The sequence below is a fragment of the Chromohalobacter sp. 296-RDG genome, assembly GCF_029889885.1.
Classification (GTDB): domain Bacteria; phylum Pseudomonadota; class Gammaproteobacteria; order Pseudomonadales; family Halomonadaceae; genus Chromohalobacter.
Genome location: NZ_JARANY010000001.1, coordinates 56,364 through 256,035, shown reverse-complemented (window position 1 = coordinate 256,035; position 199,672 = coordinate 56,364). Strand labels below are relative to the sequence as shown.

Genomic DNA, 199,672 nt, shown 5'->3' with positions numbered 1-199,672 from the left:
ACTCGGGGTCGATGCTCCTGCCCTCGGTCATCGCCCTCGCCGTCATGTATAGCGCAGCGCTTTTGGCCAGCGAGGTACCCATTCTACAGATCGATCTGGTCAGTTGGTTCGGCGGCGCCGACGCGGCGGTAGCGGGCGGCTTCGATGCCACCTCGATGGCCTTTTTGGTATGGATCGTGGTGTTGATGGTCTACGTCTATATCGCGTCGACACTGCCGGTCTGGAAGCTGCTTCAGCCGCGTGACTACATCAACTCGCATCAGCTGGTGGTGGGGCTTGCCCTGCTGTATCTGGGGCTTATATTCGGGGCGCCGGAGATGACTGCCCCCAGCGTCAACGGCGAAGCCGATATCAGCTGGTATCCGCTGCTGTTCATCACCATCGCCTGCGGGGCCATTTCCGGGTTTCATGGCCTGGTCGCCTCGGGCACGACGTCCAAGCAGCTCGACAAGGAAACCGACGCCCGCTTCATCGGCTATGGCGGCGCCTTGGGTGAAGGCATGCTGGCAATGATCGCGATCATCGCCGTAGGCACGCTGTTCGCCTCCAGCGCAGATTTCACCGCTACCTATTCCAGCTTCTCGGCGGCCGGTTCCAGCGGTCTCAGTTCCTTCGTGAAAGGTGCTGGCCAGCTCGCCGGTAACCTCGGTATTCCCGAGCACATGGGCTCGACCCTGGTCGCTGTGATCGTGGTCAGCTTCGCCGCCACCACGCTGGATACCGCCGTACGCCTGATGCGCTACATCATCGCCGAACTGGGAACCGAGTACGGCATGCCGGTCATCGCGCGCAAGCATGTCGCCACCAGCATCGCCGTCATCGCCAGTGCCGCGCTGGTGATTCTGCCGGAAGGACCCAACGGCTTCGGCTCCGGCGGTTACTTGCTGTGGCCACTGTTCGGCACCAGCAACCAGTTGCTGGCCGGCATCACCCTGATGCTGGTCTCGGTGTGGCTCAAGCGTCAGGGCCGCCCGGTCGTCTTCACGCTAGTACCGATGCTGTTCCTGCTGGTGATGACGCTGTGGGCCATGGGCCAACAAGTGATCTTCACCTGGTCGGGCTTCGGCGATGCGGACCGCAACTTGCTGCTGTTCACCTTTGGCAGCTTGATCATGGTATTCACACTGTGGATTCTGCTCGAGGCTTCACGTAGCTTCCGTCAGGGCGGCGTTCCTGCGCAGCAGCAACAGCCGAGTTCCGATGAGTCGCGCTGATGACGAACGGACCGCGTCCGCCGGCTGGCGGACGCGGATCAAACGGCTCATCGAGGGCTACGACGCGGTGCTGAGCCTTCAGCACCGGCGTGAAATCGTCCGCGAACTTCAGGATGAAGAAGATCTCTTCATGCTGCTGTGCTTCTGCGACATGATGGGGATCCCCAATCCCGTCGGCGACATGACCCTGGAGCTCTATCCCTATATGCTGGACCGCTTTCACGAGTGGCATCAGCGTCAGGGCATGCCCCGCTCGCCCCTGGATGGTTTTCGCTGCTGTTGAGCGGCGCCGATGACGCGTGGCACAACCGAGGAGAGACAGCCGATATGGCCAAAAGCCTTTTTTTCGGCGGCAAGGGCGGCGTCGGCAAGACCAGCTGTGCGACCGCTTATGCGCTGAGTTGCGTAGATGCCGGATGGAACACCCTGCTGGTGTCCACCGATCCGGCCCACAATCTGGCCGATCTCTTCGGTCGCCAACCCGGCCCAACGCCAACGTGCATGCGCCCTGGCCTGGATGTCGTCGAACTCGATCCCGATCACGAGACGAAGCGCTATCTGGATGAGGTCAAGGCCAACATCAAGCCCATGGTGAGCGGTGAACGTAGTGCGGCGGTATTCCGCCAGCTCGATCTGGCCCGCCATGCCCCCGGCACCGAGGAAGCCGCCTTGTTCGATGCGCTGGTCAGCCTGTTGCTCGACACCGGGCAGCACTACGACCGTTTGATCTTCGATACCGCGCCGGGTGGCCATACCGTGCGTTTGCTCGCGCTGCCGGAGATCATGGGTGCGTGGGTGGACGGCTTGATGCAGCGTCGCCACAAGGTGCGCAGCGACTACAAGGCCTGGCTGGGAGACGGCGAGGTGGTCGATGACCCCATTCAGGAAGCGCTGATGCGCCGACGCGGACGCCTCGCCGCCGCTCGCGAACACTTGACCTGCCCTGCGCACTCGGCAGTGATTCTAGTCGCCAACCCGGAACGCCTGCCGACGCTGGAAACAGCGCGTACGCGTGATCTGTTGGAAGCCAACGGCCTGCATGTCAGCGCCGTGGTCATCAATAAATGCCTGCCCACTACGGTCGATAGCCAATGGGTCGCCAACTGGCGCGAGGAACAACAGCCCTGGATCGATCAACTCGAAACATCATTCGCAGATCGCCTATGCATACGCATCGAACATCAGCCCCATGCACCCGCTTCAATCGACGATCTACGGCCTCTCAACGATGCCCTTGACGTGCTCTCGCCGTGGCACACGCACGCCTGATTCGCTCGCTCATTAGCGACCACCGATAACTGATACGACGAGCCATGTCGTATAGGCGATAAACGTCGCCAACAGCCAGACTGCCTCCAGGCGATTGATGCGCCCCTGGCCCTTCCAGCCGATACCGAAGACGGTCAGCGCCAGGGTCAAGCCCGCCATGACCGGCCGATCCCGCATGAGTACCTCGCTATTCTAGCGCAATCGGCCGGGCATGCTACTGACAAACATACGCACGTGAATGTACGCTATTCACGCTACTGATCTTCTCAGGCAAGAGTCTGTCGGAATATCCCCGCGCCGAATTGCTATAGTGCATCCATCATTCGGTACCATGAACCTATGAGCGAGAATGAGTTTGGCAGATAACGTTTCGTCACAAGCGCCTCATCACTCGCCATGCGACATGGCAACGTCGGTGGCGACGACGCGCCACTCACGGCGACGTCTGCGCGCCTGTCACGAATGCGATTTGCTAGTGGCGCTGCCGCCCTTGAAGCCGAGAGAAAAGGCCGAATGCCCGCGTTGCGAACATATACTGGCCACACGTCACGACAAACCTGCCGAGCGTAGCCTCGCACTGGCCGTCGCCGCCTTGATCATGCTGACGCTGTCGGTGTCTTTTCCCTTCATTAGTTTCGAGGCCCGTGGCGTCACCAACCGCATCGAGCTGACCGAGACCGCCTCGACACTGGTCGGCTTCCACGAACCACTGGTGGCAATTTGCGTGCTGCTGACCGTGATCATCCTGCCTACGGTCTACCTATGTAGCGTCATCTGGCTCTCGCTGGGACTTCTCAGGCGCCGCATTCTGCCCTATTCACGTGGCATTGCCCGCGCCCTGAAACACTTGACGCCGTGGATGATGGCCGACGTCTTCGTCATCGCCGCGCTGGTCAGTCTCATCAAGATTGCGGGAATGGCAGATGTCAGCCTGGGGCTCTCGTTCTGGACGTTTTGCGCCTATGCCTTGTTATTGCTGCTCACCACCCAGTCCATCGACACCGACTGGATGTGGTTTGCACTAGCCAGCGAGCCCTTGGCACCGGAAGGCGCCCGCTCGGGTGAACCCGCGACGCCGCAAGGCTTGAGCGGATGCACAACCTGTGGGCTGGTCAATCGTCTCGATGCCCAGGGACACGGGCGCTGTCGACGCTGCGGGGAAACGCTGCACGCACGAACCCCCGGGAGCCGCCAGCGAACGCTGGCCCTGCTGCTGGCTGCGGTGGTGATGTACATTCCGGCGAACCTTTACCCGATCATGAGCACGACATCGCTCGGCAACACCTCGCCCTCGACCATCATTGGCGGCGTCATGCTGTTTCTGCAGCACGGTGACATCCCCATCGCAGTGATTATCTTCACCGCCAGCGTGGTGGTGCCCATCGGCAAGATTCTCGCGCTCGGATGGTTATGCTACGCCGTACGCCATCGTGGCGAGCCGCTAAACAATGTCACCCGCGTGCGCCTCTACCGCATCACCGAGTTCATCGGACGCTGGTCGATGGTGGATGTGTTCGTGGTCGCCATCCTCGTCGCACTGATCCGCGCGGGCGAACTGATGTCGATCTCGCCGGGACCCGCCGCCCTCTCCTTCGCCAGCGTGGTGATCATCACCATGCTGGCGGCCCACAGTTTCGACCCGCGCATGATCTGGGACGATCTTCCCCAACGTCCTCGACGCACATGGCGGAACCGCCTGCCACGAGATATCGCTACCGTTTCACCACGCAAGGAATCCGACGATGCCTGAAGCTCCACAGCGCGCGACACGCCAATATCGCCGCCGCCTATCGCCGATCTGGATCGTGCCGTTGGTAGCGGTCCTCATCGGCTTATGGATGCTTTACGACAATCTTTCCGGCCTCGGCCCCACGATCACGCTGCAGATGAAAAACGCCGAAGGCATCGAAGCCGGCAAGACGTTGATCAAGACACGCAATGTCGAGGTCGGCCGCGTCGAGGATGTGACGCTCTCCGACGACATGTCGCATACCGTGGTCACCGCGCGCATGCAACCCGACACCGAGCGCATGCTCAATGACGATGCACGTTTCTGGGTGGTCAAGCCACGCATCGATCGCGAAGGCATCAGCGGCCTGGGAACCGTGCTGTCGGGGGCCTACATTCAGTTGCTGCCCGGTCACGGCGATGAGCCCCAACGCGACTTCGATGTGCTCGATCAGCCCCCGGTCGCGCCCCCCGACGCCCCAGGAATTCGCATCAACCTGGTCAGCCAGGTGGGCAGCTCACTGAGCGCCGGCGACCCGATCACCTATCAAGGCTTTACGGTAGGCCGCGTGGAGAACACCGAATTCGACCCCGACGAGAAGGAAATGCGCCACCGCCTATACATTCAGTCGCCTTATGATGTGCTGGTCACCGACACCACACGCTTCTGGGTCTCGTCGGGGGTCGATCTGCGCCTGAACTCGCAGGGCTTCCGCGTCAATGTCGAGTCGATGGAGTCGCTCATCGGCGGCGGCGTAACCTTCGGCGTCCCCGAGGATGTGGAGATGGGACAGCCCGCTGAACCGGAAGCGACCTATCAATTGTTTGGCAACGAAGAAAGCGCCCGTGAAGGGACTTTCGATCGTTATCTCGACTATGTGCTGCTGGTCGACGATACCGTGCGCGGGCTTAGTCACGGCGATCCCGTGGAATATCGCGGCGTACGCGTCGGTACCGTGGAAACCGTGCCGTGGCATTTCGCGGCGCCGCAGCCCAACGCTCTGGACCGCTTTGCGATTCCCGTGCTGATTCGCATCGAGCCGCAGCGCTTCGACGACACCATGCAAGATTTCGATGCCGATGAATGGCGAGATCGTCTCCAGGGCATGTTCGAGCACGGCCTGCGGGCGACACTCAAACGAGGCAACCTGCTGACCGGGGCACTTTTCGTGGACCTGAACTTTCATGACGATCCTGAGCCTTACGAGCCGCTCACCTTCGAGGGCAAGAAGGTCTTCCCGACGACCACCGGCAGTCTCGCGCAGATCGAGGAGAAAGTCTCGAACCTGCTCGACAAGCTCAACGACGTGCAGATCGAGCCCGTCCTCGACTCACTGGACGAGACGCTGACGACCACGCAGAACACGATGCAGCAAGTCAACGAGATCGCCGACTCGGTGGACGCACTGCTCGACGATCCAGCCACGCGCGAGCTGCCCGGCAATCTCAACAAGACGCTGCGCCAGACCCGCGACACGCTGGATGGCTTCTCCCCAGACTCACAGGGTTACCGGGAACTCAACGATACGCTCTCGCGGCTCGAGTCATTGATGCGCGACCTGCAACCCGTAGCACGCACGCTAAGCGAGAAGCCCAACGCTCTGATCTTCGACAGCGAAGACGCTCCTGATCCGCAACCGAGGGCTCCACGCCAATGACCGAGATGACGATGGCATTCACTCATGCCGAACGCCTGACACGCCCGGTGCGGCTTCTCGCTGCCGCCGGGATGGGACTTTGCATGTCGATTCTGGTCGGCTGTGCCGGACAAGGCATCGACCAGTCCCGCTATACGCTCCCCAGTGAAACGCAAAATATCAATGTCGCCGGCAGCGACTTCAGGGGCAGTGTCTCGCTCGCACCACCGCGCATGGCTAACTACCTGAAGGATGACGGCATCGTCATGCAACTCGATGACATCCGCATCCATCAGGCACGCCACCACCTATGGGCCGAACCCCTTGATCGCCAACTGCAGGAACGCATGCGCCAGCATCTCGGTCAGGCACTGCCCAACGCCGACGTGCTGCGTCGTGGCCAGTCCGCCGAAGCGCCCTCGCCGGCGCTCCATGTCCAGCTCGACGTCGACCGCTTCCAGGGTCGCAACGACGGTATGGCCGTGGTCGGCGGCCAGTGGCGTGTCCGTGACGATAACGACCGCACGCTGTCGCGCGAGTCCTTCGAGATCGAGCGTCCGCTGAAAGACGATGGCTATCCTGCGCTGGTGCGAGCACTGGGCTCGGCTTGGGGTACCCTTGGCGATCGTTTGGCCAATACCCTCGTGGAGGTAGCCATCACGGCAGAGAAAGAATGAACCTCGCGGGCCTCAGGCTGCGAGCCGCCCCCTGAGACGTGCCACGGCCTGGCTATGCAATTGGCATACCCGCGATTCGCTGACGCCTAACACGGCACCGATTTCCTTGAGGTTGAGCTCTTCCTGGTAATAAAGCCCCAGCAACAGCTTTTCACGTTCGGGAAGTTGCTCGATGGCCTCGACCAGATGGGTGCGCGCATCACCTTTCAACAAGGCCTCGTGCGGAGTCGCCGGGGCGGTTTCGCCTGCCGGCGGCTCGCCGAGCTCAGACACGACCTCGTCGAAGCCCAGCAGATAACCGTTATTGGCATCCAGCAACAACTGATGATATTCATCGACGCGCATATCCAGAGCGCTGGCGATTTCACGCTCGTCCGGGGCACGTCCGAACGATTGCTCGAGCTTGTGTACCGCCTGATCCAACGCCCGTACGCTGCGCCGTACACTGCGCGGCATCCAGTCGCGACTGCGCAGTTCATCGATCATCGCGCCGCGCACACGCTGATTGGCGAAGGTGGAAAAACTCGCCCCTTGGGCGGTATCGAAGCGTTCCAGCGCGTCGAGTAACCCCACCATGCCGGCTTGAATCAAATCATCGAGTTCGACACTGGCCGGTAAGCGTACTTGCAATGCCAGCGCATGACGCCGCACGAGCGGCGTGTATTGCTCCAGCAGTGCACGTTGATCGATTTTGCCCTGTGCCGTATACATCTCTATCGCCTCGGATGTTCGGGTCGACGCTCGACGCGACGCCCGCTGACATTATCGAGCTTCCGACCTGCCAGCCAAGGCCGGAATAACCCCCGCTTGATGGGTCTTTTCCCGAATTCGTCTTCACCGCATCCTCTCAGCGGTAATTCACGATCAGTTGCAAGTCCTCGATGCGCACGCCCGTGTGCGATGCTTTCCCGGAGGTGGCGCGCCGAAAGCACAGTACAAAAGGCCCTCTAGCGGAAAGCCCCTCCAGCGCCTGCGTCCCCCCACGACGCGTGGCCATTTCGACACAACGACGCGGATGACACAGCCACGCCCGCACATCGCTCGGCTCCTGCGTGGTGTAACGCCAGGACACCCGCGTGATACGGCCATCGCCGACCGTGTGGGACTCGGGCGGGCGCAGAGGTGACGTTCGCTCGTCACGCCCCGGCGTCGTCAGCAGCGGTCCACGTGGCAGTGTCACCGCCCAGCTGCCGGCTTCGACAGCTTGCGCGAATGGCGTCATGCTCAGCGCGGCACCGATCGCGACCAGCAATGCCATGACGCAGCCCAGGGATTTCACGAGCGGCGCTCACTTGAGGGCAGTGTATGCGCCAGCCAATCGGCGGGGTCGACGTAGAGCTCGACCGCCAGAAAGCGGCGCGCCGTATTCACCAGGTTGCCAAGCGGCATATCGCCAGCGCTGGCTGGATCGCGTATCACCAGCAGATGTGGCAGGCGCTCATACTGCGACCATTGCTTGAGTTCGCGATAGGCACGTTGCAGACCTTCCACGCCAGAGGCCACCCAGATGCCCCAATGCGGCGAGGAGCGCTGGGCGGCGGTCACCTCGCCGACAGCGAGTGGCAGTGTCTCCCAGGCAAAGCCACTGAGAGACGCCAGTCGTTCACAGATCGCTGTCACCGCCTGGGGCGACGGATGGCCGATCGTCACCAGCGCCGACTTGTCGCGCCGCTGACTCGCATAGGCGCGCAACCCCGCCGCTTGATCGCTCATCGTCGTCACCTCACGACGTCTGTGACAGCGCCGCATGCGCCGTCAGCAAGTGCATCAAACCCTGTAGCAGGGTATCGGGGCTGCGTCGTTTGCGTTCACCGGCGAGACGCTTCACCACGGGGCGCGCATCCACCGCCCAGCCGTCCTCGCTCAAGTCCATGCGTAGCGCCAGGGCCGCCAATTGCGCTGCCAGATAGACACGCAGTTCGCAATCCAGAGGAGCCGACCCTCCAAGCTGCTGCCATGCCGTGCGCATCAAACGCGACAGATCATCCTGTTCGAGCTGGCGGTAGACTAAAGCCCGCATATCGATATCCAGCGCGTCGCCCCCATGCCCCAGCCAGTGATAAACGCCCCGCCGACGCCCGCTCTCGGGATCGTGACTCGTCGCAATCCAGAGCTGTAGAGTGCACGCATCGGTCTCGGCCAAGGCCACCGGCAAGCGCGACAGTGTCACGCGTCGTGCGCGACCGCGCAGACGGCAGGTATGCTGACCACAGGGCTCGGCTAGATCGACTAACTCGCCTATCGCCAGACGTTCCCCGGCATGCCAGACGCGCTGCTGCACCCGCGTGCGTGCCAGCCAGGGGCTGTCCGCCTCGCGCAGCTGTTGCCTGACATCGGCATCAGGTACCCGCGCGAACACATGCCAATGACTCCCCAGATGGCGACGCGCCAGGGTCAGGCGTTGCGTATCGGACGGCGGCCAGCGGTGAAGAGGCCAGGCCAGCGGCAGCACATCGCCGTTGGCATCCAGCGGCAGCATCGGCGCCGCCCAGTCCATTCCTCGCGGCTTCCCTCCCGGCCAGAACAGCCCCGTCGCTTCGGCATCATGCCACGCCTTGATCATCGACGGCGGTGCCAGATGCTCTTCAAGCCAGCTTTGTTGTATGGCCCGCGGCGACTCGCGACGACGCCACGCGGCATCGAGCCAGGCCACGCCTGCTACGCCGCGTTGCAGCGTTTCCATCACCCGGGTCAATTGATCGCGCTGTGCCAAGAGATCCCGCGATAGCGCTTGCAGACCTTGTCCGGAGGCAGTGGGCCGCAGCATCTCGGTGAGTACGCCTTCATCGAAGGTAAAGGGCGAGCCCTGACCCACGGCCAACGCGTCATCCAAAAGCGCTGGCGCTTCGGCCAGGCGAATGTCTTCGGGTACGCGCTGGCCATGGGAAACGTAATAGAGGCGTAGTCGATGACGCATCACGACATCCAGCGCGGCGCCTAGACGCGGCGCTTCGTCGACCTTGGTCAACAGGCAACCGTAAAGCGGTGCACCGGCGTCCCGCGAAGCACGCTGATAGGTCTCGACAACTTCTTCAAGCGTATCGCCGTGGCTGGCCGCGTTCAGCAGCAAGAGACGCCGTACCGGACGCCCCGCACCGCCGAGGCGCGCGATCTGCCCGGTCACGCGCTGATCGCGCTGGCTCATCCCCACTGTATCGACAATCACCATGCGCTTGCCTTCAAGACGTGCCAGCAAGCCTTCGAGATCGTCTTCATGGTGCACGGCATGCACATCGACACCCAGCAATCTGGCATAGATTCGCAACTGTTCATGCGCGCCGATACGATAATCATCGGTGGTCACCAAGGCCACGTCGTCCCCGCCGAAGCGCATCACGTAACGTGCCGCAAACTTGGCGGTGGTCGTGGTCTTGCCTACGCCTGTCGGCCCCACCAGGGCGAACACACCGCCCTCCTCGAGCATCGTCGCCTCGTCATCGAGCACCTCGAGACGGGTCTCCAGTTGACGTCGGCTCCAGGCCAGTAAGCGTGGGTCATCGGCATCGACATCGGCGAGTTCGTCGGGCAACGTCTCGAGCATTTCGCGTACCAGACGGGCACTGAAGCCGGCGGTAATCAAGCGCTGGCGCAAGACGCCGCGCACGCCGGGGCGTGCACTGCGCGGGCGTGGTGTCTCTGCGATATGCGACATCAAAAGTTCGCGCATGGCCTGCATTTCGGCGTACAGGCGATCCTGCCCCGGCGCAGGCGATGCCTCGGCGGAAGGTGAACTGGCCTGCGCAGGCACGGTCACGTCCTCTGCCTGCCCAACCAGTGATGACTGTGCCTCTTCGGCCACGGCCACGACCTCGATGCCCTCATCCACGCGTCGGTTGGAGAGGATCAGGGCATCCTCTCCCAGCGCGTCTCGTACCTGTCGCATCGCCTCGCGACTGGTGGCACCGTGAAAACGCATCACGCTCATGAACGGGCTCCGACGGTAGCGGTGACACGCAAGGTGCGGTCATCGGGGATTTCGGCATTGGACATCACCACCAGATGGGTAATGCGGCGGCGCAGGAAGCGGGCCAGCAACGCGCGCAAACCATGCTGGACGACCAGCACTGTCGGCTCGCCACGCGCTTCCTGACGTTCCACGGCGGCCGTCGCCTGCTCCATGAGGGTATCGGCCAGTCCCGGTTCCAGGCCACCGCCATTGCTCAGCGCCTGGGTCAGAACCTGTTCGAGATTGGCTTCCAGGCCGATGACATGCATCTCCTGATCACCGGGGAACCATTGCTGGGTGATCGAGCGTCCCAACGCCACACGCACCATAGCGGTCAGCTCGTGGGGATCGGCCTGCTGTGGCGCATGCTCGGCCAGCGTCTCGAGGATGGTGCGCATGTCGCGAATCGAGACTTCCTCGGCGAGCAGATTCTGCAGGATGCGCTGCATCGCGGTCAGGGTCAGCAGCTTGGGCACCACATCCTCGACCAGCGACTTGTTCTCGGCAGCGATCTTGTCAAGCAATTGCTGTACTTCTTGACGCCCCAGCATGTCATTGGCGTGGCGATGCAGCAGGTGATTGAGATGCGTGGCCACCACCGTACTCGCATCGACCACGGTATAGCCGTAGACCTGGGCGCGCTCCCGCTGCGCGGCGTCGATCCATACGGCGGGTAGGCCGAAGGCCGGATCCTGAGTCGGCGTGCCTTCCACATTACCCGACACCTGCCCCGGATCGATGGCCAACCATTGTCCCGGATGCGCATCGGCGCGCCCCACTTCGACGCCCTTGAGGGTGATGATATAGGTCGAGGGCCCCAGCTCGAGATTGTCGCGGATGTGCACGACCGGTGGCAGGAAGCCGACATCCTGGGCGAATTTCTTGCGAACGCTCTTGATACGCCCCAGCAACTCGCCCTTCTGGCGATGGTCGACGAGTGGTATCAAACGGTGACCAACTTCGAGGCCCAGGGTATCGACTAGCTGTACATCGTCCCAGCTCGCCTCCGGCACTTCGGGCTGAGGAGGCGGTGTTTGGGGAGATGCCTCTTGGGTGACTTGTTGCTGATCACGACGCCACATCCACCACGCCAATCCCCCGAGCAACGCGGTGAACAGCAAGAAGACCAGGTTAGGCATCCCCGGCACGAGCCCCAGAAGTCCCATGACGCCTGCAGCCAGCATCAAGACCTGCGGATTGTTGAAGAGCTGACTGATCAGTTGCTGGCCGACATCCTGGTCGGTGTTGACGCGCGAGACGGTGACACCTGCCGCCGTCGAGATCACCAGCGCCGGAATCTGTGCCACCAGGCCGTCGCCGATGGTGAGCAAGGTATAGGTATGGCCGGCTTCGGAAAAGCTCAGGCTGTGTTGCGCCATGCCGATCGCCAGACCGCCGATCAAATTGATCATCATGATGATGATGCCGGCGATGGCATCACCGCGCACGAACTTGCTGGCCCCGTCCATGGAACCGTAGAAATCGGCTTCCTGCGAGGTCTCCTGACGCCGTTCCCGCGCGTCTTCCTCACCGATCAAGCCGGCGTTGAGGTCAGCGTCGATGGCCATCTGCTTGCCGGGCATGGCATCCAGCGTAAAGCGCGCGCCGACCTCGGCGATACGGCCCGCGCCCTTGGTAATGACCATGAAGTTGATCACCACCAGGATCAGGAACACGACCAGACCAACGGCGAAGTTCCCTCCGATCAGAAAGGCGCCGAAGGCCTCGATCACCTTGCCGGCCGCATCGCCGCCTTCGTGGCCCTCCATCAAGACCACACGCGTGGAGGCGACGTTCAACGACAACCGCAATAGGGTCGAAAACAACAAGACCGACGGGAAGGCCGCGAAATCGAGCGGCTTCTCCGTGAACATGCTCACCAGCAGCACCATCACGGCCAGAGTAATATTGAAGGTAAACAGAAGGTCCAGCACAAACGCCGGCAACGGCAGGATCATCATGCTCAAGATCATGATGATCAGCACGGGGCCGGCCAGCACCTTCAAGCGGGTGTCGTTCAGCCACTCACGACGGCCCCATAACTGACTCAACGCATTCATGGTGTGTCCTTGGCGTCGGCGACGTTTTGCCGAGACGGATCTAACTCGTCGGGCACGGGCAGGTCATATGGCGTTTGTGGCCAGCCACCCCCTTCCTCGCGCACACGTTTCAAGCGGTAGGCCCAAGCCAGCACTTCCGCCACGGCGGTATACAGATTCGCGGGGACTTCGTAATCGATGTCCACATGCTGATGCAGCGCACGCGCCAACGGCGGCGCTTCCAGCAAGGGCACGCCATGCGCCTCGCCCAGTTCGCGGATACGCGTGGCGACCATATCCGAGCCCTTGGCCACGACGCGCGGCGCCTCCATCTGACTCCCTTCATACATCAACGCCACGGCATAATGCGTAGGGTTAGTGACGATGACATCCGCATCCGGCACCTGGGCCATCATCCGCCGCCGTGCCATGGACTGCTGCTGAGCGCGCATACGGGCCTTCACCTGGGGATCGCCTTCGGTTTCCTTGTGCTCTTTCTTGACCTCGTCCTTGGTCATGCGCAGCTTCTTGGTAAAACTCCACAACTGGAAAGGCACATCGATCAACACCACGACAATGAGTGTCGCGACGCAAAAGGCCAGGCACAGCACCGCGAGGTTCATACCCCTTGCCAATGCTTCGCTCAACGGCAAGTTCATCAAGCCCAGGAGATCGCCACGATGCCACCACAGGAAGATCACGGCGACACCGCCCACCAGCGTCGATTTGGCGACGGCCTTGCCCAATTCCGCTATCGCTTGCGATGAAAACATGCGCTTCAATCCCTTCAGAGGATTGAGCTTGGACACTTGAGGCTGCAACGACTTTGCCGTCATCAGCCAGCCACCCAGCATGACCGGCGCTGCCAGCGCGACGACCGATACAATGAGGAACAACGGCATCAGGGACATCAGCGTGTTTTTGCCCAACGCCCAAATATGCGACATGAGTACGGAAGTATCGAACACTTCAGCGCGTGAAAATATGAATGACTGCTCCATGACGGCCCCTAAGCTTTCGTAGAGATGACCGCCTAGCGACCATAGCGTCATTACCCCTGCCGCCAACAGCATGAAAGTGGTCAGCTCGCGCGAGCGCGCAACCTCACCGTCTTCCCTCGCCTTGTCGAGTCGTCGAGGTGTCGGGTCTTCGGTCTTTTCCTCGTCGCTGTCACTACCGTCGGCCATGGGTCCTCTGACGTCGTGGCGCTAGAAGCCCTTCGCCAAGGCAAATGCCTAGGCGCCGAACAACCGCATTCATCGAATGCGGGCTATTTTCTCGGGAACGCGGGACAGCCGATCACTGGAATAGCGACTACTTAGCCATGCTATTCAGGAGACGCGAGACTGAAAAGCTGCCGGTAGGCACCGGCAGCGTTGGGAGGGATCAGAAACCCAGGCTATCGAGGAGGTCGTCGACCTGGTCCTGGTCATTGACGACATCGGTGCCTTCGGGCTTGACCTGCGGCCCGTTGAGCAGCTCTTCATCGACCTTCTGAGGCTTACGCGAACGCTCGTCGGCAAGTTGCTGCAGCTCTTCCTTGTCATGGCTCTCAGGAGCGGTGTCGATCAGCACCTGCACCAACTGCTGCTCGATCTCTCGGATGACATCCATCATTTTCTTGATGACCTGACCGGTCAGATCCTGGAAATCCTGGGCCATCATGATTTCGAGCAACTGCGCATTGGTCGCCTTGGTCTGGGACGGCACATCGCGCAGGAAGTCACGCGTATCCTTCACCAGTTCCTTGGCGTCGTCTAATTCGACAGGCGCGGCGAACCATTCTTCCCAGCGTTGGTCGAGCTTTTCGGCCCCCGATTCCATACGCTCTTGCAACGGCTGTGCCTGATCGATGGCGTTCAGCGACCGTTCCGCCGCTTGCTCGGTCATGGTCGCGACATAACTAAGACGATCTCGCGCATCGGGAATCGCTTCGGCTGCCTTTTCGATCTCCTTGTCCAGTCCCAACTCGCGCATGCTTTCATGCAGCATGCGCGTCATATTGCCGATCTTGTGGATTAGATCGTCAGTGGGGGTGCCATCCGCACTGTTCTCCGGCTGCGTTTCACCGCTCATGGCCTGCCCTCCTCGTGCGAACTTACTTGCCCAGTTTCTCGAAAATCTTGTCCAGCTTCTCTTCCAGCGTCGCAGCGGTGAACGGCTTCACGACATAACCATTCGCCCCGGCCTGTGCGGCGGCGATGATATTTTCCTTCTTGGCTTCCGCCGTCACCATCAACACTGGCAGCTCCGACAGCGCATCGTCCTGGCGGATCTCCTGGAGCATCGCGAGACCATCGAGATTGGGCATGTTCCAGTCGGAGACCACGAAGTCGAAACCACCGACACGCAGTTTGTTGAGCGCTTCCTGGCCATCTTCCGCTTCATCGACATTATTGAAGCCCAGTTCCTTGAGCAAACTACGCACGATGCGCCGCATGGTCGGGAAATCATCCACGACCAGAATGCTCATATTCTTGTCTGCCATACATCCTCCGATTCATTCAATCTGGCTGATCATTCGCTTAGCGCTAGCTGGTGCTCTAAAGGGGCATAGTGAATACGCCCCCGGCGGCATGGCTGAGGCTCTTTTCAGAAAGGGCCTAGAATTCTTCCCACTCGTTTTCGTCCTGCTTCGTCGCGGCTCGCTGCGTCGGCGCTTGACGCGTCTGCGATGAAGGCTTGGACGTCGAGGCAGGTGCAGACATCGCCGGCTTGGTCGTTGGCGCACGCGTCCCGGGCAGTGCCTGGTGTGACGTGCCGCCCGGCAGACGGAAGACCGCGACGACGTCTTCCAAGCGCTGTGCCTGCTCTTCGAGCGACGCGGATGCGCTGGAAGCTTCCTGGACGAGCGAAGCATTCTGTTGGGTCACCTGGTCCATCTGCGTGACGGCCTGACTGACCTGCTCGATACCATCGCTCTGTTCCTGCGAAGCCGCGGAGATCTCGTCCATGATGTCACTGACGCGTTTCACCGCCTGGACGACATCGCGCATGGTGGTCTCGGCATTCTCCACCAGCTCGGAACCCTGCTCGATCTGAGTGGTCGAGGTATGAATCAAGCCCTTGATTTCCTTGGCAGCTTCGGCACTTCGGCTGGCCAGGTTACGTACCTCACTGGCGACTACCGCGAAGCCGCGCCCTTGCTCACCGGCACGCGCCGCCTCGACCGAAGCGTTCAACGCCAGAATGTTGGTCTGGAAGGCGATGGAGTCGATCATGCCGATGATGTCGGAGATCTTCTTGGAACTGTCGGTGATACCCTGCATGGTCGTGGAAACCTCCTGCATGACATCGCCGCCACGTTCCGCAGTGGTTGAGGCATCGCCCGCCAGGGAACTCGCCTGGCGCGCATTGTCGGCATTCTGTTTCACGGTGGAGGTCAGCTCTTCCATGCTGGAAGCCGTTTCTTCGAGCGAGGCGGCCTGCTGCTCGGTACGCGACGACAAGTCGGCATTGCCCGAGGCAATCTCGCGCGCCCCGCCATGAATCGAACCGCTGGCGTCACGCACGGACGTGACCGTGCCGACCAAACCGGTTTGCATGTCGCGCATGGCGGAAAACAAACGCCCAATCTCGTTCTTGCCGCGTTTGGCGATGCGATGAGAGAGATCGCCTTTGGCGATGTGCTCGCAATGCTCGACGGCTTCATCCAACGGCTTGACCACGGCCTTGACCAGCACCATGCGCACCAGCACGGCCACGATCACGGCAAGCACCAACAATACGATGGACAAAACTTCCATCAGCTGGCTGTTATCGGCGTCGGTTACGATGGCAGTATCGACACGTGCTTCGGCATACTGAATAAACTCACTCACGCTATCGTTGAGATCGTTCATCAACGGGTTGATGCGCTGATCGTCCTCGGCGCGCACGGCGTCCTCACCAGCTTGCATCTGGCGCTGGACTTCATCGCGGAACGCTGCATAGGTCTCGCCGATACGTGCGGCATACGGCTCACCGGACTCGGTTTTAGGCACATTTTCGAACTGCTGCATGCGATCGTCCGCATTGCTCAATGCCGCTTCAACCGCTGATTCCAACTCTTGCGTACGCTGAGTATCCCCGGCTTCCACGGCGTTGCGGTAACTGGCCAGCAGACCGCGCGCGCGCACCAGGTTCAAGGTGGCCCGATTGACAGTATTGGTCTGCTTGAACCCGATGGTGCCGATGGTGTCCAGCGCCTCGGCGCTTTGTTGATTGGAGTAAAACCCCAATGCGCTGATGACCGCGATCATCACGACCATGACGGTCAGCGCGATCGTCAAACTGGCCCTGACCGAAAGGTCCTGTAGTTTTGTTCCCATGTCGTCTCCTGATGAGTTCCCTGGCAGTGGTTGAGTCGGTGATGAATAGGGGTAGCCCGGTTTGTTGTCTCGTTGGCGGTCACACCCGCTGCGCGCGTCCCGAGGCTTCGGCGCGTTTCATCAAGGCGGCGGGAATCTCAGTAAGCGCGATGGTATCGGAGGCACCACCGAGGATGGCCGCTTCGCGTGGCATGCCAAAGACCACGCAACTCTCTTCATCTTGGGCAATCGTATAGGCGCCTGCCTGATGCATTTCGAGCAGACCCGCCGCACCGTCCTTGCCCATGCCGGTAAGAATCACGCCGATGGCGTTGCGCCCCGCGCTTTGCGCGGCGGAATGAAACAACACGTCCACCGACGGACGGTGTCGGTTGACCGGCGGCGCATTATCCAGGCGGATGACGTAGTTGGCACCCGAGCGCGCTAGCTTCATGTGCCAGTCTCCCGGCGCGATATAGACATAGCCGGGTAGAATACGCTCACCATCCACCGCCTCCTTGACCGAGATGCGACATGATTTGTCGAGACGCTCAGCGAAGGACTTCGTAAATCCACCCGGCATGTGCTGGGTGACAAGAATTGCCGGGCTATTGACGGGCAGAGGCTCCAGTACATGACGGATGGCTTCTGTGCCTCCCGTCGAGGCACCAATGATAATGACTTTCTCACTCGAGAGGATCGGCGCCTTGAGCGGTTCCTGATCTTTCGCCGGCGGCTGCTTGGCCACGGCTTTGGGGCGCGAGCGTGCCGCCGCACGGATCATGTCGGCGATCATCTGAGTGTATTCGAGCATGCCTTCGCGGATGCCCATTTCCGGCTTGGCGACGAAATCGACGGCGCCCAGCTCCAGAGCCCGCAGGGTTATTTCGGAACCTTGCTGCGTCAGCGAAGACACCATCAGGACCGGCATGGGACGCAAACGCATCAAACGCTCGAGAAAATCAAGACCATCCATGCGCGGCATTTCGACATCCAGGGTCAACACGTCAGGGTTGGTGCGCTTGATTAGATCCCTGGCCACCAGCGGATCGGGTGCCGTGGCAACGACCTCCATATCAGGCTGACTGTCGATGATCTTGCTCATCAGGTCACGAATCAGCGCCGAATCATCGACACATAGCACCTTGATCTTGTTCGAGGACAACGCCACCACTCCTTACGTATGAAAACCGCCGATCTACTGCCGAGCACGGCCAACCGATATGCATGATTTATCGGCTAGTCGCATGAACACTGAAGGGTCAGCGCGATAATTCGTACACGGTCTGCCCGCGAAGCTTGAAACGCTGCGTCAGGTAGGAAAAATTTTCCGAGTGGCCGGTAAACAATAGACCATTGGATTTCATCAGCGGAGCGAAACGCTCCAAGATGCGTGCCTGTGTTTCCTTGTCGAAATAAATCATCACGTTACGACAGAAGATGGCATCGAATGGACCCTTCGCTACCCAACTGCCCGAGGTCAGGTTGAGTGATTGAAAGTCGATCATCGAGGCCAGTTCGGGACGAATCTTCGCCATCCCGGCGCGTGCACCACTGCCCCGCAGGAAAAACTGCCGACGGCATGCTTCGGAGACCTTATCCAGCTGATCCAGCGCATAGATCCCCTTGCGCGCCTTATCCAGCGCGTCGGTATCGATGTCGGTAGCTAGAATCTGCGCCTGAGAGGCTCGGCTACCCAGCGCCTCGCTCAGGGTGATCGCCAACGAGTAGGGTTCTTCCCCTGTCGACGCCGCAGCACACCAGATACGCACGGGAGAAGTCGCTTGCTTGACGTGCTCCGCGAGCAACGAGAAGTGGTGCGTCTCACGGAAAAACGACGTCAAGTTCGTCGTCAGCGCGTTGGTGAATGCCTCCCACTCCGGCGAGTCAGGATGTTGATCCAGACGCGCCAGATACTCGCTGAAGCGACGCATACCGTGCAGTCTCAACCGCTTTGCCAAGCGGCTGTAGGCCATTTCACGCTTGTGCGACGCCAGCACAAGGCCGGCGCGCTGATAAATGAGCGTACGTATCTTGTCGAAATCCGACTCCGTGAATTCCAGATCCCGGTCGGCTGTCCCGAACAAGCCAGGATGTTCTTCCTGCGGCGCAAGAGACTGACGAAATTCGCTCAAAAGGACTCCCACTCCTCTTCATGTGATGCCTGGTGAGAACCTTCTGTCGGCGACCCCTGGCGCTGAGACACCAAAGGGGTCTCTTGACGCTGCGCTGAATATGACGTCGCCTGCTTATCGTCACCGTGACTTGTAGATGCCTGCGACTTGGCAAGACTCGCCGAATGCTGGTTGCGACGCACCGTCTCGACACCACTGCCGGCCAGTCGAAAGACAGCCACGGAGCGCGACAGCTCGGTGACACTGGATTCAAGGTCCGCAGCGACCGACGCCGTTTCCTGCACACGCCGGGAATTCTGCTGGGTGACATCGTCCATCTGAGTAATGGCTTGATTGATCTGCTCGATACCGCTGCTCTGCTCGTCGGACGCCGCAGTGATCTCGTTCATGATGTCGTTGACACGCGTGACCGAATTGACGACCTCCTCGATGCTGCCCTCGGCCTTGCGTACCAGATCGGTGCCGCCTTCGACCTCTTTGGTCGCATTATCGATCAGCCCGCGAATCTCCTTGGAAGCCTCGGCACTGCGACTGGCCAAATTGCGTACCTCGCCGGCGACGACAGCGAAACCACGCCCCTGCTCACCTGCGCGGGCGGCTTCGACGGAAGCGTTCAAGGCCAGAATATTGGTCTGAAAGGCAATCGAGTCGATCATGCCCACGATATCCGCCACCTGATGGGAACTATCGCGGATGCGTCCCATGGTGCTGACTACCTGCCCCATGACCTCGCCACTCTGACGCACCGTCTCGCTCGCCGTGCTCGAGAGTTGGCTAGCCTGACGCGCGTTGTCGGCATTCTGCTTCACGGTGGCGGTCATTTCTTCCATGCTGGAAGCCGTCTGGGCAAGCGATGCGGCTTGCTGCTCGGTGCGCGAAGAAAGGTCTTCGTTGCCTTCGGCAATGTCACGGGTCGCCGGGGTTACAACACCCACGTTTTCATTGACCTCCTTGACGATGTTGCCAAGGCTGCGGCGCATGGTATCCAGCGCCCGGGTGAGGCGTCCGATTTCATCTTGCTTGCCGCCCTTGAGCGTGGCGCCTAGGTTGCCGGCCGCGATCTGTAATGAAAAGTCCAGGGCTTCGCGCACCGGACGCAGCGTCGAGCGCACCGTGATGGTCCCCAGTATCACCAGCACGACCAGCCCGAAGATAAAGACGCCAGCCTGCCACAGCAGCATTTCATGCTGCGTCTCGGCGGCCTCGGTGGCCATGTCCATAGCATCGTTACGCTTTTCATCGACCAGGGTGTTGAGCTGATCGCTTACCGTCTCACTCTCGCCTTCCAGCACGTCGTTGTAGGCGACATAGGCCTCGTAGAAATCGCCGGAATTCAGGGTATCCAGCACCACCTGCATGCCATCGTCCAGATAACGCTGTACGGAGGTATCGAAGCTTTCCGCAGCCTCCGTGTGATTGGCGGGACGGTTATCGTAGTACGCCCCCCAGCTCTCGGAGAGCTTGGTCATCAGCGTATTGGCCTCTGCGGTCACGGCTTCCATGTCACCCGACATCGGATTGCTGACGGGCTTGTCGACCAAGTCTCGACCTTTGGACATCAACTGATCGATTTGCTGCAGACGGGCAACGTCTTCCAGACCCTGCTCGGATAATGCCTGCAGCTTGTCGCCGGCACGCTGCAGGCTGACCATGGACAGAACGCTGCTGACCGCCAGCATCAGCACCGCCGCGACGATCATGGTCACTAGACGGCCCTTGAAGGTATTGAACTTGAGACCCTTGAGACGGGCCAAGACACCGGTATGCTGAATCTGGCCACGGTCGAGCTTGACCCCACGACGCTTGCCAGCCGACATGGCGGCATAAGTCCGCTCTGCCTCGGCACGTGCCTTGGCGGAGGGCTTCACGCGTACCGAGGTATAGCCAACGATCTCGCCGCCTTCGAAAATCGGCGTTATGGTGGCATGCACCCAGTAGAAGTCACCGTTCTTGCAACGGTTCTTGACCAGCCCGCCCCAGATTTCGCCCTTCTTCAGGGTCGCCCACAGATTTTCGTAGGCCAATGGCGGCATATCGGGGTGACGCACGATATTGTGCGGAGATCCCACCAACTCATCGTAGGTAAATCCGCTAACCTCGACGAAAGCCGGATTTGCGTAGGTGACGACGCCTTTCAAATCCGTGCGGGACAACAGGTAATCTTCATCCGCGAGCTCATGCTCACGCTGAGTAACGGGCTGATTATTGCGCATGATACGGTTCCCTGGTGTTCATTTTTATTGCTTTGTGTCGGCGAGCTCTGGTGACGCCTCGCGACAGCGTTATTGTGCTTGTTGCTCGACCAATGCCATTTCCTCGCTGGTCAGCAGTTTCTCGATATCGACGATGACCAGCATGCGATCCTCGAGACTGCCCAGACCACTGAGGTAATCGGCAGACAGCGTCTCACCGAACTCGGGGGCAGGCTTGATCTGGTCAGAGGAGAGCGTCATGACGTCAGACACTCCATCGACTACGATGCCCACGACCCGGTCGGCGACGTTGACCACGATCACCACGGTCTGTCCTTCGTATTCGATCTTGTCGAGATTGAACTTGATGCGCAGGTCGACGATCGGCACGATCACACCGCGCAGATTGGTCACGCCCTTGATGAACTCAGGAGCATTGGCGATGCGGGTCACGTTTTCATAGCCACGGATTTCCTGCACTTTCAGGATATCGACGGCGTATTCCTCGCTACCCAGCGAGAACACCAGGTATTCCTGGCTTTGCGTATCGATAGCCGCCTCGGCGGCCTGGGTCATGTCACTCATGAAACTACGTCCTCCTGGCGTGATGCGGTTAGTTCGGCGTGCTTGTGGGGCGTGGCACGCTGACGGTGCAAGCGGTTGACATCGGCGACGTCGAGAATCAGCGCCACGCTGCCGTCTCCTAGAATCGTCGCGGCGGATATGGCCGGCACCTTGCGGTAGTTGGTTTCGAGGTTCTTGACCACCACTTGTTGCTGCCCGACGAGATCGTCGACCAACAAGGCATAGCGCCGGCCCTCGGCCTGCAGGATGACCGCGATACATTGGGTCGGGTCCTGCTCGGCGCCGTCGATGTGCAGAATGTCGTGCAAGGCGATCAGCGGTAGGTACTCGTCGCGCACCTTGAGCAACTTGTCGTTGCCCGCCATCGAGTAGATATCATTGTTGCTGGGCTGTAGCGACTCGAACACTGCCGAGAGCGGCAGGATGAAAATTTCTGACCCACTCTTGACCGACATGCCATCGAGGATGGCCAGGGTCAACGGCAATACCACGCGGGTCGTGGTGCCCTTCCCAGGCCAGGACTGAATCTCGACGTGGCCGCCCATGGCCTGAATATTGCGCTTGACGACGTCCATACCCACGCCGCGTCCAGAGACGTCACTGACCTGATCGGCGGTCGAGAAACCCGCCGCGAAGATAAGCTGCCAGACCTCGCTGTCGCTCATGCTGTCGGAAACGGTCAACCCGTTATGAGCCGCCTTGGCGAGGATCTTGTCGCGGCTGAGACCGCCCCCATCGTCCTTCACTTCAATGAGGATGTTACCGCCCTGGTGCTGGGCAGAAAGCGTCAGTTGGCCTGTACGTGGCTTTCCTGCAGCCTCGCGAACATCAGGCATCTCGATACCATGATCGAGACTATTGCGCACGAGGTGCGTCAAAGGATCGATGATGCGCTCGGTCAGACTCTTGTCGAGCTCGGTGGACTGGCCCTCGGTGACCAGCTCGATGTCCTTGCCCAGCTTGCCGGTAAGATCGCGCACCAAGCGTGGAAAGCGACTGAACACATAGTCCATCGGCACCATGCGGATCGACATCACCGACTCCTGCAAGTCACGCGCGTTGCGCTGCAGCAGGTTCATGCCATTGACCAGTGGCCCATGCGCATCCACGTCGAGTTCGCTGGCGGTTTGATCGAGCATGGACTGGGTAATGATCAGTTCACCGACAAGATTGATGATCTGATCGACCTTTTCCACCGGCACACGAATCGTCGCCGACTCCCCACCGGCCTTTTTCTTGGCACCACCACCCTTTTTGCCTGGCGCCGCATTCGCAGGTTTTTCATCGGTCGCTGCCTGGGCCGGTGCTTTTTCTGCGGGAGCCTTCGCCTGCTCGGCAGGGGCCGGTGCCTCGGGTGTCGGTGCATCGTCCTGCGCCACGGTGGATGCCGCAGCAGCCTCGGCCTGTGTCGTCTCGGTCGGTGCGGCGATCGCAGAGATGTCTAGCTGTTCAGGCTCGACGATGAAACACATCACAGCTTCGATATCGCTGCGGCTGGAGGCACTTTCCAGCACCACCTCATAACGCGCAGCATCTCCATGCTGCTCTTGCACGGCACCCAAATTTCCGAGTTCCTCGACGAGGAGTTCACGGTCCTTGTCGGAGACGTTCAAGAGCACGACGTGAAGCCAGCCGGTATCGGCGTCGGCGTCGGCGTTGGCGTCGGCGGCTTGAGTGTCATGCGCCTGCCCCTCCAACGCGTCCTCACCAACCGTATTCCCGCTAGCCGGACTTTCGGCTTCATCCGACGTCTGCTCGGGTGGCGCGATATCGGCCTCGGGCTCGCTGCCCACGCCATGTCCCAACTCATCCAGCGCTAGCTGCTTCAGCGTCTGACAAATTCGGGTATAGACTTCCGGATCCGGTTCGGCGCCATTGCGGTAGGCATTAAGTTGGTCGTGAAGCATATCCTTGGTTTCCAGAAAGAGGTCGACGATATCCGTACGCAAGATGAGCTCGCCCTGCCTGGCATAATCCAACAGGTTTTCGAGCATGTGCGTGGTTTCTTGCAGCACGCTGAACCCGAAGGTGCCCGCGCCCCCCTTGATCGAATGTGCGGCACGAAAAATGGCGTTGAGTTGCTCCGGATCCGGCTCGTCGAGATCTAGCTCGAGCAGGTGGCGCTCCATGTCGCCCAGTAGCTCTTCGGCCTCTTCGAAAAAGGTCTCGTAGAATTCTGTTATATCCATGCTCGTTCCACGTGATCGTAATCGTGATCGTTAGGGCGATGGCTGATCTTGCCCTTCACCGCCACCAGTGGTGCGTTCATACACTTGCGGGAGTGCGTTACGCATTAGTGAGTCAGCGCCTTGCGTCGGCGACAACCCTTCTCGCTGCCTATCATCCGTACGGTTGAGTATCGTCTCGGGACTCGCCGCACCGGCTTCGCCCTGATCGCGGATCTGCTCGGCGGCGTGCTCCGACAGTACGACGATGCTGATACGCCGATTGATCGCATCACTGGGCTTTGTACCCTCCAGGTTGACGCGTGATCCCATGCCCGCGACGCGTAGCAACTTGCCGGCATCGAGCCCGGCCGCGACCAGGGTACGACGCGACGCATTGGCTCGGTCGGCGGAAAGCTCCCAGTTGCTATACCCCGCTTCTCCGCCGGCGTAACGCAGATCATCCGTATGCCCAGTGAGGCTAATCGCATTGGGCACCGCGTTGAGCTCTGGCGCCAGAGCTTGCAAGAGATCCCGCATGTACGGTGCGAGTCGGGCACTGCCCAACTCGAACATGGGCCGCTTGTCGGTATCGACAAGCTGAATGCGCAGGCCCTCCGGAATGAAGTCGGTACGTAACTGCGAGCTCATCTGCCGCAGGTTGGGATCTTCGCGAACCTGGCGTTCCAGGCGGTCCCGCAGCACCCTCAAACGTCGCATCTCGTCGCTGGGGCGCGATTGCTGGCGTTTGTCAATGCGCCGCTCTTCACCTTCGGAGAAGGTGGGGTCCGCCCCGCCGCCAGGGATCGCACTGGTACTCGCCGTCGACTTGTCACCGCCGGTCATCGCCACCGCCAAGGGCGTACGGAAATATTCGGCGATATTATCGAGCTCTTTTTCAGGTACCATCGACAGAATCCAGAGCACCAGGAAGAGCGCCATCAACGCCGTCATGAAATCGGCATAGGCGATCTTCCAGTTGCCCCCATGATGCCCTTTACTGACGACTTTCTTGCGTTTGACGATGATGGGACGACGTTCGCTGCTCATGCTTACCCCGTCCCAGTGTCACGTGTACCGCTTCCCTCTGCACGGACATGTTCTTCGAGCTCAGTGAACGAGGGCCGCTCGGCGGTGAACAGGGCCTTGCGCCCGAATTCCACCGACAACTGAGGCGCCAGACCGTTAAGGCTCGCCATCAAAGTCACGCGAATGCATTGCAGCATCTTGGTGGCTTCGGTGATCTGGAGTTGAAGGCGCTGGGCGACAGGTAGCACGAACCCGTAGGCGAGCAGAATCCCCAGGAAAGTTCCCACCAGTGCTTGAGCGATCATCTGTCCCATGGCTGCCGCGCCCTGATCGGCTGCCCCCAAGGCATGAACGACGCCCATGACGGCCGCCACGATGCCGAATGCAGGCAGGCCATCACCGACACTATGTAGAGAATGGGAGGGGATTTCCGCCTCGTGCTGGAAGGTGTCGATCTCGTGCTCCATGAGCGTATCGATCTCGAAAGGATCCATGTTGCCACTGACCATCAAACGCAAGTAGTCGGTGATGAACGCCATGATCAAGGGGTCACTAGAGATCTTGGGATAGTCGGAGAAGATCGCACTATCCTCGGGAGAGTCGATATCACGTTCGAGGGCCAGCATGCCGTCCCGCCGCGCTTTGGTCAGCAGGCGGTACTGCAATGCCATCAACTCCATGTACATCGCCTTGTTGTACTTATTGGTGCGCTTGAGCTTCGAAAATGAACGCAGGGTAGCCTTGATCGCCTTGCCATTGTTGGCTGCGATGAAGGCACCCACGGCAGCACCGACGATCATGAGAATTTCGGATGGCTGGAATAGCGCACCGAAGTGGCCCCCGATGAAGGTATAACCACCCCCGATCGATGCGATAACAACCAAATAGCCGATTAGAATCAACACAGCAGAACGCTCCTAGCGGCATGCATAACTGGCCCGTTGATATCTCTATCGGCAGGAAGCGACACGCCTTGAATGAAAAAACGCAGAAATGCGTCGTGTCGCTTTCCGGTATCGGTCGTCCCCCCTGCGATCGCGACGACACTAGATACGCGAACGCCTATCTAGCGACGAGGCGTCGCGCCGTCATCCCATCCGACTCAGAAGCCGGCGCAGACTGATGACGCGGTGTTGTCACCCGCTCTTCGGCCTGACGCTTCTTGCGTGTCTTGCCGGCACGCGAAGGTGGCTGACAAATACCACACACGAAGTCGTGATCGGGACTGTACGCGTGGGCGACGAAATGACCACCGCAACGGGTGCAAGGCGAGAGTTGCATCATGCCGCTTTCAAAGAAGCGAATGAGCGTCCAGGCGCGCGTCAATCCCAGCACTGGCTCCCCTGCTTCGAGGCTGACCTGCTCTAGATACAGCCTGAAGGCCTTGACGAAAGCCGACATTCGCTCGCAACCGCCGTCCTCGAGCAGACTCCTGTAAATATTATAAAACAACGAAGAATGGATGTTCGGCATCCAGGTAATGAACCAGTCGGTCGAAAACGGCAGCATGCCCTTGGGGGGCGACATGCCGCGCACTTCCTTGTAAAGCTTGATCAAGCGCCCACGACTCAAATCTGTCTCGGTCTCGAGTACCTGCAGACGCGCCCCCAGATCGATCAACTCGATGGCGAGCTGCACCTGCAGCATCTCGCCCACTAGACTTTTCTCACTCACGACGCTACTCCTCAGTTCGAAGAGACGGACGAGCACTCGTTACGTGCGCTCGCCATCAACAGGGCAGCATGCGTCTGCCCCAACCCCTGCTCCCGCTGATTGTGGGTCAGCTTTCGCAGTTGCTCCGGCTCGTCATAGCAGAGTCGGCAGAGCAGTTGATTCGTTCGCGCGAGTTGTGTCAGTTGCTTGATCGACAAGGAAGCGATGAGATCCGCCATTTCGTCATCCATCTTGAGACGAAAGAGCGCAGTGGTGCGATCTTCGCTGATCATGCGCTGCGTAAGCAGCAGGTAGGACAGGTTGATATCTTGAATATCATCCAGAAGGCTATCGGTTTCCATATAATTCCCTGCGTACGACGTTATTGTGGCGAAGGAGGTTTCTACGACCTCTCTCCGATGAGCCAGTTTTTTTGCTTTTTCGGCTGACTCGATTCTTACCGTCGCATCATTTTGAGACGTTTTTATGAAAAGATTCAACATCTCCTACATTGAAACCAACAATTCCTTACAAAAGAGGAGCGATGTGGCTCACTCGTAAGTACGAAATCGGCCATGGTGCACAAGGCGGTAACACGCTAGCAGCAAGCGTTGCCGACGGCTCGAGGGCCGCCACATCAGGTCAATTATAAGCAAGCTATAAGAACGGGGTGCGTCAATAAACCGCACCCCTTCGTCGCAATTCAGCGACGTGCGGACGTTCCCGAGTCGATATTCGAGGTCGCCTCTTCATGCTCCAGGTCATAGACCCAGGCCAAAAGCTCGGCAATGACTTGATACAGGGTGGGAGGGATTTGAGAATCCAGATCGACCTGCATCAAAAGTGCCACCAGCTCGGGGGCATCATGCACGAAGATGCCTTCGTTCTGGGCTGTCGAGACGATGCGTTCCGCCAGGTCACCGTATCCCTTGGCGACCACTACAGGCGCCGCTGAGGGATCTTGATAAGCCAACGCAACGGCACGTCGCCTTTCGTCAGGCGTGTCACTCATGGCGTTCCTCACTTGCGTCGTTGTCAGGCATACGGTGCACGTCGATCACGGCTTGCACTCCCAAGGCATCAAGGCGCTCATGCAAAGCCGACACCTGTTCCGAAAGGCGCTCCAGGCCCTCCCCCTCAGGCGCCGAGATCGACAACGAAGCCCGCTCGGCACGTAACGTCATGGCGATATGTACGTCACCGAGATTCGGTAAGGAGATATTCATCTCACTATGCCAGGGTGATTTATCATGCCCCTGCGATTGCGCCTGACCGTCAGCATCCTGGCCATCGCCCTCCGACCATTGCTGCAGTGTCATGGCTAGCATGACGCCCGGCCACAGCATGCCTTCCCAACGCAACGACGGCGTCACCAACATCTCCAATTGGTGGCGGACGACAGACTGCAAGGTATCGTTTTGATCCGTGCCGATTTGCTGCAAGGCTGAACTCGCCAGCGTATGATGCTGTCCGCTCGTTGACATATCTCCCCGCACCGCGAGCAACTCCGGAGAATCACCTTGCTGAGCGAGCAAAGGCGCCTCGGCGAAATGATTGGCCGTGGTCGCGGGGCGTAAGGAAGTCAACGTGGCCGGTGATGCCATCTCGGCCATGGTCGCGCGTGAAGTGGGCGGCCCCGTGTCTGTCATACGCGCCGCATGAGGCGTTTCGGTCGTAGCAAGTCCGGTTGCCACCGGCATTCGCGGTGCCAACGCCATCTGCGGTTCGCGCGCCAACGCGGCCGTCGACCATTCTCCCTTCAGCCAACGCGCCAGGTGCGACTCGTAGAACACGCCACTGTGTTGAATATTTTGCTGCAATTGAGATGCTAGAAGCCTCGGCGACGCCTCTCCCTCCTGGAGCAACGGCTGCGGAGAGGTAATCGACGAAGGCGGCGCGGGAAAACGCGCCAGCACATCAGCAATGGTGCGCGCGGCGGTACTGAAATGCGTCGTGGATGAACTGGGCGTCGCCGCCGAGTGCTCCTCCGACTTGCCTGAAGGCACGCCCGCTTCGAGAAGCGCCGAGGCACGTGCCGGGGTGAACTCGGCTTGTGAGGAGCCGCGCTGCTGAAGCCCGCCGCCTTCACGGGTCAATGATTCGATGGCATTCCCGGAGAGCACTGGCTTGACCGGCGCAGGCAGGTCAGTCGTTCGAGGCGCATCGATACGTTGCCCCAGCACCTGATGGAGCAATGTGTCGATAATGGGCGTTATGCCACTCACGTGCGCCCTTCAGTGCCCCGAGAGGAGCGTGTGCGTTGCGACAGCGTGCCCTGCCCTTGATTATAGGCACGCACCAGCGCTTGCTGGCGCCGAGAGTTGCCGATCAATTGCGTGAGCTCCTCACAGCGGGCATCGAGCTGATCTCGAATGACGCGATCATGCTCGAGAATTTCCTCGATCATGCGCGCGCAGTACTGGCGCTCTTGCGCATTGAGTCGTTCACCTTGAGGTGCGCGCCGCAATGTCTCGACATCGGCCACATGGCGGGCACGCTGTTGAATCAACGCGTCCCACTCCTGGTGACGTGCACTTTCGAGCATCGCCCGGGAACGCTCGAGCATATTCTCATAGATGTCCAGACGCTCCGACGCATTGCTCATGTCATGATCCATCCACTTGCGGGGCGATTTCGCGCCAGGCCGAACCGATATCTTCCAGCAGATGCGCGGCCTCGTCGAGCGCGACTTGATCGTTGCGCAAGTTGGCTCTCAGCAACAACCGCGCGATATAGTCATACAAACTTCCCAAGCGCTCCGACAGTTCACCGCCGCGCTCATGATCGAGCGCCGCCGCCAACCCATTATTGACAATATTCAAGGCCTTGGAAATTGCCTGCCCCTTGGCGGAGATATTGCCATCCTCCATGTGCATTTTGGCAGCCCGGATGGAGGCTTGCGCGCCGTCGAAAAGCATCACGATCAACTGATGGGGGCTGGCCGACATCACCCCGGATTCAACGCCGACACGGGCATAGGCCTGGGCACCTCGCATCATATTCATGATAGTTCCCCTACTGATTCATTTGTGCGTTCAAGCTGTCGAATTGCTGGGTCAGATAAGAACTCGTCGAGTTCATTTGCGACACCAGCGAATCCAGTTCGGCGAATTGCGTGCGGTAGCGCGCCACCGTCGCATCGATGGAGTCCTGCATGCTGGTATAACGTTCACCCAGGCGCTCGATAGAGGTATCGATACCGCTGGTGGCCGTACCCAGTGTTCCGCCATCATCGAGCAGGTTGCCCAACACCGTGTCCAGGCTGGCGGCGAACCCGTCACGTTCTTCATCGTCGACATCACCGACGAAAAACGCGCTGACACTGTCGAGATTGCCGTCGATCGCTTCGTCCAGGGCCTCATCGTCAACCTCGAGCGTGCCATCGAGTGCCAGGGAAATCCCCATGTTGGACAACAACGCAAATTCACCGTCCCCAACATGCCCCATGGCATTGCGCAGTTGCGACTCAACGCCTCGCAGCGTGGAATTGCCAAGCAGCTCTCCCGCCGCTCCGGACTCGGCATCGAACGACGTCAGGCTCGACATGCGCTCTTGCAGCGAATTGTAGGCTTTGACGAAATCATCGAGAGAATCCTTGACCGCGCCATCGTCGCGGCTGAGCGTCAGCGCATCCGACTCTCCCTCATTGGTCGCCTGCAAGTCGAACGTCCCCCCTTGTAACGCCCCTTCGACATGATTGGAGGCACTGGTGATGGCGATACCATTCACGCTCAACCGTGCATCCTGCGCGGCCACCGTTTGACGCATGTCGCTGGCATCGGGATCCGCCGCATCAAAGCCGAAAGCCGCCTGTAACGCCGCATCCTCGGAAGAAATCGCGATTTGGTTCACTTCACCCGTCTCGGTGGCGGTCAGTACCAGGCGCTGGGGTTTATCGCTGCCATCATTGATGATCGAGGCACTGATGCCGGCATCCTTCGCATTGATCGCGTCCCGCAAGCCTTCCAAGGTGTTGTTGCCATCGTCGAGGGTAATGGCAAACGCCTCGTCGCCAACGTTGAAAGAAAGCTCGCCGGTGTCGAGCTCGGCTTCTTTTTCGAAACCCTCGGAAGCAAGCGTCTGCGACCGGGCCAAGGCGCTAACCTCGATCTGATAACGCCCCGGGACGGCCGTGTTGTCGGTCGATACGCTGACGGCATCGCCCTGCATCTTGCTGCTCAGCGCCTGGAAGGTCTCGGGATCACTGAGCGCCGTTGCCGACTCGCGCAGCGAGTCCAGCGCACTTTCCAGGCGCCCAAAGGCTGACAGCTTGGCTTCGTAGTTTTTCTTCTGTTCGGTAATCGGTTCTAGCTTCGCGCTCTCGGCTTTTTTCAAATCGTCCAGCAAGCCACTCAAATCCAGACCCGAACCGACACCCAGGGAAGTAATCGTAGGCATGACATGCCCTCAGCGAGTAGGTTGATCTTTTTACCATGAGGCTCGCCGACGCTAGCGCCGAAAAGACTAACTTTACGAGCTCTATTCATACATCGGCCCCAGGTGCGTAAACTTTAGCCCTTGCGCGTGATCATTTCTGACGGCTCGAGGCAGAGCAACGCGTCCCGCCCCGAGCGTCGACGCTGGCAATATCACGCCTCGATGCGCGATGATAGGTAACTCGAATCGACCTCAGGAGCCACAGCCACGATGGACTCGACATCGCTTTTCGCCGACTACGCACGCTGGCAACGCTTTCAACGTCAAGACCAGCTCCATCGCGAACATGACGCTGCCGTGCGTAAACTGGCCGAGTCAGGCGCCATGGCGTCGCGTGTCGCCGAAGGCTACCGCAGCATGGCGGAAAAAGGTGCCGCCGAGGGCGCTTGTTACCGTACGCTATTTTTGCGTCAGCGCGCTCATGAAGACTCGCTGGCATGCGAAGGCTGGCTCTTTGTACGCCGCGTTCTTGCCGAAGGCGGTATTACGCGTGTACGCGGCACGCTGCTTGAAAGCTTCACACTCGAAGACGGCAGCCTCACGCCTGGCGACAAGCCAGCGCTCAAGGTCACACTGGATATTTACGACGAAATTCTCGTCAAACGCACCATGCAAATGGGGTGCCGCATCGACCGTCAGGATGACGATCGCGACATCCATTTCATTACTTTTCTCGACAGTGTCCGTGGCGATCTTCGCCAGCACATGTAAATCCTGCCCGCCAAGCCTCGTCCAACGGTTTAGACGCGGCTTGGCGGCTCAGCTAATGGGGCAAATCCATCATGACGACATCTCCTTCACCGAGCCTCTATTCCACGCTGACCCTATCGGAGCTGGACGGCGTCACCGGCATCGCTCAACCACGCGCCACACGTCACAAGCTGACGCTGGAAAGCCCAGCGGCGCGACTCTTGACCGATTTCAGCACGCAGCGTGCCCAGACCATCCTCACCTCCAACACCATCTCGCAGGCCCTCAACACCATGAAACAGGCAGGCGTTCGCTTGCTCATGGTCATGGGGCCAGACGGGCGATTCACCGGTGTCATCAACGCTCGCGAGCTAGTCGGAGGACGCAAGATCACCATCGCCATGCAGAAACATGATGTGCCGCGCGAGGAAGTCACCGTGGATATGATCCAGACGCCACGCGCGCAGTTGCACTCACTGCCGCTAGCTCAGTTGGAAGCCGCTCGAGTCGGCGAGCTCGTGGAAACGCTCAAGGCATCCGGCGACCAACACTTGTTGATTACTGCACCCGGGGAGCAGGCCCCGATCATTCGCGGTTTGGTTTCGGCCTCCGATATAAGCCGGTCGTTGGGAATCGACCTCGATCACCCACCGGAAGCGCGCAGCTTCGCCGCCATCTGCCAAGTCATTCTCGGGCACGACCTGTAATACACGCCTCACCGGGGTCGGGGCCACCCCCGAGCCCGGCGGCGCTTATCGACGGCCGAAGGAGTTTTGCATGCTCGAGTGGTTGCAAGACCGCCTATCCCGCCAACACGGTATTGCCATCTGGGTCATCAAACAATTCGACGACACGACCTTGCACCTTTGCGGCAAGGGGATGGCAGGGGGCACGGAGCGGATGTCGCGTCGCCGATGCACATTGGCCCGCGGCACATTCGTGGGGCCGGTGCGCATCGGTGAGCACCATGAGGTCTTGCACTCCGATCTCTTCGCACGATTACCGCTACGCGACGAATTACGTCTGATCAATGAGCGCGAAGCCGAGTACGACGGTCGACGTTATTACGTCTCCTGGGTCCCCGAGCGTTGCTGGCGCTTTCAGGGGCCTTTGATTTCTCAGCCCCAGCGCAACGACGGCAAGTTGCGCTTCGTCAGCCACGAGGACGTCGCTGCGATACGCGAAAAGACCGCCGCCCTGAACGCCTCGACAACGCCATCACGCACCTCCGATGGGTGGTCGCTGGCCGAACGAGACAACGACTAGCTATCATCGCGCCATCCCGATATCTTCCCGGACATCCGTGACACCATGACTTCCAACACCGTTCTCGTTCTTTATGCAGGCGGCACCCTGGGCATGCTCGACGGGCCTAGAGGGCTCCGCCCCGGTAGCGACTTCGAGGCGCGTCTGCGCCAGGCCTTCACGCATCTCGCCGCGTACCGGCGCGATGCCATACCGCCTTTCGAAATGCTCGAATACACGACGCCCATCGACTCGAGCAGCGCCACGCCCGCCGACTGGCAACGCCTGGCGCGTGACATTGCCGAACGCTATGCGGACTATGCCGGCTTCGTGGTCCTGCATGGTACCGATACGTTGGCGTGGTCCACCTCGAGCCTAGCCTTCCAGTTGCAAGGCCTGGGCAAACCCGTCGTCGTAACAGGGGCACAGAAACCGCTGGAAATACCCAACAGCGATGCGCTCGATAACGTCGAAACGGCGCTGCGCTTCGCTGCTCAGACGAATCTCACCGAAGTGGCCATCGCCTTCGACGGCAAACTCATGCGCGGCTGCCGCACCCGCAAATGGGATACTCAAGCGTTCAATGCTTTTCACGCCCCCAACTGGCCGCTGCTGGGCGAGATCATCGATGACGAGCCGGTCCTCTATGCCGCGCGATGTCTTTCGCCTAGCGGTGCGCCACGCTTCGAGCTACCCGATTTGGTGCCCACGTCGGCGGTCATACGCCTACCACTGTGGCCCGGCATTCAAGCACGCCAGATCGCGCGACTGCTCGACGACGACACGGTACACGGTGCCGTTCTCGAAAGCTGGGGGAGCGGCAATATTCCCGAAGACACTGCCCTGGCGAGCGAGCTGGCCGCCGCCAGCAGCCGTGGCACCATGCTCGCCGTCATCAGCCAGTGTCCGCACGGCCCCGTGACACTCGGCACATATGCCAGCGGCAATGTACTCAAGGATATCGGCGCCCTCGCCGGCAACGACATGACGCCCGAAGCGGCATTTACCAAGCTCGTCCATCTGGTATCACAGCCGTTGCCCGAGGCCCAGCGCCGGCGCCAGTTTCTAGCCTCGCTATGCGGCGAACGCAGCGCGCTGAGGTGACGCCACGCTAGCCGGCGAATGGTTCGCCGGTTACACTGTGCGCGCTTCGTCCGGACCGGATCCCGGGCGTGTTTCCCGCGAGTGTCGTGACATTTGCGGGAGGCTAAAAATTCTCCGCTCAGGACAAATCTCATGACCGACACACCGCACCATGCACCTCAGCCCGCCAGCGCTGGGGCAAGCTCTCTGACCGCGCTCACTACACCCGACGATACCGCCAAGGCCGTGGTCATATACTCCGGCGGGATGGACTCCTATACCGTTCTGCATCGCGCCTTGAGCGCCGGGTTCGACGTCCACGCCTTGTCGTTCCACTACGGCCAGCGCCACTCGCGTGAACTCGAGACGGCAAGCCAGGCCTGCCAGCAGTTGGGCGTCGCCCACCAAGTGGTCGACATTCGCGCGATCCACGGCCTGATCGGCAATTCCGCCCTTACCGATGCCGATCGCGACATGCCCGGGGGCGACTACGATGCCGACAACATGGCCGCTACGGTAGTACCCAATCGCAACATGATCCTGCTCTCGCTGGCCATCGGTCACGCCATCAACATCGGTGCCAATGTCTGCTTTTATGGTGCCCACGGCGGCGATCACGTGCTGTATCCCGACTGTCGTCCCGAATTCGTCGAGCGGGTTAATGACGTCGCCGCCATCGCCGACTTCAATCCCGTGCGCATCGCGGCGCCCTATTTGCACGCCAGCAAGCACACCATCTTGGCCGACGGCCTGGCGATGGGGCTCGATTACGCCCAGACCTGGACCTGCTACCTGGGAGGCGAGTACGCCTGCGGACAATGCGGTAGCTGCCGGGAGCGTCTGGCGGCCTTCGCCGCGCAGGGCGTCGATGATCCCCTGACCTATGCTGCGCCGGAGAAGATGTCGTAATGTACAGCGTCAAGGAAGCTTTCTATACGCTCCAGGGTGAAGGCGCCCGCGCTGGGCGTGCCAGCGTGTTCTGCCGCTTCACGGGCTGCAATCTCTGGTCGGGGCGTGAACGCGACCGCGCCACCAGCCACTGTCGCTTTTGCGACACTGACTTCATCGGTACCGACGGTCAGCACGGCGGTCGCTTCGAGGACGCCCAAGCCTTGGCGACCCATCTCATGAGCCTCTGGCCTCATGCGCAGGAGACCGCCGTGCCCTACGTGGTCTTCACCGGCGGCGAGCCGTTGCTCCAGCTCGACACACCACTCATCGAGGCCATGCATGCCCAAGGGTTCGAAATCGCCGTCGAGACCAACGGCACGCTCGCACCGCCCGACGGCATCGATTGGCTATGTGTCAGCCCCAAAGGCGATGCGACGTTGCGCATCACGCAAGGCGATGAGCTGAAACTGGTGTTTCCGCAGTCCGATGCCATGCCCGAACACTTCACGCATCTCGCCTTCAGGCATTTTTTCCTGCAGCCGATGGATCTCGCGCCACGCGGCGGACAAGGCACGACCATGCGGGACACCGTGTCTTACTGCCTCGCTCATCCACAGTGGCGCCTGGCGCTGCAAACCCACAAGATCGCGGGAATCGACTGATGACGCTTTTCGTCAACCACCTTACCCATATCGACGCCTCGCTGTGGTCTCCCGAACTTGGCTTGACCGGCGTTAGCTGGCATGTCGATGCCGAGCTCGACGGCGCACTCGGCCCCGACGGCATGCTGTTCGACTTCGGAGAGGTCAAACCCTGGATCAAATCGCGGCTCGACGAGGGCCTCGACCACACCCTGCTGGTACCGACCCAAGCGCCCGGGATCCAAGTGCTCGATTGCGCCGAGGGGCTCTGCCTGCGCACGCAATTCCCTTACCCCATGGAGCTCCGGGGCCCGCGTCAAAGCTTCACTCTGCTGCCCTGGTCGGAGATCACCACGCAGCAATTGGCCACGCATCTCTCCAGCGAACTCAGCCGTCGTCCTCCTGCCAAGGTGGAGACAATTCGCCTGCGTTTGCGCGATGAAGACATCGAGACGGCCGCCTATACTTACAGCCATGGACTCAAGCACCATGCGGGCAATTGCCAGCGTATCGCCCACGGCCACCGCTCGCGCCTGCATATCTGGCGGGACGGTCAACGCGCTCCCGAACTGGAGCACCAGTGGGCGCAGGCACTGGATACTTGCTACTTGATCCACGACGAGGATCTCGCGCCACAGGCCGATGAGTCTCTGGATACATTAAGCATCGCCTATCACGCCGATCAGGGGCGGTTTCATCTGACGCTTCCCCGTGAGCGCTGCCATCTACTCTCCACGCCCACGACCATCGAGCATATCGCTGCCTGGCTGGCAGAAAAGATAGCCCAAGAGACATACGGTCGGATTCGTGTGCAGGCTTTCGAGGGAATCGACAAGGGCGCCATCGCCGAATCAGCGTGACCGAGACGTCCAGTACATCACCCATTATTCGCTATACGGAACACCTCCATGTCTTGCCGCGTCGGTTGCGGCGCGTGTTGCATCGCGCCGACCATCAGTTCCCCCATTCCCGGCATGCCCACAGGCAAGCCGGCGGGCGTGCGCTGCGCGCAACTCGATGACGACAATCGCTGCCGCCTGTTCGGCGATCCCCGGCGTCCCACCGTTTGCCATGACTTCGATTACGATCGCACGATTTGCGGCGACAGTCGCGAAGAAGCACTGACCATACTCGAGGACCTGGAGCGGCATACCGACACGTATTCCTGAGCCTCGCTCCTTGGCCCTCCATTGATAAGCACGTTCCTGCACCAATAAAAAAAGCGCGGCTCCAGAAGCCGCGCTTTTTTACCTTTACCCGTGGGCCTCGATCAATGACGCTCGATCTCGGCTTCTTCGCGCAATGTCTCGGTCAAGCCTTGGATAGCGGCCTGCGCACGCAACCGTTGGGTCATTTGCGTGCTTTCACTCGCGTCACCGGTACCCCCGTCGCGTACGTCGGTCAATTCGATGACGACGACCCCTTCATCGGTAGAAGCTTGCCCGAAGCTGCTGCCCTGCTCGGGATGTGGCAGGCGGAACGCCTTCTGCAACACGCTGTCGGGCGCGTTGTCGCCATCGCGCGTAGCCTCCTCGATATCCTGCCAGTCGAGTGCTACAGATTCCCCATTCTTGAGCGCCTCGACCAATGTTTGGGCGCGGGCTTGCAGCGCTTCGCGTGTCTTGACCTTCTGGGTCGCTTCACGCACCTGGTCCTTCACGTCATCGAGCGGTAGGGTCGTGGCATCACGATGGTCGGTGACACGCACCACGGCACGGCGTTGATCGTCGAGTTCAAGCACATCGCTGTTATAGCCATTTTCCAGCACATCTTCGCTGAAGGCGGCATCCATCACGCCAGGCTCAGCGAGCACGCCATCGGCACTGTCCCTTGAGACCCAGTCGCTCGTCCGCATCTCAAGGCCGAGCTCGTCAGCAACGCTCTGTAAGTCCTCTGCCGCATAGCTTTGGTCTTCCAGCGCCTGAACCTGCTCGTTGAATGCATCACTTGAGTTGTCGAGACGCACTTGCTCGGCGAGCTGGTCGCGCCTTTCATCGAAACTGGGAAAATCGATGTCGGTGACCTTGATCAGATGCAGGCCATCGCCGCTATCGACGACCGACGAAACGTCGCCTTCGCTCAACGAGAACGCAGCATCATCGAACGCTTCGCCCAAGAAGCCGCGATTGATCACACCGAGGTCACCGCCTTGGTCGGCGGATGCCGTATCGTCGGAGTATTCGGCCGCCACCGCTGCAAAGTCTTCACCGTTGTCGAGCTTGTCCTGCGCTTTCTCGATACGCGTCATGGCCTCGTCGCGAGAACGCTCATCGCCATAATCGACCATGATGTGTGCGACTTCGCGAGGAGCGTCCTGACGCTCTTGCGCGTAAGCGTCTCGCACTTGCTGCTCATCGACGTCGACATCCCGAGCCACCTCTTGCTGATCCAGCACGACGTACGCGATCTTGACCTGCTCGGGGCGCTTATACTGATCTTGATGCGCGTCGTAATAGGCCTGCATGTCATCTTGGCTCACCTCGACCGAGGTATCGAGATCGTCTGCCGTCAACTCAGCATAGCGGAAATCACGCGTCTGATTTTCCAGGGCCTGCAAGCGTTTGGCTTCCCCTGGCAACACCAAAGTCGACAGTCCGATACCCTGCTGAAGCTGCTGACGCTTCATGTCACTGCGCAGTTCTTTACGAAACGACAACGGCGTGTAGCCCGCTTGAGAAAGACGGTTGGAGAAGACGTCCTGAGAAAAACTGCCCTCTGAATCCTGGAACTCAGGACGGCTCACGATGAGCTGATCGATCTGAGCGTCGGAAAGGTGCATCCCCCCTTCTTCAGCGTATTGATCCAGCAACTCCGTAGAGATCAATTGATCGGTGACTTGTTTACGCAGCTCGCGTTCTTGATCGGGCGGTACTTGCCCGGAGCGAATCGCACGCTGGACCTGCATCTCGACCGCTCGCTTGCCGATCGGCTCGCCATTCACGGTCGCGGCGTCATCACTGCCGGAGGTGAAGACCCCGACCAGGGACTCGGCCCCGAAAAGCGCGAACGTCACTATGATCGCACCCACGATCACTCTGGCGGTCCACCCTTGGGAGCCTTCTCGAATTCGTTGCAGCATGCTTGCCTCGACGTGATGGAGATTCTTGAAACCAGAAGGAATTATACCGGCATCGAGTGTACCCCGGTCAAAATGGGGTCACACTTCCAGCACAGCCACCGGCATGAAAAAGGCGCACCGCTTACGCGATACGCCTCTTTGGCTGGACCGAACCGACACGACATTTCGCTTCAAACACGGCTTTCGTCATGCGTCGCGCTCATGACGACCACTTCGGCCCCGCTCGACCGGTCTTAGTTGACCGAGTCCTTGAGCGCCTTGCCTGCCTTGAACGTCGGCACCTTGGCAGCGCTGATTTCAATCGTCTCACCGGTCTGAGGGTTACGACCGGTGCGCGCGGCACGCTCCTTGACGGAGAATGTGCCGAATCCAACCAGTGCGACGGAATCGCCCTTTTTCAGACTATCGGAGACGGTCTCGACCATGGCGTCGAGCGCACGGCCTGCAGCCGCCTTGGGAATGTCGGCAGATGCAGCAATGGCTTCGATCAGCTCGGACTTGTTCACACTTCACCCCTTGACTGTTTCGGTAATGACTGGAAATCGGCGCGAAACTTCCACTTCCTGAAGCGTCACAACAAAGGCTGGAATTTATAGCAATGCTACGAAACTCTTGTCAAGAAAGCTTCACGCCGAGCCGCGCCATGCGCGGTTTTATACCACGACATGGCCGCTAAATTCTGTCAATGCGTGCTGATGTTGGAACGCGGAGGTTGACTAGTTTCCGCTAGGGAATCACCGGTTTCAACCTCTGCCTTTCCGACCAGCGCCGCGTCGAGAACTTCATCAATCCATTTAACGGACCGGATATCCAACGCATCCTTGATATTGTCCGGCACCTCCTTGAGATCCCGGCGGTTTTCCTCCGGTATTAGCACCGTCTTTATACCACCGCGTCGCGCCGCCAGCAATTTCTCCTTGAGACCGCCGATCGGCATCACTTCTCCACGCAGATTGACTTCACCGGTCATCGCCACGTCACAACGGACCGGACGCGCGGTATACGCCGACACCATCGCGGTGACCATAGCGACGCCGGCACTGGGACCGTCCTTGGGCGTTGCCCCTTCCGGCACGTGAATGTGCAGGTCTTCCTTCTCGAAACGGTCGGGGTCGATGTCCAGCGCCTTGGCACGCGCCCGCACCACGGTATGCGCGGCATCCACGGACTCCTTCATGACATCGCCAAGCGACCCCGTCTTGTTGAGACGCCCCTTGCCCGGCGATACCACCGACTCGATATTGAGCAACTCACCACCCACCGATGTCCAGGCAAGCCCGGTGACACGCCCTACCTGATCCTGCTGATCGGCCAGGCCATAGCTATGACGACGCACACCGGCGTAGGCTTCGATATCCGATGCGGCAAGCAATTGAGGACCTTGCGCACCTTGCTGCTTCTCGGCCTCGACACGCTCGCGCAGTACCTTGCGGCTGACCTTGGCGATTTGGCGCTCCAGTTCGCGTACGCCCGCTTCACGCGTGTAATAGCGCACAAGCTCAAGTAGCGACTCGTCGGAGAAGTTGAGTTCTTCATCCTTGAGACCATTGGACTTGAGCTGCTTGGGCACCAGATACCGTTTGGCGATTGCCAGCTTCTCGTCCTCGGTGTAACCGGGCAACCGAATGATTTCCATGCGGTCGAGCAACGGCTCGGGAATGTTCATCGAGTTCGCAGTACAGATGAACATGACATCGGACAGGTCGTAGTCCAGCTCCAGGTAATGATCGCTGAAGCTATTGTTCTGCTCGGGATCGAGTACTTCGAGAAGTGCCGATGACGGGTCACCCCGGTGATCCATGCCGACCTTGTCGACCTCGTCGAGCAGGAAGAGCGGATTGCGCACTTCGGCCTTGCTCATGCGCTGAATCATCTTGCCCGGCAACGAACCGATATAGGTACGCCGGTGACCACGGATCTCCGACTCGTCGCGAATCCCGCCCAGTGCCAGGCGCACATAGCGCCGGTTGGTGGCCCGCGCGATAGATTGCCCCAACGAGGTCTTGCCAACCCCCGGGGGGCCCACTAGGCAGAGCACAGGCCCCTTGGGCTTCTTGACACGTTTCTGGACGGCAAGATACTCAAGAATCCGCTCCTTGACCTCTTCCAGGCCATGGTGGTCTTCATCGAGCACTTTCTGCGCGTTCACCAAGTCGTGCTTGACGCGCGAGCGCTTCTTCCAGGGGACCGCCACCAACCAATCGAGGTACGAACGCACAACAGTCGCCTCGGCCGAGGTCGGCGCCATCATCTTGAGCTTGCCCAACTCCTGACGCGCCTTCTCGGCCGCTTCCTTGGGCATGCCCGTGGATTCGATCAGTTGCTCATACTTGTCGGCCTCATTGGGCGCATTCTCGAGCTCACCCATTTCCTTCTGGATGGCTTTCATCTGCTCGTTGAGATAATACTCGCGCTGCGACTTCTCCATCTGGTCCTTGACGCGCGAGCGGATGCGCTTTTCCACCTGCAGCAAATCGATCTCGGATTCGATCAGCGCCATCAGGTGCTCGATACGATCACGCACCCGGTCCATCTCGAGCAATTCCTGCTTGTCGCCGATCTTGAGCGACAGATGAGCACAGATGGTATCCACCAAGCGGCTGGGGTCCTCGATGCCGGACAACGAATCGAGGACTTCGTTGGGCACCTTCTTGGACAGCTTGACGTACTGCTCGAACTGATTGAGCAGCACCCGGACCAGCGACTCCTGCTCGCGTTCGGTCAATGTCTCGCTTTCACGGCGCAAAGCCTCGGCAGAGACGTAACCCGCATCGTCCTCATGGATATCGCGGACGTCGGCACGGTAATCGCCTTCGATCAATACCTTGACGGTGCCATCGGGCAGCTTAAGCAGCTGCATGATTTCAGCTACCGTACCGACATCGAAGAGATCGCCGAATTCCGGTTCGTCCTGACCGGCTTCGCGCTGGGCAACGAGCAATATCCGCTTGTCGTTTTCCATGGCCGTCTCGAGCGCGCGAATCGACTTCTCGCGCCCCACGAACAGCGGAATCACCATCTGCGGGTAGACAACCACGTCCCGCAGCGGCAAAAGGGGAAGACTCAAGGTCTGTTCAGCGTTCTGCTCCATCGCAGACGTTCCTCAACTAATTCGGTGCATGGGCCGCGAGACGGCACTAATGCCAGAGAAATGGGGGCGCATCCAGCATGATGCAACCGTGCAGCCCGTAGGTTTCATGGCTCCAGACGGGGACACATACGAAAAGGGGGCCCTTAGGCCCCCAGGGTGACTCAGGCTAGGGCTCAACCGTCCTTGCCAGCCACCTTGCTTTCTTCCTGCTGGGAATATATCAGCAGCGGGTCGCTGTCACCGGTGATGACCGAAGCGTCAATGACCACTTTGGTGACATCCTCCAGCGATGGAACCTCGTACATGGTATCAAGCAGCACGGACTCGAGGATCGAGCGCAAACCACGCGCGCCAGTATTGCGCTCTATGGCCTTGTGGGCCACGGCGCGTAAGGCATCCTCGCGAAATTCCAGTTCGACACCCTCCATGTAGAACAGGTGCGTGTACTGCTTGATCAGCGAGTTCTTGGGCTCGGTAAGGATCTGGACCAAGGCCTCTTCGCTGAGCTCGGTCAGCGTCGCGATGACCGGAACACGGCCCACGAATTCCGGAATCAAACCGAACTTGACCAGGTCTTCAGGCTCGACGCCAGCGAGGACATCCCCCATCGATTTTTCGGAGTCCTTACTCTTCACCTCCGCGTTAAAACCGATGCCACCTTTCTCGATGCGATCACGGATCACCTTCTCGAGCCCGGCAAACGCCCCGCCGACAATGAACAGCATATTGCTGGTATCGACCTGCAGAAATTCCTGCTGGGGATGTTTGCGACCGCCTTGAGGTGGTATCGAGGCCGTAGTGCCCTCGATCAACTTGAGCAGGGCCTGCTGGACGCCTTCACCGGAGACATCGCGCGTAATCGAGGGGTTGTCCGACTTGCGCGAAATCTTGTCGATTTCGTCGATGTAGACGATCCCGCGCTGCGCCTTGTCGACATCGTACTCGCACTTCTGCAGCAGCTTCTGGATGATGTTCTCGACATCTTCACCCACATAACCAGCTTCGGTCAGGGTCGTCGCGTCGGCGATCGTAAAAGGAACGTTAAGCAATCGGGCCATGGTCTCGGCCAGCAAGGTCTTACCACTACCGGTCGGGCCGATCAGAAGAATATTCGACTTGCCAAGTTCGACATCGTCGGTCTTCACATCGGCACGAAGACGCTTGTAATGGTTGTAGACCGCTACCGACAGCACCCGCTTGGCACGGTCCTGCCCGATGACAAAATCGTCCAGTGTATAACGGATCTCGCGCGGTGCCGGCAGGCGCTCGTCGTCACCCTCGGCATCGGCTTCCAGCACTTCTTCGCGAATGATGTCGTTGCATAGATCGACACATTCGTCACAGATGTAGACGGAAGGACCCGCGATCAGCTTGCGCACTTCGTTCTGATTCTTGCCACAGAACGAGCAGTACAGCAATTTGCCGCTCTCGTCTTTGCCTTTGCCGTCAGCCATTCGTGTACCTCGTGATAGCAGCGGCCCTGAGGAACCGCCGGTAATAAATGCATGTCTCGCTAATCGCTACCATGTTTGGTTAAACGCTATCAGGATACAGGGCGCTTATCCAGCATGGCATCGATGAGGCCGTACTCGGCCGCCTGGGCGCCGCCCATGAAATTATCGCGATCCGTGTCTCGTGCCACCGTTTCCACATCTTGGCCGGTATGCTTGGCGAGAATCTCGTTGAGCTGCTGACGGATGTTGAGAATTTCCTTGGTGTGGATCTCGATATCCGCGGCCTGACCCTGGTAGCCGCCCAGCGGCTGATGAATCATCATCCGCGAGTGCGGCAGGCAGTAGCGCTTGCCCTCGGCACCGCCGGCAAGCAGCAACGCCCCCATGCTGGCAGCCTGGCCGACGCACACGGTGGATACGTCAGGCTTGACGAACTGCATGGTATCGTAGATCGACATCCCCGACGTCACAGAACCGCCCGGCGAATTGATGTAAAGGTGGATATCCTTGTCGGGATTCTCGGATTCGAGAAACAACAACTGAGCTACCACCAGATTGGCCATGTAGTCTTCGACTGGGCCAATCAAAAAGATGACGCGCTCCTTGAGCAGGCGAGAATAAATGTCGTAGGACCGCTCGCCACGCGCGCTCTGCTCCACGACCATGGGGACTAAACCGCCGGCATTGCTGATATCGAACTCGTTGCCCATTGCGTGGCTTCCTTAAATCCGGTGACTAATTGCTCCAGTGACTAGAGACCCGGCCGTAGCCGGGTGCAGACACTTTCGACGGCACGCGAGAGAACGCTCAAGCGTTTGTCTCTTCCTGCGCTTCGCCCTCATTATCTGCTTCTTGCTGCTGTTGCGCCGCTTGCAAAGCCTGCTCGTAGGGCATCTCGACATCCTTAACCTGAGCTTGCGCTAGCAGCTTGTCAACCGCCTTGTCTTCAAGAACCGAGGACTTGACCTGGTTTTTCATGTCCTCATTATTGAGATAATGCTCAACCACTTGTTCGGGTTGCTGATACTGCTGTGCCAACTCTTCGACGTGCGCCTTGATTTCGTCGTCGCTGGCGTCGAGCTCATTGACCTTGACGACTTCAGCCAACAGCAAGCCAACCTGAACGCGCTTCTTCGCCTGGTCGGCGAACAGCTCGTCGGGCAGTTGGGAAACATCGAAGTCTTCCCCTAGACCGAACTGCTGCGCGGCTTGGCGTTTGAGTCCTTCGGTCTCCTGCTGAATCAATGACTGCGGGACCGGAATATCATTGGCCTGCTGCAACGCTTCAAGAGCCTGCTGCTTGACGCGACTGGTCACGGCCTGAGATAGCTCGTGCTCCATGTTCTTCTGCACATCGGCGCGAAAGGCAGTGACGCCACCCTCTTCGATCCCGAAGCGCTTGATGAACTCTTCGTCGACTTCAGGCAGCTGCTTGCCGGCCACTTTGTGCACTGTCACTTTGAAGGTGGCTTCCTGGCCCGCCAGATGCTCCGCCTGATAATCTTCGGGGAAGGTCACCTTGATCTCGAGATCGTCACCGGCCTGGGCACCCACCAACTGCTCTTCGAAGCCGGGAATGAAGCTATTGGACCCCAGCTCCAGCTCATGACCTTCGGCGGCGCCACCTTCGAACGGCTCATCGCCCAGAAACCCTTGGAAATCGACGGTCACCTGATCGCCATCGGCCGCAGCACGCTCGACTTCTTCCCACTCGGAGTTTTGTGAACGCAGCGTGTCGATCATCTGATCGACATCGGCCTCGGCCACATCCGCATAGGGGCGCTCGATCTCGGCATTTTCGATCGTATTGAGCTCGAACTCGGGATACACCTCAAGGATCGCGACGAACTCCAGATCCTTCCCGTCTTCATCCACGGTCGGCTCTACCTGCGGAGAACCCGCCGGATTGAGGCTTTCCTGAGTGATCGCCTGCACATAATGCTGACGCATCATTTCGCCCACTACTTCGTTGCGGACTTCTGGGCCAAAACGCTGGCGTACGACCGTCATCGGAATCTTGCCACGCCGAAAGCCGTTCAGCCGTACGTTTTTGGCGGTTTCCTGCAGGCGGGTAGCCACGGCTTGATCGACTTCGGTAGCCGGCACTTGGACGGTGACACGACGTTCGATCTGGGAAGTCGACTCAACGGAAACTTGCATGAATGATCCTCTACCGACTGGGGGCGTTCTGAAAATACGTATAAGACGAGGATTCTATGAATCCCCATTCGCGCTGGCAAGCGCACTACGAAGTTTATGGGGGTATATGCCTCATCTTACAAGGGAAAAGACACGAAAAAAGGGCTAGTAGTCATCTTGATGACACAAAAAACCGAACGAGGTACCTCGATTCAGGCGTGCGGAGTACGACTCATGGAAATGAGGACTACGCTAAAGGAAGCAAACAAAGGGGGGAACAAGAAGAGGAAAATCATCGCTGGGGTGGACGATGGGGATCGAACCCACGACCACCGGAGCCACAATCCGGGGCTCTACCACTGAGCTACATCCACCACGACGATTTGTTGCTGCACGTTCAAGTATGGGGTGGACGATGGGGATCGAACCCACGACCACCGGAGCCACAATCCGGGGCTCTACCACTGAGCTACATCCACCATGACTTGATACGCACGGGAATTCTCCCGACATCGACACTCTTTTTGGCTTCAAACCTGGCTTTTGGCTTTGAGCCTGGTGCGCCCAGCAGGACTTGAACCTGCAACCTACGGCTTAGAAGGCCGTTGCTCTATCCGGTTGAGCTATGAGCGCTTGATAACGCCGGCACAGACCCAACCTGGAACCGACCCTCGAGAGGATCCGGATGCTGGTCGGGGTAGAGGGATTTGAACCCCCGACATCCTGCTCCCAAAGCAGGCGCGCTACCAGACTGCGCTATACCCCGTTGCCCCGAGACCGCTTGGGCATGGCCAATCGAGCCCGTCGATGCGCAGCGTATTCTACGCATCTTCCTTGCCAGGTCAAGCCCTTACGTTCTACCTTCCGCCTTCTTCACGCGAGGGATACATTGACTGCGCCTCCCAGCGTGCGAAAATTGCGCCTCTCTTTAACGTCGGCCCAGTATCGGGCCACGCATGTCTAAAGGAACGAGTCGATGACCGCTCAGTTGATCGACGGCAAGGCGATTGCCGCTAACGTCCGCGAACAGGTATCTCGCCAGGTCCAGGCACGCCGCCATGACGGTAAGCGTGCCCCGGGACTCGCGGTCGTCCTCGTTGGCGAAGATCCCGCTTCCGACGTCTACGTCCGCAACAAGCACCGCGCCTGCGATCAGGCCGGCCTGCATTCGGTGCAGCACCAACTGCCCGCCTCGACCACGCAGGCAGAACTCGAGGCATTGATCGACTCGCTGAATGCCGACACCGGCATCGACGGTATTCTGGTTCAGCTCCCCCTACCCGAGCATCTCGACGAACGCCCGATTCTCGAGCGTATCCGGCCTGATAAAGATGTCGATGGTTTTCATCCTTACAATCTCGGCCGCCTCGCTCAACGACTTCCCGTGCTGCGCCCTTGCACCCCCAAAGGCATCATGACGCTTTTACAGGAAAGCGGCATTCAGGCACGCGGTCTGGATGCAGTCGTCGTCGGCGCCTCTAATATCGTTGGGCGCCCCATGGCCATGGAGCTGATGCTGGCGGGTAGTACGACCACTGTTTGCCACCGCTTCACCCGAGATCTCGAATCGCACGTACGCCGTGCCGACTTGCTCATCGTCGCTGTTGGCACGCCGGGGCTCGTCAAGGGCGAATGGGTCAAGGAAGATGCCATCGTCATCGACGTGGGCATCAATCGCCAGGCCGATGGCAAGCTCGCAGGCGATGTCGAGTTCGCGCCTGCCGCCGAACGCGCCAGTTTCATTACCCCCGTACCGGGCGGCGTCGGCCCCATGACGGTCGCCTCACTACTAGAGAACACCCTGCTTGCCGCCGAACTCCACGACGGCATGCATGCCTAACATACAGGCGTTACAATGAATGGCGATACCGAGATCGAGAAAAGGAGTGGATAGATGAGCGATAAAGAAATGAATGTCGAAAGCTTTAACCTCGACCACACCAAGGTCAAGGCACCTTATGTGCGTCTGGCCGGCATCAAGACCGGTGAACAGGGCGACGCGATTCACAAGTACGATCTGCGCATCTGCCAGCCCAACAAGGCGCACATGGAAATGCCCGACTTGCATTCCTTGGAACACCTGATGGCCGAGCTGTCGCGTAACCATACCGATAAGGTGCTCGACATCAGCCCCATGGGCTGCCAGACCGGCTTTTATATCTCGATGATCAATCACGACAACTATGACGACGCCCTCGATCTGATCGACAAGACCCTCAACGACGTTCTCGTCGCCGAGGAAGTGCCGGCCTGCAGTGAAATGCAGTGCGGCTGGGCCGCTAGCCACAGCCTCGAAGGCGCCCAAGCACTGGCTCGTGATCTGCTGGCCAAACGCAACGAATGGAATCAGGTATTCGCCTGATCGAGAGAGGGATCACGCCCTACATGCACAAGATCGCCATCATCGGTGCCATGGCCGAGGAGGTCGAACTCCTCGCCTCGCACCTGGAAAACGGCCAGACCCGCCAACACGCCGGCTCGACTTTTCACACCGGCCACTTGCACGGTGTCGAGGTCGTCATCCTGCAATCAGGTATCGGCAAGGTGAATGCCGCCGTTGGCACCACCCAGATACTCGAACTCTATAAACCCGACGTTGTCATCAACACGGGCTCGGCGGGCGGCTTCGGGGCCGACCTCGAAGTTGGGAACGTGGTCATCTCCAGCGAGGTGCGTCACCACGACGTCGACGCCGTGGTATTCGGCTATGAGTACGGCCAGGTGCCTCAGATGCCTCCCGCCTACCTCCCCGACCCTCGCCTGGTCGAGGTCGCCCGGGAGTGCATAGAGGGACTCGGCGAGCTACGTGTCACGGAAGGCCTGATCTGCACGGGCGATGTCTTCATGGCCGATGAGGCCATGGTGGCGCAGGCACGCGAACGCTTTCCGAGCATGCTGGCCGCCGAAATGGAAGCGGCGGCCATCGCTCAGACCTGCCACCTCTACGACTGTCCGTTCGTCGTCATTCGTGCGCTTTCCGATATCGCCGGCAAGGAGTCCGATCTTTCCTTCAAGGCCTTCATCGAGCAAGCCGCCACGCATTCGGCGCTGATGGTCGAAGCCATGGTCAAGCGCCTGGGAACACCGGCCTGAGTCGACCGCGACACGCATCAGGCCGAATGCATGACAAAGCCCGCGATCGGGTCGCGGGTTTTGTCGTTTATGGACCTTCTGCGCTCGCCGACGTTTCAGGCAGAGCTTAGCGGCCTTCGATCACCCAGGTCGTGCCTTCGCGGCTATCCTTCAGCACAATCCCCAGCGCCGCCAATTCATCGCGTATGCCATCGGCGGTAGCGAAGTCCTTGGCCTTCTTGGCCTGCGCCCTCGCCTCGATGTGTGCCTCGATTTCTTCCTCGGTCATCGGCAGTCGTCCCGCCCCTGCCTGCAGGAAATCGGCGGGCGCTTGCCCGAAGAACCCCAGCACACCGCCCAGCGATATGAGCTCGTAAGCCAACGCTGGTGCACATTCCGAGACATCCTGCTTGGTGCGGTTCAACTCGCGCGCTAGGTCGAACAGCACTGCCAAGGCCTCAGCGGTATTGAAATCGTCATCCATCGCGGCCACGAAACGTTCGCGATACCCCGCCTCCAACTCGCCGGCCACCGGGGTGACGCCCTGCAACGCGTTGTAAAAGCGCTCCAGGGAACGGCGCGCCTCGCCCAGCGCGTCAGGAGCATAATTGAGGGGGCTGCGGTAATGGCTGGCCAGAAGCAGATAGCGCACCACCTCGGGGGCATGCACCTCCAGGACTTCGCGGATCGTGAAGAAGTTGCCCAGCGACTTGGACATCTTTTCATGATCGACCCGGACCGCGCCCGCATGCATCCAGGTATTGACGTAGGCTTGCCCGGTCGCCGCCTCGCTTTGCGCGATCTCGTTTTCATGGTGGGGAAAAACCAGGTCCGGTCCACCGCCATGAATATCGAAGGTATCGCCCAGGCAGCACGTCGACATCGCCGAGCACTCTATATGCCAACCCGGTCGTCCTGCGCCCCACGGCGACGGCCAGCTCTCCTCGCCCGGCTTGGCGGCTTTCCACAGCACGAAGTCCAGCGGGTCTTCCTTGGCGGCCTCGACTTCGATACGCGCGCCCGAACGCATGTCATCGAGATCGCGATTGCTGAGCTTGCCGTACCCCTCGAAACGCCGCACGCGATAATAGACATCACCGTTGGCGGCCAGATACGCATACCCCTTGTCGATCAAGCGCTGAACCATCGCGACGATATCATCGACATGTGCCGTGGCACGTGGTTCGCGATCCGGACGCAATACGCCAATTCGCCCTTCGTCTTCGTGCATGGCATCGATCATGCGCTCGGTCAGCGCTGCGATCGGCTCGCCATTCTCCTCGGCCCGCTTGAGGATCTTGTCATCGATATCGGTGATATTACGCACGTAGTCGACATCGAACCCGCGCCAGCGAAGATAGCGGGTAATCATGTCGAAGGCGACCATGACGCGAGCATGACCGATATGACAGTAGTCGTAGACGGTAATCCCGCAGACGTACATGCGCACTCGTCCCGCCTCGAGTGGCGTTAACGTTTCCTTGCGACGCGTCAGTGTATTGTAGATCTGCACGATGAACCCCTCTCAGCCTTTCTTCTGCGCCTTGGCCCAACCATCCTTGAGCCCCACCGTACGGTTGAAAACCCGCTTGCCATCGCGACATTCATGGCGGTCGGTGCAGAAATAGCCCACGCGCTCGAACTGATAGCGGCTTTCGGGCTCGGCATCGGCCAGGCTCGGCTCGGCGTAACCTTCAACGATACGCAGCGACTCGGGATTCAAGTGCTCGAGAAAATCAACGTCACGGTCACGATCCGGCGCCTCGACCTGGAACAGGTTATCGTACAGGCGCACCTCCACCGGCACGGCATGCGAGGTACTCACCCAGTGAATGACGCCCTTCACCTTGCGCCCTTCGGGGTTCTTGCCCAGCGTGTCGAGATCGACACTGCAGCGTAGTTCCTGGACCTCGCCGTCGGCGTCCTTGATGACCTCGTCGCAACGGATCACATAGGCATTGCGCAGACGTACTTCCTTGCCCGGCGCAAGGCGGAAGAACTTCTTGGGCGGCTCTTCCATAAAATCGTCACGGTCGATCCACACCTCGCGCGTCAACGGCAAGTGACGCACGCCCATATCATCACGCGCCGGATGGCCAGACACTTCGAAGGTTTCCTGATGATCCTCGGGGAGATTGGTCAACACCACCTTGAGGGGCTTGAGCACGCACATCGCACGCGGCGCGTTGTCTTCCAGGTCGGAGCGAATCGCATGGTACAGCATGGCGATATCTACCATGCCGCCGTCGGCCCGCGTCACGCCGATCATCTCGCAGAACTTACGCACCGACCCCGGTGTATAACCGCGTCGACGCATGCCCGAGATCGTCGGCATGCGCGGATCGTCCCAGCCATCCACGATCCCCTGGTCGACCAGCAGTTTGAGCTTACGCTTGGAGGTCACCGTGTACGCAAGGTTGAGACGTGCGAATTCCATCTGACGCGGCTTGACCGGCACCGGGAGGTTCTCCAGAAACCACTCGTAAAGCGGACGATGATCCTCGAACTCCAGTGTACAGAGGGAGTGGGTGACGCCCTCGAGCGCATCCGACTGGCCATGCGTAAAATCGTAGGACGGGTAGATCCTCCACTTGTCACCCGTCTGATGATGGTGGGCATGTCGCACACGATAAAGGATCGGGTCACGCAGGTTGATGTTGGATGCCGCCATGTCGATCTTGGCTCGCAACACCTTCTCGCCTTCTGCGAACTCGCCCTTGCGCATACGCTCGAGCAGATCGAGGTTTTCCTCAGGCGTGCGATCGCGATACGGGCTCGGCTTGCCCGCTTCGGTCAAGGTGCCGCGGTATTCACGAATCTCGTCGGGGGACAGGTCATCGACATACGCCTTGCCCTCGCGCACCAAATGCTGCGCCCAGGCATACAACTGATCGAAGTAATCCGAGGCGTAGCGCACTGCCCCATTCCACTCGAACCCTAACCAGGTGATATCAGCCTTGATCGCGTCGATATAGGCTTGCTCTTCCTTGGCGGGATTGGTGTCGTCGAAACGCAGGTGGCATTGACCGCCAAACTGCTCGGCAAGCCCGAAATTCAGACAGATCGACTTGGCATGGCCGATGTGCAGGAAACCGTTGGGTTCCGGCGGAAACCGAGTGACGATGGTATCCTGGCGACCAGCCTCGATTTCCTCGCGAACCTGATTGCGGATGAAATTCGGGGCGGAGTGGCTATCTACGCTCATGGGCTGTCTAAAGAACCTCTGTTCGTTCGCGAAGTGACCGGAGGGCACGTCAAAGCACTGGCTGGCGCCTCGACACGGTTTCGCCCGCGGGTGCAAAGCCGCTATTATAGCGCGACGCCAGCGCGTGACGCCAAGTCGCGCTCAGTTCTCTTCGCCAGGATACGCCCATGATCGTTCTGCAAACCAATTACGGCAGCATTCGTATGCGCCTCGACCATGAAAACGCGCCCAAGACCGCGGCCAACTTCGAGCAATACGTACGCGACGGCCATTACGACGATACCCTGTTCCACCGGGTCATCGATGGTTTCATGATTCAGGGCGGCGGTTTCGACACTCAGTTCGAACAAAAGCCCACCCGCGCACCGATCGACAACGAAGCGGACAACGGTCTGAAGAATGTCAAAGGCAGCGTGGCCATGGCGCGCACTCAGGATCCGCATTCCGCTAGCGCGCAATTCTTCATCAGCGTCGCCGACAATGACTTCCTCAACCATCGCGATAAGTCCACACAAGGCTGGGGCTATTGCGTCTTCGCCGAGGTCGCCGACGGTATGGACGTCGTCGAGAAGATCAAGAACGTTCCCACCACGCGCCGCGGCATGCACGCCGATGTGCCCGCCGAAGACGTTATCCTCGAACACGCCTACGTCGAAGACTGACAAGGCGCGATGCCGTGCCGATATCCGGCGCGGCGTTCAGGCAGTTGACTACCGTTACACGCACGCCCATGAGGACGCCAGCACGATGACCACCCTGCTGATTTCCGATGTACACCTCCACGCAGGCCAGCCGGACATCGTCCACGGCTTTCTGAACTATCTGGAGACTGAGGCACGCCACGCCGACACGCTCTACCTGCTTGGCGATATTTTCGAAGCCTGGATCGGCGATGACTACCTCGGTGACCTGGAGCGTCAGGTCATCGATGCGCTAAAGCGCCTCAGCGACGCCGGCACCCAGATTTATTTCATGCATGGCAATCGAGACTTTCTGGTCGGTCACGCCTTCGCCGATGCCGCCGGCGCCACCCTGCTCGATGACCCGAGCCTTGTGACCCTGGGCAACCAGCGCGTACTGCTGATGCACGGCGATAGCCTGTGCACCGGCGATGAGGAGTACATGAAGTTTCGTGCCATGTCGCGAGATCCCGAGTGGCAAGCTCAGATTCTCGCCTTGCCCATCGAGCAGCGCCTGGAGCTGGCCAAGAGCCTGCGCCTGCAATCCGCGGACGCCAACACGCAAAAAGCCGATGCGATCATGGACGTGACGCCGGCGGAAGTTGAAGAAGCCATGCGCGCGCATGGCGTCACCACGCTGCTCCATGGCCATACGCACCGCCCAGCGGTACACGACTTCCATCTCGACGGTCAGCCTGCCCAGCGTATCGTACTCGGCGACTGGCGGCCCGGCAGTGGCTGGGAAGTGCGTGTCGTGGACGATGCCACACCCCAACTACGCGAATTCGCGATCTAACGACGCTGAGCTGGCAATCATGTCCGCTCGCGCTGCGGCTCGAAGGCTCGATCCAGTTGCAAGCGCCAGCGCACCAGCATCGGGGCATCAGTCAACGAGACCTGGCCCAGCCATTGGCGGAACCGTTGCCGCATATCGTCGTCATCGGGATCGACCAGCGTTAGCCAGACTTCGCAAGCATTGATCTGGTGATGCCGATTCTCCTGCTCGCTCGCCACGCGATAGGCCTGTTCGGCCAAGCGACGCACGTCCTGAGGCGCGCCCCCCAGCGCGTGGCGAACGCGCACCATTTGCAAGGTCAGCTCGGGCAAATATAACGAATCGCGTTCACGCGCGACCATCAAGCATTGGTCCAGATAGTCCTCGGCCCGAGCATATTCTCCCAGCGCCAGGCATGCATCGCCGTACCACAGCAAAGGGCGCTGATAACGATCTTGCCCCGTGGCCTCGGTCGCCCGCTCCATGCTCTCTTCGAGCAGCTCCAGGCCCTGGGGGTCGCCACTCATCGCATTGTACCAGCCGAGAATGCCTTGCGCCGCGTAATGCCAGAGATGCAGATCCGGCGTCGACGTCACTTCGTGCGCGCGTTCGGCGCGTGTCGCCGCCATGTGCACATGCCCTAACTGGCGATACAATGCTGCGGCGAAAATCAACGACAGTGCCAACGAGCCAGGATGCTTGATCGACTCGGCCAGGCGTATTGCCGCCTCGATCTGTTGTTCGGCACGCAGATAGTCGCCGCGCAGGCACAAGGCCCAAGCATGGTAGCAAGCCGCGGCGATCTGCGGATGATCGGAAAATGGCAGCCAATCGAGCACCATCGGCTGATGCAACGGATCGATTTCCTCAAGATGCTCGACAGCATGGCGGACGCGTCCCACCCAATATTCGCAATGCGCACGCGCGTAATCCGCCAGGCGCTGGTAGCGTGGATCGACGAGGCCTTCGGCGCATGTCGACAAGCGCGACGCCAATGCAAACGCATCTGCATGTGCATGGCGCTGGCTGCAGCCGACCCATAACCCCCAAGTCACCAGGAACGGTTGCTCGTCATCCGGATCGTCGTCTTCGACGCGTCGCGCCTCCAGCGTCCCCAACATATCCTTGGCGCGCACGAAGCTCTCATGTGCCGTGGGCGAACCGTGCCCTTCGAGCGCAAAGGCAGCCTGGCCGCGCACCGTCAACAGGCTGATATGGCGCTCTTCCTGCGAGGCAAGATCTTGCAGGCACTCCAGGCCCGAGTCGGCCATCTGTAGTGCCGTGCGGTTGGCACTCAACTTGAGGGCGGCCCGCGCGGCAAGCTCGAAGTAGCGCGCCGCTCGCGCATGGTCGCCGCTATGCCGCAGGTGAGACGCGAAATATCCTGGATGCTGACCAATCGAGGCCGGGAAGCGTTCCTCGATGAGCGTGACGACCTGGTGGTGTAGCCGCTCTCTGACATCGCGCGGACAGGAAAGGTACGCGGCTTCCTGCAACAGCTGATGAACGAACTGGTAGTCGAACGGGTTATCGCCATGGCAGGGCTCGATGATCTCCAGGCGCTGCATGTGATCGAGTACTTGCTTGAGGCGTGTCTCGCCGAGCCCAGTACATTCGCGCAAGAAGGTGCCCCGGAATTGGCGCCCGAGCACTGCCGCGACATGCGCCACATCACGGTCGGCATCGAGCTGCTCGATGCGGCTGGAAAGAAGTCCCAGCAAGCCGCGTGGCAGCTCATCCACCTGGACGCGACGCCCCTCGCGCCGATCCATATCGAGACGCCGACAAATTTCCTGCAAGTAAAGCGGCACTCCGTCGCAACGCTCGATGAGCTGCTCACGCAGACGCGGGCTGATGTGCAGCCGATAATGCTTGGCCAGTTGCACTAGCAAGCGTGATGACTGCGTGCTGTCCAGGCGTCCCAGCACGATTTGCTGGTCCCAGTCGAGCCGCACCGGCAACGCCTCGCGCCCATGATGGCTGGCAATCAGCATGAAGGGGACATTGATCGGCAGGCGTGCCTGCAATGCCAGCAACATCTTGAGCGAGAGCTCATCCAGCCATTGCAGGTCGTCGATGACCAAGGCCAGCGGACGGCTCGCTGTGATGCGCTCTATCAGCGAATGGAAGAGTTGCGTGACCGGCTCGAGACTCTCACCGATGTCACCGCTCCCGCCATCGCTCAGCGCGTGGTAGAGCACCTCGCGCCGCGATTCGTCCAGCGTCGATTCATTGGCCAACCAGGCGGCCAGCGTAGAGCTATCGACATCTCGGTCGAGATACCAACGCAACAGCGAACGCACCACCCCGTAAGGCGTCTGGGTCGACAACCGGGTCGTTGGCTGCCAACACAGGGCAATCTCCTGGCTTTGCTCCAGTTGCCGGAAGCTTACCAGCAACGCCGACTTGCCCTTGCCCAGTGCACCTTGCACCAGCACGCTCTGGCGCAATCCGATGACCACCCGGGCCAGCGCATCTCGCAACTGTCGCAGTGCCGCTTCGCGTCCGATCAAGCTCGGCGGTGTGGCATCGCGTCCACCTTCGTCGACCCCCAGTACCAACGCCCGCAGGCGCACTCGCCCATCGGCAGCCAGCAAGCGCGTCGTCAGGCGCGGCTGCAGATCCAGCGCGGGGGGCATGTGCTGGCTCGCCTCTTGCGAAATCACCAGCTCGCTGCCTTGAGCGGCACTCATGAGTTCGAGTGCCGGTTGCGTCACCTGTCCCAAAGGATCGGCCAAGCGACGTTCGGGCAAATATAACCCTCGCCCGCTGTTGAGCCCTGCAGCCAGTTCGAAACGCGGCGCCGGATCGCCGCCCGACCAGTGTCGCTGAACCTCTTCGGGTAGCTGGCGACGGCAATGTTCGTACAATGCCACCAGCTCGGCCAATTGGTGTGTCGGTCCGTGGGTGCCGAAACAGGCTAGCCCCAGTCCTCCGGTAGCGCCAGGCAGCCAGAATCCACCCAGTAGATGGCATTGGCGCTCCAGCCAACGCATCAACTCTACCTGCAAGAGCAGACAAGCATGCCCCTGAGCACGCTCCTGCCAGTCGCCCTGCAAGTGCAGGCGAATCGCCATTACCGATAGCTGTCGATAGTCGATCTCGTCTTCGCGCACAGGAGCACTGTCCAGCGCCACCGTCCGCGAGAAAGCGCCCTGGGGCGAGGTGGGCGCCGTCGGCTGCGCACCATCCGACCAGTAGCGCGCCAGCTGTAGAAACTCGGCATCAGGCTGCTGGCCGGAAAGCGCCAGCAACTCTAGATAGGCATTGAACTGCTCATGCGCGGCGGCAATTTGTCCCTTCTCGGCCAGCTGGCGCACCAGGCGTTCATGGAAGGGACCATACCCCGAGAAACGGCTCACCAGCTGGCGCAATATCGCCTCGGATACATCATCGACGCCGTCCAGCGCATGCTCGATATAGGCGATCATGCGTTGGCGCCATTCGCCGCGCACTTTGACCAGCCAACGCTGAAAATCACTGCACTGCGGCAAGTGCAGTTCTTCGACCAGGTCGCCGCGATACAGCGTCAGCAACTCATCGATGGCACCGATCTCGGGCGGCGCTTGCAGCAGCGTCTCGAGGCGACGCACATCCATCACCCAATGCGATTCCAGGCGCAATTCGATGCTTTGACGCGAAACCGTCAAGACTGACTCAGCCTCATCGCCGAGACATTGCCGCAGGCAATGCAGCGCATGACGCAAATTGGTTCGACCCGACGACAGGCCTTGAGCGGGCCACAGCATTTCCGCTAGTCCGGCACGATTGGCCGCTTGCTCGTTGAGCAACAGGTAGACCAACAACGCCTTGACCTTGTCATAGCTGAACTGGGTGAGCGTGGTGCGCCCCAGCGTCATCGAAAAATGCCCGAAAAGCATCAATCGAGGCGGCACCGGAGTGTCCTGAATCATCGTCGTCATACCCTGATGGGGCCAGTACCGACGGCGAGCGCGATCACGCTGCCGACGGCACACCACTGTGGAAACGAAAGCAGGTATCCGGGGATTCGATCAGTTCGCGCTCACGCTCGGCGAAAAACGCGATACGCGGCGCGATATCCTGCGTGGCATACTGCTGTGCCAGTGCCAGGTAATCTTCGTAATGGCGTCCTTCCGACTTGACCAGAGCGCGATAGAACTTGGCAAGCTCATCATCCAGAAAAGGGATCAGAGACGCGAAACGTTCACAGGAGCGCGCCTCAATGAAGGCGCCAACGATAAGGGTATCGACCAGCCGTTGCGGATCGTCCTTGCCGACATGTTGTCGCAACCCCGCTGCATAACGCGAGGCGCTGAGTTGGCGGTAGCGCACGCCACGCGCGCGCATCAAGGTCACCACCTGTTCGAAATGCAAGAGCTCCTCGCGGGCTAACTGCGACATCTTGGTCAGCAACTCGGTATGCTCGACATAGCGATACATCAGGTTCATCGCCGTGGATGCCGCCTTTTTTTCGCATTGAGCGTGATCGATGAGCAATAGCGACGGATGCGCCAGCGCTGCTTGCACCCAAGCATCCGGCGTCGGACACGGCAAGAAGTTCAACAATTCTTGGGGTAGCAGGGTGTTTACGTCCGTGGACATGGCTTTCTTCTATCCATTGAGAGGGTAATGAAAGTTAAACGCAAGGCTCGGTCGGCGCTGTCGTCAGGCGGTGGAGCGCCTCCTGCATCAACGCTTTCTGCAACGCGGCGTACAAGGCATCGGGTGCGAGTCGAGCACGATCCCACGCATGGCACTGGAGACGCTTTGCCTTGCTCTCGTTGGCGACCATCTCACCTCCCCCTTTACCCGAGCAAGTATGATATCGCGAGCGCGCCACGACAGCGACCGTCGTGCACCAGAATGCCTTTTACCATTCTCTCAGCGCCCGGCACAGACCGTCTTATTAACATTGTCGACAGTTTCGAGTAGAATCTCGCTGCCTATTTAGACCGGTGACAACCTGTCCCAGGTCGTGTCCGTCGTGCGCGAGCGTGGAAGCGATTATCGCCACGCGCACCGCCCTGGTTTCGATGACTGACGAGGGTCCCAACGTGCTTGAAGCCTACCGCCAACATGCCGAGGAACGCGCGCGCGAAGGCGTGCCATCCCAGCCGCTCAACGCCGAGCAGACCGCCGAACTGGTCGAGTTGCTCAAGGCACCGCCCGCCGGCGAGGAAGAAACGCTTCTCGAGCTGCTCACCAACCGCGTCCCCCCCGGCGTGGACGAAGCCGCTTACGTCAAGGCCGGCTTCCTCACCGCCATCGCCAAGGGCGAGGCTACGTCGCCACTGATCGACAAGACCCATGCGGTCAAGCTTCTCGGCACCATGCAAGGCGGCTACAACATCGCAACCCTGGTCGAACTCCTTGACGATGACGCCCTCGCCCAGGAAGCCGGTGAGCAGCTCAAGCACACCCTCTTGATGTTCGATGCTTTCCACGATGTTGCCGAACGCGCCAAGAACGGCAACGCCATCGCGCAAGCCGTGCTCGAATCCTGGGCCGAAGCCGAGTGGTTCCTCGCCAAGCCGGCCCTAGCCGAGAAGATCAGCATCGCGGTATTCAAGGTACCGGGCGAAACCAACACCGATGACCTTTCCCCCGCGCCAGACGCCTGGTCGCGCCCGGATATTCCGCTGCATGCCAACGCCATGCTCAAGAACCCGCGCGAGGGCATTACGCCGGAAGCGCCAGGCAGCAAGGGCCCCATCGCGCAGATCGACGAGGTCAAGGCGAAAGGCTTCCCGGTCGCCTATGTCGGCGATGTCGTGGGCACCGGCTCGTCGCGCAAGTCGGCCACCAACTCCGTATTGTGGTTCTTCGGCGACGACATCCCTAACGTGCCCAACAAGCGCGCCGGCGGCTTCGTCTTCGGCGGCAAGATCGCACCGATCTTCTTCAACACCATGGAAGATGCCGGCGCCCTGCCGATCGAGATGGATGTCTCCAAGCTCGAGATGGGCGATGTCATCGATGTCTATCCTTATGAAGGCAGGGTGACACGCCACGACAGCGACGAGGTCGTCTCCACCTTCGAACTCAAGACCCAGGTCATCCTCGACGAGGTGCGTGCTGGCGGCCGCATTCCGTTGATCGTGGGCCGTGGCCTGACCGAGAAAGCGCGCAACGAACTCGGTTTAGCCGGCTCCGAGGTCTTCCGCAAGCCCGAACAACCGATCGGTACAGGCAAGGGCTTCACCCTGGCGCAGAAGATGGTCGGCAAGGCCTGCGGCATGGGCGGCGTACGCCCCGGCATGTACTGCGAACCCAAGATGACCACTGTCGGCTCGCAGGACACCACTGGCCCGATGACCCGCGACGAACTCAAGGACCTGGCCTGCCTCGGCTTTCAGGCCGATCTGGTGATGCAGTCATTTTGCCACACTGCGGCTTACCCGAAGCCGGTCGATGTGGAGACCCATCACACCCTGCCCGACTTCATCATGAACCGTGGCGGCGTCTCGCTGCGTCCGGGGGATGGCATCATCCACTCGTGGCTCAACCGCATGCTGTTGCCAGATACCGTCGGCACCGGCGGCGATTCCCACACTCGCTTTCCGATGGGGATTTCCTTCCCGGCGGGCTCGGGTCTGGTCGCCTTCGCCGCTGCCACCGGCGTCATGCCGCTGGATATGCCAGAGTCCGTACTGGTGCGTTTCAAGGGCGAACGCCAACCCGGCATAACGCTGCGCGACCTGGTGCATGCGATCCCCTATTACGCTATCAAGGACGGCCTCCTGACTGTCGAGAAGTCGAACAAGCAGAACTTTTTCTCGGGCCGTATTCTGGAAATCGAAGGCCTCGAGGATCTCACCGCCGAGCAGGCATTCGAGCTTTCCGACGCCTCTGCCGAACGTAGTGCCGCTGGCTGCACGATCACCCTGGGCGAGGAGCGGGTCGCCGAGTATCTAAACTCCAACGTCACCCTCCTCAAATGGATGATCGACAATGGCTATGGCGATGCCCGCACGCTGGAGCGCCGCATCCAAGCCATGCAGGAATGGCTGGCCGACCCCAGCCTGATGCGTGCCGATGGCGACGCCGAGTATGCCGCAGTGATCGAGATCGACATGAGCGAACTCGACCAGCCCGTGCTGTGCGCGCCCAATGATCCCGATGACGCGCGCCTGCTCTCCGACGTCGCCAGCGAGCAGATCGACGAGGTATTCATCGGCTCGTGCATGACCAACATCGGCCACTTCCGCGCCGCCGGCAAACTGCTCGAGAAACAACCCGCCGGTAGCCTGAAGACCCGTTTGTGGCTTGCACCGCCCACCAAGATGGACCAACATCAGTTGACGGAAGAGGGATATTACGGCATCTATGGGCGCGCTGGTGCACGCATGGAAATGCCGGGCTGCTCGCTGTGCATGGGCAACCAGGCACGCGTAGCGCCCAAGTCAACCGTGGTCTCGACCTCCACGCGCAACTTCCCCAACCGTCTGGGCGACGGCGCGAATGTCTATCTTGCCTCCGCCGAGCTGGCCGCCATCGCGGCCGTCGAGGGACGCTTGCCGACCGTCGAGGAATACAAGGGCTACATGAGCGAGTTCAATGCCATGGCGGATGAAATCTACCGCTACATGAACTTCCATGAGATAGAAGAGTTCCAGCACGCGGCCGCGAATGTGATTCCGGTCGCCGAGGAAGCCTGACCACTCGTCTCCAATGCTCGCCTATTGAGAAAGAGTGCAGGTCACCGAAACGCCCCGCCAATGCGGGGCGTTTTTTGATTGGCGTCGCCATATACCAACGCCTGCGTACGTTTTTTAACACTGTTCACCTTGTCAGCGGGCTGGACAGACGCTTAGATATGAAACGCTCGTTCGCGCCCCATTCCATACGAGTATGGGACGAGACGGCAGGATGCCATGACATTCCGACCGCCCAGTGCCGTGCCTCGAAGCCGGCACACGAGGATACGTCGTGATGAGAAAATCAAGGAGAACACCATGAAACTCAAGACTTTGATCACCGCTTCCGTGGCCACATCGAGTCTTCTCGTCCTCACCCCCAACGCCATGGCCGCTCCCAGCCCCGAAGGCTTGTACTTCGGTGTCGGGACCGGCTTCAGCTCGTTGAAAAACGATGACGGTGACGTTGACGAGTTTATCGAGTCAGGCAGCGAGGACTTCGATACTGATGACGACGACAACGTCTTCAAAGGCTTCGTCGGCTACAACTTCAACCGCTACTTCGCCACCGAGGCATTCTATGCGGACCTCGGAAGTGTCGAGCTCAAGGGCAACGACACGGCCAATACCAACCTCGACTCAGAAGCCTACGGCGTCAGCCTGGTCGGCAAGCTGCCCATCACCAATTGGTTCGAACTTTTCGCCAAGGCGGGCATGGCGAAGTGGGAAACCGACGTCGACGGTAATCTCGGCGGCACCAGCACCGACCTCAAGGATAACGATGGCGTGGACCCGGTCTACGGTGCCGGCGCGCAATTCAACTTCAATCCCTTCCTGGTGCGCGCCGAATATGAGCGCTACGACTTCGACAGCGACTATCAAGTGGATTCCTTCACCGCGTCCGTGGGCTGGCAGTTCTAAAGAACGCCTCGACGTGCATCGCTGTACAAGACGCCGGGCCTCGCCCGGCGTCTTTTTATATCAACGGATACGGCACCTTCGTGATTGCGCATGAGCCGTTAACGCTAGATGACTGATAGCGCAGCCATTTGCCTGCAGCGAGCGACGATGCGAGGCTTGCAAGAGCCTGATAGAAAACGAAGGAGTTGTCATGCTCGCCACCCGCACGTTGCTGGGTGACATTGCAACCCAATTACGCGCTCAGGGACGAGCGTTACTGGTTTTTCATCTATTCTTCACCGTCCTCGCCACGGCCGTTTTGGTGCCGTTGACGACCTGGACTCTGACCAGTCTGCTGCATGCCTTCCATCGTCAGGCACTCAGCAATGCCCAAATTGCCGACATGGCGCTTTCCCCCTTGGGCCTTGCCTGGGGTCTCGTGGCGCTGGGCCTGAGTTTTCTGCTGATCTTCCTGCAGCAAAGCGGCATGATGCGGTTGGTCGCCGTACCCGGGCCGGGGCGCTACCGGGCGACGATGAATACACTGTGGCAAATCGGTCGCCACTTTCCGAGCATCGCCGGACTCACATTCCTTCAGGTCGGCGCCCACTTGCTGCTCGCCACCCCATTCGTGCTGCTGATCGCCTATTGCTACGACGCCTTTCTCGGCGATGCCGAACTCTACGTCGTGATGCGCATGAAGCCCCCAGCCTTATGGTATTTCGCCATGCTCGGCGGCGGCCTCGCACTCATCGCACTCTGGCTGCAAGCACTGCTTTATGCGCGCTGGTTCCTGGCACTCCCCGCCCTGGTGCTCGACCGCCTTTCGCCACTCCAGGCGCTGACATGCAGCCGTGCGCTAACACGGGGACGACACGCGCGCATCACGGCTCTGGCACTGACATTCGCCTTGGGTATCGCCGCGCTGCCGGTCCTGTTCAGCCTCCTGTTCAATAGCCTGGCATCGCCGCTGATCAGCTACCTACCGGATCGCATCTCGCTGCTGATGCCCGTCATGCTGGTCTACGTGGCGGCCTACACGCTTTCGATCATCGCCGTGACGTTTCTGGGGGTCGCAGCCAATAGCCTGCTGGTGGCCAATCTCTATCGACGTTTGGGGGGCGGCATGCTTGGTGTCGCGGACTCGCCGGCCCCCCAGCAGTCGGGCTGGTGGGCCTGGACCGCCGAGGCCGTCTTGCTGATCTTCGCGCTGCTCCAAGCGGGATGGGTGCTGAGTGACTTCCAGCTACGCGATGAGGTCACAGTTACCGCCCACCGCGGGAGCTCGATGGCGGCACCGGAAAATACCCTGGCATCGATGCGCCAAGCCATCCAAGAAGGCGCCGACTATCTGGAGCTGGACGTCAGACTGTTGCGCGATGGCAATGTCGTCCTCTCTCACGACCGCACGCTGGAACGCCTTACCGGCCAGGCACTTAATATCAACGACCTGACGCTGGAGGAAACGCGCGATATCGATATCGGTAGCTGGTTCGATGCTGACTTCTCCGATGAACGCTTGGCAACGCTCGATCAGGTGATTGGCCTGGCACATGGCAAGTCACGCTTGTACGTCGAGCTCAAGCCCGCCCCCGGCAACGAGCAGGCGCTCATCGAAGCGGTCGTCGAACGTTTGCGGCGTTACGGCATCGCCGACAGCGCGGTCATCGCATCTTTATCGCCGACGGTGATTCGCGACGTCGAAGAATACGCCCCCGATATCGCTACCACGCTGTTCGTTCAATTCCTGCTGCCTGGCGCTCTGACCTCGACCCCGGCCGACATCATCGGCCTGCGCCACACCCGCGCTGATGCCGGTACCGTCAGCATGGTGCATGACAGCGGCCGTGAATTGCATGTCTGGACAGTCAACAGTGCGCGTGACATGTCGCGCTACATCGACATGGGCGTCGACAATATCATCACCGACCGCCCCGCAACGCTGATCGACCTGCTCATCGAACGCGCCACCCTCCGCGATGGCGAGCTGCTGCTGCTCAAACTGCGCAATTGGCTGCATCAGTGAATAGGGCTAATAGAGCTACTCGCGACATATAAACCGCTCTACGAAAAAGGGCGCGCTATAGCGGCGCGCCCTTGCCTACCCCTATATGAACCGGTTTCAGCCGCCGACCTTTTCACCCGCCAGCATGAACCAGGTTTCGAGTACCGCGTCGGGGTTCAATGACACGGAATCGATGCCCTGCTCCATCAGCCATTTTGCAAGCTCGGGGTGATCCGACGGCCCCTGACCGCAGATACCGACATACTTGCCCTGTGCCCGGCACGCCTGGATGGCCATGGACAGCAGCTTCTTGACCGCCGGGTTACGCTCGTCGAAGAGATGCGCCACGATGCCCGAATCGCGATCCAGCCCCAGTGTCAACTGCGTCAGGTCATTGGAGCCGATGGAGAAGCCATCGAAATGCTCCAGGAACTCATCCGCCAAGAGGGCATTGGCCGGCAGTTCGCACATCATGATGATCTTGAGTCCCTGACCCTGAGGAGATGAAGAGGCACCCCGCTCGAGCCCATTGGCTTCCATCAGGGAGACGACTTCACGCCCTTCTTCCGGCGTTCTCACGAAAGGCACCATGATCTCGACATTATCGAGGCCCATGACATCGCGCACCCGCTTCAGGGCGCGGCACTCCAGCTCGAAGCACAGACGGAACGTCTCGGAGATGTAGCGCGAGGCGCCACGGAACCCGAGCATCGGATTCTCTTCACCAAGCTCATAGAGTTTGCCGCCGATGAGATTCTCGTATTCGTTGGACTTGAAATCCGAGAGCCGCACGATGACGCGCTTGGGATAGAACGCCGCCGCCAGAGTGGAAATGCCCTCTGTCAAGCGGTCGATGTAAAAGCTGACCGGATCGTCATACCCGGCGGTACGCAAATCGATGGTCTGCTGCAAGTCGGCCGGAAGTGTGTCGTAATCGATCAGAGCCTTGGGATGCACGCCGATCATGCGATTGATGATGAACTCCAGACGCGCCAGTCCGACCCCCGCATTGGGTAAGCTGGAAAAGCCAAAGGCACGGTCGGGATTGCCGACGTTCATCATGATATGGAAAGGCAGCGTCGGCATATTATCGACCGTCGTCGTCTGACAGTCGTAATCGAGCAAGCCATCGTAGACATGGCCGGTGTCACCCTCGGCACAGGACACGGTCACTTCGCGGCCATCGGCAAGCGCCTGGGTCGCATCGCCACAGCCCACGACAGCGGGAATACCCAATTCGCGCGCGATGATCGCCGCATGGCAGGTGCGTCCGCCCCGATTGGTGACGATCGCGGAGGCGCGTTTCATGATCGGCTCCCAGTCGGGGTCGGTCATGTCGGTCACCAGCACATCGCCGTCGTGTACCTTGTCCATCTGCTCAGGACTGCCCACGATCTTGACCGCGCCCTGGCCGATGCGCTGGCCGATGGCGCGGCCATCCACCAGTACACGGCTTTTTTCCTTGAGCTGAAAACGCTCGAGCTTGCCGCCTTCCACGTTGGAGACCACAGTTTCAGGTCGTGCCTGAACGATGTACAGCTTGCCATCGTCGCCATCGCGCGCCCATTCGATATCCATCGGGCATCCATAGTGCGCCTCGATGGTCACCGCTTGCCGGGCCAACGCCATGACCTCGTCATCGCCGAGACAAAAACGTTGACGATCGGCGTGCGACACATCCACGGTCTTCACTGAACGGCCAGTGGCGCTTTCTTCGCTGTAGACCATCTTGATCAGCTTGGAGCCCAGTGTCCGCCGCAGCACCGCCGGGCGTCCTGCCGCCAGAGTCGGCTTGTGCACATAGAATTCATCAGGATTGACCGCCCCCTGAACGACCGTCTCGCCCAGCCCCCAGGACCCCGTCACGAACACGGCATCGCGATAGCCAGATTCGGTGTCGAGCGTGAACATCACGCCGCTGGCCGCCGTTTCGGAGCGCACCATCTTCTGCACGCCGGCGGAAAGCGCCACGTTCTCGTGCGGATAACCTCGATGCACGCGGTAGGCAATGGCACGGTCATTGAATAGTGACGCGAAGACTTCGTGAACGGCGCGTTTGACGTTGTCGAAGCCCTCGATATTGAGGAAGGTTTCCTGCTGCCCCGCAAACGACGCATCGGGTAAGTCCTCAGCCGTCGCAGAGGAACGTACCGCCGCCTTGAGGTGCGGATGCTTGTCTTGAAGCTGGCCATACGCCTCGGCCAAGACCCGCTCGAAAGCCGGTGGCAGTGGCGTATCGATGACCCACTGACGAATGCGTGCTCCCGTCTCGGCAAGTGCCGTGACATCGTCGACATCCAGACGCGCCAACGCGTCGTTGATGCGCTCGTTGAGTCCCTCGTGCGCGAGGAATTCGCGATACGCGACGGCGGTGGTGGCAAACCCGCCGGGCACGGTGACACCGGCACCCGCCAGGTTGGAGATCATTTCCCCGAGCGACGCGTTCTTGCCCCCCACCCGCTCGACATCATCCATGCCAAGCTGATCGAACCAAACGATATACTCTTCCAAGAGAACCCCCTCGAGTCAGGACGGTCGCAATGACGACGTCGTCACAGCCAGTACCGCGCGGCGCGGCGGATGCTCGTACCCTATCAAGGGGCCTTGCTATTCGCCATTGGTCTAATAGCGAAGGGGTTGGAGTATTTTTACAACAACGTGGCATTTTCGAGATTTCTTGTAGTCGCCGTACCAAGGGCGATGAACACCTATTTGCGCTTGTCAGAAAGGAGCTAGAGAATAGACGTATCATTTTCGCCACGCTCGGACATCGCCATGCCTCGCACCGCTTACTTCATCTCCGATGGTACCGGCATCACCGCAGAAACACTGGGTCGCAGCCTGCTCGCCCAATTCGAGGGCATCGAGCTCAACCTGATGGTCAAGCCCTATATCGATACGCTGGAAAAAGCCCACACCCTGGCGGCCACCATCGCCCAGACCGCCGAACGTGACGGTGCCCGCCCCATCGTGATCGACACCATCGTCGATCAGGCGATCCGCACCATCATTGCCGAGTCACCAGGCTTCAAGGTAGACATCTTTTCGACCTTCCTGGCCCCGCTCGAAGAAGAGCTGGCGACCCATTCCACGTATACGGTAGGACGCACCCATGCCATCAGCCGCGATGACATTTACATGCATCGCATCGATGCAGTGCACTTCGCGCTCGACAACGACGATGGGGCCCGCACGCACCAATACGATCAGGCCGATGTCATCTTGGTCGGCGTCTCGCGTTGCGGCAAGACGCCGACTTCGCTCTATCTGGCCCTGCAATTCGGCATTCAAGCCGCCAACTACCCCCTGACCGAGGATGATCTGGATGAAGACGGCACGCTGAGCATGCCCAAGGCGTTGGCGCCTTATCGTCATAAGCTATTCGCCTTGACCATCGACCCACGGCGACTCGCGGCGATTCGCAGCGAGCGTCGCCCCAATAGTCGCTACTGCTCGATGGATCAATGCATGCAGGAACTGCAGCAGGCCGAGGCACTGTTTCGCCGCTACCATATCCCCTATATCGACACCACACGCTTCTCCATCGAGGAGATTTCCACGCGCATGATCGCCGAGACCAGCCTGACACGTCGTTTCAGCCCGCGTTGAACGGGCTCATAGATCTGCCAATGGATGCGTCTCGGCATCCCAAAGCGGCATGAAAAAGCCATCGATGTAGTGCGCCGGCACGTTGGCGACATCCGTATACGCCCATTGCGGCGTCCGATCCTTGTCGATCAACAACGCACGAATACCCTCGGCCAATTCCGTATGCCGGCAACATTGCACCGAGAGCATCAACTCATCGCGGAACGTCTCCGCCAAGCTGCCATGTCGGTGCCGACACAGCATGCGCCACACCAAGTGCGCCGTGGCAGGGCAACCCGCCGCCAGACGTGCACGATTGGCGGCCAGCCAGGCGTCTTCACGAGGATCATCGAGGATGCGACGTACTACCTGGGTGATATCCGCCGCATCGCTCAAGGTCTGCAGATGATCCAGACGCGGCATGACCTCGGCCCTCGGCGCCAGCGCGCGGTTTTCGAAGTCACGCAAGACTTCCCTGACCGCCTGCTGTGGATGGCGATAATCGGCATTCTCCAGGGCCTTGAGCACATCTTGGCGCGCCTCACTGGCGATGACGCGATCTGCCAATCCCAGCTCAAGGGCATCGCGCGCATTGAGCTGCGCGCCGGTCACTCCCAGATAAACCCCAACACCGCGAGGCATACGCTGGAAAAACCAGCTGGCGCCGACATCGGGGTATAGGCCGATGCTGATTTCCGGCATAGCCAGGCGGCTGGTCTCGGTGACGATACGGTGATCGGCGGCGACCAATAGCCCCAGACCGCCCCCCATGACAACGCCGTCGCCCCAGACGACAAGAGGCTTAGGGTAATGATGCAGGAGATGATCGAGGCGATATTCGGCCCCGAAGTAAGCCTGAGCGGCCTCTCCCTCGTCTCCTGGCGACTTCGTCATGGCACGATACAAGGCAACCACGTCGCCGCCCGCACAAAACGCCTTGCCGCCTGCGCCTTGCAGCCATACCGCATGCACCGACATATCATCCGCCCAGGCATCGAGCTTGGTATGCAGCGAGGTAATCATCGCCAGTGACAAGGCATTGAGACTGTCGGGCGCATTCAGCGTGGCGATGCCGATGCGTCCACCGTCACGCGTGGGCCGTTCTTCGAAGATCACCTCGGATTCCGTCATCACCCCCCTCACCTTCTGCTGCGAAAAGACGATGCAAGCCAGCTGTTCATGCGTACGACCTCATTGTGGCAGAGCGCACGCTCACATGCCGCGCGGCGCGAAGATCCCCGGCGCATTGCGCCAGTAGCCCTTGTAGTCCATACCGAAACCGAACACATAGCGGTCGACGACCTCAAGGCTGCAATAATCCGCCTGGAGCCCTGGCACAGCCTTGCGGTCGTGACGCTTGTCGACCAGGACCGCTGTCGAAATACTCGCCGCGCCCGCCTGACGACAATAGTCCAGAATCGCCGCCAGCGTCGTGCCTTCATCGAGAATGTCATCAACGATCACCACATGGCGATCGGCCATCGGAATCTCGGGCGAGACGCGCCAGAACAGCTCGCCCCCGCGCACACCGCCGCGATAACGTGTCGCATGTAGATAATCCACTTCCAACGGGAAGCCGAGTCGTGTCAGTAGATGCCCCGTGGTGATCAGTCCGCCGTTCATCACGCAGTAGAATACCGGCAGTGTGTCGCCCAGATCATGAGTGATCTCGTCGGCCATACGGTCGAGCGCACGCTCGACTTCCTGCTGCGAAATGAGGCACTCGGCATGCGTCATGACATCGCGCATGGTCGCCAGTGATTCCTGGCACACGGAAGTAGATTGGTTAGGCATCGGATTCCTGATCGTGATCCTGGGAAGCATCATTCACTTCGCCTCGCCCGGCATTGCGCGAACGCTGGCGAGACGACGTGTAGGGAGCCTCGCGGTCGGGCGCCGCCCGCGAGTGGGTAGCGTCGGGTGTCTCGTTCTGATCGTCATCGGCGCTTTTGTAGTTCTTGTCGTTGTCGGCGTCATCCTGAGCGTTATCACCGCCCGTCTCGTCGGTGATCGCCACCGGGCCGGCAATATGCAGTTCGGAAGCCGGCAACGCCAGGCACGCGTCATGTTCACGTACGATATCGTAGACACGCAGCAGGATGTCCTGCTTCATCGTCTGGAATTCGGCCCAATCAGTGGTCCTGGCAAAAGCGTATACGATCAGCTCCAGCGCATGTTCACCATAGCTCTGGAAGTACACTAGAGTTTGCTCATCGGTATCTACGTCGTCATGCGCATCGAGCATCGAGCGGATCGACTTGGCAATGTTCGATACACGCTCGATATCGGTATAACGCAACCGGATGGTCTCGAAAAGGCGGCGATTCCACATGCGCGAAGGGTTCTCGAGCACCAAGCTGCTGAAGGCGGAATTAGGCATGTAGATCGGACGCGACGCGAAGGTGCGGATGCGCGTCAAACGCCAGCCGATATCTTCCACGACCCCTTCGATATCGCGATCAGGGGATTTGATCCAGTCGCCGACGCGAAACGGTTTGTCCAGGTGAATCATTAATCCACCCAAGAAATTGGCCAGCATGTCTTTGGCAGCGAAGCCGATTATCAGCCCGCCGGCCCCACCGAAGGCGGCCACTCCCGAGGGCGAGACACCCAAGCTCGAAAGAATCAACAATCCGATGACCACGATCACCACCGCACCCAGTAATTTGGACACGGCCGATGCCGTATCGGCATCCATAGGCTTGGCGCGATGCCCCCCTGGCGGAAATACCAGGCGTTTTTCGAGAAGTTTTACGGCCCTGAGCCCCGCCCAGGCCAGCAAGAGCAACGAAATGACGGCACGCGCCTGGAATAGAGGTTCCTCCATCCCATCGATTTCCCAGTGATAACGAATGACGGTCAAACAAAGGAATATCCCCATCACCCAGATCCAGATACGCAACGGGCGTCGCAGCGCCTGAATCAGAATGTCATCCCAGCGGTTGTTGGTTTTCTCCAATAACGGCCCGAGACGCCAGAAGACGACCCAGCTCACCAGATCGACGATCAGCGTCAGGGCGATGACCAAGCCAATCGCCGCCACCCACAGCGGTATGCCCAGAGTGGTTTGAACCCAATCCATCACGGGAGAGAAAAAGTCGAACACGAGGATCCTTCCTTCTAGTACAGGTAACTACACCGATACCCAGTGGCGAGGTCAGTGCGTGGGCGTTTCCGAGAGTGCCTCGAGGCGCGCATGCGCACGACGCCAACGCGCCAGTGCCGGTAGCGTTTCAAGCTCGGGGCGGGCCCGACCATAACGCAACTTTCCCAGACGCTTGGAAGAATGCCCCGCCGCTGTGTCAAGAATTTCGAGCGCCGCCGGGCGGTCGTTACACACCAGTATCATGTCACATCCTGCCGCCCAGGCAGCCTCGGCACGCGCCGAGGGCGATCCGGCCACGTGCGCGCCAGCCATGCTCAGATCATCGGAAAACACCACACCCTTGAAGATGAGCTCCTCGCGCAACATGCCAAGCCAGGAAGGCGAAAAACCCGCCGGACGCGAATCGAACGCGGTATACACCACATGCGCCGGCATCACCGCATCCAGCTTGCCGGCGAGCGTCTTGAAAGGGACCAGGTCGCGCTCGCGCAACGCCGATAGTGAGCGCGTGTCTTCGGGTAAAGCATGATGCGAATCAAGACTGACGCCGCCATGCCCTGGAAAGTGCTTGCCCACGGCGATCATCCCGGCCTCGTGAAGCCCATCGACGAAGGCCCCGCCGAGTATGGTGACGATATCGGGGTCGGCGGAAAAGCTGCGGTCACCGATGGCCGGCGCACACTGATCGTCGACGTCGAGCACCGGAGCGAAGGTAATATCGAAACCGCAGGCCGCCATCTCCATACCCAGCAGCCAACCAGCTTCGTGTACCAGGGTGCGAGTCGCCTCAGGGGTTGCGGCATAATCGGCCGCCAACGTCGCCATGGCCGGCAGCCGCGTCACACCGTTGCGCAAGCGCTGGACACGACCGCCTTCCTGATCGATCGCCAGCAGCACATCAGGACGCATATCGCGAATCGCGCGGGTCAAGGCTCGCACTTGCTCGGCATCCTGCGTATTGCGCTTGAAGAGGATCACCCCGCCGACCTCGGGGCGTGCCAGAAGACGACGCTCATCGTCGCTGAGTTGGGTACCTTCAATGTCCAGCATGACCGGACCGAGCGGTTGGGTCATCATCGCGCTCCTGGCAAATGGAGGAAGGATTCTAGGCGGTGAGCGGCACGACGTCGAGCGCAGCCCTGTTGTAAACACCTCTCAGTCATGCAGCCAGACCGGCGTGCCGGCCGGTGCTGCGTCGAAAATGGCCAGCAACGCCTCGTCGCGCAGTCGGATACAGCCATGCGAGGCCGGTGTGCCCATCGGCTGATCGGGTGGCGTGCCATGCAGGTATATATAGCGGCGCTGACTATCCACATCACCCCCGCGATTGACGCCCCGCTCCAGACCACACAACCACAAGATACGCGTCAATATCCAATCCCGCCCGGGGTGGGCGCGAGCCAACTCGGGCGAAAACACTTCGCCGGTAGGACGACGCCCACGAAAGACACTGCCAGGTGGCAATCCATTACCGATAACCGCGCGCACGTAATGCCATCCTGCAGGCGTCTGCCCGCTGCCCTCGTGCTGCCCGGTACCATGAGCGCCCGAGGAAATCGCGAATGTCTCGCGACACGCGTCCCCTTCGCGGATCGTCAGCGACTGCGCGCCGAGATCGATTTCCAGCCAGACGCCCCGTTCGGGGGGTAGATCGGCGAGTCGAGGCGTTCGCATCACCCCACCACCTTGAGCGCATCATCGGGCAATGGCGCCTGCATGCCGGACACGACCACCGGACGCAGACGCCGAATCAGATCGCGTACGCTGACATGCTCGTGATAATCCTTGTCGGCGATATCGCGCAAGGCATCGAGACCCGACAGCGTAAAGATCACTGTGCCCAGCATGAAGTGTAACCGCCAGAAGCGTTCCGCCTCGGGTAATTCCGGCGTGGCACGACGTACCAAGTCGCTGAAGCGAGAGAACACATTGCCATAGTGCTCCTGAATGTAACGGCGCAAATGACCCTGTGCCTGAGTATAGGCCAACCCCAGCAAGCGCATGAAGACCTTGAGACTATTGCGCTCGGCCGGCACTTCGAGAACCGTGCGCGCCAGCGTCTCCAACAATACCTCAAGAGGAATGGGCTCATCCCGGTATTGCGCCTCGAGTTCATCCAGCGCTTGATGGAAGCGTTCTGAAAAGGGATCCAGATAACGCGCGAAAACCGCCTGAATGAGCGCCTTCTTGGAACCGAAATGGTAGTTGACCGCCGCCAGATTGACCTTGGCCTTGCTGGTGATGGTACGCAGCGAGGTCTCGGCGAACCCCCGCTCGGCAAACAGGACCTCGGCGGTATCGAGAATGCGCGTCACTGTATCTGTCTGAGCCATGGGGCGCCCCGCGTAGAGTAAACGGATGTTTAAAACAATTCGATTCTAAGCCTTGACGTCGATCACGACAAATCTCCACGTTTGAAACGCCATGCTGCTGGGCGCATGACGGCGCGCATGGTTGCACCGCGCCAAAGACTGGATACAATCACATACTGTATGCTTGAACACGTCAGTGCCTGCCGGAGGCCCCATGTCTCGCTCGTTAACTTCACGCCAGCAACACGTCTTCGATTTTATCGTCAAGACCATGAATGAGCTTGGCTACCCGCCGACGCGCGCCGAAATCGCCCAAGCCTTGGGCTTTCGCTCGCCGAACGCCGCCGAGGAGCATCTTCGTGCGCTCGACCGCAAGGGGGTCATTCGCATGATCCCCGGCACGTCGCGCGGCATCCGCCTCACCGCGGAAGACGACACGGCCTTGACCAACGGCGATGGCCTGCCGGTCGTCGGTGAAGTCGCTGCCGGTAGCCCGATCCTTGCTGCAGCGCACATCGACCGGCACTGCCCTCTAGCACCGGACTACTTCACACCGCGCGCCGATTATCTGCTACGTGTTCGCGGGCTCTCGATGAAAAATGCCGGCATTCTCGATGGCGACCTGCTCGCCGTGCATCGCACCCAGCAGATCCGCGACGGCCAGATCGTCGTCGCTCGTCTGGAAGACGATGTGACCGTCAAGCGATTCAAGCGTCAAGGTCATCATGTCTGGCTACTCGCCGAAAACGAGGAGTTTTCACCCATCGAGGTCGACCTACGCCACCAGGATCTCGAAATTGAAGGCCTCGGCGTCGGCGTGATTCGTGGCGGTGGCGGTAACGGCCTGCACTGAGCCGATACGCCGTTCATCATGCGCAAGATCCTTCACGCCGATTGCGACTGCTTTTATGCCGCCGTGGAAATGCGCGACGATCCGGCGTTACGCGACATTCCCCTGGCGATCGGAGGTAGCCCCGAGACGCGCGGCGTTGTCGCCACCTGCAATTATCCCGCGCGCGCCTTCGGCATCCATTCGGCAATGCCCATGGCACGTGCCATGCGTCTGTGTCCGCACCTGACGCGACTCTCCCCGAACTTCGAAAAATACCGTGCCGTCTCGGCGCGCATCCAGGCACTGTTCCATGAATTGACGTCACGGGTGGAGCCCTTGTCCCTCGACGAGGCGTATCTGGATGTCAGCGAGGTCACACGCTTTCAGGGCAGCGCGACCTGGATGGCCAAATGGCTCAAACAGGAGGCACTGGCGCGGACGGATATCGTCATCTCGGTGGGCGCGGCACCCAGCAAGTTCCTCGCCAAGCTGGCCAGCGACTGGGATAAGCCGGATGGGCTACGCGTGATCGCACCGCATGAAGTCGAGCCTTTTCTCCTCGCTCTGCCCGTCAAACAACTGCATGGTGTCGGCCCGGCGACAGCGTCCAAGCTCGAGGCACTGGAGATCGTCACCTGCCGCGACCTGCGCGAATGGCCGCTCGAAGCTCTGGTCGAGCGCTTCGGCAAGTTCGGACGTCGGCTATTCGAACTGGCGCGTGGCATCGATGAACGCCCGGTACAGATCGAGCGTGAACGCAAGTCCGTCAGCGTGGAGACGACGTATCACCGCGATCTGCCCGACCTGGCCAGCTGTCACGACGCACTCACGCCACTGATCGACCGCTTGATGAAACGCCTTACGCGGCACGGCACGCCAGCCATTCAAAAACTGTTCGTCAAGGTTCGCTTCAACGACTTCAGCAGCACGACGCTTGAAACCGCAGGACGCGAAGCCTTGGGTACACGCTTTCAAGCCCTTCTGGATGGCGCCTGGGCCCGCGGCGAGCGCCCCGTGCGCCTGCTGGGGGTCGGCGTACGCCTAACCCCCGAAGCGCAGCAACGGCAGATGACACTCTTCGACTGATCTCTCCTCAGGCAAAGACGACCGTCTTGTTGTCATGGATCAAGACCCGGTCCTGCAAATGCCAACGTAGCCCCCGCGCCAGCACCGCTTTTTCGACATCACGCCCCAGACGCACCAGGTCCTCGGCGGTATGGCAGTGCGTCACGCGCTGGATATCCTGCTCGATGATGGGCCCCGCGTCGAGCTCTTCGGTCACATAGTGACACGTCGCACCGATCAGCTTGACGCCCCGCGCGTAGGCCTGATGGTAAGGCTTGGCGCCAGCGAAGGAGGGCAGGAAACTATGGTGAATATTGATGATCCGCCCGGCATATCGCTGGCACAGGTTGGGCGGCAGGATCTGCATGTAACGCGCCAGCACTACCGTATCCGCCTGCGCCTCTTCGACCAGCGCCTCGACCCGAGCAAATGCCGCCGCCTTGTCGTGGGCATCGACCGGCACATGATGAAACGCAATGCCATGCCATTCGACCAGCGCACGCAGCGCTTCATGATTGGAGATCACGCAGGGGATCTCGCAATCGAGCTCACCCGCGTTCCAGCGGTACAGCAGATCGACCAGACAATGCGAAGCACGCGAGGCCATCAGGACGACGCGTTTGGGCTTTGCGGTATCGCTCAGTGCCCAGTCCATCGAGAACTCACCGGCAATGGCGGCAAAATCGTCGCGCATCGCATCGATACTCAGCGGCAAAGACTCAGCCTTGATTTCGTAGCGCATGAAAAAGCGCCCGGTGGCCAAGTCCGAGTGTTGATTGGCCTCGGTGATCCAGCCTCCGTGACCAGCGATGTAACTGGATACGCGAGAAACGATGCCCACACGGTCAGGGCACGAGACGATAAGACGATACGAATGGGACATGCGCGCTATCACCAATCCTGAAATGTGGCGGTGATCGGCGCTCTCTTGAGGGAGTCGCTTTTCACCAAAAGGCGCCTATTGTAGCGAATTCGAGGATCACAAGAAGCCTCGATTGTGGCCGCGCCGCGGCATCCCGTATAGTAATGGACATCTTCACGTTAAGGGGTAACGATGTCCCAACCACACATCCAGGTACGCGCACGCCGCAAACCACCCCTTCAGATACTCCCCCTCGGCGGCTGCGGTGAAATCGGCATGAATTTCACCCTTTACGGGCATCTTGATCACTGGATCGTGGTCGACTGCGGCATGATGATTCGCCAGGACCTTCCTCAAGCGCCCCTGCAAGTCCCCAATATCGACCTCTTGCCTTCTCAGGGTATCGTTCCTCAGGCGATTCTCGTCACGCACGGACATGAAGATCACATCGGCGCGATTGCCTGGCTGTGGCCCCGTTGGCAATGCCCCATCCATGCGACGCCACTGGCCGCCGGCTTGCTGCGTCTGCGCTTCGCCGAGCAGCAACTGCCCACCGATACGATTAACGTCATCACGCCCGACGAAGCCGTGCAAAGCGGTCCTTTCGATGTACGCTTTTTACCGCTGCCGCACTCGATCCCCGAAAGCTGTGCCCTGCTATTGGCGACATCCGACCATCGTGTCCTGCACACCGGCGACTGGAAGCTCGACCCCGAGCCCTTGATCGGTAACCCTGTATGCCCGAAGCGTTTCCAGACACTGGCGCCTATCGACCTCGTTGTCGGCGATTCCACCAATGCTCCCGTCTGCGGACATTCACGCAGCGAAGGCGACGTCGCGCGCGCGCTCGAGACAACGATCGGCGCTTGCCCCGGCCGTGTGATCGTCAGCTGCTTTGCCAGCAACCTGGCGCGCATCCTGGCACTGGGTCGTGCCGCCAAGGCATGCGGACGACGCGTCAGCCTCATGGGGCGTTCGATGGAGCGCATGGTGAACATCGCCCGAGGGCTTGGCTATCTCGAGGACTTTCCTTCCCTGGTCCCCGTTCACGACCTTGGCTATTTGCCACCCGAAGAGGTGCTGGTCATTGCCACCGGCAGCCAAGGGGAACCACGCTCCGCACTATCTCGTCTGGCCCAGGGACAGCACGCCGATTTCGAACTCCAGCCCGGCGACAGCGTGATTTTCTCGGCCAAGGCGATCCCGGGTAACGAATTGCTGATCGAGCGGTTAAAGGCAGGGCTCAAGCGCGCCCACGTAACCCTCTACGATGAATTCAACCATCCCGAGCTGCATGCCTCGGGGCATCCCGCACAGGACGAATTGCAGCGTCTTTATGGCTGGCTTGCCCCCCACCGCTTGCTGCCCATACATGGTGAGTTCGCACATCAACAAGCGCATAGTGACTTAGCGGAATCGCTGGGTATCGAGGTGCCCTGGATACCTCGCAATGGCGATATGCTGCGCTTCGATAACGAGGGCCTGAGTTGCCTTGCGCGCCACTCGCTGACGCCGCATATCGTCACTCAGAATCGCATTCATCCCCTGGAAGGCTTGCGCGCTCCCGCCATGTCGAGCATGCATCGCCGCAGCGGCATCTTGAGTTTGACGCTCCCGGTCGTGCGACAGACCGTGGGATGGGCACGCGTGGGACGTTTGTTGTGGGAGACGAGCCACGACCTTGCACTGGACGATACCGCCCTCGCCGATTGGCTCGACGATCAGTTGACCATGCATGAGGCGGACACCATCGCCAAGTTACGTCAACAATTGCACGCTCCCTTGATGCATTGGCTCGACGAGCACCTGCGTCATCTTCCCGATGTCCATCTGCATATCATGGCCGCAGAAGAGACCTCGCCTCTCGACTCATGACGCAACTCCTTATGAGGCAGCATGAAAAAACGGACCCTACGGTCCGTTTTTAGCGTCCCACGCGCGACACTTACTGCTTGCGTTCCTTATCTTTCTTCGGCGGCCGTCCCCGACGCTTGCGCGGCTTTTCGGACATCAAGTCGTCCAGAGAAAGGCCGGCATCGCTCATCGCTTCACGAATTTCCGCCAACTTCTGCTCTTTTGCGGCTTCTTCAGCTTGGCGCTTGTGATCTTCCTGCTGCTTCTGCTCGATCACTTCACCGATGACTTCCGACAGCTTGTGGAGCTGCTCCATACTGAGCTGTCGTGCGGCAGCGCGAGCCACGTTTTTATTTCGCGCAATGCGCTCCAGAGTATCAGTGGACATTCGCCTCCTCCATTTGAGATAACCAACCTGCAGCATAACGCCTTGGCGTTTCTGAAAAGTATATGACTCGAACTTGGTTTAGCAAGAAAATAATGCCCTCATGCCAAGTTGAACCTTATATCTTTATGGTCAGGAGACACATCACGCTACCGCGAATAAAGAACACACAAAATATTATCCGCCCGTCATATTCATGAAACGCACGATATCCACATCACCATCCGTGCGGAAATGATGGCGCTCGGGTTTCAATGGCATGGCCTCGACGATGCGCTGCTTGAGGCGCTCCATATCACCAGGATAACGCCGTAAAACCTCACGCAGATCGACCGAATGTTCGTTGCCGAGACACAGTAACAAGCGCCCTTCTACCGTGACCCTCACCCGGTTGCAGGTGTCGCAGAAATTATGGCTGTGCGGTGAAATGAAACCGATGCGCGAATCGCTATCCGGCATCCGAAAATAACGTGATGGCCCCAGGGTATCTTCGGTGGTCGGCAACAGCGCATAGTGCGATGCGATAGCCGCGTGGACATCATCGCTGGAATAAAAGGTTTCTGCGCGCGAATGATCGGATACGTCGCCCAGCGGCATTTCTTCGATAAAGCTGATATCCACGCCTTCTCGACGCGCGAAGTCAACCAGATCGATAACTTCATCGTCGTTACGCCCTTTAAGCACGACGGCATTGAGCTTGATACGCTCGAACCCGGCATCGCGCGCGGCACGAATACCGGCAATGACATTTTCGAGATTACCAGTACGCGTCACGTTGCGGAAGCGCTCGGGATCGAGTGAATCAATACTGATATTGAGGCGCTGCATACCGCCTTCTCGTAGTGCCTTGGCATGCTTGACCAACCCCGCACCATTGGTGGTCATGGCAAAGTCCTTGAGGCCCGGAAGCGCACCGACACGCGACACCAGATCGTCGATGCCACGCCGCACCAGCGGCTCACCGCCGGTCAAGCGAATCTTTTCCACGCCCAGTTCGACGAACGCACGCGCCACCTGTTCGATCTCTTCAAGCGTCAATATCTGTGCACGCGGCAGAAACGTCATGTCCTCGCTCATGCAATAGACACAGCGAAAGTCACAGCGATCCGTCACCGAGATACGCACATAGCGGATCTGGCGCTGAAAATTGTCGATCAGCTCGGTCATGCTTCCTCCCAACGGTTTGCGTCCCGCGCGTCACTGTCACGCGCCGAGACCCAATACGTCCCGCTTGCAGTATGTTCTTTTTTCCAGAATGGCGCACGTGTCTTGAGGTAGTCCATAAGAAAATCGCACGCATCGAATGCCGCACGGCGATGAGCACTCGCCACCATGACCAGAACGATGGGGTCACTTGGCGACAAGCGGCCGACACGATGTACGATACGTATACCGTCGAGCGTCCAGCGCGTCATCGCCTGCCCGGCAATGTCACGCAGCGCCGCCTCGGTCATGCCTGGATAATGCTCCAGCGACAGGGCCTCCACGTCCGGGCGCTCATTGAAATCGCGCACCAGGCCGGTGAAAGTCACCACAGCACCTATATCATGACGCCCCGTCAGCAATTGACGTTGCTCCTCGCTCACATCGAATACCGGAGACTGCACACGCACATCGATCATGATTGCCCCCTCATCCACCGGTGACCGGTGGAAAAAACGCCACTTCATCCCCACCGGAGAGCGATGTTTCCTCATGCGCCATGGCATGGTTGACGGCACATAAAATGCGCGCAGCAGACAAGGCCGCGAAGCGGGGATCCTGTGCCTCAAGCGCGGTCTTGAGACTCGCGACATCGGGGCTTGTCAGCGATGCGATCGGCACTGTCACCTCTTCAATATCCAGGCCCTCGCGCAATTCGGCGAGAAACTTGACGCGTATTGCGGCGCTGTCGACGGAAGGGTTTTCAGACGCGTCGCGCGTCGCGGATACGTCCTCGGAGGCGCGATGCCACTCACCGGACTTGCCGCCTGTCTTGTGTTCCAGGCGCACGCCTTCGACCACCATGTCCTTGTCGACCGCCTTGCACATATCGTAGAGCGTCAGGCACGCAACCGAGACCGCGGTCAGCGCCTCCATTTCCACACCGGTGCGACCCGCCAGACGGCAGCGGGACTCCACATGCACGCAGGAAGCAGCTTCGTCGAGGCGAAAATCGACACTCACCTTGGACAGCAACAACGCATGACACAAGGGGATCAATTCATGCGTGCGCTTAGCGGCTTGAACGCCAGCGATGCGTGCCGTGGCCAGCACATCGCCCTTGGGCAAACCACCTTCGGCCAGCAATGCCAGTGTTTCCGGGCGCATGACGACGCGTCCGCTTGCCACGGCCTCGCGCTGCGTTTCGGCTTTGTCGCCGACATCCACCATGTGGGCTTCGCCACGCGCATTGAGATGGGTCAAACTCATGTCAGGTCACCAAACGGTTGTATCGTCACCAGCGCTCCCGCCTCGACGGCGGCACATCCGTCACCGATTTCGATAAGGCAATTGGCCGCCACCATCGAGCTGAGAATCCCCGATCCTTGACGGCCCGTAGTACGCACCCAAAGCTGGCCGGCCTCATCACTGGTATAGACACCGCGATGATAATCGACGCGTCCCTCGCGGCTTTTCAAGGGCTCGGCGGCCAACGCCGTGAAACGGGACGGTTGCCAGTCATGTTCGCCCTGCATGCGCCGCAACATCGGCTGCACGAATTGCAGGAAGGTCACCATGACTGCCACGGGATTGCCGGGCAGTCCGAAGAAAGGCACCGTCACGCCCCCCGTTTGATGGATACGCCCGAACGCCAAGGGTCTTCCCGGGCGCATGGCGATCTGCCATAACCCCAGCTCGCCAATGGCTGTAAGCGCGGGCTTGACCCAGTCGGCTTGGCCAACCGAGACGCCCCCGCTGGTCATTACCATATCCGCCTCATGGGCCGCCGCCACGAGGGAAGTACGCATGCTGTCGAGATCGTCCTGCAGAATGCCCAGGTCGATGACCTCGCAGCCCAAGCGGCTCAGCAGGCCCTGCAACGAAAACCGGTTGGTATCGTAGATGCCGGCGGGCGGCAGCGACTCGCCCGGCGCCGAGACTTCGTCACCAGTGGAAAACACGGCCACACGTAGCGGGCGAAACACCTCGACCTCCGCGTACCCCAGCGAGGCCAGCAGCCCCAAGTGCTGCGGCCGCAAGCGTGTCCCTGCACCCAGCGCGCGTTGGCCGCGCGCGATATCTTCGCCGGCCTGGCGCACGTTCTGTCCACGCCGCACCCGATCGGGTCGTTCGACGCGCACGCGACCGTGAATCCCCACATCGGCGAGCTGCTCGCTCATGACGACGGTATCCGCGCCGGCCGGCAGTAGCGCGCCGGTAGTAATCCTCACCGCCTGGCCCGGCGCCAGCGATGTCGTCAACCGCGTACCTGCCAGGACATCACCCACCACGTCCACGTACATGTCGCCTGCCGGCGCGTCGTCGGGCCACGCCAGCGTAATGCCGTCCATGGCAGCATTGGTGTTCTGCGGCACGTTGATCGGCGATACCGCATCCACCGCCAATATCCGATTGCCAGCCGCCGCCAGGCTAACCAGGTGCGTAACGACTGGCGGCGGCATCATCGTCGCCAGGGCCTCGAGCGTCTCTTCGACGCTGAGCATCCCCTCGCCCAACTCAAAACAGGATAAGATCATGACGTCTCCCGAGGGCCGCGACGCATGTCAGGCCAACGTTGCGGCCAGGCCTGTAGCCAGTCGATCAAGGCGTCATGATCGTCCAACAACAAGCGCTCGACACCATCCGGCAGCGCGATATCGTCGGGAGTCGCCACCGCTCGTATCCAGGGATCATCGGCCGCCATCAGCGGCTTTTCCAGGGCCTCGCGATGCAGCTCCAGCTTGGGCAGAGGCCAGGTTTTGAAACCTTCGACCAGAATCAAATCCGGCGCCAAGGGCAGCACATGGGGGATCAACTCCGCGAGATCGGCCTCCTCGCGTTCGGGTGTTTCCATCATCAAGGCAAAACGCTTGCCCGACGCCACCAGCATCGGCGTCGCGCCTGCCCGACGCAGCCGATAACTATCCTTGCCGGGGCGGTCGATGTCGAAGGCGTGATGGGCATGCTTGATCACTGCCACCTGCATTCCCGCATCGGCTAGTCTGGGCAAAAGTGCCTCGAGCAGCGTCGTCTTGCCGGCCCCACTCCAAGCGGCGATCCCCAGCAGTGGCGTGTCTAGCGCATCGAACGATAAGGTCATCGCGTCTCGTCGTCCTCATTCCAAGTCGTCGGGGGGAGAACCCTCAATGGGTAACAGGGGGCAACAAACATGCCGCGCGACCACCATTGATGTGATAGCAAATCGCCTTGGCTCTCCAAAAATCGCACAGGCAGGCAGTCACCGGGTCAAAATGACTCGCTAGAGCGCCAGCGCCGCTCCATAACGTCACGATCATCGGAGGAGTTGAGGTTGGCGAACGCCTCGGGCTGATCGGAAAAATCGACATGACACCACGGGTGGCGCGCATACCAGCGATCTATCTTGCGCTCGCCATCGCGCAGGGCCGCGCCGAGATCGTCGCGCAACGCGGTATCGATCAAGGCCACTACCGGGTACGCCCGTTGGCCGTCATGTGCGACCGCGATACGGCGGTCGCCAAGCCCTTGCTGCAAACGCAGCGCCAGATCCGCCGGCAGCGCCGGGGAATCGCAAGGCACGAACAGCGCCCACGGGGTGTCCACGGCACATAACGCGCTCCACATGCCCATGAGCGGCCCATGATAGCCGCTCTCACGGTCGTTGATGAGCGGATATCCCAGCGCACGATAACGCTCGAGGCTGCGATTGGCATTGATCGCGATGCAACCAGCCTGGAACGCCAAACGGTTTACCACGTGCGTGATCAAGGGCTCACCCGCAAACGACTCCCAGCCTTTATCGCGGCCGCCCATGCGACGCCCTTCTCCTCCCGCCAATACCACGGCGGTCACTTCATTCTCGTGCATGCCTATCGCTCCCGGACTGGCTGTCACTCCCACCATCATACTCGGCTTCACTGCACACGCCGAGCCACTTACCAGGTGCGCACGGCAATGACCGCGTCACACCGCCCCTGCTTGAAGACACTTACCTGTAGGCATCGTTGTTCGAGGCACCAGTACTCATCGCAGCGCTCGGTCAACACGCTAGGTTGATGGGCACTGAGCACGACGGCATAGCCCGCTTCATGCAGCGACGAAATCCATGTACTGACATCTGCAATCGCCTGACGATCGAGGCTGGCGGTGGGCTCGTCAAGCAGCAGCACGCGCCATGTTTCCACGCCAGCCATGCCAGCGGGTGTGCTAGAAGCCCACGGTCACAATAAATCCAGTGCCGCCCGCGCGCTGGGCACACGCGTCTCCGAGCCCATCAGAACGCCTTGCAACGTGCAGCCCAAACCCTCGAGCGACGCGTCGAAACACGTCCCTGCACGCCTTCCGGCGTGCCGAGTGCCACCGCGGTCAATTGCAACAGGTGCTGATCAACGTGCTGCTCAATGCCAGCCAGGCCAGTACCTCGCCGATGAGCATTCCCCAGCGGTGCCGAGGAAGCCACTACACGCAAGCTGATCGCATCACTCAGCGACATGGCCTCACCTTCCTCACGCGGCGGTTAAGATCGCCGCGCCGAGGCGCTATCATGGCTCGATAACGTCTCATCACAAAGGATCATCCATGAGCGGATTCGACGTCGGCGCACGTCTCAAGCAATTGCGCACGTTGCGTGATTTATCGCAACGCGAGCTAGCAAAACGTGCCAGCGTGACCAACAGCACGATTTCACTCATCGAGCAGAATAGCGTGAGTCCCTCGGTGAGCTCTCTGAAGAAGATCCTCGATGCCATACCGGTCTCGATCAGCGAGTTCTTCGCCGGCGAGAAAACCAGCCCCCAGGAAAAGGTCTTCTACCGGGCCGAAGAGTTGACGGAAATCGGCGACGGCCACCTCTCTTGGCGCCTGGTCGCCGCACGCCACCCCAGCCGTGGCATGTCGATCATCCACGAGCATTATCCGTCGGGCGCCGATACCGGCGAAGACATGCTCGAACACGAAGGTGAGGAAGGCGGTGTCGTGATTACCGGCATGATCGAGCTTACCGTCAACGGTGACACGCAATGCCTGCATACGGGCGATGCCTACTATTTCGATTCGCGACTGCCGCACCGCTTTCGCAACACCGGCGACGCGGACTGCGTCATCGTCAGTGCCAACACCCCGCCAGGTTTCTCAGAGGGCGGGGCGAGCACACATCATCGGCGTTAGGCGTCATTCATGCTCGGCGGCCGGCGGCAAGACCCAGTTGAGAACGATGCCAACCAAGGCGGCCAAACTCACGCCCTGCAAGGCGTATTCACCACTGCCAAGCTGCATGCCGCCGATCCCGAAGACCAGAATCAACGACACCACCACGAGATTGCGCGATGCGGTCAAGGACTGACCGCCACGCACCAGAGAGTTCATCCCTACCACCGCGATGGAACCGAACAGCAGCGTCATGATGCCGCCCATCACCGGTGTGGGAATGGTCTGCAACAATATACCGAGCTTGGAGACGAACGCCAGCACGATAGCGGTACAGGCCGCGACGATCATGATCGCCGGGTTGAAATTGCGCGTAAGCGTCACCGCCCCGGTGACTTCCGAGTAGGTCGTATTGGGTGGTCCACCGAAAAGGGCTGCCACGGAAGTTGCCAGCCCGTCGCCAAGCAGGGTACGTTTGAGACCCGGTTTTTCCAGATAGTTGCGACGCGTTACCGAACCGATTGCCACCATGTCGCCGATGTGCTCGATCACCGGTGCAATGGCCACCGGAATCATGAACAGGATCGCCGCAAGATTGAAGGTCGGGGTCACGAAATCGGGCCACGCCAGCCAGGCGGCATCATGCACCGGCGTCAGGTCGACCACGCCCATTGCCAGGCCCAGCGCATACCCCACGACGATCCCGCCCATGATCGGGATCAGGCGAATCAGGCCACGCCCGAAGACGGCCAGCACCAGTGTTACCAGCAAGCTGACCATCGACAGCGTGATGGCCTGGGCATATCCCATGTCGCTGTTATCGCCCGTCGCCATGTCCACCGCGACGGGCGCCAATGCCAGACCGATCACCATGATCACCGGCCCCACCACCACCGACGGCAGCAAGCGATGTAGCCAGGCGGTACCCTTCAAGCGCACGATCTGCGAGATCGCCACATAGATCAGCCCCGCGACGAACAGTCCACCCAATGTGGCGGGGATGCCATAGCTGGCCACCGAGCCTTGAATGGGCGCGATAAAGGCAAACGAGGACGCCAGGAACACCGGGATGCTGCGTTGCGTGACGCACTGAAAGATCAAGGTACCAATGCCCGCCGTGAATAGCGCCACACTCGGATCCAGTCCCGTCAAAAGCGGCACCAGCACCAAGGCTCCGAATGCCACGAACAGCATTTGAGTTCCGGTGATCAGCGTGCGCGGCCAGGACGACGTTGGCGTGGAGTTGGCAAGCGGGGGCTCGGTATCCGACATGACGAGAAGTCTCCAAAGCAATTAAAGCAGTACGCTCAAGCACCGCCCACGACGTGCCACATGCCAGGGCGAGGTCCCAAAAAAGCCCCTGAGTGCAAAACGTCAGGGGCCGCGTGGCAGATATCGTCTCAGCGCGTGCCGAATATCTTGTCGCCGGCATCACCAAGACCCGGAATGATGTAGCCATTCTCGTCGAGGCGCTCATCGACGGAAGCGGTATAGATTTCCACTTCGGGATAAGCCTCCTGAACTCGGGCGATACCCTCAGGCGCCGCGACCAGAACGATGACTTTCACGAGCGGACAGCCACGCGCCTTGAGCATATCCAGCGTCGCCACCATGGAGCCCCCCGTAGCCAGCATGGGATCGATGACGATCGCCAGACGCTCGTCGAGATCACCGACGAACTTCTCGAAATACGGCACCGGCTCCAGCGTCTCTTCGTTGCGATAAAGCCCCACCACACTGACACGCGCACTGGGAATGAGATCGGTAACGGCATCGAGCATGCCCAGACCGGCACGCAGAATGGGAACCACGGTCACCTTCTTGCCCTTGAGCAGTTCGACTTCGAGCAAGCCGCCACTCCATCCCGGAATCTCGGTCTTCTGAGTCTCGAGATCCTGCGTCGCTTCATAGGTCAATAACTTGGCGACTTCGCTGGCCAGCTCACGGAAGCTCTTGGTGCTGATACCGGCTTCACGCATCAGGCCCAGCTTATGCTTGACCAGGGGATGTTGGATGGCATGAACGCTCATGTCGGGGGATATCCTTTCGGCGATGACGAGCCGAACCGCACTTCACATCGGCCACGCGGGTACGTCACGGATGCGACCGGAGAGCGGCCCGGATTTGCACGTATTCTAGCGTGCCAGGGAGCGCGGGTTAAGGGGACTAGATGAACTCAGGCTGTGCCGGCAGTTGCCAGTCGATGCCCTCTCGGCCCCGTGCGGCCAGAAAGGCATTGGCTTGAGAGAAGTGACGCTGACCGAAGAAGCCACGGTGCGCCGACAAGGGCGAAGGATGCGGGGCATGCAACACCAGGTGTTTCTGACGGTCGACGAACGATGCCTTCTTCTGGGCATAACTGCCCCAAAGCAAGAAAACCACCCCATCGCATTGCTCATTGACCACCTGAATTGCACGGTCGGTGAAGGCCTCCCAGCCCTGCCCCCGATGCGCGCCGGCGTTACCCTGCTCGACGGTCAATACACTATTGAGGAGCAACACGCCCTGACGCGCCCAGGACTCGAGAAAGCCGTGCGAAACCGGGGTCGTGCCCACGTCCTGCGCCAGTTCCTTGTAAATGTTCTGCAATGAAGGCGGTGCGGGAATGCCGGGGCGCACCGAGAAGCACAACCCATGCGCCTGATGTGGCCCGTGATACGGGTCCTGCCCCAAGACCACGACGCGGACCTGATCCAACGGCGTCAACTCGAAGGCACGAAACCAGTGATCCGAATGCGGATAGATCACCTTGCGCGCGGCTTTTTCACGCGCCAAAAACGCGCGCAGCGTCTGCATGTAGGGCGCCTCGAATTCCGGGCCCAGATGACGCTGCCAGCTATCCGGCAAGACTTGAGACATCACACACCTTCCTTACGCTTGCGTTGGGCAACGAGACTCATGAATCGCGCGAACGCACCTGGTCGACCAACGGCTCGACATAGGCAATGCCCATGTCCCACGGGAACTGAATCCAGCAGTTCTGCGCGACTTCGGTCAAGCACTGATCGACCAGCGGACGACCTTCCGGCTTGGCATAGATGGTCACGAAATGCGCCTTGGGCAGCATCTCGCGCACCGCCTGCGCCGTCTTTCCTGTATCGACCAGGTCATCGACCAGCAACCAACCATCGCCATCGTGGTCGACGCCCTTCATGACGTTCAGGCCGCCCTGCTCCTTGTGTTCGTAACTCTTGATGCACACGGTATCGATCAGACGCACATTGAGTTCACGCGCGATCAATGCAGCGGGAATCAATCCGCCGCGGGTGATCGCGACGATACCTTTAAAGTCTCGCTCGACGAGTTGGTGACACAGGACACGCACATCGCGATGCAACTGGTCCCAGGAAACGGTGAACTGCTGGTGGTAGCGATCGGTACTCATTAGTAGACCCTACTAACGGAAGATAAGGGGCGGCAGAGTGCGCGGCGGCCACGCACCCACGTGCATCATTCGTCTTCGGTAAAGGTGCAAGCAGCGAAGACGCTATGGCCAGCATCGCGGAGCTTCTGCGCGCCGCCAAGTTCGGGAAGATCGATGATTGTGGCGGTCTCGACCACGTGTCCGCCGCTACGCTGGATCAGCGAGGCCGCCGCCAGCATGGTGCCACCAGTGGCGATCAGATCATCCATCACCAGGATACGGTCGCCTTCGCGGAAGGCGTCAGAATGCAACTCGACGGTCGATTCACCGTATTCCAGCGTATAGGTTTCGCTGATGGTCTTGAACGGCAGCTTGCCTTTCTTGCGCACCGGCACGAAGCTACAGTTCAGCTCATAGGCAACCGGCGCGCCGATAATGAAACCGCGCGCATCGATGGCGGCGATTGCATCCAGATTGAGCTCCTGATAACGGTGGACGAAGCTATCGATGAGCTTGCGGAAAGCGGCACTGTTCTGCAGCACCGGCGTGATATCACGGAAATTGACCCCCGGGTGGGGCCAATCGGGGACGGTGCGAATGACCGACTTTATATAATCGCCATAAATGCTCATCTGAGGCTCCATCAGCTAGGCACGCGGTTTAGCCGCGACGGGCAGCGGACAAAGCCGTAAATGGTACCCAATGCAACGCCAGGAATCGAGGGTGTACAACAGCGCGTTCGTTCATTCGGCGCTACGCGATGCCAACACCCGCTCCACCGTCTCGACAATCGCCTGAGTCTGCGGATCGATCTCGATGTTCACCCACTCGCCCAGCACGCGCTCGCCCAATGTCGTGCGCGACAAGGTCTCGGGAATCAAGTCGACGCAGAAGCGCGCGCCATCGACGGCACCGATCGTCAAACTGATGCCATCGACGCCAATGTAGCCTTTCTCGAACAGAAAACGCGCATGCACCTCTGGCATCGCGAACCACAAGCGACGGTTGCTGGGGGCCTCGTCAAGTTCTTCCAAGGCCGCCTGACAGATGACATGACCGGACATCGAATGGCCACCGATTTCGTCACCGATGCGCGCAGCACGCTCGAGATTGACCTGGTCACCAACGCTCAGCGCTCCCAAGTTAGTGAGGCGCAATGTTTCACGCATCAGATCGAAGGACACTCGGTCGCCCTCGATGCGAGTCACTGACAGGCAGCATCCATTATGCGACACCGAGGCACCGGTTTCGAGCCCGTCCACCATGCCCTCGGGAAACGACACGATATGGCGCCGGAACTGCGTTTCCTCTTCCACGGCCACCACCGTTCCCATGCCCTGCACGATACCGGTAAACATCTCGACTCCTTGACCAATGCTTTCACACTTCAAAAGCCATCATTCTACCATGACCCATCGGCCCCCATCGTCAGACACCTATACCTTTAAATGCTCCCCCAAATAGGTGATAACACTGAATAAAGTCCTTGAATGCAAGAACGTGGCCTATAGATATTGACAGATCTCGAGTCGATCCCTAAAATCCAACGCTTCTTGAGCGCCGATTTGTCCCCAGATTGCGGGCGCGCCCGGGCATGTTCCGGGGAAATACCGCTAAAAGGGTGTGTCCAGCGTTGATGGCCACCCGCCTGGGTGGCCTTTTTTTATGGCCACAGCCTACAAATCCCGCCACAAAGGCAGTCCAGTCTCGTTATAATGCTGGATTTTGCCACATGCGACGCCACTCCAGGCATGACAATGCTTCGGTCGCCGACGATCGCCGGCGTGCCACTGGCCATGACGTCCCAACGCATCGACCCAAACGAAGACGATGATCAAACTCGACGGTGTCTCCAAAACCTATGGGGCCGGTCCCACGGCGATCCATGCCCTAAAAAATATCGACCTGGAAGTCCCGAAGGGCGCCATCCATGGCGTGATCGGTCTCTCCGGCGCGGGCAAGTCAACGCTGATTCGCTGCGTCAACCTCCTCGAACGCCCGACCGAGGGCCATGTCATCGTCGACGGCCAGGACTTGACCCAGCAGGACAGCGAAGCCCTGCGGCAATCGCGCCATCAGCTCGGCATGATTTTCCAGCATTTCAACCTGCTCGCCTCGCGCACGGTTTTCGACAACGTAGCGCTGCCGCTGGAGTTGATGGGCGTATCGAAAGGCGAGATTCGCGAGCGCGTCGGGCCGCTGCTCGACCTCACGGGCCTGACCGACAAGGCCACGCAATATCCGGCGCAACTCTCGGGGGGACAGAAACAGCGTGTGGCCATCGCGCGCGCCCTCGCCAGTCGCCCCAAGGTACTGCTCTGCGACGAGGCGACGTCCGCCCTCGACCCACAGACGACGGCGTCGATCCTCGAACTGCTACAGGACATCAACCGTAAGCTGGGACTGACCATTCTGCTCATTACCCATGAGATGGAAGTGGTCAAGAGCATCTGCCACCGTGTTGGCCTGATCTCGGATGGCGAGCTGGTGGAGGAAGCCGACGTCGGCGATTTCTTCACCGCACCGGCGACACAACTGGGACGCGATTTTCTCAACGCCTTTCTCGAGCTCGAGCCACCGCAAGTGCTGGTCGAGCGTCTCGAGGAAGCACCCGGCGAGCATACACATCCCGTGGTCCGTCTGGCGTTTTCCGGCGCCAATGTTGCAACGCCGCTCATTTCGCGCCTGGCACGCGATAGCGGCGTCGATGTCAGCATCCTGCAAGCCAAGGTGGAGTCGATCCAGGGCCGCACGCTAGGCCTGATGATCGCCGAGCTCATCGGCACGCCCGAGAAAACGTCACAAGCGCTCTCGCAACTCGAATCCCACGACATCAATGTAGAGGTACTCGGCCATGTCCAGCGCGATGCTTGAACTGATCCTCGAGGCAACGCTCGATACACTCTATATGGTCGCCCTGTCGGGCGCGGTCTCGGCCGTGATCGGCATTCCTCTCGGGGTTCTGCTGTATGTCACGCGTCCGGGGCAGATCCTCGCGCAGCCAGTCGCCCAACGCGTTCTGGGAATCGTCACCAATATAGGCCGTTCGATTCCCTTCATCATTCTCATGGTGGCGATCATTCCCTTCACGCGCCTCGTGGTCGGCAGTTCCATCGGCACCAACGCCGCCGTCGTGCCGCTCATCATCGCCGCGATTCCCTTCGTCGCGCGCCTTGTCGAAGGCGCGCTCAACGAGATTCCCCCAGGCCTGATCGAAGCCGCCCAGGCCATGGGCGCCACTCCGCTGCAGATCATCACCAAGGTGCTCTTGCCGGAAGCCAAGGGCGGTATCATCAACGGTCTGACCATTACCGTGGTCACGCTGGTCAGCTATTCGGCCATGGCCGGCGCCGTCGGGGGTGGCGGTCTGGGCGATCTCGGCATCCGTTATGGCTATAATCGCTTCGACCCGATGATCATGCTCATTACGGTGGCGATACTGGTGGTCATGGTGCAGGGCTTTCAAAGCCTTGGCGACCGCTTGGTACGCAAGGCCGACCATAAATGAGTGCGTGGCCAGTGGAACAAACATAAAGCTATACTAGGAAAAACTTTTATATCCAAAAAGCATAAATACTTTTCGGGAACCATCGTGCATCCGGCGGCAACGCCTCATTCAAGGAGCTCACAACATGAACGACACTCTCGCCCAGGTCCTACACCCCGTGCGTCTCTTCGGTGCTGCGGCACTGCTCGGCGCCGGCTTGATCGCCGGCTGCGGCAGCGATGACGCCGAAACGCAATCGATCAAGGTCGGCACCGTGGCAGGTCCGGAAACGGACGTCATGGAAGTCGCCAAGCAAGTCGCCAAAGACGACTATGACCTCGATATCGAAATCGTCGAGTTCACCGACTACGTCTCGCCCAATGCCGCCCTCGCCGACGGCAGCCTGGATGCCAATGCCTTCCAGCATGAGCCGTACCTGAATAGCATGATCGAGGACCGCGATTACGATTTCGCCATCGCCGGAAAGACCTTCGTCTACCCGATCGGCGCATATTCCGAACGCTACGACGACATCTCCAGCGTACCCGACGGAGCAACCATCGCATTGCCCAACGACCCTTCCAATGAAGGGCGCTCGCTCATTCTGATGCATAATGAAGGGCTGCTAGAGCTCGACGATCCGGAAAACCTCGAAGCGACACCGGTGGATATCAGTGATAATCCGCATGACTACGAGTTCCGCGAAATCGAAGCCGCCCAACTGCCGCGCGTGCTGCCCGATGTGGACCTGGCCTTCATCAACAATACTTTCGCCCAGCCGGCAGGTCTCAGTCTGGATGACGCATTGATCAAGGAAGGACCGGAGTCGCCCTACGTCAACTTGATCGTGACGCGTAAGGACATGCAGGACGACGAAGCGATCCAGAATCTGGTCAAGGCGTATCAATCGCAGGCTGTCATCGATAAGGCTAACGAACTTTTCAAGGGCGCAGCAGTTCCCGGCTGGAAGTAACCACCGTCAGCTGCTTCGTTCGACAGGCCGGCCCCACAGGGTCGGCCTGTTTCGTTATCACCCGCATCCGCCTGGAGACATCATGAGTGACTACGCCCTGCTTGCCCGTCAACTGGAAACCCTGCTGGACACCCGTGATTGGCTGACTAACGCGGCACAGACCTGTGCCTTTCTGAAGCACGAGATCACCGACCTGAACTGGGCTGGCTTTTACCTTCAGCGGCAGCCTAGCACGCTCATCCTCGGACCATTCCAGGGCTTGCCGGCCTGCAATCCCATCCCTTTCGACACAGGTGTGTGCGGCGCCACCGCCACGACACGTCGCACACAACGTGTCGCGGATGTCCATGCCTTCCCCGGACACATCGCCTGCGATGCCGCGTCACGCTCGGAGTTGGTGGTACCCATCGTGCACGACGGCGAACTCTGGGGGGTGCTGGATCTCGACAGCCCACGCCTCGAGCGCTTCAGCGAAGACGACCAACGCGGGATCGAGCGCTTGGTTGACATCTTCATCGCCGCCAGCGATCTCTCAACATCCAGCGTGACCGGATAAACTCGACGGCACGAAGATCAAACGCAAACGCCCCTGCTGCAATAAACAGCGGGGGCGTTCAATATTCTGGTAGGACCGAGCGGACTTGAACCGCTGACCTCCACGATGTCAACGTGGCGCTCTAACCAACTGAGCTACGGTCCTGCAAATCGATTGTTGGCAGCATTTAGACGCTAAGCACCAAAAACATTACGCACTTCCACATTAAGCACTTGGTAGGACCGAGCGGATTTGAACCGCTGACCTCCACGATGTCAACGTGGCGCTCTAACCAACTGAGCTACGGTCCTATTTTTACTCGTTTTGACAATGCCATTACTGCTTTTGACGACTCTCGCCTTGGCAACGGATGCGCATTTTACGCAGGCCGTAGAAAATTGCAAGCCCCGACCTAAAAATTCGCCAAGGTTCAGACGCTTGACGCAAGCACTCGGCACGCCCCACTCCTGCTTGTAAAAGTTCGCTTTAGCGGGCAAAACCTACGTCTACTTTCGTTTTACAACAATTTATAATGCCTTTTTCCGCACTAGTGCATGATTTAGCATAGCCTTGCAGCCTGCACTGCGCCGCCTGTTCAATGTTCGCGTATACCCACACGACATGGCTCATTCATCGGCCGTTTTACTCGCCAGGTAACGGAACCTCCCATGACACAACAAGACCGCCACGACGCCATCGTCACCCTGGTGAAGCATCAGGGCTACGCCTCTATAGAGCAGCTCACACAGCATTTTTCCGTCACGCCACAGACGATTCGCCGCGACCTCAACCAATTGGCCGACGAAGGCGCAATCAAGCGCGTGCACGGTGGGGCCGGCCTTGAATCGAGCACCGTCAACACCGCCTATCATACGCGCAAGACACTCAATGCCGATGCCAAACAGCACATCGCTGAATGCGTTGCCGCACAGATTCCCGACTCCGCCTCCTTGTTCATCAACATTGGCACCAGCAATGAAATGGTCGCCGAGGCACTACGCGACCATCAGGGCCTAGAGGTCATTACCAACAACCTCAACGTGGCGGCAATCCTTCAGCACAAAGAGGATTTCAACGTCATCATCGCTGGCGGTCAGGTGCGCTCGCGCGACGGCGGCATCATCGGCGAAGCCACGATCGACTTCATCAATCAGTTCAAGGTCGACTACGGTATCATCGGCATCAGTGGCATCGACGATGACGGCTCGTTGCTCGAATTCGACTATCAGGAAGTCCGTGTCGCCCAGGCCATCATCCATAATTCGCGCCAGGTCTTCCTGACCGCCGATCACTCCAAATTCCATCGCAATGCCGTGGTGCGCCAAGGCAACATCTCGCAGATCGACGCATTGTTCACGGACCGCCAACCGCCCGACGGCATCCTGCGCCTGCTACGCAAACATGATGTAACACTGCATATCGCCGGCGCCTGATCGGCTTGTCCCGCTTATGGCGTCACTCGGTGACGCCATGTTCGTTGCGTCAACTTGATGTTCGTTTACGATTACGCTACTTTCATATTCGAACATACGATCTGCGAACCCAACCTTGCGGAGCTTGCCATGAACGCCTCCCCCCGACAGGACATACTCGACCTTTTCGTCATCGGTGGTGGCATCAACGGCACCGGTATCGCCAATGATGCTGCTGGCCGTGGCTTGCGCGTCGCCCTGAGCGAGCAGCACGATCTCGCCAGCGCGACCTCCTCGGCGAGCAGCAAACTGATCCATGGCGGTCTGCGCTACCTTGAGCATCGAGAATTTCGCCTGGTACGCGAAGCGCTGCACGAGCGTGAAGTGCTGTTACGCAAGGCACCGCATATCGTCTGGCCGCTGCGCTTCATCCTTCCACACCAGCCGCATTTACGTCCGGCCTGGATGATCCGAACGGGTCTATTCCTTTACGATCATCTCAGCCAGCGTGCCAGCCTACCCGCATCGAAGGGATTGCGCTTTGACGCACAAAGCCCCCTCAAACCAGTTATCAAGCGCGGTTTTGAATATTCCGACTGCTGGGTAGATGATGCCCGGCTAGTCGTTCTCAATGCCATGCAAGCGCGCGAACATGGCGCCGATATCCAGGTGGGAAGCCGCTGCGTCGGAGCGCAGGAAGAAGACGGCCTCTGGCACATCACGCTGGAAGATGTCACCACTGGCAAACGTCATATACGACACGCGCGCGCCCTGGTCAACGCTGCCGGGCCTTGGGTGGAGCAGGTAGTGCGCGAAAACGCCCAGCGCGATTCGCGCTACGGCGTTCGCATGATCCAGGGCAGCCATATCGTCGTGCCGCGCCTCAACACTGACGAGCGCGCCTATATCCTGCAGAACAAAGATCGTCGCATCGTCTTCGTGCTGCCCTATCAGCAGGACTACAGCCTGATCGGAACGACCGACGTCCGATACCAAGGTGATCCAGGCCAGGTCAACGCCAGCCGTCAGGAAATCGACTACCTGCTCGACGTGGTCAATCAACATTTCATCCAGACGCTCTCCCACGAGGACATCGTCACTACCTTCTCGGGTGTGCGGCCGTTATGCGATGACGAATCCGCCGACCCCTCGGCGATGACACGCGACTACACGCTCGACCTTGACGCACGCGGTGCACCGCTGCTGTCAGTCTTCGGGGGCAAGATCACTACTTACCGCAAGCTGGCCGAAGCCGCCCTGGAGCAACTGAAGCCCTACTTCACCGAGGCCGGATCACCGTGGACCGCCGAGGCATCGCTCCCTGGCGGTGACATCGACTCGCGCGAGGCATTTGCCATGCAGCTCGTCCGCGATTATCCCTTCTTGGGGGAAGCCCGGGCGCGGCGTCTAGCCTCGAGTTATGGCACGCTATGCCTGCGCTTCCTGCACGGCGTCAGCCGCAAAGACCAGCTTGGCGAAACGTTCGGCGCAGGCCTCACGCAGGCCGAAGTCGACTACCTGCTACGTGAAGAATGGGCGCGTTCACCGGACGACATACTCTGGCGACGCACCAAGCTGGGGCTGCGTTTCACGCCCGAACAACATCACCGCCTGACTGCCTACCTCAATCGTCATTGCCAAGGCCGTGCGGCCTGACGAGCCTATGTGGTGACGCCATTGCTTGGCCCCATCACCACGTAGCCTGCTATCCTCGATCTCCACGCTGACCATGGACGGTAACGCCCCGGCATGGAGCCAGGGCCAGCGCCGCCGGACGAGGCCATGATGATTGAGTATATCGCTGAGATAGCGCTTGCCCTGCTCGCGCTTGCGGCATTTATCGCCACTGCCATCCCGTGGCTGGATTTACGCTACTGGTGGGTGCGCGGTTTCGACTTTCCCCGCATGCAACTGGCGGTACTCGCCATCGTGATTTTCATGGCTTTACTGTGTGTGCTGCCTTGGTCGCCACTGGGCTGGATTGGCGCCATCGCGAGTTTGATAGTGCTCGGCGTGCAAGGCGCGCGCATTTTCCCTTGGACACCGCTGGCAGCACGCCAGGTGGTAGATGCCGAAGGCGAGGATGCTTCACGTCAATTTTCGTTGCTGGTCGCCAACGTTCTCACGCCCAATCGCCAGGCTATCTCACTGATGCACCAGATCCACGCGGTCGATCCCGATATCGTGCTGACATTAGAATCCGACGCCTGGTGGGAAGAGCGCCTCGACGAAGCGCTGAGCGAAAGCCATCCCCATACCGTCAAGATTCCCCTCGACAACCTCTACGGCATGCACCTGTATTCACGTCTCGCGCTGCATGAGCCGCATGTCGAATGGTTGATCCAAGACGACATTCCGTCGATACACGGTTGGTTCGAGCTGCCTAGTGGCGAACGCGTACGCTTTCATGCCGTACATCCACGGCCACCTGCGCCCGGCGAAAGCGATGAATCGCTATGGCGCGATGCCGAGCTGTTGCTGGTCGGCCAGACAGTCCGGGACTCGGATCAACCCACGCTGGTCGCCGGTGACCTCAACGACGTGGCATGGTCGAAGACGACGCGCCTTTTCTGCCGCATCAGCGGCATGCTGGACCCTCGCCGCGGACGCGGGCTTTACAGCACCTTCCACGCCGAGCATCGTTGGCTATGCTGGCCGCTGGATCACGTCTTCGTCAGCGAGCATTTCACCTTGATCGCACTACGCCGCCTCTCGGCGTTCGGCTCCGATCACTTCCCGATTCTCGCGACCTTCCGTTATCGGCCGGCACGTGCCGATGAAAACGACAGCCCGGACGCGGATCGCGAAGAGCGCCAAGACGCCCAGGAAACCATCGAGGAAGCCCATGACCGGCGTGGCGAGGAGCCTGTCAAGAACGACGACTGAGCCCGTCTTTGTCACCCAACGAGACAGCCAAGTGCGATGAGCTCAATACATTGGGCGCCCCTGAGAGCGCCCAAACCTCCTGCCGTTTTATCACGTCATTCGGGAATGCCGCCTTGTGTCAACTGCGTGGGATCGAGCAGACGTTCGAGTTCCTCGCGGGATAATTCGGTTTCTTCCTCGGCTACGTCGATGATCGGCCGTCCTGCCTGATAGGCTTTTTTGGCGACCTGCGCCGCCGCGTTGTAGCCGATGACCGAGTTGAGCGCAGTCACCAAGATGGGATTGCGCGACAGCGGCGCCTCGATATTGTCACGCCGCACGTTGAAGGTCGCGATGGCACGATCGGCGAGCAGCGTACTGGCGCTGGACATCAAGCGAAGCGATGTCAGTAGGTTCGAGGCAATCAACGGCAGCATGACATTGAGCTGGAAGTTGCCGCTCTGCCCCGCCACCGTGACCGCGCTATCCAGCCCGATCACCTGTGCCGCGGTCTGCGCCGCTGCCTCGGGAATCACCGGATTGACCTTGCCCGGCATGATCGAGCTGCCTGGCTGCAAGGCCTCGAGCTCTATCTCTCCCAGTCCCGCCAAGGGGCCTGAGTTCATCCAGCGTAGATCATTGCTGATCTTCATCACCGCACCGGCATAGGTACGTAGCTGGCCGGACAACTCGACGGCAGCATCCTGCGATCCCAGGCTGGCGAAGAAGCTATCGTTGGGGCGCAGGTTGAGCCCCGTCTGCTCGCCGAGCGCCTTGGCGACCCGCTCGGCGAATTCAGGATGGGCGTTGATCCCCGTGCCCACCGCCGTGCCGCCGAGCGCCAAGCGTGTCAGCCGCTGCTGGGTGCCTTCCAGGCGCTCGATGGCCTGAGCGACCTGGTTGGACCAGCCACCAAGCTCCTGACTCATGCGAACTGGCATGGCATCCATCAAGTGGGTACGCCCCGTCTTGACGACATCGTCTACCTCGTGCGCCTTGGCATCGATAGCCGACTGCAGGTGGCGCAAGGCGGGAAGTAACGTTTTTTCGACCTCCAGCGCCGCCGACAGATGCAACGCGGTGGGGATGACGTCATTGCTCGACTGCCCCATGTTGACATGGTCGTTGGGGCCAACCTCGGTGCCACTCTCGCTGGCGAGATGCGCGATCACCTCGTTGACGTTCATGTTGGTCGATGTGCCCGACCCCGTCTGGAAGACATCGATCGGAAACTGATCGCCATGCTCACCATCGACAAGACGCTGAGCCGCATTGATGATCGCCTCCGCGCGCGGGGCGTCGAGCAGGCCAAGGTCACGATTGACGTTCGCCGCCGCCAGCTTGACACGTGCCACCGCCTGAATGAACGCAGAGGGCATGGGCTGCCCACTGATGGGAAAATTGTTGATGGCACGCTGTGTCTGGGCGCCATACAGTGCATCGGCGGGAACCTCTAGCTCTCCCATACTATCGCGTTCAATGCGTGTCTCGCTCATCACACCCTCCTGATCGGTTGAGACCACCGTGCACGCGCCCCATCATGGCGATATCCGTCATTATCGACATTCATGACGGTCGCCCCTCCGGGGCGCACGCGCCCGGCGACTATCAATGTGAAATTGTGCTGCCGATGACGCCTTTCAAGGCATCGTCATTACCTCTCGGAGAATCCATCATGTGGCATCGCACCACACTCACCCTGAGCCCACACCACAAGGGCTTTCATCTCATCACTGACGAGATCATCGACCAGCTTCCAGCACTCGCCTCCGTACGTCTCGGGCTCTTGCATCTACAATTATTGCATACGTCCGCGTCGCTCACTCTCAATGAGAACGCCGATCCTGACGTGCGCCACGACATGGCCCTGTATGCCGAACGACTTGCGCCTCAAGGCATCGACGGCATGCACCACACGTTGGAAGGGCCCGACGACATGCCGGCACACGTCCTGGCTAGCCTCTTCGGCACGCAGCTGACGCTGGCCGTCGACTCGGGGCGACTCGCCACCGGCACCTGGCAAGGCATATGGCTAGGCGAGCATCGCCAGCACGGCGGACCGCGGCGGATTCTCGCCACCCTCAACGGCGACGACGCATGACTTGGCTTATTACCACCCCAGCGCTTGCTTGACGAAAGGAATGGTCAGCTTGCGCTGAGCGGAAAGCGAGGCATGATCGAGACGAGCGAGGGCATCGAATAGCGCGTAAAGCTGCCTCGGGCCTCGGTGCAGAATGTAGCGCGCGACTTCATCGGGGAGCTGCATGCCGCGCACCCGTGCGCGCAACTGCAAGGCCTCGAAGCGGCCGCTGTCATCCAGCGACTGAACATGGAAGGTCACGCCCCAGCTCAAGCGCGAGGCGAGATCAGGCAGCACGGTGGGCAACTGGCGCGGTGCTGCCTCGGCGGCGATTACCAAACGCTTGTTGGCATCGCGCATGCGATTGAAGAAATGAAATAGCTCTTCTTCCCAGCGCTTGCGCCCAAGTACCGCAGAAAGATCGTCGATCGCCACCAGGTCCAGGCGTTCGAGATCCTCGAGCATATGCGGCGGAAAATGGCCCAGGTCGCGCAAGGGGAGATACAAGGTACGTCCTCCCCGGTCGCCGGCTTCGTGACAGGCAGCTTGCAACAGGTGGCTACGACCGCTGCCCGGAGCGCCCCACAGAAACAGAAACGGCTCGCCGTCCGTGTCGAGCTGGCCGCGCAAGCGCTCGAGCAACGGGGCATTGCTCGACGCATGGAAGTTGGCAAACGTTGCATCGTCACTCAGCCCCACTCCCAGTGGCAACTGCGCGGACCCGATCATGACCTTTCCTCATCGCCTTCGTGCGAGGCGCCAGCGTGACAGGATGTACCGTATAAGCGACTGTTTTTATAGCGCTCATGAAGGTAACGTAATACTACCATGATGACCGCTGCGACCGGCAATGCGAGCAAAATGCCGATGAAACCGAACAATTGCCCGCCCGCCAAGACCGCAAAAATGACCGCAATGGGATGCAAGCCAATCTTGTCGCCAAGCAATACCGGTTGCAGCACGGTGCTTTCGACAAGCTGCCCGATACCAAAGATCACAGCCACACCGAGTAACGGCAGCCATTCGCCGAACTGGAAGAATGCCACTAACGCCGCCACGCTAATGCCGACGATCACGCCTAAGTAGGGCACGATACTGGCCAGCCCCGCCACCAAGCCGATCAAAAGGCCAAAACGCAAGCCCAGCAGACTCAGCCCCGTCGCATAGATCACCGCCAGGCTGAGCATCACCAGCAGTTGCCCGCGCAGAAAGGCCGACAACACCTCGTCGCATTCATGGCTCAGGCGCGTGATCGTTGGCTCGACGTGTCGCGGCAGCAAATCGCGCAGGCGTGCCTTGAGCCGATCCCAGTCGAGTAGAAAATAAAAGGTCGTCACGGGAAGCAGCGCCAGATTGCCCATCCACACGGCGAACGCCATGCCTGACTTCGACGCCTGGGCCAGAACTGCGGCCGCCACCGTGCCGGTCTCGCGCCAGTTCTCCATCAAGGTGCTGCGCAGCTGATCGAAATCAGCGCTGAGATCCACGCCCGTCACGGCCTGGACCTCCGGTAGCACCACCGACTGCACCCAGTTGAAGATGGCCGGGAAGGATTCGACCAACTGCGCCAGCTGTCGACCCAGCAAGGGAATCAGAATCAAGCACGCCAAGACCATCGACAGCGCCAGCACGAGGAATACTACGCTCACCGAGAGCCGGCGTGATAAACCGCGTGCCTCCAACCAGTCGGTCACCGGATCACCTAGATAAGCCAATATCATGCCGACGAAAAACGGCATCAAGATGGGCTCCAGCAAGACGAGCAACCAGATCAATCCCGCCGCGCCCAGAAGGCACCACACTTGTATGCGTGTCATTGCGATACGTGTCTCCCAGCTCTTTGGGTTTCGATTCTACACGCCTGCGCGGGCGATGCGCCTCCCGTGGGGCAATGCTACAATGTGAGCTTCCCTAATACCGCCCTGGCCTCGGGCGCCAGGCGGCGCCATCGGCTTCGCTCGATCGCCCCGCGATCGGCACACTGTTGACAGGAATGCCCATGACTCGCAGTTCGGACACGCCCACCTCCTCCCGCGCATCCCTCAGCTACAAGGATGCCGGCGTGGACATCGACGCCGGCAACGCGCTCGTCGAACGCATCAAGGGAGTCGCCAAAAACACCTCCCGACCCGAAGTAATGGACGGCTTGGGCGGCTTCGGCGCGTTATGCCAATTACCCAGCGGTTACCGCGAGCCGGTACTAGTGTCTGGCACCGACGGAGTGGGCACCAAGCTACGCTTGGCCATGGACCTGGACCGGCATGACACCATCGGCATCGACCTGGTCGCCATGTGCGTCAACGACCTGGTCGTCGCCGGCGCCGAACCGTTGTTCTTCCTTGACTACTATGCCACTGGCAAGCTGGATGTCGAGATTGCCGCTGACGTCGTTACCGGCATCGGCGAAGGTTGTGCCCAGGCGGGCTGCTCACTGATCGGCGGCGAGACCGCCGAAATGCCCGGCATGTACGCGGGCAACGACTACGACCTGGCCGGCTTCTGCGTCGGTGTCGTCGAGAAATCCGAGATCCTCGATGGTAGCCGTGTCGCCGAGGGAGATGTGCTGCTCGGGCTCGCCGCCTCCGGCCCGCACTCCAATGGCTACTCGTTGATCCGTAAGATCCTCGATGTTAATCAGGCCGATCTCGACACCGAGGTCGACGGTGTGACCTTGCGTGACGCCTTGCTGGCGCCGACACGCATTTACGTCAAACCGCTACTATCGTTGATCAAGGACAGCGACGTGGCCGTACACGCGCTCTCCCATATCACCGGCGGCGGCCTGCTCGAAAACGTGCCTCGCGTGCTGCCCGATACGCTCACTGCACGCATCGATGCCACGAGCTGGACACGCCCCGCAGTCTTCGACTGGCTGCAACGTGAAGGCAACGTCGATGAGCACGAGATGCATCGCGTGCTCAATTGCGGTATTGGCATGGTCGCAGTCGTACCTGCAGCGCAGGCCGAGCACGCCCAGGCCACACTCGAAGCCGCTGGCGAAACGGTACATCGCCTCGGCGACATCGTCGCGCGCCAGGGTGAGGAAGAACAAGTTCGTCTGGAGAACGTCCGCTAATGAATGCTACGACTCAATCCGACACCCCCGACGGCAACGACTTCGAAGCGGAGCCGGCCGAGAAGCGTCGCGTCGTGGTGTTGATCTCCGGCAACGGCAGCAACTTGCAGGCGCTACTCGACGCGCAGCAACATGACGAGCTGGGTGGCGAGATCGTTGCCGTGATTTCCAATCAGGGCGATGCCTACGGCCTAGTACGCGCCAAGGAAGCCGGTGTCGACTCCGTCGTGCTACCGCATCGCGAGTACGACGATCGCGAAGCTTACGACCGCGCATTGATCAAGGTCATCGACCGCCACAAGCCAGATTTGATCGTGCTCGCGGGATTCATGCGTATTCTGACCCCGGTATTCGTGCATCGCTATGCCGGCCGCATGCTCAATATCCATCCTTCGCTGTTGCCGGACTATCCAGGCCTGGACACGCATACCCGCGCGCTGGCCGATGGCGTGTCAGAGCATGGCGCCAGCGTGCACTTCGTCACCGAGGAACTCGATGGCGGACCGGTGGCCTTGCAGGCCGCGCTCAGCGTCGATCCCGACTCCACCGCCGAGCAGGTGATCGAAAAAGTCCACGCCCGCGAGCATCTGATCTACCCCATCGCCGTGCGCTGGTTTCTCGAGGGCCGCTTGAGTCTAGGCGCGGAAGGGGCTCAGTTCGACGACATGCCGCTACCGCCCACCGGACTGCGGATGTCGCATGAAGACGCCGCAGAAGAGCTCGACGAGGAAGGATAGACCCCAGCTTCGAACGCCAGGTCCGGGGCACTATGAAGAGTGGCTTCGAGCGCCAGGTTCGGGGCGCTATAAAGGGTGGCTTCGGGCTTCGAGCGCCAGGTTCGGGGCGCTATAAAGAGTGGCTTCGGGCTTCGAGCGCCAGGTTCGGGGCGCTATAAAGAGTGGCTTCGGGCTTCGGGCTTCGGGCTTCGGGCTTCGGCAGCATTTTGGCTCGCTGCTCGTGGCCCGTTGCCCGTAGCTCGCTGCTTATGTCCTCGGTAGCGTCACGCCCCGCTGCCCCATGTATTTGCCGCCCCGGTCGTTGTAGGAAACGTCACAGACCTCGTCGGATTCCAAGAACAGCATCTGCGCCACTCCTTCATTGGCGTAGATCCGCGCGGGCAGGTTGGTCGTGTTGGAAAATTCGAGCGTGACGTGGCCCTCCCATTCGGGCTCCAGCGGCGTGACATTGACGATGATGCCGCAACGCGCGTACGTCGACTTGCCCAGGCAGATGGTCAACACGCTACGCGGAATCCGGAAATATTCCACGGTGCGCGCCAGGGCGAAAGAGTTGGGCGGAATCACGCAGACATCGCTCTTGACGTCGACGAAGCTCTTCTCATCGAACCCCTTGGGGTCAACCACGGCCGAGTGAATATTGGTGAACACCTTGAACTCATCGGCGCAGCGCACATCGTACCCGTAGCTGGAGGTTCCATAAGAAATCACCCGCTGCTCGTTCACGTAACGAACCTGGTCCGCCTCGAACGGCTCGATCATGCCCTGGTTCTCGGCCATGCGCCGAATCCATTTGTCGGATTTGATGCTCATTGAAGTTTCCTGCTCAGTGCGCTGTCGCGATGAAATCGGTTTGTCTCCGCGAACACTCGGTTCGTGAACACTTGGCCCGTGAAAATTTGGTCCGTAAAAACAAAGGGGCCGTTATGATAACGGCCCCATCGCGTCGCGCAAACGTCACGTAGCGAAGTTACTCGCCGAAGCTGATGGTCGGCGACTCGTCGGATTGCGCGTCGATCCCCTCGGTCACGGCACGCGCCACCTGGCGGAACGTCTGCGCGACGTTTCCTTCAGGATCGGCGATCACACTGGGCTTGCCACCGTCGACCTGCTCGCGAATCGTGCCATCGAGGGGCAGTTGACCCAATAGCCGAGTCTGATACTGCTCCGCAACGCGCTCACCGCCACCGCTACCGAAGATCGGCTCCTGATGGCCACACTGCGAGCAGACATGCTGGCTCATGTTCTCGACAACGCCCAGCACCGGCACGTTGACCTTGCGGAACATCTCGATGCCCTTCTTGGCATCGAGCAACGCAATGTCCTGAGGCGTGGTCACGATCACCGCGCCACTAACCGGCACTTTCTGCGCCAGAGTCAGCTGCACGTCGCCGGTGCCCGGTGGCATGTCGACGAAGAGGTAATCGAGATCCTCCCAGGCGGTCTGGTTGAGCAATTGCTGGAAAGCCCCGGCCACCATAGGGCCGCGCCAGACCATGGGCTCATTGGCATCTACCATGAGCGCCATCGACATTGCCTGCAGACCATGAGCCTCCAGCGGCTTGAAGGCATTTTCACCCGCCGGCTGCGGCCGCACACCCGGAGCGATTCCCAGCATCTGCGCCTGACTGGGGCCGTAGATATCGGCATCGAGCAGTCCCACTCGGTACCCTTCGGCGGCCATCGCCAGAGCCAGATTGACGGTCACGGTGGACTTGCCCACGCCCCCCTTGCCTGACGCCACAGCGACGATATGCTTCACGCCTTCGATCACAGCAACTCTCCTTTCCACGATATGCTCATCTGCAGTGCGCCAGCCAGGCTGACAGCTCGATACACTCAGTATAACGTCCCGCGATGGCACTTACCCAAGCGTTTCAGTCAACTTTTCGCCAGGCGCTTCCAGAAAATCGACACATGCAGGCTGGCCGCACCGTCTCACCCCTCCGGCATGACCTCGAGCTTGGTACGAATGAAATCGCTGTGACTGACATAAAGGAGATCGGCGATACGCCGGACGCGGTGCTCTTCCAAGGCATCGAGTTCGCCGTCGGCAAAGGCCAGTTGCCACAGCTGTGCTACCAGCGCCACGCGGTCTTCGTAGCCGTACTGCTCGCGGATCAGGCTGACGAATTCATAGTGATCGACGGCCTGTTCGACTTCGGTTTCGGCCAGCGCCATCAGCTCATCGACGTCGTCCGGGGCAATCGTAAGGCGCGTGGTTAAAAGCTCTCGCAGCATGGCCCGTTCACGTGGGTCATATTCGTAATCGGCACGCATGATCTCGCATAACAGGGCTGCCACCGCCAATTCCAGCGTCACCTGCCGACGCTCCGATTGCGGGGACTCCAACATGCGCTGAAAGAATTGCTGAATGCCTTCGATACTCAAGGGATGCTCCTATGACAAAAGATGACTTGGCCTGTGACACCTTCTGAGTGCAAGGGTTGCATCTGGATACTCACTCGGCCGTGGCGTAATGCGCCTTGAGGTTCATGAACTTCTCGACAAAAGCGTCCATCACCGGAGGATCGTACTCACGCAAGCCGCTGACCACCAACTTCTTGGAGCCATGGCCAATGGCCGTTTCGCCGTCGGTCATCTTGAATTGCAGCAAGGCATCGCCCCGCTTGCCGCTGACATCCAGCGTCGCGCCAGCGAAAGCAACACCGGCCTCGGCGACATCCAGCCGCGATAACGAGAAACCCATGCTGTCATAGATCACCAACGGTCGCTGGGGATTGAACATGACACCCTGCTCTTCCATCAGCGGTTTGAGATAATGCGGGAAATTGCGACCTGAAAAAGCGACGTAACGGCGCGTGAAGGCCTCGATGACGTCGGCATCGTGGGTGATATCCCCGCCACGCTCGACCTCAAGATACACCTTACCATTGGCGTCGGTCACTTGGACGGTGTCGCCGTGCTGAGCGAAGCACAACGGGACGCTATCACCGACCATGCCCTTGAAATGGAAAGTCATGCGTTGTGCCAAGCCAAAACGTGCCATCACCAGGGCAAACAGCAGATCGCCCGGCACGCAGAAACGCCGTGCATCCGCATCGTGAATGGGATTGTAATCGCCAGCGATACACTTGGCGAAACGGCTTGCCTGCTCGGCCGTAATACATAGCCGATCATCGGTCACGGTGTGAAAGTCGTCGAGAAACATGCGCTTATCCCTGCCCATCAAGAAACGCCCACCACGGCGCGGATCACGAACGCCAAGATGGTATCAAATTCATTGGCGCTCGGGCGCGGCCCCCGTACACATTTCTCAACATAACGCCACCGGACGATAACATCGAGCGCTCAATCGGCATCCAGCTCAAGATAATGGCGAAAAATGCCATCTTCGTTAAACGCTTGGCGCCGAGCGGACCCCAGATAGGTGGCAATACGCGGCAATGCCGACACACGCTCGCTCAAGGCCATAACGTCGGGAATCGATGGCGCTTGAACCGCCATTGCACGAGGCATGGCATAGCGCAGGCCGCTAACGGTTTGAAAAAGCGAGAGATCAACATAACTCAAGGCATCGCCGACGAGATACGTCTTTCCAGCCGGATTGCGCGCCAGAACATCCTCGAAATAGCCGAGGAACTTGCCCAGTCGCGCCTGCCGGAATACCTGGGCACGACGGCGCGCCTCGTCTTGCTGCTCTTCGTAATATAGCGAACTTCCGATGGGATGATGTACGTCATGAATCTCGGCGATGAAATCGGTCATCGTCAATTGCAATCCGTGCGCCCAGTCACGGCTGGGCTCGTCGTCCGGCACCAGGCCAAGCCGTGGCCCCAGGAAACGCAGAATATTGGCGACATGCGACACGACCCGCTCCTGCGCTTTGAGAATCGGCGGCGCGAAGGGCGGATACGCCTCGAATGGCGCAACCTCGCCTTCGAGCAGATCGCCGATTGCGCTCATGCCATCCTGGCGTTCACGCGCCACATCGACGTAGTCGGCGCCCGCCGCCTCGAGCGCCAAGCGCACATATTCACCGCGCCCGGGAATGCCCGGCCAATAATACAGTTCGTATTGCATGAGAAATCTCCTCACGATACACGCATTCAGCGTAGCAGCCTCAGTGGAGTGACTGGCGAGGCAGGTGACGGGTTGCTACCATGCGCGCCTTCACTAGGCACTCGACACATGACATATGCGGTATCGCGTCAAGCTTTTCCCCGAGATCACCATCAAGTCCCGCCCCGTGCGCAAGCAGATGGTGCGTTGTCTGCGCACCAACCTGCGCAACATCCTGACGCCACTGGTCCCTGATGTGCGAGTCGCCGACTGCTGGGATGCGCTGGAGGTACGGGTTCGCCACGCCATCGACGACGCTACTCGTGAGCGCCTGGAAGCAACGCTATCGCGCGTGCCCGGCATCCACGAGGTGCTGGTGATCGACGTGCATACCTTCGTCTCCTTCGCCGATACCGCCGAACGCCTGGTGGCGCTTTGGCGTGCCCCGCTGGCTGGCCGCCGGTTTCGCGTCAGCGTCAAGCGCCGCGGACAACACGACTTCACTTCGGCGGACCTCGAACGTCATCTGGGCGGCGCGCTGCTCGACGCCAGCCCGGACGCCAAGGTGGACCTTTCCCACCCCGAAGTGAATGTCACGCTCGAGTTGCAGGACCAGCACCTGCGCCTGGTGACACGCCGTTTGCCCGGCCTGGGCGGTTATCCGCTGGGCACCCAGGGCCAGGCACTGGCACTCATCTCGGGCGGCTACGATTCGCCGGTGGCGGCCTGGCGCTTGATCCGGCGCGGGCTCAAGACGCATTACCTGTTCTTCAATCTCGGCGGGCCGGAACACGAGCAGGCCGTGGGCGAGGTCGTGCATCGAGTGTGGCAGGGTTACAGCGCCTCGCACCATGCCCACTTCATCAGTGTGCCCTTCGACGGCGTGCTCGATGAGATCCAGCGCCGTGTGCCCGCGGGCCTGGCAGGCGTCGTGCTCAAGCGGATGATGCTGCGAGCCGCCAACCGCATCGCGGCACGCGCGCGCATTTCAGCACTCGTCACCGGCGATGCCTTGGCGCAGGTATCCAGCCAGAGCCTGGTCAACCTAGGGCTGATCGACACGGTCAGCGAGCGGCCCGTTCTGCGTCCGCTCATCGCCGACGATAAGCAAGCCATCATCGAGGATGCGCGTCACATCGGCACCGCCGCCCATGCCGAGCGCTTGCCGGAATACTGCGGTACGATCTCGCAACGCCCCAATACACGCCCCAGGCCCGACCAGATCGAAGACGCCGAGGCCGACTTCGACATGGGCGTGCTTGAAGCAGCACTCGAGGCCACCCGCCAGACGCGAGTGGACCGCCTGCTCGACACGCCCGCGCCACGCACGCTCGATGTGCCCGTGATCGAGAGTGCCGAGGCGCTACGCGCAGCCGATGACGTCACGGTCATCGACATTCGCCACCCCGATGAGCGCGACGCCGCCCCATTGAGGCTGCCGCAAGACGAGCCGCTGGCGATTCCGTTCTTCGAGCTCGGCGAACGCGCCGCGCAATTGCCGTCGCATCGGCGCTACGCGCTCTATTGCGATCAGGGCATCATGAGCAAGATGCAGGCGCTTCGGCTCGCCGATCAGGGGCTCAAGAACTTCGTCATCTATCGCGGCAACCGCCACGCTGAGCATTGAATCGTCACTCATCGTCAACGCAGAGTCGCCATGTATTCCCCCGTTATCGCCATCCGTCGTACGCCACTGGTCGCCGTGTACGGCACGCTCAAGCGGGGCCTGCGCAACCACCATTGGCTCGCAGGCACCGAATTCATCGGCGCGGATACGCTCGTTGATGTCACCCTCTACGATTTGGGGCATTGCCCCGGCGCCAAGGCGGAACCCTCCTACGGCATCGACGTGGAACTCTACCGGGTCGATGCGCGGGGCCTACGCGATCTCGACCGGCTCGAAGATTATCGCGTACGCGCACCGCTGACTGGCACCTATGACCGTGTCATTTATGACACTGCATTCGGCCCCGCCTGGCTGTACCTCTACAATCTCGATATCGCGGGGTGTCCGGCCATTCGTGCCGGCGGCTGGCCAAGCCCGCCCTGAGCGTTACCCTTACTGATGCGTCATGAGCGCGTCGACGGCGTCTTCCGCATCACGGATGCAGCCAAGCGCCAAGCGGGCTACAATCGCCTTTTCGTCGATGTCGTTCGCGACGCCTTCTTTCGTTCCGACTTTCGTCACTAGAGCCGCCATGCCGACTACCGCCAACGCCAAGCGCAAGATCCTGGTTACCAGTGCCCTGCCCTATGCCAACGGCTCGATTCATCTGGGCCATTTGCTCGAGTACATCCAGACCGATATCTGGGTGCGCTTCCAGAAAAGCCGTGGTCACGAGTGCCATTATGTATGTGCCGACGACGCCCATGGCACCGCTATCATGTTGCGCGCGGAGCAGGAAGGCATTACCTCGGAGCAGTTGATCAGCAACGTCAGCGCCGAGCACCAGGCCGATTTCGCCCGCTTCGGGGTAGCGTTCGACAATTACTACTCCACGCACTCGGAAGAAAACCGCCAGCACAGCGAGCGCATCTATACAGCGCTACGCGATGCCGGGCATATCTCGACGCGCGACATCGAACAGATGTTTGATCCGGTCAAGGGGCTGTTCCTCGCCGACCGCTTCATCAAGGGCACCTGCCCCAAGTGCCACAGCGACGACCAATACGGCGACAACTGCGAAGCGTGCGGTGCGACCTACACGCCAGCAGAGCTGATCGATCCAGTCTCGGCGATCAGCGGCGCCACACCGGAAGTCCGCACGTCGACTCACTATTTTTTCAAGCTGCCCGACTTCGCCGACTTCATGCAGGGCTGGATCGATGGCGGTCATGTGCAGCCTCAGATTCGCAACAAGCTGCTGGAATGGTTCGAGTCAGGCTTCAACGAGTGGGATATCTCTCGCGACGCACCTTATTTCGGCTTCGAGATTCCCGATGCGCCGGGCAAGTATTTCTATGTCTGGCTCGACGCGCCGATCGGTTACCTGGCCAGCTTCCAGAACCTCTGCGAGCGCGAAGGCATCGACTTCGACAGCTACTGGAAGAAGGACTCAGAGGCCGAGGTCTATCATTTCATCGGCAAGGACATCGTCTACTTCCACGCCCTGTTCTGGCCGGCGATGCTGGAAGGTGCAGGGCTGCGCACGCCGACCGGCGTCAATTGCCACGGCTTCGTCACCGTCAACGGCGCCAAGATGTCCAAGTCGCGCGGCACCTTCATCAAGGCGCAGACCTATGCCGAATACCTCAATCCCGAATACCTGCGCTACTACTTCGCCGCCAAGCTGACGGCCGGCGTCGACGATCTCGATCTCAACCTCGAGGACTTCGCCTCGCGCGTGAACTCGGACCTGGTCGGCAAGGTGGTCAACATCGCAAGCCGCTGTGCAGGCTTCGTGAAGAAACTCAATGGTAACCAGCTCGCCGCGCACTGCGCCGAGCCCGCGCTAGTGGCACGCTTCGCAGACGCCGGCGAGGCGATCGCCGCCGACTACGAGGCACGTGAATTCGGCCACGCCATGCGCAAGATCATGGAGCTCGCCGACGAGGCCAATGCTTACATTGCCGACAAGGCGCCCTGGGTGCTGGCCAAGGAAGAAGGCCGCGAGCAGGAAGTGCTCGATATTTGCTCAGTGGGGATCAACCTGTTCCACGTGTTGATGGTCTACCTGCAGCCCGTGGTGCCGGCTATGGCCGAGCAGGCACGCAACTTCCTGCAGGTCGACTCCCTCGACTGGGAACGCCGTCACCACGTGCTCGAAGACCACGCCATCGCCAAGTTCAAGCCGCTGATGACCCGCGTCGACACCGACAGAATCGCGCAGATGACCGAGGCCTCCAAGGAAGTCCTCGCCGAGGAACAAAAGCTCAAGGAACGCGCCACGGGCCCGCTGGCCGATGATCCCATTGCCGACGAAATAAGCTTCGACGATTTCGCCAAGCTCGATATGCGCATCGTGCGTATTGCCAAGGCCGAGTACGTCGAGGGCGCCAAGAAACTGCTCAAATTGACGCTCGACCTGGGTGGCGAGACACGTACCGTTTTCTCGGGCATCCGTGCCGTCTACGCCCCCGAAGCGCTGGAGGGTCGCCTGACCGTCATGGTCGCCAACCTGGCGCCGCGCAAGATGCGTTTCGGCGTCTCGGAAGGCATGGTGCTGGCCGCCGGCGACAAGGAAGGCGGCATCTATCTGCTGTCGCCGGACAGCGGCGCGGAACCCGGCCAGCGCGTAACCTGAGGAGGCAAGGTGTCTACTAATCTCGCGCTCATCGAGACCATTGACGCCGAATTGCCGCAAACGCAATGCGGCAAGTGCGGGCACCCCGGTTGTCGCCCCTATGCCGAAGGCATCGCGGCGGGTGAAGCGATCAACAAATGCTCGCCCGGCGGCGAGGCCACCATGGCGCGGCTGGCCGAGTTGACAGGCCAAGCGCACCAGCCCCTCGCGGAACCGGCGCAGCCGCCGAAAGTGGCGTACATTCGTGAGGATGAGTGCATCGGCTGCACCAAGTGTATCCAGGCCTGCCCGGTAGACGCCATCCTCGGTGCCGCCAAGCAGATGCATACGGTGATCGAATCCGAATGCACCGGCTGTGAGCTGTGTGTTGCGCCCTGCCCGGTCGACTGCATCGATATCCTACCGCATCCCGAATGGCTCGCGGCACGCACCCAGGCTCAGCAAGACGCATACCTGGACAAACGTGCCGCGCTAGGGCGACAACGCTACGAGGCGCGTCAACAGCGTCTCGCCCAACAGGCCGAGGAAAAACGCCGCAAGCGCGAACGTCGTCAAGCCGCCGTGGCGGCAAAAGCCAAGCGTGAGACGGCCCCTGCGCAATCGACGCAACAGGACGACACCGCCAGCGTGGATACCACTGCTCTCAAGGCGACGCGGGCAACCTTGGTCGCCGGCCTCAAGCGTGTGGAACGTCAACGCCAGCGTGACAACCTGGATGCCGAGACACGTCAGGGGCTCGATGAACGCGCCGAGACGTTGACCGCGCGCCTGGCGGATATCGACCGGCAACTCGGCAACGCACAAGCACCACGTGCCGACACCTCTACCACGCACCATCGGCGAATGGCCGTCAAAGCCGCCGAGCAGTCACTGCGCAAGGCCCGTCAGCAAGTCACGCATGCCCAGCGCCATGGCGATGCTGCCAGCCTCGAGGCTGCGCATGGGCAGGTCGACGAGGCCCAGCAAATGCTCGATGCCGCACGTGCCGCGTACGATTCTCCCTCATCGACTTGATTCGCCCATGAACGCTCAAAAACGCTACGAGATTTTTTCGCGCCTGCGCGATAACAATCCCACGCCGACAACAGAGCTGCACTGGCAGACGTCTTTCGAGCTGCTGACGGCGGTACTGCTCTCGGCCCAAGCCACGGATGTCGGCGTCAACAAAGCCACCGCGCGCCTGTTTCCCGTCGCCAACACCCCGCAGGGCATCCTTAGCCTGGGCATCGACGGGCTCAAGGACAAGATCAAGACCATCGGCTTGTACAACAGCAAGGCCGACAACCTGATGAAAACCTGCCACCTGCTGCTCGAACGGCACGCTGGCGAGGTGCCGGATACGCGAGAAGCGCTGGAAGCGCTGCCCGGCGTCGGCCGCAAGACCGCCAACGTGATCCTCAATACCGCGTTTGGCCAGCCGACCATGGCAGTGGACACGCATATCTTCCGCGTCGCCAATCGCACGCGAATCGCGCCGGGCAAGAACGTTCTGGAGGTGGAAAAAAAACTGATGCGCCACGTGCCCCAGGACTTTCTGCACGACGCGCATCATTGGCTGATTCTACACGGACGCTACACCTGCTTGGCCCGCAAGCCGCGCTGCGGAAGCTGCGTGATCGAGGACCTGTGCGAGTACAAAGAAAAGACCGAGATCGAATGAACCCAGCGTGACACGTGCATCATCACGCCCCCATGAGTACCTCGCGATAAGCCTCGCGCCACGCCGGCCATTGCCAGGCACGCGCGTCAGGTAGCGCCGGACGCGACGCTGGGTCGGTCAGCCATTGTGCCAGTGTCGCCTCGAGCGTCGCCTGATCGCCCGCGTAGCGATACGCTGGCGCGTAATACTCGGGAAAACACAGGCGATCCGGCACCAGTGGCACACACCCCTGCATCACCGCCTCCATGACGGCCAACCCCTGGAACTCGTGATGCGTCGTCGACACCACGATATCCGCCGTATCGAGCATCTCCCGATAGACATCGCCGGGCTGCTCGCCCCAGCACACGACACGTTCGCCCAACCACGCACGCGATGCCTCGAAGACCGGTGGCTGATCGCGGAACTGCTGGCCTAACACGGCCACCTCGAAATCGATGCCACGCGTGGTCAACGTTTCCAGTGCCGTGAAAAACGCATCGGGATTCTTGTCGTATTCCCAACGATGATTCCACAGAATTCGCCGCCCCGAGCGCGCGGGCTTTGGCGTCACCTCGGGCAAGGGTACGGGGAGCACCACGGCCTTATCGGCTACGCGTGACAGCAAAGTGTCGAGCGGCAGACGCTCAGGCATGCGCTTGAGGAAGTCGCGCGCTCCACGCAATAGACTGTCGCGGTTGTAGGCACTGTTGAAGACCACGACATCCGCTGCCAAGGCCGTGTAGAGATTGACCATCAATGGTTCGGCGCGGATGCGCTGTCCCTTGGGAAGCGGATAGGCAAACTGGTTTTCATGGAAATACACGACCTTGCGTGCACGCGCCAGCGACGGGAAAAGACCTACCAACGTCGCCAGGTCGACCATCGAGGTGGCGACGACCAGGTCATAGTCTTCATGGAGACAGTCACTCTCTTGTCCCATCCAGGTCAGCGGATTGCCACGAATACGCCAGGGAAAATGCCGCGGTGGCAGTTCCAACCGCCGCCAGTCGATCTCGGGGAACTGCTGCTGCAGCCCATCCGCCCAGTGCCGATGACTCACGGCCGCGTAGGCGGATAGCAATAAGGCCTTCAAGCACGACTCCTGAGAAAAGGGCGCCATGGTAACCAAGCTCTGAGGTCGACGGAAGCGGGCCACCGAAAGGCGGAAGTAGCGTCCCGCCTAGGCACTGTCTAAAAAGTCGACGAGCGAAGGTCAGACAAGGCAAAAATCAGCGAAAAAGCGGAGTCTACGGGGTGTAAATGAGAATTTTGAGCTGATTTTTAACGCAGTATGGCCGAGCGCAGGCAGTTTTCAGACAATGCCTAGTGACCGCCCTCCTCGTTTTCGGCGCCTTCGCCCAGCGCCTCATCGGTCGTGTCGCTACCTGGCTTAGCACGCTCATTAGACGATGACAGCGAGGCATCCGAGGACGACATGGCCCCGCTTCCCTGGGCGCCACGCCGGTAGATCACCTTGCGCGTACCGCCATCGCAACTACCCACGACTTCGCCCCCGGCGAGAGCATCGTTCTCGCGGACTCCGTCTTCTCCAACGCGTTCGCTGGCGACGACATCGAGCTGGAAGTCCTCGACGCCATTGGCACGAATCTTGGCTTCGATCTCATCCTGCAAGACATCGCAGGCCATCACGCCGGCGTCATTACCGCCTCCGCCAGCGCGCGGTTCCTCCTGAGCGCTGGCGATGATCGGCAACGCCATCACTCCCAGCGCCAGTCCTTTTATCCACCTGTGACTTATCATGACCGCTCCTCTAACGTGTCGCACTCAGATTCAAATCGCCGGTCTGCGCCACAGCACGCTGGTAGTCCGGCCGCGCGCGCATCCGCGCCAACCAGTCGCCAATGGCGGGGAAATCCTTGACGCCACGTCGTGATTCGACCGCCAACACGGGGAAACTCATCTGAATATCTGCCGCCGTGAAGTCCGAACCGGCGAACCATGCATGCTCGGCGAGCGTGGACTCCCAGAACGCCAGATGCCGCTCGATCTCGGGGTCGAGGAACTTGGCCTGCACACCTTGACCTATCTTGCCCGACAGCGGGCGTATCAACGCCGGCATCGGCGGCTTGCCCAAACGCGAAAAGACCAGATGCATCACAAGCGGCGGCATCGCGGAACCTTCGGCGTAATGCAGCCAATAACGGTAGTCGCGATGCTCAAGCGTTCCTACAGGCGGCGCCAGACGGCCCTCGTCGTAACGTTCGATCAGGTAATCGATGATCGCCCCGGACTCGGCCACGGTTAGCCCCTCATCTACGATCAGCGGTGCCTTGCCGAGCGGATGGAGACGTTTGAGACTCTCCGGCGCCAGCAATGTCTGCGGATCGCGATGGTGGGTCACGAGCTCATACTCTTGCTGCAAAGCTTCAATCAGCCAGACGATGCGTAGCGAGCGGGAGTTGTCGAGGTGATGCACGGTAATCATGCGCGGCTCCATCGGAATGATAAAAGGTTGGGCCTGCTCTAAGCGGCGAGAGTTCCGCTCCTCATTGCCCTAGGCGAGGCGTCGTGACAATAAAAAAAACGCCACTACTCCAGAGGCCATGGCTCCAAAGATAGTGGCGTTGGCATGCGCGATAGCGATGGAAGGGAGCGCCTAGCCGGGGGCGCCCAGTTGGGGACGTTCAGCGATCCTCGAACATCTCGTCACCGACATCGTCGATATAACGCTGTACCTTGCGCAGCGTCAACTCGATACAGTCATCGCGGCTGGAGACGATATCCGAACGCTCGAAACGGTGCTCACGCGTCTCACCTCCTTCGACGGGCTTGCGAATCCAACCGCTGACTCGGTACTGACCGCCGACATCCTGCGGATCCGGCGTGATCAGATAGCCTTCGTAGTCTGTCGCGGGAATTTCCTCGTCATTGACACCGCCGCTACGAAACAAGCCCTCGATGAGTCGTTTCAGCATAAAGCCTCCTGCGCGTGCTATGCGTTGAACGCCACCACCCGGGAGACGTTCGACGCGAATGAATGCGGATCAATTCGCATTGCGGCCTTTTGCTGCCGCGATGCGCAAACGCAAGGCATTGAGCTTGATGAAGCCTTCGGCGTCTTTTTGATCGTAGGCGCCAGCATCGTCCTCGAAGGTCGCGATGGACGCATCGAACAGCGACTCTTCAGACTTGCGCCCGACCACGGTGGCACTGCCCTTGTAAAGCTTCATGCGTACCACGCCGTTGACGTTGCCCTGCGTCTCATCGATGGCCGCCTGCAGCATCTTGCGCTCCGGGCTCCACCAGTAGCCGTTGTAGATGACCTCGGCGTACTTGGGCATCATCTCGTCCTTCAGATGCGCGGCTTCGCGGTCGAGCGTCAGTGACTCGATAGCACGATGGGCGCGCAGCATGATGTTGCCACCCGGGGTTTCGTAGCAGCCACGCGACTTCATGCCCACATAACGGTTTTCGACGATATCCAGACGCCCGATGCCGTTGTCGCCGCCGAGCTGGTTGAGCTTGGAAAGCACTTCATGGGGCTTGAGGGGCTCGCCGTCGATGGCGACGATATCGCCTTTTTCGAAGGTCAGCTCGATATAGGTCGGCGTCTCCGGCGCGGCCTCCGGCGACACGCTCCAGCGCCACATATCCTCTTCGGCTTCCGCCCAAGGATCCTCGAGAATGCCGCCTTCATAGGAAATATGCAGCAGGTTGGCGTCCATGGAGTACGGCGATTTCTTCTTGCTCTGGGAGAAGTCGACCGGAATGTCGTGCTTCTCGCAATAATCCATCAACTTTTCGCGGGAGTTGAGGTCCCACTCACGCCACGGGGCAATCACCTGGACGCCGGGCTTCAACGCGTAGGCGCCGAGTTCGAAGCGTACCTGATCGTTGCCCTTGCCGGTGGCGCCGTGGGAAATGGCATCGGCGCCGGTCTCGTTGGCGATCTCGATCAAACGCTTGGCGATCAACGGCCGTGCGATGGAGGTCCCCAGCAGATATTCGCCTTCGTAGATCGTGTTGGCACGGAACATCGGATAGACATAGTCGCGCACGAACTCTTCGCGCAAATCCTCGATGTAGATTTCCTTGACGCCCAGCGCCTGTGCCTTGGCGCGCGCCGGTTCGACCTCTTCGCCCTGACCGATGTCGGCGGTGAAAGTCACCACCTCGCAATCGTAGGTTTCCTGCAACCACTTGACGATGACGGACGTATCCAGGCCGCCGGAATAGGCGAGGACGACCTTGTTCACATCGGACATGCGGGACTCCTGAAAAGATGAATATTGATCGAATGGTTCGGCTGCGCGAACACAGCGAGAAAATGTCACCCGATTATAGCGCCGAGCGAAGCTGACGAACACCGAGTAGCGGGACGTCGAGGGGCGAAAATGCTACACTCGCTGCCACTTTGTCGCTCCGCCTCGGGTGTGGCGACGCTATCGAGACCGCATCGGGATGGGAGCAAAAGCATGAGCGACGGCCAGGCACGCGATTTGATGGCTCAACGTTTTCGAGGCTTTCTCCCTGTCGTCGTCGATCTGGAAACCGGTGGTTTCAATGCCCAGAGTGACGCCCTGCTCGAGATCGCCGCCGTGACCCTGACCATGGACGAGCAAGGTAACCTGATACCTGATGACACGCACGCCTTCCACGTCAAACCCTTCGACGGCGCCAACATCGAGCAGGCCGCATTGGACTTCACCGGCATCGACCTGGATAGCCCACTGCGCCAGCAAGTGGCATTGAACGAGCACGACGCACTGGGCGAAATCTTCAAGCCGGTGCGCAAGGCGATCAAGGCCAATCAATGCACTCGCGCCATTCTGGTCGGCCATAATGCCGCTTTCGATCAGGGCTTCTTGAATGCCGCCATCGAGCGCAACGGCATCAAGCGCAGCCCTTTCCACCCATTCTCGTGTTTCGATACCGCCACGCTCGGCGGCTTGATATACGGCCAGACCGTACTGGCACGCGCCTGCCGCGCGGCGGGCATCCAGTTCGATAACGACTCGGCGCACTCAGCCCGTTACGACACCGAACGTACCGCAGAGCTGTTCTGTTCCATGGTCAACCGCTACAAGGATCTCGGCGGCTGGGAGTTGGCCCAGAAGGAACAAAGCATGGACGAGGACTAACGCGGCACGTCATTACGCGTTTATCACCCATACGAAAGCCCTGCCAATGTTCATCGGCAGGGCTTTTCGATGCGCCGGCGCCTTCCCTTGGAAGGACGCCCAGCTCAATGCCTCACTCCTGTTCAGTTTCGGCGTTGGCCGCCGCTTCCTTGATCAGCTTCTCCAACTCACCGCTTTCGTGCATCTCCACGATAATGTCGCAGCCGCCGACCAGTTCGCCGTTGACCCACAACTGCGGGAAGGTCGGCCAGTTGGCGTATTTGGGCAATTCGGTACGGATGTCCGGATTGTCGAGAATGTTGACGAAAGCGAAACGCTCACCGCATGCCATGACCGCCTGTACCGCCTGGGCGGAGAAGCCGCACTGCGGCAGCTGGGGCGTGCCTTTCATGTAGAGCAGAATCGTGTTTTCGCCGATTTGCTGCTGGATGTTCTCGAGAGTCGTGCTCATCTCAGTTTCCTCACGCGGGGCGGCTTGCCATTAGCCGGCACCGCCGCAATACGTCGGGTGAATGTAGGTCCATTCTACTGATGGCGAGCGCCGAAAACAGCCCTCGTAACGCCGACACTTTTGATATCGACAATTGCGCCTTCTCGACAGCCTGGCTAGGATGGTCGACTTTCCGCACGGCCCGCATGTCGCCCTGGTAAAGCCGAGTGTCGCAGAAAGTCGGGCCTCGGGGCGCGTCTTGGATGTTACGCTCACGCGCTTTCGTCAGTGGGCGTCGTCACCCCGATATGCCGTGGATCACATATGCAAGTGGATCACATATGAAAGTGGACCACATATGAAAGGAGCGTCGCCATGGCCACACGCCACTTCTTGACCTTGCTCGACCTGTCACCCGCGGAACTTAGCCATCTCATTCAGCGCGCGATCACGATCAAGAACCGTCTCAAGGCGCAAGGACCGACCTATACGCCCTTCACCAACCGCACCCTGGCGATGTTCTTCGAGAAGTCTTCGACGCGTACAAGGGTTTCCTTCGAAACCGCCATGGCGCATTTCGGCGGTCATGCGCTCTTCCTCTCGCCGCGCGATACGCAACTTGGGCGCGGCGAGCCGATCGGCGATACCGCCCGCGTAATCGCCGAAATGGTGGACATCGCCATGATCCGCACCTTCTCGCATGCCGGGCTCAAAGAATATGCCACCGCCAGCCAGGTGCCAGTCATCAATGCGCTGACCGACGACTATCATCCTTGCCAGTTGCTGGCCGACATCATGACCTGGACTGAATGTCGCGGGTCAGTGAAAGGCAAGACCGCGGTCTGGATCGGTGACGGCAACAACATGTGTCATTCTTGGGTCAATGCCGCACGACAGTTCGATTTCCAACTGCGCGTCTGCTGCCCGCCAGGCTACGAACCGGACGCCGATCTCGTAACGGCCGCTGGTGATCGCGTGGAGATATTGCATGACCCTCAGCAGGCAGTCCAAGGCGCGGAGCTGATCACCACGGACGTCTGGGCCTCGATGGGCCAGGAAGAGGAGCAGGCCAACCGTGAGCAAGATTTCACCGGTTTTCAGGTCACCGAGGCATTGCTCGACCGCGCCGCCGATAGTGCACTGTTTCTACATTGCCTGCCCGCGCATCGCGGCGAAGAAATCAGCACCACCCTGCTCGACGACCCGCGTGCCGTAGTATGGCAGGAAGCCGGCAATCGCTTGCACGCGCAGAAGGCCTTGATCGAATTCCTCCTGCTCGGCAAGGTCGAGGAATAACATCTCGAGATGCCACGTCCATCGCAAGAAACGATGCCGCCTGGACGGCATCGTCTCCTTGATTTCCGCGACATCTCGACTTGTCTCGCACACCACACCCGCTGGTCTGCCCTTCCTGTAACTTAACTACCACGGCACCATCTTACCCGACACCCCGCCAGCCCCTGAGGGAAAACATTGCCGGTGATCGTTCAACGCTGCGCAAGATACGAAAAAAGCCGCCGACGCGATGCGTCGGCGGCTTGATATCAAACGAATCTGGTGGAGCCTAGCGGGTTCGAACCGCTGACCTCAACACTGCCAGTGTTGCGCTCTCCCAACTGAGCTAAGGCCCCATATCGATAACACATTAGGCGATGCGTTTATTTACCAAGGGATGTTTCCGCGATAGCGGCCTTGGAATTCTGATATACTACGACTGCCATTAACCCATGTCAATGCGTACGTACCAGGCGCAGGGCCGTTCAACGCGGGTGCCGCACAGCGCGCGAAAGTGCAAAACCCACGGCAGCATAAAGTCAGCATTACTGTTAAGTTGATTGAGAATACCACATAGCGCACTGAGTTGAAGCGTTACATAATGGCCGAAACATAAGATCTCTATGGCCACTATTTCGTTAACCGGCGATTGATTGCAGGAGTTCCCTTGATCAAGGTTCTTGTCGCTGATGATCACCATCTAGTTCGTACCAGCATTGCCCGAATGCTGGATTCCGAAGACGGTTTGCACGTTATTGCCGAAGCCGTCGATGGCGAAGAAGCCGTCAACATGGCACGTGAAATGCGCCCCGACATCGTATTGATGGATATACGCATGCCCGGTATCGGCGGGCTCGAAGCCACGCGCAAGATCATGCGTGGCATGTCGGACATCAAGGTTGTGGTCGTGACAGCATTCCTCGAAGAAGCGTTTGCCCAGCGCCTTATGGACGCCGGTGCCGCCGGATTCATCAGCAAAGGCACGGAGCTCGAGGAAATGGTTCGCGCGATCCGCGCTATCTTCGGGGGGCAGCGCTACATCAGCCCGGATATTGCTCAGAAGGTCGTGTTGTCCAAGATCGGCTCGCAGGACAACCCCTTCGACCAGCTTTCGCATCGCGAGCTGCAGGTGGCGATGATGATCGTCAACTGCCAGAAGGTCAGCGATATTTCCGACCGACTTTTCCTGAGTCCCAAGACCGTCAACACGTATCGTTACCGCATTTTCGAAAAGCTTAATGTGCAATCCGATGTCGAACTCACCCACCTGGGACTGCGTTATGGCTTGATAGACGGCTACGAAGCTTCTTGAGGCCGGGTGTCGCCGGTGTCTCGACGCGGGTCTCCGGCGACCCTTTCCCTTTGATATACTAGCGGACATGATCGACTCCACGAATGTCCCGCGCCCATGAGCTTCGACGCCAAGCATTTCCTCAAGACGGTTTCAGAGTCACCCGGCGTGTACCGCATGCTGGATACCGACGGAGAGATCTTGTATGTAGGCAAGGCCAAGCGGCTCAAGGCACGTCTCGCCAGCTATTTTCGCGGTGCGCTCAATACCAAGACACAAGCCCTGGTCGGCCGCATCGCGGATATTCAGGTCACCATCACGCGTACCGAGACCGAGGCGCTGTTGCTCGAGCAGACGCTCATCAAGGAGCAACGACCGCCGTACAATATCCTCTTGCGCGACGATAAATCCTACCCGTTCATCTTCGTCTCGGATCGCCATCCTTATCCTGCACTCGAGCTCAAACGCGCGCGCGGGAAACGCGGCGACGGTCGCTACCTGGGCCCCTTCCCCAGTTCGACCGCCGTTCGCGAGAGTCTAGCGTTGGTGCAGAAGATATTTCGCATCCGCAATTGTGAGGACAGCGTTTTCGCCCACCGCACCCGGCCTTGTCTTCAATACCAAATACAGCGCTGCAGCGCGCCCTGTGTCGACTATATCGGCCGCGAGGAATACCAGCGCGACATCGACCACGCCATCATGGCCCTGGACGGACGCAGCGAACAGGTGACCGCGCAACTCACCCAAGACATGGAAGCGGCCAGTCAGGCGCTGGACTTCGAGGAAGCGGGACGTCTTCGCGATCAGATTCAGCAACTGCGCCGCCTGCAGGAGCGTCAGATCGTCGATACCGGCGACGGCGATGCCGATATCTTTGCTCTCGCCGAACGCCCGGGCGGCGTATGCATCAGCACGCTGAGCGTACGAGGCGGACGCATGCTCGGGGCGCATCACCATATGCCGCAAAATGGTCTGGACCTGACGGCGGAAGAACTCCTGGGCGCGTTCATCAGCCATTATTACCTGGGCCATGATCGCGACATCCCCAGCGAGATCATCACGGCCCTGCCGCTCGTGGATGCCGATGTCATCCAGGCCGCACTGTCCGAACGTGCCGGCAAACGCATCCGTGTGGCACATCAGGTACGCGGCCATCGCGCCCAATGGCTGCGTCTGGCCGGCACCAACGCCGAACAGCACCTTACCAGCCAGTTGGCCAATCGCTCGCAGCTAGCCAAACGCTTCGACGCCTTGCGCGAGGCGCTCGACCTGCAGGAGCCCCCGACGCGCCTGGAGTGTTTCGACATCAGCCATAGCCACGGCGAAGCGACGGTTGCCTCCTGTGTAGTTTTCGATCAGGACGGGCCGGTCAAGTCCGATTATCGGCGTTTCAATATTGAAGGCGTAGCGGCGGGCGACGATTACGCGGCCATGCGCCAAGCGCTGACACGCCGTTACAAACGCCTGATGCAGGACGAAAGCAAGCTCCCCGACGTGCTTATCGTCGATGGTGGCAAGGGGCAGCTCAACATGGCGCGCGAGGTGCTCGAAGATGTCGGCATCATGAACACGCATCTGCTCGGCGTCGCCAAGGGGACGACACGTAAGCCTGGGCTCGAGACGTTGTTCCTGGAAACCGTCGACAATGCCTTATCGCTCGACAGCGCCTCCCCCGGATTGCATCTGATCCAGCATATCCGCGACGAGGCGCACCGCTTTGCGGTGACCGGGCATCGCCAGCAGCGCGACAAGCAGCGTCGCACCTCGACTCTGCAAGACATTCCCGGCGTCGGCCCCAAACGCCGCCGGGAGTTGTTACGCTTCTTCGGCGGGCTTCAGGGTGTCCGTCAGGCCAGCCGCGATGAACTGGCACGCGTGCCCGGCGTCAGCGCCCAAATGGCCACGACCATTCATCAGGCATTGCATGGATGAGCCATGAGCTGAAAGATACAATAGCACGACGATCTCATTCACCAGTCAGGACTTACATCGCTCGATGAACATCCCCAATTTATTGACGCTTGCTCGAATCGTGTTCATTCCTTTGCTGGTGATCGCCTTCTACCTCCCTTATGCCTGGAGCATGCTCCTGTGCGCGGGGTTGTTCGGGCTCGCTGCTGTGACCGACTGGCTCGACGGTTACCTGGCTCGTCGCTGGAATCAGAGCACTCCCTTCGGCGCCTTTCTCGACCCAGTAGCGGACAAGCTCATGGTTGCTGTCGCCCTCGCGCTCCTGATCGAACGTTTCGACGCCGTGTGGCTGACACTACCGGGCCTGGTCATCATCGGTCGGGAGATCGTCATCTCGGCGTTACGGGAATGGATGGCGGAGCTCGGTAAGCGCGGTAGCGTCTCTGTTTCGTGGGTAGGAAAACTAAAAACCACCCTACAGATGGTTTCGCTGTTGCTGTTGCTCGGCTTCGCACCTGGCTCGATGATCGCCGACCTGGGCGTCGTTCTGCTTTATGTCGCCGCCGCGTTGACGCTGTGGTCGATGTTCCAGTACCTGCGCGCAGCATGGCCGGAATTGACGCGCTCCATGTGAGCATTATTCTTACTTCGAAGAGGCACATAAACGTTTGACATTCACAGACTTATCTCTATAATACGTCCTCGAGTTCGGCGGGAATAGCTCAGCGGTAGAGCATCGCCTTGCCAAGGCGAGGGTCGCGAGTTCGAATCTCGTTTCCCGCTCCAGAACTCAGAAATATTGGAACGGCTAATGAGGGTCGCAAGCTGGAACGCCAGCCCGGTCAAATCTCGTTTCCCGCTCCAGAACTCAGAAGTATTGGAACGGCTAATGAGGGTCGCAAGCTGGAACGCCAGCCCGGTCGAATCTCGTTTCCCGCTCCAAACTCAAGCGTTGACCGTTCTTGAACGAGTGCAACAAGGCTGGATGGCAGAGTGGTGATGCAGCGGACTGCAACTCCGTCAACGCCGGTTCGATTCCGACTCCAGCCTCCATTTCTTCTGCGGTGTTCCCCTTCCGTATCCGTTAGCCCGGATGGCGAAATTGGTAGACGCAAGAGACTTAAAATCTCTCGGTGGTAACACCGTGCCGGTTCAAGTCCGGCTCCGGGCACCAATAATATCAAGCACTTGGCGCCCTCTCCTGCTAGCATTTTTACCGACGACCTCTAAAGTGTCGATAAAGTGTCCACCAGGCACTCGGCCTCAGTGCGTCTGCATGCCGGCGAGGTGGCCGGGACTCGGCGATGAGACCGTGGCATGCCAGATGGACTGACGCCCATGCCCATCCGCCAATGCCATTAAGCCCTCCAAGTCGTCGATCCTGATTTCTCGCCCCTTTGCCGTGAGCAATTCCAAGTTCTGGAAACGTCCTAATAGACGGCTCACTGTCTCAACCGCCAGCCCCAGATAATTGCCGATATCACTACGTGACATGGACAGACGGAAGCTGAACGGCGAGTAACCTTGTTGCCGAAAGCGCGTCGACAAGGCAAGCAGAAAGCTGGCCAAACGAATATCGGACGTTCTATTCAGAAATAGACGTACCATCATGCGCTCCTGATGCAGTGCGCGACTCATCACTCGTAGAAAACAACCGTTCATGCCCAGCTCATTCGGTCTTTTTTGGGCAAGCTCTTCGAGCGCTTCAGGCAATATTTCGCAGACGGATGTCGTTTCCAACGCCTGCGTCACCCCCGGATGAAAACCACTACTGATGGCATCAAGCCCCACCACTTCGCCCGGCAAATAAAACTGGGTAATGTGCTCTTCATTGGTGATATCTCGATAGACTTGCTTCAAGCTTCCGCAGCGAACGATATACAGGCTCTTGAACTCTTCGCCTTGTGCGAATAGCGTTTGGCGCTTTCTCAAAGGCGACACCTGACGGCTAATCGTACTGAACGTTTCCAACTCGCCCACTGACAAGGGCGCTGGCAAGCACATGCTGCTCAAACGGTAGGTTTGCCTCGGGTGCTCGGACGGTGCCGCAAATCGAGAAGCTTTATATTGTGATGTCATCGTAGGCTCCCTGCATCTGAATCGGGTTTTCAGTATGCGTTAGAGTCTTTTTGATAACAGTTTGATATTCGCGTTTACATGTCTGGTTTTTCTCATGCCAATCACGAATTGCCTCGTATCATGACCCTCATCAAAGTCATGTGAGGCAGCTCACACTAGAATGCTTCATACTCCAATAAAGTCCTTACATCGAGGCAAGGCGTTCTTTATCGTAAGTGCCGGACATGCGCACCAGTGCCAGCGCCTCATCTCGAGAAGAAACCCGTTCGACGCGCACGAGCTCATCGTCTAGACGCACTGCCCCGTCCGTACGTTCTGCCAGCACCGACTCGAGCGTTTGCGTATCCAACTCGTCCTCGAAATGCAGCGTATCCACCTGCGCAGTATCGCGACTCGGCAGATAGACCGTGCCATTGGAAAAGTCGATGGCGTAGGCAATGACGCCAGGGATGATATAAAACAGTAGGCCCACACCATCGGCGATCGCCACTGCGGGATCGACGCGCCCACTAGGCTGCCCTTTACGCTCGGGATAGAACACAGTCCCGCACCCTGCCAGCGTCGTGGTAATGGCCACGATGGTCAGTGCTGCCATCCAGCGGCGGACCTGGAGGACTTTCCGGTCGTTCATGGCACTCATCACTTTATCCTCTTACCCTGTTCACATACATTATTCAAGGCCAAGACTACGGCACCCATAAGCTGAGTATTACACGCATAAGGGTATCGCAAAGCTCGATGACGTGTGAGCGGTAATTGCGCCCATGCCCTCCACGCATGTCGATGCAACCGCACGCACAGCAGAGATGCCTTTCAACCAGGAGACGTCATGACAGCGGTCACGCTGAAGGTCTGTCAAGGTCGAGACATCACACCACACCTCGGGGCACTCGCCACACTGCGCATTGATGTGTTTCGTGACTACCCGTACCTTTACGATGGCGATGCAGAATACGAGGCACGCTATCTGGCCCGTTACGCCGACAATCCCGCCAGCCTTTTTGTACTGGCCTTCGCAGACGACACCGTGATCGGCGCGGCCACTGGCCAACCACTGGCCGACGAATGCGAGGAATTTCGCGCGCCCTTCGAACGCCAGCGGCCTGATCCCGAGCGCATATTTTATTATGGTGAGTCGGTACTGATCCCAGAATATCGCGGCCAGGGCATCGGCAAGGCCTTCATGCACGAACGCGAGTCACATGCTCGCGCCCGCGGCTTCGAGGTGGCGGCGTTTTGCGCCGTGGAACGCGATCCATCTCACCCACGTCGCCCGGTGGATTACCAGCCCTTGGCCCCTTTCTGGGAACGTCACGGCTATCAGCGCCAACCCGACCTTTATACGCACTTTGCCTGGAAGGACGTGGACAGCGAACAGGCTACCGACAAACGCATGGTCTTCTGGCTCAAGGATTTGGCTTGATGCCCGACGCCCGCCAACCGGTCACGGTCGCCAGCGCTCAATATCTCATTTTTCGAGACCGAGACCTGGCGGACATCGCCACCCTGCGACATCACGGACAAGCCAAGAATCGCGCCAACTGGCCAGGCCAAGAGGCGGCGGCCTCCCAGGCGATCACCGTCCATGACCTGCGTTGAGTCGTATCGCTTTTGCCGCGTTTACGCCTTGACCGTACAATAGTCCCATTTACCGCGCCGCTTCAGGGCGACGCGATGTTAGGCCTCGAATCCAAGGAACCGCTTGTCCATGCGCGCCAGTCAATTGTTGCTCTCCACCCTCAAGGAAACTCCCGCCGACGCCGACATCGTCAGCCATCAATTGATGCTGCGTGCAGGCATGATTCGCCGCCTGAGCTCAGGTCTCTATACTTGGCTACCCTTGGGGCTGCGCACGCTTCGCAAGATCGAGAACATCGTGCGCGAGGAAATGAATCGCGCTGGCGCTCAGGAAGTCCTGATGCCAGCAATACAGCCGGCGGAATTGTGGCAGGAATCCGGCCGCTGGGACCAGTACGGCAACCTGCTGCTGCGCATTCGTGACCGCCATGATCGCGATTTCTGCTATGGCCCGACGCACGAGGAAGTGATCACCGACCTGGTGCGCAACGAAATACGCTCCTACAAGCAGCTGCCCTCCAACTTCTATCAGATCCAGACCAAGTTCCGTGACGAAACGCGTCCACGTTTCGGCGTCATGCGCGCGCGCGAGTTCATCATGAAGGATGCCTACTCGTTCGATATCGACCAGGCCGGTCTACAGCGTTCCTACGACGCGATGTATGACGCCTACATACGCATCTTCACACGCCTAGGGCTAGATTTCCGCGCCGTGGAGGCCGACAACGGCGACATCGGCGGCACCGGCTCCCACGAGTTTCAGGTGCTGGCCGAGTCCGGCGAGGACGCAGTAGTCTTTTCCACATCGTCCGACTACGCAGCCAACATGGAGAAAGCCGAGGCGCTCCCCGCCCCGCTGGGGGATACCCCCGAGCGCGCCGCGCCCCAGGAAGAACTGCGTCTGGTCGATACGCCCAATGCGCGCACTATCGCCACCTTGGTGGAGCAGCATGGCCTGCCCATCGAGAAGACTATCAAGACACTGATGGTACACGCCGCCGAAGGAGGGCTGGTCGCCCTGCTGGTACGTGGCGATCACGAACTCAACGAGGTCAAGGCTGAGAACCTGCCCGAGGTTGCCGCGCCTCTGACCATGGCCAATGAAGCGGAAATTCGCCAGTCGGTGGGCGCCGGCCCCGGGTCACTGGGACCAGTCAATCTGGACATGCCGCTGATCATCGACCGTAGCGTAGCGCTAATGAGCGACTTCGGTGCCGGCGCCAACACCGACAGCCAGCACTATTTCGGCATCAACTGGGAACGCGACGTCGCCCTGCCCAAGGTGGCCGACCTGCGCAACGTGGTCGAGGGTGATCCCTCGCCGGATGGCAAGGGCACACTGGCCATCGCACGCGGCATCGAAGTCGGCCACGTCTTTCAGCTAGGTACAAAATATTCCACGGCGATGAATGCCACCGTGCTCGACGACAGTGGCCAGGCAGTTCCACTGCTGATGGGCTGCTATGGCATTGGCATCACCCGCGTCGTCGCCGCCGCTATCGAGCAGAGCCACGATGCCGGAGGCATCATCTGGCCGAATGCCATCGCCCCGTTCGAAGTCACGCTCGTGCCCATGAACGCGCATAAATCCGAGCGCGTTCGCGAGTATGCCGAAACCCTTTATCAGCAACTAAGCGATGCTGGCGTCGACGTACTGATCGATGATCGCGACCTGCGTCCTGGCGTCAAATTCGCCGACCAGGAGCTCACTGGGATTCCGCACCGCATCGTGATCGGTGAGCGCGGCCTCGATAACGACGAACTGGAATACAAGGGGCGCCGGGATAGTGAGGTCACCATGGTGCCCGCCGACACGATGCTCGATTTCCTGCGTCAACGCCTGACCTCCTGAGCGATACCGGGGCCTGCCCTGCGCGGCATGCCCCTCGTTGATGCACTCAAACGCACCTCGATGCGCCGCTATTGCTTGCGATCCTCGACCTCGGATGCCGTCACGTCGTTCTCCAATGGGTGGCCCTTGGCAAGTTCGGCGCGCCTCGCCGGGCGGACATCGAGAATTTCGACACGAAACACGAGGTCCTGCCCCGCCAGCGGATGATTGGCATCTACTGTCACCTGCGTATCATCCGCCTCGATCAAGGTCACCGTACGTGGTCCATCGGGACCCTGCGCCTGAAACCGCATACCCGGTGACAACTCTTCGACGCCGGGAAAGGCCGTGCGCGCCACCGTCTGCACGAGATCGGGCTCATGCGCTCCATAGGCCTCTTCGGGCGTCAGGTTGATCTCGCGGGTATCGCCGCCGGAAAGCTCCTCCAACGCCGCCTCCAGACCTGGCAGGATATTGGCGTGGCCATGCAAGTATTCGAGCGACTCCTCACGTCGACGCGAGTCGTCGAGCACACGGCCGGCCGAGTCGTACAGCACATAATGCAGACGAACGACATGTTGCGGCGAGATAGTCATGAAAACTCCTGGTCTTTAAAGCATTGAGCGGCGTGTCATGTCGTGCGGCGTAGACCGCCTACCGGTAACTCGAGGCGCTGTTGATGATGCAGCATGCTGAGCAGGACAATGGCGCGCTCTTCGCCCTTCTGGACCTCGAACACGGCCTTGAGCGCCTGAAAGGGGCCTTCGGTGATCTCGACGATTTCACCGGGACGAAAGTAGACGTTGCCCGCCTCACGCTCCGTCTCATCGCGCTGGGAACGGGCGATCAGCATCTCGACCAGCGTGTCCGGCACGGGCAGTGGTTCGTCGCCGAACGCCACCAGCCTCAACACGCCGCGCGTGGATCGTATGGGGCGCCAATTGCTGGCCACCCGATCGAGACGAATGAACAAATAGTGAGGAAACAAGGGTTCGGCGATCCAGACCAGCTTGTTGCGGCGCTTCTTCTGTACCTCGAGCACCGGATGAAAGACACGATAGCCTTGATTGGTCAAATGTTCACTGGCACGAAAGGACTCCCCGCCCTTGCACTGCACCACATACCAGCGCGGGCAGGCGGCCGCGTCGTCGAACGCGCTTGGATCGAGCTGATCGGTCATGTCCTCTGGCCTTCGTCGTCGGGGTATGCCACGGTACGCAACCTGCATTCTAGCCACGCGCCTGGGGCGCGGGGGCCGTTGCCGTGCAAACGTTGCATTCTAGCATTGTGCCGGATTCATGTCCGAGCCGCATCGGGCGGCTCGCTCACGGGAGGAACCGATGACTCACGATGTCGCACACCGCCGCTGGCGCGACGCCTTGGCGGTTTATCTGCAGGCACCGGTCATCACCATGCTATTTCTCGGCTTCGCCGCCGGCCTACCGTTCCTGCTGGTGTTCTCGACGCTCACGGCGTGGTTACGCGACGCCGGAGTGGATGTCGCCGCCATCGGATTCTTTTCATGGATCGGCATTCTCTATTCGATCAAGATCGTCTGGGCACCGGTCGTCGACCGTGTCGCCCTGCCCGGCGTGGGCCGCTGGTTCGGCCAACGCCGCAGTTGGATGCTCTGCGCTCAGTTGACGATCAGCGCAGGACTGCTGGGCCTGGCCGCTCTCTCGCCGCCCGCGCATCTCATCCCCATCGCTGGCCTATCTCTGCTGGTCGCGTTCGGCGCAGCGACACAGGATATCGTCATCGATGCCTATCGCATCGAGTCCGCCGAGGAAAGCGTGCAGGCCGCCATGGCCTCGACCTATATCATCGGCTATCGCGGCGGGCTGCTCGCCGCTGGCGCCGGGGCGCTTTACATCGCCGACGCGGTCTCCTGGCATGCCGCCTACGCGTGCATGGCAGCACTCGTCGGGGTCGGCATAATCACCACCCTGGTGAGACCGGAGCCGCAACGCTCGACGCTTGGCATCCAGCTCGCCAGCGAACCACGCGTTCGCGCATTCTTGTACCAGCATCGGCACGCGCCTCGACGGCGGCGACGCTTTGGCGCCTGGGTCATCGGGGCCATCGTCTGCCCTTTCACCGATTTCTTCGCCCGCCACGGACGCACGGCTTTATGGTTCTTGCTGTTCATCGGTCTCTACCGCATCAGCGATTTGGCGATGGCCGCGATGGCCAACCCGCTCTACATCGACCTGGGCTTTAGCCTCTCCGAGATTGCCAATGTAACCAAGGTATTCGGCATCGCCATGAGCATTCTCGGCGGTGTGGCCGGCGGGCTATTGGTAGTGCGCTTTGGACTGGGACGAATGCTGGTGGCAGGCGCCCTGGCGACCGCCCTCACCAACCTGATGTTCGTGGCCTTGGCCAACGCGGGGCACAGCTTTCCCATGCTGGTCATGACCATCATGGGCGACAACCTCGCCAATGGTCTGGCGAGCACGGTCTTTATCGCCTTTCTCTCGAGTCTGACGTCACGTGCCTACACGGCAACGCAGTATGCCTTGTTCTCCTCGCTGATGACGCTACCCGGCAAGTTTCTCGGCGGCTTCTCGGGGCTGGTAGTGGATGGCGTCGGGTATACGGGCTTCTTTACCGTCAGCGCAGCCCTAGGCGTGCCCGCCGTGCTACTCGCGCTCTGGCTCGCTCGTACGCAGCGCTGAACATGCCCCCGACGCTGGCACGTTGACGCATGACGAATCTCAACGATGGGGATCCAACCATGCCATGGCCCCCGGTGTGGCCATCCACTGATCGCGCATCAACTGGCGATACTGCCACGCCTCGGCACGCGTTCCCGGCGCCGGCGCATCGACGGCCAGCGCCACCGGCTTCGGCTTCTCGTCGCACAGCATCGGCACCAGATAGGGATTGGCCCGCTGGGCGAAGGCTAGCGCCTCGTCAGCCTCGTCAGGGCGCGCCAAACGATACAAGGCGAGCACACGCGCCATGGTCACGCCGATCATCTCTTCCTCATCGTGCGCGCCGCTGAGTTCGGCGGCCTCGTCGTCACGCCCCTCACGCAGCAACTGATCGAGCACCAACTCGCGCAACCCCAGGTCATCTTCTTCGTCGAGCTTGAGCACCCGTTCGGCGAGATGCCGCGAACGCGTCCGCGCGCCGCGTTCCATTCCCACGATCAGCGCCAAGGCGCAGCGCAGCAAAGTAGCATTGTCGGCGTCATCCCAGGCGAAAGGGCCTTGCTGCGTCTCGAGTTGTGATAGCCACTCCTCGAACCTCGCCGCCAGTGGCGCAAAGAAGCGCTCCGCCATCCAAGGCAGGCTTCCAAAACGATTGGTCAACGCCAGGCTCAGCGATTGCATTACCGCTGGCGAGCCCAGCCATTCGGGATGAGCACACAAGGCGGGCAGCCATTCTCCCGCGTTTTCCCAGGGGTCGGACTCGAAACTCAGCGCGGCCTCTTCGTCGATGGTTACCTTGAAATACTCGAACCACGCCGCGAAGGCGGTATCCTCTCGGGCCGTGGCATGATATTCCACGTAGCCCTCCGGCGTGCGCGACAATTGCAACTGAGGCGGCGCCTCCAGGGTATCGAGCAAGGCGGCAAGCGCCGCCAACGGCTCAGCCAGATCCTCCTCGGAGTTGATCATCTGTTCGGCCAGGGTCGCCTCGGGATTGGCGGCCAGGTCGGCCAAGAACTGTAGCTGATCGGATTCGAGGTCGGAACGCTTGGAGAGACGACGCCACCAGAAATGCGCCCGGGCTCGGGCTTCTTCGGGATGACCTTCATGCAGCAACAGCATAGACTCGATATAGGCCAGCGTCGGCGAATCGGGCAGCGTCTGCTGGGCCCGCACGAAGGCTTCCCGGGCACTGGCCAGATCGTCGCTGTCGAGATGCATCAAGCACAGGCGCTCGAGCGCCACACCGCGCAGGAAGGTCGGGCCACGTTCCAGGACCTCGTCGAGTAACGCCGCTCGCTTGCGATGAAAACCCCGCGACTGATAGAGATCGACGAGAATTTCAAACGCCGGCTCGGCCTGCTCAGGCAAGCGCGACCAGTCACGCTCACTGGAGAAGAGGCTTTCGAGGATCTGCTGGGCACGACCGCGCTGACCGCTTTCGGCGGCAATCAAACCGGCTTCCAGCAGTGCCTGATCCGGCGCTTTGCCGCTCCCCAGAGCCGCCTTGAGTGTCTCGCCCGTCCATTCCTTGAGCGATAGCATCCACATCAGGTGCGAGGGAACCGCCCCCGGCAGTGTCACCGCACCACAGCATTGCTTGGTCTTGCGCCCTGAATCGCACCAGCAGAGCTCGTTACGCCCCGGCCACGCCAAAGGTTCGGGATCGAAACCCAGCCGCACCAGCGGCGTCTCGTTCCACAACAAGGGCGCCAAGGCCTGTGCCATGCTCAGGTCACCGCCGACACGTACCACTCCTTCGTCACGCGCCCAGATCATCAGCGCCGGATAGTGCTCGTTGTCGCGTATCGCCTTCAACGCGCCGCTGGCGTATCCCAGCAATTGTTCCACCCATGCGGCCAGCATCGCGACCCTCCAGAAAAAATCGCTTTATTCTAGCATGTCCGACGAGCAAGCCTCATCCGTCTACCGCTTGGTGCACCCATGCGGCTTTTCGGGTATTGTCGCCGCTTGTCCGAACCCTGCCATGTAAGGGATGTCATCGTGCTCCTGCCGTTGCCGTTTCAGCGTAAAGCATCGCCCGCTCAAGAAACCTCACAGGTTCGCCTCGAACGCGAAGGACGCCACGAAATCCGGCGCATCACCGCCGCCGTCGAGAAGGTGCCCTGGTCAGTCAATCTGATGCAGATCCTATGGACAGCCGGTCCGGTGACACTACTCGGCGCCTGGGGCGGCTATCTGCTGGGATACGGCAAGGCACCGACCACGGAAAACTATGTCTTCTTCATTTCGTACACGGTCATTACCGGCGCTGCGGGGATTCTGGCCAATCTCGGCTACCAGCTCACTCAGGGACGCAAGGTCGAGAAGACATCCGCGCAGATCGAGCAGGTCATCAAGACCTTGCCCGAGCTACTACTGGTCACGCGCGATTTGATCGTCGAAAGCCACGAGGGCGATGCCCGGCGCCGCGAAGCCGCCGCCATGTTGCTACGCAAGCATGACCTCTCGCCAGAGGGCGTCGAGTTGGCGGCCATCGAACTCCTCGACGACCGCGAAAGCGCACGTCTCATCGGCCAGATCGACGTCTACCGCCGGGTCGGCTTGCACGCCCGCATCCGAGATCTCGTCACTCAATACCGCGACACGGTAGAACCTCAACTCAACGCCCTCTACGACACCGCACCTATCGCCACACACCTGCTGCGTGAGCGCTTCGAAGGCCGTGCCCCCGATCTCCATCAGGGCGTACCGCGCGACGAGAACTTCATCGAGCGCGTCATGGCAGCCATCGAGCAGGACAACGACCTGCTGATGACGCTTCAGGACGTCGAGGAAATGTTGATCCTTGCTTTCGAGTTGATCAGCGGGCGCAAGATTCCGGTGCTCTCGTTCGAGTATCGCGGACGCTGGCGCCTCGCCCAGGCGTTCGACAACCTGGAAGAGGCACGTGCACGCCAGCGCATCGCGCAAGCGACCGGCCTCTCGCGCCTCAAGGCGCTCAACGTCTATCTAGCCGAACAATCCGGTACCCTGGTCGAGGACAGTGCCTCGGGGCTGCGTGCCGAACTGTTACTCGAGCGTTCGGTAAAGGCGATGGACGCGCTGGCCGAACAGATCGTGCATCTCGCCCAGGCCGTGGAAGCCGGCCAAGAAGAGCGCAAGCGCGCACTCCGCACCAAGGCGGACATCCTTGCCAATGCCATCCAACTCTACAAGAGCGTTTCCAGCGCCTATGAACAAGTGGGCCGCAGTCATGCCCAATTGATCAAGTCGGTGGAACGTTGGGAACGCATCACCGCCAGCCTGTCCGACGACACGACGCGCCTACGCCTGGGCCCAGGGCGACAGGGGCTACGTATCCGTGAACGCTCCATCGCCCTGGATGACGAAGCCAAGGCAAGAGTCTGCAAGCATCTCGCACGCTACTTGAGCCAGACAGGCATCACATCACGTCATCACGAGGTATGGCGTGGCGCGCACCGTGAGACCCAACTCAGTGTCGGCGTGGATGCCGCCAAGCGCTTGGCCATTGAGATATTCATCGCCCTCGAACCTCACGTGGGACTCTCGCAACCCGCCACGCAGCGTGCCATCAACAGCTCCAATGCCGCCGATTTTGGCCAGATCGAGCCCAACCTGTCGGCGGCTGCCAAGGCTGCGCTCGGCGCGTCGATGGTTCGCGAAGTGGATACCGAGCTGTCACGCGCGGCAGAGTCGTTAGCATTGGCATTGGTGCGTCACTATCGCGTGGAACTCGAACCGGCGGCCATCGAGTTTCTCAAACGCCAGTATGGCGCCCGTGACAGCACGTTGCAGATGCTTTCCAACATTAACCTGACGGGACGCGACGCCCGCAATATCAGCTTTCTCAGTCATCGCCCGCCCGCCGTGGGAACGCCACATCGCGACTGGTATCGCGCCCTGGTGCGTGCGCGGCGTCTCTTCGGACGCCGCTAGACTCTGCCCGAAAACTGGCTGCGCGCTGCGTCGATTCGGCCCACGCATCGGATCGAACGTGGCAGAATAAGCGTCATGTTCATGCTGGATAGCCTAACGTCATGCGCCTGATCGTCGCCGAAAAGCCCAGTCTGGCACGCGCCATCGCCGAGGCCTTGCCTACCAAGGCGCAACGCCGGGACGGATACCTCGAATGCGGGGAGACCTGCATCAGTTGGTGCGTCGGGCATCTCCTCGAACAGGCACCCCCCGACGCCTATGACGCACGCTACCAGCAATGGCGCCTCGACGATTTGCCCATCGTGCCAACGCAATGGCAACTCATGCCGCGCGCCAAGGCTCGTGCGCAGTTGGCCGTGATTCGCAAACTTCTCAAGCGCGCCGATAGCGTGGTGCATGCCGGCGATCCGGACCGCGAGGGCCAATTGCTGGTACAGCAGGTCATCGAACGCCTCGGCTGGCGTGACCCGATGTCGCGATTGTTGATCAGCGACCTCAACCGCCCCGCCGTAAAGCAGGCACTGCAACACCTCGAGGACAACGCACGCTATCAGTCACTTTTCGCGGCTGCCGAAGCACGCTCACGCGCCGACTGGCTGTATGGCATCAACCTGTCGCGCGCCTGGACCTTGACCGGTCGCCAAGCCGGTTACTCGGGCGTACTCTCGGTGGGGCGCGTGCAGACGCCGGTCTTGGGACTCATCGTGCGCCGCGATCTGGAGATCGAGCGCTTCGTCTCGCGCCCCTTTTATACGCTGTGGGCGGATCTGGTCGTCGAGCACGGCACGCTACGTGCCTGGTGGCAACCGCAGCCGCCGCATCCGCTCGACGATCAAGGGCGACTGTTGGCGCGCTCGCCCGCCGAGGCGTTGGCGGCACGCCTGCCCAGCGCCGAAGGGCACCTCAGCGCCCTGCAAAGCAAGAAGAAATCCCAGACAGCACCGCTGCCGTATTCGCTGTCGTCGTTACAGGTCGATGCCGCACGCCGTTACAAGCTACCGGCCAAGCGTGTACTGGATATCTGCCAGACGCTTTACGAGCGTCATCAGCTCATCACCTATCCACGTTCGGACTGTCGCTACCTGCCCGAAGGCCATTTCGCCACGGCGAAACAGACACTCTCCAAGGCCTGCGCCTCTGACGAAAGCCTCACCGGCTGGCTGCGCGGCGCGGACTTCAAACGCTGCTCACGCGCCTGGAACGACAAGCAGGTCGGCGCCCACCACGCGCTGGCGCCCACCGGCCGCCCTTTCGACGCGGCCCGCTTATCCAATGATGAGGCCAACGTTTTCCGGCTGATCGCCCGCAACGTACTGGCGCAATTCTACCCGCCGCTGGAAACGCGCGACGTCAAGGCCGAGTTCTCGATCCTCGGGGAGTGCTTTCGCGCCCAAGGCCGCGAGATACTCGTGCCCGGGTGGAAACCGCTATTCACCACGCGCGATGAAGCACCGGCGCTGCCCACGTTGCGCGAAGGCGAAACCGCTCGGGTCCAGGCGTGCGCGGTGGAGGATCGTCAGACACGCCCGCCGGAGCCGTTCTCCGACGCCAGCCTGATCAAGGCGATGATGAACATCGCCCGCTACGTCGATGATGACGCGGTGCGTCGTACCCTGCGCGACACCGACGGTCTAGGCACCGAGGCGACACGCGCCAGCATTCTGGAGACGCTCATCACGCGCGGCTACGTGATCCGTCAGCAAGGCACACTGCGTGCCACACGCACCGGACGCGCATTGATTCAGGCCTTGCCGGATACCGCCACGCGCCCCGAGCGCACCGCTCTCTGGGAACAGCGCCTGGCCGAGATCGCCGAGGGCAATGCCGACGCCACCGCGTTCCTCGACACTCTGGTGGGCGATGTTCGCCAACTACTGAGCCAGGCGGATACCGAGCGCATGCGCCAGGCCCTGGCCACGCCGGGTGGTGCCGAGCCCACCGCACCATCACGGGGTAAGCGCCGCAACGCCAGGCGCAGCGCAAGCGACAAACCGTCGACCACGCAGCGGCGCACCCGAAAACGCACCACGCCTCGAAAAGCCACCACGAAAAAAGGCGATACCTGATGCGCACATCGCCTACGTGGTGGATTCTCGGCGCCGGCGCGCTGGGGCGACTCTTCGGCGCCCGCTTGACGACCACACTATCGCTACACTTGATCGGCCGTCGCCCTGACGACGGCCCGCTCCGCTATCACGCCCCTTGCGGCGAGATCCATGACGTAGATGTGGCGCGCACCACTCTCGCCACCCTGGCATTGCACACACATGCTCGCCCTGCGCTGGTCGTGCTCGCCACCAAAAGCCATGCCACCCTGACGGCCGTCGAAGAACTCGCAGGCCATGTCGATCCCCAAACGCCTCTGCTGTCATTGCAGAACGGCTTCAGCATACAGCCTCGGTTAGCGAAGATCTGGGCCGGCCCGGTGCTCTGCGCGAGCACCACCGAAGGCGCCTATGTCGAGGGCGAAACGGGTGTCGTACATGCCGGTACGGGCACCACCTGGATCGGCGATATCGACAACACCTGGCCTATCCTGGCGCGTGACAGCGTGTATTGGCTCAATCAGGCAGGATTCAGTGCCTATCACGATGTCGCGATCGTCCAGCGCCTGTGGCACAAGCTCACCATCAATGCCGCGATCAACCCACTCGTAGCCCGCTATCGGATTCGTAACGGCCAGTTGCGCGATCAGCCTTTTCGCCGCATGGTCGACAGCATCATCAACGAGATCGGCCCCTTGCTCGAGGGTGAAGGCGTCGTTCCGCCACCAGCAGGCTGGCATACGCTCGTCTGGGAGGTCATCGGGGCCACGGCCAATAACCGCGCCTCGATGCTGCAAGATGTCCTCGCCGGCAGACCGACCGAGCGCGAGGCCATACTGGGGCCGTTGCTGGCCATCGCCAAGCGCCAACGATGCACCGCGCCGACACTCGAGACGCTGTATCATGACACGCCATCATGAAGGCCCGGACCACGACGAGCGGAGACTCCATGCGCCACCGCCTCTTCATCACGCTGTTATTGGCTTTCTTGCTCCCCGGGTTCGGCCACGTGTTCCTGCGACGCTGGGGCTGGGCCGCGCTATGGCTGGGCGGATTCATCGCTCTGATGGCGCTGATGATGATCCCCCTTCGCTGGCTAGGTCTCATCTGGTTGCTTCTGCTACTCGTGCTGTGGGCAGCAAGCATGGTGCATGCAGCCACATTGGCGCGCGCTAAAGCTAAAGCATCCACCGGACACCAACACGGAGCGTCATGACAATGATGTCGCCCACGCGTCTGCGCGATCCATACTTCATCTACCACTACCGCCATCGATTGCATGTCCTGCGTACCTCGCTGGCGTTGGCGATCACCTTCATCGTCATCCTGACCTTGCAGATCCCTCATGGCAGCTGGGCGCTGGTCAGCACGATGATGGTGATGGGCAATCTTCCGCATATTGGCGGCGTCATCGACAAGGGTGGGCAACGCCTTCTGGGCACAGTGCTCGGAGCGATCTGGGGCATCCTGCTGGTACTGATTCCCGCGCCGGCTCAGTGGGTAGTGCCGGCCTGGACTCTGATCGGCATCGCGGTCGCTACGCACACCACCTTCGCCACGCGCTATGGCTATAGCGCGCTGATGTTTGGCGTGACATTGCTGATGGTGGTGGGTGACGGCCATCAGGATTTGGGAATCGCCCTGTGGCGCGCCTTCGACGTGCTGATCGGGACGAGCATCGGCATCCTCGCGACCTTGTTCATTCTGCCCCAGAAAGCCACCGACCTCTTGCGTTTCCTGCTCGCCGACAACCTCGACAAGCTGGCACGCCTTTATCATGCGCATACCAATGCGACGCAGCATGACGACGTCGATACGCACCAATTGCTGAAGAGCACGACGGATCAACTGGTCAAGCAACGCGGCCTGGTAGATGCCATTCACAGCGAACGCCGTCTGCATCGCGATGACCTGGAACGCATCCTATCGCTGGAACGACGCATGCTGTCGACGATCGAGCTGCTTCTGGAGACTCACTGGGCCACGCGGGCCGGTCACGACATCATCGCCGAACTCGATGGCTTGCGGGACGAACAGCACCGACTGGCGCGCGCGCTAGGCAGCCTGGCTTTCCAGGTACGCACGGGTCAGGCCATCGACATCACGGTGGTCGCCTTCGACTTGCAGCGCCATGCACAAGCCACCCTGGAGGCGCGTGGCGAAAATGAACGCGCCTTGTTCAGCCCAAGCGGCTACCTGTGGCTCAACCGTGAGTTGGCACGCCTCACGCAGGCACTCATCGACACCTTGCAGACACTCGAGCGACTGCCCAGCGCCCGTTTGCGTCGCCGCGCCTCGCGTCACACCCTGATTCGCGATCACCTGGCGATGCCATTGGATACCTCGCGTAGTGACCTGGAACGCAGCGAGGATGACGCACGCTGATGCTCAGCATCGGTGGGCGCCAGTCTTCATAAGCGTCACCGTCCCAACGGCATCGCCTCCAGCAGCCGTATACGCAACAGGCGACGCGAGGTGGGCGCCGCGCTATCCGGCCACAGCCAAATAACGCGACGCCCGATGCGCAAACCGATCAACCACGCGCCGATACGCAGTGGTCTTGGTGCAGCGTTCTGCCACTGCCCCGAGACCTCACGCCATTGCCATGTGGCGTGCTCCCCATCGAGGCACTCCCGCAATTCCCAACGCCGCTGACCACGCCACCAGTAGCCCACCAGTGCGGCACCGCTAAGCGATACCACAGACGTCAGCCACCATGTACTCAGCATGAACATCAGGACACTCACCACTCCCCAGACGAGGGCCTGAAGTGCCAAGTCGAGCCTAGAGGGTACGATACTGATTGTTGGAAGTGGTTTCGGCATAATCGACGATCATTTGGACAATGCGCCGCAGTCCGGCGTCGGCAGGCCACTCTCGACGCATCAGCCAGATGAAGAGGTCCTGGTCTTCCTGATCGATCAGCGTTTGATAACGGGCCTTGTCCGCATCATCGAGCTGCGGATAGCAATGTTCGAGAAACGGGATCAGCAGTAGATCCAGCTCCCACATGCCACGCCGCGAGTGCCAGTAAAGCCGTTTGATGGTTACATCGTCCTGCATGGAGACTCCCAAGCGATGTCATGACATGAATAAGCGACGAGTATACCCGAGGACTTGGCGAAACACATCGTACCCATTCCTTGCTCAAAACCGGTTAAGATGGACTTGCAATGTGCTAGTGCGTTGTTTTATCAAGATTTGAGCAGTATGCTGAATTCACAACAATACCGTGGTTGTTTTACTACCACGTTCAGTGGAGCGGCAAAGTCGCTTGGAGACATTCGATGACCAAGTCCGAGTTGATTGAACAGATTGCCATTCGGCAGCCCGAGCTATCGGCCAAAGAGGTCGAGGCAGCGGTCAAGATCATCATCGAAGACATTACCCATTCGCTTTCCAGCGGTGGGCGTGTCGAAATTCGCGGGTTCGGTAGCTTCTCCCTACATTTTCGGGAGCCCCGGATCGGACGCAACCCCAAAACCGGCGACCCCGTCGATCTGCAGGGCAAATTCGTGCCGCATTTCAAGCCCGGTAAGGAATTGCGCGAACAGGTCAACGCTAGCCGTGCACTCGGCTACTGAAGCCCCAAGGGCGCCATATCTCCATGCAAAAGGAACCTGCCCATGCGTTGGTTTAAAGGTGTCGTGCTGGCCATCATCTTGCTGGTCGTCCTGTTGCTCGGCATCCTGTTTGCCGTCAATAACCAACAAGCCATGCCGCTCGACTTGATATGGGTCGAACTGCCGCCCGCCTCGCTGTCTCTTTGGTTGCTGATATCGCTGGCCTGCGGCGTGATTCTCGGCATGCTGGCCATGACCGGCATCTATCTGCGGCTGCGCACGCTTCTGACCCGTGCCCAGCGCCACAATCAACAGCAGCGCAAGGAACTGGATCGGCTACGCACCCAGGAGTTCAAGGAAGCGCCCTGAATGCTTGATCCGCTGCTGCTTGGCCTATTGGTCGCGGCGATTGCCATCGGTTGGTGGCTCGGACGTCGCGAGCGCTGGCGCGCTCGCGAACGCCTATCTCCCGAAGTGTCGTTGCCCAGGGACTACTTCATTGGTCTCAACCATCTGCTCAACGAGCAGCCGGATCAGGCCATAGAGACTTTTGTGCAAGCGCTCGAGGTCAACAGCGACACCATCGAGACACACATTGCGCTGGGTAACCTGTTCCGATCGCGCGGCGAAGCCGACCGCGCGGTCAAGATCCATCAGAATCTGTTGGCACGCCCGACGCTGACCCCTTATCAAAGCGGGCTCGTGCAACTGGAACTGTCACGAGACTTCCTGAACCTGGGATTGCTCGATCGCGCCGAACGCCTTCTGCAAACACTAGTGAAGGACACTCTCGACGAGGGACTGCGTGACGCTGCCAAACGCCTACTGGTCGATCTGCTACAGCGAGAGAAGGAATGGCAACAAGCGCTGGATGTCGCTACGCCGCAGCTCATCCGCCAGGATGCCGATATCAAGCGCGCTGCCGCTCACTGGCTTTGCGAACTCGCCCAACAGGATCGGCATAATGCGAGCCCCAGCGTAGCCCGCAAGCGTCTGCGCCAGGCACTATCGACCGATGAACGCTGTGTCCGAGCCACTTGGCTGCTTGCTGAGCTGGAGCGGGATACCGGCCACTACAAGGCCGTAATCCGCCATCTCAAGCGCATCCCCGAGCAAGACCCGGGCTTCCTTCCGGTCATCCTCGAGCCTTTGCACGAGGCGTATCGCCGCCTGGAGGACGAACCGGGCTGGCGCGCATTTCTCGAGACCAAGCTGCAGGAAACGCACTTCACCAGCGTCGTGGTCATGCTCGCGGCCTCCCGACTCAATGCCGAAGGCCAGGACGCCGCCATCGAGTTGATCAGTGAACAGTTGCAAGCGCATCCCAGCCTGCGTGGCGTCGATTATCTCATGGACCTCTATCTGATCGGCGAGGACCATGGCGACCGCGAGCGCCTGCTGCTGCTCAAACAGCACACCCATAAACTACTCGCGGCACGTCCCCGCCACCGTTGCCATCGCTGCGGTTTCGGCAGCGCCCAACTGCATTGGCAATGCCCGCGCTGCCACAGCTGGGGCACCACCAAGCCCATCACAGGGCTGGAAGGCGAATAGCCGCTAGCGGCTGATCTCCTGCTCGATTGCGGCCAACGCCACCATCGGATCCGAGGCTTGCGTCACCGGCCGGCCGATCACTAGATGCGTGCTCCCGGCCGCCAACGCCCGTGCCGGCGTCAACGTACGGCGTTGATCATCGCCTGTCGAAGCGTTGGGGCGTATACCCGGCGTGACCTTCAAGAAAGTATCGCCACATAGTGCGCGCAACGCCGTCGCTTCTTGCGCTGAACACACCACCCCCTCCATGCCGCTACGTTGCGAGAGCGTCGCCAAACGTTTGACCTGAGACAATGTTTCGCTATCGACGCCAATTTCGACGAGGTCTTCACGCGCCATACTGGTGAGCACTGTCACTGCTATCAGATGCGTGGCGAGCCGCCGCTTCTCGAGTCGTTCTCTGGCCGCTTCCATCATCCGCTGCCCGCCACCCGCATGGACGTTAACCATCCATACGCCATGGTCCGCCGCCGCTTCGACGGCCCCCGCCACCGTATTGGGAATATCGTGAAACTTGAGATCCAGAAACACCTCGAAGCCACGTGAATGCAGTGCTTCGAGTATCCGCGGGCCACTGCGCGTGAATAGCTCCTTGCCAACCTTGACCCGGCAGCGCGCGGGGTCCAGCCGATCGGCCATGGCAAGCGCCTGGTCAAGGTCAGAGTGGTCGAGAGCGATGATCAACGGCGTATCGGGGCGCGGCATGATGTCTCCTGCGAACAATATTATGGCAGCGGCAGTATACCGCTGCCCCACTCCGCCACCTAGCACCTGGCAGGTCTTCCGCCTCGTCTTTTTATAAGAAAGGCTTTATATTGTAGTCAATATCCTACAAATATTGTCAGCAAACGATGACATCCCGACCATGAAAATCTGAGTATGGTTAAGTTTCTAAATAAGATATACCTAAAGGACTGATCGCATGAACAAACTGCTTAGCGGTGCTCTACTGACACTGGCGCTGAGTGTCACTACCCTCGCAATCGCCCAGGAAGACGCCCCGGGTCCTATCGACATCAATCAAGCTTCTGTTGAAACCCTGACCCAACTACCGGGCATCGGCGCCGTCAAGGCACAGGCGATCATCGAGGATCGCAACACCAATGGATCTTTCGCCTCGGTCGATGATTTGACCCGCGTCAAAGGCATCGGCGAAGGAACGGTGGAAGACCTGGATGATCGCATCACGTTCTGATGCCGCCCTATCGACGCTCGCACGGATAGCATCCAGCGAGCGTCTTTTCGGCCAATATCAGGTTTCATCTGAAGAGTATACGAGACATCAGATCCTCAGCCCGCCCGCGTACTTCAGCCCGCTACCGCGCTACAACACTCGCCCCGTTAAGTCACCGTTTGGCACGATATAACGCGTACTCGACGTGATACCATCCGGTCTCTCAGCACGCTTGCATCCAGCGCGTCGTTTCCCTTGCAATTCACACTCATGCCACCATCTACTGGGAAGTCGAAATCAAACGGAGCTGCCATGCCACTGTTACTTTTCATTACGCTTTTCGGGCTACTCGATTTCGTAGTGCTGTTCGCGATCGGGGGACAGATAGGTCTGCTTCCGACGTTGGCATTGGTCCTGCTATCCGGCGCCCTAGGCCTCCATTTGATTCGACGCGAAGGAGTGCAGACCCTGCAACGCGCCCAGGCCCGCTTCACTCAGGGAGAAATTCCCTCGGACGAGTTGATTACAGGGGCCGCCCTGATCTTCGGTGGAGCATTACTGGTCACCCCCGGTTTTCTATCGGACGGTTTGGGGCTGCTTTGCCTTATCCCGAGTAGCCGCCGCTTGCTGGGCCGCAGCCTGCAACGTGGTGGATGGCGCGGCCGAATGTTTACCATGGGCGCCGATGGCGCAACTCAGGAAAAAACCCGGGACGATGACTGGCACGAGCACACGCAGCGCACGAACAAGGCCTCACAAAATAGCCAGACGAATGACGAGCAACCGATCGAAGGTGACTACATAGGGAAAGATGATTCCCGGCATTGAAAAAATTCATGAAGAGCCCTTGAAAGTGAATACGTCGACCCAATCAAGGCCTTAACAGATGATTCGGCCGTAATGCTTTGATGCATCGGCCTTATAAACAGAAGGCACAGCCTTCACCCTTGAGCTTGGCTCAACGGGATTATCCTATGATCCATAGAACCATCAGGAGAACGTGAGCAATGAAAATCCGTCCTTTGCACGACCGCGTCGTCGTCCGTCGCATGGAAGAAGAGCAAAAAACCTCTGGCGGCATCGTGCTTCCGGGTAACGCTCAAGAGAAACCGACCCGCGGTGAAGTCCTTGCTATCGGCAACGGTCGTATTCTCGAGAATGGCGAAGTGCGCCCGCTGGACGTCAAGGTGGGTGATACCGTGATTTTCAAGGATGGCTTTGGCGTCGAGAAAGAGAAAATCGACGGCGAAGAAGTCCTGATCATGAGCGAAAGCGATATTCTGGCCGTTGCCGAGTAATTCACAACGCTCACCAATCACATTTTCGTTTCACGTTTGCGCGACTTGATCGCGCCATTAATGGGAAGAGCTAGAAATGGCAGCTAAACAGATCAAATTCTCCGATGATGCCCGCAAGCGCATGGCGCGCGGTGTTAACACCCTGTCCGACGCCGTCAAGGTCACCCTCGGGCCTAAAGGGCGTAACGTCGTACTGGAAAAATCCTTCGGTTCTCCGACCGTAACCAAGGATGGGGTCTCCGTCGCCAAGGAACTTGAGCTCAAGGACAAGTTCGAAAACATGGGCGCGCAGATGGTCAAGGAAGTTGCTTCCAAGACCTCTGACGTGGCCGGTGATGGTACCACTACCGCCACCGTTCTTGCCCAGTCCATTGTCACTGAAGGCATGAAAGGCGTGACGGCGGGCATGAATCCGATGGATCTCAAGCGTGGCATCGACCATGCCGTCGACGCCGCCGTAAAGGAAATCCATAAGCTTTCCGTGCCGTGCACCGATGCCAAGGCCATCGCCCAGGTGGGAACCATTTCCGCGAATGGCGACAAGCGTATCGGTGAAATTATCGCCGATGCCATGCAGAAAGTCGGCAAGGAAGGCGTCATCACCGTTGACGAAGGCCGTGGCTTCGAAGACGAGCTGGAAGTCGTCGAAGGTATGCAGTTCGATCGTGGCTACCTGTCGCCTTACTTCGTGACCAACCAGGACACCATGATGGTGGAACTGGAAGATCCGCATCTGCTGATGGTCGACAAGAAGATCTCCAACATCCGCGAATTGCTGCCGGTGCTGGAAGCAGTTGCCAAGTCCGGTAAGCCATTGGGCATTATCGCCGAAGACATCGAAGGCGAAGCGCTGGCAACACTGGTGGTCAACACCATGCGCGGCATCGTCAAGGTTGCAGCGACCAAGGCACCCGGTTTCGGCGATCGCCGCAAAGCCATGCTTCAGGACATCGCCATCCTTACCGGTGGCACCGTGATTTCCGAAGAAGTCGGCCTGACGCTCGAGCAAGCTAACCTGGATCACCTGGGTAGCGCCAAGCGTGTCACCATGTCCAAGGAAAGCACCACCATCATCGATGGTTCCGGCGTCGAGTCCGACATCGAAACACGTGTTGGCCAGATCCGCGCTCAGATCGAAGACACCAGCTCCGACTACGACCGCGAAAAACTTCAGGAACGTGTCGCCAAGCTGGCCGGCGGTGTCGCCGTCATCCGCGTGGGTGCCGCGACCGAGTTCGAGATGAAAGAGAAAAAGGCTCGCGTCGAAGATGCGCTGCACTCCACACGTGCCGCCGTCGAAGAAGGCGTCGTGCCTGGCGGTGGTACCGCACTGGTACGCATCCTTGGCAATCTCGCCAACCTCAAAGGTGAGAACGAAGACCAGACCCACGGCATTGCCATCGCCTTGCGTGCCATGGAATCGCCGCTGCGTCAGATCGTGACTAACGCAGGTCAGGAAGCGTCTATCATCGTCAATCAGATCAAGGCCGGTGAAGGTAACTACGGTTACAACGCACAAACCGGTGAGTATGGCGACCTGTTCGACATGGGCGTTCTCGATCCCGCCAAGGTTACACGTAGCGCGATGCAATCCGCAGGCTCCGTGGCTGGCTTGATGATCACCACCGAAGCCATGATCGCCGACGACCCGGATGAGCAAGAATCCGGCGGTGGCGGTGGCGCACCGGACATGGGCGGCATGGGAGGTATGGGCGGCATGATGTAATCGCCGCCTACTGACTCCCGGGCGCTGTCCCGTGACTCGAACCCCTGCCGGGCAACCGGTGGGGGTTTTTCATGTCAGAGGAATGGATCAGTCGTAGCTCGTAGCTCGTAGCTCGTAGCCCAAGTACACTATCGCCCTGCCTTCGACTGTATCGCGATTTTTATGCTTTCCAATATACGTATCGTACTCGTCCAGACATTCCACCCCGGCAACATTGGCCAGGCCGCACGTGCCATGAAAACCATGGGCCTAGGGGACCTGGTACTGGTCAATCCACGCCGCTTTCCCGACGCAGAGGCCACTCGGCTAGCCGCTGGTGCGACCGATGTGCTCGACAACGCACGCGTCGTCGAACACATTTCACAAGCCGTCGGAGATTGCGTCCAGGTCATCGGCGCCAGCGCCCGCCTGCGTAGCCTCCCTCTACCCCATTTCGATGATCCCGAGCCCATGGCCGTGCAAATGGTCGAGTATGCACATGAAGCCCCGGTGGCACTGGTGTTCGGCCGTGAGCGCTTCGGCCTGACCAACGATGAAATTCGGCATTGCACGCACCAGGTCAGCATCCCCGCCAACCCCGATTACAGTGTCCTCAATCTGGCACAAGCCGTGCAGATACTCGCCTACGAAGTACGCCGTGCATGGCGTCACCAAACCCCCAGCGCCACTCAGCCCAAGTCCAAGCAGCCCGCCTTGCCGACGCGCGAACAGATGGCTCACTTCGAGACTCACCTGCACCAAGCGCTGTCGTCCTCGGGATTTCTGACTCAGCCTCATGCACGCACTGAAGATCATCTACACGCACTTTTCTCCCGTGCTCAACCGACTCGCAAGGAGCTCTCCATCCTGCGCGGTGTCTTGACGACATTGGAAAATGCCGGCACAAAACGTGATGACTGAGGTAAAAGCCAGCCACCCCGAAGAATCAGCCATCTGCCCGACATAAAAAAACCGCGCCTCTTGGAGGCGCGGTTTTTCGTGCGGCTCGATAAAGCACTCGCCGCCGCGCCAAGACGCGGCGGCAATGTGGCTTATTCGCCGCCCATCTGCTGCTTGATCAAATCACCGATAGTAGTCGGGCCTGACTCCGGCTCGGCTTCCTGATCGCGCAATTTGCCCATCGCACGGCGTGTATCGACCTGCTCTTTCGCCTTGACAGACAGGTTGATCGCACGATTCTTGCGATCGACACCGACGATCTTGGCTTCGACGCTATCACCTTCGTTGAGCACATTGCGTGCATCTTCGACGCGATCGGGGCTGATCTCGGAGGCCTTGAGTACCGCCACGACATCAGTCGCCAATTCGACGTGAGCTTCCTTGGCATCGACTTCGACAACGCGACCGGTGACGATGGCACCCTTGTCGTTGACGGCCAAGTACTCGGAGACCGGATCGGTTTCGAGCTGCTTGATGCCGAGCGAGATACGCTCACGTTCTGGATCGATCGAGAGGATGACCGCTTCGGCTTCGTCGCCCTTCTTGAACTGGCGCACGGCTTCTTCGCCGGTTTCGCTCCAAGAAATATCGGACAAGTGAACCAGACCGTCGATGCCACCTTCCAAGCCGATGAAGATACCGAAGTCGGTGATCGACTTGATGGTGCCCGAGACGCGATCGCCCTTGTTATAGCGCGCGCTGAAGTCTTCCCACGGGTTGGTGGTGCACTGCTTGATACCCAAGGAGATACGACGACGTTCTTCGTCGATATCCAGCACCATGACTTCCACATCATCGCCGACCTGGACGACTTTCGAGGGATGAATGTTCTTGTTGGTCCAGTCCATTTCCGAAACGTGAACCAAGCCTTCGACACCTTCCTCGAGTTCGGCAAAGCAGCCGTAGTCGGTCAGATTGGTGACGCGGGCATTGACGCGGGTGTTTTCCGGATAACGATCCTTGATGTTGACCCATGGATCTTCGCCCAGCTGCTTCAAGCCGAGAGACACACGGTTGCGCTCGCGATCGAACTTGAGCACCTTGACGTTGACCTCATCGCCAACCGCAACGATCTCGCTGGGATGCTTGATGCGCTTCCACGCCATGTCGGTGATGTGCAGCAGGCCATCGACGCCGCCCAGATCGACGAACGCACCGTAATCGGTAAGGTTCTTGACGATACCGTCGATCTGTTGACCTTCCTGAAGCGTCGACAGAAGCGCTTCACGCTCGGCGCTGTTCTCGGCTTCGAGCACGGCACGGCGCGAGACCACAACGTTATTACGCTTGGGATCGAGTTTGATGACCTTGAAGTCCAGCTCTTTATGCTCAAGGTGAGCAGTATCGCGTACAGGACGGACGTCAACCAGAGAACCGGGCAGGAAAGCGCGGATGGAAGAGACATCGACCGTGAAGCCGCCCTTGACCTTGCCGTTGATCACGCCCTTGACGATTTCGTCCTTCTCGAAGGCCGCTTCCAGCTCTTTCCAGGCCTCGGCACGCTTGGCCTTTTCGCGAGACAGACGCGTCTCGCCGAAGCCGTCTTCAACGGCTTCAAGGGCAACCTTGACTTCATCGCCCACGGAGATAGTCAATTCGCCGTTGTCATCACGGAACTGTGCCACGGGGATTTGCCCCTCGGACTTCAGACCCGCGTTGACGGTAATCCAGTCACCTTCGATGTCGACCACGGTTGCCATGACGATGGCACCGGGTTCCATATTGATGTCCTGGAGAGACTGTTCGAACAGTTCAGCAAAGCTTTCGCTCATGTTGTTCCTACGTGATCAACGTTAATAGCGGCCAGGCCGCTCATTCTCCGCACCACCAGCAAGCGCGGGCCTTTCCTACATATCCCTGGGGACGTTGGCGCTGGTTCGACCTGCGAAGGCTCTCGGTTATCGCCCGCGCACGTCATGACGTCTGACCAGGGTCTCCGGATGGGTGCCCGTTTCACCCCAGCTACTCAGTTCGGGAGGCCAAGCCCACGTGCACTGAGCAGCCTTTCGATACACTCCACCACGTCCGGTATCGCAAGACTCGTACTATCCAACAACACGGCATCGTCTGCCGGCTTGAGTGGCGCTACTGCACGTTGCATGTCGCGCGCGTCACGAGCCTCAATTTCCTCTAGAAGACTCGTTAGATTAGCATCCCGACCGGCATTCAGCAACTGCTCATGGCGTCGCCGCGCCCGCTCTTCGGCCGAGGCCGTCAGGTAAACTTTCAGGGGCGCCTGGGGGAATACCACCGTTCCCATATCCCGTCCATCCGCTACCAGCCCCGGCATGTCGCGAAAGTCACGCTGGCGTTTCAAAAGCGCATCACGCACTCGAGGCAACGATGCCACCTGCGAGGCAACGTCGCCGACCTCTTCGGTACGGATTTCGCCGCTCACGTCGCGGCCTTCCAATTCGATACGCGTTTCGCCGTCGCATGCCACGAAGCGGACATCCAGGGTTTCGGCGCAGGTCTCAAGGGCAGCCTCATCGCCCAATGTCAGGCCATGCTTGAGCGCCGCCAGTGCCGTGAGGCGGTATAGCGCTCCGGAGTCCAGCAGGTGCCAGCCCAGACGTTCGGCGATCAAGCGACTGACCGTCCCCTTGCCTGCGCCACCCGGCCCATCAACGGTCAGTACGGGCACTTCGTCGTGCGACACGCTCATGACGCCTCCTGTTCTTCGAGCGACAGCCCCACACGACGCGCAAGATCGATGAATCCCGGGAATGACGTGGCTACGTTGGCGCAGTCATCGATCATGATCTCGCTCTCGGCACGCAGCGCGGCAATGGCGAAGGCCATGGCGATGCGATGGTCGCCCAGGCTATCGACATGTCCACCGCGATAATGCGCAACATGCGTATCACTGGCGTCGGCACGACCGACGATGTCGATGCCATCGGAATGAACGGTATTCTCAACGCCAAGGACCGCCAGACCATCGGCCATCGCCTGGATGCGATCGGATTCCTTGACGCGCAATTCTTCCGCGCCCCGCAAGCGGGTCACGCCTTCAGCATTGACCGCAGCGATTAACAGCACGGGAAACTCGTCGATGGCCAGCGGTACCTGTTCCACGGGGATATCGATGCCCTTGAGCGGCGCATGGCGAACGCGAATATCGGCAACCGGCTCACCGCCGACTTCCCTAGGGTTGAGCAATTCAAGATCGGCGCCCATGGCCTGGAGGATATTGATGGCTCCGATGCGTGTCGGATTAGTCCCAACATGCTCCAGAAGCAGGTCCGAACCCGGCGTAATGGCCGCTGCCACCAGATAGAAGACCGCCGACGAGATATCCGATGGCACATCGATAGGCGACGCCGTCAAGCGACCGCCGCCCTGTAGCCAGGCTTCGTCAGCCGCACGCTGCACCGCGTAACCGAAACCGTTGAGCATACGCTCGGTATGATCGCGCGTCGGTGCCGGCTCGCGCACCCGCGTCTCACCCTCGGCATAGAGCCCTGCCAGCAAGAGACAGGACTTCACCTGGGCACTGGCCATGGGCATGTCATAACGAATGCCGCGCAGCGCCTGGCCACCGCGAATCGTCAGCGGTGGCCGACCGCCTTCAGCGGTTTCGATCACTGCGCCCATCTCGCGCAGCGGATCGGCTACCCGTCCCATCGGCCGCTTGTTGAGCGACACATCACCGGTCAACTCGGTATCGAAGGCCTGCCCGGCCAGCAAGCCTGCGAACAGGCGCATGGCGGTGCCCGAATTGCCTACATAAAGAGGGCCGGCAGGCGCCGTCAGGCCATGCAGGCCGACACCATGGATGGTCACGCGCCCCTGGTGTGGACCTTCGATGGCGACGCCCATTTCACGAAATGCCTGCAACGTCGCCAGACTATCCTCACCCTCGAGGAAGCCATGCACGTCGGTCACGCCTTCAGCAAGTGCACCGAGCATGATCGAGCGGTGCGAGATCGATTTGTCTCCCGGCACGCGGATCCGACCGCGCACATCGCCACCGGGAGTCACGCGGTAACGGATATTGCGTTGTTCCATCGCTTGATAACTCGTCTGGTTCAAAAGCGTATCGAAATACTGCCGCGCATGATTGGCACGATCGAAGATCGCCAGCATGGCATCGCCATCGTTATCGGTCACGGCACGGCGCAAACGGGCAACGCCCGTCTCGAATTCATCCAGTGCACCAAGCACTGCTTCGCGGTTGGCACTGAAAATATCGCGCCACATGACCGGGTCGCTACCGGCGATGCGTGTAAAGTCGCGAAAGCCCCCCGCCGCATAGCGAAAGATTTCCAGGCGCTCGTCCTGACGCGCCAAGGTGTCGACCAACGAAAACGCCAACAAATGCGGGAGATGGCTAGTGCGCGCCAGGACCTGATCGTGGCGTGCCACGTCCATTTCGAGAAGCTCCGCCCCACAAGCCGCCCATAGCGCTCGTACACGGGCCAAGGCGTCGGGATCGGTATCGGCACGCGGCGTCAGTATCACCTTGTGGCGGCGATAAAGTGCAGAGTTGGACGCCGCTAAACCGCTTCTTTCGGATCCCGCGATCGGATGCCCCGGCACGAAGCGCGGCGGCATGCCATCGAAGGCCCGCTGGACCGCTGCCTCGATGGCACCTTTGGTACTGCCGACGTCGGTGATTACCTGTTCGCCTAGATGCGGCGCCAATTCGCGTAGCACAGCTTCCATCGCCAATACCGGCACCGCCAGCACGATCAAGCTGCTTTCGGCTACCCAAGGCGCCAGCTCCGTGCTGCCGGCATCGATCAGCCCCATGTCGATGCCGCGCGCTACTTCGTCAGCGTCACGATCACAGGCCAGAATACGCCCCGCAAAACCCGCTTCCTTCAAGGCTGCCGCCAACGAACCGCCGATCAGGCCCAACCCAATGATGAGGATACCGCGCTCGGTCGGCGCACAGGACTGCTCCGACATTTACAACACACCCACGGGATAAGATCCCAACACCTTGAGCTCGGCAGCACGCAACGTAATCTCCTCCAGCACCGCCGCGACCTGTGGATCGTCGCGATGGCCCTTGAAGTCGATGAAGAACACGTAATTCCAGACCCCAGTACGTGACGGCCGCGTCTCGACGCGCGTCAGATCGATCTTGTGACGGTGGAACGGCTCGAGCAGATCGTGCAGCGCCCCGGGCTGGTTGCGCATGGCCACGACGATGGACGTCTTGTCATCCTCGGAGAGCGGCGTGTCCTGGTGCCCGATGATCAGAAAGCGTGTCGAGTTGTCGGGACGGTCCTCGATCTTCTCGGCGACCTTCTCGAGCTCGTAACGCTTGGCGGCCATGTCGCCGGCAATCGCGGCGCTGTGCCATTCGCTCTTGATCAGGCGCGCCGCCTCGGCATTGGACGACACCGGCACCCGCTCGGCATTGGGATAATGCGCGTCCAGCCACTTGCGGCACTGCGCCAGGGACTGGGGATGCGAATAAATGCGCGAGACCTTGTCGCGGCGCGTATTGCTGGACACCAAGAGATGGTGGTGAATACGCAGCACCACCTCGCCACAGATGCGCAGGCTGGCATCCATGAAGGTATCCAAGGTGCTGTTGACGATTCCCTCGGTGGAGTTTTCCACCGGGACCACGCCAAAATGCGCAGCCCCCGCTTCCACCTCGCGAAAGACTTCATCGATGGCTGCCATCGGCAAGCTTACCGCACTGTCGCCGAAATGCTTGAGCGCCGCCTGCTGAGTGAACGTGCCCTCGGGGCCGAGATAGGCGACCTTGACCGGCCGCTCCAGCGCCAGACACGCTGACATGATCTCGCGGAACAAGCGCGCCATTTCCTCGTCGTCGAGGGGACCTTTGTTCAGCGCCATGATGCGACGCAATACCTGAGCCTCGCGCTCGGGGCGATAGAACGTCGCTTGCGGATCGCTGTCGTTTTTCACCTGCGCTACTTGCTGTGCGCAGTGCGCGCGTTCGCTGACCAGCTTGAGAATCTCGCTATCCAGCGTATCGATTCGCTCGCGCAATGCCGGCAGGTCAGCCGACGTGATAGGGGCATCGTTATCGGACATGTCATGATCAGCCATGGCGTCGTTCGAACTCCCGCATGAAATCGACCAGCGCATCCACTGCCGCTTCCGGCACGGCGTTGTACAGGCTGGCACGCATGCCGCCTACGCTGCGGTGGCCCTTGAGATTCAAAAGCCCCGCCGCCTCGGCATCATTCAAGAACGCATCGTTGAGCGACTCATCGGCCAGCACAAACGGCACGTTCATGCGCGAACGATTGGACATGGCAATGGGGCTGGAATAGAAGTCGCTGGCATCGATGGTCGCATATAGCTTTTCGGATTTGCGCGCGTTGAGCCGGTCCATCGCCTCGACTCCCCCCATGTCGTGGCGCAACCAGTCGAAGACCAGCCCCGCCAGATACCAGGCATACGTCGGCGGCGTATTGAACATCGAACCGTTCTCGGCCATGACACGATAGTTGAACATGGTCGGTGTGTTCGGCAAGGCGCGCTCGAGCAGATCGTCACGCACGATGACCAACGTCAGCCCCGCCGGGCCGATATTCTTCTGCGCTCCGGCATAGATGACGCCGAAGCGGGACACATCCAGCGGCTCGGAGAGAATCGACGACGACATATCGCATACCAGCGGCACGTCACCGACCTCGGGAATGTAATCGAATGCCAGGCCACCGATGGTTTCGTTGGCCGTATAATGCAGATAGGCAGCATCCGACGACAAGGCGATGTCCTCAGGCCGCGGCACCGCGGTCAGTCCATTGGCCTCGCTGGAGGCCGCCACGTGCGCACCCGCCAGATGGCGTGCCTCGGCAATCGCTTTCTTGCCCCAGATACCAGTGTATAGATAGTTCGGTGTACCGCCCGTGCCCAGCAGATTATAAGGCACCATCGCGAACTGGCTGGATGCGCCGCCCTGCATGAACAGAACGCGATAATTGTCGGGCACGGCCAGCAGCGCACGCAGGTCGCGCTCGGCACGCGCAGCGATTTCCGCGAAAGCATCGCTGCGGTGGCTCATTTCCATGACCGACAGGCCGCGCCCTTGATAGTCGAGCAATTCGTCGCGGGCGCGCTCAAGCACGGGGCCGGGCAGCGCCGCTGGACCGGCACAGAAGTTGAACTTGCGTGTCATCAGCGTGATTCCAAACGTAAAACGACCACTCCCGAAGGAGCGGCCGCATTGAGACTCAATCGCCTTGTGGCGCCTCGTCATCATCCAGCGCGGGCGTCGCCTCTTCGATCACCGCCCCTTCTTCATCGGAGGCTAGCGCCTCGCCTGGCTCATCGACCCGCACCGTAGCGACCAGACGCTCGCCTTCGCCAGTGCGAATCAGGGTAACCCCTTGCGTATTACGTGAACTGACCGAAATTTCTTCGACCCGCGTGCGCACCAATGTGCCCTTGTCGGTGATTAGCATCATCTCATCGCTGTCGCGGACCTGAATCGCCGCCACCATGGCACCATTGCGCCGCGAGGTTTGCATGGCGATGACTCCTTGCCCGCCGCGTCCACGCAGCGGAAACTCATCGAGACGCGTGCGTTTGCCATAGCCATTCTCGGAGGCGGTCAGGATATAGGCCTGATCTTCACTGACCGCCTGGACCGGAGTTTCCTCGGCAACGTCACCGGTGTCGTCAGCCTCGGTATCGATGGTCAACGATTGCGGAATGATCAAGCTGATCACCTCGGCGTCGCCCTGCAGGCGCATGCCACGTACACCACGAGCGGTGCGGCCCATGGCGCGTGCGTTGCCTTCCTCGAAGCGAATGGCCTTGCCGTTGGACGAGAACAGCATCGCATGATCGTTGCCGGAGGTGATCGCGGCGCCGACCAGGCGGTCGTTTTCTTCGAGGTCGATGGCGATCAAGCCCACGCTGCGCGGCCGCGAGAATTGCTCCAGCGAGGTCCGCTTGACGGTCCCCTTGGCGGTAGCGAAGAAGATGTAGCAGTCGTCGCGGTATTCGCGTACCGGCAGGATGGCGTTGATCGACTCGCCATCATCCAATGGCAGCATGTTGACCAGCGGCTTGCCGCGCGAACCACGGCTGGCGTTGGGCATCTCGTAGACTTTGAGCCAGTAGACCTTGCCACGGTTGGAGAACAGCAGCATGGTGTCATGCGTCGAGGCCACCAACAGGTGCTCGATGATGTCCTCGTCTTTCATGGTGGTCGCCGACTTGCCACGTCCGCCACGCCGCTGAGCCTGGTAGTCGGAAAGCGGCTGCGTCTTGGCATAGCCGCTGCGCGAGATGGTGACCACCATGTCTTCTTCGTTGATCAGATCCTCGATGGTCAGGTCCAGATGGCTGGCCTGGATCTCGGTCTTGCGGTCATCGCCGTACTGATCGCGAATCGCGCCAAGTTCCTCGCGAATGACCTCAAGCAGCCGCTCCGGAGAAGCGAGAATCTCGTTGAGCTCGGCGATACGCTGGAGGATCGACAGGTATTCGTCGAGCAATTTTTCGGTTTCGAGCCCCGTCAGACGGTGCAGGCGCAATTCCAGAATGGCCTGCGCCTGGGCCGGTGACAGGCGGTATTCACGCTCGTTGTCGGCGAGTCCGTAGCCTTCGTCGAGATCTTCCGGCTTGCAGGACGTCGCTCCGGCGCGCTCGAGCATGCCGGTGACTTGCCCCGGTTGCCAGGCACGTGCGACCAGCTTTTCCTTGGCTTCGGTGGCCGAGGGCGACGCCTTGATGAGTTCGATCACATCATCGATGTTGGAGATCGCCACGGCCAGACCCTCGAGAATATGGCCACGGTCGCGCGCCTTCTTGAGCTCGAACAACGTGCGCCGCGTCACCACCTCACGACGGTGGCGAATGAACGACTCGAGAATCTCCTTGAGATTCAGGATCTTCGGCTGGCCGTTATCCAGCGCCACCATGTTGATGCCGAATACGGTCTGCAGCTGAGTATGTGCGAACAGGTTGTTGACGACCACTTCGCCGGACTCGCCGCGCTTGACCTCGATCACCACGCGCAGACCTTCCTTGTCGGACTCGTCGCGCAACTCGGCGATGCCGTCGATACGCTTATCCTTGACCAGCTCGGCGATCTTCTCGATCAAGCGCGCCTTGTTCACCTGATAAGGCAGTTCGGTGACGATGATGTGATCGCGTCCGGTCTTGTCGTCATGCTCGATGGTATGATGAGCCCGCACATAAATGCGCCCGCGCCCGGTACGGTACGCATCGAGAATTCCCGCACGGCCATTGATGATCCCGCCGGTGGGAAAATCGGGGGCCGGGATATACGCCATGAGATCGTCGATGCTGAGCGTGTAATCGTCGATCAGTGCCAGGCAGCCATCGATTACCTCGCGCATGTTGTGCGGCGGGATGTTGGTCGCCATGCCCACAGCGATGCCCGAGGCCCCGTTGACCAGCAGGTTGGGGACCTTGGTCGGCAACACCTCGGGGATGCGTTCGGTGCCATCGTAGTTGTCGACCCAGTCGACAGTATCTTTTTCCAGATCGGTGAGGAGGTCATGGGCGAGGCGTGCCATGCGCACCTCGGTGTAACGCATCGCCGCCGCACTGTCACCGTCGATGGAACCGAAGTTACCCTGACCATCGACCAGCACATAGCGCATCGAGAATGTCTGCGCCATACGCACGATGGTGTCGTAGACCGCGCTATCCCCGTGCGGGTGATATTTACCGATCACATCACCCACGACACGGGCCGATTTCTTGTAGGCTTTGTTCCAGTCATTGCTGAGTTCATGCATGGCGAACAATACGCGCCGGTGTACGGGCTTGAGGCCATCCCGTACATCCGGCAACGCACGGCCGATGATCACGCTCATGGCGTAATCGAGATACGACTGTTTAAGCTCGTCCTCGATATTGACTGGCAGAATTTCTCTGGCGATCTCACCCATGGGTCGTTCAATCCTTTGCACCGCGCCATACCATCGGTCATGGCACTGAATGAAACGAACAGCGACCTCACGGAGCACGAAGCCCCGCAGGTCACTCTTCAGCGCTCGACGCCAATGGCTGTCACAGCAATCATTGAGCTTCGATGGCGGGCCCACACCTCAAAGGGCCCGAATCACGCCATCATACCATTTCACATGGCAATGCGGCAGGCTTGGTCAATGCAATCGCTCGCTCCGCACGAGCGCGAGCAAAACACGCCTTTTCATATACCGCTGATACGTGCATCCGACTGGGGAGTGGCACCCGCCTTGGCGTTTCGCCATAATGAGCCCCTTTGTGACGGAATAGGCTCATGTGGTTCAAGCACTTGCATCTCTACCGCCTGCACGACACGACACCCATCGCGCTCGAGACACTCGAATCGGCTCTGGAGGCCTTCGCCTTTCGTCCAGTGTCGCCGAGTGAAGGCAAGCGCCTCGGCTGGCAACGCCCTGCGGGGCGGCACGGTCAACAGCTCGCCCATGAGATCCAGGGCCATCGCCTGCTTTCACTGCTGCGCCAAGAACGCCTGCTACCAGCCTCGGTAGTCCGCGAGGAAGTAGAAGAACGCGCCGCCGAGCGCGAGGCTGCCGAAGGTCGCCCATTGCCACGCCGCGAGCGCCAGGCACTCAAGGAACAGGTCGTGGAGGAATTTCTGCCACGCGCCTTCACGCGTAGCCAGCGCATTGATATATGGTGGGATACTCGTCGTGGCCTCATCGCCGTCAATTGCGCCAGCCGCGCCCGCGCCGAGGATGCTCTCGACCTGCTGCGTCAGTCGCTGGGCTCGTTGAAGGTCACGCCGCTGGCCGTGCGCCAACTGCCCTCGCGCAGCATGACCGCCTGGCTCGCGGATATCGCTTCGCGTCCCGAAGGGCTGCAGCTGGGCGATCAGGTCGAACTCAAGGACGCCAATGGCGACGATGGCGTGTGGCGTGCACGAGGCATCGACCTCGACGGCGAAGAAGTGCAAAGTGTGCTCGCCAGTGGGCGTCAGGCTAGCCGCTTGGCGCTGGATGTCGAAGATCAGCTATCGCTGGTCTTGCACGACGACCTGACACTCAAATCGCTGCGCTTCGCCGACGCCGTGCTCGACGAAGCCGCTCAACAAGAAGGCGATGACGACCCCACGCTACGCCTGGAAACGGACTTCGCTCTCATGGCCCAAGTGCTCTCTGGATTCATCGAACAACTCATCGAATGGCTGGGCGGCGAAGCCGACCCGGCAGCGCCTACATCATGACGCACGCACCGACTCCCCAATCCGCTCCCCAAGATTTCGACGCCATTCGTCCTTATCAAGACGATGAGGTGGCGACGGTACTCGACCGTCTGGCCCATTGCGACGAACTGCTCGATGCGATCACGCACTTTCGCCTCCCCCGGCTGGCGCGTTACGCGCCCCCCGTGGCGCGTTTCATCGCGCGTCTAGGGCTACAACACGAAATGCGCAACATCGAGAGCGTCGCCGCCTTTCAGCAACGCATCGCCCGCTATATGGCGCGAATGATCGCCACCACCACGGATGCCTTCGAGATCGAAGGGCTCGAGCACCTCGACGCCGACAAGGCCTATCTATTCATCGGCAATCATCGCGATATCGCCATGGACCCGGCGTTCGTCAATTACGCGCTCTACCAGAAAGGACGCAATACCGTACGCATCGCGATTGGCGACAATCTACTACAAAAGCCATTCGTCAATGACCTGATGCGTCTCAACAAGAGTTTCATCGTGCCGCGTTCGGCCAAGGGCAAGCGAGCGATGCTGCAGGCGTATCAGACGTTATCGCGCTATATCCGCCATTCGATCACCACGGATAATCACTCGATCTGGATCGCCGAGCGCGAAGGGCGCGCCAAGGACGGTATCGACTGCGCCGATACCGCTATCGTCAAGATGCTGGGCATGGCCCAGCGCATGGACGGCGGCGAGGCCGATATTGGTGCCGCAGTATCCGAGCTACGCCTCGTGCCGGTGTCCATCAGCTACGAATACGACCCCTGCGATCTGCAGAAGGCACGCGAGTTGTACGCCCGTCATACGGAGGGCCGTTACGACAAAGTCGAATTCGAGGATATTCAATCCATCGTCGCCGGCATCACAGGCCACAAGGGCCGTATCCGCCTGACCTTCGGCACGCCCCTGAGAAGTGATTTCGCGAGCCCGGAAGCTATCACCGAGGAAATCGATCACCAGGTACTGGCTCACTACCATATGTTCCCCAGCCACCAACTCGCGCTAGAGGCCACGGGGCTGGCACCGGAACTGGTCGACTTGAGCGAGGTCACCGATGCCGACCGTGCACGCTTCGAAGCACGCCTGGCCACGGTACCCGATCACCTGCGTCATTGGTGGCTACGCCAATACGCCAACCCCATTCTCAACCGCGCCGGATATATCGAGGAAGACGCCTGACGCGTCACTTCCGCCAGAACGTGGGCGTCAACAGCACCAGCACGGTGAGGATTTCAAGGCGCCCCATCAACATGCCCAGACTCAAGAGCCACTTGGCGGCGTCGGGCAGCGACGCGAAATTACCCGCCGGTCCGATGACCGGCCCCAGGCCAGGGCCGACGTTGGAGACGGCGGTGGCCGCCCCCGAAAGCGCCGTCACCAGGTCAAGCCCCAGCAGCGCTAGTCCCAGCGCCAGACCTGCAATCGTCAGAAAGAAAAAGAAGGAAAACGCGATGACCCCGCGCACGACTTCGTCGCTCAGCGGGTTGCCATTATAGCGTTGCGCGAAGATCCCCTGAGCATGCACGAGATGGCGCAGCTGGGTGAACAGCATGATGGCGCCGATCTGAAAGCGGAATATTTTCATGCCGCCACTCGTGGACCCGCTACAGCCGCCAACGAAGGTCAGATAAAAGAACGCAGCGACGACCAGCGGCCCCCATTGAGTGTAGTCGTCGGAGGCATAGCCGGTGGTGGTGACCACCGAGATGACGTTGAAGGCGACTTGGGTCAGCGCTTCGAAGAACGGCACACCCCCGGCGACGCGATACGCGGTCAATCCCAGTATCACCACCGCCAACAGCCCCATCAGCCCTCGCACCTGCTGGTCCCGCCACAGGACATTCGGCGTATCGCGCAACGCGCGAATGAACAGCACGAACGGCAGCGCGCCGCACAGCATGAAGAACGAGGCCAACCACAGAATCAGCGGACGCTCATGATAGACCCCGAAGGACGCATCCGAGTTGGCAAAGCCTCCGGTGGCCATGGAGCTCATGGCATGCACGACGGCATCCAGCGGCGTCATGCCCGCCAGGTAGTACGTCAGCATTGCCAGCAAGGTTCCGCCCAGGTAGATGGCGCCACTCGCCTTGGCGATACCGCCAGCGCGTGGCAGCACCTTGTCGGACCAGTCCGACGACTCGGTTTGAAACAAACGCATGCCGCCAACCTTGAGAAACGGCAGGATAGCGATCGCCATGACGATGATGCCGATACCACCCAGCCACTGCATCAAGCCGCGCCACAATTTAAGGCCGTCGGAGAGACCGTCGATGCCCACCAGCACCGTCGACCCGGTGGTGGTGATCGCCGAGACGGACTCGAAGACGGCATCAGCGAAGGACAGTTGCGGCGCCCCCAGAATCAACGGCAGGCTAGCCCCGGCACTCACCAGCACCCAGCTCAAGGTCGTAAGAATGAACATCTGACGCGGACGCAGCAGAATCTCGATGCCATGCGTGACCAACCACATAAGGCATGCAGCACCCGCCACGATGGCGATCGACAGCGCGAAGGCAATGCGGTCGGGGTCATTCTCCAGGGTCAGCACGCCGAGCGGCACGATCATCAAGATCGCCAGCACGCCCAGCAATACCGCCAGAATCCTGACCACCGGCGCGGACACTACCAGGCTGCGCTTGATGCGTGGGTGTATCACCGCCACCAGCCTTCCTCCTCGCCCCTGCGTCGCCGACGTCCCATGATCCACGCTGGCACGATAAAGCGGCGCATCGTTATAAACGGGCGCTACTATAAAGGGTGCACGGTCGTTTCTCTACTCGCGCGTCTCCACTCGCGGCCGTCCCGTCACCGTGACGGCCTACTGCCGTCCACCGCGAGGATATGCTATCGTCCGCAACATTGCCCTGCGCGTCGATTCGCGACGCCGTGAATGCACGGCACGCGTTCCCGCATGCGCCACACGGCCACACGGCCATACGGAGAAAGCCCCCATGAGTTCCGCGTCTGAAATGCAGAAAGTCCGGATCATCAACGAGCTGCGTGAATTCATCAAGAAACTGCTGCAGGATCCGGCGATTCTCGAGCAATCGCTCAGCATCGCCCGCGCCCATTACACCGACGGTGACAGTCAACAGATGTGGGCCACCATTGCCAACGAAATCTCGGACAATACCAGCGTGCATATTCCCGAAGACCCTAGCGAGCACTCGGAAGCCGACCGACTGTTTCTGGAAGTGTTGAAGGAAGTCGTCGACGAAGGGAAGGCGTTGTACTGAAGGTTTAAGCTGGAAGCTGGAAGTTTTAAGAAGGAAGAGGGAAGGAAGAAGAACGAAAGGGATACGAGAGAATCTAAAAGGCCGGCGACTGCCGGCCTTTTGCTTGTTAGAAAGTCGCTTGGTCACACCTTAGCTATTGGCAACACAGCTATCAGGCACGACATCGTCGCTAATACCTTTCGATGCAGTACATTCCCACCCTCCATCGTCTTGGCGCTCAAGCGTCAAAGTTTCGTTGGAGAAATTTCCTTCATCATCAAACTTAAAGGTCAGTTTCGGTTGCTTTTTGTCGTCACCGAACTGATCAACCGTAATTTTACCATTCTGAACTGCACTATCCGAAAGACCAAGATCGGAGGCTGCCGAGGGCGTGTCGCCCTCCTGAACCGCCAGTTCCGCCGGCGTTTGCAGTGACTTGAGGGTCGCGAGTGCAGAGCTGACTTCCGAACGCGCGACGTAGTTCTGATACTGCGGGATGGCGATGGCGGCGAGGATGCCGATGATCGCGACGACGATCATGAGTTCGATGAGTGTAAAACCGCGTTGTTGATGTTCCATTGAGTTCTCCTGTACCCCCTTGTTGAATGCCCTGTTGTTCGCCTTTTTGGCGAGCCCGACGGGGCGGATGATGACGCGTTGCGGACGCTCCAGCGATGTGCCGCCCCTGCCGGCTCTCCGCGAGGCAGCCGCCCACGATGTTACATTAAATTACACTTATCATGCTGGCAAGATAATCGAGATTAAAGTTTTCCCGATTTCGGTCGATTACATGAAAAAACTAATTGACTAGATATCTCATGCCCAAGGTCACTAAAGCGGTCATGCATGGGGTAGAATGCGAGAAATTACGGGGTATCGGCCGCCCCATCTGGTCGCTCCTTTTGGTGTCGAAACGCTTATGCACTCGTCTTCATCATCGTATCCTCCCGCCTCCGGCAGGCCGCTTTTGAAAGGGCTCGCCGCACGCCTGGTCACGGAAGGCCTGATCGAGGAATCCAAGGCACAGCATGCCATGGAGGCCGTGCACGATACGCATCAGTCAGTGCTCGAGTATGTCATCGAGCAACGCTGGGTTGCCGCGCGCGAGGCCACCCAGAGTTCCGCATGGGAATATGGCCTGCCGTTCGTCGATCTGGAAGCCATCAGTACCGAGCGCCTGCCCATCGGCGAGGGGCTGTCCGACACACTGATCCGCCGTCTCGGGATCTTGCCGCTAGCGCGTGGCGAGCGCCATATCAGTGTGGCGATCCCCTACCCCTCGACGCTGTCCAAACTCGATGAACTGCAATTCACTACCGGCCTCACCGCCGAGGGCGTGCTGGTGGCCGCCGATCAGTTGCAGCCGGCCATCGAGCGGTATCTCGTCCAACGCGAGACGCACGGTATGCTCGAGGCCCTCGACGATGCCAGCGAAGCGCTCGAGACGCTCGACCTCGACGATGTAGAGCCTCTCAATGAAGGGCTCGACACCGATGACGACGATGCCCCGGTGGTGCGCTTCGTGCACAAGATGATGCTCGATGCCGCGCGGCGTGGTGCCTCGGACATTCACTTCGAGCCTTATGAGTCGACCTTCCGCATCCGCTTTCGTATCGATGGCATCCTGGTCGAAGTGGCGCGGCCGCCGTTCAATTTGCGCGCCCGTCTTTCGGCACGTCTCAAGGTCATGTCGCGTCTGGATATCTCCGAGCGTCGTTTGCCGCAGGATGGCGCCATCAAACTGCGTGTCTCGGCCTCTCGTACCATCGACTTCCGCGTCAGCACGCTACCCACCGTCCACGGCGAGAAAATCGTGCTGCGCTTGCTGGATGCCGGCGCTACACGCCTGGGAATCGATGCACTAGGCTTCAGCGAATCGCAAAAGGCGTTGTTCGAACACGCGCTCGCGCAGCCGCAGGGGATGATACTCGCCACCGGTCCTACCGGCAGCGGCAAGACCGTGACTCTGTATACCGGGCTCAACATTCTCAATACCGACGCGCGCAACATCGCCACCGCCGAGGACCCCGTCGAGCTCAAGCTGGATGGCATCAACCAAGTCAATGTGCTGCCCAAGATCGGGCTGGATTTCGCCAGCGCACTGCGCGCCTTCCTGCGCCAGGACCCCGATGTCGTGATGGTCGGTGAGGTCCGCGACCTGGAAACCGCAGAGATCTCCGTCAAGGCCGCGCAGACCGGCCACCTGGTACTGTCGACGCTACACACCAACTCAGCGGCCGAAACCCTGACGCGACTGCGCAACATGGGCGTGGCGGCCTACAACATTGCAAGCTCGGTGACGCTGATCGTCGCCCAGCGCCTGTTGCGTCAGTTGTGCCCCCACTGCAAGTCACCTGTCGAGCTTCCTCGGCAACTCTTCCTTGAGGCGGGCTTCACGACAGACGAAATCGAGACCGCGACCTGCTATCGCGCCACGGGCTGTACGCAATGCACCCACGGCTACAAAGGGCGCGTCGGTCTCTATGAAGTACTCCCCGTCAGCGAGGCCATGAGCAAACTGATCATGGCCGACGGCAATTCATTGGAACTCGGTGAACTGGCCCGTCAAGAAGGCCATCCCGATCTGCGGCGCAGCGGTCTGAGCAAAGTACTCGCAGGCATTACTAGTCTCGAGGAGATCAATCGCGTGGTGCTGGAATGAGCGATCCGGTCAAGTGACATGAGGACAACGACATGGCGGTAGCATCACGCAGCAAGGCACCTCGGCGCGTCGTCCTGCACCGCTGGCGGTGGAAGGGCAAGAACTCACGCGGTGAAACCATTCAAGGTGAACTGGTCGCTGCGGACGAAATGGGCGTACGTCAGGAACTCGGGCGTCAGAACATCCTCGTCAAGCGGATTCAGCGCGTGCGCAGCCCTTTCGGGCTGGGTCGCATACGCCCGCAGGACATCACCTTGTTCGCGCGCCAGATGGCGACCATGATCCGTGCCGGTATTCCCTTGCTACAGGCGTTCAGCGTGGTCTCGGAAAGCCTCAAGCGCCCCGCCATGCACCATCTCATCGAGATACTGATGAATGAAGTCTCGGCCGGCGCCAGCTTCTCCGAAGCACTCTCGCAGCATCCACAGCATTTCGATCGCATGTTCGTCAACATGGTCGAAGCCGGCGAGCAATCCGGCTCGCTGGATCGCATGCTGGAGCGCGTCGCCAGCTATAAGGAAAAGATCGACTCGCTGCGGTCCCGCGTGCGCAAGGCGCTTTATTATCCCGCCGCCGTCGTGCTCGTGGGCATGGGGGTGACCGCCCTGCTGCTAGTCAAGGTCGTACCGCAATTCGAGAGTTTGTTTCGCGGCTTCGGCGCCGATTTACCCGCCTTCACGCAATTGACCATCCATCTCTCGACGTGGGTCCAGGCCTATTGGCCACACGTGCTTGGCGCCTTCATCGCTGCCGGCTTGCTGATACGTCTCGGCATACGGCGCTCGCCGCGCTTCGCCTATCACATCGATGGGCTGATACTGCGCCTACCGGTGATCGGCGATATCCTCGACAAGTCGTCGGTAGCGCGTTTCTCGCGAACCTTGGCGACGACCTTCAGCGCCGGAGTGCCCCTGGTCGAATCGCTGCATACCGCAGCAGGCTCGACCGGCAACCGTATCTACCAGCGTGCCATCAACGAGGTGCGTGAACACGTCGCCAGCGGCCAGCAACTCAACTTCGCCATGCGCGCCACCGGGCGCTTTCCCAACCTGGCCGTGCAGATGATCGGGGTCGGCGAAGAATCCGGCGCACTGGACGCGATGCTCAACAAGGTGGCGGATTTCTACGAGGAAGACGTCGACACCAAGGTCGACGCCCTGACATCGTTGCTCGAACCCTTCATCATCGTGGTGCTGGGCGTGCTGGTCGGCGGTCTCGTGGTGTCGATGTACCTGCCGATCTTCGAGATGGGGTCGGCAATCTAGACAGACCTCAGACATTGGTACGTTTCTCATTCATCCGCCCCGGCATTTCGCCGGGCGCGTTCGTTGCAGGAGTGGCACGTTGCTCGCCGATATTCCTTTACCGTGGCTGGCCATCATGGCGTTCGTCCTCGGTACCTTGCTGGGCAGTTTTCTCAATGTCGTGATCGTACGTCTGCCGGTAATGCTGATGCAGCAATGGCGTCAGGAATCCCGCGATGCGCTGGCGCTACCCGCGGAAGAGGTAGCGCGCTACAACCTGTGCACGCCACGCTCGCAATGTCCGAGCTGCCGCCAGCCCATCGCCTGGCACGACAACCTGCCTCTCATTGGCTGGTTCAAGCGCCGTGGCCGCTGCGCGCACTGCCAGGCACGTATCAGCGTGCAATATCCGTTGATCGAACTGATGGCGGGCTTGTTGATGGCGAGCGTCATCATCGTGCATGGCGCCACCTGGGCAGCGCTGGCCTGGAGCGGACTGTGCCTGGCGTTGCTGGTTCTGGCCGTCATCGATCTGCGCACCCAGTTGCTCCCCGATATCATCACACTGCCTTTGCTCTGGGCCGGCCTGCTTTATCAGCTCTTCTTTCAGCCTTATATGCTCGAGAATGCCGTTGTCGGCGCAATGGCCGGTTATGTGCTGCTGTGGAGCTTCTACTGGCTGTTCAAGTGGCTGACCAAAAAGGAAGGCATGGGCTACGGTGATTTCAAGCTGCTGGCGGCGCTGGGTGCCTGGCTCGGCTGGACGATGCTGCCGATGCTACTGATGCTCTCCGCCGGGCTGGGTGCGATCATCGGGGGGATGTTGCAGCTCTCGCTGTCACGCTTGCGCGGCATGCCACTCCCCTTCGGTCCCTTTCTCGCCCTCGCCGGTTGGATCGCGGTACTCTTCGGCGCCCCACTACGCGCCTGGACCGGCTTATGAGGAATTTGCCATGATATCCGCCGCTCCCATCATCGGCGTAACCGGTGGCATCGCCTCGGGCAAGTCCACCGTCGCCGCCATGTTCGCCGAACTGGGGATTCCCTGGGTCGATGCCGACCTCGTGGCACGCGATATCGTCGCGCCCGGCGAACCCGCGCTGGACGACATCGTGGCACGTTATGGAAACTCGCTTCTCGACGCGCACGGCGAGTTGCAACGCCGTGCCTTGCGCGACATTGTCTTCGCCGATGATGGCGAGCGTCAGTGGCTGGAAAGCGTCACGCATCCACGCATCCGCCAGCGATTACGCGAGCGTCTCACGGCGATACGCCAGGACGACGCCCCCTATGGGCTACTCGTGTCGCCGCTGCTGTTCGAGACGGATCAAGTCTCGCTGGTCGACCGCCGCCTGGTCATCGATGTACCCGAAACGCTTCAGGTAGCGCGCACTCAAGCACGCGATGAAGTGAGCGAAAGCCAGGCACATGCTATCCTCGCGGCACAGATGCCCCGCCAAGAGCGGCTGGCGCTTGCCGACGATGTGATCGAGAATCATGGTGACATGACGGCGCTGAAAGCGCAGGTCGCCAAGCTCGACGCGCGTTACCGGCAACTATTCGATGGCACCCATCAGGAGCACTCGCTTTAGCATGACGGAGACATCCCAAGACCGCCCCCTTGAAGTCGCTTGCCCCCAGTGCCGCACCAAGGTCGCCTGGACAGCCGACAACCCTTATCGCCCCTTCTGCTCGAAGCGCTGCCGCTTGCTCGATCTAGGCGCCTGGGCCGATGAATCCCACCGCATTGCGGGTGAGCCCGCCATGGACGAAACCGATCTCGACCGCTTGATCGACGACCTGGAGCGCGGCGAACCACGCCAATGAGACATGAACGCCAACGGCCCGCCAAAATGGCGAGCCGTTGGTATGCGATACCGCGCTGTTGCGACGAGCGCGTTACTTCCAAAGGTCGCGAATCGTCGCGATCCCCTGGGCGCCCACTGCACGCGCCTGATCGATATCGTCTCGGGTGACCCCGCCTAGCGCATAAACCGGCATCCCCGCCGTCTCCACCAGCTGCTGAAAATCGTGCCAGCCGACTGGCGCAGAGTCAGGATGGCTAGGGGTCACGCGCACCGGCGAAAAAGTCACGAAATCGCAGCCAATTGCAGCAGCCTGTTCAAGCTGTTGAGGATCATGCGTCGAGGCCCCCAGCCACTTGTCATGTGCAATAGGGCGATGTTTGAGTGCCATCAAGGCACGACTGGGCAGATGGATACCATCGGCATCGATGCTGTCGAGCAGTGCGGGGTCGCCATTGAGCATCAAGCGTGCCTCGTAGCGACGACAAAGCGCCAGCACTTGCTCGGCACGCTTTATATACGCGCTTTCATCCAGCGTCTTGGCACGCAGTTGCACCAGGCACACATGATCGTCGCGCAAGGCGCGCTCGAGCTTGTCGAGAAATACCGTGTCGTCGGCTTCTTCGTCACTGATCAAATACTCGTGCGGCAAGCACACCGCACGCAAGATCGGGTGATTGGCCTCCGGGAACGGGTAATTGTGCAGCTCGTTCTGCGGTACCCAGCGCACCGCTTGGCCTTCGCGCCCAAAGGGCTCGCCCTCGAACTCATGCACCTGCCAGACATCGAGCAAAATGCGTTTGTCGGCATATTCATGGTGAACGCGAATGAGTGGTTGAGCGCGCAGGATCTCGACGCCCAGCTCTTCACGGAGCTCACGCGTGAGCGCTTCGAAACCGGTTTCGTAGGGTGCCAACTTGCCCCCGGGAAATTCCCATAGCCCCCCCTGATCGACGATCGAGGGACGGCGTGCCAGCAGCACGTGACCATCCTCGCGAATGATGGCAGCCGCCGCTACGTGTACCCTTCTCTTCACCATGTTGGTCATTTCACCTTGACTGACTGTTCATGATCCGCGGACCGAAGACGGCCCGCTTATCGCTGCTGCCATCCGCACTCGGCTAGCCGTACTTTACGACTCGCACTCAACTACGGTAGTCGGCATTGATGGAGACATAATCGTGTGACAAGTCTGACGTCCAGACCGTCGCCGCGGTATCTCCGCGTCCCAGATGGATGCGAATCGTGATCTCGGACTCGGCCATGACCGCGCTTCCCGCCTCCTCGGTATACGAAGCCGCGCGACCGCCTCGCTCGACGAGCGCCACACTACCGAGGTCGATAGCGATACGCGACACATCCAGATCGGGTACCGGAGCACGCCCGACCGCCGCCAAAATGCGTCCCCAATTGGCATCACTGGCATAAAGCGCTGTTTTCACCAACGGCGAATGCGCCACGGTAAAGGCAACGTCCAACGCTTCCTGCCGCGCCATCGCCCCTTCGACTTCGAGGGTTACGAACTTGGTCGCGCCCTCGGCATCACGGATGATGGCCTGCGCCAATTCTACCAGCACCTCGGTCAACGCCGCAGCAAAGCGCGACTCGCGCTCGTCGGTATCGATGCGAGCACCGCGTCCGGTGGCCGCCAATGTACAGGCATCGTTGGTCGAGGTATCCGAGTCCACGGTGATGCAGTTGAAAGAGTCATCGACGGCTCGCCGCAATAGTACTTGCAGGCGCTCGTCGTCGATAGCAGCGTCGGTGAAAACGAAGCTCAGCATCGTGGCCATGTCAGGCTTGATCATGCCCGAGCCCTTGGCAATGCCGTTGATCGTCACCATTTGGCCGTCGATCTCGATACACGCCGTGGCCCCTTTGGCACGCGTATCCGTCGTCAGAATGCCTTCGGCTGCCGTCTGCCAGGCATCCGCCGACAACACGGCAAGCGCCTCCGGCAAGGCATCGCATAGCCGACTCACCGGCAGCGACTCGCCGATCACACCGGTCGAAAACGGCAAGACGGACTGTGCGGCGACATCCGCCAGCTCGCCCAGTGCCTGGCAACTCGTCTCGGCATCATGCATGCCTTGCTCACCCGTACCGGCATTGGCATTACCGGTATTGATCAGCAGATAACGCGGCTTTTCCGTCTCGAGATGACGTCGAGCCAAATGAACCGGTGCCGCGCAAAATGCGTTGCGGGTAAACGCCGCCGCCAGCGTCGTTGCCTCGGGCAACTCGACCACCACCAGATCACGGCGCTCCGCTGCTTTGATACCTGCCATCGCCGTTCCCAGGCGAATACCTTCGATGGCCGGCATCGCCGGAAAACTCGCGTCCCCCACCGCCATATTGCCTCTCCTCACGCCACGCTTGCCTTGAGCTCAGTTCAACTGACCGTGGCAATGCTTGTATTTCTTGCCGGAGCCGCAAGGGCACGGGTCGTTGCGGCCCACCTTGGGGCCTTCGCGACGTACCGGCTGTCCATCCTCTTCGTCGCCAGTACGTTCCTCGCCTTCGACGGCCACTGCCTCGGCGGAGGCCACGGCATCTTCATGCACCGGCTGGCTGATCGCGCGTTCGCGCTCCAGCGTGGCACGCCGCTCACGTTCCATCTCATCGACTTCCTCCTGACGCCGTACTTGCACATGACTCAGGATGCGAATGACATCGTGCTTGATGTTGGCCAATAACGACTGGAAGAGCTCAAAGGCTTCACGCTTGTATTCCTGCTTGGGATTCTTCTGTGCATACCCACGCAGATGGATCCCGCGGCGCAGATGATCCATGTGTTGCAGGTGTTCCTTCCAGCGCGTGTCGAGCACTTGCAACATGACCTGCTTTTCGAAGCGGCGCATCAGCTCCGGTCCCACTGCCTCGGCCTTGCTGGCAAAGAGACCGCGATGCTGGTCGTGCAGACGTTCACGCAGCAGGTCTTCATGGAAGTGTTCGTCTTCTTCTGCCCATTGCACCAAGGGCACGTCGAGATTGAACTCCTGCTTGAGATAGTCCTGCAACCCGGCAAGATCCCACTGTTCGGGCAGACTCTGCGCCGGCACATAACTGGTAATGGCCTCGGACAAGACCTGCTCACGAATCTCAGCGATATTGGACGAGAGATCATCGGTAGCAAGCACTTCATCGCGCTGCTGATAAACGACGCGGCGCTGATCGTTGGAAACGTCGTCGTATTCCAGCAACTGCTTGCGGATATCGAAATTGCGACCCTCGACCTTTTTCTGGGCACGCTCGACAGCATTGGACACCATCTTGTGCTCGATCGCCTCGCCGCGCTCCAGGCCCAAGGCATTCATCATCCGCTGCACGCGATCGGAGCCGAACAACCGCATGAGATTGTCTTCCAACGAGAGGAAGAAGCGTGTCGACCCTGGATCGCCCTGACGGCCGGAGCGTCCGCGCAGCTGATTGTCGATGCGCCGCGATTCGTGGCGCTCGGAGCCAATTACGTGAAGACCGCCCGCAGCCAGTACAGCATCGTGGCGTTCCTGCCATGCCGCCTTGAGTGACGCGACCTGATCTTCGGAAGGATCATCGAGAGCCGCCGCTTCAGCTTCCCAGTTACCGCCCAGCACGATATCGGTACCACGCCCGGCCATATTGGTAGCGATGGTCACGGCACCAGGCTGTCCCGCCTGGGCGATGATTTCCGCTTCGCTCTGGTGCTGCTTGGCGTTAAGCACATTGTGCGGCACCTGATACTGCCGCATCAGTTGGGCGAGGTATTCGGAGGTTTCGATCGACGCCGTGCCCACCAAGACGGGACGCCCCGCTTCGCGTTGCGTCTTGACATCATCGATGATGGCTTCGAATTTCTCCTCACTGCTCATGTAGACCGAATCATTATGGTCCACGCGCACCAACGGGCGGTTGGTGGGAATCACCATGACATCCAGCCCGTAGATCTGACGAAACTCGAAGGCCTCGGTATCGGCGGTCCCCGTCATCCCCGACAGCTTGTCATACAGGCGAAAGTAATTCTGGAAGGTCGTCGAGGCCAGTGTTTGACTCTCTTTCTGAATTGTCACGCCTTCCTTGGCCTCGACCGCTTGGTGCAGACCCTCGGACCAGCGGCGACCTGGCATGCTACGTCCGGTATGCTCATCGACGATGACTACTTCATCGTTGTTGATGATGTAATCGACGTCGCGATGATAGAGATGGCGAGCACGCAACGCCGAATGCACATGCTGTAGAAGCCCCAGATTCTGCGCCGAGTACAACGAGTCGTCCGCACCCAGAAGCTCCGTCTCTCTCAATATCCCTTCCAGCTTCTGGTGGCCGGTTTCCGTCAGTTCCACCTGCTTTTGTTTCTCATCGAGAATGAAGTCCCCACTGGTCGGGTCCTCTTCGTCGCTGCACTCCTCGAGCCCCAGGGATAGCTGATTGATACGCCGATAAAGCTCGACGTTTTCTTCGACCGGGCCGGAAATGATCAGCGGTGTGCGCGCCTCGTCGATGAGAATCGAGTCGACTTCATCGATGATCGCGTAGTGCAGCTCGCGCTGAACCTTGTCATCCAGCGAAAACGCCATGTTATCGCGGAGATAGTCGAACCCGAATTCGTTGTTGGTCCCATAGGTGATATCGCAGGCGTAGGCTTCACGCTTCTGGGGCGAAGCCTGGCCGGAATAGATCGTCCCCACGCTGAGGTCGAGAAACTCGTAGAGAGGGCGCATCCACTCGGCATCGCGGCCCGCCAGATAGTCGTTGACCGTCACTACGTGCACGCCCTTCCCCGGCAACGCATTGAGATAGACCGACAGAGTACCGACCAGGGTCTTGCCCTCGCCGGTTTTCATCTCGGCGATGCGCCCTTCGTGCAGCGTCATCCCGCCGACCATCTGCACATCGAAATGACGCATTCCCATCACGCGCTTACTCGCCTCGCGCACGACGGCGAAAGCTTCGGGAAGTATCTTGTCAATGGATTCGCCGGACTCCAGACGCTTGCGGAATTCGCTGGTCTTTGCCGACAGCGAGGCATCATCGAGAGACTCGAAAGTGGGCTCCAGCGCATTAATGGCTTCACTGGCCTTGCGCATGCGTTTGACTTCACGCTCGTTCTTCGAGCCGACAAGCTTACGTACAATGGTATTGAGCATGTGAGATCCTGAAATACAAAAGTGCCTAAAACGTCATATCGGCCCGCATCGACGCGGTGCCGACGTCGATATCAGGCGGTTAGCCACCCGATATCTCGGAACGAGACACTGTGTGGTGGACCTCGGCGCGAGATGACATCCAACCCCACGCTCAACACATGATAGAAACGCTGGGGCAAACGCCACAGGCGAGAAGACCTTGGACGACGACGTCCAGTGCCCAACAAGCGCTTGCGCCGCACCACACGACGCGATTGGGCACGAATGGCTTCCGGCGCCATCAGACAGATCTGCGTCAACCGCCCAGCGATACGTAACGCGTCGGGGTGCATCAACCCTGCCGGCAATAGGCACCCGACCAACAGACCGGCAAGCCACCATTGCGCACGATGGCGCGTGCGGACGCGACGCGGCGGCGTTGAGCTATGGTGCGTAGCGCTGGTCATGCTATCGACGAGCTCCGGCTCATGGTAGATTGCGCAGACATTCTGCTTTCCTTCGCGCGGGCAAGCCCATGAGTATAAAGGCTAAGCGTTTCCGAGCACAGTCCATCCACCATCTCATCGACGGTTCCGGCGAGCTGGGGTCGGTGGTACGTATGGCGAAACTGCTGCAACGGGCCCAACAGCACCTGCGTGCCGGGCTTCCTGTCGAAATCGCCGAACACGTCTACGTCGGGGGCTACCGGGAAGGTGCTCTGACCCTCATCACCGATGGTGCCGTATGGTTGACGTGGCTACGCTATGAACGCCAACGTCTCCTAACATTGCTGCGTCAACTCCCCGAATTTGAAGCCGTACTCGCGCTCAACTTCAAGGTCCGCCCCGTACACCCTCTCAAGGCACCCGCTTATCAGCCACGCGCGCTTTCAACCGAGGCTGCACAACATCTCAAGGCATGCGCCGATGACACTGCAGACCCCAAGCTGAAAAAAGCCCTGGCTCGCCTGGCTTCCCATGCCCCGAACGACGCCTAGCCAGCCGCGTCACCCTAATAAAAAACGCCGACCTATCAGTCGGCGTCAATAAAAGCTTGGTCTTACACCTAATCTTAAAAACGGCTAATCTTACAAACGGCGCGACTATCAAACCAATGCTGGCGCTGCGTACGAGATAGGCGCAGCTTGCGTCTCGTCTTCAAAGGTCACGATTTCCCAGGCATCCTGCTGAGCCATCAAGGCGCGACATAGCTTGTTGTTCAATCCATGGCCAGATTTAACGCCACGGAACTCACCGATAAGGCTATGTCCTAGCTGATACAGATCGCCAATAGCGTCGAGTACCTTATGCTTGACGAACTCATCTTCGTAGCGCAAACCACCCTCGTTCACGATACGGTAATCATCGACGACGATGGCATTATCCAGGCTTCCTCCGAGCGCCAGATTCTGAGCGCGCAGAAACTCGAGATCACGCATGAACCCGAAAGTACGTGCGCGGGAAACTTCCTTCACGAACGAAGTCGTCGAGAAGTCGACGCTTGCTGTCTGTTTCTGGTGCGCAAAGACCGGATGATCGAAGTCGATGGCAAACGCTACTTTAAAGCCGTTATGCGGCAAGAAGCGCGCTTCCTTGTCATCTTCTTCAACCACGAGCTCCCGTTTGATACGGATGAACTTCTTGGCCGCCCCTTGTTCAGCGATGCCCGCCGACTGAATCAAGAAGACGAACGGTCCGGCACTGCCATCCATGATGGGCACTTCCGGAGCACTGAGCTCGACGAAGACATTGTCGATCCCCAACCCAGCAAACGCCGACATCAGATGTTCCACCGTCGCCACCTTGACGCCGTCACGTGAAAGCGCAGTACAAAGCGTCGTGTCGGTGACGTATTCAGCGTTGGCGGCAATCTGCACCACTGGATCGAGATCGGTACGTACGAAGACGACGCCAGTATTGACCGGCGCGGGGCGCAACGTCAGGTAGACCTTTTCACCTGAGTGCAAACCGACACCAGTGGCACGGATGGTATTCTTTAATGTACGTTGTCTAATCATGGGCGTAAGCCAAGCTTGGAAATCGTTATGAAACGCTGTTCACTATAACACCGAACGAACGTTTCAACAAAAAAATGTCGCCTGGCCACGCCTGTGCGCCCAGCATGTCGTCCGATCAATCGGCCTGACGGCGCAAGAACGCCGGGATATCCAGGTAGTCGTCGAGCTCTTGCGACTTACGGCGCGACTCCTGCCGGGACTTAGCCGACTCATCCTGCTCCTTGGCAGCCTGCTGACGCATGACCGTTGGCTGCTGCAGCTTGCGATAATCGGGCGATTCGGCACTGCGTGCCGCCGCAACCGTCTCACGCTGCGGTGTGGCGACTGTCGCTTTTTCCTTGAGACCCTCGAGACCCGCGGCCACCACGGTGACGCGTAACTCGTCGGACAACTCCATATCGATGGAAGTCCCGACCACGATCGTCGCGTCCTGGGAAGCGAATTCCTGCACGGTAGCCCCGACATCGTTGAACTCGCCGATGGATAGGTCCGGCCCCGCCGTGATGTTGACCAGGATCCCGCGCGCGCCATGCAGGTCGATATCTTCCAGCAAGGGACTGCGGATGGCCTTTTCGGCAGCTTCACGTGCACGGTTCTCGCCAGTGGCCGCGCCGGTCCCCATCATCGCCATGCCCATCTCGGACATCACGGTGCGCACGTCGGCAAAGTCGACGTTGATGATGCCAGGACTAGTAATCAGCTCAGCGATCCCCTGAACCGCACCCAGCAGCACGTCGTTGGCGGCGCTGAATGCCGACAGCAGGCTGGCGTTCTTGCCGAGCACTGCGAGCAGCTTTTCGTTGGGGATAGTAATCAGCGAGTCGACATACTCGGACAGCGCCTCCATCCCCTCTTCGGCAGCCCGCATACGCTTGGGCCCCTCGAAGGGGAACGGGCGTGTCACCACCGCCACGGTCAGAATACCCAGTTCCTTGGCGACCTGTGCCACGATAGGCGCGCCGCCGGTACCGGTACCACCGCCCATGCCGGCCGTGATGAACACCATGTCGGCGCCTTGCAGCAGCTCGGCGATCCGTTCACGGTCTTCCGTCGCCGCTTGACGACCAACTTCGGGACTGGCTCCAGCCCCCAACCCTTTGGTGATGTCGCTGCCGAGCTGAAGAACGGTCTTGGCAGCGACGCGTTTGAGCGCCTGAGCGTCGGTATTGGCACAGATGAACTCGACGCCTTCGATGTTGCTTTCAACCATGTGGTTGACGGCATTGCCACCGCCACCACCGACGCCAATCACCTTGATAACCGCGCTGCTAGAAGGTGCGTTATCTACCAGTTCGAACATAAGCCCCGTCTCCTGTGACCGCTACTTGTGCGGCCCTCTCAGAAATTTCCTTTAAACCAGCTTTTGATCCTTTCCAACCCCGAGCGTTCCTGCCTTTGTCCACGTCGGGTATGAGCCTCTTCTCTACGGGGCTGAGCCGACACGACGGCATTACGTTTGGCATCATTCATACCGTAGAGTAGCAAACCCACTCCCGTCGAATAAATCGGGTTACGAACGACATCGGCGAGGCCGCGAACGTTTTGGGGATAAGCAATGCGCACGGGCATGTGAAAGATTTCTTCGGCTAGCTCGACGACACCCTCCATGCGCGACGTACCGCCGGTTAGAACCACCCCGGCCGCCACGAGGTCTTCGTAGCCGCTACGCCGCAATTCTTCGCGCACCAATGTAAACAATTCTTCATAGCGCGGTTCGACTACTTCAGCCAATGCCTGGCGAGACAAATCCCGTGCCGGCCTGTCTCCCACGCTGGGAACCTTGATCATTTCGTCGCTGCTTGCGAGCTGGGTAAGCGCGCAAGCGTATTTGACCTTGATATCTTCCGCGTATTGCGTTGGTGTGCGCAATGCCATGGCAATGTCGTTGGTCACCTGGTCACCCGCGATGGGAATCACCGCCGTATGGCGTATGGCCCCCTCGGTAAACACGGCGATATCGGTGGTACCGCCACCAATATCCACCATGCAAACGCCCAGCTCGCGTTCGTCCTCAGTCAATACCGCATGACTGGAGGCCAGCTGCTCCAGAATGATGTCATCGACTTCCAGACCGCAGCGCCGCACGCATTTTTCAATGTTCTGCACGGCATTCAATGCCGCCGTGACCAAGTGAACCCGCGCCTCGAGACGCACACCCGACATCCCCATGGGCTCACGGATACCTTCCTGGTTGTCGATGGCGAATTCTTGGGGCAACACATGAAGAATACGCTGTCCTTCGGAAATAGCACGTGCGCGTGCCGAATCGATGACACGATCGATATCCGAGGGTGTTACTTCCCGCTCCTTGATAGCCACGACACCGTCGGAATTCATCGAGCTGATATGACTACCCGCCACGCCAACATACACCGAGTGAATATCGCAACCAGCCATCAACTCAGCTTCCTCGACGGCACGCTGAATCGACTGCACGGTCGACTCGATATTGATGACGACCCCTTTTTTCATACCGCGCGAGGGGTGCGAGCCAATACCTGCGATCTCGATGCTTCCATCATCGGAAGGCTGGCCGACGATAGCCACTACCTTGGACGTTCCGATATCCAGCCCGACCACCATGTTGGAAGCATTGGATTGTCCTACCATAGGTCGGGGTCACTCCTCGAACTGCACTGGGTTTGAAATTTATCGATCTATAAAAACGCGTTGGGGTAATTATAGTAACATGTGACTTTATATCACCACCCAACAAATGAAATCGGCCTCAGAATACGGTGATTTTTTCGAAAAGGGAAACCCCCATCGCCCGGATTTCGTGGCCTGGCGCCGAAAAAGGCAACTGCGCCGTTACTCTGTCGCATCTATTTCTGTCTGTCCATGCCAAGCGACGGAAACACCATTGGGATAACGTAAATCAATGTAGCGAATTTGCGACGCCTGCGTCCCCAACTGTCGTTGCCAGGCCGCAGTAAAACGCGCTAGACGAGATTCGAGATCGGCACGCCCCAGGATAACCCATACACTGTCATTAACCTGAAAACGCCAAGCGCCACGATCCTCCAATCGTAATTGCGTTACACGCAAGTCCAAGGTCTTCAGACGGCGTAGCAACGAGTCAAGGTACGCCAGCACTTCAGGCCCACTGCCCTCGGGGCCCGCCAGATCGGGCAAAGGTTCATCGAAGTCATCGACCGGACCCGGCGAGAAAGGCTCTCCATGCGTATTGAGCAGCTTGTCGTCGTTCCAGTGTGCAACTGGCGTTTGTTCGAACAGCTCGAAGCGTAGGGCATCCGGCCATTCTCGCGAAACTTTTACTTCCGACATCCAATCGATATCGCGCGCCTTGTCGCGCACCTGGTCGAGGTCGATGGATAACCAGGTCTCACCGCTGACCAAGGGGGCGAGATTGCGCTGCAAGTAGGCCGCCGAAACGTAGTGCAGATCACCAGCGATGGAGACTCGCTCGATAGGCCGGTCGAGCCAGAGCCACAATGTACGCCCGCCCGCGCCGAACAAAACGATCAACAAGATCAAGCCTAACAAGGCACCACGCAAACCGGCCTCCTTCATTCCCGCGTCACTCACCGATCGTGGTGTCGAGAATCCGCAACACCAGCGCATCGAAATCGCACCCGGCATGCGCCGCCGCTTGCGGCACCAGGCTATGATCGGTCATGCCCGGCACCGTGTTGACCTCGAGTAGCCAGAAGCGTCCCTGCGCATCGCGCATAACATCGACACGCCCCCAACCACTGCCGCCGATCACCTCGAACGCACGGCGGCACAGATCGCCCAGCGCCCGCTCATCGGCGGCCTCGAGACCACACGGCAATAGATAGCGCGTGGTGTCGGAATGATACTTAGCCTCATAATCGTAAAAGCCACTGGGTACCTCGACGCGAATCGCCGGCAACACCTCGTCGCCAAGCAGCGACACGGTATATTCCTCGCCCTGCACGAAACGCTCGGCCATGATGGCGTTATCGAAGCGTGCCGCCTCGGCATGAGCAGCGATCAATTCCTCCCGCGTGTCGACGATGCTGATCCCGATGGTCGAACCTTCGTGCACTGGTTTGATGATCAACGGCAAGCCGAGAGTCTCGATGACCGCATCCCAATCCACTGTACTTTCCAGCATGACGCTTTCCGGCGTGGGCAGACCATGAGCACGCCAGAATTGCTTGGTGCGTTCCTTGTCCATGCCCAGCGCGGAGGCCAGCACACCGCTGCCCGTATAGGGAATATCCATTAGCTCCAGGGCACCCTGCAAAGAGCCGTCCTCACCATCCCGGCCATGCATGGCGATGAAGACACATGCCGGCGCAAGCGCTTCTAATCCGCTCACCCCTCCACCGGCTAAATCGAACCCGCGAGCGTCGACACCGCTGCGCTTGAGCGATGCCAGGATGGCGCGGCCACTGAGCAGCGACACCTCACGTTCGGCAGAACGGCCACCGTATACCACGACGACGCGTCCCGGATGCTGGCGTTGCGCGCCTTCGTTCGTCACGCTGTCATTCATAATTCCATTCCATCCAGATGTAACCGACAATCGGCCAGACGCAACGAGATCCCACCGATATCACCGGCACCCTGGGTGATCAGAATATCGTCGGGGCGCAGCACGCGTGACAACAGCGCCGGTAGCTCCTGCTTGCTTTCGACGAACAATGGATCGACCTGGCCACGCTGACGAATCGATCCGGCCAATGTCCGACCCTCCGCACCCGGAATGGAGGCTTCCCCGGCGCTGTAGACCTCCAGCAGCAACAGTGTGTCCACGCCCGAGAGCACACGCACGAAATCCTCGTACAAATCTCGTGTACGCGAATAGCGATGCGGTTGGTACAGCATGACCAAGCGACGCTCGGGCCATCCCGCGCGCACCGCATCGATGACCATTTCCACCTCACGCGGATGGTGGCCGTAATCGTCGACCAGCATGACCTCGCCTTCAGCAATCGGTGCCGGAAACTGCCCCTGCACTTGGAAACGCCGCCCCACGCCGGCAAAGTTTGCCAAGCCGCGTTGGATAGCTTCGTCGTCGACACCCGCGTCGCTGGCCACGGCGATCGCCGCCAGCGCATTGAGGGCATTATGGCGCCCCGGCATACCCAACTGGATCTCGAGCGGCGCCATGCCCGGCGGGCGCTCGGCGGTAAAATGCACCACGCCACCGCGCTGGACGAAATCGCACAACCGGTAATCGGCATCCTCGGCGAACCCGTAGGTGACGAACTGACGCTGGAGGCGCGGAATCAAACCACGCACGTTGTCATCGTCGAGGCACAGCACCGCCAGCCCGTAGAAAGGCAGATTATGCAAGAATTCCAGGAAGGTATCCTTTAGCCGTGTAAAGTCGCCCCCATAGGTCGCCATATGGTCGGCATCGATATTGGTGACGATCGAAACCATCGGTTGCAAGTGCAGGAACGAGGCATCCGACTCGTCGGCCTCAGCGACCAGGTAATCGCCCTCGCCCAAGCGCGCGTTGGCGCCGGCACTGGTCAGCTTGCCGCCGATCACGAAGGTGGGGTCAAGCCCGCCCTCACCGAGCAGCGTCGAGGTCAAGCTGGTGGTAGTCGTCTTGCCATGCGTTCCCGCGACGGCGATGCCATGGCGAAAACGCATCAACTCGGCAAGCATTTCCGCACGCCGAACGACGGGAATGCGATGCTCACGTGCCCAGCGAATCTCCGGATTCTCGGTATCGACTGCCGTGGAGACGACCAGGACATCGGTCCCCTGGGCATGCTCATCGACGTGCCCGATGCACACACGAATGCCGCAATCGCGCAGATGCCGCGTGACCGGTGACTCACGCAGGTCGCTGCCGCTGACCGTATAGCCCTGATTGGCCAGCACTTCTGCGATCCCGCACATGCCGGCGCCGCCAATGCCCACGAAATGGATATTGTGAATACGGCGCATGCCCAATCCGGTGCGGTTGGGGCGGGTTGGGCCGGAAACGTTATTCGCTGTCAATATTTGCCTCCATGCACCCTGCCACCAGGCGCTCGACCGCCTCCAAGCGCGCCTCGGAGCGTGCCGCAATCGCCATGGTAGCCAAGGTCTCGGGTTCGAGAAGTGCCGCCAACGTCTCGGCGAGACCCGCCGCCGACAGTTGATCCTGCGGCATCAAACGCGCGGCACCGGCATCGACCAACTGTCGCGCATTGAGTGTCTGATGATCATCGACGGCATGCGGAAAAGGCACCAATACCGAAGGCTTGGCCGCTGCGGCGAGCTCGGCAACCGTCAAGGCGCCGGCACGGCAGACAATCAGGTCCGCCCAATCATAGGCTGCCGCCATATCGTCGATGAAAGCACTGACCTCGGCGCTGACGTCCACTGCAGCGTATTCCGATTGCGTCGTAGCTTCCTTGTCGCGCCCCGCTTGATGACGCACTTCGGGACGACGAGTCACCGGCAACTGTGCCACGGCCCGGGGCACATTGGTATTCAGTGCCTGAGCACCCAACGAGCCACCCAATACCAGCAATCGCAAGGGGCGCGCGCGAAGCGTCTCGATATCGCGCGGTAACTCACCCAGCGTCGCAATGTCATCGCGAACGGGGTTTCCCACCACCTTCACCTGGCGTTCGCCGAACGCACCTGGAAAAGCGGCATAGACGCAATCCGCCAGACGCGCTAGATAGCGATTGGTCATCCCGGCCAAGGCGTTTTGTTCATGGATGATCAAGCGCCGCCGCATCAACCAGGCGGCCAGCCCACCGGGGCCGCTGGCGAAGCCGCCCAACCCGACCACCACTTGCGGGTCAAATGTGGCGATCACCTGGCGTGCCTGCCAGATGGCTTTGGTCAGACGCCATGGGGCCAACAACCACCCGGCAATCCCGTTGCCGCGCAAACCAGAGACCTGCACGTGGTGCAAGGTCATATTCGCCGCCGGTACCAATTGGTTTTCAATTCCCCGAGGGCTGCCCAACCATTCCACCACGACACCGCGCTCACGCAGCGCCTTGGCTAGCGACAGAGCAGGCACTACATGGCCGCCGGTTCCGCCCGCCATGATCAGAACACGGGACACTTGCTGATGAGGCACTAGCGCTCTCCTCGTTCTTGCTTCCTGGCTTGGCGTGCCGCCTGAGTGGCACGTGTCTTGGCCCGCATTTCGGCATCGACGCGCAGCAACAAGGCGACCATGACACAGCTGACTGCCAAGCTGGAGCCCCCATAGCTCAATAGCGGTAAAGTCAGCCCTTTGGTGGGCAACATGCCCGCGCTGACAGCAATATTGATGAATGCCTGCGCACCGAACACCAGCGAGATGCCATAGCACAAGTAAGCGGAAAAGGCCCAGCCGCGCAATTCGGCCTTACGCCCGATGCGAAGTCCACGAAAGACAAGCAGCGCGAAAAGACAGACCACACCCACGGCCCCAATCAGGCCTAGCTCTTCGGCCAGCACCGCAAACACGAAATCGGTATGCGCCTCGGGCAAATAAAACAGTTTCTGAATACTGTTACCCAATCCCAGGCCCAGCCAATGCCCACGTCCGAAGGCGATCAATGCTTGCGTCAACTGATAGCCGCTGGAGTATTGTTCTGCCCAAGGGTTCGCGAAGCTGGTAATACGTTCCAGGCGATAGGGCTCGGCCACGGCCAGCAAACCACCAGCCGCCACGACCACGATCATGACAAGCCCAAAACGTCCCAACGGCGCGCCCGACATCAATAGCATGCCCATCATGCAACTGCCGAGCACCACAACGGCCCCGTAATCCGGCTCGAATAGCAACAGTGCGACGTACACCCCGAGCACCACGAATGGGCGCAAGAAGGCTCCCCAGTCACGGCGCACTTCGGGTAGGTAACGTTGCAAATAATCGGCGAAGTAAACGATCAGGCACAACTTGGCAACTTCCGAGGCCTGGATATTGGCAAAGCCCAGGGGGATCCATCGCTTGCTGCCATTGACTTCATGACCGATGAGCAGCACCACTATAAGCAGCACGATACCCAACAACAGAAAACCCGGCCCCCAGGAACGCCAGCGCTCGAGCGGTATACACAGCGCCACGAGCCCTAGCAAGATCGAGCAAAGCACGAACACGCCATGGCGAATACTGAAATAATAAGGATTGCTGGTGAGGCTGGTCGCGATCTCGGACGACGCCGACGTCACCATTATCCAGCCCACCACCAACAACGAGAATGTCGCCAGCAGCAACCACCCATCGGTGGCCTGCCCTTGGGTGGAAAGCCGTTTTTCCCAACGCGCTAGCATGTCATCGCTCCGCCCGGCATCAGCCACTGTCGAAAGGCGTCACCGCGCGCCATGTAATGGGGAAATTGGTCGAGGCTTGCGCACGCGGGCGATAGCATGACGGCATCACCGGCGCGCGCGATAGCCTGCGCCCGCCACATGGCCGCGTCGAGATCGTCGACACGGGTAACCGGGACGCGCCCGGACATGACATGCTCGAGACGCTGAGCATCGCGCCCGAAAACCACGGCTTCGCGCGCATAGCGCATCAGCGGCTCAATCAGTGGCGTAAAATCCGCGCCCTTGCCGTCGCCACCCGCCAGTAGAATCAGGCGTCCCACTAGCACCGGCCCAACGCCATCAATTGCCGCCAATGTCGCCCCCACATTGGTGCCCTTGGAATCATTGATCCAGCGCACGCCCTCACGCTCGACGACCAGTTCGCCACGGTGCGGCAAGCCAGGGAAACGCTCGAGTACACGACGCATCGCCATCAGCGGCAGCCCCAATTGAGTTCCCATCGCCAGAGCCGCCAGAGCATTGGCATGATTGTGTCGCCCTGGCATGCGCACACTACGCGTCGGCATCAATGGCGTATCGCCGTACATGAGCCAGGATTCACCGGCATGCTCGGCGATACCCCAATCGTCACCAGAAGGAGCTTCAGTAGTAAACCGTGCCACGTCGCGCACATCAGTGTCAGGCCATGTGGTGGCATCGTCAGCATTGACGACAGCATGCCGCGCGCCGCGAAAAACGCGCTGCTTCGCCGCCCGATAGCCATGCATGTCGCCGTGGCGATCCAGGTGATCCTCGCAAAGATTGAGAAACGCTGCCGTCTCGGCGCTCAGCCAAGCAATAGTTTCCAACTGGAAGCTCGAGAGTTCGAGTACGAACAACTCGGCATTCGGTGCCTCGGCAAGCAAGTCGAGTGCCGGTGTGCCGAGGTTCCCCCCGACCGCAACGCGATGTCCTGCTTCCCGTGCCATCTCACCAAGCAACGTGGTCACTGTCGACTTGGCATTGGAGCCGGTAATGGCGGCTATCGGCGCACGACTCGCACGTACGAATAGCGCAATCTCGCCGACCACCTGCGGGCCTTCACCCTCTGCATTCACGTGCTCGACGAGTCCCGGCGTGCGCAAATCAATTCCCGGGCTGACCACGATTTCACGCGCCTCGCGCATATCCAGCGCTTGCAGCGGGCCGCACACGACATCGACGTCCGGATAAGTCGCGCGAAAAAACTCCAGGTCTGCGGGCATCTCGCGCGTATCGGCGATCATGAACGGCACTCCCTGACGGGTCAGATGCCGCGCGATCGCCTGGCCGGAGACACCCAGCCCGATGATCAGCGTATATTCAGGGGGCACCTTGGTCATGTCAGCGAATCTTCAACGTCGCCAGCCCCATCAAGACCAGCACGACCGTGATGATCCAGAAACGCACGATCACGCGCGGCTCTGGCCAGCCCTTGAGCTCGAAATGGTGATGCAAAGGGGCCATGCGAAAGATACGTCGCCCCGTCAGCTTGTAGGATCCTACCTGCAGCATGACCGAGACCGTTTCCATCACGAAAACGCCGCCCATGATGAACAGCACTATTTCCTGGCGCACGATGACGGCGACCACCCCCAGCGCCGCACCCAAGGCCAACGCCCCGACATCGCCCATGAACACTTGAGCGGGATAGGTGTTGAACCACAGGAAGCCCAGACCGGCCCCCGCGATGGTGCCACAGAACACGGCCAACTCGCCGGCGCCCGGCACCAGGGGAATATGCAGATATTGCGCGAATATGGTATTGCCACTCGCATAGGCGAAGATCGCCAACCCCATCGCAACGAGCACCGTGGGCATGATCGCCAGGCCGTCGAGACCATCAGTGAGGTTGACCGCGTTGGAGCTGCCGACGATGACTAAATAGGTCAGCACGATGTAGAACAGCCCCAGCGGCACCACGATGTCCTTGAACAACGGGACGATCAGGCTGATCTCGACGGGGCTGGCAGCCGTCAGATACAACACCACCGCCGCGCCGAGCCCGATGGCCGATTGCCAGAAGTACTTCCAACGTGCCGGCAAGCCACGCGGATTCTTCTCGACGACCTTGCGATAATCGTCGACCCAGCCGATGGCACCGAAGCCTAACGTCACGGCCAGCACCAACCAAACGTAGTGGTTGGTCAGATCTCCCCAGAGCAGGGTGCTGATAGCGATGGCAATGAGGATCATCGCACCGCCCATGGTCGGCGTGCCGGCCTTGGAAAGATGCGATTGCGGTCCATCGTCGCGCACCGCTTGGCCGATCTGACGCTCGGCCAGGCGTTTGATGACTTGAGGCCCCAACCACAGGCACAGCATGAGCGCGGTCAGCGTTCCCAGGATCACGCGCAGCGTCAGGTAGTTGAAAACGTTGAAGGCGCTTTGGAAATTCGCCAATAAGTCAGCCAGGAAAAGCAGCATGAGTCGCGTTCACCTTGGTGCATCCGTGCGCAGCTCGGCAATCAAGCGCTCCATGCCGGCACTGCGCGACCCCTTGACCAGCACACTGGCCCCAGAGGGAAGATGGTCGTGGGCGTAACGCACGAGCGTCGCCCAATCATCGAAATGACACGCCGAATCGCCGAATGCCGCCACCACAGGGCGGGCATCGGCACCGAACGTGCCGAGAAAGTCGATCTTCAGTTCCCGCGCAGCGCGGCCCAAGTCAGCATGCAAGCGCTCGCTATCGCGTCCCAGCTCCCCCATGGCGCCTAGGAAGCACCAGCGGGGCGCGGGCATATCGGCCAACACCGCCAGAGCAGCATGGACCGCGCCAGGATTGGCATTGTAAGTATCATCCAGCAGGCGCGAGCCACGCAGTCCCGGCACACACGCCATACGGCCCGACATTGCCTCGCAGGCCTCGAGCCCGACGACGATATCTTCGCGCGAGACGCCAAGTGCCCACGCCGCCGCTGCACTGGCCAGCGCATTGAGCACATTGTAGCGCCCCATTAAAGCCAACTGGATCCGGCCCAATGGCTCGCCATCCACGGATAGCGTGAAAGCATAACGCCCGGCGTCGTCACAGGCCAGCGCCTGAGCACGCACTCGTGCCATGGTATCGAGCCCGAAATCGAGCACCTCGGTTTCACCGGCCAGTTCCCGCCACAGCGGATAAAACCGGTCGTCACGATTGAGCACGGCTGCGCCAATGGCCGGCAACCCCTGAAGAATTTCCGCCTTGGCCTGGGCGATCTGACCGAGACCACCGAACTCACCGATGTGCGCACCCGTGACATTGGTAATCACCGCCACATCGGGACGCGCCAGCGCCGTTGTCCAGGCGATTTCCCCCACGTGATTGGCCCCCACCTCGATGACCGCGCGGCGATACGTTGGCGATAACGTCAGTAACGTCTGCGGCACGCCGATATCATTGTTGAGGTTACCCTGCGTGGCGAGGGTGGGCTGCGAACGGGACAGGATCGCCGCGAGCATTTCCTTGACCGTGGTCTTACCGCTGTTGCCGGTGACCGCCACCAGTTCACCCGACCAGGTACGTCGCCGAACGCGCCCCAGCATCCCCAGTGCCAAGCGCGTGTCAGCGACTTCGATCTGGGGCAAAGAGGTCGCCACGGGCCGCGATACGATCGCCCCCGCCGCGCCCTTGGCGCCCGCCTCTTCCAAGAAATCATGGCCATCGAAGCGCTCGCCGACCAAGGCCAGGAAGACGTCGCCCGGTGCGATTCGACGCGTATCGCTCACCACCTGCACCGCCTCGGCGTCTACCTTGGGGGGAGACACCCCCAACCAGTCGGCGATATCGCGTAGCGTCGTCGCGCTCATGCCTCATGCTCCCGACGCCGCTCGAGTGCGGCCTGCGCTACCTCGACATCGCTGAACGGATAACGTCGGCCGTCGATATCTTGATAGGTTTCGTGCCCTTTGCCAGCGATCAGCACGATGTCGTCCGCGCCGGCCTCCTGCAAGGTACGCTCGATCGCCTCGCCACGCCCCGCCACGCATTGCGTGCGGGCCTGGCCCGTACTCGATAGTCCCGCCACGACCTCGTCACGAATCGACGCCGCCGGCTCGCCACGCGGGTTGTCGTCGGTAATCACCATGCGGTCGGCCAGCGCCTCGGCGGATTGTGCCATCAGCGGGCGCTTGCCGCGATCGCGATCACCGCCGCACCCCAAAACGCACCATAGCTTGGCCCCCTCTTGGGCGGGCACATGCGCACGTAACGCATCGAGCGCGTTGTGAAGCGCCTCCGGCGTATGCGCGTAGTCGACCACTACCGTCGGCGCATTATCCGCGACCAAACGCTGCATCCGCCCCGGCACCGGCGCGAGCTGCGCCGCAGCATCGAACAGCGCGGCCATGTCGTTCCCCAGGCCATAGAGCGTCGCCATCGCCAAGAGCACGTTGTCGAGATTGAAACGCCCCAGCAGTGACAACTCCAATTCACGCTCACCCTCCGGCGTCGCGATCAAGGCACGCTGCCCGAGCGCATGCGGAAACCAGTCGATGACACGCAAGGTCGTGGCTTCATCGCCTCCCGTAGCGAGCACGCGTACGCCCTTGGGCAGGCCAGCCAACATCAATGGCGCCAGGCGATCATCGCCATTGACCACCGCCAGCGACAACTCACGATGCTTGAACAGGCGTGCCTTGGCCGCTGCGTATGCGGCCATGCTGCCGTGATAATCGAGATGATCGCGGCTGATATTGGTGAAAACCGCCGCGTGAAACCGGCATCCGACCACGCGACCTTGCTCGAGCGCATGCGACGAGACCTCCATGGCGACGCGCTCGATATCCTGCGCACTCAGACGCCCCAGCGACGCTTGAAGCGCCAGCGGACCCGGCGTGGTCAACGTGGCGTGCTCGAGCTGCCCCGGACGTCCAATGCCCAAGGTGCCGATTATCGCCGTCGGCGTACCCAGCGATTCCGACAGCGCGGCCATATAATGGGTGACCGAACTCTTGCCATTGGTGCCGGTCACGCCAATCAGCTCCAGTCTTTCGGGGACATCGAACAGATAGCGCCCGAGTTCGCCGAGTTGCCCTAGCAGGCCTGGCACGCCAAGCACACGCGCGTCCTGTACGGGCGTCTCTTCCGGTATCATGTCCGCATCGCATAGCACCGCGTCCGCACCGGACGCCAGCGCCTGCCCGATAAAGGCGCGCCCATCGACATGCGCTCCCGCCACGGCCACGAACAGCACGCCGGGCCCCGCTTCACGACTGTCGAGCGTCACCACACAAGTGGATAGCGCAGGGCGCCAGCTATCGAGCAGCGTGGGCGTGGCATGCGATGGCCAGAGCACTGCCAGAGCGTCGACCAAACGCTGCGTATCGATTTCCATCACTCGGAAGTCTCCTGTTTATCGGGGGGCACATCGAGAAGTCGCAACGCCTTGCCCACTACACGGCCAAAGACCGGCGCCGCCACCAGACCACCGTAATAATCGTCTCCCTTGGGATTGTCGATCATCACCACCGTTACGATGCGCGGGTCGGACACCGGCGCAATACCCGCAAACAGGCCGCGGTAGGCTTTTTGCTGATAGCCCCCGGCAGTCACCTTGCGAACCGTACCGGTCTTGCCCGCGATGCGGTACCCCTCCACCATCGCGCGCGCGCCACCGGCATCGGGCTGAACGATTTTCTCCAGCATGCCCAGTAACTCATGCGCGATCGTCGGCGACATGACCTGGTCACCGATAGGAGCCGAGGTGCGCTTCAACAACGAGGGATGCAGACGCCGCCCGTCATTGGCGATCGCCGTGTACGCACTGGCAAGCTGCAGTGGCGTCAGTGAAAGACCATAACCATACGCCATAGAAGCCTGGGCACTACGCGATAAGCCAGTCAAGGACGGCAGACTGCCGCTACCTTCGCCCGGAAAACCGGTTTCCGGGGGCTGCCCCAGCCCCAGCTTCTGGTATTGTTTCCAGATAGTGCCCTTGTCCAACTTCAAGGCGATATGGGACATCCCGATATTGGACGAATGCAGCAGAATCCCCCCGGGGGTCAGCTTACCGTAATTACGAAAGTCGCTGATCGTATACCCATCGATGACCATCCACCCAGGCGAGGTATCGATGACCGTATCGGGATCGATCTTGTCCGTCGCCAGCGCCGCCGACATCGCCAACGGCTTCATGACCGACCCGGGTTCGATGGCGTCGGTCACCGCCTGATTGCGCAAACCATTGATGTCGATCGAAGTGCGATTGTTGGGGTTATAGGACGGGAGGTTGGCCATCGCCAGGACTTCGCCGCTGCGCGCATCCATCATGACCAGAGAGCCACCGTCGGCATTATGATCGTCGACGGATTTCTGCAATTCACGGTACGCCATGTACTGCAAGCGCAGGTCGATCGATAGCGTCAGATCGCCTCCCGGCTTGGCATCCTTGAGCAAGTGTAGGTCGCGCACCAGGCGGCCCTTGCGATCCTTGAGCACACGACGCTTGCCAGGCTGGCCACTGAGATAGTCGTCGTAGGCCAGCTCCAGACCTTCCTGGCCATGGTCGTCGACATTGGTGACACCCACTAGTTGAGCGGCGACATCTCCCGAGGGGTAATAACGCTTGTACTCGTCCTTGGCGTAAACACCCGGTATATCGAGATTGCGGGCAGGCTTTGCCGCTTCAGGTGTCAGGCGCCGACGCAGATACATGAACTCATGCTCGGAATAACGTTCGATACGCGCTTCGAGCTTATCGGGCTTCATATTCAAGGCACGCGCAAGCGTCGCCAGTTGGACCGGGTCGGAAGGTAGTTCTTGGGGGTTGGCCCATAGCGTGACCACCGGCGTGGAGATCGCCAGCGGGTCGCCATTACGATCGGAGATCATTCCTCGGTGCGCATTGATGGGCTCGACACGCAGTGTGCGCGCATCCCCTTGGTTCTGCAGGAAGTCTCGGTCGATGACGTTGAGATAGGTAATGCGGCTGACCAGGGCGCCCAGACCGATGATGACGATGCCCAGCAAGAACAGGTAGCGCCCACGGCCCATTGGCCCGTTATTCGGCGAACGACGCCCCGTGGTGGATCGACGCTCGCGACTCATGGACGAATCACCTCGACGTCATCAACGTTTGGCACACGCATATTCAGGCGCTTAACGGCCATGTCCTCGACCCGCGCCGGCGCCGACCAGGTACTCTCCTCGAGAAGCAGCCGTCCCCAGGCGGTCTGCAAGCTATCACGTTCGCTTTCAAGCTCTTGAAAACGCGCATACTGCACACGCGTCATATGGGTACTGGCGATGGACGCCAACGAGCTGATCAGCATCACGCCAATCAGCACCAGCAAGATGACATGGCGCCAACGCAAGCGGCTGGCGAACGGCCAGCCTGACTTGAGCGCAGTGCTTCGTCCTTGTGCCGCCATCACAACCTCAGTCGAGTTTCCGAGCCACACGCATCACGGCACTGCGCGCGCGGGGATTGAGAGCCACCTCGCGCTCACCAGGACGGCTCGCCTTGCCGACCATGGACAGGCGGCGGTTCAACTGCGTATCTCGCACCGGAAAGTCGCGCGGCAAGTGTGTATCGCCACGCGCCTGGTCACGAATAAAGCGCTTGACCAGCCGATCCTCCAGGGAATGGAAGCTGATGACCACTAAACGCCCCCCCGGCGCCAGCGCCTCGAGTGCCGCGGAGAGCGCGGCCTCGAGCTGTTCGAGTTCGGCATTGATATGAATGCGAATCGCCTGGAAGACGCGGGTCGCGGGGTGCTTGCCTTTCTCCCAAGCGGGATGCGCAGCCTTGACGAGTTCCGCCAGGTCTTCGGTATGCGTGATCGGTCGCTCGGCGCGGCGCGCGATGATCGCTTTGGCAATACGGCGCGCGAAACGTTCCTCGCCATAATGCTTGAAGACATCGCTCATGTCGCGCTCGGGGACGCGGGCCAGCCAATCGGCGGCACTTTCTCCTTGCGTGGGGTCCATACGCATGTCGAGCGGGCCATCGCGCAAGAAACTGAAACCACGCGTAGAATCGTCAAGCTGTGGCGATGAAACGCCGACATCCAGCAACACGCCCCTTAGACGACCATGCAACGCATGATCGTGAGCGATGGTGTCCAGCTCGGCGAAGCGTCCATATTGAAGAGAGAAACGCGGGTCATCTAGCGTGGCGCCTTCAGCCAGTGCCGCCGGATCGCGATCGATGGCCAGCAGGCGTCCTTGTGGAGATAGCCGCTCGAGGATCGCGCGGGAATGCCCACCGCGACCGAAGGTCCCATCCAGATAACTGCCATCGGGATCGGTAATCAGTGCGTCAACCGCGCCGTCGAGCAACACACTCGCGTGTCGGTAATCAGCCGCCCGATCATCGGAAGCACTCGGCGTATCAGAAAGCGGGGCCTTCTCAGGATTGTCACGATGCTGCATGAATCACTCGGGCGTTGGGGCCTGCCGCCGCTGTATCGGGCCGCCCGACGGCAGACGTCGCGGCATGACGCGCACAGACCCGGAGATCTGAAATTCGAATGGGAGCCAGCCTATAAGCCGGGTTCTGTCGAGGACAGCCATTCCTCTAGGGGCCGCGTCACCACGACCCTCAAGCAACCTACCCGAACCCAGCGCGGGCCACGCCTTTGGGTTCCTATTTGGTCTTGCTCCGGGCGGGGTTTACCTTGCCACGCACTGTTACCAGGCGCGCGGTGCGCTCTTACCGCACCCTTTCACCCTTACCGGCGGGCCAAAAGCCCGCTTAGGCGGTCTACTCTCTGCTGCACTTTCCGTCGACTCACGCCGCCCAGGAGTTACCTGGCACCCTGCCCTGTGGAGCCCGGACTTTCCTCCCCCGCGCAATACGCGGCGGCGACCGTCCGGCCGACTCCCAAGCGCGCAAGGATAACAGCACCTCGCAGGCCCCTCAAGCGCCTAAACTCCGCAAGGACACATTATCACGCATCGCCGTCCTTGAGGGCTTGAGCGCATTGATACCAATATTTCTTGCGCCCCCCAAGCCGGCTGGACACAACCGTCGCCGCCGCCTTGACCCCAACACCTTCGGCAAGCATCGCTGCGAGCCATGCCTCACCCTCGGCAAGGAAGTGCGTTTCATCATCCCGCGGCTCGGCGCCCGCCATCATGATCACGAACTCACCGCGTGCCTGATCGGGGTCTTCGCTCATGCGCGCCAGCAATGTCTCGGCATCGGCATCGAGAAAGGTTTCGAACGTCTTGGTCAACTCACGCGCCAGAACCACTCGCCGCGAACCGAATAGCGCCGCGATATCCTGAAGTGTTGCCTGAATGCGATGCGGCGACTCGTAATAGACCAAGGTTTCTTCGCGCTCCAGCGCTGCCGTCAGGCGCTGACGTCGCGCACCTCCCTTGGCGGGTAGAAACCCTTCGAATAGAAAGCGATCCGTCGCTAGACCGGCCGCCGACAACGCTGCAATCAGCGCACAGGCACCGGGCACCGGGATGACCCGATGGCCACTAGCACGCAGCTCTCGCACCACCACGAAACCAGGATCGGAGATCAGCGGCGTGCCCGCATCGCTGATCAATGCAACATCCTGACCGGAGGCCAGTGCATCGCGCAGCGCCGCCACCCGCGATGCCTCATTGTGCTCATGCAGCGACACCAGCGGCTTGTCGATTCCCAGATGACGCAACAAGCGTGCGCTGTGCCGCGTATCCTCCGCAGCCACCCAGGACACCTCACCGAGCAGACGGGCCGCGCGAGGGCTCAGATCCTCGAGATTCCCAATCGGCGTGGCGACCACGTACAATGACCCTTCACATCCTTCGCTCATTCGTTAATATCCCGGTTGCGACGCTCTATTGGATAACTTGCGTCGTGTCATGTCGCCAGAGCGCCACGCGCCAGTGGCTCAAGCGGTTGGCGCCAGGCTCAGCATGCGTCAGACATAATCCGGAACAGGGAACCGTCCGAGTCACACCGCCATAAAGGAATGACACCATGCCCAAATCGTTGCGCAGCCTGTTCGGGGTCGCCTTGATCGCTCTACTACTCGCCGGGTGCGCCAGCGGCCCGGGGCCCAGCGATACACGATCTGCCTCGCAGGGCCTCAGCCCCAGTGAGCTGCTGGACAAGGCCCAAGGCCAATCCGCTACGCAGGCAGCACAGAGCAGGCTCCAAGCGGCTCACATGCTATCACGGCAAGGCGACGACGAGCAGGCGCTGAACATCGCCCGAGACCTCGATGCGTCGCAGCTAACGCGCGAAGATCGCATCGACCGCGCCCTTCTGATCTCCGACCTCAGCCTGCGCAAGGAAGATGGCCGGAGCGCGCTGGCGGCCGCTCAGATACTCGGCGATATCGACGACATACCACGCGATGCACAGCAGACATTACGCCATCGTCGCGGCCTAGCCCTGACGCTAGTGGGCGAGTCGCGTGCCGCAGCAGAGTCTCTGATCGAGCTGCAACGCGACGAGGCGCCTTTCGAACTCAACGATGACATCTGGACGCCACTGTCGCGCTTGAGCGAGGCCACACTCGACCGCATGGAGGATCAAGGCGACACGCTCACCCAAGGCTGGGTCGAGCTCGCACGGTTATATCGCCAAAGCGGCGGCGACGTCTCCCGTCTCACCGACGCACTGGACGATTGGCGCTCGGAGTACTCCAACCATCCCGCTGCACGCCGTCTGCCGAGCGACCTATCCGCGCTGAAGGATCTGCGCGGCAACGACGTCAAGCACATTGCCATCTTCCTTCCCGAGTCCGGCCCGCTGTCCAATGTGGCCAAAGCGATCAAGAAAGGCATCGAGGCTCGCCATATGGACGCCCTCAACCAGGGCGAACAGACACCACAACTGACGTACTACGACAGCAGCGCAGGAAATCTCGAGGCCCTTTACGCACAAGCCACCATGGACGGCGCACAAGTCGTGCTCGGACCGCTCGACAAGGACCTGGTCTCGCAACTCGAGCAACGCGACAACGTCGCCCTCCCGACGCTGGCTCTCAACTATGGCGAACACGACCGCAATCAAGCAGACGAGCTGTTCCAATACGGGCTATCGGCCGAGGATGAGGCGCGTCAGGTGGCCAAGCGTGCACGTATGGATGGCCATCACGACGCGGCCGCACTGATCCCCGACAACGCATGGGGCAAACGCGTCTTCAAGGCCTTCCGCACTCACTGGAAAGACCGGGAAGGCAAGTTCGATGCCGTCGTGCATTATGACCCCAAGGGCTCCGTCAGCGAGGCGACGAAGCGTCTGCTGAATGCCGACGGCAAGCGCAGTGGCAACGAGGATATCGACATGCTCTTTCTCGTGGCATTGCCTAGCTATGCGCGCCAAGTACCACCCACGCTGGACTATTACTACGCGGGCGACCTCCCCGTCTACGCGACGTCTCAGGTCTACAGCGGCCACCCCCAACCGCGCGCCGACCATGACCTCAACGACGTGATGTTCATGGATATTCCCTGGTTGATACCGGATGCTGCGGCCGGCGGCGAAGAAGCGTTGCCGTTTTACTCCACTTATCGCAAGCTCGGCGCCCAGGATGACCCCAGCTTGCTCAAGCTCAATGCCATGGGCGTCGACGCCTACGAACTAGCACGCCGTCTACCACAGATGCAGGCACTGCACTCGCTGGAAGTCTTCGGTGCCACCGGGACACTTCAACCACGGGACGACGGACGAATCCAGCGCACCTTGCCCTGGGCCAAGTTCCAATCCGGCGTACCCGCGCCGCTACTGACCGGCGGGTCCGACCTGGATATCGACAATGTCACGCTCGACCCATGACCCACGGCGGCGCGGCCTCGATATGGAGCGTCACGCCGCCGACTGGCTGACTACACATGGCTTGCAGCTGGTGGATACCAACCAGCACGCCAGACGCGGCGAAATCGATCTCGTCATGCGCGACGGCGAGATCCTGGTATTCATCGAAGTGAGGCACCGCGCCCACACCAGCCATGGTCACCCTCTCGAGACCGTGACCGCCGCCAAGCAGCGTCGCCTGATCAGCGCAGCACGTTTTTATCTCCATCGCAACGGGCTATCATGTATGTGTCGTTTCGACGTCGTAGGCGTCACCGGCACGCCACCCAACGTGTCGTTCGACTGGATTCGTTCGGCATTCGACGCCTTTTGACCCAAGCAAGGCCTCTATCCATGGATTTCCAATCACGTATACTCGGCCACTTCAACGCCAGCATCGATGCCAAGACCTATGCCAGTGAGGTGCTACCGGCCTTCATCGAAGTTGCCAGCCAGATGATGGTTCAATGCCTCGTCAGCGAAGGCAAGATTCTTGCCTGTGGCAATGGCGGTAGCGCCGGCGACAGTCAGCACTTCTCTTCCGAGCTGCTCAATCGCTTCGAGCGCGAGCGTCCCAGCCTGCCGGCAATGGCGCTCACCACCGACACCTCGACACTCACCTCGATCGCCAATGACTACAGCTATAACGAGATTTTCTCCAAGCAGATACGCGCCCTGGGGCAGCCTGGCGACGTATTGCTGGCAATCTCCACGAGCGGTAACTCGGCCAACGTAGTACAGGCCATTCAGGCCGCACATGATCGCGACATGCATATCGTAGCATTGACAGGACGCGATGGCGGCGACATGGCATCGCTGCTTGGCCAGGACGACTGCGAAATCCGCGTCCCTTCGACCTCCACGGCGCGCATTCAGGAAGTGCATTTACTCGCGATACATTGCCTATGCGATCTCATCGATCAACAACTGTTTGGCAGCACCGAATAAGGAATTCGTCATGACACGACAGGTTATCCTCCCGCTCCTCCTTGGCATCACGCTAGCGCTGGCAGGCTGCGCCTCACCTTCCACCGACAACCAGGGCGGTGAAAACTATGGCAAGCGCACCCCCGGCATGAAGGTGGAAGACGACAGCATCCAGGACAAGATTTCCGACAGCCTTGCCAGCACCGACGCGCGCTTTCGCGACGCACATATCAATATCGACAGCTACAACGGCATGGTGCTACTCACCGGCCAGGTGGCAAGCGACGAGCTCAAGCAGAAAGCCGGCAACGTAGCCGAACAAGCACGGCAGGTGCGTCGCGTTCACAACGAACTGGAAGTCGCCGCCAATTCCCCCATCGGCCAGCGCATGACGGACACCTGGATCACCGGACGGATCAAAGCGAGCCTCGCGACTGACGAGCGCATCGACGGCAGCCGCATTCGGGTAATCACCGAAAACAGCACGGTCTATCTTATGGGCATGGTGACCCACCAGGAAGCAGACATCGTGACCAATATCGCTTCACAAGTGGGTGGTATTCAGCGAATCGTCAAAGTCTTCGAATATCTTGATTGAGCACCGAGCAGGGTCGAAGACCCTGCTTTCACTTCACGACACGCAGTGATGGACGCCCCTTGGTACGCGGGGCGTCGTCACTTTCACTCTCAGCTTCACTAGCTTCTTCATCGTCAGGCGACTCGACGCCTTCCAGCGCAGGACGCTCGCCATCGTCCTCCGGCTGCGTGTCGTCACCCTCGCTCGTTTCGGCTTCCGGCATGACCGGCTCATGGCCAAAGACCATACCGACCCCATTCTCACGCGCGTAAAGCGCGATCAATGCTTCCATGGGCACGATGACATCCATTGGCTGGCCGGAAAAGCGCGCCCCGAAGGTTACGGCGGCATTCTCGATATATAAATCACGTACCGCGGAAGGTGCAATATTGAGGACGATCTGTCCGTTTTGCACAGACTGACGGGGTACGTTCACACCTTCACGCTCGGCGTCGACAACGATATACGGTGTATGTCCGTTGTCCAGCAACCACTCATAGAGTGCGCGGGCCAAGTAAGGGCGACTGGAAAGCATAGACAACTTCCTCTTTCGGTTCGCGGCGACGGTTCATCAGCGCTGCACACTCATGCATGGCAACGCTAAGTGCGCATTTCCTTCTCTGCCTCCAGCAGGGAAGCCTTGAAGGCATCACGGCTGAAGAGGCGCTCCATGTAGTTCACTAGCGGCTGGACTTGCTTTTCCGGCAGCTCGACGCCCAGCGACGGTAGCCGCCAGAGAATCGGTGCGATGCAGCAATCTGCCAGCGAAAACTCATCGCTCATGAAAAACGGCATGTCTTCGAAGATCGGTGAAATGCCCGTGATGCTTTCGCGCAACTCCTTGCGCGCCTTCTCGGCATCTTTCTTGCTGCCCTGCTGAATCGTTTCGACCAGCGGGCACCACTCGCGTTCGATGCGATGCATCCACAAACGGGTCTGCGCACGCGCCACGGGATAGACCGGCAACAGCGGCGGATGCGGAAAACGCTCGTCCAGGTATTCCATCATGACCTTGGACTCGTAAAGCACCAGATCACGATCCAACAGGGTAGGCACGCTGTTGTACGGGTTGAGATCGGCAAGCTCTTCAGGGCTATTGTCATCGTTGACCTCGATGACATCGACGGCCACCCCCTTTTCCGCCAACACGATACGAACGCGATGGCTATAATGATCATCGTTACCAGAATAGAAGGTCATCGACGACCGCTTGGCCACTACACCCATGAAACATTCCTCGCTTCAGTTCGGACCCAGATGATAACACGTTAATAGGGGGCACGAATGCCACCCGCCGCCACTCATTGAGCATGTCGGGAGGATAGATAAGGTCATGCACCCATACAAGCCGCCCCTATCGCGTGCGTCACGCAAAAAGGCCCGGACGACAGGTCCGGGCCTTTGCGTAGCGCGCCCCGATGGGTGCGAAGCGCTGCGTCTTAACGCTTGGAGAACTGCGGACGACGACGCGCCTTGCGCAGACCGATCTTCTTACGCTCGACCTGACGAGCGTCACGCGTCACGTAGCCCGCATCACGCAGCGGATGACGGAAGTCTTCGTTGTAGGCGAGCAAGGCACGCGTAATACCGTGACGAATCGCGCCCGCCTGCGCAGAGCCGCCGCCACCGCTCACGGTGACATAGACGTCGAACTGATCAGTGGTTTCAGTCAACTCGAGCGGCTGACGGACGACCATCTCACCGGTGACACGACCGAAATAGTCGTGCAAGTCACGATTGTTGACGGCGATTTTGCCGGTGCCCGGCTTCAAAAACACCCGAGCTGTGGACGTCTTGCGGCGCCCGGTACCGTAATACTGCTGTGTCATGGCGAAGAATCCCTTAGAGGTTCAGTTCAAGCGGCTGCTGCGCGGCATGCGGATGCTCGGCACCAGCATACACCTTGAGCTTGGAGTACATGGCACGGCCCAATGGCCCCTTCGGCAGCATGCCCTTGACAGCATTTTCGATAACACGCTCAGGCGCATGATCGATCAATTGCTCGAAGGACATGGAGCGCAGACCGCCCGGATATCCGGTATGACGGTAATAATTCTTGGCTTGCGCCTTGTTGCCAGTGACGCGCACCTTCTCAGCATTGACGACGACGATGTAATCGCCAGTGTCGACGTGCGGCGTGTATTCCGGCTTGTGCTTGCCGCGCAAACGGCGAGCGATTTCGGTGGCCAGGCGGCCGAGCGTCTTGTCAGTCGCATCGACGACATACCAGTCGCGTGTGACGGACTGTGGCTTAGCACTGAACGTCTTCATGGGTGAATCACCAATTGCTTGTGTGGGCGTCACGCGTGTAAGGGCGTGATCAGCCAATCCCTATTTTTCTTGGTTGCCGCGCCTCGAAAGACGGACAACGTTAGAGCGAGCGCGCATTGTACACGACGTTTCTTCGGCCATAAAGCACGATGTCGCGCTTCACGGCAACCCTCATGGCTTGTGCGGCAATGCCAGATACTCTTGGGACTGCATTTCCTGCAAGCGAGACAGTGTCCGCTCGAACTCGAACTCTAGCTGACCATGAGTGTAAAGCGACTCAATGGCAACCTCGGCGGAAAGCAGCAGCTTGACTCCGCGATCATAGAACTCATCGACCAGGTTGATGAATCGCCGCGCCAGGTCTTCCGTCGCCCCGCTCATCTGAGGCACGTTGGAGACGAGAATCGTATGAAACTCGCGGGACAACTCGATGTAGTCGTTCTGACTCCGCGGGCCATCGCATAGCGTCTCGAACTCGAACCATACGACATCTTCATGCAATCGATGAGGCTGCAGGACACGATGGTTAACATCGATCTCAGCTTCCCTCTCGCCTTCGGCACCCGCAATGGCATGGAAGCTTTCGCCCAGCGCACGGTCGGCGGCCTCGCCCCACGGATGATAGAAGATCTTCACTTGTTCCAGTGCCCGCAAGCGGTAATCGATTCCCGAATCGACGTTGACCACTTCGCAATGACGCTTGAGCAAGTCGATAGCAGGAATGAAACGCGCACGCTGCAGGCCATTCTTGTAAAGATCATCGGGCACGATATTGGAGGTCGTGACCAACACCACGCCCTGCGCAAACAACGCTTCAAGCAGATTGGCGAGAATCATCGCATCGGTGATGTCTTTGACGAAGAACTCATCAAGGCAGATCACCCTGGCCTCAGAAGCAAACTTGGACGCAATCAGCGTCAGCGGATTTTTTTCGCCCTTGTAATGCGTCAACTCATTGTGCACACGCTGCATGAAGCGGTGAAAATGAGTGCGCATCTTGTCGGCGAACGGCAAGGCCTCGTAGAACGTATCCACCAAGTACGTCTTGCCTCGCCCTACGCCTCCCCAGAAATACAACCCCAAAATCGCCGGCGGTGCCTCGAAAGGAGAAGGAGCAGACTTCTTGCCGAAGAGCTTGGCGACCTTGGACGTGAGGCCATCGTCACTTGCCGATGGTAAGCTCGACGATTGGCGTGGCGTATTTACCAACTCGTCATAGAGCCGCTGCAAGTATTTAACGGCCTCTTCCTGATCGGGATCGTACTGGAAATCGTCGCGCTGCAAGTCATGGCGATATTTTTCCAGGGGCGTACGTGTGTCCACGGACGGCGGCATGGTGGCACTCATGGGGGCGAAACACACCTCGACTGAATGATGAAAGCTGACATTATACGCATCATCACGATACTTGCATGGACACGCGCGGCGTGGTGCCACCCTTTCGGGTTTGACCCGTCGCGCCAAGACACCGATATAATAGCCATGCTTGGTATGCCATCGCATCGTAACCGCATGCCCGTGACGATCAAGGAGAGCATTGTGAACGAGAGCAACATCGACTGGATACTGGCCATCGCGTGCTTTCTGGCAGGCATCGGCATCGGTGCCCTCGGCTACCATCTGCTGAACGCCAACGTGGCGCGCAACCAGAAAGTTCGCCAACGACTAGCAGAGGCGGAATTGGAACTCAGCCAAGTAAAGGATGCACTGAACGACCATTTCGCCAAGGCAACTGACCTGGTCAACAACATTCAGCGTCAGAGCCATGAGCTTGAGCAGCAGCTATCTCAAGGCGCCGACCGTCTCGTCGACGACCTGCAGCTCAAGCGCCGCCTGCACCCGCGCCAGGAGGGTGAAACGCCAGAAGAAGAAGATGCCACCCCACCCCAGATGCCACGCGACTACGCTGAGGGCACTAAGGGCACACTCTCGGAAGACTATGGCCTCGAGCCACGCAGGCAGCGCGCCACAGAAGAAGAGACGCCGCCACCGCGCTACTGAGATCAAACGCTCCCGCTCGGCGTCCTCGTTGGGCGCCCCTCACGCTTATCACAACGCCTAAGCGCCAGCCGTTTTAAACGCCCGGCGCTTGC

Annotated in this window: 191 protein-coding genes, 10 tRNA genes and 1 other RNA gene; 81 read left to right on the top strand and 121 right to left on the bottom strand. The window is 60.1% G+C overall.

Annotation, left to right across the window (positions count from 1 at the left end):
• From OP495_RS01310 to OP495_RS01300, 3 genes are all read left to right on the top strand, one after another.
• A partial coding sequence (locus OP495_RS01310) for a carbon starvation CstA family protein (RefSeq protein ID WP_280566631.1) occupies positions 1 to 1,214 on the top strand: 1,214 nt, incomplete at its 5' end.
• Positions 1,201 to 1,497: a cory-CC-star protein gene (locus tag OP495_RS01305; RefSeq protein WP_280562115.1), complete on the top strand. Its 297-nt coding sequence runs from the start codon at positions 1,201 to 1,203 to the stop codon at positions 1,495 to 1,497. The genes OP495_RS01310 and OP495_RS01305, both read left to right, overlap by 14 nt.
• A gap of 44 nt (positions 1,498 to 1,541) precedes the next feature.
• Positions 1,542 to 2,483 (top strand): ArsA family ATPase, encoded by a 942-nt coding sequence (locus OP495_RS01300; protein ID WP_280566628.1) that lies wholly within the window; start codon positions 1,542 to 1,544, stop codon positions 2,481 to 2,483.
• Between the two features lie 12 nt (positions 2,484 to 2,495).
• Here the strand turns inward: OP495_RS01300 and OP495_RS01295 are convergent, their stop codons facing one another.
• Positions 2,496 to 2,660 (bottom strand): hypothetical protein, encoded by a 165-nt coding sequence (locus OP495_RS01295; RefSeq protein ID WP_280566626.1) that lies wholly within the window; start codon positions 2,658 to 2,660, stop codon positions 2,496 to 2,498.
• Between the two features lie 226 nt (positions 2,661 to 2,886).
• On the opposite strand from OP495_RS01295, the gene OP495_RS01290 reads away from it, so the two are divergent.
• The 3 genes from OP495_RS01290 to OP495_RS01280 are packed head-to-tail and all read left to right on the top strand — an operon-like array spanning position 2,887 to position 6,525.
• A complete protein-coding gene (locus OP495_RS01290; protein WP_280566648.1) occupies positions 2,887 to 4,233 on the top strand; it encodes a paraquat-inducible protein A in 1,347 nt (448 codons plus the stop codon).
• Positions 4,226 to 5,869, top strand: a complete 1,644-nt coding sequence (gene pqiB, locus OP495_RS01285) for an intermembrane transport protein PqiB (RefSeq protein ID WP_280566624.1) — start codon at positions 4,226 to 4,228, stop codon at positions 5,867 to 5,869. Before OP495_RS01290 ends, pqiB begins: the two co-directional genes overlap by 8 nt.
• Positions 5,870 to 5,880: 11 nt before the next feature.
• A complete protein-coding gene (locus tag OP495_RS01280; RefSeq protein ID WP_280566622.1) occupies positions 5,881 to 6,525 on the top strand; it encodes an ABC-type transport auxiliary lipoprotein family protein in 645 nt (214 codons plus the stop codon).
• Positions 6,526 to 6,537: 12 nt separating this feature from the next.
• Here OP495_RS01280 and OP495_RS01275 read toward each other — a convergent pair whose 3' ends face one another.
• The 23 genes from OP495_RS01275 to fliD all read right to left on the bottom strand — a co-directional run bounded on the left by OP495_RS01275 (position 6,538) and on the right by fliD (position 30,956).
• Positions 6,538 to 7,236, bottom strand: coding sequence for an RNA polymerase sigma factor FliA (locus OP495_RS01275; RefSeq protein WP_280566620.1), 699 nt, complete (start codon positions 7,234 to 7,236; stop codon positions 6,538 to 6,540).
• Between the two features lie 136 nt (positions 7,237 to 7,372).
• The gene (locus OP495_RS01270) at positions 7,373 to 7,804 is read right to left on the bottom strand and encodes a flagellar protein FlhE (protein WP_280562123.1); all 432 of its coding nucleotides are present in this window, start codon (positions 7,802 to 7,804) and stop codon (positions 7,373 to 7,375) included.
• A complete protein-coding gene (locus OP495_RS01265; protein ID WP_280562124.1) occupies positions 7,801 to 8,238 on the bottom strand; it encodes a hypothetical protein in 438 nt (145 codons plus the stop codon). Before OP495_RS01265 ends, OP495_RS01270 begins: the two co-directional genes overlap by 4 nt.
• 10 nt (positions 8,239 to 8,248) lie before the next feature.
• Positions 8,249 to 10,450: a flagellar biosynthesis protein FlhF gene (gene flhF, locus OP495_RS01260; RefSeq protein ID WP_280566617.1), complete on the bottom strand. Its 2,202-nt coding sequence runs from the start codon at positions 10,448 to 10,450 to the stop codon at positions 8,249 to 8,251.
• Positions 10,447 to 12,531 (bottom strand): flagellar biosynthesis protein FlhA, encoded by a 2,085-nt coding sequence (gene flhA, locus OP495_RS01255; protein ID WP_280562127.1) that lies wholly within the window; start codon positions 12,529 to 12,531, stop codon positions 10,447 to 10,449. The genes flhF and flhA overlap by 4 nt, the downstream gene beginning before the upstream one ends.
• The gene (gene flhB, locus OP495_RS01250; protein WP_280566615.1) at positions 12,528 to 13,697 is read right to left on the bottom strand and encodes a flagellar biosynthesis protein FlhB; all 1,170 of its coding nucleotides are present in this window, start codon (positions 13,695 to 13,697) and stop codon (positions 12,528 to 12,530) included. The genes flhA and flhB overlap by 4 nt, the downstream gene beginning before the upstream one ends.
• A 199-nt stretch (positions 13,698 to 13,896) precedes the next feature.
• Positions 13,897 to 14,586: a protein phosphatase CheZ gene (gene cheZ / locus OP495_RS01245; RefSeq protein WP_280562129.1), complete on the bottom strand. Its 690-nt coding sequence runs from the start codon at positions 14,584 to 14,586 to the stop codon at positions 13,897 to 13,899.
• A gap of 22 nt (positions 14,587 to 14,608) precedes the next feature.
• Complete coding sequence (cheY, locus tag OP495_RS01240) at positions 14,609 to 14,998, bottom strand: chemotaxis response regulator CheY (RefSeq protein WP_280562130.1); 390 nt, start codon at positions 14,996 to 14,998, stop codon at positions 14,609 to 14,611.
• 115 nt (positions 14,999 to 15,113) lie between these two features.
• Positions 15,114 to 16,820, bottom strand: a complete 1,707-nt coding sequence (locus tag OP495_RS01235; protein WP_280566612.1) for a methyl-accepting chemotaxis protein — start codon at positions 16,818 to 16,820, stop codon at positions 15,114 to 15,116.
• Between the two features lie 79 nt (positions 16,821 to 16,899).
• Positions 16,900 to 17,964, bottom strand: coding sequence for a chemotaxis response regulator protein-glutamate methylesterase (locus tag OP495_RS01230; protein WP_280566611.1), 1,065 nt, complete (start codon positions 17,962 to 17,964; stop codon positions 16,900 to 16,902).
• Positions 17,965 to 18,061: 97 nt separating this feature from the next.
• Positions 18,062 to 18,934: a CheR family methyltransferase gene (locus OP495_RS01225; RefSeq protein WP_280566610.1), complete on the bottom strand. Its 873-nt coding sequence runs from the start codon at positions 18,932 to 18,934 to the stop codon at positions 18,062 to 18,064.
• Complete coding sequence (locus tag OP495_RS01220) at positions 18,931 to 21,147, bottom strand: PAS domain-containing methyl-accepting chemotaxis protein (protein WP_280566608.1); 2,217 nt, start codon at positions 21,145 to 21,147, stop codon at positions 18,931 to 18,933. The genes OP495_RS01225 and OP495_RS01220 overlap by 4 nt, the downstream gene beginning before the upstream one ends.
• 69 nt (positions 21,148 to 21,216) lie before the next feature.
• Positions 21,217 to 21,711: a chemotaxis protein CheW gene (locus OP495_RS01215; protein WP_280562138.1), complete on the bottom strand. Its 495-nt coding sequence runs from the start codon at positions 21,709 to 21,711 to the stop codon at positions 21,217 to 21,219.
• Positions 21,708 to 23,900, bottom strand: coding sequence for a chemotaxis protein CheA (gene cheA, locus OP495_RS01210; RefSeq protein ID WP_280566605.1), 2,193 nt, complete (start codon positions 23,898 to 23,900; stop codon positions 21,708 to 21,710). The genes OP495_RS01215 and cheA overlap by 4 nt, the downstream gene beginning before the upstream one ends.
• Before the next feature lie 30 nt (positions 23,901 to 23,930).
• Positions 23,931 to 24,926, bottom strand: coding sequence for a flagellar motor protein MotB (motB, locus tag OP495_RS01205; RefSeq protein WP_280566604.1), 996 nt, complete (start codon positions 24,924 to 24,926; stop codon positions 23,931 to 23,933).
• 2 nt (positions 24,927 to 24,928) lie between these two features.
• A complete protein-coding gene (gene motA, locus OP495_RS01200; protein ID WP_280562142.1) occupies positions 24,929 to 25,810 on the bottom strand; it encodes a flagellar motor stator protein MotA in 882 nt (293 codons plus the stop codon).
• Positions 25,811 to 25,967: 157 nt separating this feature from the next.
• Entirely contained in the window at positions 25,968 to 26,579 is a 612-nt protein-coding gene (gene flhC / locus OP495_RS01195; RefSeq protein ID WP_280566602.1) for a flagellar transcriptional regulator FlhC, read from the bottom strand.
• An 11-nt stretch (positions 26,580 to 26,590) separates the two neighbouring features.
• The gene (flhD, locus tag OP495_RS01190) at positions 26,591 to 26,920 is read right to left on the bottom strand and encodes a flagellar transcriptional regulator FlhD (RefSeq protein WP_040241465.1); all 330 of its coding nucleotides are present in this window, start codon (positions 26,918 to 26,920) and stop codon (positions 26,591 to 26,593) included.
• A gap of 341 nt (positions 26,921 to 27,261) precedes the next feature.
• Complete coding sequence (locus OP495_RS01185) at positions 27,262 to 27,570, bottom strand: EscU/YscU/HrcU family type III secretion system export apparatus switch protein (protein WP_280562145.1); 309 nt, start codon at positions 27,568 to 27,570, stop codon at positions 27,262 to 27,264.
• Entirely contained in the window at positions 27,563 to 28,783 is a 1,221-nt protein-coding gene (locus OP495_RS01180) for a flagellar hook-length control protein FliK (RefSeq protein ID WP_280566600.1), read from the bottom strand. Before OP495_RS01180 ends, OP495_RS01185 begins: the two co-directional genes overlap by 8 nt.
• Entirely contained in the window at positions 28,780 to 29,163 is a 384-nt protein-coding gene (gene fliT / locus OP495_RS01175; protein WP_280562148.1) for a flagellar protein FliT, read from the bottom strand. The genes OP495_RS01180 and fliT overlap by 4 nt, the downstream gene beginning before the upstream one ends.
• A gap of 1 nt (position 29,164) precedes the next feature.
• Entirely contained in the window at positions 29,165 to 29,563 is a 399-nt protein-coding gene (gene fliS / locus OP495_RS01170; protein ID WP_280566598.1) for a flagellar export chaperone FliS, read from the bottom strand.
• A gap of 10 nt (positions 29,564 to 29,573) precedes the next feature.
• Positions 29,574 to 30,956 carry a flagellar filament capping protein FliD gene (gene fliD, locus OP495_RS01165; protein ID WP_280562150.1) on the bottom strand — a complete coding sequence of 461 codons (1,383 nt, stop codon included), beginning with the start codon at positions 30,954 to 30,956 and terminating at the stop codon, positions 29,574 to 29,576.
• A 249-nt stretch (positions 30,957 to 31,205) separates the two neighbouring features.
• On the opposite strand from fliD, the gene OP495_RS01160 reads away from it, so the two are divergent.
• From OP495_RS01160 to OP495_RS01125, 8 genes are all read left to right on the top strand, one after another.
• Positions 31,206 to 31,706, top strand: a complete 501-nt coding sequence (locus tag OP495_RS01160; protein ID WP_280562152.1) for a hypothetical protein — start codon at positions 31,206 to 31,208, stop codon at positions 31,704 to 31,706.
• A gap of 71 nt (positions 31,707 to 31,777) precedes the next feature.
• Positions 31,778 to 32,392 carry a CBS domain-containing protein gene (locus OP495_RS01155; protein ID WP_280562153.1) on the top strand — a complete coding sequence of 205 codons (615 nt, stop codon included), beginning with the start codon at positions 31,778 to 31,780 and terminating at the stop codon, positions 32,390 to 32,392.
• A gap of 70 nt (positions 32,393 to 32,462) precedes the next feature.
• Positions 32,463 to 32,951, top strand: coding sequence for a hypothetical protein (locus OP495_RS01150; RefSeq protein ID WP_280562154.1), 489 nt, complete (start codon positions 32,463 to 32,465; stop codon positions 32,949 to 32,951).
• Between the two features lie 45 nt (positions 32,952 to 32,996).
• Positions 32,997 to 34,034 (top strand): asparaginase, encoded by a 1,038-nt coding sequence (locus OP495_RS01145; protein ID WP_280566595.1) that lies wholly within the window; start codon positions 32,997 to 32,999, stop codon positions 34,032 to 34,034.
• A gap of 132 nt (positions 34,035 to 34,166) precedes the next feature.
• Positions 34,167 to 34,922 carry a 7-cyano-7-deazaguanine synthase QueC gene (gene queC / locus OP495_RS01140; RefSeq protein ID WP_280562156.1) on the top strand — a complete coding sequence of 252 codons (756 nt, stop codon included), beginning with the start codon at positions 34,167 to 34,169 and terminating at the stop codon, positions 34,920 to 34,922.
• Positions 34,922 to 35,566 carry a 7-carboxy-7-deazaguanine synthase gene (gene queE / locus OP495_RS01135; RefSeq protein ID WP_280562157.1) on the top strand — a complete coding sequence of 215 codons (645 nt, stop codon included), beginning with the start codon at positions 34,922 to 34,924 and terminating at the stop codon, positions 35,564 to 35,566. Before queC ends, queE begins: the two co-directional genes overlap by 1 nt.
• Positions 35,566 to 36,405, top strand: a complete 840-nt coding sequence (locus tag OP495_RS01130; RefSeq protein WP_280562158.1) for a 6-carboxytetrahydropterin synthase — start codon at positions 35,566 to 35,568, stop codon at positions 36,403 to 36,405. The genes queE and OP495_RS01130 overlap by 1 nt, the downstream gene beginning before the upstream one ends.
• Before the next feature lie 48 nt (positions 36,406 to 36,453).
• A complete protein-coding gene (locus tag OP495_RS01125; protein WP_280562159.1) occupies positions 36,454 to 36,714 on the top strand; it encodes a YkgJ family cysteine cluster protein in 261 nt (86 codons plus the stop codon).
• A 101-nt stretch (positions 36,715 to 36,815) separates the two neighbouring features.
• On the opposite strand, the gene OP495_RS01120 is transcribed toward OP495_RS01125, so the two are convergent.
• From OP495_RS01120 to OP495_RS01075, 10 genes are all read right to left on the bottom strand, one after another.
• Positions 36,816 to 38,624, bottom strand: a complete 1,809-nt coding sequence (locus OP495_RS01120; RefSeq protein WP_280562160.1) for a SurA N-terminal domain-containing protein — start codon at positions 38,622 to 38,624, stop codon at positions 36,816 to 36,818.
• A gap of 233 nt (positions 38,625 to 38,857) precedes the next feature.
• Positions 38,858 to 39,130, bottom strand: a complete 273-nt coding sequence (locus OP495_RS01115; RefSeq protein ID WP_280562161.1) for an HU family DNA-binding protein — start codon at positions 39,128 to 39,130, stop codon at positions 38,858 to 38,860.
• Positions 39,131 to 39,306: 176 nt separating this feature from the next.
• Positions 39,307 to 41,715, bottom strand: coding sequence for an endopeptidase La (lon, locus tag OP495_RS01110; protein ID WP_280562162.1), 2,409 nt, complete (start codon positions 41,713 to 41,715; stop codon positions 39,307 to 39,309).
• A 173-nt stretch (positions 41,716 to 41,888) separates the two neighbouring features.
• Positions 41,889 to 43,169, bottom strand: a complete 1,281-nt coding sequence (gene clpX / locus OP495_RS01105) for an ATP-dependent Clp protease ATP-binding subunit ClpX (protein WP_280562163.1) — start codon at positions 43,167 to 43,169, stop codon at positions 41,889 to 41,891.
• A gap of 89 nt (positions 43,170 to 43,258) precedes the next feature.
• A complete protein-coding gene (clpP, locus tag OP495_RS01100; protein WP_280562164.1) occupies positions 43,259 to 43,879 on the bottom strand; it encodes an ATP-dependent Clp endopeptidase proteolytic subunit ClpP in 621 nt (206 codons plus the stop codon).
• Between the two features lie 97 nt (positions 43,880 to 43,976).
• Positions 43,977 to 45,329 (bottom strand): trigger factor, encoded by a 1,353-nt coding sequence (gene tig, locus OP495_RS01095; protein ID WP_280562165.1) that lies wholly within the window; start codon positions 45,327 to 45,329, stop codon positions 43,977 to 43,979.
• A gap of 278 nt (positions 45,330 to 45,607) precedes the next feature.
• Positions 45,608 to 45,682 (bottom strand) — tRNA-His (locus OP495_RS01090).
• A gap of 30 nt (positions 45,683 to 45,712) precedes the next feature.
• Positions 45,713 to 45,787 (bottom strand) — tRNA-His (locus OP495_RS01085).
• A 77-nt stretch (positions 45,788 to 45,864) separates the two neighbouring features.
• A tRNA-Arg gene (locus OP495_RS01080) sits at positions 45,865 to 45,941 on the bottom strand.
• A 56-nt stretch (positions 45,942 to 45,997) separates the two neighbouring features.
• Positions 45,998 to 46,074: transfer RNA gene (locus OP495_RS01075), tRNA-Pro, on the bottom strand.
• 210 nt (positions 46,075 to 46,284) lie between these two features.
• Between OP495_RS01075 and folD the strand changes: the two genes are divergently transcribed.
• From folD to mtnN, 3 genes are read left to right on the top strand one after another with little or no spacing between them, the layout of a single operon-like run.
• The gene (folD, locus tag OP495_RS01070; RefSeq protein ID WP_280562166.1) at positions 46,285 to 47,148 is read left to right on the top strand and encodes a bifunctional methylenetetrahydrofolate dehydrogenase/methenyltetrahydrofolate cyclohydrolase FolD; all 864 of its coding nucleotides are present in this window, start codon (positions 46,285 to 46,287) and stop codon (positions 47,146 to 47,148) included.
• 54 nt (positions 47,149 to 47,202) lie between these two features.
• A complete protein-coding gene (locus tag OP495_RS01065; protein ID WP_280566593.1) occupies positions 47,203 to 47,670 on the top strand; it encodes an S-ribosylhomocysteine lyase in 468 nt (155 codons plus the stop codon).
• 23 nt (positions 47,671 to 47,693) lie between these two features.
• Entirely contained in the window at positions 47,694 to 48,401 is a 708-nt protein-coding gene (gene mtnN / locus OP495_RS01060; RefSeq protein ID WP_280562381.1) for a 5'-methylthioadenosine/S-adenosylhomocysteine nucleosidase, read from the top strand.
• Between the two features lie 106 nt (positions 48,402 to 48,507).
• Here mtnN and cysS read toward each other — a convergent pair whose 3' ends face one another.
• Positions 48,508 to 49,893 carry a cysteine--tRNA ligase gene (gene cysS, locus OP495_RS01055; RefSeq protein WP_280566591.1) on the bottom strand — a complete coding sequence of 462 codons (1,386 nt, stop codon included), beginning with the start codon at positions 49,891 to 49,893 and terminating at the stop codon, positions 48,508 to 48,510.
• Positions 49,894 to 49,905: 12 nt separating this feature from the next.
• A complete protein-coding gene (locus tag OP495_RS01050; RefSeq protein ID WP_280562170.1) occupies positions 49,906 to 51,585 on the bottom strand; it encodes a glutamine--tRNA ligase/YqeY domain fusion protein in 1,680 nt (559 codons plus the stop codon).
• A 167-nt stretch (positions 51,586 to 51,752) separates the two neighbouring features.
• Here OP495_RS01050 and OP495_RS01045 point away from each other — a divergent pair, with 167 nt between their 5' ends.
• Together OP495_RS01045 and OP495_RS01040 are read left to right on the top strand one after the other, a co-directional pair.
• Entirely contained in the window at positions 51,753 to 52,247 is a 495-nt protein-coding gene (locus OP495_RS01045) for a peptidylprolyl isomerase (RefSeq protein ID WP_280562172.1), read from the top strand.
• An 85-nt stretch (positions 52,248 to 52,332) separates the two neighbouring features.
• Entirely contained in the window at positions 52,333 to 53,061 is a 729-nt protein-coding gene (locus OP495_RS01040; protein ID WP_280566589.1) for a UDP-2,3-diacylglucosamine diphosphatase, read from the top strand.
• 17 nt (positions 53,062 to 53,078) lie between these two features.
• Here the strand turns inward: OP495_RS01040 and OP495_RS01035 are convergent, their stop codons facing one another.
• Together OP495_RS01035 and OP495_RS01030 are read right to left on the bottom strand one after the other, a co-directional pair.
• Positions 53,079 to 56,954, bottom strand: coding sequence for an AAA family ATPase (locus tag OP495_RS01035; RefSeq protein WP_280566587.1), 3,876 nt, complete (start codon positions 56,952 to 56,954; stop codon positions 53,079 to 53,081).
• Between the two features lie 43 nt (positions 56,955 to 56,997).
• Positions 56,998 to 57,624 carry a tRNA-(ms[2]io[6]A)-hydroxylase gene (locus tag OP495_RS01030; RefSeq protein ID WP_280562175.1) on the bottom strand — a complete coding sequence of 209 codons (627 nt, stop codon included), beginning with the start codon at positions 57,622 to 57,624 and terminating at the stop codon, positions 56,998 to 57,000.
• Positions 57,625 to 58,076: 452 nt separating this feature from the next.
• Between OP495_RS01030 and acnB the strand changes: the two genes are divergently transcribed.
• The 3 genes from acnB (at position 58,077) to OP495_RS01015 (ending at position 63,585) form a co-directional block, all read left to right on the top strand.
• Positions 58,077 to 60,680 carry a bifunctional aconitate hydratase 2/2-methylisocitrate dehydratase gene (acnB, locus tag OP495_RS01025; RefSeq protein ID WP_280566645.1) on the top strand — a complete coding sequence of 868 codons (2,604 nt, stop codon included), beginning with the start codon at positions 58,077 to 58,079 and terminating at the stop codon, positions 60,678 to 60,680.
• Positions 60,681 to 60,977: 297 nt separating this feature from the next.
• Positions 60,978 to 61,580 carry a porin family protein gene (locus OP495_RS01020; protein ID WP_280566585.1) on the top strand — a complete coding sequence of 201 codons (603 nt, stop codon included), beginning with the start codon at positions 60,978 to 60,980 and terminating at the stop codon, positions 61,578 to 61,580.
• Positions 61,581 to 61,770: 190 nt separating this feature from the next.
• Positions 61,771 to 63,585, top strand: a complete 1,815-nt coding sequence (locus tag OP495_RS01015) for a glycerophosphodiester phosphodiesterase (RefSeq protein ID WP_280566582.1) — start codon at positions 61,771 to 61,773, stop codon at positions 63,583 to 63,585.
• Positions 63,586 to 63,681: 96 nt separating this feature from the next.
• Here the strand turns inward: OP495_RS01015 and ppsA are convergent, their stop codons facing one another.
• Positions 63,682 to 66,075 carry a phosphoenolpyruvate synthase gene (gene ppsA, locus OP495_RS01010; RefSeq protein WP_280566579.1) on the bottom strand — a complete coding sequence of 798 codons (2,394 nt, stop codon included), beginning with the start codon at positions 66,073 to 66,075 and terminating at the stop codon, positions 63,682 to 63,684.
• Positions 66,076 to 66,339: 264 nt separating this feature from the next.
• Here ppsA and OP495_RS01005 point away from each other — a divergent pair, with 264 nt between their 5' ends.
• The gene (locus OP495_RS01005; protein ID WP_280562182.1) at positions 66,340 to 67,173 is read left to right on the top strand and encodes a pyruvate, water dikinase regulatory protein; all 834 of its coding nucleotides are present in this window, start codon (positions 66,340 to 66,342) and stop codon (positions 67,171 to 67,173) included.
• 6 nt (positions 67,174 to 67,179) lie between these two features.
• Here OP495_RS01005 and OP495_RS01000 read toward each other — a convergent pair whose 3' ends face one another.
• The 6 genes from OP495_RS01000 to OP495_RS00975 all read right to left on the bottom strand — a co-directional run bounded on the left by OP495_RS01000 (position 67,180) and on the right by OP495_RS00975 (position 72,591).
• Complete coding sequence (locus OP495_RS01000) at positions 67,180 to 68,283, bottom strand: enoyl-CoA hydratase/isomerase family protein (protein WP_280566577.1); 1,104 nt, start codon at positions 68,281 to 68,283, stop codon at positions 67,180 to 67,182.
• Positions 68,284 to 68,364: 81 nt separating this feature from the next.
• A complete protein-coding gene (locus OP495_RS00995; protein ID WP_280562185.1) occupies positions 68,365 to 68,946 on the bottom strand; it encodes a hypoxanthine-guanine phosphoribosyltransferase in 582 nt (193 codons plus the stop codon).
• Positions 68,939 to 70,258 carry a mechanosensitive ion channel family protein gene (locus OP495_RS00990; RefSeq protein WP_280562186.1) on the bottom strand — a complete coding sequence of 440 codons (1,320 nt, stop codon included), beginning with the start codon at positions 70,256 to 70,258 and terminating at the stop codon, positions 68,939 to 68,941. Before OP495_RS00990 ends, OP495_RS00995 begins: the two co-directional genes overlap by 8 nt.
• Positions 70,259 to 70,309: 51 nt before the next feature.
• On the bottom strand, positions 70,310 to 71,332 hold the full coding sequence (gene nagZ / locus OP495_RS00985) for a beta-N-acetylhexosaminidase (protein ID WP_280562187.1): 1,023 nt from the start codon (positions 71,330 to 71,332) through the stop codon (positions 70,310 to 70,312).
• 81 nt (positions 71,333 to 71,413) lie between these two features.
• Positions 71,414 to 71,932 (bottom strand): L,D-transpeptidase, encoded by a 519-nt coding sequence (locus tag OP495_RS00980; protein WP_280566573.1) that lies wholly within the window; start codon positions 71,930 to 71,932, stop codon positions 71,414 to 71,416.
• Positions 71,932 to 72,591 carry a TetR/AcrR family transcriptional regulator gene (locus tag OP495_RS00975; RefSeq protein ID WP_280562190.1) on the bottom strand — a complete coding sequence of 220 codons (660 nt, stop codon included), beginning with the start codon at positions 72,589 to 72,591 and terminating at the stop codon, positions 71,932 to 71,934. Before OP495_RS00975 ends, OP495_RS00980 begins: the two co-directional genes overlap by 1 nt.
• A gap of 193 nt (positions 72,592 to 72,784) precedes the next feature.
• Here OP495_RS00975 and lexA point away from each other — a divergent pair, with 193 nt between their 5' ends.
• The gene (gene lexA / locus OP495_RS00970; protein WP_280562192.1) at positions 72,785 to 73,423 is read left to right on the top strand and encodes a transcriptional repressor LexA; all 639 of its coding nucleotides are present in this window, start codon (positions 72,785 to 72,787) and stop codon (positions 73,421 to 73,423) included.
• An 18-nt stretch (positions 73,424 to 73,441) separates the two neighbouring features.
• Positions 73,442 to 74,488 (top strand): DNA polymerase IV, encoded by a 1,047-nt coding sequence (gene dinB, locus OP495_RS00965; protein ID WP_280562193.1) that lies wholly within the window; start codon positions 73,442 to 73,444, stop codon positions 74,486 to 74,488.
• A gap of 7 nt (positions 74,489 to 74,495) precedes the next feature.
• Here the strand turns inward: dinB and purU are convergent, their stop codons facing one another.
• Positions 74,496 to 75,350, bottom strand: a complete 855-nt coding sequence (purU, locus tag OP495_RS00960) for a formyltetrahydrofolate deformylase (RefSeq protein ID WP_280566572.1) — start codon at positions 75,348 to 75,350, stop codon at positions 74,496 to 74,498.
• A 255-nt stretch (positions 75,351 to 75,605) separates the two neighbouring features.
• Between purU and OP495_RS00955 the strand changes: the two genes are divergently transcribed.
• Positions 75,606 to 77,204, top strand: coding sequence for a ribonuclease J (locus OP495_RS00955; RefSeq protein ID WP_280566643.1), 1,599 nt, complete (start codon positions 75,606 to 75,608; stop codon positions 77,202 to 77,204).
• 70 nt (positions 77,205 to 77,274) lie between these two features.
• Here the strand turns inward: OP495_RS00955 and OP495_RS00950 are convergent, their stop codons facing one another.
• The 9 genes from OP495_RS00950 to OP495_RS00910 all read right to left on the bottom strand — a co-directional run bounded on the left by OP495_RS00950 (position 77,275) and on the right by OP495_RS00910 (position 83,182).
• A complete protein-coding gene (locus OP495_RS00950; RefSeq protein ID WP_280562196.1) occupies positions 77,275 to 77,571 on the bottom strand; it encodes a hypothetical protein in 297 nt (98 codons plus the stop codon).
• A 174-nt stretch (positions 77,572 to 77,745) separates the two neighbouring features.
• On the bottom strand, positions 77,746 to 78,735 hold the full coding sequence (gene moaA / locus OP495_RS00945; RefSeq protein ID WP_280562197.1) for a GTP 3',8-cyclase MoaA: 990 nt from the start codon (positions 78,733 to 78,735) through the stop codon (positions 77,746 to 77,748).
• Complete coding sequence (gene moaE, locus OP495_RS00940; protein WP_280562198.1) at positions 78,732 to 79,190, bottom strand: molybdopterin synthase catalytic subunit MoaE; 459 nt, start codon at positions 79,188 to 79,190, stop codon at positions 78,732 to 78,734. The genes moaA and moaE overlap by 4 nt, the downstream gene beginning before the upstream one ends.
• Positions 79,191 to 79,200: 10 nt before the next feature.
• A complete protein-coding gene (gene moaC, locus OP495_RS00935; RefSeq protein ID WP_280566570.1) occupies positions 79,201 to 79,980 on the bottom strand; it encodes a cyclic pyranopterin monophosphate synthase MoaC in 780 nt (259 codons plus the stop codon).
• Positions 79,977 to 81,248 (bottom strand): gephyrin-like molybdotransferase Glp, encoded by a 1,272-nt coding sequence (glp, locus tag OP495_RS00930; protein ID WP_280566569.1) that lies wholly within the window; start codon positions 81,246 to 81,248, stop codon positions 79,977 to 79,979. Before glp ends, moaC begins: the two co-directional genes overlap by 4 nt.
• On the bottom strand, positions 81,245 to 81,811 hold the full coding sequence (mobB, locus tag OP495_RS00925; protein ID WP_280562201.1) for a molybdopterin-guanine dinucleotide biosynthesis protein B: 567 nt from the start codon (positions 81,809 to 81,811) through the stop codon (positions 81,245 to 81,247). The genes glp and mobB overlap by 4 nt, the downstream gene beginning before the upstream one ends.
• A gap of 146 nt (positions 81,812 to 81,957) precedes the next feature.
• Complete coding sequence (mobA, locus tag OP495_RS00920) at positions 81,958 to 82,557, bottom strand: molybdenum cofactor guanylyltransferase MobA (protein ID WP_280562202.1); 600 nt, start codon at positions 82,555 to 82,557, stop codon at positions 81,958 to 81,960.
• A 68-nt stretch (positions 82,558 to 82,625) separates the two neighbouring features.
• The gene (locus OP495_RS00915; RefSeq protein WP_280566567.1) at positions 82,626 to 82,859 is read right to left on the bottom strand and encodes a hypothetical protein; all 234 of its coding nucleotides are present in this window, start codon (positions 82,857 to 82,859) and stop codon (positions 82,626 to 82,628) included.
• Between the two features lie 104 nt (positions 82,860 to 82,963).
• Positions 82,964 to 83,182, bottom strand: a complete 219-nt coding sequence (locus OP495_RS00910) for a hypothetical protein (protein WP_280566565.1) — start codon at positions 83,180 to 83,182, stop codon at positions 82,964 to 82,966.
• 86 nt (positions 83,183 to 83,268) lie between these two features.
• Between OP495_RS00910 and OP495_RS00905 the strand changes: the two genes are divergently transcribed.
• Positions 83,269 to 83,856: a cupin domain-containing protein gene (locus OP495_RS00905; RefSeq protein WP_280562205.1), complete on the top strand. Its 588-nt coding sequence runs from the start codon at positions 83,269 to 83,271 to the stop codon at positions 83,854 to 83,856.
• Positions 83,857 to 83,859: 3 nt separating this feature from the next.
• Here the strand turns inward: OP495_RS00905 and OP495_RS00900 are convergent, their stop codons facing one another.
• The 6 genes from OP495_RS00900 to OP495_RS00875 form a co-directional block, all read right to left on the bottom strand.
• Positions 83,860 to 85,107 (bottom strand): uracil-xanthine permease family protein, encoded by a 1,248-nt coding sequence (locus OP495_RS00900; RefSeq protein WP_280562206.1) that lies wholly within the window; start codon positions 85,105 to 85,107, stop codon positions 83,860 to 83,862.
• Between the two features lie 128 nt (positions 85,108 to 85,235).
• The gene (upp, locus tag OP495_RS00895; protein WP_280562207.1) at positions 85,236 to 85,865 is read right to left on the bottom strand and encodes a uracil phosphoribosyltransferase; all 630 of its coding nucleotides are present in this window, start codon (positions 85,863 to 85,865) and stop codon (positions 85,236 to 85,238) included.
• Between the two features lie 136 nt (positions 85,866 to 86,001).
• A complete protein-coding gene (gene ung / locus OP495_RS00890; RefSeq protein WP_280562208.1) occupies positions 86,002 to 86,694 on the bottom strand; it encodes a uracil-DNA glycosylase in 693 nt (230 codons plus the stop codon).
• 37 nt (positions 86,695 to 86,731) lie between these two features.
• Complete coding sequence (gpt, locus tag OP495_RS00885) at positions 86,732 to 87,220, bottom strand: xanthine phosphoribosyltransferase (protein ID WP_280566564.1); 489 nt, start codon at positions 87,218 to 87,220, stop codon at positions 86,732 to 86,734.
• A 65-nt stretch (positions 87,221 to 87,285) separates the two neighbouring features.
• Complete coding sequence (locus OP495_RS00880; protein ID WP_280562209.1) at positions 87,286 to 87,831, bottom strand: adenine phosphoribosyltransferase; 546 nt, start codon at positions 87,829 to 87,831, stop codon at positions 87,286 to 87,288.
• 111 nt (positions 87,832 to 87,942) lie between these two features.
• On the bottom strand, positions 87,943 to 88,557 hold the full coding sequence (locus tag OP495_RS00875) for a riboflavin synthase subunit alpha (protein WP_280566562.1): 615 nt from the start codon (positions 88,555 to 88,557) through the stop codon (positions 87,943 to 87,945).
• Between the two features lie 472 nt (positions 88,558 to 89,029).
• Between OP495_RS00875 and OP495_RS00870 the strand changes: the two genes are divergently transcribed.
• From OP495_RS00870 to OP495_RS00855, 4 genes are all read left to right on the top strand, one after another.
• The gene (locus OP495_RS00870; RefSeq protein WP_280566560.1) at positions 89,030 to 90,073 is read left to right on the top strand and encodes a methionine ABC transporter ATP-binding protein; all 1,044 of its coding nucleotides are present in this window, start codon (positions 89,030 to 89,032) and stop codon (positions 90,071 to 90,073) included.
• The gene (locus OP495_RS00865; RefSeq protein WP_280562213.1) at positions 90,054 to 90,707 is read left to right on the top strand and encodes a methionine ABC transporter permease; all 654 of its coding nucleotides are present in this window, start codon (positions 90,054 to 90,056) and stop codon (positions 90,705 to 90,707) included. Before OP495_RS00870 ends, OP495_RS00865 begins: the two co-directional genes overlap by 20 nt.
• Positions 90,708 to 90,831: 124 nt before the next feature.
• Positions 90,832 to 91,659: a MetQ/NlpA family ABC transporter substrate-binding protein gene (locus OP495_RS00860; RefSeq protein WP_280562214.1), complete on the top strand. Its 828-nt coding sequence runs from the start codon at positions 90,832 to 90,834 to the stop codon at positions 91,657 to 91,659.
• 82 nt (positions 91,660 to 91,741) lie between these two features.
• Positions 91,742 to 92,215: a GAF domain-containing protein gene (locus tag OP495_RS00855; RefSeq protein WP_280562215.1), complete on the top strand. Its 474-nt coding sequence runs from the start codon at positions 91,742 to 91,744 to the stop codon at positions 92,213 to 92,215.
• Between the two features lie 67 nt (positions 92,216 to 92,282).
• On the opposite strand, the gene OP495_RS00850 is transcribed toward OP495_RS00855, so the two are convergent.
• Together OP495_RS00850 and OP495_RS00845 are read right to left on the bottom strand one after the other, a co-directional pair.
• A tRNA-Val gene (locus OP495_RS00850) sits at positions 92,283 to 92,359 on the bottom strand.
• 69 nt (positions 92,360 to 92,428) lie between these two features.
• A tRNA-Val gene (locus OP495_RS00845) sits at positions 92,429 to 92,505 on the bottom strand.
• A 357-nt stretch (positions 92,506 to 92,862) separates the two neighbouring features.
• On the opposite strand from OP495_RS00845, the gene OP495_RS00840 reads away from it, so the two are divergent.
• From OP495_RS00840 to OP495_RS00830, 3 genes are all read left to right on the top strand, one after another.
• The gene (locus OP495_RS00840) at positions 92,863 to 93,627 is read left to right on the top strand and encodes a DeoR/GlpR family transcriptional regulator (protein ID WP_280562216.1); all 765 of its coding nucleotides are present in this window, start codon (positions 92,863 to 92,865) and stop codon (positions 93,625 to 93,627) included.
• 129 nt (positions 93,628 to 93,756) lie between these two features.
• The gene (gene glpD, locus OP495_RS00835; protein ID WP_280566558.1) at positions 93,757 to 95,262 is read left to right on the top strand and encodes a glycerol-3-phosphate dehydrogenase; all 1,506 of its coding nucleotides are present in this window, start codon (positions 93,757 to 93,759) and stop codon (positions 95,260 to 95,262) included.
• 126 nt (positions 95,263 to 95,388) lie between these two features.
• A complete protein-coding gene (locus OP495_RS00830; protein WP_280566557.1) occupies positions 95,389 to 96,492 on the top strand; it encodes an endonuclease/exonuclease/phosphatase family protein in 1,104 nt (367 codons plus the stop codon).
• Between the two features lie 95 nt (positions 96,493 to 96,587).
• On the opposite strand, the gene OP495_RS00825 is transcribed toward OP495_RS00830, so the two are convergent.
• Entirely contained in the window at positions 96,588 to 97,967 is a 1,380-nt protein-coding gene (locus OP495_RS00825; RefSeq protein WP_280566555.1) for a class II fumarate hydratase, read from the bottom strand.
• Positions 97,968 to 98,146: 179 nt separating this feature from the next.
• Here OP495_RS00825 and OP495_RS00820 point away from each other — a divergent pair, with 179 nt between their 5' ends.
• The gene (locus OP495_RS00820; protein ID WP_280566641.1) at positions 98,147 to 98,572 is read left to right on the top strand and encodes a secondary thiamine-phosphate synthase enzyme YjbQ; all 426 of its coding nucleotides are present in this window, start codon (positions 98,147 to 98,149) and stop codon (positions 98,570 to 98,572) included.
• A 9-nt stretch (positions 98,573 to 98,581) separates the two neighbouring features.
• On the opposite strand, the gene hda is transcribed toward OP495_RS00820, so the two are convergent.
• Together hda and OP495_RS00810 are read right to left on the bottom strand one after the other, a co-directional pair.
• Entirely contained in the window at positions 98,582 to 99,280 is a 699-nt protein-coding gene (gene hda, locus OP495_RS00815; RefSeq protein ID WP_280566554.1) for a DnaA regulatory inactivator Hda, read from the bottom strand.
• A complete protein-coding gene (locus tag OP495_RS00810; protein WP_280566552.1) occupies positions 99,277 to 100,368 on the bottom strand; it encodes an AI-2E family transporter in 1,092 nt (363 codons plus the stop codon). The genes hda and OP495_RS00810 overlap by 4 nt, the downstream gene beginning before the upstream one ends.
• Before the next feature lie 182 nt (positions 100,369 to 100,550).
• On the opposite strand from OP495_RS00810, the gene purM reads away from it, so the two are divergent.
• The gene (purM, locus tag OP495_RS00805; RefSeq protein ID WP_280562223.1) at positions 100,551 to 101,627 is read left to right on the top strand and encodes a phosphoribosylformylglycinamidine cyclo-ligase; all 1,077 of its coding nucleotides are present in this window, start codon (positions 100,551 to 100,553) and stop codon (positions 101,625 to 101,627) included.
• On the top strand, positions 101,627 to 102,364 hold the full coding sequence (gene purN / locus OP495_RS00800) for a phosphoribosylglycinamide formyltransferase (RefSeq protein WP_280566549.1): 738 nt from the start codon (positions 101,627 to 101,629) through the stop codon (positions 102,362 to 102,364). Before purM ends, purN begins: the two co-directional genes overlap by 1 nt.
• Before the next feature lie 246 nt (positions 102,365 to 102,610).
• On the opposite strand, the gene dcd is transcribed toward purN, so the two are convergent.
• The 5 genes from dcd to OP495_RS00775 form a co-directional block, all read right to left on the bottom strand.
• Positions 102,611 to 103,177 (bottom strand): dCTP deaminase, encoded by a 567-nt coding sequence (gene dcd, locus OP495_RS00795; protein WP_280566547.1) that lies wholly within the window; start codon positions 103,175 to 103,177, stop codon positions 102,611 to 102,613.
• 157 nt (positions 103,178 to 103,334) lie between these two features.
• The gene (apbC, locus tag OP495_RS00790) at positions 103,335 to 104,135 is read right to left on the bottom strand and encodes an iron-sulfur cluster carrier protein ApbC (RefSeq protein ID WP_280566639.1); all 801 of its coding nucleotides are present in this window, start codon (positions 104,133 to 104,135) and stop codon (positions 103,335 to 103,337) included.
• Between the two features lie 167 nt (positions 104,136 to 104,302).
• The gene (locus tag OP495_RS00785) at positions 104,303 to 104,719 is read right to left on the bottom strand and encodes a TerB family tellurite resistance protein (protein WP_280566638.1); all 417 of its coding nucleotides are present in this window, start codon (positions 104,717 to 104,719) and stop codon (positions 104,303 to 104,305) included.
• 106 nt (positions 104,720 to 104,825) lie between these two features.
• Positions 104,826 to 105,536, bottom strand: coding sequence for a DUF3581 family protein (locus OP495_RS00780; protein WP_280562226.1), 711 nt, complete (start codon positions 105,534 to 105,536; stop codon positions 104,826 to 104,828).
• 140 nt (positions 105,537 to 105,676) lie between these two features.
• Positions 105,677 to 106,408: a glutathione S-transferase gene (locus OP495_RS00775; protein WP_280566545.1), complete on the bottom strand. Its 732-nt coding sequence runs from the start codon at positions 106,406 to 106,408 to the stop codon at positions 105,677 to 105,679.
• 115 nt (positions 106,409 to 106,523) lie between these two features.
• Between OP495_RS00775 and thiI the strand changes: the two genes are divergently transcribed.
• Complete coding sequence (gene thiI, locus OP495_RS00770; RefSeq protein ID WP_280566542.1) at positions 106,524 to 108,014, top strand: tRNA uracil 4-sulfurtransferase ThiI; 1,491 nt, start codon at positions 106,524 to 106,526, stop codon at positions 108,012 to 108,014.
• Between the two features lie 30 nt (positions 108,015 to 108,044).
• Positions 108,045 to 108,437 carry a gamma-glutamylcyclotransferase gene (locus OP495_RS00765; protein WP_280566540.1) on the top strand — a complete coding sequence of 131 codons (393 nt, stop codon included), beginning with the start codon at positions 108,045 to 108,047 and terminating at the stop codon, positions 108,435 to 108,437.
• A 9-nt stretch (positions 108,438 to 108,446) separates the two neighbouring features.
• Here the strand turns inward: OP495_RS00765 and OP495_RS00760 are convergent, their stop codons facing one another.
• Complete coding sequence (locus OP495_RS00760; protein WP_280562230.1) at positions 108,447 to 108,587, bottom strand: hypothetical protein; 141 nt, start codon at positions 108,585 to 108,587, stop codon at positions 108,447 to 108,449.
• Between OP495_RS00760 and metG the strand changes: the two genes are divergently transcribed.
• Genes metG through nth form a run of 3 tightly spaced genes read left to right on the top strand, consistent with a single transcriptional unit; the run spans position 108,586 to position 112,291 of the window.
• Entirely contained in the window at positions 108,586 to 110,631 is a 2,046-nt protein-coding gene (gene metG, locus OP495_RS00755; protein ID WP_280562231.1) for a methionine--tRNA ligase, read from the top strand. The two genes, OP495_RS00760 and metG, sit on opposite strands and share 2 nt — an antisense overlap.
• Positions 110,632 to 110,640: 9 nt before the next feature.
• Positions 110,641 to 111,645, top strand: coding sequence for an electron transport complex subunit RsxB (gene rsxB, locus OP495_RS00750; RefSeq protein ID WP_280566538.1), 1,005 nt, complete (start codon positions 110,641 to 110,643; stop codon positions 111,643 to 111,645).
• Positions 111,646 to 111,652: 7 nt separating this feature from the next.
• Positions 111,653 to 112,291: an endonuclease III gene (gene nth, locus OP495_RS00745; protein ID WP_280562233.1), complete on the top strand. Its 639-nt coding sequence runs from the start codon at positions 111,653 to 111,655 to the stop codon at positions 112,289 to 112,291.
• 22 nt (positions 112,292 to 112,313) lie between these two features.
• On the opposite strand, the gene OP495_RS00740 is transcribed toward nth, so the two are convergent.
• The 5 genes from OP495_RS00740 to OP495_RS00720 form a co-directional block, all read right to left on the bottom strand.
• On the bottom strand, positions 112,314 to 113,366 hold the full coding sequence (locus OP495_RS00740; RefSeq protein WP_280562234.1) for a DUF3524 domain-containing protein: 1,053 nt from the start codon (positions 113,364 to 113,366) through the stop codon (positions 112,314 to 112,316).
• Between the two features lie 230 nt (positions 113,367 to 113,596).
• Positions 113,597 to 114,034, bottom strand: a complete 438-nt coding sequence (locus tag OP495_RS00735) for a DUF1161 domain-containing protein (protein WP_280566537.1) — start codon at positions 114,032 to 114,034, stop codon at positions 113,597 to 113,599.
• A gap of 10 nt (positions 114,035 to 114,044) precedes the next feature.
• A complete protein-coding gene (locus tag OP495_RS00730) occupies positions 114,045 to 114,719 on the bottom strand; it encodes a glutathione S-transferase (RefSeq protein ID WP_280566535.1) in 675 nt (224 codons plus the stop codon).
• A gap of 199 nt (positions 114,720 to 114,918) precedes the next feature.
• Complete coding sequence (locus OP495_RS00725; RefSeq protein ID WP_280562237.1) at positions 114,919 to 115,209, bottom strand: HlyU family transcriptional regulator; 291 nt, start codon at positions 115,207 to 115,209, stop codon at positions 114,919 to 114,921.
• Positions 115,210 to 115,278: 69 nt separating this feature from the next.
• A complete protein-coding gene (locus OP495_RS00720) occupies positions 115,279 to 116,499 on the bottom strand; it encodes an argininosuccinate synthase (protein WP_280566533.1) in 1,221 nt (406 codons plus the stop codon).
• A gap of 210 nt (positions 116,500 to 116,709) precedes the next feature.
• Between OP495_RS00720 and rnt the strand changes: the two genes are divergently transcribed.
• A complete protein-coding gene (gene rnt, locus OP495_RS00715; RefSeq protein WP_280566530.1) occupies positions 116,710 to 117,375 on the top strand; it encodes a ribonuclease T in 666 nt (221 codons plus the stop codon).
• A 112-nt stretch (positions 117,376 to 117,487) separates the two neighbouring features.
• On the opposite strand, the gene grxD is transcribed toward rnt, so the two are convergent.
• Positions 117,488 to 117,826 carry a Grx4 family monothiol glutaredoxin gene (gene grxD, locus OP495_RS00710; protein WP_280562242.1) on the bottom strand — a complete coding sequence of 113 codons (339 nt, stop codon included), beginning with the start codon at positions 117,824 to 117,826 and terminating at the stop codon, positions 117,488 to 117,490.
• A gap of 354 nt (positions 117,827 to 118,180) precedes the next feature.
• Here grxD and argF point away from each other — a divergent pair, with 354 nt between their 5' ends.
• Positions 118,181 to 119,101: an ornithine carbamoyltransferase gene (gene argF, locus OP495_RS00705; RefSeq protein ID WP_280562244.1), complete on the top strand. Its 921-nt coding sequence runs from the start codon at positions 118,181 to 118,183 to the stop codon at positions 119,099 to 119,101.
• Positions 119,102 to 119,360: 259 nt separating this feature from the next.
• On the opposite strand, the gene OP495_RS00700 is transcribed toward argF, so the two are convergent.
• Positions 119,361 to 119,436 (bottom strand) — tRNA-Ala (locus tag OP495_RS00700).
• A gap of 311 nt (positions 119,437 to 119,747) precedes the next feature.
• On the opposite strand from OP495_RS00700, the gene uvrY reads away from it, so the two are divergent.
• The 6 genes from uvrY (at position 119,748) to OP495_RS00670 (ending at position 123,456) form a co-directional block, all read left to right on the top strand.
• Positions 119,748 to 120,392: a UvrY/SirA/GacA family response regulator transcription factor gene (gene uvrY / locus OP495_RS00695; RefSeq protein WP_280566527.1), complete on the top strand. Its 645-nt coding sequence runs from the start codon at positions 119,748 to 119,750 to the stop codon at positions 120,390 to 120,392.
• Between the two features lie 96 nt (positions 120,393 to 120,488).
• Positions 120,489 to 122,303, top strand: a complete 1,815-nt coding sequence (uvrC, locus tag OP495_RS00690) for an excinuclease ABC subunit UvrC (RefSeq protein ID WP_280562246.1) — start codon at positions 120,489 to 120,491, stop codon at positions 122,301 to 122,303.
• Between the two features lie 64 nt (positions 122,304 to 122,367).
• Positions 122,368 to 122,916 (top strand): CDP-diacylglycerol--glycerol-3-phosphate 3-phosphatidyltransferase, encoded by a 549-nt coding sequence (gene pgsA / locus OP495_RS00685; protein WP_280562247.1) that lies wholly within the window; start codon positions 122,368 to 122,370, stop codon positions 122,914 to 122,916.
• 77 nt (positions 122,917 to 122,993) lie between these two features.
• Positions 122,994 to 123,068 (top strand) — tRNA-Gly (locus OP495_RS00680).
• Positions 123,069 to 123,261: 193 nt separating this feature from the next.
• Positions 123,262 to 123,335, top strand: a tRNA-Cys gene (locus OP495_RS00675).
• Between the two features lie 34 nt (positions 123,336 to 123,369).
• A tRNA-Leu gene (locus tag OP495_RS00670) sits at positions 123,370 to 123,456 on the top strand.
• Positions 123,457 to 123,545: 89 nt separating this feature from the next.
• Here OP495_RS00670 and OP495_RS00665 read toward each other — a convergent pair.
• Complete coding sequence (locus tag OP495_RS00665; RefSeq protein WP_280566636.1) at positions 123,546 to 124,223, bottom strand: helix-turn-helix domain-containing protein; 678 nt, start codon at positions 124,221 to 124,223, stop codon at positions 123,546 to 123,548.
• Positions 124,224 to 124,545: 322 nt separating this feature from the next.
• Positions 124,546 to 125,001 carry a hypothetical protein gene (locus OP495_RS00660; RefSeq protein WP_280566524.1) on the bottom strand — a complete coding sequence of 152 codons (456 nt, stop codon included), beginning with the start codon at positions 124,999 to 125,001 and terminating at the stop codon, positions 124,546 to 124,548.
• Positions 125,002 to 125,190: 189 nt separating this feature from the next.
• Between OP495_RS00660 and OP495_RS00655 the strand changes: the two genes are divergently transcribed.
• The 3 genes from OP495_RS00655 (at position 125,191) to OP495_RS00645 (ending at position 127,791) form a co-directional block, all read left to right on the top strand.
• Positions 125,191 to 125,784 (top strand): GNAT family N-acetyltransferase, encoded by a 594-nt coding sequence (locus tag OP495_RS00655; RefSeq protein WP_280566521.1) that lies wholly within the window; start codon positions 125,191 to 125,193, stop codon positions 125,782 to 125,784.
• Complete coding sequence (locus OP495_RS00650; RefSeq protein ID WP_280566519.1) at positions 125,784 to 125,960, top strand: hypothetical protein; 177 nt, start codon at positions 125,784 to 125,786, stop codon at positions 125,958 to 125,960. The genes OP495_RS00655 and OP495_RS00650 overlap by 1 nt, the downstream gene beginning before the upstream one ends.
• A 109-nt stretch (positions 125,961 to 126,069) precedes the next feature.
• On the top strand, positions 126,070 to 127,791 hold the full coding sequence (locus OP495_RS00645) for a proline--tRNA ligase (protein WP_280566517.1): 1,722 nt from the start codon (positions 126,070 to 126,072) through the stop codon (positions 127,789 to 127,791).
• Positions 127,792 to 127,859: 68 nt separating this feature from the next.
• Here OP495_RS00645 and OP495_RS00640 read toward each other — a convergent pair whose 3' ends face one another.
• Both OP495_RS00640 and rfaH read right to left on the bottom strand, forming a co-directional pair.
• The gene (locus OP495_RS00640; protein WP_280562252.1) at positions 127,860 to 128,366 is read right to left on the bottom strand and encodes a peptidylprolyl isomerase; all 507 of its coding nucleotides are present in this window, start codon (positions 128,364 to 128,366) and stop codon (positions 127,860 to 127,862) included.
• A 35-nt stretch (positions 128,367 to 128,401) separates the two neighbouring features.
• Positions 128,402 to 128,950 carry a transcription/translation regulatory transformer protein RfaH gene (gene rfaH, locus OP495_RS00635; protein ID WP_280566515.1) on the bottom strand — a complete coding sequence of 183 codons (549 nt, stop codon included), beginning with the start codon at positions 128,948 to 128,950 and terminating at the stop codon, positions 128,402 to 128,404.
• A 160-nt stretch (positions 128,951 to 129,110) separates the two neighbouring features.
• Here rfaH and OP495_RS00630 point away from each other — a divergent pair, with 160 nt between their 5' ends.
• The gene (locus OP495_RS00630) at positions 129,111 to 130,448 is read left to right on the top strand and encodes an AmpG family muropeptide MFS transporter (RefSeq protein ID WP_280566513.1); all 1,338 of its coding nucleotides are present in this window, start codon (positions 129,111 to 129,113) and stop codon (positions 130,446 to 130,448) included.
• A gap of 39 nt (positions 130,449 to 130,487) precedes the next feature.
• On the opposite strand, the gene OP495_RS00625 is transcribed toward OP495_RS00630, so the two are convergent.
• A complete protein-coding gene (locus OP495_RS00625; RefSeq protein ID WP_280566512.1) occupies positions 130,488 to 132,293 on the bottom strand; it encodes an SEC-C domain-containing protein in 1,806 nt (601 codons plus the stop codon).
• 138 nt (positions 132,294 to 132,431) lie between these two features.
• On the opposite strand from OP495_RS00625, the gene OP495_RS00620 reads away from it, so the two are divergent.
• The 5 genes from OP495_RS00620 (at position 132,432) to OP495_RS00600 (ending at position 138,778) form a co-directional block, all read left to right on the top strand.
• A complete protein-coding gene (locus OP495_RS00620) occupies positions 132,432 to 134,348 on the top strand; it encodes a hypothetical protein (RefSeq protein WP_280566511.1) in 1,917 nt (638 codons plus the stop codon).
• A gap of 101 nt (positions 134,349 to 134,449) precedes the next feature.
• Positions 134,450 to 136,414: a DNA topoisomerase III gene (locus tag OP495_RS00615; RefSeq protein ID WP_280566508.1), complete on the top strand. Its 1,965-nt coding sequence runs from the start codon at positions 134,450 to 134,452 to the stop codon at positions 136,412 to 136,414.
• Entirely contained in the window at positions 136,414 to 137,313 is a 900-nt protein-coding gene (locus OP495_RS00610) for a ketopantoate reductase family protein (protein ID WP_280566506.1), read from the top strand. Before OP495_RS00615 ends, OP495_RS00610 begins: the two co-directional genes overlap by 1 nt.
• Before the next feature lie 29 nt (positions 137,314 to 137,342).
• On the top strand, positions 137,343 to 137,609 hold the full coding sequence (locus tag OP495_RS00605) for a hypothetical protein (protein ID WP_280562259.1): 267 nt from the start codon (positions 137,343 to 137,345) through the stop codon (positions 137,607 to 137,609).
• A complete protein-coding gene (locus OP495_RS00600; protein ID WP_280562260.1) occupies positions 137,606 to 138,778 on the top strand; it encodes an FUSC family protein in 1,173 nt (390 codons plus the stop codon). Before OP495_RS00605 ends, OP495_RS00600 begins: the two co-directional genes overlap by 4 nt.
• 35 nt (positions 138,779 to 138,813) lie before the next feature.
• Here OP495_RS00600 and OP495_RS00595 read toward each other — a convergent pair whose 3' ends face one another.
• On the bottom strand, positions 138,814 to 139,170 hold the full coding sequence (locus OP495_RS00595) for a hypothetical protein (RefSeq protein WP_280562261.1): 357 nt from the start codon (positions 139,168 to 139,170) through the stop codon (positions 138,814 to 138,816).
• Positions 139,171 to 139,177: 7 nt separating this feature from the next.
• On the bottom strand, positions 139,178 to 139,456 hold the full coding sequence (locus tag OP495_RS00590) for a succinate dehydrogenase assembly factor 2 (protein ID WP_280566505.1): 279 nt from the start codon (positions 139,454 to 139,456) through the stop codon (positions 139,178 to 139,180).
• Between the two features lie 224 nt (positions 139,457 to 139,680).
• Here OP495_RS00590 and OP495_RS00585 point away from each other — a divergent pair, with 224 nt between their 5' ends.
• From OP495_RS00585 to lapB, 3 genes are read left to right on the top strand one after another with little or no spacing between them, the layout of a single operon-like run.
• A complete protein-coding gene (locus OP495_RS00585; protein WP_280562263.1) occupies positions 139,681 to 139,977 on the top strand; it encodes an integration host factor subunit beta in 297 nt (98 codons plus the stop codon).
• A gap of 42 nt (positions 139,978 to 140,019) precedes the next feature.
• The gene (locus OP495_RS00580; RefSeq protein ID WP_040241700.1) at positions 140,020 to 140,325 is read left to right on the top strand and encodes a lipopolysaccharide assembly protein LapA domain-containing protein; all 306 of its coding nucleotides are present in this window, start codon (positions 140,020 to 140,022) and stop codon (positions 140,323 to 140,325) included.
• Entirely contained in the window at positions 140,326 to 141,510 is a 1,185-nt protein-coding gene (lapB, locus tag OP495_RS00575; RefSeq protein ID WP_280562264.1) for a lipopolysaccharide assembly protein LapB, read from the top strand.
• 3 nt (positions 141,511 to 141,513) lie between these two features.
• Here the strand turns inward: lapB and pyrF are convergent, their stop codons facing one another.
• Positions 141,514 to 142,215 (bottom strand): orotidine-5'-phosphate decarboxylase, encoded by a 702-nt coding sequence (gene pyrF, locus OP495_RS00570; protein WP_280566502.1) that lies wholly within the window; start codon positions 142,213 to 142,215, stop codon positions 141,514 to 141,516.
• 217 nt (positions 142,216 to 142,432) lie between these two features.
• On the opposite strand from pyrF, the gene OP495_RS00565 reads away from it, so the two are divergent.
• From OP495_RS00565 to OP495_RS00545, 5 genes are all read left to right on the top strand, one after another.
• On the top strand, positions 142,433 to 142,705 hold the full coding sequence (locus OP495_RS00565) for a ComEA family DNA-binding protein (protein ID WP_280566500.1): 273 nt from the start codon (positions 142,433 to 142,435) through the stop codon (positions 142,703 to 142,705).
• 291 nt (positions 142,706 to 142,996) lie between these two features.
• Positions 142,997 to 143,512, top strand: a complete 516-nt coding sequence (locus OP495_RS00560; RefSeq protein WP_280566496.1) for an FxsA family protein — start codon at positions 142,997 to 142,999, stop codon at positions 143,510 to 143,512.
• A 179-nt stretch (positions 143,513 to 143,691) separates the two neighbouring features.
• A complete protein-coding gene (locus OP495_RS00555) occupies positions 143,692 to 143,982 on the top strand; it encodes a co-chaperone GroES (RefSeq protein ID WP_280562268.1) in 291 nt (96 codons plus the stop codon).
• A gap of 76 nt (positions 143,983 to 144,058) precedes the next feature.
• Entirely contained in the window at positions 144,059 to 145,708 is a 1,650-nt protein-coding gene (gene groL / locus OP495_RS00550) for a chaperonin GroEL (RefSeq protein ID WP_280562269.1), read from the top strand.
• 162 nt (positions 145,709 to 145,870) lie between these two features.
• On the top strand, positions 145,871 to 146,608 hold the full coding sequence (locus OP495_RS00545; protein ID WP_280562270.1) for a TrmJ/YjtD family RNA methyltransferase: 738 nt from the start codon (positions 145,871 to 145,873) through the stop codon (positions 146,606 to 146,608).
• A 131-nt stretch (positions 146,609 to 146,739) separates the two neighbouring features.
• Here the strand turns inward: OP495_RS00545 and rpsA are convergent, their stop codons facing one another.
• The 6 genes from rpsA to gyrA all read right to left on the bottom strand — a co-directional run bounded on the left by rpsA (position 146,740) and on the right by gyrA (position 156,513).
• Positions 146,740 to 148,419: a 30S ribosomal protein S1 gene (gene rpsA, locus OP495_RS00540; protein ID WP_280562271.1), complete on the bottom strand. Its 1,680-nt coding sequence runs from the start codon at positions 148,417 to 148,419 to the stop codon at positions 146,740 to 146,742.
• A 194-nt stretch (positions 148,420 to 148,613) separates the two neighbouring features.
• Positions 148,614 to 149,312 carry a (d)CMP kinase gene (cmk, locus tag OP495_RS00535; RefSeq protein WP_280566493.1) on the bottom strand — a complete coding sequence of 233 codons (699 nt, stop codon included), beginning with the start codon at positions 149,310 to 149,312 and terminating at the stop codon, positions 148,614 to 148,616.
• Positions 149,309 to 151,561 (bottom strand): bifunctional prephenate dehydrogenase/3-phosphoshikimate 1-carboxyvinyltransferase, encoded by a 2,253-nt coding sequence (locus OP495_RS00530; RefSeq protein ID WP_280566490.1) that lies wholly within the window; start codon positions 151,559 to 151,561, stop codon positions 149,309 to 149,311. Before OP495_RS00530 ends, cmk begins: the two co-directional genes overlap by 4 nt.
• Positions 151,562 to 152,668 carry a prephenate dehydratase gene (gene pheA, locus OP495_RS00525; RefSeq protein WP_280562386.1) on the bottom strand — a complete coding sequence of 369 codons (1,107 nt, stop codon included), beginning with the start codon at positions 152,666 to 152,668 and terminating at the stop codon, positions 151,562 to 151,564. It abuts the gene before it with no gap.
• 7 nt (positions 152,669 to 152,675) lie between these two features.
• Positions 152,676 to 153,761 carry a 3-phosphoserine/phosphohydroxythreonine transaminase gene (serC, locus tag OP495_RS00520; RefSeq protein WP_280562274.1) on the bottom strand — a complete coding sequence of 362 codons (1,086 nt, stop codon included), beginning with the start codon at positions 153,759 to 153,761 and terminating at the stop codon, positions 152,676 to 152,678.
• A 55-nt stretch (positions 153,762 to 153,816) separates the two neighbouring features.
• On the bottom strand, positions 153,817 to 156,513 hold the full coding sequence (gyrA, locus tag OP495_RS00515) for a DNA gyrase subunit A (RefSeq protein ID WP_280566488.1): 2,697 nt from the start codon (positions 156,511 to 156,513) through the stop codon (positions 153,817 to 153,819).
• 353 nt (positions 156,514 to 156,866) lie between these two features.
• Between gyrA and OP495_RS00510 the strand changes: the two genes are divergently transcribed.
• Positions 156,867 to 157,796, top strand: a complete 930-nt coding sequence (locus OP495_RS00510) for a recombination-associated protein RdgC (RefSeq protein WP_280562276.1) — start codon at positions 156,867 to 156,869, stop codon at positions 157,794 to 157,796.
• Positions 157,793 to 158,971, top strand: a complete 1,179-nt coding sequence (locus OP495_RS00505; protein WP_280566485.1) for a 1-acyl-sn-glycerol-3-phosphate acyltransferase — start codon at positions 157,793 to 157,795, stop codon at positions 158,969 to 158,971. The genes OP495_RS00510 and OP495_RS00505 overlap by 4 nt, the downstream gene beginning before the upstream one ends.
• 4 nt (positions 158,972 to 158,975) lie before the next feature.
• Here the strand turns inward: OP495_RS00505 and OP495_RS00500 are convergent, their stop codons facing one another.
• The gene (locus OP495_RS00500) at positions 158,976 to 160,451 is read right to left on the bottom strand and encodes a TrkH family potassium uptake protein (RefSeq protein ID WP_280562387.1); all 1,476 of its coding nucleotides are present in this window, start codon (positions 160,449 to 160,451) and stop codon (positions 158,976 to 158,978) included.
• Between the two features lie 295 nt (positions 160,452 to 160,746).
• Here OP495_RS00500 and OP495_RS00495 point away from each other — a divergent pair, with 295 nt between their 5' ends.
• Complete coding sequence (locus OP495_RS00495) at positions 160,747 to 161,031, top strand: hypothetical protein (protein WP_280566483.1); 285 nt, start codon at positions 160,747 to 160,749, stop codon at positions 161,029 to 161,031.
• A gap of 129 nt (positions 161,032 to 161,160) precedes the next feature.
• Here OP495_RS00495 and OP495_RS00490 read toward each other — a convergent pair whose 3' ends face one another.
• The gene (locus OP495_RS00490) at positions 161,161 to 161,589 is read right to left on the bottom strand and encodes a pilin (RefSeq protein WP_280566480.1); all 429 of its coding nucleotides are present in this window, start codon (positions 161,587 to 161,589) and stop codon (positions 161,161 to 161,163) included.
• Positions 161,590 to 161,929: 340 nt separating this feature from the next.
• On the opposite strand from OP495_RS00490, the gene pilB reads away from it, so the two are divergent.
• The 5 genes from pilB (at position 161,930) to yacG (ending at position 166,743) form a co-directional block, all read left to right on the top strand.
• A complete protein-coding gene (pilB, locus tag OP495_RS00485) occupies positions 161,930 to 163,672 on the top strand; it encodes a type IV-A pilus assembly ATPase PilB (RefSeq protein ID WP_280566478.1) in 1,743 nt (580 codons plus the stop codon).
• Between the two features lie 32 nt (positions 163,673 to 163,704).
• On the top strand, positions 163,705 to 164,937 hold the full coding sequence (locus OP495_RS00480) for a type II secretion system F family protein (protein WP_280566476.1): 1,233 nt from the start codon (positions 163,705 to 163,707) through the stop codon (positions 164,935 to 164,937).
• A gap of 79 nt (positions 164,938 to 165,016) precedes the next feature.
• Entirely contained in the window at positions 165,017 to 165,859 is an 843-nt protein-coding gene (locus OP495_RS00475; RefSeq protein ID WP_280562282.1) for an A24 family peptidase, read from the top strand.
• Positions 165,860 to 165,869: 10 nt separating this feature from the next.
• Positions 165,870 to 166,508 (top strand): dephospho-CoA kinase, encoded by a 639-nt coding sequence (coaE, locus tag OP495_RS00470; protein WP_280562283.1) that lies wholly within the window; start codon positions 165,870 to 165,872, stop codon positions 166,506 to 166,508.
• Between the two features lies 1 nt (position 166,509).
• Positions 166,510 to 166,743: a DNA gyrase inhibitor YacG gene (gene yacG / locus OP495_RS00465; RefSeq protein WP_040241746.1), complete on the top strand. Its 234-nt coding sequence runs from the start codon at positions 166,510 to 166,512 to the stop codon at positions 166,741 to 166,743.
• A 72-nt stretch (positions 166,744 to 166,815) separates the two neighbouring features.
• Here yacG and OP495_RS00460 read toward each other — a convergent pair whose 3' ends face one another.
• The 4 genes from OP495_RS00460 to OP495_RS00445 form a co-directional block, all read right to left on the bottom strand.
• Positions 166,816 to 167,760: a Nudix family hydrolase gene (locus OP495_RS00460; protein ID WP_280566474.1), complete on the bottom strand. Its 945-nt coding sequence runs from the start codon at positions 167,758 to 167,760 to the stop codon at positions 166,816 to 166,818.
• A 106-nt stretch (positions 167,761 to 167,866) separates the two neighbouring features.
• Complete coding sequence (gene argJ / locus OP495_RS00455) at positions 167,867 to 169,075, bottom strand: bifunctional glutamate N-acetyltransferase/amino-acid acetyltransferase ArgJ (RefSeq protein ID WP_280566471.1); 1,209 nt, start codon at positions 169,073 to 169,075, stop codon at positions 167,867 to 167,869.
• Between the two features lie 33 nt (positions 169,076 to 169,108).
• Positions 169,109 to 171,847 carry a preprotein translocase subunit SecA gene (gene secA / locus OP495_RS00450; RefSeq protein WP_280562286.1) on the bottom strand — a complete coding sequence of 913 codons (2,739 nt, stop codon included), beginning with the start codon at positions 171,845 to 171,847 and terminating at the stop codon, positions 169,109 to 169,111.
• 71 nt (positions 171,848 to 171,918) lie between these two features.
• Positions 171,919 to 172,293 (bottom strand): hypothetical protein, encoded by a 375-nt coding sequence (locus OP495_RS00445; protein WP_280562287.1) that lies wholly within the window; start codon positions 172,291 to 172,293, stop codon positions 171,919 to 171,921.
• 68 nt (positions 172,294 to 172,361) lie between these two features.
• On the opposite strand from OP495_RS00445, the gene OP495_RS00440 reads away from it, so the two are divergent.
• Positions 172,362 to 172,823 (top strand): DciA family protein, encoded by a 462-nt coding sequence (locus tag OP495_RS00440; protein WP_280562288.1) that lies wholly within the window; start codon positions 172,362 to 172,364, stop codon positions 172,821 to 172,823.
• A gap of 108 nt (positions 172,824 to 172,931) precedes the next feature.
• Here the strand turns inward: OP495_RS00440 and lpxC are convergent, their stop codons facing one another.
• From lpxC to rsmI, 17 genes are all read right to left on the bottom strand, one after another.
• The gene (gene lpxC / locus OP495_RS00435) at positions 172,932 to 173,843 is read right to left on the bottom strand and encodes a UDP-3-O-acyl-N-acetylglucosamine deacetylase (RefSeq protein ID WP_280562289.1); all 912 of its coding nucleotides are present in this window, start codon (positions 173,841 to 173,843) and stop codon (positions 172,932 to 172,934) included.
• Between the two features lie 115 nt (positions 173,844 to 173,958).
• Positions 173,959 to 175,143 (bottom strand): cell division protein FtsZ, encoded by a 1,185-nt coding sequence (gene ftsZ / locus OP495_RS00430; protein WP_280562290.1) that lies wholly within the window; start codon positions 175,141 to 175,143, stop codon positions 173,959 to 173,961.
• 38 nt (positions 175,144 to 175,181) lie between these two features.
• The gene (gene ftsA, locus OP495_RS00425) at positions 175,182 to 176,453 is read right to left on the bottom strand and encodes a cell division protein FtsA (protein ID WP_280562291.1); all 1,272 of its coding nucleotides are present in this window, start codon (positions 176,451 to 176,453) and stop codon (positions 175,182 to 175,184) included.
• A gap of 201 nt (positions 176,454 to 176,654) precedes the next feature.
• On the bottom strand, positions 176,655 to 177,377 hold the full coding sequence (locus tag OP495_RS00420) for a cell division protein FtsQ/DivIB (protein WP_280562293.1): 723 nt from the start codon (positions 177,375 to 177,377) through the stop codon (positions 176,655 to 176,657).
• A gap of 7 nt (positions 177,378 to 177,384) precedes the next feature.
• Positions 177,385 to 178,329: a D-alanine--D-alanine ligase gene (locus OP495_RS00415; RefSeq protein WP_280566469.1), complete on the bottom strand. Its 945-nt coding sequence runs from the start codon at positions 178,327 to 178,329 to the stop codon at positions 177,385 to 177,387.
• A complete protein-coding gene (murC, locus tag OP495_RS00410; RefSeq protein WP_280566635.1) occupies positions 178,326 to 179,738 on the bottom strand; it encodes a UDP-N-acetylmuramate--L-alanine ligase in 1,413 nt (470 codons plus the stop codon). Before murC ends, OP495_RS00415 begins: the two co-directional genes overlap by 4 nt.
• 40 nt (positions 179,739 to 179,778) lie before the next feature.
• Entirely contained in the window at positions 179,779 to 180,840 is a 1,062-nt protein-coding gene (gene murG / locus OP495_RS00405) for an undecaprenyldiphospho-muramoylpentapeptide beta-N-acetylglucosaminyltransferase (RefSeq protein WP_280566633.1), read from the bottom strand.
• 32 nt (positions 180,841 to 180,872) lie between these two features.
• A complete protein-coding gene (ftsW, locus tag OP495_RS00400) occupies positions 180,873 to 182,057 on the bottom strand; it encodes a putative lipid II flippase FtsW (protein ID WP_280562296.1) in 1,185 nt (394 codons plus the stop codon).
• A complete protein-coding gene (gene murD, locus OP495_RS00395; RefSeq protein ID WP_280566467.1) occupies positions 182,051 to 183,418 on the bottom strand; it encodes a UDP-N-acetylmuramoyl-L-alanine--D-glutamate ligase in 1,368 nt (455 codons plus the stop codon). Before murD ends, ftsW begins: the two co-directional genes overlap by 7 nt.
• A gap of 1 nt (position 183,419) precedes the next feature.
• Positions 183,420 to 184,502 carry a phospho-N-acetylmuramoyl-pentapeptide-transferase gene (gene mraY, locus OP495_RS00390; protein ID WP_280562299.1) on the bottom strand — a complete coding sequence of 361 codons (1,083 nt, stop codon included), beginning with the start codon at positions 184,500 to 184,502 and terminating at the stop codon, positions 183,420 to 183,422.
• A 9-nt stretch (positions 184,503 to 184,511) separates the two neighbouring features.
• The gene (gene murF / locus OP495_RS00385) at positions 184,512 to 185,870 is read right to left on the bottom strand and encodes a UDP-N-acetylmuramoyl-tripeptide--D-alanyl-D-alanine ligase (protein ID WP_280566465.1); all 1,359 of its coding nucleotides are present in this window, start codon (positions 185,868 to 185,870) and stop codon (positions 184,512 to 184,514) included.
• Positions 185,867 to 187,396, bottom strand: coding sequence for a UDP-N-acetylmuramoyl-L-alanyl-D-glutamate--2,6-diaminopimelate ligase (locus tag OP495_RS00380; RefSeq protein WP_280566462.1), 1,530 nt, complete (start codon positions 187,394 to 187,396; stop codon positions 185,867 to 185,869). Before OP495_RS00380 ends, murF begins: the two co-directional genes overlap by 4 nt.
• A complete protein-coding gene (locus OP495_RS00375; RefSeq protein ID WP_280562305.1) occupies positions 187,396 to 189,108 on the bottom strand; it encodes a penicillin-binding protein 2 in 1,713 nt (570 codons plus the stop codon). The genes OP495_RS00380 and OP495_RS00375 overlap by 1 nt, the downstream gene beginning before the upstream one ends.
• Entirely contained in the window at positions 189,105 to 189,431 is a 327-nt protein-coding gene (gene ftsL, locus OP495_RS00370) for a cell division protein FtsL (RefSeq protein WP_280562307.1), read from the bottom strand. The genes OP495_RS00375 and ftsL overlap by 4 nt, the downstream gene beginning before the upstream one ends.
• 7 nt (positions 189,432 to 189,438) lie before the next feature.
• Positions 189,439 to 190,434 carry a 16S rRNA (cytosine(1402)-N(4))-methyltransferase RsmH gene (gene rsmH, locus OP495_RS00365; protein ID WP_280566460.1) on the bottom strand — a complete coding sequence of 332 codons (996 nt, stop codon included), beginning with the start codon at positions 190,432 to 190,434 and terminating at the stop codon, positions 189,439 to 189,441.
• A 97-nt stretch (positions 190,435 to 190,531) separates the two neighbouring features.
• Positions 190,532 to 190,886, bottom strand: an RNA gene (gene rnpB, locus OP495_RS00360) — RNase P RNA component class A.
• 66 nt (positions 190,887 to 190,952) lie between these two features.
• Positions 190,953 to 191,813 carry a 16S rRNA (cytidine(1402)-2'-O)-methyltransferase gene (gene rsmI / locus OP495_RS00355; protein ID WP_280562309.1) on the bottom strand — a complete coding sequence of 287 codons (861 nt, stop codon included), beginning with the start codon at positions 191,811 to 191,813 and terminating at the stop codon, positions 190,953 to 190,955.
• 167 nt (positions 191,814 to 191,980) lie between these two features.
• Between rsmI and OP495_RS00350 the strand changes: the two genes are divergently transcribed.
• Genes OP495_RS00350 through OP495_RS00335 form a run of 4 tightly spaced genes read left to right on the top strand, consistent with a single transcriptional unit; the run spans position 191,981 to position 195,329 of the window.
• A complete protein-coding gene (locus OP495_RS00350; RefSeq protein ID WP_280566457.1) occupies positions 191,981 to 193,786 on the top strand; it encodes a penicillin-binding protein activator in 1,806 nt (601 codons plus the stop codon).
• Complete coding sequence (locus tag OP495_RS00345; protein ID WP_280562311.1) at positions 193,767 to 194,138, top strand: YraN family protein; 372 nt, start codon at positions 193,767 to 193,769, stop codon at positions 194,136 to 194,138. Before OP495_RS00350 ends, OP495_RS00345 begins: the two co-directional genes overlap by 20 nt.
• Positions 194,139 to 194,158: 20 nt before the next feature.
• Complete coding sequence (locus OP495_RS00340) at positions 194,159 to 194,752, top strand: phosphoheptose isomerase (RefSeq protein WP_280562312.1); 594 nt, start codon at positions 194,159 to 194,161, stop codon at positions 194,750 to 194,752.
• A 10-nt stretch (positions 194,753 to 194,762) separates the two neighbouring features.
• Positions 194,763 to 195,329 carry a BON domain-containing protein gene (locus OP495_RS00335; RefSeq protein ID WP_280562313.1) on the top strand — a complete coding sequence of 189 codons (567 nt, stop codon included), beginning with the start codon at positions 194,763 to 194,765 and terminating at the stop codon, positions 195,327 to 195,329.
• 28 nt (positions 195,330 to 195,357) lie between these two features.
• On the opposite strand, the gene OP495_RS00330 is transcribed toward OP495_RS00335, so the two are convergent.
• The 5 genes from OP495_RS00330 to zapE all read right to left on the bottom strand — a co-directional run bounded on the left by OP495_RS00330 (position 195,358) and on the right by zapE (position 198,914).
• Entirely contained in the window at positions 195,358 to 195,843 is a 486-nt protein-coding gene (locus tag OP495_RS00330) for a ClpXP protease specificity-enhancing factor (RefSeq protein WP_280566454.1), read from the bottom strand.
• A 65-nt stretch (positions 195,844 to 195,908) separates the two neighbouring features.
• The gene (sspA, locus tag OP495_RS00325) at positions 195,909 to 196,535 is read right to left on the bottom strand and encodes a stringent starvation protein SspA (RefSeq protein WP_280562316.1); all 627 of its coding nucleotides are present in this window, start codon (positions 196,533 to 196,535) and stop codon (positions 195,909 to 195,911) included.
• A gap of 212 nt (positions 196,536 to 196,747) precedes the next feature.
• On the bottom strand, positions 196,748 to 197,137 hold the full coding sequence (rpsI, locus tag OP495_RS00320) for a 30S ribosomal protein S9 (protein ID WP_280562317.1): 390 nt from the start codon (positions 197,135 to 197,137) through the stop codon (positions 196,748 to 196,750).
• A 13-nt stretch (positions 197,138 to 197,150) separates the two neighbouring features.
• A complete protein-coding gene (gene rplM, locus OP495_RS00315; RefSeq protein ID WP_280562318.1) occupies positions 197,151 to 197,579 on the bottom strand; it encodes a 50S ribosomal protein L13 in 429 nt (142 codons plus the stop codon).
• 171 nt (positions 197,580 to 197,750) lie between these two features.
• Positions 197,751 to 198,914: a cell division protein ZapE gene (gene zapE, locus OP495_RS00310; RefSeq protein WP_280566451.1), complete on the bottom strand. Its 1,164-nt coding sequence runs from the start codon at positions 198,912 to 198,914 to the stop codon at positions 197,751 to 197,753.
• A gap of 204 nt (positions 198,915 to 199,118) precedes the next feature.
• Here zapE and OP495_RS00305 point away from each other — a divergent pair, with 204 nt between their 5' ends.
• Positions 199,119 to 199,580: a DUF1043 family protein gene (locus tag OP495_RS00305; RefSeq protein WP_280566448.1), complete on the top strand. Its 462-nt coding sequence runs from the start codon at positions 199,119 to 199,121 to the stop codon at positions 199,578 to 199,580.
• Positions 199,581 to 199,672: the final 92 nt, after the last annotated feature.

Coding starts and splice junctions, on each gene's coding strand:
- OP495_RS01305 (WP_280562115.1), top strand. CDS start 1,201: ATGAGTCGCGCTGATGACGAACGGACCGCGTCCGCCGGCTGGCGGACG.
- OP495_RS01300 (WP_280566628.1), top strand. CDS start 1,542: ATGGCCAAAAGCCTTTTTTTCGGCGGCAAGGGCGGCGTCGGCAAGACC.
- OP495_RS01295 (WP_280566626.1), bottom strand. CDS start 2,660: ATGCGGGATCGGCCGGTCATGGCGGGCTTGACCCTGGCGCTGACCGTC.
- OP495_RS01290 (WP_280566648.1), top strand. CDS start 2,887: ATGGCAACGTCGGTGGCGACGACGCGCCACTCACGGCGACGTCTGCGC.
- pqiB (WP_280566624.1), top strand. CDS start 4,226: ATGCCTGAAGCTCCACAGCGCGCGACACGCCAATATCGCCGCCGCCTA.
- OP495_RS01280 (WP_280566622.1), top strand. CDS start 5,881: ATGGCATTCACTCATGCCGAACGCCTGACACGCCCGGTGCGGCTTCTC.
- OP495_RS01275 (WP_280566620.1), bottom strand. CDS start 7,236: ATGTATACGGCACAGGGCAAAATCGATCAACGTGCACTGCTGGAGCAA.
- OP495_RS01265 (WP_280562124.1), bottom strand. CDS start 8,238: ATGAGCGATCAAGCGGCGGGGTTGCGCGCCTATGCGAGTCAGCGGCGC.
- flhF (WP_280566617.1), bottom strand. CDS start 10,450: ATGAGCGTGATGCGTTTTCACGGTGCCACCAGTCGCGAGGCGATGCGA.
- flhA (WP_280562127.1), bottom strand. CDS start 12,531: ATGAATGCGTTGAGTCAGTTATGGGGCCGTCGTGAGTGGCTGAACGAC.
- flhB (WP_280566615.1), bottom strand. CDS start 13,697: ATGGCCGACGGTAGTGACAGCGACGAGGAAAAGACCGAAGACCCGACA.
- cheZ (WP_280562129.1), bottom strand. CDS start 14,586: ATGAGCGGTGAAACGCAGCCGGAGAACAGTGCGGATGGCACCCCCACT.
- cheY (WP_280562130.1), bottom strand. CDS start 14,998: ATGGCAGACAAGAATATGAGCATTCTGGTCGTGGATGATTTCCCGACC.
- OP495_RS01235 (WP_280566612.1), bottom strand. CDS start 16,820: ATGGGAACAAAACTACAGGACCTTTCGGTCAGGGCCAGTTTGACGATC.
- OP495_RS01220 (WP_280566608.1), bottom strand. CDS start 21,147: ATGCGCAATAATCAGCCCGTTACTCAGCGTGAGCATGAGCTCGCGGAT.
- OP495_RS01215 (WP_280562138.1), bottom strand. CDS start 21,711: ATGAGTGACATGACCCAGGCCGCCGAGGCGGCTATCGATACGCAAAGC.
- cheA (WP_280566605.1), bottom strand. CDS start 23,900: ATGGATATAACAGAATTCTACGAGACCTTTTTCGAAGAGGCCGAAGAG.
- motB (WP_280566604.1), bottom strand. CDS start 24,926: ATGAGCAGCGAACGTCGTCCCATCATCGTCAAACGCAAGAAAGTCGTC.
- flhD (WP_040241465.1), bottom strand. CDS start 26,920: ATGGAAACCGATAGCCTTCTGGATGATATTCAAGATATCAACCTGTCC.
- OP495_RS01185 (WP_280562145.1), bottom strand. CDS start 27,570: ATGAGTGACACGCCTGACGAAAGGCGACGTGCCGTTGCGTTGGCTTAT.
- fliT (WP_280562148.1), bottom strand. CDS start 29,163: ATGAGCAATGCGTCGGAGCGTCTGGACATCTATGAGAATATGCTCGAG.
- fliS (WP_280566598.1), bottom strand. CDS start 29,563: ATGAATATGATGCGAGGTGCCCAGGCCTATGCCCGTGTCGGCGTTGAA.
- fliD (WP_280562150.1), bottom strand. CDS start 30,956: ATGCCTACGATTACTTCCCTGGGTGTCGGTTCGGGTCTGGATTTGAGT.
- OP495_RS01160 (WP_280562152.1), top strand. CDS start 31,206: ATGGACTCGACATCGCTTTTCGCCGACTACGCACGCTGGCAACGCTTT.
- OP495_RS01155 (WP_280562153.1), top strand. CDS start 31,778: ATGACGACATCTCCTTCACCGAGCCTCTATTCCACGCTGACCCTATCG.
- OP495_RS01150 (WP_280562154.1), top strand. CDS start 32,463: ATGCTCGAGTGGTTGCAAGACCGCCTATCCCGCCAACACGGTATTGCC.
- OP495_RS01145 (WP_280566595.1), top strand. CDS start 32,997: ATGACTTCCAACACCGTTCTCGTTCTTTATGCAGGCGGCACCCTGGGC.
- queC (WP_280562156.1), top strand. CDS start 34,167: ATGACCGACACACCGCACCATGCACCTCAGCCCGCCAGCGCTGGGGCA.
- queE (WP_280562157.1), top strand. CDS start 34,922: ATGTACAGCGTCAAGGAAGCTTTCTATACGCTCCAGGGTGAAGGCGCC.
- OP495_RS01130 (WP_280562158.1), top strand. CDS start 35,566: ATGACGCTTTTCGTCAACCACCTTACCCATATCGACGCCTCGCTGTGG.
- OP495_RS01125 (WP_280562159.1), top strand. CDS start 36,454: ATGTCTTGCCGCGTCGGTTGCGGCGCGTGTTGCATCGCGCCGACCATC.
- OP495_RS01120 (WP_280562160.1), bottom strand. CDS start 38,624: ATGCTGCAACGAATTCGAGAAGGCTCCCAAGGGTGGACCGCCAGAGTG.
- lon (WP_280562162.1), bottom strand. CDS start 41,715: ATGGAGCAGAACGCTGAACAGACCTTGAGTCTTCCCCTTTTGCCGCTG.
- clpX (WP_280562163.1), bottom strand. CDS start 43,169: ATGGCTGACGGCAAAGGCAAAGACGAGAGCGGCAAATTGCTGTACTGC.
- clpP (WP_280562164.1), bottom strand. CDS start 43,879: ATGGGCAACGAGTTCGATATCAGCAATGCCGGCGGTTTAGTCCCCATG.
- tig (WP_280562165.1), bottom strand. CDS start 45,329: ATGCAAGTTTCCGTTGAGTCGACTTCCCAGATCGAACGTCGTGTCACC.
- folD (WP_280562166.1), top strand. CDS start 46,285: ATGACCGCTCAGTTGATCGACGGCAAGGCGATTGCCGCTAACGTCCGC.
- OP495_RS01065 (WP_280566593.1), top strand. CDS start 47,203: ATGAGCGATAAAGAAATGAATGTCGAAAGCTTTAACCTCGACCACACC.
- mtnN (WP_280562381.1), top strand. CDS start 47,694: ATGCACAAGATCGCCATCATCGGTGCCATGGCCGAGGAGGTCGAACTC.
- OP495_RS01050 (WP_280562170.1), bottom strand. CDS start 51,585: ATGAGCGTAGATAGCCACTCCGCCCCGAATTTCATCCGCAATCAGGTT.
- OP495_RS01045 (WP_280562172.1), top strand. CDS start 51,753: ATGATCGTTCTGCAAACCAATTACGGCAGCATTCGTATGCGCCTCGAC.
- OP495_RS01040 (WP_280566589.1), top strand. CDS start 52,333: ATGACCACCCTGCTGATTTCCGATGTACACCTCCACGCAGGCCAGCCG.
- OP495_RS01035 (WP_280566587.1), bottom strand. CDS start 56,954: ATGATTCAGGACACTCCGGTGCCGCCTCGATTGATGCTTTTCGGGCAT.
- OP495_RS01030 (WP_280562175.1), bottom strand. CDS start 57,624: ATGTCCACGGACGTAAACACCCTGCTACCCCAAGAATTGTTGAACTTC.
- OP495_RS01020 (WP_280566585.1), top strand. CDS start 60,978: ATGAAACTCAAGACTTTGATCACCGCTTCCGTGGCCACATCGAGTCTT.
- OP495_RS01015 (WP_280566582.1), top strand. CDS start 61,771: ATGCTCGCCACCCGCACGTTGCTGGGTGACATTGCAACCCAATTACGC.
- OP495_RS01005 (WP_280562182.1), top strand. CDS start 66,340: ATGCCTCGCACCGCTTACTTCATCTCCGATGGTACCGGCATCACCGCA.
- OP495_RS01000 (WP_280566577.1), bottom strand. CDS start 68,283: ATGACGGAATCCGAGGTGATCTTCGAAGAACGGCCCACGCGTGACGGT.
- OP495_RS00995 (WP_280562185.1), bottom strand. CDS start 68,946: ATGCCTAACCAATCTACTTCCGTGTGCCAGGAATCACTGGCGACCATG.
- nagZ (WP_280562187.1), bottom strand. CDS start 71,332: ATGACCCAACCGCTCGGTCCGGTCATGCTGGACATTGAAGGTACCCAA.
- OP495_RS00980 (WP_280566573.1), bottom strand. CDS start 71,932: ATGCGAACGCCTCGACTCGCCGATCTACCCCCCGAACGGGGCGTCTGG.
- OP495_RS00975 (WP_280562190.1), bottom strand. CDS start 72,591: ATGGCTCAGACAGATACAGTGACGCGCATTCTCGATACCGCCGAGGTC.
- lexA (WP_280562192.1), top strand. CDS start 72,785: ATGTCTCGCTCGTTAACTTCACGCCAGCAACACGTCTTCGATTTTATC.
- dinB (WP_280562193.1), top strand. CDS start 73,442: ATGCGCAAGATCCTTCACGCCGATTGCGACTGCTTTTATGCCGCCGTG.
- purU (WP_280566572.1), bottom strand. CDS start 75,350: ATGTCCCATTCGTATCGTCTTATCGTCTCGTGCCCTGACCGTGTGGGC.
- OP495_RS00955 (WP_280566643.1), top strand. CDS start 75,606: ATGAATTTCACCCTTTACGGGCATCTTGATCACTGGATCGTGGTCGAC.
- OP495_RS00950 (WP_280562196.1), bottom strand. CDS start 77,571: ATGTCCACTGATACTCTGGAGCGCATTGCGCGAAATAAAAACGTGGCT.
- moaA (WP_280562197.1), bottom strand. CDS start 78,735: ATGACCGAGCTGATCGACAATTTTCAGCGCCAGATCCGCTATGTGCGT.
- moaE (WP_280562198.1), bottom strand. CDS start 79,190: ATGATCGATGTGCGTGTGCAGTCTCCGGTATTCGATGTGAGCGAGGAG.
- moaC (WP_280566570.1), bottom strand. CDS start 79,980: ATGAGTTTGACCCATCTCAATGCGCGTGGCGAAGCCCACATGGTGGAT.
- glp (WP_280566569.1), bottom strand. CDS start 81,248: ATGATCTTATCCTGTTTTGAGTTGGGCGAGGGGATGCTCAGCGTCGAA.
- mobB (WP_280562201.1), bottom strand. CDS start 81,811: ATGACCTTATCGTTCGATGCGCTAGACACGCCACTGCTGGGGATCGCC.
- mobA (WP_280562202.1), bottom strand. CDS start 82,557: ATGCACGAGAATGAAGTGACCGCCGTGGTATTGGCGGGAGGAGAAGGG.
- OP495_RS00910 (WP_280566565.1), bottom strand. CDS start 83,182: ATGTCGCTGAGTGATGCGATCAGCTTGCGTGTAGTGGCTTCCTCGGCA.
- OP495_RS00905 (WP_280562205.1), top strand. CDS start 83,269: ATGAGCGGATTCGACGTCGGCGCACGTCTCAAGCAATTGCGCACGTTG.
- OP495_RS00900 (WP_280562206.1), bottom strand. CDS start 85,107: ATGTCGGATACCGAGCCCCCGCTTGCCAACTCCACGCCAACGTCGTCC.
- upp (WP_280562207.1), bottom strand. CDS start 85,865: ATGAGCGTTCATGCCATCCAACATCCCCTGGTCAAGCATAAGCTGGGC.
- ung (WP_280562208.1), bottom strand. CDS start 86,694: ATGTCTCAAGTCTTGCCGGATAGCTGGCAGCGTCATCTGGGCCCGGAA.
- gpt (WP_280566564.1), bottom strand. CDS start 87,220: ATGAGTACCGATCGCTACCACCAGCAGTTCACCGTTTCCTGGGACCAG.
- OP495_RS00880 (WP_280562209.1), bottom strand. CDS start 87,831: ATGAGCATTTATGGCGATTATATAAAGTCGGTCATTCGCACCGTCCCC.
- OP495_RS00875 (WP_280566562.1), bottom strand. CDS start 88,557: ATGTTTACCGGTATCGTGCAGGGCATGGGAACGGTGGTGGCCGTGGAA.
- OP495_RS00870 (WP_280566560.1), top strand. CDS start 89,030: ATGATCAAACTCGACGGTGTCTCCAAAACCTATGGGGCCGGTCCCACG.
- OP495_RS00865 (WP_280562213.1), top strand. CDS start 90,054: ATGTCCAGCGCGATGCTTGAACTGATCCTCGAGGCAACGCTCGATACA.
- OP495_RS00860 (WP_280562214.1), top strand. CDS start 90,832: ATGAACGACACTCTCGCCCAGGTCCTACACCCCGTGCGTCTCTTCGGT.
- OP495_RS00855 (WP_280562215.1), top strand. CDS start 91,742: ATGAGTGACTACGCCCTGCTTGCCCGTCAACTGGAAACCCTGCTGGAC.
- OP495_RS00840 (WP_280562216.1), top strand. CDS start 92,863: ATGACACAACAAGACCGCCACGACGCCATCGTCACCCTGGTGAAGCAT.
- glpD (WP_280566558.1), top strand. CDS start 93,757: ATGAACGCCTCCCCCCGACAGGACATACTCGACCTTTTCGTCATCGGT.
- OP495_RS00830 (WP_280566557.1), top strand. CDS start 95,389: ATGATGATTGAGTATATCGCTGAGATAGCGCTTGCCCTGCTCGCGCTT.
- OP495_RS00825 (WP_280566555.1), bottom strand. CDS start 97,967: ATGAGCGAGACACGCATTGAACGCGATAGTATGGGAGAGCTAGAGGTT.
- OP495_RS00820 (WP_280566641.1), top strand. CDS start 98,147: ATGTGGCATCGCACCACACTCACCCTGAGCCCACACCACAAGGGCTTT.
- hda (WP_280566554.1), bottom strand. CDS start 99,280: ATGATCGGGTCCGCGCAGTTGCCACTGGGAGTGGGGCTGAGTGACGAT.
- OP495_RS00810 (WP_280566552.1), bottom strand. CDS start 100,368: ATGACACGCATACAAGTGTGGTGCCTTCTGGGCGCGGCGGGATTGATC.
- purM (WP_280562223.1), top strand. CDS start 100,551: ATGACTCGCAGTTCGGACACGCCCACCTCCTCCCGCGCATCCCTCAGC.
- purN (WP_280566549.1), top strand. CDS start 101,627: ATGAATGCTACGACTCAATCCGACACCCCCGACGGCAACGACTTCGAA.
- dcd (WP_280566547.1), bottom strand. CDS start 103,177: ATGAGCATCAAATCCGACAAATGGATTCGGCGCATGGCCGAGAACCAG.
- OP495_RS00785 (WP_280566638.1), bottom strand. CDS start 104,719: ATGTTGGAGTCCCCGCAATCGGAGCGTCGGCAGGTGACGCTGGAATTG.
- OP495_RS00780 (WP_280562226.1), bottom strand. CDS start 105,536: ATGTTTCTCGACGACTTTCACACCGTGACCGATGATCGGCTATGTATT.
- OP495_RS00775 (WP_280566545.1), bottom strand. CDS start 106,408: ATGCAATACGAACTGTATTATTGGCCGGGCATTCCCGGGCGCGGTGAA.
- thiI (WP_280566542.1), top strand. CDS start 106,524: ATGCGGTATCGCGTCAAGCTTTTCCCCGAGATCACCATCAAGTCCCGC.
- OP495_RS00765 (WP_280566540.1), top strand. CDS start 108,045: ATGTATTCCCCCGTTATCGCCATCCGTCGTACGCCACTGGTCGCCGTG.
- metG (WP_280562231.1), top strand. CDS start 108,586: ATGCCGACTACCGCCAACGCCAAGCGCAAGATCCTGGTTACCAGTGCC.
- OP495_RS00760 (WP_280562230.1), bottom strand. CDS start 108,587: ATGGCGGCTCTAGTGACGAAAGTCGGAACGAAAGAAGGCGTCGCGAAC.
- nth (WP_280562233.1), top strand. CDS start 111,653: ATGAACGCTCAAAAACGCTACGAGATTTTTTCGCGCCTGCGCGATAAC.
- OP495_RS00735 (WP_280566537.1), bottom strand. CDS start 114,034: ATGATAAGTCACAGGTGGATAAAAGGACTGGCGCTGGGAGTGATGGCG.
- OP495_RS00730 (WP_280566535.1), bottom strand. CDS start 114,719: ATGATTACCGTGCATCACCTCGACAACTCCCGCTCGCTACGCATCGTC.
- OP495_RS00725 (WP_280562237.1), bottom strand. CDS start 115,209: ATGCTGAAACGACTCATCGAGGGCTTGTTTCGTAGCGGCGGTGTCAAT.
- OP495_RS00720 (WP_280566533.1), bottom strand. CDS start 116,499: ATGTCCGATGTGAACAAGGTCGTCCTCGCCTATTCCGGCGGCCTGGAT.
- rnt (WP_280566530.1), top strand. CDS start 116,710: ATGAGCGACGGCCAGGCACGCGATTTGATGGCTCAACGTTTTCGAGGC.
- grxD (WP_280562242.1), bottom strand. CDS start 117,826: ATGAGCACGACTCTCGAGAACATCCAGCAGCAAATCGGCGAAAACACG.
- argF (WP_280562244.1), top strand. CDS start 118,181: ATGGCCACACGCCACTTCTTGACCTTGCTCGACCTGTCACCCGCGGAA.
- uvrC (WP_280562246.1), top strand. CDS start 120,489: ATGAGCTTCGACGCCAAGCATTTCCTCAAGACGGTTTCAGAGTCACCC.
- pgsA (WP_280562247.1), top strand. CDS start 122,368: ATGAACATCCCCAATTTATTGACGCTTGCTCGAATCGTGTTCATTCCT.
- OP495_RS00660 (WP_280566524.1), bottom strand. CDS start 125,001: ATGAGTGCCATGAACGACCGGAAAGTCCTCCAGGTCCGCCGCTGGATG.
- OP495_RS00655 (WP_280566521.1), top strand. CDS start 125,191: ATGACAGCGGTCACGCTGAAGGTCTGTCAAGGTCGAGACATCACACCA.
- OP495_RS00650 (WP_280566519.1), top strand. CDS start 125,784: ATGCCCGACGCCCGCCAACCGGTCACGGTCGCCAGCGCTCAATATCTC.
- OP495_RS00645 (WP_280566517.1), top strand. CDS start 126,070: ATGCGCGCCAGTCAATTGTTGCTCTCCACCCTCAAGGAAACTCCCGCC.
- OP495_RS00640 (WP_280562252.1), bottom strand. CDS start 128,366: ATGACTATCTCGCCGCAACATGTCGTTCGTCTGCATTATGTGCTGTAC.
- rfaH (WP_280566515.1), bottom strand. CDS start 128,950: ATGACCGATCAGCTCGATCCAAGCGCGTTCGACGACGCGGCCGCCTGC.
- OP495_RS00630 (WP_280566513.1), top strand. CDS start 129,111: ATGACTCACGATGTCGCACACCGCCGCTGGCGCGACGCCTTGGCGGTT.
- OP495_RS00625 (WP_280566512.1), bottom strand. CDS start 132,293: ATGCTGGCCGCATGGGTGGAACAATTGCTGGGATACGCCAGCGGCGCG.
- OP495_RS00615 (WP_280566508.1), top strand. CDS start 134,450: ATGCGCCTGATCGTCGCCGAAAAGCCCAGTCTGGCACGCGCCATCGCC.
- OP495_RS00610 (WP_280566506.1), top strand. CDS start 136,414: ATGCGCACATCGCCTACGTGGTGGATTCTCGGCGCCGGCGCGCTGGGG.
- OP495_RS00605 (WP_280562259.1), top strand. CDS start 137,343: ATGCGCCACCGCCTCTTCATCACGCTGTTATTGGCTTTCTTGCTCCCC.
- OP495_RS00600 (WP_280562260.1), top strand. CDS start 137,606: ATGACAATGATGTCGCCCACGCGTCTGCGCGATCCATACTTCATCTAC.
- OP495_RS00590 (WP_280566505.1), bottom strand. CDS start 139,456: ATGCAGGACGATGTAACCATCAAACGGCTTTACTGGCACTCGCGGCGT.
- OP495_RS00585 (WP_280562263.1), top strand. CDS start 139,681: ATGACCAAGTCCGAGTTGATTGAACAGATTGCCATTCGGCAGCCCGAG.
- OP495_RS00580 (WP_040241700.1), top strand. CDS start 140,020: ATGCGTTGGTTTAAAGGTGTCGTGCTGGCCATCATCTTGCTGGTCGTC.
- lapB (WP_280562264.1), top strand. CDS start 140,326: ATGCTTGATCCGCTGCTGCTTGGCCTATTGGTCGCGGCGATTGCCATC.
- pyrF (WP_280566502.1), bottom strand. CDS start 142,215: ATGCCGCGCCCCGATACGCCGTTGATCATCGCTCTCGACCACTCTGAC.
- OP495_RS00565 (WP_280566500.1), top strand. CDS start 142,433: ATGAACAAACTGCTTAGCGGTGCTCTACTGACACTGGCGCTGAGTGTC.
- OP495_RS00560 (WP_280566496.1), top strand. CDS start 142,997: ATGCCACTGTTACTTTTCATTACGCTTTTCGGGCTACTCGATTTCGTA.
- OP495_RS00555 (WP_280562268.1), top strand. CDS start 143,692: ATGAAAATCCGTCCTTTGCACGACCGCGTCGTCGTCCGTCGCATGGAA.
- groL (WP_280562269.1), top strand. CDS start 144,059: ATGGCAGCTAAACAGATCAAATTCTCCGATGATGCCCGCAAGCGCATG.
- OP495_RS00545 (WP_280562270.1), top strand. CDS start 145,871: ATGCTTTCCAATATACGTATCGTACTCGTCCAGACATTCCACCCCGGC.
- rpsA (WP_280562271.1), bottom strand. CDS start 148,419: ATGAGCGAAAGCTTTGCTGAACTGTTCGAACAGTCTCTCCAGGACATC.
- cmk (WP_280566493.1), bottom strand. CDS start 149,312: ATGAGCGTGTCGCACGACGAAGTGCCCGTACTGACCGTTGATGGGCCG.
- OP495_RS00530 (WP_280566490.1), bottom strand. CDS start 151,561: ATGTCGGAGCAGTCCTGTGCGCCGACCGAGCGCGGTATCCTCATCATT.
- pheA (WP_280562386.1), bottom strand. CDS start 152,668: ATGTCCGATAACGATGCCCCTATCACGTCGGCTGACCTGCCGGCATTG.
- serC (WP_280562274.1), bottom strand. CDS start 153,761: ATGACACGCAAGTTCAACTTCTGTGCCGGTCCAGCGGCGCTGCCCGGC.
- gyrA (WP_280566488.1), bottom strand. CDS start 156,513: ATGGGTGAGATCGCCAGAGAAATTCTGCCAGTCAATATCGAGGACGAG.
- OP495_RS00510 (WP_280562276.1), top strand. CDS start 156,867: ATGTGGTTCAAGCACTTGCATCTCTACCGCCTGCACGACACGACACCC.
- OP495_RS00505 (WP_280566485.1), top strand. CDS start 157,793: ATGACGCACGCACCGACTCCCCAATCCGCTCCCCAAGATTTCGACGCC.
- OP495_RS00495 (WP_280566483.1), top strand. CDS start 160,747: ATGAGTTCCGCGTCTGAAATGCAGAAAGTCCGGATCATCAACGAGCTG.
- OP495_RS00490 (WP_280566480.1), bottom strand. CDS start 161,589: ATGGAACATCAACAACGCGGTTTTACACTCATCGAACTCATGATCGTC.
- pilB (WP_280566478.1), top strand. CDS start 161,930: ATGCACTCGTCTTCATCATCGTATCCTCCCGCCTCCGGCAGGCCGCTT.
- OP495_RS00480 (WP_280566476.1), top strand. CDS start 163,705: ATGGCGGTAGCATCACGCAGCAAGGCACCTCGGCGCGTCGTCCTGCAC.
- coaE (WP_280562283.1), top strand. CDS start 165,870: ATGATATCCGCCGCTCCCATCATCGGCGTAACCGGTGGCATCGCCTCG.
- yacG (WP_040241746.1), top strand. CDS start 166,510: ATGACGGAGACATCCCAAGACCGCCCCCTTGAAGTCGCTTGCCCCCAG.
- OP495_RS00460 (WP_280566474.1), bottom strand. CDS start 167,760: ATGGTGAAGAGAAGGGTACACGTAGCGGCGGCTGCCATCATTCGCGAG.
- argJ (WP_280566471.1), bottom strand. CDS start 169,075: ATGGCGGTGGGGGACGCGAGTTTTCCGGCGATGCCGGCCATCGAAGGT.
- secA (WP_280562286.1), bottom strand. CDS start 171,847: ATGCTCAATACCATTGTACGTAAGCTTGTCGGCTCGAAGAACGAGCGT.
- OP495_RS00445 (WP_280562287.1), bottom strand. CDS start 172,293: ATGACCAGCGCTACGCACCATAGCTCAACGCCGCCGCGTCGCGTCCGC.
- OP495_RS00440 (WP_280562288.1), top strand. CDS start 172,362: ATGAGTATAAAGGCTAAGCGTTTCCGAGCACAGTCCATCCACCATCTC.
- lpxC (WP_280562289.1), bottom strand. CDS start 173,843: ATGATTAGACAACGTACATTAAAGAATACCATCCGTGCCACTGGTGTC.
- ftsZ (WP_280562290.1), bottom strand. CDS start 175,143: ATGTTCGAACTGGTAGATAACGCACCTTCTAGCAGCGCGGTTATCAAG.
- ftsA (WP_280562291.1), bottom strand. CDS start 176,453: ATGGTAGGACAATCCAATGCTTCCAACATGGTGGTCGGGCTGGATATC.
- OP495_RS00420 (WP_280562293.1), bottom strand. CDS start 177,377: ATGAAGGAGGCCGGTTTGCGTGGTGCCTTGTTAGGCTTGATCTTGTTG.
- OP495_RS00415 (WP_280566469.1), bottom strand. CDS start 178,329: ATGAATGACAGCGTGACGAACGAAGGCGCGCAACGCCAGCATCCGGGA.
- murC (WP_280566635.1), bottom strand. CDS start 179,738: ATGCGCCGTATTCACAATATCCATTTCGTGGGCATTGGCGGCGCCGGC.
- murG (WP_280566633.1), bottom strand. CDS start 180,840: ATGGCGGGCGGAACCGGCGGCCATGTAGTGCCTGCTCTGTCGCTAGCC.
- ftsW (WP_280562296.1), bottom strand. CDS start 182,057: ATGCTAGCGCGTTGGGAAAAACGGCTTTCCACCCAAGGGCAGGCCACC.
- murD (WP_280566467.1), bottom strand. CDS start 183,418: ATGACCAAGGTGCCCCCTGAATATACGCTGATCATCGGGCTGGGTGTC.
- mraY (WP_280562299.1), bottom strand. CDS start 184,502: ATGCTGCTTTTCCTGGCTGACTTATTGGCGAATTTCCAAAGCGCCTTC.
- murF (WP_280566465.1), bottom strand. CDS start 185,870: ATGAGCGCGACGACGCTACGCGATATCGCCGACTGGTTGGGGGTGTCT.
- OP495_RS00380 (WP_280566462.1), bottom strand. CDS start 187,396: ATGGAAATCGATACGCAGCGTTTGGTCGACGCTCTGGCAGTGCTCTGG.
- OP495_RS00375 (WP_280562305.1), bottom strand. CDS start 189,108: ATGAGTCGCGAGCGTCGATCCACCACGGGGCGTCGTTCGCCGAATAAC.
- ftsL (WP_280562307.1), bottom strand. CDS start 189,431: ATGGCGGCACAAGGACGAAGCACTGCGCTCAAGTCAGGCTGGCCGTTC.
- rsmH (WP_280566460.1), bottom strand. CDS start 190,434: ATGCAGCATCGTGACAATCCTGAGAAGGCCCCGCTTTCTGATACGCCG.
- rsmI (WP_280562309.1), bottom strand. CDS start 191,813: ATGAGCGAAGGATGTGAAGGGTCATTGTACGTGGTCGCCACGCCGATT.
- OP495_RS00350 (WP_280566457.1), top strand. CDS start 191,981: ATGCCCAAATCGTTGCGCAGCCTGTTCGGGGTCGCCTTGATCGCTCTA.
- OP495_RS00345 (WP_280562311.1), top strand. CDS start 193,767: ATGTCACGCTCGACCCATGACCCACGGCGGCGCGGCCTCGATATGGAG.
- OP495_RS00340 (WP_280562312.1), top strand. CDS start 194,159: ATGGATTTCCAATCACGTATACTCGGCCACTTCAACGCCAGCATCGAT.
- OP495_RS00335 (WP_280562313.1), top strand. CDS start 194,763: ATGACACGACAGGTTATCCTCCCGCTCCTCCTTGGCATCACGCTAGCG.
- OP495_RS00330 (WP_280566454.1), bottom strand. CDS start 195,843: ATGCTTTCCAGTCGCCCTTACTTGGCCCGCGCACTCTATGAGTGGTTG.
- sspA (WP_280562316.1), bottom strand. CDS start 196,535: ATGGGTGTAGTGGCCAAGCGGTCGTCGATGACCTTCTATTCTGGTAAC.
- rpsI (WP_280562317.1), bottom strand. CDS start 197,137: ATGACACAGCAGTATTACGGTACCGGGCGCCGCAAGACGTCCACAGCT.
- rplM (WP_280562318.1), bottom strand. CDS start 197,579: ATGAAGACGTTCAGTGCTAAGCCACAGTCCGTCACACGCGACTGGTAT.
- zapE (WP_280566451.1), bottom strand. CDS start 198,914: ATGCCGCCGTCCGTGGACACACGTACGCCCCTGGAAAAATATCGCCAT.